At 67.8% G+C, this 230,222-nt stretch carries 216 protein-coding genes, 6 tRNA genes, 1 other RNA gene and 4 pseudogenes (2 of these 227 running past the window's edge); 112 read left to right on the plus strand and 115 right to left on the minus strand.

Features of this window, described 5'->3' with window-relative positions; genetic code table 11:
- Both pks13 and QUE68_RS01635 read left to right on the plus strand, forming a co-directional pair.
- Positions 1–4,160: the 3' portion of a polyketide synthase Pks13 gene (gene pks13 / locus QUE68_RS01630; protein ID WP_284224212.1), read on the plus strand. It extends 1,201 nt beyond the left edge of the window; the window shows 4,160 of its 5,361 coding nt (coding positions 1,202–5,361); the start codon falls outside the window, past its left edge; its stop codon occupies positions 4,158–4,160.
- Positions 4,157–5,734 (plus strand): acyl-CoA carboxylase subunit beta, encoded by a 1,578-nt coding sequence (locus tag QUE68_RS01635; RefSeq protein ID WP_284224213.1) that lies wholly within the window; start codon positions 4,157–4,159, stop codon positions 5,732–5,734. Before pks13 ends, QUE68_RS01635 begins: the two co-directional genes overlap by 4 nt.
- A gap of 76 nt (positions 5,735–5,810) precedes the next feature.
- On the opposite strand, the gene QUE68_RS01640 is transcribed toward QUE68_RS01635, so the two are convergent.
- Positions 5,811–6,692 (minus strand): MBL fold metallo-hydrolase, encoded by an 882-nt coding sequence (locus QUE68_RS01640; protein WP_286275053.1) that lies wholly within the window; start codon positions 6,690–6,692, stop codon positions 5,811–5,813.
- A gap of 22 nt (positions 6,693–6,714) precedes the next feature.
- Here QUE68_RS01640 and QUE68_RS01645 point away from each other — a divergent pair, with 22 nt between their 5' ends.
- From QUE68_RS01645 to QUE68_RS01655, 3 genes are read left to right on the plus strand one after another with little or no spacing between them, the layout of a single operon-like run.
- Entirely contained in the window at positions 6,715–7,125 is a 411-nt protein-coding gene (locus QUE68_RS01645; RefSeq protein WP_284232281.1) for a hypothetical protein, read from the plus strand.
- 44 nt (positions 7,126–7,169) lie between these two features.
- On the plus strand, positions 7,170–7,571 hold the full coding sequence (locus tag QUE68_RS01650; RefSeq protein ID WP_284232283.1) for an RDD family protein: 402 nt from the start codon (positions 7,170–7,172) through the stop codon (positions 7,569–7,571).
- A gap of 15 nt (positions 7,572–7,586) precedes the next feature.
- On the plus strand, positions 7,587–8,588 hold the full coding sequence (locus QUE68_RS01655; protein ID WP_284224217.1) for a DUF4331 family protein: 1,002 nt from the start codon (positions 7,587–7,589) through the stop codon (positions 8,586–8,588).
- A 13-nt stretch (positions 8,589–8,601) separates the two neighbouring features.
- On the opposite strand, the gene QUE68_RS01660 is transcribed toward QUE68_RS01655, so the two are convergent.
- From QUE68_RS01660 to QUE68_RS01695, 8 genes are all read right to left on the minus strand, one after another.
- The gene (locus QUE68_RS01660; RefSeq protein WP_284234657.1) at positions 8,602–11,763 is read right to left on the minus strand and encodes an arabinosyltransferase domain-containing protein; all 3,162 of its coding nucleotides are present in this window, start codon (positions 11,761–11,763) and stop codon (positions 8,602–8,604) included.
- A 53-nt stretch (positions 11,764–11,816) separates the two neighbouring features.
- Positions 11,817–15,080, minus strand: coding sequence for an arabinosyltransferase domain-containing protein (locus tag QUE68_RS01665; RefSeq protein ID WP_286275054.1), 3,264 nt, complete (start codon positions 15,078–15,080; stop codon positions 11,817–11,819).
- Positions 15,081–15,156: 76 nt separating this feature from the next.
- Positions 15,157–18,414: an arabinosyltransferase domain-containing protein gene (locus QUE68_RS01670; RefSeq protein ID WP_286275055.1), complete on the minus strand. Its 3,258-nt coding sequence runs from the start codon at positions 18,412–18,414 to the stop codon at positions 15,157–15,159.
- A gap of 51 nt (positions 18,415–18,465) precedes the next feature.
- Positions 18,466–20,292: a galactan 5-O-arabinofuranosyltransferase gene (locus QUE68_RS01675; protein WP_286275982.1), complete on the minus strand. Its 1,827-nt coding sequence runs from the start codon at positions 20,290–20,292 to the stop codon at positions 18,466–18,468.
- A gap of 34 nt (positions 20,293–20,326) precedes the next feature.
- Positions 20,327–21,109, minus strand: coding sequence for a decaprenylphospho-beta-D-erythro-pentofuranosid-2-ulose 2-reductase (locus QUE68_RS01680; protein WP_284224220.1), 783 nt, complete (start codon positions 21,107–21,109; stop codon positions 20,327–20,329).
- Positions 21,110–22,471 (minus strand): FAD-binding oxidoreductase, encoded by a 1,362-nt coding sequence (locus QUE68_RS01685; RefSeq protein WP_284224221.1) that lies wholly within the window; start codon positions 22,469–22,471, stop codon positions 21,110–21,112. It abuts the gene before it with no gap.
- A gap of 23 nt (positions 22,472–22,494) precedes the next feature.
- Positions 22,495–22,890, minus strand: coding sequence for a GtrA family protein (locus QUE68_RS01690; protein WP_286275983.1), 396 nt, complete (start codon positions 22,888–22,890; stop codon positions 22,495–22,497).
- Positions 22,891–22,992: 102 nt separating this feature from the next.
- On the minus strand, positions 22,993–24,042 hold the full coding sequence (locus QUE68_RS01695) for a PE-PPE domain-containing protein (RefSeq protein ID WP_286275056.1): 1,050 nt from the start codon (positions 24,040–24,042) through the stop codon (positions 22,993–22,995).
- A 261-nt stretch (positions 24,043–24,303) separates the two neighbouring features.
- On the opposite strand from QUE68_RS01695, the gene QUE68_RS01700 reads away from it, so the two are divergent.
- On the plus strand, positions 24,304–25,296 hold the full coding sequence (locus QUE68_RS01700; protein ID WP_286275057.1) for an AraC family transcriptional regulator: 993 nt from the start codon (positions 24,304–24,306) through the stop codon (positions 25,294–25,296).
- Here QUE68_RS01700 and pdxR read toward each other — a convergent pair.
- The gene (gene pdxR / locus QUE68_RS01705; RefSeq protein ID WP_286275058.1) at positions 25,286–26,698 is read right to left on the minus strand and encodes a MocR-like pyridoxine biosynthesis transcription factor PdxR; all 1,413 of its coding nucleotides are present in this window, start codon (positions 26,696–26,698) and stop codon (positions 25,286–25,288) included. The two genes, QUE68_RS01700 and pdxR, sit on opposite strands and share 11 nt — an antisense overlap.
- 49 nt (positions 26,699–26,747) lie before the next feature.
- Here pdxR and QUE68_RS01710 point away from each other — a divergent pair, with 49 nt between their 5' ends.
- Both QUE68_RS01710 and QUE68_RS01715 read left to right on the plus strand, forming a co-directional pair.
- The gene (locus QUE68_RS01710) at positions 26,748–27,218 is read left to right on the plus strand and encodes a carboxymuconolactone decarboxylase family protein (protein WP_284224223.1); all 471 of its coding nucleotides are present in this window, start codon (positions 26,748–26,750) and stop codon (positions 27,216–27,218) included.
- Between the two features lie 21 nt (positions 27,219–27,239).
- The gene (locus tag QUE68_RS01715) at positions 27,240–27,962 is read left to right on the plus strand and encodes a phosphotransferase family protein (RefSeq protein WP_284224224.1); all 723 of its coding nucleotides are present in this window, start codon (positions 27,240–27,242) and stop codon (positions 27,960–27,962) included.
- Here the strand turns inward: QUE68_RS01715 and QUE68_RS01720 are convergent.
- From QUE68_RS01720 to QUE68_RS01745, 6 genes are all read right to left on the minus strand, one after another.
- Entirely contained in the window at positions 27,959–28,303 is a 345-nt protein-coding gene (locus tag QUE68_RS01720; protein ID WP_284224225.1) for a TFIIB-type zinc ribbon-containing protein, read from the minus strand. The genes QUE68_RS01715 and QUE68_RS01720 overlap by 4 nt on opposite strands.
- A 124-nt stretch (positions 28,304–28,427) precedes the next feature.
- On the minus strand, positions 28,428–29,258 hold the full coding sequence (wzm, locus tag QUE68_RS01725) for a galactan export ABC transporter permease subunit Wzm/RfbD (protein ID WP_284224226.1): 831 nt from the start codon (positions 29,256–29,258) through the stop codon (positions 28,428–28,430).
- Positions 29,255–30,184: a galactofuranosyltransferase GlfT1 gene (glfT1, locus tag QUE68_RS01730; protein ID WP_284224227.1), complete on the minus strand. Its 930-nt coding sequence runs from the start codon at positions 30,182–30,184 to the stop codon at positions 29,255–29,257. The genes wzm and glfT1 overlap by 4 nt, the downstream gene beginning before the upstream one ends.
- The gene (wzt, locus tag QUE68_RS01735) at positions 30,177–30,986 is read right to left on the minus strand and encodes a galactan export ABC transporter ATP-binding subunit Wzt/RfbE (protein WP_454786203.1); all 810 of its coding nucleotides are present in this window, start codon (positions 30,984–30,986) and stop codon (positions 30,177–30,179) included. Before wzt ends, glfT1 begins: the two co-directional genes overlap by 8 nt.
- A gap of 2 nt (positions 30,987–30,988) precedes the next feature.
- Positions 30,989–31,504: a bacterial proteasome activator family protein gene (locus tag QUE68_RS01740; protein WP_284224228.1), complete on the minus strand. Its 516-nt coding sequence runs from the start codon at positions 31,502–31,504 to the stop codon at positions 30,989–30,991.
- 9 nt (positions 31,505–31,513) lie between these two features.
- Positions 31,514–33,460 carry a DUF6541 family protein gene (locus QUE68_RS01745; protein WP_286275059.1) on the minus strand — a complete coding sequence of 649 codons (1,947 nt, stop codon included), beginning with the start codon at positions 33,458–33,460 and terminating at the stop codon, positions 31,514–31,516.
- A 109-nt stretch (positions 33,461–33,569) separates the two neighbouring features.
- Here QUE68_RS01745 and QUE68_RS01750 point away from each other — a divergent pair, with 109 nt between their 5' ends.
- Positions 33,570–34,766, plus strand: a complete 1,197-nt coding sequence (locus QUE68_RS01750; RefSeq protein WP_284224230.1) for a cysteine desulfurase-like protein — start codon at positions 33,570–33,572, stop codon at positions 34,764–34,766.
- Positions 34,767–34,775: 9 nt separating this feature from the next.
- Here QUE68_RS01750 and QUE68_RS01755 read toward each other — a convergent pair whose 3' ends face one another.
- Positions 34,776–35,759 carry an NAD(P)H-quinone oxidoreductase gene (locus QUE68_RS01755; protein WP_286275060.1) on the minus strand — a complete coding sequence of 328 codons (984 nt, stop codon included), beginning with the start codon at positions 35,757–35,759 and terminating at the stop codon, positions 34,776–34,778.
- Positions 35,760–35,866: 107 nt separating this feature from the next.
- Here QUE68_RS01755 and QUE68_RS01760 point away from each other — a divergent pair.
- A tRNA-Ser gene (locus tag QUE68_RS01760) sits at positions 35,867–35,953 on the plus strand.
- A gap of 66 nt (positions 35,954–36,019) precedes the next feature.
- A complete protein-coding gene (locus QUE68_RS01765; RefSeq protein WP_286275061.1) occupies positions 36,020–36,562 on the plus strand; it encodes a hypothetical protein in 543 nt (180 codons plus the stop codon).
- On the opposite strand, the gene QUE68_RS01770 is transcribed toward QUE68_RS01765, so the two are convergent.
- The 5 genes from QUE68_RS01770 to QUE68_RS01790 all read right to left on the minus strand — a co-directional run bounded on the left by QUE68_RS01770 (position 36,563) and on the right by QUE68_RS01790 (position 39,716).
- Positions 36,563–36,808, minus strand: a complete 246-nt coding sequence (locus tag QUE68_RS01770; protein ID WP_284232307.1) for a hypothetical protein — start codon at positions 36,806–36,808, stop codon at positions 36,563–36,565.
- Positions 36,809–36,893: 85 nt separating this feature from the next.
- Positions 36,894–37,718, minus strand: coding sequence for a crotonase/enoyl-CoA hydratase family protein (locus tag QUE68_RS01775; protein ID WP_284224234.1), 825 nt, complete (start codon positions 37,716–37,718; stop codon positions 36,894–36,896).
- A gap of 44 nt (positions 37,719–37,762) precedes the next feature.
- On the minus strand, positions 37,763–38,167 hold the full coding sequence (locus tag QUE68_RS01780; protein WP_284224235.1) for a hypothetical protein: 405 nt from the start codon (positions 38,165–38,167) through the stop codon (positions 37,763–37,765).
- A 17-nt stretch (positions 38,168–38,184) separates the two neighbouring features.
- On the minus strand, positions 38,185–38,655 hold the full coding sequence (locus QUE68_RS01785; RefSeq protein WP_284224236.1) for a DUF4334 domain-containing protein: 471 nt from the start codon (positions 38,653–38,655) through the stop codon (positions 38,185–38,187).
- Complete coding sequence (locus tag QUE68_RS01790; protein WP_284224237.1) at positions 38,652–39,716, minus strand: pyridoxal phosphate-dependent aminotransferase; 1,065 nt, start codon at positions 39,714–39,716, stop codon at positions 38,652–38,654. Before QUE68_RS01790 ends, QUE68_RS01785 begins: the two co-directional genes overlap by 4 nt.
- Positions 39,717–39,833: 117 nt before the next feature.
- Between QUE68_RS01790 and QUE68_RS01795 the strand changes: the two genes are divergently transcribed.
- The 4 genes from QUE68_RS01795 to QUE68_RS01810 all read left to right on the plus strand — a co-directional run bounded on the left by QUE68_RS01795 (position 39,834) and on the right by QUE68_RS01810 (position 41,105).
- Positions 39,834–39,925, plus strand: a tRNA-Ser gene (locus QUE68_RS01795).
- 36 nt (positions 39,926–39,961) lie between these two features.
- Positions 39,962–40,034: transfer RNA gene (locus QUE68_RS01800), tRNA-Arg, on the plus strand.
- Positions 40,035–40,075: 41 nt separating this feature from the next.
- Complete coding sequence (locus QUE68_RS01805) at positions 40,076–40,633, plus strand: M15 family metallopeptidase (protein ID WP_284224238.1); 558 nt, start codon at positions 40,076–40,078, stop codon at positions 40,631–40,633.
- 79 nt (positions 40,634–40,712) lie between these two features.
- Positions 40,713–41,105: a nuclear transport factor 2 family protein gene (locus QUE68_RS01810; protein WP_284224239.1), complete on the plus strand. Its 393-nt coding sequence runs from the start codon at positions 40,713–40,715 to the stop codon at positions 41,103–41,105.
- Here QUE68_RS01810 and QUE68_RS01815 read toward each other — a convergent pair.
- Positions 41,068–43,416: a putative bifunctional diguanylate cyclase/phosphodiesterase gene (locus tag QUE68_RS01815; protein ID WP_284224240.1), complete on the minus strand. Its 2,349-nt coding sequence runs from the start codon at positions 43,414–43,416 to the stop codon at positions 41,068–41,070. The genes QUE68_RS01810 and QUE68_RS01815 overlap by 38 nt on opposite strands.
- 113 nt (positions 43,417–43,529) lie before the next feature.
- On the opposite strand from QUE68_RS01815, the gene QUE68_RS01820 reads away from it, so the two are divergent.
- Positions 43,530–44,021, plus strand: coding sequence for a metallophosphoesterase family protein (locus QUE68_RS01820; RefSeq protein WP_286275062.1), 492 nt, complete (start codon positions 43,530–43,532; stop codon positions 44,019–44,021).
- Between the two features lie 46 nt (positions 44,022–44,067).
- Complete coding sequence (locus QUE68_RS01825; RefSeq protein ID WP_284230590.1) at positions 44,068–44,406, plus strand: MmcQ/YjbR family DNA-binding protein; 339 nt, start codon at positions 44,068–44,070, stop codon at positions 44,404–44,406.
- On the opposite strand, the gene QUE68_RS01830 is transcribed toward QUE68_RS01825, so the two are convergent.
- Positions 44,403–45,722, minus strand: coding sequence for an APC family permease (locus QUE68_RS01830; RefSeq protein ID WP_286275063.1), 1,320 nt, complete (start codon positions 45,720–45,722; stop codon positions 44,403–44,405). The genes QUE68_RS01825 and QUE68_RS01830 overlap by 4 nt on opposite strands.
- Before the next feature lie 70 nt (positions 45,723–45,792).
- On the opposite strand from QUE68_RS01830, the gene QUE68_RS01835 reads away from it, so the two are divergent.
- Positions 45,793–47,670, plus strand: coding sequence for an alkyl/aryl-sulfatase (locus QUE68_RS01835; RefSeq protein ID WP_284224243.1), 1,878 nt, complete (start codon positions 45,793–45,795; stop codon positions 47,668–47,670).
- Between the two features lie 62 nt (positions 47,671–47,732).
- On the opposite strand, the gene QUE68_RS01840 is transcribed toward QUE68_RS01835, so the two are convergent.
- On the minus strand, positions 47,733–48,494 hold the full coding sequence (locus QUE68_RS01840) for an SDR family NAD(P)-dependent oxidoreductase (protein ID WP_284232324.1): 762 nt from the start codon (positions 48,492–48,494) through the stop codon (positions 47,733–47,735).
- A gap of 1 nt (position 48,495) precedes the next feature.
- A pseudogene (locus QUE68_RS01845) lies at positions 48,496–49,574 on the minus strand (zinc-binding metallopeptidase family protein).
- Between the two features lie 18 nt (positions 49,575–49,592).
- Here QUE68_RS01845 and QUE68_RS01850 point away from each other — a divergent pair.
- Both QUE68_RS01850 and QUE68_RS01855 read left to right on the plus strand, forming a co-directional pair.
- Positions 49,593–50,192 (plus strand): histidine phosphatase family protein, encoded by a 600-nt coding sequence (locus QUE68_RS01850; protein WP_286275064.1) that lies wholly within the window; start codon positions 49,593–49,595, stop codon positions 50,190–50,192.
- A gap of 9 nt (positions 50,193–50,201) precedes the next feature.
- Complete coding sequence (locus tag QUE68_RS01855; protein ID WP_286275065.1) at positions 50,202–51,236, plus strand: phosphotransferase family protein; 1,035 nt, start codon at positions 50,202–50,204, stop codon at positions 51,234–51,236.
- On the opposite strand, the gene QUE68_RS01860 is transcribed toward QUE68_RS01855, so the two are convergent.
- Positions 51,229–51,609, minus strand: coding sequence for a LapA family protein (locus QUE68_RS01860; protein ID WP_284224248.1), 381 nt, complete (start codon positions 51,607–51,609; stop codon positions 51,229–51,231). The two genes, QUE68_RS01855 and QUE68_RS01860, sit on opposite strands and share 8 nt — an antisense overlap.
- 219 nt (positions 51,610–51,828) lie before the next feature.
- Here QUE68_RS01860 and QUE68_RS01865 point away from each other — a divergent pair, with 219 nt between their 5' ends.
- From QUE68_RS01865 to QUE68_RS01885, 5 genes are read left to right on the plus strand one after another with little or no spacing between them, the layout of a single operon-like run.
- Positions 51,829–52,713 (plus strand): ABC transporter substrate-binding protein, encoded by an 885-nt coding sequence (locus QUE68_RS01865; protein WP_284234660.1) that lies wholly within the window; start codon positions 51,829–51,831, stop codon positions 52,711–52,713.
- 37 nt (positions 52,714–52,750) lie between these two features.
- On the plus strand, positions 52,751–53,851 hold the full coding sequence (locus QUE68_RS01870; protein WP_286275984.1) for an ABC transporter ATP-binding protein: 1,101 nt from the start codon (positions 52,751–52,753) through the stop codon (positions 53,849–53,851).
- A complete protein-coding gene (locus tag QUE68_RS01875) occupies positions 53,851–54,510 on the plus strand; it encodes an ABC transporter permease (RefSeq protein WP_286275066.1) in 660 nt (219 codons plus the stop codon). Before QUE68_RS01870 ends, QUE68_RS01875 begins: the two co-directional genes overlap by 1 nt.
- Positions 54,507–55,292, plus strand: coding sequence for an ABC transporter permease (locus QUE68_RS01880; RefSeq protein ID WP_286275067.1), 786 nt, complete (start codon positions 54,507–54,509; stop codon positions 55,290–55,292). Before QUE68_RS01875 ends, QUE68_RS01880 begins: the two co-directional genes overlap by 4 nt.
- Positions 55,289–55,897, plus strand: coding sequence for a putative glycolipid-binding domain-containing protein (locus QUE68_RS01885; protein ID WP_286275068.1), 609 nt, complete (start codon positions 55,289–55,291; stop codon positions 55,895–55,897). The genes QUE68_RS01880 and QUE68_RS01885 overlap by 4 nt, the downstream gene beginning before the upstream one ends.
- Here QUE68_RS01885 and QUE68_RS01890 read toward each other — a convergent pair.
- Positions 55,860–56,804 carry a prephenate dehydrogenase gene (locus tag QUE68_RS01890; protein WP_286275985.1) on the minus strand — a complete coding sequence of 315 codons (945 nt, stop codon included), beginning with the start codon at positions 56,802–56,804 and terminating at the stop codon, positions 55,860–55,862. The genes QUE68_RS01885 and QUE68_RS01890 overlap by 38 nt on opposite strands.
- A 102-nt stretch (positions 56,805–56,906) precedes the next feature.
- On the opposite strand from QUE68_RS01890, the gene QUE68_RS01895 reads away from it, so the two are divergent.
- From QUE68_RS01895 to QUE68_RS01905, 3 genes are all read left to right on the plus strand, one after another.
- Positions 56,907–57,425: a tRNA adenosine deaminase-associated protein gene (locus tag QUE68_RS01895; protein WP_284224252.1), complete on the plus strand. Its 519-nt coding sequence runs from the start codon at positions 56,907–56,909 to the stop codon at positions 57,423–57,425.
- Between the two features lie 148 nt (positions 57,426–57,573).
- Positions 57,574–58,077, plus strand: coding sequence for a nucleoside deaminase (locus tag QUE68_RS01900; RefSeq protein WP_455012727.1), 504 nt, complete (start codon positions 57,574–57,576; stop codon positions 58,075–58,077).
- 78 nt (positions 58,078–58,155) lie between these two features.
- Positions 58,156–58,246, plus strand: a tRNA-Ser gene (locus QUE68_RS01905).
- Positions 58,247–58,281: 35 nt separating this feature from the next.
- On the opposite strand, the gene QUE68_RS01910 is transcribed toward QUE68_RS01905, so the two are convergent.
- The 4 genes from QUE68_RS01910 to QUE68_RS01925 form a co-directional block, all read right to left on the minus strand.
- Positions 58,282–58,836 carry a CHAP domain-containing protein gene (locus QUE68_RS01910; protein ID WP_286275070.1) on the minus strand — a complete coding sequence of 185 codons (555 nt, stop codon included), beginning with the start codon at positions 58,834–58,836 and terminating at the stop codon, positions 58,282–58,284.
- Positions 58,837–58,940: 104 nt separating this feature from the next.
- The gene (locus QUE68_RS01915; protein WP_286275071.1) at positions 58,941–59,597 is read right to left on the minus strand and encodes an SGNH/GDSL hydrolase family protein; all 657 of its coding nucleotides are present in this window, start codon (positions 59,595–59,597) and stop codon (positions 58,941–58,943) included.
- A 2-nt stretch (positions 59,598–59,599) separates the two neighbouring features.
- On the minus strand, positions 59,600–60,664 hold the full coding sequence (locus QUE68_RS01920) for a threonine aldolase family protein (RefSeq protein ID WP_286275072.1): 1,065 nt from the start codon (positions 60,662–60,664) through the stop codon (positions 59,600–59,602).
- Between the two features lie 37 nt (positions 60,665–60,701).
- A complete protein-coding gene (locus tag QUE68_RS01925; RefSeq protein WP_286275073.1) occupies positions 60,702–61,151 on the minus strand; it encodes a MarR family winged helix-turn-helix transcriptional regulator in 450 nt (149 codons plus the stop codon).
- Between the two features lie 70 nt (positions 61,152–61,221).
- On the opposite strand from QUE68_RS01925, the gene QUE68_RS01930 reads away from it, so the two are divergent.
- The gene (locus QUE68_RS01930) at positions 61,222–62,469 is read left to right on the plus strand and encodes a multidrug effflux MFS transporter (RefSeq protein ID WP_353507022.1); all 1,248 of its coding nucleotides are present in this window, start codon (positions 61,222–61,224) and stop codon (positions 62,467–62,469) included.
- Between the two features lie 5 nt (positions 62,470–62,474).
- Here QUE68_RS01930 and QUE68_RS01935 read toward each other — a convergent pair whose 3' ends face one another.
- Together QUE68_RS01935 and QUE68_RS01940 are read right to left on the minus strand one after the other, a co-directional pair.
- Positions 62,475–63,170 (minus strand): MgtC/SapB family protein, encoded by a 696-nt coding sequence (locus QUE68_RS01935; protein ID WP_286275987.1) that lies wholly within the window; start codon positions 63,168–63,170, stop codon positions 62,475–62,477.
- 37 nt (positions 63,171–63,207) lie between these two features.
- Positions 63,208–63,519 (minus strand): hypothetical protein, encoded by a 312-nt coding sequence (locus QUE68_RS01940; RefSeq protein ID WP_286275074.1) that lies wholly within the window; start codon positions 63,517–63,519, stop codon positions 63,208–63,210.
- A 96-nt stretch (positions 63,520–63,615) separates the two neighbouring features.
- Between QUE68_RS01940 and QUE68_RS01945 the strand changes: the two genes are divergently transcribed.
- The gene (locus QUE68_RS01945; RefSeq protein WP_284224258.1) at positions 63,616–65,013 is read left to right on the plus strand and encodes an NAD-dependent succinate-semialdehyde dehydrogenase; all 1,398 of its coding nucleotides are present in this window, start codon (positions 63,616–63,618) and stop codon (positions 65,011–65,013) included.
- Positions 65,014–65,165: 152 nt separating this feature from the next.
- Here QUE68_RS01945 and QUE68_RS01950 read toward each other — a convergent pair whose 3' ends face one another.
- Positions 65,166–65,711 carry a hypothetical protein gene (locus QUE68_RS01950; protein WP_286275075.1) on the minus strand — a complete coding sequence of 182 codons (546 nt, stop codon included), beginning with the start codon at positions 65,709–65,711 and terminating at the stop codon, positions 65,166–65,168.
- Here QUE68_RS01950 and QUE68_RS01955 point away from each other — a divergent pair.
- Positions 65,665–67,599, plus strand: a complete 1,935-nt coding sequence (locus tag QUE68_RS01955; RefSeq protein WP_286275076.1) for a hypothetical protein — start codon at positions 65,665–65,667, stop codon at positions 67,597–67,599. The two genes, QUE68_RS01950 and QUE68_RS01955, sit on opposite strands and share 47 nt — an antisense overlap.
- A 49-nt stretch (positions 67,600–67,648) precedes the next feature.
- Here QUE68_RS01955 and QUE68_RS01960 read toward each other — a convergent pair whose 3' ends face one another.
- Positions 67,649–68,680 (minus strand): DNA polymerase domain-containing protein, encoded by a 1,032-nt coding sequence (locus QUE68_RS01960; RefSeq protein ID WP_286275077.1) that lies wholly within the window; start codon positions 68,678–68,680, stop codon positions 67,649–67,651.
- Between the two features lie 48 nt (positions 68,681–68,728).
- On the opposite strand from QUE68_RS01960, the gene QUE68_RS01965 reads away from it, so the two are divergent.
- Positions 68,729–69,118, plus strand: coding sequence for a DUF1622 domain-containing protein (locus tag QUE68_RS01965; RefSeq protein ID WP_284224262.1), 390 nt, complete (start codon positions 68,729–68,731; stop codon positions 69,116–69,118).
- A gap of 37 nt (positions 69,119–69,155) precedes the next feature.
- Here the strand turns inward: QUE68_RS01965 and QUE68_RS01970 are convergent, their stop codons facing one another.
- The gene (locus tag QUE68_RS01970; protein WP_284232335.1) at positions 69,156–69,959 is read right to left on the minus strand and encodes an SDR family oxidoreductase; all 804 of its coding nucleotides are present in this window, start codon (positions 69,957–69,959) and stop codon (positions 69,156–69,158) included.
- 86 nt (positions 69,960–70,045) lie between these two features.
- Positions 70,046–70,147 (minus strand): annotated as a pseudogene (locus QUE68_RS29600) (hypothetical protein); the annotation flags it as partial.
- Between the two features lie 134 nt (positions 70,148–70,281).
- Here QUE68_RS29600 and QUE68_RS01975 point away from each other — a divergent pair.
- Positions 70,282–70,611 (plus strand): hypothetical protein, encoded by a 330-nt coding sequence (locus tag QUE68_RS01975; protein WP_286275078.1) that lies wholly within the window; start codon positions 70,282–70,284, stop codon positions 70,609–70,611.
- Between the two features lie 2 nt (positions 70,612–70,613).
- Here the strand turns inward: QUE68_RS01975 and QUE68_RS01980 are convergent, their stop codons facing one another.
- Positions 70,614–71,291, minus strand: a complete 678-nt coding sequence (locus QUE68_RS01980; protein ID WP_286275079.1) for a sensor domain-containing protein — start codon at positions 71,289–71,291, stop codon at positions 70,614–70,616.
- 3 nt (positions 71,292–71,294) lie between these two features.
- Positions 71,295–71,747 carry a hypothetical protein gene (locus QUE68_RS01985; RefSeq protein WP_284224266.1) on the minus strand — a complete coding sequence of 151 codons (453 nt, stop codon included), beginning with the start codon at positions 71,745–71,747 and terminating at the stop codon, positions 71,295–71,297.
- A 401-nt stretch (positions 71,748–72,148) separates the two neighbouring features.
- Between QUE68_RS01985 and QUE68_RS01990 the strand changes: the two genes are divergently transcribed.
- Genes QUE68_RS01990 through QUE68_RS02000 form a run of 3 tightly spaced genes read left to right on the plus strand, consistent with a single transcriptional unit; the run spans position 72,149 to position 74,283 of the window.
- Positions 72,149–72,826 (plus strand): MspA family porin, encoded by a 678-nt coding sequence (locus QUE68_RS01990; protein ID WP_284224267.1) that lies wholly within the window; start codon positions 72,149–72,151, stop codon positions 72,824–72,826.
- 37 nt (positions 72,827–72,863) lie between these two features.
- Complete coding sequence (locus QUE68_RS01995) at positions 72,864–73,571, plus strand: MspA family porin (RefSeq protein ID WP_286275080.1); 708 nt, start codon at positions 72,864–72,866, stop codon at positions 73,569–73,571.
- Between the two features lie 43 nt (positions 73,572–73,614).
- Positions 73,615–74,283 carry a hypothetical protein gene (locus QUE68_RS02000; protein WP_284224269.1) on the plus strand — a complete coding sequence of 223 codons (669 nt, stop codon included), beginning with the start codon at positions 73,615–73,617 and terminating at the stop codon, positions 74,281–74,283.
- A gap of 72 nt (positions 74,284–74,355) precedes the next feature.
- On the opposite strand, the gene QUE68_RS02005 is transcribed toward QUE68_RS02000, so the two are convergent.
- The 3 genes from QUE68_RS02005 to QUE68_RS02015 all read right to left on the minus strand — a co-directional run bounded on the left by QUE68_RS02005 (position 74,356) and on the right by QUE68_RS02015 (position 75,795).
- Positions 74,356–75,318, minus strand: coding sequence for a ferritin-like domain-containing protein (locus tag QUE68_RS02005; RefSeq protein ID WP_286275081.1), 963 nt, complete (start codon positions 75,316–75,318; stop codon positions 74,356–74,358).
- A gap of 113 nt (positions 75,319–75,431) precedes the next feature.
- Positions 75,432–75,611 carry a CDGSH iron-sulfur domain-containing protein gene (locus QUE68_RS02010; RefSeq protein WP_286275988.1) on the minus strand — a complete coding sequence of 60 codons (180 nt, stop codon included), beginning with the start codon at positions 75,609–75,611 and terminating at the stop codon, positions 75,432–75,434.
- A gap of 55 nt (positions 75,612–75,666) precedes the next feature.
- The gene (locus QUE68_RS02015) at positions 75,667–75,795 is read right to left on the minus strand and encodes a hypothetical protein (RefSeq protein ID WP_284224271.1); all 129 of its coding nucleotides are present in this window, start codon (positions 75,793–75,795) and stop codon (positions 75,667–75,669) included.
- A 149-nt stretch (positions 75,796–75,944) separates the two neighbouring features.
- On the opposite strand from QUE68_RS02015, the gene QUE68_RS02020 reads away from it, so the two are divergent.
- From QUE68_RS02020 to QUE68_RS02035, 4 genes are all read left to right on the plus strand, one after another.
- A complete protein-coding gene (locus QUE68_RS02020; protein ID WP_284224272.1) occupies positions 75,945–76,613 on the plus strand; it encodes a PAS and ANTAR domain-containing protein in 669 nt (222 codons plus the stop codon).
- Between the two features lie 69 nt (positions 76,614–76,682).
- Positions 76,683–76,895 (plus strand): DUF3072 domain-containing protein, encoded by a 213-nt coding sequence (locus QUE68_RS02025; RefSeq protein WP_284224273.1) that lies wholly within the window; start codon positions 76,683–76,685, stop codon positions 76,893–76,895.
- A 21-nt stretch (positions 76,896–76,916) separates the two neighbouring features.
- Positions 76,917–77,651: a YqjF family protein gene (locus tag QUE68_RS02030; protein WP_286275082.1), complete on the plus strand. Its 735-nt coding sequence runs from the start codon at positions 76,917–76,919 to the stop codon at positions 77,649–77,651.
- An 84-nt stretch (positions 77,652–77,735) separates the two neighbouring features.
- Entirely contained in the window at positions 77,736–78,026 is a 291-nt protein-coding gene (locus QUE68_RS02035; RefSeq protein WP_284224275.1) for a hypothetical protein, read from the plus strand.
- Positions 78,027–78,033: 7 nt separating this feature from the next.
- On the opposite strand, the gene QUE68_RS02040 is transcribed toward QUE68_RS02035, so the two are convergent.
- The 3 genes from QUE68_RS02040 to QUE68_RS02050 form a co-directional block, all read right to left on the minus strand.
- Positions 78,034–78,696 carry an enoyl-CoA hydratase-related protein gene (locus tag QUE68_RS02040; protein WP_284224276.1) on the minus strand — a complete coding sequence of 221 codons (663 nt, stop codon included), beginning with the start codon at positions 78,694–78,696 and terminating at the stop codon, positions 78,034–78,036.
- A 4-nt stretch (positions 78,697–78,700) separates the two neighbouring features.
- Complete coding sequence (locus QUE68_RS02045) at positions 78,701–79,105, minus strand: GNAT family N-acetyltransferase (protein ID WP_284224277.1); 405 nt, start codon at positions 79,103–79,105, stop codon at positions 78,701–78,703.
- Positions 79,106–79,336: 231 nt separating this feature from the next.
- Positions 79,337–79,825 (minus strand): lipoprotein LpqH, encoded by a 489-nt coding sequence (locus tag QUE68_RS02050; protein WP_284224278.1) that lies wholly within the window; start codon positions 79,823–79,825, stop codon positions 79,337–79,339.
- Positions 79,826–80,043: 218 nt separating this feature from the next.
- Here QUE68_RS02050 and tgt point away from each other — a divergent pair, with 218 nt between their 5' ends.
- Together tgt and QUE68_RS02060 are read left to right on the plus strand one after the other, a co-directional pair.
- A complete protein-coding gene (gene tgt / locus QUE68_RS02055) occupies positions 80,044–81,285 on the plus strand; it encodes a tRNA guanosine(34) transglycosylase Tgt (protein ID WP_286275083.1) in 1,242 nt (413 codons plus the stop codon).
- A gap of 4 nt (positions 81,286–81,289) precedes the next feature.
- Positions 81,290–82,548: pseudogene (locus QUE68_RS02060) on the plus strand (cytochrome P450).
- A 50-nt stretch (positions 82,549–82,598) separates the two neighbouring features.
- Here the strand turns inward: QUE68_RS02060 and QUE68_RS02065 are convergent.
- Positions 82,599–83,969: a flavin monoamine oxidase family protein gene (locus QUE68_RS02065; protein ID WP_286275084.1), complete on the minus strand. Its 1,371-nt coding sequence runs from the start codon at positions 83,967–83,969 to the stop codon at positions 82,599–82,601.
- A 126-nt stretch (positions 83,970–84,095) separates the two neighbouring features.
- Between QUE68_RS02065 and hpnE the strand changes: the two genes are divergently transcribed.
- Complete coding sequence (hpnE, locus tag QUE68_RS02070; protein WP_284232340.1) at positions 84,096–85,445, plus strand: hydroxysqualene dehydroxylase HpnE; 1,350 nt, start codon at positions 84,096–84,098, stop codon at positions 85,443–85,445.
- Positions 85,446–85,564: 119 nt separating this feature from the next.
- Here the strand turns inward: hpnE and QUE68_RS02075 are convergent, their stop codons facing one another.
- From QUE68_RS02075 to QUE68_RS02110, 8 genes are all read right to left on the minus strand, one after another.
- Positions 85,565–86,341, minus strand: coding sequence for an amino acid ABC transporter ATP-binding protein (locus QUE68_RS02075; protein WP_286275085.1), 777 nt, complete (start codon positions 86,339–86,341; stop codon positions 85,565–85,567).
- Positions 86,338–87,774 (minus strand): ABC transporter permease subunit, encoded by a 1,437-nt coding sequence (locus tag QUE68_RS02080; protein ID WP_286275989.1) that lies wholly within the window; start codon positions 87,772–87,774, stop codon positions 86,338–86,340. Before QUE68_RS02080 ends, QUE68_RS02075 begins: the two co-directional genes overlap by 4 nt.
- 80 nt (positions 87,775–87,854) lie before the next feature.
- Positions 87,855–88,727: a tRNA glutamyl-Q(34) synthetase GluQRS gene (gene gluQRS / locus QUE68_RS02085; protein WP_286275086.1), complete on the minus strand. Its 873-nt coding sequence runs from the start codon at positions 88,725–88,727 to the stop codon at positions 87,855–87,857.
- A gap of 9 nt (positions 88,728–88,736) precedes the next feature.
- Complete coding sequence (locus tag QUE68_RS02090; RefSeq protein ID WP_286275087.1) at positions 88,737–89,381, minus strand: MBL fold metallo-hydrolase; 645 nt, start codon at positions 89,379–89,381, stop codon at positions 88,737–88,739.
- Between the two features lie 78 nt (positions 89,382–89,459).
- On the minus strand, positions 89,460–90,218 hold the full coding sequence (locus QUE68_RS02095) for a GntR family transcriptional regulator (RefSeq protein WP_284224286.1): 759 nt from the start codon (positions 90,216–90,218) through the stop codon (positions 89,460–89,462).
- Positions 90,219–90,241: 23 nt separating this feature from the next.
- Positions 90,242–91,021 (minus strand): 3-oxoacyl-ACP reductase FabG, encoded by a 780-nt coding sequence (fabG, locus tag QUE68_RS02100; protein ID WP_284224287.1) that lies wholly within the window; start codon positions 91,019–91,021, stop codon positions 90,242–90,244.
- A 22-nt stretch (positions 91,022–91,043) separates the two neighbouring features.
- Positions 91,044–92,048, minus strand: coding sequence for a phosphotransferase enzyme family protein (locus QUE68_RS02105; RefSeq protein ID WP_284224288.1), 1,005 nt, complete (start codon positions 92,046–92,048; stop codon positions 91,044–91,046).
- Positions 92,049–92,050: 2 nt separating this feature from the next.
- A complete protein-coding gene (locus QUE68_RS02110; RefSeq protein ID WP_284224289.1) occupies positions 92,051–93,322 on the minus strand; it encodes a class-III pyridoxal-phosphate-dependent aminotransferase in 1,272 nt (423 codons plus the stop codon).
- Between the two features lie 194 nt (positions 93,323–93,516).
- Between QUE68_RS02110 and QUE68_RS02115 the strand changes: the two genes are divergently transcribed.
- From QUE68_RS02115 to QUE68_RS02135, 5 genes are all read left to right on the plus strand, one after another.
- Complete coding sequence (locus QUE68_RS02115) at positions 93,517–95,052, plus strand: APC family permease (RefSeq protein ID WP_284224290.1); 1,536 nt, start codon at positions 93,517–93,519, stop codon at positions 95,050–95,052.
- 102 nt (positions 95,053–95,154) lie between these two features.
- Complete coding sequence (locus tag QUE68_RS02120) at positions 95,155–97,371, plus strand: propanediol/glycerol family dehydratase large subunit (RefSeq protein ID WP_284230605.1); 2,217 nt, start codon at positions 95,155–95,157, stop codon at positions 97,369–97,371.
- On the plus strand, positions 97,368–97,706 hold the full coding sequence (locus QUE68_RS02125; RefSeq protein ID WP_284224291.1) for a diol dehydratase small subunit: 339 nt from the start codon (positions 97,368–97,370) through the stop codon (positions 97,704–97,706). The genes QUE68_RS02120 and QUE68_RS02125 overlap by 4 nt, the downstream gene beginning before the upstream one ends.
- A gap of 5 nt (positions 97,707–97,711) precedes the next feature.
- Positions 97,712–99,406: a diol dehydratase reactivase ATPase-like domain-containing protein gene (locus tag QUE68_RS02130; protein ID WP_284230607.1), complete on the plus strand. Its 1,695-nt coding sequence runs from the start codon at positions 97,712–97,714 to the stop codon at positions 99,404–99,406.
- Positions 99,407–99,482: 76 nt separating this feature from the next.
- Complete coding sequence (locus tag QUE68_RS02135; protein WP_284224292.1) at positions 99,483–100,892, plus strand: HNH endonuclease signature motif containing protein; 1,410 nt, start codon at positions 99,483–99,485, stop codon at positions 100,890–100,892.
- 52 nt (positions 100,893–100,944) lie between these two features.
- Here the strand turns inward: QUE68_RS02135 and QUE68_RS02140 are convergent, their stop codons facing one another.
- Positions 100,945–102,009 carry an ATP-dependent DNA ligase gene (locus tag QUE68_RS02140; protein WP_284224293.1) on the minus strand — a complete coding sequence of 355 codons (1,065 nt, stop codon included), beginning with the start codon at positions 102,007–102,009 and terminating at the stop codon, positions 100,945–100,947.
- 56 nt (positions 102,010–102,065) lie between these two features.
- Between QUE68_RS02140 and QUE68_RS02145 the strand changes: the two genes are divergently transcribed.
- Positions 102,066–103,148: an ATP-dependent DNA ligase gene (locus QUE68_RS02145; RefSeq protein ID WP_284230609.1), complete on the plus strand. Its 1,083-nt coding sequence runs from the start codon at positions 102,066–102,068 to the stop codon at positions 103,146–103,148.
- A 2-nt stretch (positions 103,149–103,150) separates the two neighbouring features.
- Positions 103,151–104,200 (plus strand): non-homologous end-joining DNA ligase, encoded by a 1,050-nt coding sequence (ligD, locus tag QUE68_RS02150; RefSeq protein ID WP_284224294.1) that lies wholly within the window; start codon positions 103,151–103,153, stop codon positions 104,198–104,200.
- A 113-nt stretch (positions 104,201–104,313) separates the two neighbouring features.
- On the opposite strand, the gene QUE68_RS02155 is transcribed toward ligD, so the two are convergent.
- The 5 genes from QUE68_RS02155 to QUE68_RS02175 form a co-directional block, all read right to left on the minus strand.
- Positions 104,314–104,595: a DUF3761 domain-containing protein gene (locus QUE68_RS02155; protein ID WP_284232344.1), complete on the minus strand. Its 282-nt coding sequence runs from the start codon at positions 104,593–104,595 to the stop codon at positions 104,314–104,316.
- Between the two features lie 43 nt (positions 104,596–104,638).
- Positions 104,639–105,703: an NAD(P)H-dependent amine dehydrogenase family protein gene (locus QUE68_RS02160; protein ID WP_284224296.1), complete on the minus strand. Its 1,065-nt coding sequence runs from the start codon at positions 105,701–105,703 to the stop codon at positions 104,639–104,641.
- Between the two features lie 48 nt (positions 105,704–105,751).
- Complete coding sequence (locus QUE68_RS02165) at positions 105,752–106,777, minus strand: S1C family serine protease (RefSeq protein WP_284232347.1); 1,026 nt, start codon at positions 106,775–106,777, stop codon at positions 105,752–105,754.
- 83 nt (positions 106,778–106,860) lie between these two features.
- On the minus strand, positions 106,861–107,679 hold the full coding sequence (locus QUE68_RS02170) for a hypothetical protein (protein WP_284232349.1): 819 nt from the start codon (positions 107,677–107,679) through the stop codon (positions 106,861–106,863).
- A gap of 80 nt (positions 107,680–107,759) precedes the next feature.
- Positions 107,760–107,845 (minus strand) — tRNA-Ser (locus QUE68_RS02175).
- A 78-nt stretch (positions 107,846–107,923) separates the two neighbouring features.
- Between QUE68_RS02175 and ffs the strand changes: the two genes are divergently transcribed.
- The 3 genes from ffs (at position 107,924) to QUE68_RS02190 (ending at position 111,280) form a co-directional block, all read left to right on the plus strand.
- Positions 107,924–108,020, plus strand: an RNA gene (gene ffs, locus QUE68_RS02180) — signal recognition particle sRNA small type.
- Positions 108,021–108,070: 50 nt separating this feature from the next.
- On the plus strand, positions 108,071–109,360 hold the full coding sequence (locus QUE68_RS02185; RefSeq protein ID WP_284232351.1) for an aminotransferase class I/II-fold pyridoxal phosphate-dependent enzyme: 1,290 nt from the start codon (positions 108,071–108,073) through the stop codon (positions 109,358–109,360).
- A gap of 36 nt (positions 109,361–109,396) precedes the next feature.
- Positions 109,397–111,280, plus strand: coding sequence for a DNA polymerase III subunits gamma/tau (locus tag QUE68_RS02190; protein WP_284232352.1), 1,884 nt, complete (start codon positions 109,397–109,399; stop codon positions 111,278–111,280).
- Here QUE68_RS02190 and QUE68_RS02195 read toward each other — a convergent pair.
- Positions 111,277–112,602, minus strand: a complete 1,326-nt coding sequence (locus tag QUE68_RS02195) for a class I SAM-dependent methyltransferase (RefSeq protein ID WP_284232354.1) — start codon at positions 112,600–112,602, stop codon at positions 111,277–111,279. The genes QUE68_RS02190 and QUE68_RS02195 overlap by 4 nt on opposite strands.
- Positions 112,599–113,978, minus strand: a complete 1,380-nt coding sequence (locus QUE68_RS02200; RefSeq protein ID WP_284232356.1) for an FAD-binding oxidoreductase — start codon at positions 113,976–113,978, stop codon at positions 112,599–112,601. The genes QUE68_RS02195 and QUE68_RS02200 overlap by 4 nt, the downstream gene beginning before the upstream one ends.
- 90 nt (positions 113,979–114,068) lie before the next feature.
- On the opposite strand from QUE68_RS02200, the gene QUE68_RS02205 reads away from it, so the two are divergent.
- Positions 114,069–114,509, plus strand: coding sequence for an SRPBCC family protein (locus tag QUE68_RS02205; RefSeq protein ID WP_286275088.1), 441 nt, complete (start codon positions 114,069–114,071; stop codon positions 114,507–114,509).
- A 4-nt stretch (positions 114,510–114,513) separates the two neighbouring features.
- Here QUE68_RS02205 and QUE68_RS02210 read toward each other — a convergent pair whose 3' ends face one another.
- On the minus strand, positions 114,514–115,317 hold the full coding sequence (locus QUE68_RS02210) for an Rv3717 family N-acetylmuramoyl-L-alanine amidase (RefSeq protein WP_455012728.1): 804 nt from the start codon (positions 115,315–115,317) through the stop codon (positions 114,514–114,516).
- Positions 115,318–115,426: 109 nt separating this feature from the next.
- Here QUE68_RS02210 and QUE68_RS02215 point away from each other — a divergent pair, with 109 nt between their 5' ends.
- The 4 genes from QUE68_RS02215 (at position 115,427) to QUE68_RS02230 (ending at position 117,755) form a co-directional block, all read left to right on the plus strand.
- Positions 115,427–115,759, plus strand: coding sequence for a YbaB/EbfC family nucleoid-associated protein (locus tag QUE68_RS02215; protein ID WP_284224304.1), 333 nt, complete (start codon positions 115,427–115,429; stop codon positions 115,757–115,759).
- A gap of 1 nt (position 115,760) precedes the next feature.
- A complete protein-coding gene (gene recR / locus QUE68_RS02220) occupies positions 115,761–116,372 on the plus strand; it encodes a recombination mediator RecR (RefSeq protein ID WP_284224305.1) in 612 nt (203 codons plus the stop codon).
- Between the two features lie 10 nt (positions 116,373–116,382).
- The gene (locus QUE68_RS02225) at positions 116,383–116,781 is read left to right on the plus strand and encodes a hypothetical protein (RefSeq protein ID WP_284224306.1); all 399 of its coding nucleotides are present in this window, start codon (positions 116,383–116,385) and stop codon (positions 116,779–116,781) included.
- Between the two features lie 122 nt (positions 116,782–116,903).
- Entirely contained in the window at positions 116,904–117,755 is an 852-nt protein-coding gene (locus tag QUE68_RS02230; protein WP_284224307.1) for a hypothetical protein, read from the plus strand.
- A 67-nt stretch (positions 117,756–117,822) separates the two neighbouring features.
- Here the strand turns inward: QUE68_RS02230 and QUE68_RS02235 are convergent, their stop codons facing one another.
- Positions 117,823–118,494, minus strand: a complete 672-nt coding sequence (locus tag QUE68_RS02235) for a type 1 glutamine amidotransferase (protein ID WP_286275721.1) — start codon at positions 118,492–118,494, stop codon at positions 117,823–117,825.
- Positions 118,495–118,541: 47 nt separating this feature from the next.
- A complete protein-coding gene (locus QUE68_RS02240; protein ID WP_284224309.1) occupies positions 118,542–119,795 on the minus strand; it encodes a Mur ligase family protein in 1,254 nt (417 codons plus the stop codon).
- 98 nt (positions 119,796–119,893) lie between these two features.
- Here QUE68_RS02240 and QUE68_RS02245 point away from each other — a divergent pair, with 98 nt between their 5' ends.
- A complete protein-coding gene (locus tag QUE68_RS02245; protein ID WP_284224310.1) occupies positions 119,894–120,883 on the plus strand; it encodes a DEDDh family exonuclease in 990 nt (329 codons plus the stop codon).
- 58 nt (positions 120,884–120,941) lie between these two features.
- On the opposite strand, the gene QUE68_RS02250 is transcribed toward QUE68_RS02245, so the two are convergent.
- Together QUE68_RS02250 and leuA are read right to left on the minus strand one after the other, a co-directional pair.
- Positions 120,942–121,328 (minus strand): PLDc N-terminal domain-containing protein, encoded by a 387-nt coding sequence (locus tag QUE68_RS02250; protein ID WP_284224311.1) that lies wholly within the window; start codon positions 121,326–121,328, stop codon positions 120,942–120,944.
- 46 nt (positions 121,329–121,374) lie between these two features.
- Positions 121,375–123,186 (minus strand): 2-isopropylmalate synthase, encoded by a 1,812-nt coding sequence (gene leuA / locus QUE68_RS02255; RefSeq protein WP_284224312.1) that lies wholly within the window; start codon positions 123,184–123,186, stop codon positions 121,375–121,377.
- A 289-nt stretch (positions 123,187–123,475) separates the two neighbouring features.
- Between leuA and QUE68_RS02260 the strand changes: the two genes are divergently transcribed.
- Complete coding sequence (locus tag QUE68_RS02260; protein WP_284224313.1) at positions 123,476–124,336, plus strand: DNA/RNA non-specific endonuclease; 861 nt, start codon at positions 123,476–123,478, stop codon at positions 124,334–124,336.
- 61 nt (positions 124,337–124,397) lie between these two features.
- Positions 124,398–125,276, plus strand: a complete 879-nt coding sequence (locus tag QUE68_RS02265; protein ID WP_284224314.1) for a caspase family protein — start codon at positions 124,398–124,400, stop codon at positions 125,274–125,276.
- A gap of 8 nt (positions 125,277–125,284) precedes the next feature.
- On the opposite strand, the gene QUE68_RS02270 is transcribed toward QUE68_RS02265, so the two are convergent.
- The 8 genes from QUE68_RS02270 to QUE68_RS02305 all read right to left on the minus strand — a co-directional run bounded on the left by QUE68_RS02270 (position 125,285) and on the right by QUE68_RS02305 (position 134,602).
- The gene (locus tag QUE68_RS02270) at positions 125,285–126,961 is read right to left on the minus strand and encodes a CHAT domain-containing protein (protein WP_284232357.1); all 1,677 of its coding nucleotides are present in this window, start codon (positions 126,959–126,961) and stop codon (positions 125,285–125,287) included.
- Between the two features lie 62 nt (positions 126,962–127,023).
- Positions 127,024–127,683, minus strand: a complete 660-nt coding sequence (locus QUE68_RS02275; RefSeq protein WP_284224316.1) for a helix-turn-helix domain-containing protein — start codon at positions 127,681–127,683, stop codon at positions 127,024–127,026.
- Between the two features lie 10 nt (positions 127,684–127,693).
- On the minus strand, positions 127,694–128,881 hold the full coding sequence (locus QUE68_RS02280) for an NAD(P)/FAD-dependent oxidoreductase (RefSeq protein ID WP_286275090.1): 1,188 nt from the start codon (positions 128,879–128,881) through the stop codon (positions 127,694–127,696).
- A gap of 88 nt (positions 128,882–128,969) precedes the next feature.
- Positions 128,970–130,316 (minus strand): FMN-binding glutamate synthase family protein, encoded by a 1,347-nt coding sequence (locus QUE68_RS02285; RefSeq protein ID WP_286275091.1) that lies wholly within the window; start codon positions 130,314–130,316, stop codon positions 128,970–128,972.
- Positions 130,316–131,002: a GltB/FmdC/FwdC-like GXGXG domain-containing protein gene (locus tag QUE68_RS02290; RefSeq protein ID WP_286275092.1), complete on the minus strand. Its 687-nt coding sequence runs from the start codon at positions 131,000–131,002 to the stop codon at positions 130,316–130,318. Before QUE68_RS02290 ends, QUE68_RS02285 begins: the two co-directional genes overlap by 1 nt.
- Positions 130,990–131,886 carry a class II glutamine amidotransferase domain-containing protein gene (locus QUE68_RS02295; RefSeq protein WP_286275093.1) on the minus strand — a complete coding sequence of 299 codons (897 nt, stop codon included), beginning with the start codon at positions 131,884–131,886 and terminating at the stop codon, positions 130,990–130,992. Before QUE68_RS02295 ends, QUE68_RS02290 begins: the two co-directional genes overlap by 13 nt.
- Before the next feature lie 27 nt (positions 131,887–131,913).
- On the minus strand, positions 131,914–133,239 hold the full coding sequence (gene glnT / locus QUE68_RS02300; RefSeq protein ID WP_286275094.1) for a type III glutamate--ammonia ligase: 1,326 nt from the start codon (positions 133,237–133,239) through the stop codon (positions 131,914–131,916).
- A gap of 109 nt (positions 133,240–133,348) precedes the next feature.
- Positions 133,349–134,602, minus strand: coding sequence for an ammonium transporter (locus QUE68_RS02305; protein ID WP_284230612.1), 1,254 nt, complete (start codon positions 134,600–134,602; stop codon positions 133,349–133,351).
- 143 nt (positions 134,603–134,745) lie between these two features.
- Here QUE68_RS02305 and QUE68_RS02310 point away from each other — a divergent pair, with 143 nt between their 5' ends.
- The gene (locus QUE68_RS02310) at positions 134,746–135,213 is read left to right on the plus strand and encodes a hypothetical protein (protein WP_284224322.1); all 468 of its coding nucleotides are present in this window, start codon (positions 134,746–134,748) and stop codon (positions 135,211–135,213) included.
- Here the strand turns inward: QUE68_RS02310 and QUE68_RS02315 are convergent.
- A complete protein-coding gene (locus QUE68_RS02315) occupies positions 135,182–135,805 on the minus strand; it encodes a nitroreductase family protein (protein WP_286275095.1) in 624 nt (207 codons plus the stop codon). The two genes, QUE68_RS02310 and QUE68_RS02315, sit on opposite strands and share 32 nt — an antisense overlap.
- Before the next feature lie 172 nt (positions 135,806–135,977).
- Here QUE68_RS02315 and QUE68_RS02320 point away from each other — a divergent pair, with 172 nt between their 5' ends.
- From QUE68_RS02320 to QUE68_RS02335, 4 genes are all read left to right on the plus strand, one after another.
- The gene (locus QUE68_RS02320; protein ID WP_284224324.1) at positions 135,978–137,243 is read left to right on the plus strand and encodes an aspartate kinase; all 1,266 of its coding nucleotides are present in this window, start codon (positions 135,978–135,980) and stop codon (positions 137,241–137,243) included.
- A gap of 33 nt (positions 137,244–137,276) precedes the next feature.
- Positions 137,277–138,311 carry an aspartate-semialdehyde dehydrogenase gene (locus QUE68_RS02325; RefSeq protein ID WP_286275096.1) on the plus strand — a complete coding sequence of 345 codons (1,035 nt, stop codon included), beginning with the start codon at positions 137,277–137,279 and terminating at the stop codon, positions 138,309–138,311.
- Between the two features lie 45 nt (positions 138,312–138,356).
- Positions 138,357–139,430, plus strand: a complete 1,074-nt coding sequence (locus tag QUE68_RS02330) for a DUF4185 domain-containing protein (RefSeq protein WP_286275722.1) — start codon at positions 138,357–138,359, stop codon at positions 139,428–139,430.
- Positions 139,431–139,493: 63 nt separating this feature from the next.
- Positions 139,494–140,840, plus strand: coding sequence for a sensor domain-containing diguanylate cyclase (locus QUE68_RS02335; RefSeq protein ID WP_284224327.1), 1,347 nt, complete (start codon positions 139,494–139,496; stop codon positions 140,838–140,840).
- A gap of 124 nt (positions 140,841–140,964) precedes the next feature.
- On the opposite strand, the gene QUE68_RS02340 is transcribed toward QUE68_RS02335, so the two are convergent.
- Positions 140,965–141,120 (minus strand): hypothetical protein, encoded by a 156-nt coding sequence (locus QUE68_RS02340; protein WP_284232360.1) that lies wholly within the window; start codon positions 141,118–141,120, stop codon positions 140,965–140,967.
- 119 nt (positions 141,121–141,239) lie between these two features.
- Between QUE68_RS02340 and QUE68_RS02345 the strand changes: the two genes are divergently transcribed.
- The 10 genes from QUE68_RS02345 (at position 141,240) to egtE (ending at position 150,648) form a co-directional block, all read left to right on the plus strand.
- Positions 141,240–141,692, plus strand: a complete 453-nt coding sequence (locus tag QUE68_RS02345; RefSeq protein WP_286275097.1) for a hypothetical protein — start codon at positions 141,240–141,242, stop codon at positions 141,690–141,692.
- 116 nt (positions 141,693–141,808) lie between these two features.
- Positions 141,809–143,263, plus strand: a complete 1,455-nt coding sequence (locus QUE68_RS02350) for a catalase (RefSeq protein ID WP_286275098.1) — start codon at positions 141,809–141,811, stop codon at positions 143,261–143,263.
- A gap of 192 nt (positions 143,264–143,455) precedes the next feature.
- Positions 143,456–143,989 carry a hypothetical protein gene (locus QUE68_RS02355; RefSeq protein ID WP_284224331.1) on the plus strand — a complete coding sequence of 178 codons (534 nt, stop codon included), beginning with the start codon at positions 143,456–143,458 and terminating at the stop codon, positions 143,987–143,989.
- Positions 143,990–144,041: 52 nt separating this feature from the next.
- Entirely contained in the window at positions 144,042–144,473 is a 432-nt protein-coding gene (locus QUE68_RS02360) for an organic hydroperoxide resistance protein (RefSeq protein ID WP_284224332.1), read from the plus strand.
- A gap of 3 nt (positions 144,474–144,476) precedes the next feature.
- On the plus strand, positions 144,477–145,133 hold the full coding sequence (locus QUE68_RS02365; protein WP_286275099.1) for a sensor domain-containing protein: 657 nt from the start codon (positions 144,477–144,479) through the stop codon (positions 145,131–145,133).
- 142 nt (positions 145,134–145,275) lie between these two features.
- Positions 145,276–146,547 (plus strand): ergothioneine biosynthesis glutamate--cysteine ligase EgtA, encoded by a 1,272-nt coding sequence (gene egtA, locus QUE68_RS02370; RefSeq protein WP_286275723.1) that lies wholly within the window; start codon positions 145,276–145,278, stop codon positions 146,545–146,547.
- Positions 146,544–147,845, plus strand: a complete 1,302-nt coding sequence (gene egtB / locus QUE68_RS02375) for an ergothioneine biosynthesis protein EgtB (protein WP_286275100.1) — start codon at positions 146,544–146,546, stop codon at positions 147,843–147,845. Before egtA ends, egtB begins: the two co-directional genes overlap by 4 nt.
- A 33-nt stretch (positions 147,846–147,878) precedes the next feature.
- Positions 147,879–148,610 carry an ergothioneine biosynthesis protein EgtC gene (egtC, locus tag QUE68_RS02380; RefSeq protein WP_286275101.1) on the plus strand — a complete coding sequence of 244 codons (732 nt, stop codon included), beginning with the start codon at positions 147,879–147,881 and terminating at the stop codon, positions 148,608–148,610.
- Positions 148,607–149,572 (plus strand): L-histidine N(alpha)-methyltransferase, encoded by a 966-nt coding sequence (gene egtD / locus QUE68_RS02385; protein WP_286275102.1) that lies wholly within the window; start codon positions 148,607–148,609, stop codon positions 149,570–149,572. The genes egtC and egtD overlap by 4 nt, the downstream gene beginning before the upstream one ends.
- Positions 149,569–150,648, plus strand: coding sequence for an ergothioneine biosynthesis PLP-dependent enzyme EgtE (egtE, locus tag QUE68_RS02390; RefSeq protein ID WP_286275103.1), 1,080 nt, complete (start codon positions 149,569–149,571; stop codon positions 150,646–150,648). Before egtD ends, egtE begins: the two co-directional genes overlap by 4 nt.
- A 3-nt stretch (positions 150,649–150,651) precedes the next feature.
- Here egtE and QUE68_RS02395 read toward each other — a convergent pair whose 3' ends face one another.
- A complete protein-coding gene (locus QUE68_RS02395) occupies positions 150,652–151,239 on the minus strand; it encodes an LURP-one-related/scramblase family protein (protein ID WP_286275104.1) in 588 nt (195 codons plus the stop codon).
- 172 nt (positions 151,240–151,411) lie between these two features.
- On the opposite strand from QUE68_RS02395, the gene mdo reads away from it, so the two are divergent.
- The 6 genes from mdo to QUE68_RS02425 all read left to right on the plus strand — a co-directional run bounded on the left by mdo (position 151,412) and on the right by QUE68_RS02425 (position 158,723).
- Entirely contained in the window at positions 151,412–152,704 is a 1,293-nt protein-coding gene (gene mdo / locus QUE68_RS02400) for an NDMA-dependent methanol dehydrogenase (protein ID WP_284224339.1), read from the plus strand.
- The gene (locus tag QUE68_RS02405; protein ID WP_284224340.1) at positions 152,704–153,828 is read left to right on the plus strand and encodes an AAA family ATPase; all 1,125 of its coding nucleotides are present in this window, start codon (positions 152,704–152,706) and stop codon (positions 153,826–153,828) included. Before mdo ends, QUE68_RS02405 begins: the two co-directional genes overlap by 1 nt.
- Positions 153,829–153,837: 9 nt before the next feature.
- Complete coding sequence (locus tag QUE68_RS02410; protein ID WP_284232366.1) at positions 153,838–155,364, plus strand: VWA domain-containing protein; 1,527 nt, start codon at positions 153,838–153,840, stop codon at positions 155,362–155,364.
- 179 nt (positions 155,365–155,543) lie between these two features.
- Positions 155,544–156,701 (plus strand): iron-containing alcohol dehydrogenase, encoded by a 1,158-nt coding sequence (locus QUE68_RS02415; RefSeq protein ID WP_284234663.1) that lies wholly within the window; start codon positions 155,544–155,546, stop codon positions 156,699–156,701.
- Positions 156,698–158,077: a MadS family sensor histidine kinase gene (locus QUE68_RS02420; RefSeq protein WP_284232367.1), complete on the plus strand. Its 1,380-nt coding sequence runs from the start codon at positions 156,698–156,700 to the stop codon at positions 158,075–158,077. Before QUE68_RS02415 ends, QUE68_RS02420 begins: the two co-directional genes overlap by 4 nt.
- Positions 158,067–158,723 (plus strand): MadR family response regulator transcription factor, encoded by a 657-nt coding sequence (locus tag QUE68_RS02425; protein WP_284232371.1) that lies wholly within the window; start codon positions 158,067–158,069, stop codon positions 158,721–158,723. Before QUE68_RS02420 ends, QUE68_RS02425 begins: the two co-directional genes overlap by 11 nt.
- Positions 158,724–158,808: 85 nt before the next feature.
- Here the strand turns inward: QUE68_RS02425 and mftM are convergent, their stop codons facing one another.
- A complete protein-coding gene (gene mftM / locus QUE68_RS02430) occupies positions 158,809–159,606 on the minus strand; it encodes a mycofactocin oligosaccharide methyltransferase MftM (RefSeq protein WP_286275105.1) in 798 nt (265 codons plus the stop codon).
- 208 nt (positions 159,607–159,814) lie between these two features.
- Here mftM and mftD point away from each other — a divergent pair, with 208 nt between their 5' ends.
- Complete coding sequence (mftD, locus tag QUE68_RS02435) at positions 159,815–160,984, plus strand: pre-mycofactocin synthase MftD (protein WP_284224345.1); 1,170 nt, start codon at positions 159,815–159,817, stop codon at positions 160,982–160,984.
- Positions 160,985–160,990: 6 nt separating this feature from the next.
- On the opposite strand, the gene QUE68_RS02440 is transcribed toward mftD, so the two are convergent.
- From QUE68_RS02440 to QUE68_RS02450, 3 genes are all read right to left on the minus strand, one after another.
- On the minus strand, positions 160,991–161,425 hold the full coding sequence (locus QUE68_RS02440; protein WP_284224346.1) for a hypothetical protein: 435 nt from the start codon (positions 161,423–161,425) through the stop codon (positions 160,991–160,993).
- An 87-nt stretch (positions 161,426–161,512) separates the two neighbouring features.
- A complete protein-coding gene (locus tag QUE68_RS02445) occupies positions 161,513–161,935 on the minus strand; it encodes a nuclear transport factor 2 family protein (RefSeq protein WP_284224347.1) in 423 nt (140 codons plus the stop codon).
- On the minus strand, positions 161,932–163,170 hold the full coding sequence (locus QUE68_RS02450; protein ID WP_284224348.1) for a cytochrome P450: 1,239 nt from the start codon (positions 163,168–163,170) through the stop codon (positions 161,932–161,934). Before QUE68_RS02450 ends, QUE68_RS02445 begins: the two co-directional genes overlap by 4 nt.
- Before the next feature lie 118 nt (positions 163,171–163,288).
- Here QUE68_RS02450 and QUE68_RS02455 point away from each other — a divergent pair, with 118 nt between their 5' ends.
- Positions 163,289–164,470, plus strand: coding sequence for a LuxR C-terminal-related transcriptional regulator (locus QUE68_RS02455; RefSeq protein ID WP_284224349.1), 1,182 nt, complete (start codon positions 163,289–163,291; stop codon positions 164,468–164,470).
- Here QUE68_RS02455 and QUE68_RS02460 read toward each other — a convergent pair.
- The 7 genes from QUE68_RS02460 to QUE68_RS02490 all read right to left on the minus strand — a co-directional run bounded on the left by QUE68_RS02460 (position 164,464) and on the right by QUE68_RS02490 (position 172,343).
- On the minus strand, positions 164,464–165,951 hold the full coding sequence (locus tag QUE68_RS02460) for a glutamate--cysteine ligase (protein WP_284224350.1): 1,488 nt from the start codon (positions 165,949–165,951) through the stop codon (positions 164,464–164,466). The two genes, QUE68_RS02455 and QUE68_RS02460, sit on opposite strands and share 7 nt — an antisense overlap.
- 22 nt (positions 165,952–165,973) lie before the next feature.
- Positions 165,974–166,726, minus strand: a complete 753-nt coding sequence (locus QUE68_RS02465; RefSeq protein WP_284224351.1) for a class I SAM-dependent methyltransferase — start codon at positions 166,724–166,726, stop codon at positions 165,974–165,976.
- A 32-nt stretch (positions 166,727–166,758) separates the two neighbouring features.
- Positions 166,759–167,631, minus strand: a complete 873-nt coding sequence (locus tag QUE68_RS02470; RefSeq protein ID WP_284224352.1) for an oxidoreductase — start codon at positions 167,629–167,631, stop codon at positions 166,759–166,761.
- A 99-nt stretch (positions 167,632–167,730) separates the two neighbouring features.
- Positions 167,731–168,927 carry an IS481 family transposase gene (locus tag QUE68_RS02475; protein WP_284224353.1) on the minus strand — a complete coding sequence of 399 codons (1,197 nt, stop codon included), beginning with the start codon at positions 168,925–168,927 and terminating at the stop codon, positions 167,731–167,733.
- A 119-nt stretch (positions 168,928–169,046) separates the two neighbouring features.
- A complete protein-coding gene (locus tag QUE68_RS02480; protein WP_284224354.1) occupies positions 169,047–169,796 on the minus strand; it encodes a PadR family transcriptional regulator in 750 nt (249 codons plus the stop codon).
- A gap of 148 nt (positions 169,797–169,944) precedes the next feature.
- On the minus strand, positions 169,945–171,522 hold the full coding sequence (locus QUE68_RS02485; protein ID WP_286275106.1) for an NCS1 family nucleobase:cation symporter-1: 1,578 nt from the start codon (positions 171,520–171,522) through the stop codon (positions 169,945–169,947).
- 110 nt (positions 171,523–171,632) lie between these two features.
- On the minus strand, positions 171,633–172,343 hold the full coding sequence (locus QUE68_RS02490) for a GntR family transcriptional regulator (protein WP_284224357.1): 711 nt from the start codon (positions 172,341–172,343) through the stop codon (positions 171,633–171,635).
- Between the two features lie 162 nt (positions 172,344–172,505).
- On the opposite strand from QUE68_RS02490, the gene QUE68_RS02495 reads away from it, so the two are divergent.
- The 5 genes from QUE68_RS02495 to QUE68_RS02515 all read left to right on the plus strand — a co-directional run bounded on the left by QUE68_RS02495 (position 172,506) and on the right by QUE68_RS02515 (position 183,203).
- Positions 172,506–173,786, plus strand: coding sequence for a cation:proton antiporter (locus QUE68_RS02495; RefSeq protein WP_284224358.1), 1,281 nt, complete (start codon positions 172,506–172,508; stop codon positions 173,784–173,786).
- Positions 173,787–174,018: 232 nt separating this feature from the next.
- Entirely contained in the window at positions 174,019–175,782 is a 1,764-nt protein-coding gene (locus QUE68_RS02500) for an NAD(P)/FAD-dependent oxidoreductase (protein ID WP_284224359.1), read from the plus strand.
- Positions 175,783–175,957: 175 nt separating this feature from the next.
- Positions 175,958–181,498, plus strand: coding sequence for a type I polyketide synthase (locus QUE68_RS02505; RefSeq protein ID WP_286275107.1), 5,541 nt, complete (start codon positions 175,958–175,960; stop codon positions 181,496–181,498).
- Positions 181,495–182,346 (plus strand): ABC transporter ATP-binding protein, encoded by an 852-nt coding sequence (locus QUE68_RS02510; protein ID WP_286275108.1) that lies wholly within the window; start codon positions 181,495–181,497, stop codon positions 182,344–182,346. The genes QUE68_RS02505 and QUE68_RS02510 overlap by 4 nt, the downstream gene beginning before the upstream one ends.
- Positions 182,343–183,203, plus strand: a complete 861-nt coding sequence (locus tag QUE68_RS02515; protein WP_455012729.1) for an ABC transporter permease — start codon at positions 182,343–182,345, stop codon at positions 183,201–183,203. Before QUE68_RS02510 ends, QUE68_RS02515 begins: the two co-directional genes overlap by 4 nt.
- Positions 183,204–183,212: 9 nt before the next feature.
- On the opposite strand, the gene QUE68_RS02520 is transcribed toward QUE68_RS02515, so the two are convergent.
- Positions 183,213–183,656: an SEC-C metal-binding domain-containing protein gene (locus QUE68_RS02520; protein ID WP_286275109.1), complete on the minus strand. Its 444-nt coding sequence runs from the start codon at positions 183,654–183,656 to the stop codon at positions 183,213–183,215.
- Between the two features lie 143 nt (positions 183,657–183,799).
- Between QUE68_RS02520 and QUE68_RS02525 the strand changes: the two genes are divergently transcribed.
- Together QUE68_RS02525 and QUE68_RS02530 are read left to right on the plus strand one after the other, a co-directional pair.
- Positions 183,800–184,183 (plus strand): hypothetical protein, encoded by a 384-nt coding sequence (locus QUE68_RS02525; protein WP_284232389.1) that lies wholly within the window; start codon positions 183,800–183,802, stop codon positions 184,181–184,183.
- A 1-nt stretch (position 184,184) separates the two neighbouring features.
- Positions 184,185–185,333, plus strand: coding sequence for a cation:proton antiporter (locus tag QUE68_RS02530; protein WP_286275110.1), 1,149 nt, complete (start codon positions 184,185–184,187; stop codon positions 185,331–185,333).
- Here the strand turns inward: QUE68_RS02530 and QUE68_RS02535 are convergent.
- The gene (locus QUE68_RS02535) at positions 185,330–186,268 is read right to left on the minus strand and encodes an AraC family transcriptional regulator (protein ID WP_286275111.1); all 939 of its coding nucleotides are present in this window, start codon (positions 186,266–186,268) and stop codon (positions 185,330–185,332) included. The two genes, QUE68_RS02530 and QUE68_RS02535, sit on opposite strands and share 4 nt — an antisense overlap.
- A 219-nt stretch (positions 186,269–186,487) precedes the next feature.
- Between QUE68_RS02535 and QUE68_RS02540 the strand changes: the two are divergent.
- Positions 186,488–186,757, plus strand: a pseudogene (locus tag QUE68_RS02540) (anthrone oxygenase family protein); the annotation flags it as partial.
- On the opposite strand, the gene lfrA reads toward QUE68_RS02540, so the two are convergent.
- From lfrA to QUE68_RS02555, 3 genes are read right to left on the minus strand one after another with little or no spacing between them, the layout of a single operon-like run.
- On the minus strand, positions 186,669–188,363 hold the full coding sequence (gene lfrA / locus QUE68_RS02545; protein WP_286275112.1) for an efflux MFS transporter LfrA: 1,695 nt from the start codon (positions 188,361–188,363) through the stop codon (positions 186,669–186,671). The pseudogene QUE68_RS02540 and the gene lfrA overlap by 89 nt on opposite strands.
- Before the next feature lie 42 nt (positions 188,364–188,405).
- Entirely contained in the window at positions 188,406–188,978 is a 573-nt protein-coding gene (locus QUE68_RS02550) for a TetR/AcrR family transcriptional regulator (RefSeq protein ID WP_284224369.1), read from the minus strand.
- A 48-nt stretch (positions 188,979–189,026) separates the two neighbouring features.
- Positions 189,027–189,884: an RDD family protein gene (locus tag QUE68_RS02555; RefSeq protein WP_284224370.1), complete on the minus strand. Its 858-nt coding sequence runs from the start codon at positions 189,882–189,884 to the stop codon at positions 189,027–189,029.
- Positions 189,885–189,912: 28 nt separating this feature from the next.
- Between QUE68_RS02555 and QUE68_RS02560 the strand changes: the two genes are divergently transcribed.
- Positions 189,913–190,905 carry a stage II sporulation protein M gene (locus QUE68_RS02560; RefSeq protein WP_284224371.1) on the plus strand — a complete coding sequence of 331 codons (993 nt, stop codon included), beginning with the start codon at positions 189,913–189,915 and terminating at the stop codon, positions 190,903–190,905.
- A gap of 89 nt (positions 190,906–190,994) precedes the next feature.
- Here QUE68_RS02560 and QUE68_RS02565 read toward each other — a convergent pair whose 3' ends face one another.
- From QUE68_RS02565 to QUE68_RS02585, 5 genes are read right to left on the minus strand one after another with little or no spacing between them, the layout of a single operon-like run.
- A complete protein-coding gene (locus QUE68_RS02565; RefSeq protein WP_286275113.1) occupies positions 190,995–192,317 on the minus strand; it encodes a DUF58 domain-containing protein in 1,323 nt (440 codons plus the stop codon).
- Positions 192,317–193,291, minus strand: coding sequence for an AAA family ATPase (locus tag QUE68_RS02570; RefSeq protein WP_286275114.1), 975 nt, complete (start codon positions 193,289–193,291; stop codon positions 192,317–192,319). The genes QUE68_RS02565 and QUE68_RS02570 overlap by 1 nt, the downstream gene beginning before the upstream one ends.
- Positions 193,288–194,433, minus strand: a complete 1,146-nt coding sequence (locus QUE68_RS02575; protein ID WP_286275115.1) for a DUF4350 domain-containing protein — start codon at positions 194,431–194,433, stop codon at positions 193,288–193,290. Before QUE68_RS02575 ends, QUE68_RS02570 begins: the two co-directional genes overlap by 4 nt.
- Complete coding sequence (locus QUE68_RS02580) at positions 194,430–195,083, minus strand: DUF4129 domain-containing protein (RefSeq protein WP_284224375.1); 654 nt, start codon at positions 195,081–195,083, stop codon at positions 194,430–194,432. The genes QUE68_RS02575 and QUE68_RS02580 overlap by 4 nt, the downstream gene beginning before the upstream one ends.
- Position 195,084: 1 nt before the next feature.
- On the minus strand, positions 195,085–196,281 hold the full coding sequence (locus tag QUE68_RS02585; protein WP_286275116.1) for a hypothetical protein: 1,197 nt from the start codon (positions 196,279–196,281) through the stop codon (positions 195,085–195,087).
- A gap of 55 nt (positions 196,282–196,336) precedes the next feature.
- On the opposite strand from QUE68_RS02585, the gene QUE68_RS02590 reads away from it, so the two are divergent.
- The 4 genes from QUE68_RS02590 to QUE68_RS02605 all read left to right on the plus strand — a co-directional run bounded on the left by QUE68_RS02590 (position 196,337) and on the right by QUE68_RS02605 (position 199,555).
- A complete protein-coding gene (locus tag QUE68_RS02590; protein WP_284224377.1) occupies positions 196,337–196,801 on the plus strand; it encodes a GatB/YqeY domain-containing protein in 465 nt (154 codons plus the stop codon).
- Between the two features lie 41 nt (positions 196,802–196,842).
- Positions 196,843–197,829, plus strand: a complete 987-nt coding sequence (locus QUE68_RS02595; protein ID WP_284224378.1) for an LLM class F420-dependent oxidoreductase — start codon at positions 196,843–196,845, stop codon at positions 197,827–197,829.
- Between the two features lie 67 nt (positions 197,830–197,896).
- Positions 197,897–198,142, plus strand: coding sequence for a hypothetical protein (locus QUE68_RS02600; RefSeq protein ID WP_286275117.1), 246 nt, complete (start codon positions 197,897–197,899; stop codon positions 198,140–198,142).
- A gap of 351 nt (positions 198,143–198,493) precedes the next feature.
- The gene (locus QUE68_RS02605; RefSeq protein ID WP_286275118.1) at positions 198,494–199,555 is read left to right on the plus strand and encodes an NAD(P)H-dependent amine dehydrogenase family protein; all 1,062 of its coding nucleotides are present in this window, start codon (positions 198,494–198,496) and stop codon (positions 199,553–199,555) included.
- Between the two features lie 87 nt (positions 199,556–199,642).
- Here QUE68_RS02605 and QUE68_RS02610 read toward each other — a convergent pair.
- From QUE68_RS02610 to ponA2, 4 genes are all read right to left on the minus strand, one after another.
- A tRNA-Pro gene (locus QUE68_RS02610) sits at positions 199,643–199,716 on the minus strand.
- 305 nt (positions 199,717–200,021) lie between these two features.
- The gene (gene cds1, locus QUE68_RS02615; RefSeq protein ID WP_286275119.1) at positions 200,022–201,125 is read right to left on the minus strand and encodes an L-cysteine desulfhydrase Cds1; all 1,104 of its coding nucleotides are present in this window, start codon (positions 201,123–201,125) and stop codon (positions 200,022–200,024) included.
- On the minus strand, positions 201,122–202,093 hold the full coding sequence (locus QUE68_RS02620; RefSeq protein WP_284224382.1) for a metallophosphoesterase: 972 nt from the start codon (positions 202,091–202,093) through the stop codon (positions 201,122–201,124). The genes cds1 and QUE68_RS02620 overlap by 4 nt, the downstream gene beginning before the upstream one ends.
- 88 nt (positions 202,094–202,181) lie before the next feature.
- Complete coding sequence (gene ponA2 / locus QUE68_RS02625; protein ID WP_284224383.1) at positions 202,182–204,659, minus strand: transglycosylase/D,D-transpeptidase PonA2; 2,478 nt, start codon at positions 204,657–204,659, stop codon at positions 202,182–202,184.
- Between the two features lie 280 nt (positions 204,660–204,939).
- Between ponA2 and QUE68_RS02630 the strand changes: the two genes are divergently transcribed.
- The gene (locus tag QUE68_RS02630; RefSeq protein WP_284224384.1) at positions 204,940–205,299 is read left to right on the plus strand and encodes a WhiB family transcriptional regulator; all 360 of its coding nucleotides are present in this window, start codon (positions 204,940–204,942) and stop codon (positions 205,297–205,299) included.
- A 20-nt stretch (positions 205,300–205,319) separates the two neighbouring features.
- Here QUE68_RS02630 and QUE68_RS02635 read toward each other — a convergent pair whose 3' ends face one another.
- Complete coding sequence (locus QUE68_RS02635; RefSeq protein ID WP_286275120.1) at positions 205,320–206,450, minus strand: ArsA family ATPase; 1,131 nt, start codon at positions 206,448–206,450, stop codon at positions 205,320–205,322.
- A gap of 31 nt (positions 206,451–206,481) precedes the next feature.
- A complete protein-coding gene (locus QUE68_RS02640) occupies positions 206,482–207,537 on the minus strand; it encodes an ArsA family ATPase (protein WP_284224386.1) in 1,056 nt (351 codons plus the stop codon).
- A gap of 45 nt (positions 207,538–207,582) precedes the next feature.
- On the opposite strand from QUE68_RS02640, the gene QUE68_RS02645 reads away from it, so the two are divergent.
- From QUE68_RS02645 to QUE68_RS02655, 3 genes are read left to right on the plus strand one after another with little or no spacing between them, the layout of a single operon-like run.
- Entirely contained in the window at positions 207,583–207,744 is a 162-nt protein-coding gene (locus QUE68_RS02645) for a DUF4177 domain-containing protein (protein ID WP_140700206.1), read from the plus strand.
- Positions 207,745–207,773: 29 nt separating this feature from the next.
- A complete protein-coding gene (locus tag QUE68_RS02650; RefSeq protein WP_284224387.1) occupies positions 207,774–208,229 on the plus strand; it encodes a RidA family protein in 456 nt (151 codons plus the stop codon).
- Between the two features lie 58 nt (positions 208,230–208,287).
- Positions 208,288–209,064 carry an MBL fold metallo-hydrolase gene (locus tag QUE68_RS02655; protein WP_286275725.1) on the plus strand — a complete coding sequence of 259 codons (777 nt, stop codon included), beginning with the start codon at positions 208,288–208,290 and terminating at the stop codon, positions 209,062–209,064.
- A gap of 33 nt (positions 209,065–209,097) precedes the next feature.
- Here QUE68_RS02655 and crp read toward each other — a convergent pair whose 3' ends face one another.
- Together crp and QUE68_RS02665 are read right to left on the minus strand one after the other, a co-directional pair.
- Positions 209,098–209,772, minus strand: a complete 675-nt coding sequence (crp, locus tag QUE68_RS02660; RefSeq protein WP_263997190.1) for a cAMP-activated global transcriptional regulator CRP — start codon at positions 209,770–209,772, stop codon at positions 209,098–209,100.
- 101 nt (positions 209,773–209,873) lie between these two features.
- Positions 209,874–210,185, minus strand: a complete 312-nt coding sequence (locus QUE68_RS02665; protein ID WP_284224389.1) for a hypothetical protein — start codon at positions 210,183–210,185, stop codon at positions 209,874–209,876.
- Positions 210,186–210,278: 93 nt separating this feature from the next.
- Here QUE68_RS02665 and nth point away from each other — a divergent pair, with 93 nt between their 5' ends.
- Genes nth through marP form a run of 4 tightly spaced genes read left to right on the plus strand, consistent with a single transcriptional unit; the run spans position 210,279 to position 213,698 of the window.
- Positions 210,279–211,043 (plus strand): endonuclease III, encoded by a 765-nt coding sequence (gene nth, locus QUE68_RS02670; RefSeq protein WP_284224390.1) that lies wholly within the window; start codon positions 210,279–210,281, stop codon positions 211,041–211,043.
- A 14-nt stretch (positions 211,044–211,057) separates the two neighbouring features.
- On the plus strand, positions 211,058–211,714 hold the full coding sequence (locus tag QUE68_RS02675) for a TlpA family protein disulfide reductase (protein WP_284224391.1): 657 nt from the start codon (positions 211,058–211,060) through the stop codon (positions 211,712–211,714).
- Positions 211,711–212,514: an NUDIX hydrolase gene (locus tag QUE68_RS02680; protein WP_284224392.1), complete on the plus strand. Its 804-nt coding sequence runs from the start codon at positions 211,711–211,713 to the stop codon at positions 212,512–212,514. Before QUE68_RS02675 ends, QUE68_RS02680 begins: the two co-directional genes overlap by 4 nt.
- Positions 212,511–213,698, plus strand: coding sequence for an acid resistance serine protease MarP (marP, locus tag QUE68_RS02685; RefSeq protein ID WP_284224393.1), 1,188 nt, complete (start codon positions 212,511–212,513; stop codon positions 213,696–213,698). Before QUE68_RS02680 ends, marP begins: the two co-directional genes overlap by 4 nt.
- A gap of 1 nt (position 213,699) precedes the next feature.
- Here marP and QUE68_RS02690 read toward each other — a convergent pair whose 3' ends face one another.
- Both QUE68_RS02690 and QUE68_RS02695 read right to left on the minus strand, forming a co-directional pair.
- Positions 213,700–214,671, minus strand: a complete 972-nt coding sequence (locus QUE68_RS02690) for an alpha/beta fold hydrolase (protein WP_286275726.1) — start codon at positions 214,669–214,671, stop codon at positions 213,700–213,702.
- Positions 214,672–214,712: 41 nt separating this feature from the next.
- Positions 214,713–215,228: a phage holin family protein gene (locus QUE68_RS02695; RefSeq protein ID WP_284224394.1), complete on the minus strand. Its 516-nt coding sequence runs from the start codon at positions 215,226–215,228 to the stop codon at positions 214,713–214,715.
- A gap of 181 nt (positions 215,229–215,409) precedes the next feature.
- Between QUE68_RS02695 and QUE68_RS02700 the strand changes: the two genes are divergently transcribed.
- Positions 215,410–216,081: a chymotrypsin family serine protease gene (locus QUE68_RS02700; protein WP_284230617.1), complete on the plus strand. Its 672-nt coding sequence runs from the start codon at positions 215,410–215,412 to the stop codon at positions 216,079–216,081.
- On the opposite strand, the gene QUE68_RS02705 is transcribed toward QUE68_RS02700, so the two are convergent.
- Positions 216,078–217,898: a flavin-containing monooxygenase gene (locus QUE68_RS02705; RefSeq protein WP_286275121.1), complete on the minus strand. Its 1,821-nt coding sequence runs from the start codon at positions 217,896–217,898 to the stop codon at positions 216,078–216,080. The genes QUE68_RS02700 and QUE68_RS02705 overlap by 4 nt on opposite strands.
- Positions 217,899–218,085: 187 nt before the next feature.
- On the opposite strand from QUE68_RS02705, the gene QUE68_RS02710 reads away from it, so the two are divergent.
- The 3 genes from QUE68_RS02710 to QUE68_RS02720 are packed head-to-tail and all read left to right on the plus strand — an operon-like array spanning position 218,086 to position 221,253.
- A complete protein-coding gene (locus tag QUE68_RS02710) occupies positions 218,086–219,147 on the plus strand; it encodes a 2,3-butanediol dehydrogenase (RefSeq protein ID WP_286275122.1) in 1,062 nt (353 codons plus the stop codon).
- Positions 219,144–219,929 carry an acetoin reductase gene (locus QUE68_RS02715; protein ID WP_286275123.1) on the plus strand — a complete coding sequence of 262 codons (786 nt, stop codon included), beginning with the start codon at positions 219,144–219,146 and terminating at the stop codon, positions 219,927–219,929. The genes QUE68_RS02710 and QUE68_RS02715 overlap by 4 nt, the downstream gene beginning before the upstream one ends.
- A gap of 46 nt (positions 219,930–219,975) precedes the next feature.
- Positions 219,976–221,253, plus strand: coding sequence for a GAF domain-containing protein (locus QUE68_RS02720; RefSeq protein ID WP_284232433.1), 1,278 nt, complete (start codon positions 219,976–219,978; stop codon positions 221,251–221,253).
- A 61-nt stretch (positions 221,254–221,314) separates the two neighbouring features.
- Here the strand turns inward: QUE68_RS02720 and adh are convergent, their stop codons facing one another.
- From adh to acs, 3 genes are all read right to left on the minus strand, one after another.
- Entirely contained in the window at positions 221,315–222,838 is a 1,524-nt protein-coding gene (gene adh / locus QUE68_RS02725) for an aldehyde dehydrogenase (protein WP_284224399.1), read from the minus strand.
- A 109-nt stretch (positions 222,839–222,947) separates the two neighbouring features.
- Entirely contained in the window at positions 222,948–224,237 is a 1,290-nt protein-coding gene (locus QUE68_RS02730; RefSeq protein ID WP_284224400.1) for a helix-turn-helix domain-containing protein, read from the minus strand.
- A 77-nt stretch (positions 224,238–224,314) separates the two neighbouring features.
- Positions 224,315–226,270 (minus strand): acetate--CoA ligase, encoded by a 1,956-nt coding sequence (gene acs, locus QUE68_RS02735; RefSeq protein ID WP_284224401.1) that lies wholly within the window; start codon positions 226,268–226,270, stop codon positions 224,315–224,317.
- Positions 226,271–226,427: 157 nt separating this feature from the next.
- Here acs and QUE68_RS02740 point away from each other — a divergent pair, with 157 nt between their 5' ends.
- The gene (locus tag QUE68_RS02740; RefSeq protein ID WP_284224402.1) at positions 226,428–227,171 is read left to right on the plus strand and encodes an oxidoreductase; all 744 of its coding nucleotides are present in this window, start codon (positions 226,428–226,430) and stop codon (positions 227,169–227,171) included.
- 424 nt (positions 227,172–227,595) lie between these two features.
- Here the strand turns inward: QUE68_RS02740 and QUE68_RS02745 are convergent, their stop codons facing one another.
- Positions 227,596–228,450 (minus strand): HAD-IB family hydrolase, encoded by an 855-nt coding sequence (locus tag QUE68_RS02745; RefSeq protein WP_284224403.1) that lies wholly within the window; start codon positions 228,448–228,450, stop codon positions 227,596–227,598.
- A 425-nt stretch (positions 228,451–228,875) separates the two neighbouring features.
- Between QUE68_RS02745 and ssd the strand changes: the two genes are divergently transcribed.
- Together ssd and QUE68_RS02755 are read left to right on the plus strand one after the other, a co-directional pair.
- The gene (gene ssd / locus QUE68_RS02750) at positions 228,876–229,952 is read left to right on the plus strand and encodes a septum site-determining protein Ssd (protein ID WP_284224404.1); all 1,077 of its coding nucleotides are present in this window, start codon (positions 228,876–228,878) and stop codon (positions 229,950–229,952) included.
- On the plus strand, positions 229,949–230,222 hold the beginning of the coding sequence (locus tag QUE68_RS02755; RefSeq protein ID WP_284224405.1) for a TadA family conjugal transfer-associated ATPase. 893 nt of this gene lie beyond the right edge of the window; 274 of the gene's 1,167 nt are visible here — the first part of the coding sequence; it begins with the start codon at positions 229,949–229,951; the stop codon falls past the right edge of the window. Before ssd ends, QUE68_RS02755 begins: the two co-directional genes overlap by 4 nt.

Below are 230,222 nucleotides of genomic sequence, written 5' to 3' on the forward strand. Positions count from 1 at the left end.
CCGACGCGCAGGCCGACGTGTTGCGCAAGGCCTACAAGGACGCGGGCATCGACCCGCGCACCGTCGACTACGTCGAAGCGCACGGCACCGGCACCATCCTCGGTGACCCGATCGAGGCCGACGCACTGGGACGGGTGGTCGGCAAGGGCCGCGCGGCCGACCAGCCCGCACTGCTGGGTGCGGTGAAATCCAATGTGGGACACCTGGAGTCGGCCGCGGGTGCGGCGAGTCTGGCCAAGGTGGCGCTGTCGCTGCACAACGACAAGCTGCCGCCGTCGATCAACTACTCGGGGCCGAATCCGTACATCGACTTCGAGAAGATCCACGTCAAGGTCAACGACACCGTCTCCGATTGGCCGCGCTACAGCGGCCATGCCATCGCCGGTGTGTCGGGCTTCGGCTTCGGTGGCGCGAACGCTCACCTCGTGGTGCGCGAGGTGCTGCCGTCCGATCTCGTCGAGCCGGAACCGGTGCCTGAAACCGTTGAGGTGCAGACGAAGTCCGAGGCGCAGGCCACCTACGTCGGCGGCGTGCGGGTCGATGAGTACGGCGACATTCTCGACGATGAGGACGACGACGGTCTCGACGTTCCCGCCGTGTCAGTGGACGCCGAGCCGGGGCTACCGGGTCTCACCGACGAGGCGCTGCGGCTGCTGGAGATCGCCCGCGAGGAGCTCGAGGCCAGCGATCAGCCGACACCCGTCGTCCCGCTCGCTGTTTCAGGGTTCCTGACCTCGCGCAAGCGGGCCACCGCCGCCGAGCTGGCCGACTGGATCGACAGCGAGGAAGGCCGGGCGGCCTCGCTCGAGTCGATCGGGCGGTCGCTGTCGCGACGCAACCACGGGCGCTCGCGCGCAGTGGTTCTGGCGCACGACCACGACGAGGCGGTCAAGGGCCTGCACGCGTTGGCCGAGGGCAAGCAGTCGCCGCTGGTGTTCGCCGCCGACGGCCCTGCCACCAACGGACCCGTCTGGGTACTGGCCGGATTCGGTGCCCAGCATCGCAAGATGGGCAAGAGTCTGTATCTGCGCGACGAGATCTTCGCCAAGTGGATCAACCAGGTCGACGCCCTGGTGCAGGACGAGCTCGGCTACTCCATCGTCGAGTTGATCCTCGACGACTCGCAGGACTACGGCATCGAGACCACGCAGACCGTGATCTTCGCGATCCAGATCGCCCTCGGTGAATTGCTCAAGGCTCATGGCGCGAAAGCCGGTGCGCTGGTTGGACAATCGCTCGGTGAGGCGGCGGCTGCCTACTTCTCCGGTGGTCTTTCGTTGGAGGACGCCACCCGGACCATCTGCTCGCGCGCACACCTGATGGGTGAGGGCGAGGCGATGCTGTTCGGCGAGTACATCCGCCTGATGGCGCTCGTCGAGTATTCGGCCGACGAGATCAAGACGGTGTTCTCCGATTACCCCGACCTCGAGGTGTGCGTGTATGCGGCGCCGACGCAGACGGTGATCGGCGGCCCGCCCGAGCAGGTCGACGCGATCATCGCCAGGGCAGAGGCCGAGGGCAAGTTCGCCCGCAAGTTCCAGACCAAGGGCGCCAGCCACACTCAGCAGATGGGCCCCCTGCTCGGCGAGCTCGCGGCCGAATTGCAGGGCATCGACCCGCGACCGCTGCAGACGGCGTACTACTCGACGGTCCACGAGGGCAGCCTGGTGCGCGCCGGGGCCGAGCCGATCCACGACGTCGACTACTGGAAGAAGGGGCTGCGCCACAGCGTCTACTTCACCCACGGCATCCGCAACGCCGTCGACAACGGACACACGACCTTCCTCGAACTGGCCCCGAATCCCGTGGCACTCATGCAGGTTGGGCTCACCACGGCCTCGGCGGGTCTGCACGACGCGCAGCTCGTCGCGACGCTGGCGCGCAAGCAGGACGAGGTCGACTCGATGACCACGGCCATGGCGCAGCTGTTCACCCACGGTCACGATCTGGACTTCCGCACCCTCTTCGCGCGTGGCGAGTACGCGAACATTCCGCCGACGCGCTTCAAGCGCAAGCCGCACTGGCTCGACGTCCGATTCTCCGGGGACGGATCGAACCTGTTGCCCGGCACCCACGTCGCCATGCCCGATGGCCGCCACGTCTGGGAGTTCGCCCCACGCGCCGCGACCGATCTCGCCGCCTTGGTGAAAGCCGCTGCGGTGCAGGTACTTCCCGATGCCACGCTCACTGCCTACGAGCAGCGTGCGGTTCCAGCGGACGACGCTCGGCTGGTGACGACGCTGACCCGCCACCCCGGCGGTGCGACGGTGCAGGTGCACGCGCGCATCGAGGAGTCGTTCACCCTGGTGTACGACGCGATCGTGACGCGCGGCGGCCAGGCGACGACGTTGCCGACGGCCGTCGGTGCGGGTGCCGCGGTGGCGGCGGTGACCGTGGTGACCGAGGTGGCTGCTGAGCCCGAGCCAGAAGACGACGCCGCGATTCTGCACGACAGCCTCACCGCTGGCGCGGGCATCGCCGCTGGCTTCGCCAAGTGGTCATCCGACAGCGGCGAGACGATCGCGCAGCGCCTGGGCACCATCGTCGGCAGCGCCATGGGCTACGAGCCCGAGGATCTGCCGTGGGAGGTGCCGCTGATCGAGCTGGGGCTCGACTCGCTGATGGCGGTGCGCATCAAGAACCGCGTCGAGTACGACTTCGACCTTCCGCCGATCCAGCTGACTGCGGTGCGCGACGCCAACCTCTACGCCGTGGAGAAGTTGATCCAGTACGCGATCGAGAACCGCGACGAGGTGGTTCAGCTCGCCGAGGTCCAGAAGACCCAGACCGACGAGGAGATCGCCGCGGCCCAGGCCGAGCTGATGGGCGGAGCGACCACGGTCGCCGAGCTCGAGGCGAGGCTCGCCCAGAAGCAGGCCGAGGCGCAGGGGATCACCGCCGAGATCCCGGCGCCACCAAGTGATCCCGCGGGTCCGGGCACCCCACCCCCGCCGCCTCCGCCGACGAACCCCGCCGGACCCACCGCGGAGGTGAAGACGCCGAACCTGGCCGGTGCGGCGCAGGTGCTGAACCAGCAGGCGATCTCCGAGGCGTTGAACTCCGACGTGCCTCCGCGCGACGCTTCCGAGCGGGTCACCTTCGCCACCTGGGCGATCGTCACCGGCAAGTCGCCGGGCGGCGTCTTCAACCCGCTTCGGTCGCTGTCCGACGACGAGGCGCAGAAGATGGCCGCGCGTCTGACCGAGCGGGCCGAGGGCACCATCACGGTCGAGGACGTGAAGAACGCAGGCACCATCGAGGAGCTCGCCACCACGGTGCGGGAGTTCCTCGAGGCGGGCGAGCTCGACGGTTTCGTGAGGACCATCCGCAAGCCCGTGCACGACGATGACGTGCCCGTCTACGTGTTCCACGCGGCGGGCGGCTCGACGGTGGTCTACGAGCCGCTGCTCAAGCGCCTTCCCGCGGGCACGCCGATGTACGGCTTGGAGCGCGTCGAGGGCACCATTCAGGAGCGTGCCGAACAGTACGTGCCAAAGTTGTTGGAGCTCAATGGCTGGGCGAGCAGAGCGACGGGAGAAGGGGCACGCAAGCCGTTCATCCTGACCGGTTGGTCGTTGGGTGGCGCGCTGGCCTACGCCTGCGCGATCGGGCTGAAGCAGCAAGGCGCCGATGTCCGGTTCGTCGGGCTCATCGACACCGTGCGGGCCGGCGAGGAGGTTCCTCAGACCACGGAGGAAACCCGCAAGCGCTGGGACAGGTATGCGGCGTTCGCGGCCAAGAACTTCAACGTGGAGATCCCGCCGATTCCGTACGAGGAACTCGAGGGACTCGACGACGCGGGCCAGGTGCAGTTCGTCCTCGATGCCGTGCAGAACGCGGGAGTGCAGATCCCCGGCGGCATCATCGAGCATCAGCGGACGTCGTACCTGGACAACCGTGCGCTCGAGACGGTCGTCATCGAGCCGTACGACGGTCACGTCACGCTGTACATGGCCGACCGCTACCACGACGATGCGATCAAGTTCGAGCCCCGCTACGGGATCCGCCAACCCGACGGCGGCTGGGGTGAATTCGTGTCCGATCTCGAGGTGGTGGCGATCGGGGGCGAGCACATCCAAGCGATCGACGAGCCGTACATTGCGAAGGTCGGCGCGCACATGAGTGAGGCGATCAACCGCATCGAGAGCGAGCACAAGTGACCCAAGAGGCGGCTCCCGTCACCAGCAAGGCCCACACGACGGCCGAGAAGCTGGCCGAACTCCGCGAGCGGTTGGAGCTGGCCAAGGATCCCGGCGACGAGAAGGCGAAGGCGCGGCGGGACAAGAAGGGGATACCGAGCGCACGCTCGCGTATTCATTCGCTTCTCGACCCAGGGAGCTTCCTCGAGATCGGTGCGCTGGCCAAGACGCCAGGCGATCCCAACGCGTTCTACGGGGACGGCGTCGTCACGGGTCACGGCACCATCGACGGCAGGCCCGTCGGCGTGTTCAGCCACGACCAGACGGTGTTCCAGGGCTCGGTCGGCGAGATGTTCGGCCGCAAGGTCGCGCGGTTGATGGAGTGGGTGGCCATGGTGGGCTGCCCGATCATCGGCATCAACGACTCCGGCGGAGCCCGCATCCAGGACGCCGCTACCTCGCTGGCCTGGTACGCAGAGCTGGGCCGGCGCCACGAACTGCTGCGCGGGCTGGTTCCGGAGATCTCGCTGATCTTCGGCAAGTGCGCCGGCGGTGCGGTGTACTCGCCGATCCAGACCGACCTGGTGGTCGCGGTGCGCGATCAGGGCTACATGTTCGTCACCGGGCCCGACGTCATCAAGGACGTGACGGGCGAGGACGTTTCGCTCGACGAGCTCGGCGGTGCCGACGCGCAGGCCAAGTACGGCAACATCCACCAGGTGGTCGAGTCGGAAGAGGCCGCGTTCCAATACGTCCGCGACTACCTGAGTTTCTTGCCCCCCAACACCTTCGACTCGGCACCCGTCGTCAACCCCGGGCTCGAACCCGAGATCACGCCGCATGACCTGGAACTCGACGCGATCGTGCCGGACAACGACAACACCGGCTACGACATGCACGAGATCCTGCTGAGGATCTTCGACGACGGTGACGTGTTCGAGGTCGCCGCGAATGCCGGGCCGGCGATCATCACCGCCTTCGCCAGGATCGACGGTCGCCCGGTCGGGGTCATCGCGAACCAGCCGATGTACAACGCGGGCGCCATCGACAACGAGGAGTCCGACAAGGCCGCACGGTTCATCCGGTTCTGCGACTCGTTCAACACGCCACTGGTCTTCGTCGTCGACACCCCGGGCTTCATGCCGGGCGTCGGACCGGAGAAGGGCGGCATCATCAAGCGCGGCGGCCGGTTCCTCAACGCCGTCGTCGAGGCCGACATCCCGAAGGTGACCATCACCGTGCGCAAGTCCTATGGCGGCGCGTACGCCGTGATGGGCTCCAAGCAGCTGACGGCCGATCTGAACTTCGCCTGGCCGACGGCCCGCATCGCGGTGATCGGCGCGGACGGCGCTGCGCAGTTGCTGGTGAAGCGGTTCCCCGATCCGACGTCGCCCGAGGTGCAGAAGATCAAGGCCGACTTCATCGAGGGGTACAACCTCAACCTGGCGACGCCGTGGATCGCCGCCGAGCGGGGTTATATCGACGGGGTCATCGAGCCGCACCAGACGCGTCTGCACCTGCGTAGCGCCATGCGCCTGCTGCGGGACAAGCAGATCTCGCGGGTGCAGCGCAAGCACGGCCTCACCCCCATCTAGCCGCCACCTTCCCGCGAGAGTGCGTGTCTGCGGGCGACACGCCGCGCAGAAATCGCACTTCTCGCACGCTCGCGGCTCAGATCGGCGCGAATCCGAGCCAGTCGTCGACCTCGAACCGGTCGCCGCGCGCCACCAGCGTCGCCCCGCCATGGCCGGGATAGTGCGCAGGAATCACCGCCGCCCGCGACCGCGACGCCTCGGTGAAGACCCGCTTGCGCGCCGTCGCCGCGGCGGCCGGATCCACGTCGAAGCCACACGGATCGTCGGGTCGGGGAATCTGAATGGGACAGTGCGTGAGATCGCCGACGAACACCGCGGGGCGGCCGGCGTCGAGCCACAGCGCCGACGACCCCGGCGTATGGCCGGCAGCGGGCCGCAGTCGCAACGACTCGCTGAGCACCAGGTCGTCGGACCATAGCTGCATCTGATCCTCGACGGGAAAGATGCTGTCCGCCATCACGATTCGTGAACCCTCCGTCGCGCCCGGCCCGTCGGGGGCGAAAAAGCGGTAGTCGGCTTCGGGAATCAGGTAGCGCGCGTTGGGAAACGTCGGCACCCACCGGCCGTCCGAACCAAGCGTGGTGTTCCAGCCCACGTGGTCGGTGTGCAGATGCGTGTTGACGACGACGTCGACCTCCTCCGGCGCCACCCCGGCCCGGCGCAGGGCGCCGAGGAAGTCGGTGCTCAGCCCTGCCAGCGGCGGCATGTGGGGACGGTCGCGGTCGTTGCCGACCCCGGTGTCGACCACGACGGTCAGCCCGTCGACGTCGATCACCCAGCTCTGCATGACGACCCGCCATCGGTCGGTGGCCGGGTCGTAGAACGTCGGCACCAGGAGGTCGGCCTCGTCCTGCCACGCCTCCGCCGGGGTCTCGCCGAACAGGCCTGCGCCGACTTCGAACTCCCACTCCAAGACACGCGTCACGGTCGCGTTGCCCAGCTTGATGCGGTCGGTCATCCGTCGACACTACGATGCGAAGGTGCCTGACCTGCTCGCATTGTTCGACGGAGTGCCGCTGGTCGGCGACCGCGTGCGGCGCGGTCGGGAGGAATTGATCAGGCAACTGCGGGCGACGGTGTCGGCCGTGGGCTCCCAGATGGTGGGGCTCGTCCTCGACGAGATCGACCTGACCGCTCTGGTGCGGGAGCGGGTGGACGTGGACGCCATCGCCGCCGACATCGACATCGACGCGATCATCGCCCGCATCGACCTCATCGGGCTGGCCAATCTGATCATCGACGGCGTCGACCTGCCGAGGATCATCCGGGAGTCGACCAACTCGGTGACCGCGGAGGTCATGACCGACGTCCGCACCCAGGGCCAGCGCGCTGACGACGCCGTGGCCGGCTTCGTCGACCGCATGTTCGGCCGCAACCGGGCACCGAGTTGAGCCGCGCGCGATCCGGTCCCGCGGAGCCCGAGGTCGCCGGAATCGTGAGCCGCGGCGTGGCCGCCCTCATCGACCTGGCGGTCGCGGGCGTGATCGTCGGCGTCCTCTACCTCGGGGTGGCGTTGACGCAATTGGTGTTGCAGCCCTCGGCCTTTCGCTTCCCCGCGCCGAGCGTCTTCTTCTCGACGACGGTGATGTTCGCCGTCGCGGTGCTGTACCTCGCCGGTTGCTGGGTCACCTCCGGGTGTACGGCAGGTGCCGTGGTGATGGGGTTGCGCGTGGTGGGTCGTAGGTCGAATCAGGTGTCGCTGCTCGTGGCCGTGCTGCGTGCCGTCGCGTGCGTGATCTTCCCGATCGGGCTGGCGCTCGTCGCCGTCGACGGCCGGCGCCGATCGGTGCAGGACGTGGTGTTGGGTACCCGGGTGGTGTACGCGAGACCCGTTTAAGGGTTTGATCATGACATGTCGAACCACTTCACCGGGCTGAGTCTCGGACCGCCACTGGGCGATCAACGGCTGGATCTCTGCGACCTGTATGCCTTTCAGTCCCCGGCGGATCCCACCCGTACGGTGCTGATCCTCAACGCCAACCCGAATGCCGACGCCCTGCACCCCGACGCGATCTACCGGCTGGCCATCGACAACGACGGCGATCTGCGCAACGACATCGCGTTCAGCTACGTGTTCTCCACCCCGGTGGACGGCCGCCAGACGGCCGACGTGTATCTGGCGGTCGGTGCGGACGCCGAGGAGCCGGAAGCCGTGGGCGAGAAGATCTTCGACGCCGTCGAGGTGTCCTTCGGGCCGATGCCGGTCATCGCGACGTCGGACGGGTTCACGTTCTTCGCCGGTGCGCGCAGTGACGCCTTCTTCTTCGACTTCGACGGCATCAAGAACCTCTTCGACACCTCGGGCGGGCGGAACTTCACTGCGCTGCACGCTGCCGGTGCTGCGCCGTGGACGGGGGTCGACTCGAACACGACGGCCAACGTGTTCTCCATCGCGCTCGAGCTGCCGACCGCGTTTCTGGGCACCAACCCCGACATCAGAATCTGGGGCCGCTGCAGCCTGCGCCGCGACGGTGAACTGGTGCACGTCGACCGGGCCGGGCACCCGTCGGTCAGCAGCTTCTTCAACACCGACGACACCAAGGAGGAGTACAACGCGAGTGTGCCGCTGCACGATCGCGAGCGCTGGATCGGGCAGTTCGTCCATCTGATGGGCCACACCGGTGGCTACTCGGAGGAAGAGGCGATCGCGGCGATCGATGAGGAGGGCACCTTGCCCGACATGCTGACGTTCGATCCGTCGAAGCCCGCGAAATACCCCAACGGCCGGGTGTTCACCGACGACGTGATCGACTACCGGCTGGCCTTCCTCTCCAAGGGTGACATCCCGCCGACCGGGTTGAGCCCGCACACCGACACTCTCGACGAGTTTCCGTATCTCGGTACGCCGCACTGAGATTCGGTCGGACCTAGGGCTCGATTCGAATCTCGCCGGGTGAGAACAGTCCGCTGTGTGTCGCCGTGCCGAGGTCGATCTGCGCCTCTTGCGCGTCCACGACCGTATCGAACCTGCGCAGCGAGCCCCAGTCGCGACCCCAGTCCTGCGACAGGTAGGTGGCCATCACGTTCTGCCGCAGCAGAAGGTCGCTGATGCCGAGCAGGCCGCCGTTGAGGCCGTCCTGCCAGGTGTCGGTGTCCTTGCGCTTGGCGTTGTAGTCCGGCGTGATCCTGAATTTGGGGACTTCGGTCACCCCGTTGGCGTGCAGCATTGGCTGCTGACACGGGAAGGCAAGGCCGACGGCCCAGTCCATCAGCACGGGCTGCTCGGAGCCCACGTACTGCTGAACGGTCTTCAACTCGGGGACCCGCGGCGGCGTGACGGCGATCCAGTCTCCCGGCGTCAACGACAGGTCTTCGGCCACGATGCGCACGGTCGTCGCGTCCGCCGGGATCTGGGCGCGCTCGAAGCGCAGATTGCGCCACGACGGGATCGGTCCGATGTCGAATGGCGCGACACGACCCGCCGTCACCGGTACGCCGTCGGGCCCCGGTCGGGCGTACTCCAACTCGACGGTCTGGCCCTCGGTGCGACCGTTGAAGATGCTGTTGCCGGTGATGCTGCCCGCTGCGGTGACGACGATGAGGGGATGCGCCTCGTCAGCGCTTGGCAGGCCGTACCACGCGGAGGTCAGGCGGCTCTGCTGCTGCGCCGGGCCGGGTACGTAGCTGCCTGCCAGCGGCACGCGCTTGGGGTCAAGACCGTAGGGCAGCGGGACGGTGGAGGCGTTGACCCCGGGGCTGGACAGCTTGACCGGCGCGTTCCAGTCGTAGTCGGTGCCCGGTGTCGGCAGGTCGTTGCGGATGGCCTCGGCAACGATGTGTTCCGGCACGCCGTTGGGGGTGAATCCGGTCGCGCCGACGCCGCCGAGGGGACCGAGCGGACCGTAGTTGCCCGGAAGTGGCGTCAGGAAGCCGACATTCGTGTCCGGTTCGACCAGGACGTCGTCGGCCAGGCCGCAGCCGCCGACGAACGCCGCGAGGTTGGACGACGCGTTCGAGTACGTCCCGGACTGCCGCACCACACCCGCGAGCATCGATGCGACGAACACGATGACCATGAAGCCGGCGGTGATCGGAATCGGCGCCGCGGTCACCACGCGCACCAGTTTGCTCTCGTCGCGGTCTGGCGCGAAGTGCAGCCAGAACGCCCACAGCGCGGCCACCCCGAACAGAGCGAAGAAGATCGAGCTGACGGTGACGCCGCCGATTGCCGGCATGGCGTTGTTGAAGGGGACGCCGTAACTCGAGACGTACCACCAGCCGTTGGTGCTCGAGAAGGTCAGCGCGATGATGAAGAGCACCCCGGCGGTGAACGCCATCCGGTTCCGCGGCGAGCGCAGCACCTGGCGCGACACCAACACGGTGGCCACCGCCGCCATGGCCGCGCCGACGGCGGCGAACAGACCGAAGTGGTGCACCCACTTGGTGGGGGTGAACATCAGGAAGAACATGGTGCCGAAGATGATGCCGACCAGGCGCCACACCGGGCCGCGGGCGACGCCGGGCACTCTCCCGCGCCGAAGCATGATGAACAGCGACGCGAATAGGGACAACGCCGTGATCATGAAGCCGAAGCGGCGGGACAGCGAACCGTCGACGGTCGGCAGGATCAGGTAGAAGTAGCGCAGGTTCTCTGTGTACCAGGCTTGGCTGGGGCCGATCGCGGTGCGAATCCTGGTGGCCTCCAACACCGTTGCCAACGTCTGGTCGGCGAAGACGACGGTCAGGATGATGGTGCCCGCGGCCAGTAGTGGGAGCACCAACGGCCAGGTGCCGACGACGCGATGCCTGCGCACCAGGATGCGCAGCAGGGGTCGACCTCCGGCGAGCAGCGCGGCGACGGCAATGAGGCCCGTCGGCTGGATGCCGAGCGTGAAGGCGGCGGAGACGATCGCGAGGGCGGCCGGCGTGAGGCGACCAGAGATGATCGCCCGTTCGATGAGCACGTAGGTGATCAGCGCGCCGGTGGCGATCTGGCCCTCGGGTCGCAGGCCGTTGTTGAAGGGCATCCACGCCGCCATCAGGACCAGGCCCGCGGCCCACGTCGCCGAGCGGCTCGTCGAGACCGCCGGGCCGAGGCGGGGCAGCACTTCGCGGGACAACAGCAGCCAACACACGAGCGCACAGATCAAGTCCGGCAACCGCATCCAGATGCTGGCGTCGCTGACGTGCGTCATGAGGGCGAACACGTTGTACAACCAGCCGAATGGGTCCTCGGGGCTACCGAACCAGCGGAAGTAGTTGGACATGTAGCCCGCCCGGTCGGCGACGCGGGCCATCTGCAGGATGTAGCCGTCGTCCGAGGAGTTCGCGCCGATGACGTGCCATAGCAAGAACCCGCCTACGACGACGACGTCGGTCGCCGAGAAGGTGCGCCACCTCGACGGGATCAGCCGTTGCATGCGCCTGCCGTCGAGTTGGTCGAGACGCCACAGTGCAATGAGCGCGATCACGGTGGCGACCATCGCGAGCAGCATCGCGCCGAGCTTCAGCGCGGTCGGTTTGGTGGTGAAGCGGGTGTCGATGGTCGCCGACAGCGAAAGGCCTTGGGGCGCCGGCCCGGTCAGGTCGGTGAAGACGCCGACGACGTTCGGCCGCAGGTTGGGATCGGCGAATCCGGCGCGGAATTCCTTCTGCGGGTCGGTCGGATCGCTCATCCCGGGGAACGTGGCGAACGTGCCGGCCTCCGACGAGGTGATCTCCAGGCGGGTGCACTCCGGGCCCAGTACCCGGTACATCGGCATGATGGCGACGACGACGTTGCGGTCGGTGACGGTGACCCGGCGGTCGTTGATCTTGCCGGTGACGTTGACGAACAGCGCGTTGAGCGCCGCATCCTTGGCCTCGGGGGGTGCGGTGCTCAGCACGGTCCCGCCGCCGCGATTTGCCATGTCGCGCAACACGTCGCAGGGCACCGTGGCGGTCAGGTCGACCGGCGTCAGCGTGATCAGCGGCGTGGTGACGTTGCCGACCTGTCCACCCTGGGGCCAGTTCAGCGTCGCGGTGGTCTGAACGACGGGCAGCAGCGGCGTCAGCACCGAGAGCACGAAGCCGATCAGGCCGGCGATCATCGCCACCCAGCGGGTGGTCTTCGTCAAGGGAGTCGAGGGAGTCGTCGTCGTGGTCACGAATCGGTCTCCAGGGGCAGGGCGCGGATCGGGCCGCGGCGGGTCCAGCCTGGAACCGTCTCGGTGCCCTGTTCGACGAGGACGTTGGGGGCCGACGACGCGGACACGATCCGGTCGTAGCGCTCTATCGAACCCCAGTCGCGGTACCAGTCCCCGCTGAGATAGGTCGGCACCGTGGACGTCCGCAGCAGCGCCTGGATGTAGAGGAACGGGCCGCCGTCGTCAGCTGACTGCCACTGGTTCGACGAGACCACGACCTGCTTGGCGTTGGGCAGGATTCGGTAGTCCGGGAGTTCGGCGATGCCGAGGTGCTGGGTGGCCGGCCGCTGACAGGGGAAGTTCGCGGCGGAGGCGATGTCCATCAGGACCGGTGTCGTCGACCCGAGGAATTGCTGCGCGGACTGCAGTGCCGGCACGCGCGGCGGGGTGAACGCGAACCACTGATCGGTGGACAGGTTCGGGTCGCTGGCGACGATGCGGGCCACGTTGGCCTCCGGCGGCGCCGACGCCAGCGGGAAGCGCAGATTGCGCCAGGCGCGCTGCGGCACCAGCGGATCGATCGGCGTCACTTCGGCCAGAGGGCGGAAGCTTCCGTCCGGATTGCCAACGCCCCATTGCAGTTTGAGGGATTGGCCGTAATTGAAGTCGCCCTCGTCGTCGGTGGACGAGATGGCGCCCGCGGCGGCGACGGTGAGCAGCGGCCGGTCCGGCGCGCGCGGCGGCAGTTGATACCAGGCCGACGTCGCCGTGGCGGTCGCGGCGTTCTCGCCGTAGCTGCCCATCACCGGGGTGCGCGCGGGTTCGAGTCCGAACGGCAGGAAGACGCGGGAGCCGTTGACGCCCTCGGGTCCGTAGCCGCCGCCGGTACCTGCCGAGAACCCGATGCCGACGTTCGGCTTGTCGGACGATCCCGGGGAGTTGACGGTGCCGGGGTTGCCGGTCACGGGTTCGGGCGGAAGAAGGCTGTCGCTGACGCCGTTGGGTGTGAATCCCTGCGGGTCCGTTCCGCCAAGTGGACCGTCGGGTCCGAACTGCTGTCCCGGAACCGGTTGCAGCAAGCCGGCATTCGGGTCGGCCTCGACCAGGACCTCATCGGCCATCGCGCAGCTCGAGCGCCCAAGCCCGGAGGTGATGGCATCGACGTTCGCCGCGGCCGTCGTGAAGTTGGGGTAGCGGCCCACCGCACCCTTGAGCATCGAACCCACCTCGAGGAGCACCATCAGCGTCGCGACCACCAGCAGCGGGGTGGAGGCCAGGACCCGGTTGCGGCGGGTGTTCTCGACCTCGGTGTGCCCGGTGTAGTCCATGCGGAAGTGCAACCAGCCGGCCAGCAGGCCGGTGGCGATCGCGAGCGCCAACAACATCGACGTCACCGGGTAGCCGGCGATCACCGGCTGCCTGTCGAACCACGGCACGCCGTAGTTGCCGACGTAGAACCAGCCATTGATGCCGGCGGTCGCCCAGGCGAGTACGAACAGCAGCGCGGTGACGTAGAGCGCGAGGTTGCGTCGGCTGTGCAACCCGACGCGGGAGAACGTGAAGGCCGTGACGGCGCCGAGCGCGCCGGCGATTCCGGCGAACGCGCCGAACTGCACGACCCACTTCGTCGGCGTGAACGTCAGCAGCAGCAGGCCGACGGCCGTCGTCCCGATCAGGCGCCAGACCGGGGCCGTGACCATGCCGGGCAGGCTGCCGCGCCGCAGCAGGACGGCAAGGAGGCCGAAGAGGCACAGCAGCAGAGCGAACACGGCGAAGCGGCGAGGCAGTGATCCGTCGACGCTCTCCTTCGTGGTGAGGAAGTAGTAGCGGAGGAACTCCTGATACCAGGAGATGGTGGGGCCGACGGTGTACTTGATCCGCGCGGACTCGGCGACGGTGGCCAGCGTCTGGTCGCGGAAGACGATGACCAGGACCAGTGACAGCGACGCGGCGTAGGCGGTCAGGGGCGCCAGTAGCCCGGTAGCCCGGCCGCGGGTGGTGCGGGCGATGGCGCGTGCGCCGACCAGCAGCGGGGCGATCGCGATGAGCCCCTGCGGCGCCAGCGTCAGGCTGAACATGGCGACGATGATCGCCGCCGCCGCAGGCCACGACCGCCGCGCGCCGATCGCGTACTCGACGAGCACCCACGTGAGCAGCGCGCCGAAGGCGATCAGCGGCTCGGGTCGCAGGCCGTTGTTGAACGGCAGCCAGCTGGCCAGGAAGACGGCGGCGCCGGTCCAGACCGCCACCCGGTTGACCGCGAGTCGCCTGCCCAGCCGGGGCAGCACCCAGCGGCTCAGCAGGACCCACGTGGCGAGGCCGGCGAGCAGGGCGGGCAGCCGCATCCATACGCCCGCGGTGCTGATGGCGGCGAGGTGCGCGAGCACGGACTGGTACCAGTCGAAGGGCGCTTCGGTGGCGCCGAAGTAGCGGTAGTAGTTGGCGGCGTAGCCCGCGTCCCCGGACACCCGCGCGATGGTGAGGTTGTAGCCGTCGTCCGACGAGGTGGCACCCACCACGTGCCAGAGCAGGAGGGTGCCGACGACGGCGATGTCGGCCAGCCAGGTCGCCACCCCGACGCGCCAGAACCTGCGCCAGGCACCGTGCACCCGCCGGCCCTCGCGGCGGTCCAGCACGGCCAGCGCCACGATCGACGCGATGGTGGCCAGCACGCCAAGCGCCATCAGCACCGTCTTGAGTGCGGTCGGGGAGGTGACGAAGCGGGTGTCGACGTCGATGCGGGCCGTCAGTCCCGCCTGGGCGGCGACCTTCATGTCGGTGAAGACACCCGCCACCTGAGGCTTCTTCTCGGGCGCCAGCGTGCCGGTGGCTCCGGGGATGCCGACGAAGTCCGCGCCGACGCCGCCGACGTTCGCCCAGACGTGCAGCGCACTGCAGGCGCCCGAGGCGACGGCCTGCCGAGGCGCGACGGCGGCGACCGAGTCACGGAACGCGACGATGACGATGTTGGCGGTCGCCCGCACGAACAGGCCGTTGCGGCCCGCGTCGATGCCGCCGTCCGGGATCGTGGACAGGACGACGCCGCCCGCCGCGGGGAGCGTCGAGACCGCCGGGCAGGGGATGGTCGCGTCGAGTGCCAGCGGTGCGCCGGACACCAGGGGAGCAGTCACGTCGGTGATCAGACCGTCAGGCCCCACGCCTTGGGGCCACAGGATCGCGGCCGTCGTCTGCTTCACGGGCAACAGCGGAGTGAGCCCGCAGAGGAGGAGCCCGATGACTCCCGCGACGATCGCGACGAGTCGAACGGTCCTGACGGGCACGAGGCTCGATGCTATGCGACGTCCTCGTGTGCGCTGCGTCGCCATGCGGTCTCGGCGAGAGGAAGGCCGTGCGGCGTCAGCTGAGTCGCAGGGGTCCTGGAGTCCACAGCCCGCTGCGGGTGGCGGTACCCAGATCCAGCCGCGCGGGCTCGGCGTTGGGGTACCAGGGGGTGAGCTTCTGCAGGGCGCCCCAGTCGCGGAACCAGTCGTCCTTCAGATAGGTCGGCACCGGCTCGGCGCGCACCAGCAGTTCGGTGATGCCGAGCGGTCCGCCGCCGAGGTAGTCCATGACCGGTGAGTTGGCCTCGGCGCCGAAGCGGTCCGGCAGGATGCGCCACTTGGGCACCTCGGTGACCCCGTTCTGATGGCCGAAGGGCCGCTGGCATGGGAAGGCCAGGCCGACCAGCCAGTCGAGCAGAACGGGGTCCGTGGAGCCGACGACGTCCTGCAGGGTCTGCAGCTGGGGGATGCGTGGCGGCGTGACCGCGATCCAGTGTTGGGGCGCGAGGTCCTCGTCGGAGGCCAGCAGCCGGATCTGGGTGGCCTCGGTGGGGATCGCGCCGAGCGGAACGCGGAGGGTCCGCCACGCGGGGGCGGCGCCGACGTCGCCGAAGTTGACGCTTCCGCCGGACTGCCCGTTGGCCGCCTGGTCGTCGGTCGCCCACTGGACGACGACCTCGCCCGGATCGAACCGGCCGGCCGCGGTGACCACCAGCAGCGGTCCGGCCTGTTCGCGTGGGGGCAGCCGGTACCAGGCGGACCGCAGCTGCGCGGGCTGCTGCGTGCCGGGACGCCAGCTGCCCATCACGGGCGTGGTAGCGGGATCGAGGTTGTACGGCAGTCGCGCCCGTGAGCCGTTGACGCCTGCGGCGGCGGTGGTGCCACCCTCGGTGCCGGGCTCGCTGCCGGTCACGACCGAGCCGTCGGTGTCGGCGAAGTTGCCGCCGCCCTCTGGCTCGCTGACGGGGTCGGCCGAGAGGTCGGCGGGAATTCCGTTGGGGTTGAAGCCTTGTGCGACGGCGCCGAGGGCGCTGCCGATGGGGGCGCTCACCGGCCGCAGCACGCCGGCGTTGGGGTCCTGCTCGACCAGCACGTCGGTGGCCAGCCCGCAGGTCTTGCCCGTCACCGCCTCGAGGTTGGACCGCCCGACGGACCAGGCGGGGTACTGCTCGACCATGCCGATGGTCAGCGACACCACTTCGAAGACCACCAGCGCCCACACGATGAACGCGAACGGCGCCTGCGCTATTCGCGACCAGCGTCGCGGTTTGCTCGCGACCGTGTCGCTCCGACCGGTGAAATGAAGCCACGCCGCCACCAGCAGCGCTATCACGGCCAAGCCGAGCAGGATCGTGGTGAAGCCAAACTCGTACTGCGGGAAGGCGTTCGACCACGGCACACCGAAGTTGGAGACGTACCACCAGCCGTTCACGCTGGCGAAGGAGAACGCGGTCATGAACAGCACGGTGGCGGTGAAGATGGTGCGGTTGCGACGAGACCTCATCGCGGTGACCGTGACGGCGACGGCGGCCAGGGCGCCGAGCGATCCGGCGAGGCCGGCGAACACGCCGAAGTGGTGGGTCCACTTCGTCGGGGTGAACATCATCATCAGGAACGAGATGATCGTGATGCCGATGATGCGGCGGCTGGGCCCGGCGGCGGTTCCGGGAATCCGCCCCTTGCGCAACGACATTGCCACCGACACGGCCAGCGCCAAGAGTAGCGACAGGACCGCGAAGCGGCGGGCGACCGACCCGTCGGGACTGGCCATGAACAGGCGTTCGTAGCGGATGTGTTCGTCGAACCAGGCCAGGCTGGGCCCGACGGCGGACTTGAAGGCGCTGGCCTGGACCTCGCTGGTGAACGTCTGATCGCGGAAGATCAAGAAGATGGTGACCGTGCCCGCGGCCAGGATCGGCGCCAGCAACGCCAGGTAGCCGAAGCGCGAAACGTGGGCTGCCACAATGGTCTTCAACGGACCGATGGCGACCAGCAGGGCACCGACCGCGGCGATGCCCGTGGGTCCGGAGAACACGGTCAGGGCGCCGATGATGATGGCGATCGCGACCGGCAGCAGCCGGCTGGTGGCGACCCCGCGTTCGACCGAACACCACGTCAGCAGGATGCCCAGGGCGATGATCGGTTCGGGTCGCAGCCCATTGTTGAGCGGCAGCCAGAAGGCCAGGAACATGCCGGCCGCCGTCCACACCGCGGCCCGACTGGTCTTGACCGCGTGGCCAAGTCGGGGGATGACCTCCCGGCTGATCACCCACCAGCACGCCAGCGCCATCAGCAGGGTGGGCAGCCGCACCCAGACGCTCGCGGTGCTGACGTGCGCCCACATCGCGAGGAGGTCGTAGTACCAGCCGAACGGTGCCTCCGGCGTGCCGAACCAGCGGTAGTAGTTGGCCATGTAGCCCGCGTGTTCGGACACCCGGGCCATGGTCAGGATGTAGCCGTCGTCGGAGGTGTTGGCGCCGACGAAGTGCCACCACAGCAGCACCACGGTCACGACGCCGTCCAACGGTTTCATGGACCACCAGCGCGGCGGGAGGAACCGGCGGTGGCGCATGCCGTCGGCCGTGTCGAGGACGTGCAGGGCGCCGAGCGCGACGACGGTCAGCGCGATGCCGACGATCATCGCCAGCAGCTTCAACACCGTCGGGGAGGTGCTGTAGCGGGAATCGATGGTGGCCGAGAACTGCAGGCCCGGCGGCGCAGGCCCCGAGAGGTCGGTAAAGACGCCGACGATCTGCGGCCGGAAGTCATAGCCGCTGCGCTCGCCCCGCAACGGATCGCCGGGCTTGGCCGGCCCGTCGGCATCCGGGCCCTCGACGAGGCCGACGAACTCGCCGGTCACCCTGTCGGCGCGGGCGGTGAACGTCAGCCGTTGGCAGTTGGGGCCGAGCACCTCGGCCAGCGGAGCGCTGACGACCGGGGTGTTGCGGACGATGACCAGCAGGTCCCCGCCGACGCGCTCGATGAGCAGACCGCGGTCGATGGCCTTGGGCGCCTGCTTGGGGACGGTGGACAGCAGCACCGTGCGGCTGGCGTTCTCGGGGCCGACGAGGCCCGCGGCCGTGCGGCAGGGGATGGATACGTCGAGGTCGGTCGCCACGTAGCCGATGAGCGGCGCGTCCACGCTCTGCAGCACGCCGTTCTGCGGCCAATTGAGCTGCGCGGTGGTCTGCGTGACCGGAAGGAAGGGCGTGGCGATGGCCAGCAGGGCGCCGAGCAGCCCGGCGACGATCGCGACGAGGCGTGCGGTCCGGTGGTTGCCCGTACGGCGAATGGGGTCGGCTCCCGGCTCGGCTCCCACTGCCTCGCTGCTCACGGGGCTAGATGTTAACGGCCCGGGCGTCGGCGTCTCATCGGTCACGGCGACTTACTTCCGAATCGCCAACACGAAGGGCCCGACGTCGGAGACGTCCCAGCGCGGATCGTCGAACAGCGCGGCGTCCAGCGCCACCTGGTAGCGGCGGACGTTGGGCTGATTCGGGTAGACGTCGCTGGCCAACCGCAGGGTGTAGGTGTCGTTCGCGCCGTGCCGCATGAGGAAGACCGTGGGCGCCTGCCACGGCAGGGCGTCGAGGTCGGCGATGAACCGGTCGGGGTCGGTGATGGTGGCCCAGCCCTCGATGACGGCCGAGCGTTCCTTGAACTGCGCGAGCGGGTTGGCGTAGTGCGAGGTCAGTCCCTGGAACCCGTAGTAGGGGTAGTACGCCAGGAAGCTGTAGTCGGCGGTCATCACGACCGTCTCGTCCCGCGGGCGGCCGGTGACCTCGCCGATCTTGGTGTCGACCTCGCGGTAATACCGTTCGGCTCCCGGTGGCCGACGGTCGGCGCGCTGGCCGTTGCCGTCGGTATCGGTGTAGGCCACGACGATGTCGGGCCGCAGCACGTCCGGAATGTCCTGGACGAACGTGATGGCGCCGATCGCGCCGAGGGCCGCGCCGGCGGCGACGACGCGCTGCCCGGTCCGCGGGGTGTATCTGGCCGCGATGGCCAGGGTGACCTCGACGAAGCCGAAGGCGCCGGCGGCCACCAGGAGCACCGTGAGCGTGGGTTGCAGTCGGAACGACAGCAGGGTGGTGCCCACCAGCGTGGTCAGCATCGACAGCAGTGACCACGCGTAGACGGCAAGCACCGCGATCGCCAGCGCGCCGGCGCGGACCGAAGTTCGGGCGTAGACGACCAGCCACAGCGTGCCAACCATGCAGAGTGCACCGAGCAGCGTGAAGTCGAGCATCGGGAACGTCAGCTGGGCGCCGTCGGCGGGCAGGTAGTGCTGGGCGGTGCCGGTGTCGGCGGGCGTCCCCTTGGCCGCGGCGATCAGGTAGGGCCCCCAGCCGAGCAGTGCGATCACGCCGGAGATGGCAGCGATCACACCGACCCGCAGCAGCGGATTCCAGGACCGATGGGCGGCGGCGGCCAGGATCGCCATGACGACGACGGTGAACGCCGCGTAGCCCAGCAGCAGGGTGTAGAACAGCGCGGCCACGCCGAGGAACAGGCCAACGGCAACGATCGCGGCCCAGCCCTGCCGCGCGCCTCGGCCATCGCCCCGCAGCCCCGACCACGCCAGCACGAACACCGGCGGCAGCAGCACCGTGATGATCGCCGCGTACGGCTCGGCCGGTGCGTACGCGAGGGTGGCCGCGGCGGTGGCCGTCGACACCACCAGGGCGAACTCGAATCGGATCAGCGCCGCCCACAGCACCAGGGCGACGGCGATCGCGGCGGTGATCGACACGATCGACCACGGCTTGAACATCTCCCAGGCGGGCGTACCGGTCAGGTCGGCGAGGCGGCCACCCAGCCAGAACCAGCCCGGCGGGTAGAACGGCGGCAGGCCGATGTAGGTCATGTCGTGCGGTGCCGCGGTGTCGGTCAGCCGCGTCAGGTACTCGGTGCGGAACTGCTGGTCCACCGAAACCCCGAAGAGATACAGCTTGGTGGCGCCCAGAGGCATCGCCAGCGTGACCGCCGAGAGCGCCGACAAAGACACCACGGAGACGGCCCAGGCGATCAGCTGCCTGCTCCGGCGCCACAGCCACCCCGCGGCGAAGAGGCCTACCAGGCAGACGGATTGGCCCACGGTGGTGAGCGCATGCAGTTGGTTCGACGAGTTGAAGGCCGGCCACTCGACACGCGCGATCGCGGCCAGCGAGATGGCCGTGACGATCGTCGCGACGACTGCAGCGCCGGCCATCGCGGCCGCGGTCCGGCCCGCCTGGAGGAACACGTCAGATCGGCAGCTTGCGGAAGATCGGCCGCGGTACGTGTCGCAGCACCATCATCACGTAGCGGAACGCTCCCGGCGCCCACACCAGTTCCTTGCCCTTGGCCGACGCCGTGACCGCGAGCTCGGCGACGTACTCCTTGTCGACGGTCATCGGGGCTTCCTTGGCGCCGGTGGCCTTCAAGTAGTCGATCGTGGTCTTCGTCCGAACCTGTCCGGGGCGAATGACGAGTACGCGAACCCCGAACTCGCGCAACGCTTCCCCCAGTCCGAGATAGAAGCCGTCGAGCCCGGCCTTGGTGGAGCCGTAGACGAAGTTGGAGCGGCGCACCCGCTCGCCTGCCGCGCTGCTCATCGCGATGATGCGGCCCGAACCCTGGGCGCGCATCTTCTCGCCGAGCAGCACCCCCACGGATACCGCTGCGGTGTAGTTGATCCCGGCGATCTGGACGGCCTTGCGCTGGTCCTGCCACAGCTCCTCGGCGTCACCGAGCAGTCCGAACGCCACGACTGCGACGTCGATGTCACCACCGGCGAACGCCTTGTCGATCACCGCCGGGTGGCCGTCGGTCTCGACGCCGTCGAAGTCGACCCACTCGACGGACTTCGCGCCGGCCGACGTCATCGCGGCGATGGCGTCGTCCTTGCGGGGGTGGTCGGGTAGGTCGGCGAGTATCACGCGCGCCGAGGCGTCGCGCAGGTAGCGCTCGGCGATGGCCAGGCCTATCTCGGACGTGCCGCCAAGGACCAGGATGGCCTGCGGATTGCCGACGGCATCAAAGACCATTTACAGCAACTCCAAACGTCGGGCCATGTCGGAGACGAAGATCCCGGCGGGATCGACCTCGCGGCGCACCTTGATCCATTCGTCGATGCGCGGGTACATGGCGTGGAAGGTCTCCGCGGTGGTCCGGGAGTCCTTGGCGGTGTAGAGGCGGCCGCCGAACTCGAGCACGCGGCGGTCGAGTTCGGTGACGAATTCGTTGAGGCCGGCCTTGATGGGAAAGTCGACGCAGATGTTCCAGCCCGGAATTGGGAAGCTCAGCGGCGCTTGGTTTCCCGCTCCGAACAACTTGAAGACGTTGAGGAACGAGTAGTGCCCGGAGCGCTGGATGTCGACGATGATGGCCTTGAACTCCTCGACCGCCTCGGTCGGCACCACGAACTGGTACTGCAGGAAGCCGGCCCGCCCGTAGCCGCGGTTCCACTCCCCGAACATGTCGAGCGGGTGATAGAACTGCGTCAGGTTCTGCACCTTGCCACGGTAGGTACCCGACTTGCGGTACCAGAGTTCACCGATCGGGCCGAAGGTGTACTTGTTGGCCAGCCCGTTGGGGAAGACGTCCGGGAACGTGAGTAGTTGTGGCGCATCGAATTTCAGCGGGTTCTTCTGCAGCTTGGCGGGCAGCTGGTCCAGCGTGGCCAACGATCCGCGCGAGATCGCGGCCCGGCCCAGTTTCGGCGGCGCGCTGATGGCGTCGAACCAGGCGCTCGAGTAGGTGTAGTCGTTCTCGCTGCCGTCGCTGTGGAAGGCGATGGTGTCGTCGAGGGTGGGCGTGACGTCGCCGTCGGCGATGAAGTACGCCGTCTCGGTCGGTGTCATCGCGATGGTCGCGCGCAGGATGATGCCGGTCAGTCCATTACCGCCGACGGTTGCCCAGAAGAGCGTGGCGTCGTCACCGTCGGGGGTCAGGTGGCGAACGCGGCCGTCGGCAGTCAGCAGGTCCATCGAGCGGACGTGATTGCCAAAGCTGCCCGCGCTGTGATGGTTCTTGCCGTGGATGTCGCACGCGATGGCGCCGCCGACGGTGACCTGCCGGGTGCCGGGCAGCACGGGGACCCAGAGCCCCAGCGGTAGTGCGGCCCGCATGAGCTGGTCGAGGTTGACCCCGCCGTCGACGTCGACGAGGTGGGTGTCGCGGTCCATCGAGTGGATCTGGTTCAGCGCCGTCATGTCGACGACGAGACCGCCGCCGTTCTGCGCGTTGTCGCCGTAGGAGCGGCCCAGTCCACGTGCGACGATGCCTCGCCCGTCGGCGGAGGCAACCGCTTCGGCGATGATTCCTGGATCTGGCGTCGACAGCACGCGGGCGACGGTCGGCGCGGTGCGCCCCCAGCCCATCAGCTGCTTGGTGGTCGTATCGAACATCGAGACGAGGGTACCGCCCCGGCTCAGCGCAACCGGAAGATGACTACCCGCTGCACCACGAAGTTGATCACCGTCGCGGTGCCCTGAGCGATGACGAACGCGACAGGCACCCGCCATGGTTTGTCGTCCCACAGCGTGTAGAACGCGTAGTTGATGCCGACCTGCACGGCGTAGGTGACGGCGTAGAGCGCGACGACCGCGACGAAGCGGGCCCGGCTGGGTGGCGCCTGAAACGTCCAGCGCCGGTTGATCAGGTAGGCGGTCGTGGTGCCTGCGATGAAGCTCAGCGTCTTGGCCACGTTGACGTTCAGTCCGAGCCACAGGAACAGCACGTAGAGGCCGAAGTCGACGATTGCCGACAGCCCGCCGGTGACGACGAACCGCCACGCCTGCGTCGTCAGGCTCAGATTGGGCGACATCGGAGGCTCGGCCACGGGGGGAGCTTAGTCAGTCCGGCTGATGGTCGTGACCGGGCGGACGTCCCCTCGGCGTCCGCCCGATCACGACTGGTCCGCGACGCTTCACGCGGTCTCGTCGCCGCCCGTGCTCTTGGCAGCGTCGGCGGGCTTGTCGACGGCCGGCTCCGCGGGCTTGTCGACGGGCGCAGCGGGCGTCGCGTCCGGGTCATGGTCCTGAGCCGTGGGTGGCTTCGCCGGGGTGGCGTCGTCGGTGGTGTGCGCGGCGTCGGACGCCTGCACGTTACGATGTGGGCGCTCCTTGGCGCCCGGGTCGTCGCGATCCGCGTCTGCATTCTGGACGGGCATCTTGGGCGGGATGGGCTTGGCGATGGGCTGGACGTCGTTGCGCAAGTAGCCCATATCCACCACCGGCCTGAGCACCGCCTCCACCCCATCCACATTCAATCCGAGGTCACGCAACGGTTGCAGCATGGGTAGGTGCGAGTTCGGGATGAGGATGTCGGTGACGATGCCCCCCGCGCTGTTGACCGTCGTCCTGATGTTGCGCGCCGGAAGGTTGGTCGGTAGCTCTCCGTAGTAGGGATGCACGTAGAGGATCCCAGCCGCCGCGTTGATGATGGCGATGACGTTGAACCGGTCGGGCAGGTCTGCGATGCCGTCGTACTCGCGGGTGACGTAGGTCGTGTCGTACGGGGTGTCCACGGTCTGGTAGCCCAGCTGGGCCAGCGACCCGTGGCCTGTCCGCGTCGGGTCGGCCACGGCCACGAACGCCAGCCCTCTCGGAGCCGGCCGCTGATCGGAAGGCAGGGCCATGAGCCGGCGCTTGGCCTCGGCGATGGCAATGGCGCCCTGGCTGATGCCGAGCGCCCGCTTGTCGCCTGGCGTCGACTGAACGTCCGCGACGAGTCGGTCCGCGCCGACGGCGACCGAGTAGTCCATGCCGACGACCGTCGCCGGGTACGGCACCGAGACGGAGGGTCCGTCGTCGTACTTCCCGCTGAGGACGCCGGACAGGTTCAGAGGCGGGACGGTCTGGCCCACGTCTGCCATCTGGCCAGTGCCGCCGAGGGTGAACGTGACCGCGGCGTTCGAGACGCCCGGCGCGGCGATGACCGCCGCGACGGCAACCGCACCCAAGAACTTTTCAAGCATGACAACTGCCTCTCTCATGACCCGTGCGAGCGCACGGTTCGAAGGGCTGCAATGGATTTCGACGTCCAGCGTGGTCAGACGCGTGTGATTTGTTTATTACATACGTTGTCTGACAACGGCTTTCGTTGACAGCAGCCTCGAGGCTGAACGCGTTGTGAATACGCATTCACGTTACGAACGATCAGAGGTCGCGAATATGATCACGTCGAGCGACGTTCATGACCGAATTGCGCACGCGACCGGTGGTAACTTCGCCCTGTGGTGGGCCGCACAGTAGCGATTCAGTTCGTTCGCTCGACGATCGATCTGGCGCCGCAGGGGTTGGACGTCGACCACGTGCTGCGCACGGCGGGGATCTCGGCCGCCTTGCTGCGCGAGGACTCCGCCCGCGTCACCGAGGTACAGGCGTCACGCCTCATTCAGGCGCTGTGGCAAGTCACCGGTGACGAGATGATCGGGCTCGGACCAAGATCCATTCCCCGCGGGACGTTTCGGATGGTCACGTTGGGTCTGATTCACACCGCGGACCTACGGACGGCACTGCGACGGTTCATCGAATTCGCGGGCATTGGGATCGGGTTCCGGGTGAAGGAGGCCGACGATGCCCACCACACACACATGTTCTTCGATCCGGGCGGTCGCACCAAGACCGACCAGTTGGCCCTGGCCATCGGCATGGTCGTCGGACACCGGTTCGCGGCGTGGCTCATCGGTCAGCAGATTGCCTTGACGTCGGTCGAACTACCGGACCCCGCGCCACCACACGTCGCGGAGTTTCCGCTGATCTTCGGAGTCATGCCGACCTTCGAGGCGCCGCGAGCGGTCCTCACCTTCGACAGCCGGCATTTGAGTGCGCCCCTGGTGCGCACCGAGGAGGAATTGGTTGCCTTCATCGGAAATCTCCCGGCGGCCCTGTTGTTTCGGCAGGATTACAACCCAAGCACGTCCAGCCGAGTGCGTAGGATGATCGAGCGCCGCAGCACCGAGTCGCTGGTGGTGGAGGACGTCGCCAAGCCCCTCAATATCAGCGCTCAGCACCTGCGGCGGCTTCTCCGCGACGAGGGCACGACGTTCCGCCAGATCAAGGAGGACATTCTTCGGGACGAGGCCATCGCCGCCCTGGTAAGGGGGCGCGAGACGGTCGAGGAATTGTCCGTCCGGCTCGGCTTCTCGGAGCCCAGCGCGTTCCGGCGGGCCTTTCGCCGATGGACGGGAAGCCCGCCCGGCGCATACCGGCACGGCGTCAGCGACTGACGCCGGCCAGCACACCGCACAGCGCGTCGACGGCGGCGGCGAACGCGCTCTCGGCAGGGGTGCCGAAGCTGACCACGATGCCGTCGGTGGCGGCGACGTCCGCCCCCGCGTCCGGATGCCGGAGCAGGCTGAGTCCGGACAGTGCGATGCCGGCCTGGCCCGCCCGTCGGATGACCTCGGGCTCGGTCCCGGCCGGCAGGGTCAGCAGCAGGTGCAGGCCCGCCGACAGTCCGCTGATGCCCACGTCGAAGGGTTGCAGTGCCTGCACCAGGCGGTCACGCCGCCGCCGGTAACTCAACCGCATCCGTCGAATGTGCTTGTCGTAGCTGCCCTTCGAGATGAAGTCGGCCATCGTCAGCTGGGTGATCGCGTTGACGTAGAACTGCTGGCCGCCCGTCGCGGCGAGCACGCGGTCGATCAGGTGATCGGGCAGCACCATCCATCCCAGTCGCAACGCCGGTGACAGGCTCTTGCTCGTCGAGCCGAGGTACACGACGCGGTCCGGGTCGAGACCCTGAACCGCGCCGACGGGTTGGCGGTCGTAGCGAAACTCGCCGTCGTAGTCGTCCTCGAGCAGGTAGCCGTCGGTGCGGTGGGCCCAGTCGACCACGGCCTTGCGCCGCACCGGGTGCAGTGGCCCGCCGTGCGGGAAGTGGTGAGCGGGGGTCAGCAGTGCCGCCGCCGCGGCCGTCCGGTCGAGGTCGGCGATCACGGCTCCGTGCCCGTCGACGCCGATCGGCGTCGTCGCCACGCCCAACACGGCCAACGCCTCCCGGAACAGGAACAGGCTGTAGGCCTCGACCGCGATCGGCCGTCCGTTGCCGAACACCCTGCCGAGAACTTCGACGGCGTGCCGGACGCCCGCGCAGATGACGATCGCCTCGGGTGAGGTCCGCACGCCACGGACCCGACCGAGGTACTCCGCGAGCGCCTCGCGCAATTCCGCGCGACCGCGGGGGTCGCCCATCCGCAGCGCTTCGTGGGGAGCGGCGGTCAGCGCGCGCCGGGTGGACGCCAGCCACGCGTCGCGGGGAAATGCGGTGACGTCGGGCGAACCGGGCATGAGGTTGTGGGTCGGGACGACGGGGCTGCCCCGCGGTCGCCTGGGCAGCGGTGCGGCCGCGACGTCGACTACCCAGGTGCCCGCGCCCTGCCGCGATGCCAGCCAGCCCTCGGCCACCAGGTCGGCGTAGACCTCGGAAACGGTGTTGCGCGCGAGCCCGAGATCCGATGCCAGTGTTCGCGAGGGCGGCAGCATCGTGCCTGCGGTCAGTCGACCGGAGGTGACGGCGTCCCGCAGCGCAGTGGTCAGCAGTTCTCGAGCCCCTCGCGCGCCGGGAGTGATCGCCTCGCGGAGATCGAGGTGCAGGTCGCGAGAACCCGAATTGGCCCACGAAGTCACTGCTGAATTGAACCATGCGGACGGTTCTTTGGTGGCTAGCGTTGCTGTCATGACGCAAACCCTGGAACACCCCACCGCCATCGACCGCCTTCAGATCTACAAGGTGTCGCCCGAGCTGTACGACGCCATGATGAAGCTCAGCACCGCCGCGGCCAAGGACGTCGACCCGACCATCGGCGAGCTGATCAAGATCCGCGCCTCGCAGATCAACCACTGCGCCTTCTGCCTCGACATGCACGTCACCGATGCCCGCACGCACGGTGAGACCGAGCAGCGGCTAGCGCTCATCGCGGCGTGGGAGGAGGCGGGAACCCTGTTCTCCGAGCAGGAGCGGGCGGCTCTGGAGCTGACCGAGGCCGTCACCGAACTGCACCACGGGCACGTCTCCGACGAGGTCTACGCCAAGGCCGCCGCGGTCTTCACCGACAGGGAACTCGCCCAGGTGATCGCCATGGCCGTCACCATCAACGCGTGGAATCGGTTCAACGTCGCCACCCGCATGAAGGCCCCGCGCCGCTGAGAGTTCGACGAGGATGGCTGAGTGCCAGACGCGCGGATCTCCTTCGAGGGTGACGTCGTGCTGAAGGTGCACCGGGCGGGCACCGATCTGCAGGGACTACGACGACGGCTGCTGGTCGCTGCGCGTTCCGACGCCCTGGCGTCACCGTTGCAGGTCGAGCCGGAGCAGGTCGGCGATCGGTGGCTCACCCGATGGCCCCGCCTCGACGTGGTTCGGCCCGAGCCCGTCGACCTGCCTTGGGCACGAGCGGGAGAGGTGTTGGCGCGCTTGCACAACGAGCCGGTCGGCGACTTCTCGATGGCGCATGGCGCACGTGACCGGCTGCGTCGCGCACTCGCCCGTCTGGGCGACGGCCACGACTCCGACGTCATCCGCCGCGCCGCCGCGGGTCTGGACTTCGCACTAACCCCGGACCGGCCGGTCACACTGGTACACGGCGACTTTCACCTCGGCCAACTCGGCAGGGACGGTGTGGCCTGGCGGTTGATCGACGTCGACGACCTCGGCATCGGTGACCCGGCGTGGGATTTGGCGCGCCCCGCCGGATTCTGGGCGGCCGGGCTGGTGCCCGACGACGACTGGGAGCGCTTCGTCGACGGCTACCGCGGCGCGGGAGGGCCTGCCCTACCCGACGGCGATCCCTGGTCCGTGCTCGAGCGGGTGGCGCGCGTTGCGGTCGTGACCGCGGCCGCCAACCACCCGGACGACGAGTTGCTCGTCGAAGCGTGCGCGCGGATGGCTTAGCTGGAGAAGAACAGCCTGCCGAACCCCTGCTTGCGGTAGTGCTTGTTACCGCGATGACCCCACTCGGGCCCGCCGTAGTTGCCGTACCCGCCGCCGCCGCCGTACCCCTGTTGCACCGGCGGCGGCGCCGCCGACTGGACGAACCGATTCTCCATCTGTGTCATCGACTCGAGCTCTCCGAAGTCGAGGAAGATCCCGCGACAGGTGTCGCACTGTTCCAGGTGGACGCCGTTGCGCTCGTAGGTCTTCATGACCCCGGCGCACTTGGGACACAGCAGGGTGTTTCCCACCCCGGGGGTCGAAGTCGGCGGTCGCGGCGGCTCGTATGGCGGAATGCTCATGTGACCACAACGGCCGAGAAGCCTGGGAAGTGCCTGTCAGCTCTCAGCTGATCTCGTCGAGTGGCCAGTTGTCACACGGATCTCGACATTTCACGTGCGATAAGTGGCCGCTCGCGGAGTAGATCTACACCCAGTACGGCACGCGGGACCGGTACTGCCGCATCGCGAACGCCGTCACCGTCCAGCCGACGATCGTCAACGCGATGACCACCACCCAGTGCCGCAGCTCCTGGTCGGCGCCCAGCAGCGGTGCGCGCACGATGTCGACGTAGTGCAGCAGCGGATTGAACTCGATGACCTTGGCCCAGCCGCCGGCGCCTTGCTGACGCAGGGTGGCGTCGTTCCAGATGATCGGCGTCACGTAGAACAGCAGCTGCACGAGGCTGAACAACAGCGGGCTGATGTCGCGGTAGCGCGTGGCCAGGATCCCGAAGCAGAGCGCCACCCACACACAGTTCAGCGCGATGAGCGCCAGTGCGGGGATGAACGACAGATCGGTCCACTTCCACGGCTGCGGGAAGATGATCGCGATCACCACGAAGATGATGATGTTGTGCCCGAACAAGATGATCTGACGCCACACCAGTCGGTACACGTGCACCGAGAGCGGCGTCGGAAGTTGTTTGATCAGGCCCTCATTGGCGACGAACACGTCGGCGCCCTCGAGGATGGAGGCGTTGATCAGGTTCCAGATGATCAGCCCGAGCGTGACGTACGGCAGGTGCTCGGCCAGCGGTAGATGGAACAGCGTGGAGTACAGACCACCCAGCGCCACCGCCATGGTGCCGGTTGCGATCGTGATCCAGATGGGCCCCAGCACCGACCGTCGATAGCGCTGCTTGATGTCCTGCCACCCGAGGTGCAGCCACAGTTCGCGCTTGCCGAAGCCCTCCGCGAGGTCACCCCACGCCCGCGTGAAGGTCTTGGACTGCGCGGCCGCATCGATGAACGTCATCTGGTGTACTTCCCGTCGCTTCGCTCGCCTCGCCAAAACCTCTCGCGTCGTCCCAGCCGTCGCAGCTTCAGCCATTCCCGCAGACCCGCGGGGTCGCGGCGGGTCACCAGGAAGAACCAGCCGAAGCGCAGCCATTCCTGCGGTAGCAGGTGACGCATGCCGGGTTGTGACTGCACGTAGCCCCGGTTGCGGTAGGTGAAGTAGCGCTTGGTGGCGTCGTCGGGGTACTGGGTGTGCATCCGGCCACCGAGGATCGGCTTGAACTCGTCGGAGCCCTGCGGATGCAGGTAGACCGCGTCCAGGCAGGTGCCGAACGGCAGGCCGGAACGCACCAGACGTCGGTGCACCTCGACCTCGTCGCCACGGATGAACAACCGAATGTCCGGCACGCCAACGGCTTCCAGCGTCGACGCGCGAAACAAGGCTCCGTTGAACAGTGACGCGATGCCGGCCAACAGGTCACCCGAGCCGTCGACGCGGAGCTCCTCGACCCGGCGCCGCCAGGCGATGCCGCGGCGCAGGGGGAACGCCAGTCGTGAGGGGTCGGCGAGATCGCACACCATGGGCGACACCTCGGCCAGTGAATGCCTTGTCGCACAATCCAACAGCGTGCCCAGCACCTCGGTGTCCGCGGGCCTGCCGTCGTCGTCGGCCAGCCACACCCATTCTGCGCCAAGCGATAGCGCCGTGAGCACGCCGAGCGCGAAACCGCCCGCACCGCCCAGATTGCGGCGGGATCCGATATACGTCGTCGGAACCGACTGCGACGCAACGAGTTCCCGCACCCGGCCGTCGTCGTCGTTGTCGACGACGATCACGTGGTCGGGCGCGCGGGTCTGACCGGTGACGGCGGCCAGGGACTGGGTCAACTCGGCCACCCGCCGATGGGTGACCACGACCGCGACGATCGTCTGGTGCTCAGCCACCCGGGCTGTCCCAGTTCGTGTTCTCGTCGATGACCTCGCGTACGTGCCGAGCGGCGTCCTCGCCCTCGTAGGCGCGGACGATCTCCTCGATGCCGCCGGTCATCTTGATGGTGCCGTGGTCGACCCACATGGCGGTGTCGCAGAGTTGGGCGAGGAACTCGTTGGAGTGGCTGGCGAACACCAGGATTCCCGAGCGGGCCACGAGATCCTGCAGTCGCACGCGGGCCTTCTTCATGAACTCGGCGTCGACGGCGCCGATCCCCTCGTCGAGCAACAGGATCTCGGGGTCGATGCTCGTGACGACGCCCATGGCCAGCCGCACCCGCATTCCGGTCGAGTAGGTGCGCAGGGGCATCGAGAGGTAGTCACCGAGCTCGGTGAAGTCGGCGATCTCGTCGACCTTGGCCGCCATCTGCTTGCGCGTCTGGCCGAGGAACATGCCGCGGATGACGATGTTCTCGAAACCCGAGATCTCGGGGTCCATCCCGACGCCGAGGTCGAACACTGGCGCGACGCGGCCGCGCACGGTCGCCGAACCGCGGGTGGGTTCGTAGATGCCCGACAGCAGCCGCAGCAGCGTGGACTTGCCCGCTCCGTTGTGGCCGACCAGGCCGACGCGGTCACCCATCTTCAGCGACAGCGTGATGTCTCGGAGGGCTTCGATGACGACGACGTTGGACTCGTTGCGGCCGATGGTGCCGCCGGCCTTGCCGAGGAACGCCTTCTTCAGCGATCGCGACTTGGCGTCGAAGATCGGGAACTCCACCCACGCGTTGCGGGTCTCGATATGGGGATCGCCCACCGTCAGAGGTACTGCCCGGTGCCCGGACCAGACGGGCCGCGCTGTCCCGGCATGGCACCCGTGCCGGGAGGCAACGCGCCCTGCCGCATCTGCTCGAGCTGGGCGCGGGCCGCCATCTGCTGGGCGAACAGCGCCGTCTGGATGCCGTGGAAGAGCCCTTCGAGCCAGCCGACGAGCTGTGCCTGCGCGATGCGCAGTTCGGCGTCCGACGGCAGGCTCTCGTCCGTGAAGGGGAGGGTCAGCCGTTCGAGTTCCTCGCGCAACTCGGGCGCCAGGCCTTCCTCGAGTTCGCGAACGCTGCGGCCGTGGATCTCGCGCAGTCGCCCACGGCTGGCATCGTCGAGCGGCGCTGCGCGGACCTCCTCGAGCAGCTGCTTGATCATGGTGCCGATCCGCATGACCTTCGCCGGCTGTTCGACCAGCTCGGTCAGGGACTTGCCGTCGGCGTCGTCTCCCATGGCGGATACGTCACCGATGATCTCGACGTCGTCGGCGTTGTTGTCGGCGCTACTGGTCATCTGTTCTGACTACTTTCCCTGCCACTCGTAGATGTGGTCCCCGCCGTTGTCGTAGATCTCCTTCCACGACGCCGACTCGTCTAGCGAGACTAGTCCGTCGGGCATGACGAACCCTCGCACCACCGGCGTGCTGGTGATGACGTACCGGATGTTCAACGCTCGGACGGTCTCGGCAACGCGGGGATCGGTGTCGGCGTCATCGGCGTGGGCCCAGAACATGAAGCGGTGGTACCCGGGGCCCTGCTGCTGCGGGTAGTCGTAGTGCGTCCACAGCGGATGCAGTCCGGACACGGCGTACATCCAGGCGGTGCCGTCGATGTTGGCGTTGCCGATCAGGGTGTCGCGGGCGCCCGGCAGCGTGGCCAGGTAGGCGAACGCCTGGAGGTCCTTGTCGTCGATCATGACCTGGTCGTACTTCTCGCCCAGCAGCCGCTCGTGCCGCGGGAGGTAGTGCCAGGCCATGCCGATCGACACCGCGACGACGACGACGGCGGTCGCGGCGTGCACGGCCCGGGGGCCGAGGCGCGGCAGCACTCGTTGCACACTCGTCAGCGCAGCCGAGGTCATGGTGAACAGTGCGATGCCCGCCATGGGTGCGAGCAGCATGGCGACCACGGCCGACAGCCGTCGCGGATCGCTGTAGAACAGGTCGGTGAACTGGGCGGTTACCGCCCCGACGGCCCCGCCGAACGGCGCCGACGAGTAGACGATCGCGTACACCAGCAGCAGCCAGACGGCGACGGGCCACCACATGCGCCGGATCACCAGGATCACGAAGCCGATGGCGGCGAGTGCGATGAGGGCGTTCTGGATCGGATAGTCGTTGAGGTGCCGGGTGTGCTGGACGACCGCGTCGAAGAGCGCCTTCCTCTTCCCCTCGTGGGTGGCGAACTCGTGGCCTTCGATGATCTCCGCCTGCGCGAGCACGCCGACGAACTGCGGCAGCAACAGCAGCAACGCCGGCCCGGCGACCGCCACTAGACCAAGGAAGTCGGAGAGCCGTCCGCGGATCGGATGCCACAGCCCGTCGCAGAGCCACCACGCCACGACGAAGATCGCCGTCACCACCCCGCCGGTGATGTGCACCGAGAACACCCCGAGCAGGGCGAGCACCGCCAGCGGAATCCGGTCGCGGTGCTTCAGCGACGAGACGATGAGCAGCATCGTGGGCACGGCCAAGCCGTAGGCGGCGAGGTTCGGCATCGACGCGGTGTCGAATTCGACGTAGGGGACGGCGGTGAACGACGCGGCCAACGCGGCCGCCGCGGCCGCCGACCCCGCCGCCTGCCACTGGCCCACGTCGCGTCGGCGGAGCAGATGCCAGGCGAGCGCCGCCGCGCTGACCGGGAACAGCCAGACGGCGACCGCGAGGGAGTTCAGGGTGTAGGCGGTGGTGGCCGCAGCGCCGGTGAGCTGACTCTGCAGCGCGGCAAGGGCGTGAAAGGCGGTCGGATAGTAGAGCGCGTCGTGGGTCTCCACGTTGCGCAATTCGCCCATGTGCGTCGGGGAGGCCTGGCCGGTGTCGAGGATGAACCTGATGGTGTTGGCGTGCCACACCGAGTCCCAGGTGCTCGGAATCGATTGCCAATGCGGGATGCCACGAATAGCTGCGAAGGCGATCAACGCCGCACCGAGGATGACGCCCGCCGCCACGACTAGGGCCGGTCCGGTCGTCATCGACTCGCCCTCGGCGGACTGGTCGCGTGCGCGACTCAGCGCCGCCTGCAAACCCGCAACGACGACCACCACGACGACCAGAGCGAGCACCGCGGTGCCGAGATTCCAGGGGATGCCGACGGCGCCAAAGGGGAGAATCGCCAGCGCTACGGTGCCGTAGGTAAGCGGCGGGCCCAGTGCGATGGCAAGGGGCCAGGTTAGCTGCGCGGCCCGTGCGATGGTTGCTCCGGGGACCACTAGCAACGCCACCGCCACTAGCACTCCAGCCGCCAAGCTCACTGCACTAGTATGACCACGCAGGTGACTTGGTCCGTACCTACGTGTGCGCCGAGGACACCATCGACATCTGTACGTTCCGCGGCACTCGCAGGGTTCGAAGGTGGGCAGCATGGCTTATGACGTCGCCCGGGTGCGGGGTCTGCACCCGTCATTGGGCGACGGGTGGGTGCATTTCGACGCGCACAACGGCATGTTGCTGCCCGACTCGGTGGCGACGACGGTGTCCACCGCCTTCCGCGGATCGATGACCACGGGGCAGGGGCCTCATCCCGCCGCCACCCGGAGCGCCGCGGTGCTGCACGCCGCCCGGCAAGCCGTCGCCGATCTAGTCGGCGGCGACCCGCGTGGCGTCGTCCTCGGCGCCGACCGCGCGATCCTGCTCACCTCGCTCGCAGACGCCTCGTCCTCACGCGTCGGGCTTGGCCGTGAACTGGTCGTCACCCGCCTCGACGACGAGGCCAACATCGCGCCGTGGCTGCGCGCGGCGAATCGCTATGGCGCGAAGGTCAAGTGGGCCGAGGTCGACATCGAAACCGGCGAGCTGCCCGCCTGGCAGTGGGAGTCGCTGATCGACAAGCCGACCAAGCTGGTCGCCCTCACGTCCGCGTCGTCGGCCGTCGGCGCCGTCACCGATCTGCGTCCGGTCACCAAGCTGGTGCACGAGAACGGCGGCACGGTCGTGGTCGACCACTCGGCCGCCGCGCCGTACCGCCTGGTCGACATCCACGAGATCGAGGCCGACGTCCTCGCAGTCAACGCGGTGGCGTGGGGTGGACCCCCCATCGGTGCGCTGGTGTTCCGTGATCCGTCGACGATCGAGTCGTTCGGGTCGGTGGCGCTCGACCCTCTGGCCGTCGGGGTGCAACGGCTGGAGATGGGCACCCACCAGTTCGGCATGCTGGCCGGGGTGGTGGCCAGTGTCGAGTACCTGGCGAACCTCGACGAGTCGGCGTCGGGCACCCGCCGCGAGAGGCTCTCGGTCTCCATGCAATCGGCGGCCGCCTACATGGACCGGCTCTTCGAGTACCTGCTGACGGCACTGCGGTCGCTGCCGCTGGTGATGGTCATCGGGCGGCCCGAGGTGCAGATCCCGGTGCTCAGCTTCGCCGTCGACGGCGTGCCCGCCGAGCGGGTTGTCCAGCGGCTGGCCGACAATGGCGTACTGGCCGCCCTGAACACCACGTCCAGGGTGCTCGACGTCATCGGGGTCAATGACATCGGTGGCGCGGTCACCGTGGGCCTCGCCCACTACACGACCATGGCCGAAGTCGACCAGCTGGTGCGTGCGCTCGCCTCGCTCGGCTGACTCGCGCCCTCAATCGCGAACGTGCAGAAGCACTTTCCCGTGGGCGTCCCCGGACTCGAGTAGCCGGTGGGCCCTGGCGGCGTCTTCGATGGGCAGCTCGGCGCCGATGATGGGCCGCACCCGGCCGTCGGCGACCATCGGCCACACGTTGGCGACCACCGATTCGACGACGGCGGCCTTGCCAGACGGGCCGTCGACGGGTCGCGACCGTAGCGCCGTCGAGATGACCGAGGCCCGTTTGGCCATCAGCTTGCCGAAGTTCAGTTCACCCTTGAGGCCGCCCTGGAATCCGATCACGACGAGTCGGCCGTCGGGCGCCAGTGCGTCGATGTTGCGGTCGAGGTAGGACGCGCCCATCAGATCGAGGATGACGTCGGCGCCCAGACCGTCGGTCGCGTTCCGGATTCGCTCGACGAAGTCCTCTTCGCGGTAGTTGATGGTGACGTCGGCGCCGAGTTCGCGGCAGACCTTCAGCTTCTCCGGTGAGCCGGCGGTGACGGCCACCCGGCATCCGAGTGCGTGCGCCACCTGAATGCCGTGGGTGCCAATGCCGCTGGCGCCGCCGTGGAAGAGCACCGTCTGTCCCTTGCTCAGATGCGCCGTCATGCCGAGGTTCGACCAGACCGTGCACGCAACCTCCGGCAGACCGGCCGCCTGGTGAATGCCGACGCCGTCCGGGATCGGCATCACCTGACCCGCGGGGACCGCGACGCGTTCGGCATAGCCGCCACCGGATAGCAGCGCGCACACCGGTTGCCCGATGGACCACGACGTGACCCCGGGACCCAGCGCCGACACGCGACCGGACACCTCGAGGCCGATGATCTGGCTGGCCCCCGGCGGCGGCGGGTAGTGGCCGGCGGCCTGCAACAGGTCGGCGCGGTTCACGCCCGCGGCGACGACGTCGATGACGACCTGCCCGGTCTCCGCCTCGACGTCGGGAACTTCTTGCCAGGCCAGGTCAGTGCCGGATTCGGCGACGATCGCGCGCATGTTCATAACGCTACTACCGCGTCTGCACGCACTTCCTCGGTCGACTCTCACGTCGGGGCGGACGCCCGCGAGGGTGGGTCGGGTCGGAACCGCTTAGGCTGTCCCACGGTGGCGTGGCAGAGCGGCCTAATGCACTCGCCTTGAAAGCGAGAGACGGCTAACACCGTCCGGGGGTTCAAATCCCTCCGCCACCGCAGCCGCTCCGTTACCGTCGTGGACGCGTCATCTGACGCACATGACAATTGGGACGGGGCGTTCGCGTGAAGACATCCTTGGCTGCCGTTTGCGGTGCGACGTCGACCGTGCTCTTGACGATCGGGCTGTTCACGGCAAGTGTCGCGGCGGCTCAGCCGGGGGACTACGCGGGCCTGCCGGTCGACCCGAACGTGGTCACCGACTCGACGGCCTACGTCGCGGCCCCACCCACCTTGAACCCGGACGGTCAGCCAGGCGTCGAGACGATTTTCACGCACCGCGACAGCAGTCGCACCATCACCGACACCATCCTGGTGCTGTCGGATCCGGCCGCCGCGTCGGCGGCTCTGGCCGGAGCTACGCCCGTCGTCGTCACCACCATTCCGGGTGGCGGCAACGAACCCGCCCCGGTAGGTAGCAACGGCACGATGATCACGGGGGCGTCCGCGGACGGCACGCGCTCGGTCACGGTGGTGCGGTTCACCGAGGGCGGCACGGCGGCCATCATCGAATTCAGCGGTGCGGCAGGGGATCCCGTGCCGCCGGACCTAGCGGTGGAGTACGCGCGGCAGCAGGCGACCGCGATCAGGGATGCCGACGCGGTCTGATCAGCAGGGGTAGCAGGCGAACCCGCGCCAGCCGTCGTGCCAGATGAATCCCGGCCCGCAACCCTCAGCGCCGGTGCCGCCGACGCAGTTCATCATGTGGATCGGCGACGACGGCGCGGCGGGCGACCCCGAGGTGGTGGGGACCGGCGGGGGCGGCGAGACCTGGGCTGCCGACGCGAGGGGAGCCGTCGTGAAGGTGCCCATCGTCAGTGCCGTGACCGCGACCGCCATGCCGAATTTCCGCATCTGAATTCTCCTCGAGTGATTGAAGATCCGAGGGGTCGAACGGTACGCGGACCGAACCCGCGGCGGGACGTAATTTACCGAGACGTCACTCGCCCTTGAAGTCCGGAGCCCGTTTCGCGAACATCGCGGTAATGCCTTCGTTGAGGTCGTGAGATGGCAGGAACGCCGAGTTCCACGCCGCGACGTATCGCAAGCTGGCCGACACCTGCGCGATGCGTTGCTCGTCGAGCACGTCCTTGATGCCCTGAACCACCAGTGGCGGGTTCGCGGCGATCTCGGAGGCGGTCTCGTGGGCGGCGGCGAGTGAGGCATCGGCGTCGGTGAAGACGTCGTTGACCAAACCGATCTTCTCGGCGCGCACTGCATCGATGTCCTTGCCCGTCAACGCAAGTTCGCGAAGGTGGCCGTCGGAGAGGATCAGCGGCAGCCGGGCCAGACTGCCCACGTCGGCGACCATCGCGAGCTTGACCTCGCGCACCGAGAACTTTGCGTCGGCGCTGGCGTAGCGGACGTCGACGGCCGAGATGAGGTCCACACCACCGCCGATGCACCAGCCGTGGACCGAGGCGATCACCGGCGTGCGGCAGTCCGCCACCGCCGTGATGGAACCCTGCATCGCCTTGAGTGCGGTGTGGAACTCGGTGCGCTGCTTGGCCATCGCACCTTCGGTGAGGATCGGCGCCAGCGTGCCGCCCATCGACACGAGGTCGAGTCCGTAGCTGAAGTTCCGGCCCGACCCGGTCAGCACGATGGCGCGGACTTCGGGATCGGCGTCGAGTGAAGCGAACGCCTTGGGGAGTTCGGCCCAGAAGGCCGGACCCATCGCGTTGCCCTTGCCGGGACCGGTCAGCGTGACCCGCGCGACGTGAGCATCGACGTCGACGGTGAGGGATTCGTATGCATCGCCCATGCCAGGAAGGCTACGGCCACCACGGGATGACCAGCGGGAGGGGCCTAGGGAGGGGTCCCACCGAGCAGGATCTCGCTGACCGTGCTGTCGGGTAGGAACGTGCACACCGCGTCTGCCAGCGTCTTCGCGATCTCGGCGTCGCCGGTGCCCAATACCGAGTTCTCGGAGCTGAGGATCTCCTCGATGACCGCCGTCTTCCCCGCATCATCGAGATCGACGTACTCCGAGCAGGTAACTCCCAGCGCGCCTCCCGGCGGTGGGGCTTCCGACGACGTCCGCGGTGTCGAGGTCCGCGGGGACGACGTGGTGGGACGTGACGACGTCGACGTCCTGGTGGACGGACCCGCCTCGGTGGTCATCGCCACCGTGCCCGGCGTGGTGCGGTCGCAGCCCGCGATGGCACCCGCGACGACGAACGTCGCCGCAGCGACCAGAACGCGCAACCTCATCTGCGAACCATAGGGGCTCAGACCCGTTCCAGGTAGAAGTAGAGGTGCCGCGGCGAGCCGGAGCTGTCGTCCACCGCACCCTTGCCGTTCATGATGCCCATGACGGCGTCGTCGTCGACCTTCTTGAAGTGATCGTGCACCGGTGCCCCGTCGTAGACCATCGATGCGGTCACCTCGCCGCGGAACTCCTCGAGCCACAGGCTGGCCTCGCCGTTCATGGCCTCGGTGTTGGAGAACGTGTTCCCGTCGGCGTCCAGGCACACCAGCGGTTTGGCGTCGGACGCGGAGTGGAACGTCTTCCCGAACCAGTTGAGCCGCTGCATGAAACCGTTCGCGCGGTGGCCCGTGGCGAACTCCCCGCCCCTCCACTCGCCGATCATGAAGTCGATGGTGGCGGGTTGCAGGGTGTCCCAGAACGCGTCCAGCTCGGCGTCGGGTATCTCACCGGTGCGTTCGATCAACGCGGCGAACGTCTTTCGCGCGGTCATGTCCGTCCGATCCAGCGGGTCGCGAAGTCGATGAAGGCGTCGTTCTCGTGGGGGGTGGACACGGTGACGCGGACACCGTCGTGGCCGTAGGGGCGCACCAGCAGCCGGTTGTCGGCGGCGGCGTTGACGAACTCGTGGGTGCGTTCGGCCAGCGGCAGCCAGACGAAGTTCGCCTGCGACGGCGGCACGGTGAAACCGGCGTCGCGCAAAGCCGCCGTCACCCTGACGCGTTCGGCGACCACGGCGTCGGTCCGCGCCAGCAGCTCGTCGGAGGCGTCGATGGAGGCGATGGCCGCGGCCTGGGAGATGCTCGTCGCGGTGAACGGCACGTAGACCTTGCTGAGGGCTGTGATGACGTCGGGGTCGCCGACGGCATACCCGATGCGGAGACCGGCGAGCCCGTAGGCCTTCGAGAACGTCCGCAGCACAACGACATTGCGGTGCGCCCGGACCAGCCCGAAGCTGTCGGGCAGCATCCCGTCGCGGATGTACTCCACGTACGCCTCGTCGATCACGATGAGGATGTCGCCGGGCACCGCCGCAACGAAGCGTGCCAGCGCGTCGGGATCGACCACGGTCGACGTCGGGTTGTTCGGGTTGCAGATGAAGATCAGCCGCGTGCGGTCGGTGATCGCGGCCAGCATCGCGTCGAGGTCGAACGTGTAGTCCCGCAGCGCCACCTGCAACGGTGTGGCGCCTGCGGTGCGGACCTGAAGGGGGTAGATCTCGAAGCTGCGCCAGCCGAACATGACCTCGTCGCCGACGGACGCCGTGATCTGGATCAGCTGCTGACAGAGGCTGACCGACCCGCTGCCCACCGAGATGTGCTCGGGCGCAAACGCGCCGTCGTCGAGGTGCTTGGCCAGGCGTTCCTTGAGTTCGACGTATCCGTTGTCGGGGTAGCGGTTGATGGATTCGGTGGCCGCCACGATCGCGGCCCGCACGCTGGGCAGCGGACCGTCGACGGTTTCATTGCTGGCGATCTTGATGGCCCCGGGCACTGTCTTCCCCGGCGTGTAGGCGGGCAGATCGGCCAGCTCGGGGCGCAGGCGGGCGGTCACCCGGACAGTCTAGGGGTGGGCGGGACGCTGCTTTGCCTTCAGCTCGCCTGCGTGTGTACGCTTCTCCCTCGGCGGTTCCGGGGATCACTTTCGTGTCCGGTACCCTCGGATCGGTCAGGAGGCGTGCCAGAGCGGCCGAATGGGACTCACTGCTAATGAGTTGTCCGTCTTAAAGCGGACCGGAGGTTCAAATCCTCTCGCCTCCGCCACGACTGGTGCACTCCAGCCGTACAACTGAATGACAGGCGCCCGTAGCTCAACGGATAGAGCATCTGACTACGGATCAGAAGGTTAGGGGTTCGAATCCCTTCGGGCGCACTCAACGACTGGACACGTCTTCGCAGCTTGGGAGGCGAACCATGCGGGTGCTCGGCACCATCGGCGTGATCTTGGCAATTGCGGCCCTCAGCGCGGCGCCGCCCGACACGCCGGGTCCGCAGATCATCCTCGCCGACCACACCATCGCGCCGGATCCGCCCGCGGATCCGGGCAACGGATCACTTCCCAATGGCGACGCGCTCACGCCCTTCGATGTCCAGGATCCGGCCGTCGGCCGCCTCGATCCGGCCTTGCTGAGCGCCATTCAGAACGCCTCGACGGCGGCCACCGCGGACGGCATCACCATGACGATCACCTCGGGCTGGCGGTCGCCGGAGTTTCAGCAGCGGTTGCTCGACGACGCGGTGCACACCTATGGCAGCTTCACCGCGGCGCGGGAGTACGTCCAGACCCCGGAGGCGTCCAAACACGTCGTCGGTGCGGCGGTCGACGTCGGCGGTGTGAGCGCCGATCAATGGCTCATCGCGAACGGCACCCGTTTCGGGCTCTGTCGGATCTACGCCAACGAACTGTGGCACTTCGAACTGGCGACCGGCGCTGACGGCAATTGTCCGCCGCTGCTCCCCAACGCGGGTTAGAACTGTTGCGGCGCAGGGGGAAAGCGCGCACGGGGTCGATTCGACGAAGCCTTCGAAACCGCAATGCGAGGATGGGCGGATGATGACATCCTCCGTGATCGAGCGCTGGCACCACTTCATCGACGGCGGTCACGACCCCGCCGCCCTCGACGGCCTCCTCGCCGAGGACTGCGTGTTCTACTCGCCTGCGGTCTTCACGCCCCAGGCGGGTCGCGCCAAGTCGGCGGCATACCTGCTAGCCGCGGCGAAGATGTTCGGCGGCACCGACTTCCACTACGTCGAGGAGTGGAACGGCGAACGTTCGGCGGTCCTCGAGTTCGCTGCGACGATAGACGGAATCTACGTCAACGGCATCGACATGATCGCGTGGAACGACGACGACCGGATCGTGTCGTTCAAGGTGATGATGCGACCCTTCAAGGGGTTGCAGGCGATCATGCCAAGGATGGCCGAGTTGCTTCAGACGGCGTGACCGGACTCGTGGCGTGCGGCTGGATTCCGACGCCGAGCCGAATCGCTTGGGCGGGAACCGGTGGGCTGAAGTAGTGGCCCTGGGCGAAGCCGCAACCGAAGGACTTCAGCAGTTCGGCGGTGGCCTCGTTCTCGATTCCCTCCGCCACGCTGGTCAGCCCGAAGTCGCGCGCGAGCTCGAGCACGGAACGGACGATGGCGGCGGCCCGCTCGTCGTGCAGGATCGGTGCGATGAACTGCCGGTCGAGCTTGAGCTCGTCGACGGGTAGTTCGTGCAGGTAGGTCATCGCGGCGTAGCCGCTGCCGAAGTCGTCGATGGCCACGCGGACCCCGGACTCCCGCAGCCGGTCCAGCACGGTCCGCGCCCGGACCACGCTGGACATCAATAGATCCTCGGTGATCTCGACGGTGAGAGACGACGGCGACATTCCACGCGCGGCGAGCGTGGCCGACACGCGGGCGGGCAGCTCTTCGTCGTTCAGCGACGGCGCGGACAGGTTGATCGCGACGGGTAGGTCGATACCCGCTGCCTGCCACCCGGTGGCATCCTCGACGGCGCGGTCGAGGACCAGATCGGTGACCACCTCCATCAACCCGTTCTCGCGAACCAGCGGCAGGAAGTCGGCGGGCTCGAGCAGGCCGAACTCCGGATGGGGCCAGCGGATCAGCGCCTCGACGCCGACCGCCGCCCCCGTCGTCAGGCTGAAGATCGGTTGGTACACCAGATCGAGCTCGCGTTCGTCGATCGCCCGACGCAGGTCCCCGAGGAACTGGATGCGCGCGAGGCCACCACGCCGTCCGATCTTGGTCGGCTGGCTGGGCAGGTTCAGTTCGGTCACGTTCAGCCGCATGTCGGGGGTGAAGGCACGTGCGCCGACATGCGCACGTTTGGCCGAGTACATGGCCAGGTCGGCCCGTTTGAACAATTCCTCGGCGGATACGTCAAGGTGGCCGGCGGCCGTGGCCAGCCCGATGCTCAGCCGCATGTAGACCAAGCGGTCCTCGATCACGAAGGGCTCGTCGAAGGCCCGCACGACGCGTTCGGCGATCTCGTCCACGATCACCGGAGTGTCCTCGACGAGGATTCCGAACTCGTCGCCGCCGACCCGGGCGACGGTGTCGCCACGGCGGACGCTGTCCTGGATGCGGTCGGCGACGCTGCGCAGCACGTCGTCGCCAACGGGATGACCCAGGCCGTCGTTCACCAGCTTGAAATCGTCGAGGTCGGCGAGCAGCACCCCGACCGGTGTCCCGTTGCGCTCGCGGAGCGCCATCGCATGCGCCAGCCGGTCGGTGAACAGGGCTCGGTTGGCCAAACCGGTCAGTGGGTCGCGCAGGGCCATCTCTGCCACGGTGCCGACCAGCCGGCGGTTCTCCGCCAAGAGAAGGAACTGCCGGGTCAGGGCGGCGAATATGACGACGAGCCCCGCCACCAGCACGGGCGGGCTGGGACCGGCGTATAGCTCACGGGCGCCGATGACGACGGCGAAGGGCACGGGTAGGTAGGGCAGCCAGAGCGATACCCAGGTCGGGGCCCGAAGGTCCGGAGGGGGGTGCACCGGCGGGGCGCCGGGCGTGGCCAGACCGCACAGCGCGATGAGGTACAGGCCGCCCACCCAGCCCAAGTGGATCACTGACCAGGTGCCGTCACCGGTGGCACTGAGGTAGAGGAATGCGGCGTCGCTGACGGAGATCGTCAGCATGCCAGCCGTCGCGAGGAGCGAGGAGACGCGGACGCCGCCGCGCGAGCGCGCCAGGAACATCACCGCGATGGTGATCATCGCGACGTCGGCGAAGACGTGGGTGATCGTGAGCACCGACGGGTGCCGGGCGTCGTCCGTGACGTCGTAGAGATCGCGAAGCACCACACCCCAGGACACGACGAATAGCGAGGTCGCCGTGATGACGCCGTCCAGAAGCAGGCGCACGCCGTACCGGACGCCACCGCGAGGTACCAGCACCGCCGCCGCGCACACGCTGAGCGGGAGCAGTAGGAAGGTCGCCCCGAAGATCGTCACGGCGTGCGCCGAGGTGCGCCCCGCCTGATGGAAGTACAGGTTGGCCGCGGCACCGGTGAACCAACCGGCCGACCCCACCGCCAGGCAGGACGAGGCGACCCGGTTCTGGCCAGTCGTGCGGAACACCGCGGACAGGGCGCACCCGGTCGCGAAGGCGCCGCTGAGAACCAGCCCGACGAGACCAACGCGGTACCCCGTCTCGGGGCCACCCCACCCCGCCAGTTGCCATGCGGCGAACACGACGAGCAGGGCGGTGGCCACCGCGATCACCAAGGTGCGCAACGAGGTCGCCATGGGCCCTCCCGGTGATCCGCCCCAACGGACGCGGACAGCTTACGTCGCACGCCCCGCTCGAGTCTCAGCAACGAGATGCCTACATTTCGACACGAGCGGCTAGCGTTTCGGGGGTGGAGTTGTTGTTGATCACCGACACCCACCTGCCGAAGCGGGCCCGCGATTTGCCCGCGTCGGTGTGGGAGCAGGTAGCGCGGGTCGACGTGGTGTTCCACGCCGGCGACTGGGTGGTACCGGCCCTTCTGGACGATTTGCAGGCCAGGGCCAAGCGGCTGGTGGGCTGCTGGGGTAACAACGACGGCGAGGAACTGCGGCGACGGCTACCCGAACGGGCCGACGTCGAGCTCGAGGGCGTGCGGTTCACCGTGGTGCACGAGACGGGCGCCTCCGGGGGCCGGGATCAGCGGATGGCCAAGCTGTATCCCGACGTCGACGTCCTGGTGTTCGGCCACAGCCACATTCCGTGGGACACCACCGCGCCGACGGGCCTTCGGCTGTTGAATCCCGGGTCGCCGACCGACCGGCGCAGGCAACCGTTCTGCACCTACATGACGGCGACGGTGGCCGGCTCGGCGCTCTCCGGCGTCGAACTGCATCGTGTCTGACGACCGACCGGCGACGGAGGCCGACGTCCACCGCATCGCCGCGGCCATGCCGCACGTCACGTGCATCCAGGGACCGAAGAGCAATCCGGTGTACCAGGTCGGGTCCAAGTCGTTCGTGTTCTTCCGCACCCAGCGTCGCGACGCGCCCTACCCCGACGTCATCGTCATCTGGGTGGAGTCCGAGGCGGACAAGGAGGCGTTGGTGCAGGACGCCGACTCGCCGTTCTTCACCACGCCCCACTTCGACGGGCACCCGTCGGTCCTGGTGCGCGCAAGCGAACTGCATCGAGTTGGCGTCGTCGAATTGCAGGAGTTGATACAGGACGCGTGGTTGTCCCAAGCGTCCACGCGGCGGGCCCGACGGTGGCTGGACGCCCAGGGCTAGGTGGCGCGTTCCGGCGAGGTCTCCAATTTCAGCGACCGGCCGGTCCGCCTGCGGTAGACGGCCTCGAACACGAAGCTCAGTGCCAGTACCGCCAAGAGGGTCAGCCACGTGCTCGCTGGCCCGGTGTGGATCGTGTACCCCAGCAGTAGGAGGAACAGGGCCACGTTCAGCACGACGGCGAGCACCAGCAGCCACCGCTTGGCGCCGGTGTCGCGGTAGACCCGCAGGTGGCCCGCGCTGACGGTGCCGTAGACGATCAGGAAGGCCAGGCTCGCCATCGAACCCACGGCGGCCAGGGGGAAGAACGCCACGAACAGCGCCGTCAACACCGCCGCGACGAGCAGACCGACGTTGCCTCCGCGCCAGACTCCACGCGTGAAGTCCTTTGGCAGCTCCCCTGAGGTGGCGACCACGTAGGCCAGATTGGCGTCGCCGAACATCGTCGCGTTCACCCCGGAGGCGGTGGCCAGCAGCGCGGCGACGCCGATGACGACGAACCCGACGTGGCCCAGCGCTGCGGCACCCGCTTCGGACAACACGTGCCCCTGCGCGGCGTCCATCGCGGGCAGGCTGAGCGTCATCACCACGATGGTGCTGATCAGCACGTAGACCACCACCACGATGCCGAGGGCGGCGAACATGGCCCGTGGCAACTCCTTTGCGGGATCGCGCATGTCGCCCGCCGAGTTGGTGACCACGCCGAAACCCTCGTACGTGACGTACAGCAGACCGGCCGCGAAGAGGATGCCCAGCCAGTGGTGATCGCCGTCGTTCGACAGGCGCGCCGGATCCGCCTTCATGAATCCGAACACCGCGAACACGGCGAGGATCGCCAATTCGATTGTCACGACGAATAGTTCGGACCGACCGACCAGTTTGGAGCCGACCATGTTGATCAGCACTATCGAGACGATCAGTACGAGGCCGATGACCTTGCCCGACCAGTCCGGTGTCTCCCACGGCAGGAGCGCACGGACGTAGCCGGCGAAGCCCGCGCAGTACAGTGCCATCGCGATGATCCAGCCGAGGAACTGAAATACGTTGAGCCCGCCCGCGATCAGGCCGTCCCCGAAGCAGCGGATGAGGAACTGGGCGGCGCCACCGCGGCTGGGGTACTTCGCGCCGAGCTTGGCATAGGAATACACGCTGAACATCGACACGACTCCGCCGACGAGGAACGCGACGGGCAGCCACACTCCCGCCGTCGTCGACGCCAGACCGAGCAGCGTGTACAGCCCGGCGCCCATCATTCCGCCGACGCCGATCGCGGTCGCGCCCAACAAGGTGATCGCGCCCTTGCCTGCGGTGTCGGCCATGTCACACAGTGAAGCACCTGAGTCGCGTCGATCCGCCCCGATTGCGGTGCCCGGGTGGCACGCTCACGACATGGATCAGAAGCCTCCCACCGCCGTCATCGAGTCAGCCCACGCCGAGCACCTCGTCGGGTTCCCGTTCGCCGACACCCGCGACTTCGCCGACGCCGACCGCGGATTCATCGCGGCACTCCAACCGTGCGTGGTGAAGGCCGCCGACGGGCGGGTCGTGTGGGACAACGACGCCTATGGGTTCCTCACCGGTGACGCGCCCACGTCGGTGCATCCCAGCCTGTGGCGGCAGTCGACGCTGGCAGCCAAGCAGGGGCTCTACGAGGTGGTCGAGGGCGTCTATCAGGTCCGCGGACTCGACCTGTCCAACGTCAGCTTCATCGAGGGCGACACCGGCGTGATCGTCATCGACCCGCTGGTGTCGACCGAGACGGCCGCCGCGGCGTTGAGCCTCTACCGTGCACACCGCGGGGACCGTGCGGTGACCGCAGTCATCTATACCCACAGTCACGTCGATCACTTCGGCGGCGTGCTCGGCGTCACGACGCAGGCCGACGTCGACGCCGGCAAGGTGGCGGTGATCGCTCCCGAGGGCTTCATCGAACATGCGGTGCAGGAGAACGTCTATGCGGGCACCGCGATGACCAGGCGGGCGGCCTACATGTACGGCACCGTCCTCGCCCGCGGGCCGCAAGGGCAAGTCGGCTGCGGCCTCGGGCAGACCCCCTCGACGGGTGAGGTCGCCATCATCGTGCCGACGGTCGACATCGCCACGACCGGCGAGACGTACACCGTCGACGGCGTGGACATCGAATTCCAGATGGCTCCCGGTACCGAGGCGCCCGCCGAGATGCACTTCTACTTCCCGCGGTACCGGGCGCTGTGCATGGCCGAGAACGCGACCCACAACCTGCACAACCTGCTGACGCTGCGCGGTGCCCTGGTGCGCGATCCGCACGCGTGGTCGGGGTACCTCACCGAGGCGATCGACAAGTTCGCCGACCGGACCGACGTGGTGTTCGCCTCGCACCACTGGCCGACCTGGGGTGAGGAGCGCATCGTCGAATACCTTGGCCTGCAGCGTGATCTGTACGCGTACCTGCACGACCAGACGCTGCGGCAGATCAATCAGGGGTACACGGGCATCGAGATCGCCGAGACGTTCGAGATGCCGCCCGCGCTGCACGCGGCGTGGCATACGCACGGGTACTACGGGTCGGTCAGCCACAACGTGAAGGCGGTCTACCAGCGCTACATGGGGTGGTTCGACGGCAACCCGGCGCGGTTGTGGCAGCACCCGCCGGAGGCGATCGGGCCGCGGTACGTCGAGGCCATGGGCGGGATCGACAACGTGGTCGCCATCGCCAAGACGGCCTTCGACGGCGGTGACTTCCGTTGGGCGGCAACGCTACTCGATCACGCGATCTTCACCGACGAAAACCACCCGGGCGCTAGGCAACTGTACGCTGACACGCTGGAGCAGATGGCGTACGGCGCGGAGAACGCGACATGGCGCAACTTCTTCCTCGCCGGTGCGACCGAGCTGCGGGAGGGCAACTTCGGCACCCCCGTGCAAACGACGTCGTTGTCGCTGGTGTCGCAGCTGACACCGGAGCAGATGTTCGATAGCTTCGCGATCAGCATCAACGGGCCACGCGCCTGGGATCTCGACCTCGCCATCGACGTGACGTTCGCCGACGTGGCCGCCAACTACCGGCTGACGCTACGCAACGGGGTGCTGGTCTACCGCTGCGTGCCTGCCGACCCCGCAACCGCGACGTCGACGGTCACCGTCGCGAACAAGTTGCGGCTGTTGATGTTCGCCACTGGGGACACCACGTCGCCGGGTGTGGACACCGCAGGTGACGCCACGGCGATGGCGTCGCTCCTCGAGGTGCTCGACAAGCCGGACCCGGCCTTCAACATCGTCACCCCCTAGCGCGATTTGTGCACCCGCGCCCGCGCTCACCGCGGGTGCCGGTGCACAAATCGCGCGGGTGGCTAGGGCATGCCGCCGTCGGCCCTGATGATCGATCCGCTGGTGTAGCTGGACGCGTCCGACATCAAGAACATTGCGGCACCGATGATCTCGGGCGGCTTGCCAAGACGCTTGAGCGCGAAGCCCTGCACACCGGCCTCGACGGCGTCGATGTCCCACGACTTGCTGACGTCGGTCAGGAACGGGCCCGGCATGAGGGTGTTCACCCGCACGGTCGGACCGTACGCCTGCGCGAAACCCTCGGTCAGCGCGTTGAGCCCTGCCTTCGACGCCGCGTACGGCAGCATGTGCCCGTCGGGGCGCCGCGAACCGCTGGTGCTGACGTTGATGATCGACCCGCCGCCGTCCGCCACCATGCGCTCGCCGACCAGCGCCGTCAGCCGAAAAGGGCCCTTCAAGTTCAGGTTCAGCACGGAGTCGAACAGCTTCTCGCTCACCGACGTCAGCGACTCGTACAGCGGTGACATGCCCGCGTTGTTGACGAGCACGTCGAGCTTGCCGAACCGGTCGTAGGTGGCGTCGACGAGCCCGTCGAGCTGGTCCCACCGCCCGACGTGAACCTGGTACGGGAACGCGGCCCGGCCCGTCGAGGCGGAGATCTCCTCGGCCGTCATGACGCAGGATCCCAGATCACGGCTGGCGATGACGACGTTGGCACCGGATCTGGCTGCGGTGAAGGCGATTTCGCGTCCCAACCCGCGGCTACCACCGGTGACGAGCACCACGCGATCGGTCAGGTCGAACAGTTCGTCGGCATATCCCATCTCAGGCCTTTCTGGGTTCGGCGAGGGCCGTCTGGCGGATCACCTCGTGGACGAAGCCGAGCTTGGCGACGACCGCGGGCGGAATCTCGAACGGATACAGGGGATCCCTGCCCATCGCGGTGTTGACGCGGTTGAAGAACAGCGACATCCAGTGCCAGTCGGACAACATCCGCTCGACGGGTTGGTCGGTGTAGCCGTCGAGCGGGATGATGTCGCCGGGCGCCGCGAAGCGAACCCGACCGGCGAGCAGGACCATGCCTGCCTCACGGCTGGTATCCATGGTGTCGGCGATGTGCAGATAGTGGGCGAAGCACTCGGCGAAGTCCTCCCACGGATGCATGGTCGCGTACTCGGAGATGAACGATTCATCCCAGTTGGCGGGCGCGCCCGACCGATAGTGCCGGGCGATGGCATCGGAGTAGCTCACCCGCTCGTCACCGAACAGTGCCCGGCAATCCGCGAGGTATTCCTTTGCGCCAGAACCGGTTTCGACGAGGATGTTCTGGTAGTAATGGCCCACTTCGTGTCGGAAGTGGCCGAGCATGGTGCGGTACGGCTCGCCAAGGCGAACGCGCAACGATTCGCGGTAGTCGTCCAGCGACTCCACGACGTCGATGGTGACGACGCCGCCCGCGTGCCCGATGATGACCTTCGCGCCGGTCGTGTAGCTCGACAGCAGGTCGAATGCCAGGCCGCCCTCGCGCCGCCAGAATGGGTCGATGGGTAGGCCGAGGTCGACGAGCTGATAGACCAGCCGGCGCAGCGCCGCCGCGGTGGGCACCAGCTTCTCGCGGGCGAGGGTGTCGTCGGCCGCGGGTTCGCGTCGGATCAAGGAGCCGCCAGGCAGCGGCCGCGCGCCTTGAACTCGTCGTGCTCGGCCGGTGCCAGCCAGTTGCAGCCGAGCGTCTGGTGTTGGGTGCACCGCACCCACTGCTGACCGTCGACCGGCACGGTCCCGTCCGCGACGGCCACCATCGACGTGGTCGGCAGGTGGAAGCCCAACGGCGTCTGGCAGTTCGCGCACCGGTCGGCGTCGAACGCGGTGAACTCCCTGCACGCGGGACAAGCGAAGGCGCGCACGAGCCATATGGTGTCACGGTGCAACTGCTATTGGTCCGACATGCGCTACCGCTCCGCAGCGAGCCCGGTCAGGGGTCCGATCCCGACCTGTCCGCCGAGGGGATCGAACAGGCCGGGCGCCTGCCCGACGCGCTCAAGCGATTCCCCATCAGCAGGCTCGTCAGCAGTCCCCAACGCCGGGCCGTCCAGACGGGTCAGCCGGTGGCCGACGCGTTGGGCCTGCCGATCGACGTCGACGAGCGATTGGCCGAGTACGACCACGGCCTCTCGCACTACACGCCGATCGAGGAGGCCTCCGAGGACGACGTGAAGCGCCTCATCAGCGGCCATCTGCCGGGCGAGGTGGACGAGGACGCCTTCATAGCCAGGGTCCGGGCGGGGATCGACGACGTGGTCGAGGCCGCCGGTCACGACGAGACCGTTGTGGTGTTCAGCCACGGAGGGGTCATCAATGCGATGGTGCACAGCATCATGAAGACCGAACGGCTGCTGTGCGTGCAGGTGGACTACGCGGGCGTGACGCGTCTGTTGAGGTCCCGCGGGGGTGGCCTGGGGGTCGCATCGGTGAACGGGACCGAGCACGTATGGGATCTGCTGCCGCGAAATCAGCGATGGTAGACAAGTCCGGTGACGAATGCTTCGAGCTTGGCCGGACTCGACCTCGATGCGCTGGATCGACACCTGCGCTCGATCGACATCCCCCGCCACGGTGACCTCCACGGCGAACTCATCGCCGGCGGCCGGTCCAACCTGACGTTCCTGGTGTTCGACGACGTCTCCAAGTGGGTACTTCGCCGGCCCCCGCTGCATGGCTTGACGCCGTCCGCCCATGACATGGCCCGTGAGTACAAGGTCGTGGCGGCGCTCGAGGACACACCGGTGCCCGTCGCCCACGCCGTGACGATGCGCAATGACGACTCGGTGCTCGGAGCGCCGTTCCAGATGGTCGACTTCGTGCCCGGCCGGGTGGTGCGCTACTCGGAGGAATTGATTGCCCTCGGTGACCAGAACATCATCGACGCCTGTGTCGACGCCCTCATCAAGGTGCTGGCCGATCTGCACGCCCTGGATCCCGACGCCGTGGGACTCGGCGACTTCGGCAAGCCGACCGGGTACCTCGAGCGCCAGGTGCGGCGCTGGGGTGGGCAGTGGGATCTGGTGCGAACGGAGGACGACCCACGCGACGCGGACGTCCGGCGTCTGCACACGGCGCTCGGGGAGGCGCTTCCGCCGCAGAGCCGGACGTCGATCGTGCACGGGGACTACCGCATCGACAACACGATGCTCGACGCGGAGGACGCGACCAAGGTGCGCGCGGTGCTCGACTGGGAGATGTCGACGCTCGGCGATCCGCTCAGCGACGCCGCGCTGATGTGCGTCTACCGCCATCCGATGTTCGACATGGTGCACGCGAATGCCGCCTGGTCGTCACCGCAGATTCCGTCGGCCGATGAACTCGCCCAACGGTATTCGACGGCGGCCGGGCAGCCGTTGGACCATTGGGAGTTCTACATGGCGCTGGCGTACTTCAAGCTGGCCATCATCGCGGCGGGCATTCAGTTTCGGGACCGGATGGGGGGCGGATCCGAGTACGGCGACAAGGTAGGCCAGGCCGTCGGGCCCCTGGTCGCGGCGGGCCTGACCGAGCTCCGCTCTATCTGAGGGCGGCCTTGTAGTTCTTCTTGGCGGCGCGCCGCAGTTGCACGATGCGGACGACGCCGGCCAACGTGGTGATGAGCCCGCCGAGCACGGCGGCCGCCAGGAGAGCGACGCCGAGCGGCAGGCTCCAGGACCAGCCCAGGAAGTGGAAGGTGCCCGGATCGGTGTTCTGCGCGATGAAGATCAGCAGCACGATCAGCACCAGGAAGCCGACGATCAGCGCCGACCAGAGGGCGGCGGCCCTGGTGAAGTGCACGGCATTCTCCGGCGGCGGCGACGGTACCGAGGTGTCGACCACCGACGGCTCGGGCACGCGTGGATCCAGCGGGCCGGGACGGCTCGAATCGGCGGGCGAAAACTGCGGGTCGGTACTCATCGCCTCATCCTTGCCCCTTTCCGCTCCGAATCAAACGTGTATCGCCAGGAGACACCAGTTCGTCGTCGGCGACTCAGCCGGAGCTAAACCCAAGCGACATCATGGCAACCTGGTTAACCTCGCACGAGGCAGATGACGCCGAAAGGACTCCCCGTGACCCCCGCACGACGATCCAAGCGCAGAAGCAGACTGGCCGTACTCGTGGCAGTCCTCGCCCTGATGACCGCGGCATGCGGGAGTTCCAACCCGCTGGGCGGCGGCGAGGTCTCCGGTGACCTGAAGTCGATCGCCGTGGGCTCGGCGGACTTCACCGAATCGAAGATCATCGCCGAGATCTACGCGCAGGCGTTGGAGGCCAACGGGTTCGACGTGCGGCGGCAGTTCGGCATCGGCAGCCGCGAGACCTATGTGCCTGCGGTGAAGGATCATTCGATCGACCTGATCCCGGAGTACACCGGCAACCTGCTGCAGTACTTCGACAAGGACACCAAGGCCACCGACCCCGAGTCCGTCGAGTTGGCGCTGTATCAGGCTCTGCCAGGCGACCTTTCGATTCTTACGCCGTCCCCGGCGAACGATCAGGACACCGTGGCGGTCACCAGGGCCACCGCCGAGAAGTGGAACCTCAAGACCATCGGCGACCTGGCGGCCCACTCCGCCGAGGTGAAGTTCGGTGGGCCGTCGGAGTTTCAGAGCCGGGCCGAGGGCCTGCCCGGTCTGAAGGCCAAGTACGGGTTGGACATCGCCCCCGCCAACTTCGTGTCGATCAGCGACGGCGGCGGCCCGGCGACCGTGCGGGCCCTCGTCGACGGCACGGTGACGGCAGCGGACATCTTCAGTACGTCGCAGGCCATCCCGCAGAACGACCTGGTCGTGCTGGAGGACCCGAAGAACAACTTCCTCGCGGCCAACGTCGTTCCGCTGGTGGCGTCGCAGAAGATGTCGGACCAACTCAAGACCGTGCTCGACGCCGTATCGGCGAAGCTGACGACGGAGGCGCTCATCGAGATGAACACCGCGACATCGGGCAACAGCGGCGTCGACCCCGATGAGGCGGCCCGCAAGTGGGTACGGGACAACGGTTTCGACAAGGCTCTCGGATGAAGGCTTGCGCGAAGACCATCAGGTGCGGGGGTTGCCAATGATCACGTTCGACGGCGTCACCAAGAAGTACCCGGACGGCACGGTCGCCGTGGACGACCTGAGCCTCGAAGTGCCCGATGGCACGCTGACGGTGTTCGTCGGCCCATCGGGCTGCGGCAAGACCACGTCGATGCGGATGATCAACCGGATGATCGAGCCGACATCGGGCGTCCTCACCGTCGACGGCAAGGACGTCACCGCGGTCGACCCGGTCAAGCTGCGGTTGGGCATCGGCTACGTCATCCAGAGCGCCGGGCTGATGCCGCACCTCAAGGTGATCGACAACATCGCCACCGTGCCCGTGTTGAAGGGTGAATCGCGGCGTTCCGCCCGCAAGGCGGCGCTCGGGGTGATGGAGCGCGTCGGACTGGACCCCAAGCTGGCCGACCGGTATCCCGCTCAGCTGTCGGGCGGTCAGCAGCAGCGCGTCGGCGTGGCCCGTGCGCTGGCCGCCGATCCGCCGATCCTGCTGATGGATGAGCCGTTCAGCGCCGTCGACCCGGTGGTCCGCGAGGAGTTGCAGACCGAGATCCTGCGGTTGCAGGGGGAGCTGCGCAAGACCATCGTCTTCGTCACCCATGACATCGACGAAGCGCTGAAGCTCGGGGAGAAGGTCGCGGTGTTCGGCCGCGGCGGAGCGCTGCAGCAGTACGACGCGCCGCAGCGTCTGTTGTCCAACCCGGCCAACGACTTCGTGGCCGGCTTCATCGGCGCCGACCGTGGCTACCGGGGCCTGCAGTTCTCGACGGGTCAGGGGCTGCCGCTGCACGACATCAGGACGGTGGAGGAGGCCGGCGTCGACGCGCTGGAGCTCGGCCCGGGGGACTGGGCGCTGGTGACCAGACCCGACGGTTCCCCGTACGCGTGGATCGACGTCAACGGCGTGGGTCTGCACCGGCAAGGAAAGTCGTTGTACGACAGCACGATTGCGGGTGGGTCGCTGTTCCTCCCGAACGGGACCATGCGGTTGGCCCTCGATGCCGCGCTGTCCTCGCCGGCTGGCCTCGGCGTCGCCGTGGACGACCGCCGGCAGGTCATCGGCGGGCTCAAGGCCGATGACGTGATCGCGGCGCTGCGGGCCACGCGGAAGACCACCTAGTGCAGTACCTCCTCACCCACCTCGACGACGCCTGGGATCTGACGCTGATCCACCTGTGGCTGTCGCTGGTGCCGTTGGTGCTCGGCCTCGTGATCGCGGTGCCCTTGGGCGCGCTGGTACAGCGCACGACGGTGCTGAGACGGTTCACCACGGTGGTGGCGAGCATCATCTTCACCATTCCGTCGCTGGCGTTGTTCGTGGTGCTGCCGCTGATCATCCCCACCCGCATCCTGGATGAGGCCAACGTCATCGTCGCCCTGACGCTGTACACGGTGGCGCTGCTGGTGCGGGCGGTCCCCGAAGCGCTCGACGCGGTCCCGCCCGCGGTGCTCGACGCCGCCACGGCCGTCGGCTACAAACCTTTGACCAGGATCCTGAAAGTCGAACTGCCACTGGCGATTCCCGTGCTGGTCGCGAGTCTGCGCGTCGTGGCCGTCACCAACATCTCGATGGTGTCGGTGGGCTCGGTGATCGGCATCGGCGGCCTGGGCACCTGGTTCACCGAGGGCTACCAGGCCGACAAGAGCGACCAGATCGTCGCGGGCATCATCGCGATCTTCCTGCTGGCGATCGTCGTGGACACCCTGATCATGCTCGGCGGCAAACTGGCCACGCCGTGGGTGAAGAGTGATCGCCGCGTGAAGGCGGGCGCCCGATGAACTTCCTGCATCAGGCGCTTGCGTACATCTTCACGGCGGAGAACTGGGCCGGGCCGGCGGGGCTGACCGCGCGCATCCTCGAGCACCTGCAGTACACGGCCGTCGCCTTGGTCTTCTCGGCGCTCGTCGCCATCCCGATCGGCATGCTCATCGGGCACACCGGCCGGGGGACGTTCCTCGTCGTCGGTGGAGTGAACGCCCTGCGCGCCCTGCCGACCCTTGGTGTGTTGCTGCTCGGCGTGCTGCTGTGGGGCCTCGGCCTCATCCCGCCGACGGTGGCGCTGATGCTCCTCGGCATCCCGCCGATCCTTGCGGGCACCTATTCGGGCATCGCAAACGTCGACCGGGCGGTGGTCGACGCCGCCAGATCGATGGGGATGACGGAATCGCGGGTCCTACTGCGTGTCGAGGTGCCCAACGCCATGCCGCTGATCCTCGGCGGAGTGCGGACGGCGACGCTGCAGATCGTCGCGACGGCCACGGTGGCCGCGTATGCCAGCCTCGGCGGTCTCGGCCGGTACCTGATCGACGGCATCAAGGTGCGCCAGTTCTATCTCGCACTGGTGGGTGCGCTCGTCGTGACCGCACTGGCCCTGCTGCTCGACGCGGCGCTGGCTTTTGCGGTCTGGCTCTCCGAGCCGGGCACCGACAGACTGCGGAGGATGCCGCAGCCGTTGCTCGGTGACGAGGTCGTCCTGGAATCCGGTTCGACGTCACGATCTGGTGGCCTTTCCCGAGGCGGCTACGAAGCACGGGGACCTTCGCCTACGGTAGGGGAATGAGTGAAGTAGTCCGCTCTGAGTCGCAAGACCAATGGCCCGCCATCCTGACGTGGAGAGCGCACGACGTTCCGCGGATGGAATCGGTGCGAGTGCAATTGTCCGGGAAACGGATCAAGGCCTATGGCCGGATCGTGGCCGCGGCGACGGCGACCCATCCGGCGTTCAGCGCGTCGTATGACCTGGTGACCGATGACGGCGGTGCCACCAAACGGCTGTCGCTGACGGTCACGCTGGCCGAACGGGAGCGTCAGCTGAACATCGCCCGTGACGAAGAGAACATGTGGCTGGTTCAGGACAAACAGAACCAGGGCATGCGTCTACCCCACGACGGCGCGCTCGACGTCGACGTGATCTACAGCCCGTTCTTCAATGCGCTGCCGATCCGCCGGACGGGGCTGCACGAGCGCGGTGAGTCGATCACGTTGCCCGTGGTCTACGTGCGCCTGCCAGACCTGACCGTGGAGACCGCGACGATCGACTACTCCAGCGAAGCGCCCGACCCGAGTGCCGGGATAAAGCTGAAGTCGCCGGTCGCCGAGACCACCGTCACCGTCGACGCCGACGGGTTCATCCTCGACTATCCCGGGCTCGCAGAGCGGATCTGAGCACGCTGCCCGCGCGGCCGGCGGCGGCGAGTTCCTCACGCCAGCCGTCCTCGCCGAGGGAGACGCCGTCGATCTGCGGCCGCTCGAAGTCGTCGTAGCGCATCCGCGCCGCGTGCCCCGCCGTGACGAGGTCGGCGACGGAACCCGTCGCGGCCAGGCCGTCGCGGGCCGACGTCAGCAGTCCGATGGCGTGGTCGAGCACGGTGCCCAGCGGGCCGGCGTTCGCCTCGCACATGGCGCGCACCAGATCGGGTGCGGTGGCCGCGACTCGGGTGCCATCCCGGAACGAGCCGGCAGCCAGGGAGAAGGCCAGCGGCACGTCGGCCGCCGTGGCCGCCAGGGCTTCGGCGAGCACGTGCGGTAGATGCGAGATGGCGGCGGCCGCCGCGTCGTGCTCATCGGCGCGGGCAGGCACGACGAAGCTCCCACAGTCCAGGGCCAGGTGCATGACCTCCGCCCACACCGTCGCGTCGACGTGGTCATCGACGCTGAGCACCCAGGGCGCGCCGACGAACAGCTCGTCGTCACCGGCGGTCCACCCGGAGTGCGCGGTCCCGGTCATCGGGTGACCTCCGACGAAGCGGTCGAGTAGATCGTGTTCCCGAACTGCTTGCAGCACAGCGACTTTGACGCTGGTCACATCCGTGAGCGGACAGTGCGGCGCCGTCGACCGGACGTGGCCGAGCAAACCGGGCAGCGCGGGCATCGGCACGGCGAGCACGATCAGCGCGTTCACCACCGCGGCCCGCTCCAGCACCTCGGTGAGGCTCGCAGAGGCGTCGAACCCGTCGACGCGGGCAGCCTGCACGCCGTCGATCGACCGGTTGTAGCCGAACACCTCGCGGCCCGCGGCCCTTGCGGCGCGCATGAGCGACCCGCCAATGAGCCCAAGGCCCAGTACGCACACCTGAGTTGCCACCAAGCAAGGTTGACACACGCGTACCGCGCAGCGTCGGGCGTGATCGTGATCGCTGGTCAAAGCGCGTGATCTGGGACTACCGTGACTTTCATGGGAGCACAGCGAGCGCAGGCGCAGAACCAGGCCGCAGATCTCCCGGACGGATTCGGCGTCGCAGTCGTTCGCGAGGACGGCAAGTGGCGCTGTTCGTCCTTGGAAGGCAAGGCGTTGACGAGCTTGGCCGCTGCGGAGACCGAGTTGCGGGAACTGCGAAGCGCGGGGGCGGTCTTCGGGCTGCTCGACGTCGACGACGAGTTCTTCGTGATCGTGCGCCCCGCGCCGGCCGGTGCGCGACTCTTCCTGTCGGATGCGACGGCGGCCGTGGACTACGACATCGCCAGGCAGGTGCTCGAGCGGCTCGACGCCGACATCGATCCCGACGACCTCGAGGACGAAGACCCCTTCGAAGAGGGCGACCTCGGCGTGCTGTCTGACATCGGTCTGTCCGAAGGCGTGCTGAGCATCATCCTCTCCGAGGACGACTACGCCGACGAGCAGCTGTCGCGGATCGCGCAGGAGATGGGCTTCGGAGACGAGATGTCGGCGCTGCTCGACAAACTGGACCGCTGACGAGCGCTTGCGCGAGGAACATTGATGGGGACGAGCGCTTGCGCGAGGAACATTGATGGGGACGAGCGCTTGCGCAAGGAACATTGATGGGGACGAGCGCTTGCGCAAGGAACATTGATGGGGACGAGCGCTTGCGCGAGGAACATTGATGGGGACGAGCGCTTGCGCGAGGAACATTGATGGGGACCCGTTGGGCGACGAACACCTGATTCGGACGGCACTCGAGGCGGCCTCCGCCGTGGGGCCACGCGACGTGCCGATCGGTGCGGTGGTGTTCGGCCCGGACGGCGTCGAGTTGGCCCGAGCCGCCAATGCCCGTGAGGAACTCGGCGATCCGACGGCGCACGCGGAGATCCTGGCGCTGCGGGCCGCCGCCCGGGTGCTCGGGGATGGCTGGCGGCTCGAGGGCACCACGCTGGCGGTCACCGTCGAGCCGTGCACGATGTGCGCCGGCGCGTTGGTGATGGCCCGCGTGGCCCGCGTGGTGTTCGGAGCGTGGGAGCCCAAGACGGGCGCGGTCGGTTCGCTGTGGGACGTGGTGCGCGACCGGCGACTGACGCATCGGCCGGAGGTGCGGGGTGGTGTGCTGGCCGAGGAGTGCGCGGCGCCGCTGGCGGCGTTCTTCCGCGCCGAGCGTGACGCCACTGCGTGAAAGCCGCCGAATTCTCGCAGTGGCGTCACGTTCGGCGGCGATTAGGGGCCGTGCCGGGTTCCCGGTAAGCTCCCCGACGGTGGCGTGTCCGAGCGGCCTAAGGAGCACGCCTCGAAAGCGTGTGACGGGTAACCCCCGTCCGAGGGTTCAAATCCCTCCGCCACCGCCATGGCTCCTCACCGGTTCGCACTGGTGGGGAGTTTTTCATGGCAGCAGGATGTAGGACATTCCCGGGCCGACCTTGACGTCGCGTCCGTTGTAGATGCCGACGCCGCCGAGTGACGTGTTGTTCATCTCGGTCACGTGAATCCATTGGCCATCGGCACGTGGGGACACCGAGTCCACCCAGGCGACGTGGCCGTACCCGTCGGCACCGGCGACGCCAGGCTGGAACACCACGATCGAACGCGCCTGCGGTTCGTCGACGACGGTCCAGCCCGCGGCGCTGGCCGAGCCGCGCCAGTCCTTCGCGTCACCACGCATCGCGGGATAGGAGCCGCTGGCTTCGAACCACTTCTGCGCGGCACCCCAGGTGCACTGGCCGACCGTGCCGGGATTGCTCAACCGAGTCTGGCCCGTCGAACGGCCGAGGCCGGCGGGCGACGTCAGTTGTGTCCCGGCCCCCGTGCCGTCGGCGGACGCCCGGGGGGCTTCTGTCAGCGACTGCATGCCCATTCCGGCGATGAGGGCGGCGACCGCCAGTGCGGCCAGCGCCCGCGGGGCGCCCCTGAACCGCGCGAACGTCTCGAAATCGCTCAACGTTCGTCCTCCCGCCGTCGTCCCCTAGCGCCACAGCTTTCACTCAGGACACAGCAAATCACGATTCGGTCACGATCGCGACATTTTGCCGTAACGGCCGATACTCAGTCCAAAAGCCGATGGACCTCTGCCGCCATCGCGACACCCAGATCACGATTGTTTTGCTCGGTGAAGTGGACGCCGTCGCTGCCGTCGGTGGTGATCACCGAACCCGCGTCGAAGAACGGGATCTTCATGTACGTGCACAGCGCGCGGTAGGCGTCGGCCAACCGTGCGGAAGTCTCCTGCCCGCCGTCGAACGTCATCTGGAACCACGGGTCGGGCATTGGCGCCAGTGCGGGCGGCGCGACGACGAGTACCTTCGGCGCCGGGTAGACGGTGCCCACTCCACCGGCCGAACCCAGGACCTGCGCCGCGAGCACCGACATTCCCGTCGCGATGTCGAACGGGCCGCGGTGGAAGTAGGCCTTGGTGTCATTGGTGCCCAGCATCAGGATGACGAGGTCCAACGGAAGATGGCTGGCGAGCGTAATCGGTAGGTGTGCAGCACCATTCAGTCGGGGATCGGTGGGATCGTCGACATTGGTGGTGCGCGCGCTGAGACCCTCCTCGAGCACGGCGTACCCGTCGCCCAGCAACTCGGCGAGCACCCCGGTCCATCGCACGTCCGGCGCGAACCGCGTAGTGGGTGCGGTCTCTTCAGCGGGTACCCACCCCCACGTCAGCGAGTCGCCGAAGCACAACACCGTCTTGTTGGCCATTGTCAGTCCGTTCTCTCGAGCTCGTCCCGGATCGCCGTCGTGAACCCGTCGACGTCCGCCTCGGTGGTGTCCCACGAGCACATCCACCGCACCTGCCCGGCCGCGCGGTCCCAGTCGTAGAAGCGCACGCGCTCGCGGATGCGATCGGCCGCGGCGTTGGGCAGCACCGCGAACACGGCGTTCGCCTGCGTCGGCTGGCTGAACGACAACCCGCGCACCGAACCGTCGTCGAGCGCGCCACGCAGCCGCGCCGCCATGGCGTTCGCGTGCGCCGCCGCGCGCAGGCCGAGATCGTCGTCGAAGAGCGCCAGCAGCTGGGCACTGGCGAAGCGCATCTTGCTGGCGAGCTGCATGCTCAGCTTGCGCAGATAGCGCATTCCGTCGACGCGCGCCGGCTCGATGACGACGATGGCCTCCGCCCCCAGCAGTCCGTTCTTCGTGCCACCGAGGCTGACGACGTCGACGCCGGCGGCGGCGGTGAACTCACCGAACGGCACGCCGAGAGCCGCGGCCGCGTTCCAGATGCGGGCACCGTCCATGTGCACCGCCATGCCGTTGTCGTGCGCGAAGTCGGCAATCGCCCGCACCTCGTCCGGGCGGTACAGCGTCCCAAGTTCGGTCGTCTGGGTGATGCTGACCGCCAGTGGTTGGGCGCGGTGTTCGTCGCCCCAGCCCCAGGCCTCCGTCGCGATCAGCTCGGGCGTCAGCTTGCCGTCGGGAGTCGGAACGGGCAGGAGCTTCAGCCCGCTCACCCGTTCGGGTGCACCGCCCTCGTCGGTGTTGATGTGCGCGGTCGACGCGGCGACGACGGCTCCCCAGCGCGGTAGGACGGAGGTCAGTGCGACCACGTTGGCGCCCGTGCCGTTGAACACCGGGAAGACCTCGGCGGACGCACCGAATTCGGTCCGGATCCGCTGCTGCAACCGCGACGTGTAGACGTCCCCGCCGTAGGCGACCTGGTGCCCGCCGTTCGCCGCCGCGAGCGCCTCCAGGACCTCGGGATGCACGCCCGCGTAGTTGTCGCTCGCGAAGCCGCGATGCTCGATGTCGTGGAGGGTCTCGACCATGGCCCCAGTCTTGCAGGCGACTACCGACGCGGACCGGTCACGAGCTGTCCCTGAGCCGATCCAGCAAGTTCCTGGCGGCGTCTACGGCCCGGTGATCGTCGCCGAGTGCGCCCGCGAGCAGTGCCGCCCGCCGGGACCGCACGATATCGATGTTCTCCTTGGCGAGCGTGGTGACGACGAGGTTGGCGGTGCGCCCGTCGGAGGGGTCGGCTCGTCGCTCGACGAACGCCTGCTTCTCCAGCACGCGTAGTGCGGCGCTGAAATTGCTACTCCGCATGCGTAATTCGCGGGCGACGTCGCTCGGACGGCAACCGGGGTGCCGGTCGACGTATTCGAGCACGGCCGCCTCGATCATCGACAGTGGGACCACGGTGTCGGCGGCCTGGTCCCAGGATCGGATCAACCGGGCGGCGTGCATGATCGCATCCGCCAAGTCGGCGAGTGCCGTCTCGCGGTCGGCGGCCCGGGGTGCGGCGGTGCGGCTCATGTCGTCGACTTTACCTCGGCTGGCTATGGATATATAGTTATGCCAACATAGCTATTGTGGAGGACGAACGTTGACTACACGCACGAAACTCGTCGAGGGCAGCGCCGAGCAGATGGAGCGCTTGGCCGAACCGCCGCGCTCGGCCGTACGCGGTCCGCTGCTGCTCGTCCTCGCACTGTTGTCGGCGGTGGCCCCGTTCGCCACCGACCTGTACCTCTCCGCGTTCCCGCTGATGACAGTCGACCTCGGCACTACCGCCACGTCGGTCCAGCTGACGCTGACCGCCTTCTTGGTCGGTATTGCATTGGGTCAGTTGGTATTCGGGCCGTTGTCCGACCGCTTCGGCCGCATGGCGCCGCTGGTGGTGGGCTCGGTGTTGTGCCTGGCCGCCAGCGCGGTGACGGCACTGGCGCCCACGGTGGAGATCCTGATCGCGGCGCGGTTCGCGCAGGGCATCACCGGTGCCGCGGGCATGGTGATCGGCCGGGCGATCATCTCCGACCTCGCCGTCGGCGCGGCTGCCGCGCGGGCCTACAGCCTGATGATGCTCGTCGGCGGTGTCGCGCCCGTCGTGGCTCCGGTGCTGGGTAGCGTCCTTGTGACCCCGCTCGGATGGCGCGGCGTGCTGTGGGTGGTCTTCGGGATCGTCGCGGCCATGGTCGTCGGCGTCGTCGCCGTGGTGCGCGAGACCCACACCGGCGAGCGCCGCGCGACGGCAAGGGCCGACCGTGGCGAGACGCCGTCGGCGCTGCGCGCCGTGACCTCGCGGGTGTACCTCGGCAACGCGCTGGCGTTCGCGTTCTCGTTCGCGACGATGATGGCCTACATCTCGGCCTCGCCCTTCGTCTACCAGGTGATGATGGGGTTCAGCGAGGTGCAGTACGGAATAGCCTTCGGGGTGAACGCACTTGGACTGGCGGCGATGAGCGCCGTGTCGGCCAAGCTCACCGCGACCCGGTCCATCCGCGCCCTCACCGGAACCGGGCTGGCGGTGTGCCTGTTGGCCACGGTATGCATCGTCGCCGTGGTGGTGTCCGGCGGGCCGACGTGGCTGTTGGTCGCGCCGCTCTGGGTTGCGGTGTCCAGCCTCGGCCTGGTGTTCGGCAACGCGACCGCGCTCGCCCTCAGCGGCGTCGCGCGCGCGGCCGGTGCGGCGTCAGCAGTGTTGGGCGCGTTGCAGTTCGGGCTCGGGGCGTTGGTGTCGCCACTGGTCGGGATGGGTGGCGAACACACCGCCGCACCGCTGGCCGCCGTCATGTTCGCGGCGATCGTGATTGCCTGCGGCTCGTTCGCGTGGGCGGCGCGGGCCAGGCCGTAGCGGCCTCATCGTCGCGTCGTCGTCCCTCCGGCCGACCAGCGCAACGACCGGACCCTGGGGTCCGCGTTGACGGCACCGAGCGCCTTCTCCACGTCGGCGTCATCCCGCGTCATGGCGGATAGCTCCGCCTGGACGTGGACTTCACCGGACGCCGAGTTGGCTTCGGAGCGAACTGAATTGAGATGGAAGCCAGGTCGGCTGACTGCGCCGACGATGGCCAACCGCACGTCGCTCTCGGCACCGGGATCGCACACCACCTCGACGAGATAGTCGGCGGCCGGCTCCTCGCGGCTTCCCCACAGATGCGCCCGGTCCATGCGCATCGCCAGCGGAAAGAGGAATCCGTTGGTGGCGACGATGACGACCGCGCCGGTGACCGCCTCGCGCCACATCCACGCCCCCGCGAGCGCGCCCACGGCGGCGGAGGCCCACAGGGTGGCAGCGGTATTCCAGCCGGTGACCGACGACCCCTGCTTCATGATCACGCCCGCGCCGAGAAAGCCGATGCCGGAGACGATTTGAGCAGCGACCCGGGTTCGATCGCCCTCGCCGCCGAAGGAATAGGCGCCGAGGATCAGGAACAGCGCGGCCCCCATGCTGACCAGCGCCATGGTTTGAAGGCCGGCCATCCGCGATCGCCATTGGCGTTCGACGCCGATCGCCAGACCCAGGAGCGTGGCCAAACCGACCCGGCCCAGCATGTCGACGGCGATCACGGTGTCGGCGTGCCCGTCATCGTCAGTTGCAGCCGCTCACACTAACGCGGCGCCCGTTCACTCCGATGCAGCCACTGACCGGTGGCGGCGGTGGCGGTGGCGGCGCGTAGTAGTCCTCGGGAATGGGGGCGTAGTAGTCGGGCGGCGGAACGTAGGGCGCCATCACGTCGGCCAAATTGGCGCAACCGCTGACGGAGACCCGGCGACCGGCCGACACGCACACGTCCGCGTTTGCCGGATCCGCGTCGTGGATCGTCACGAGCGTCCCGAGGGTTGCGGCGATCGCCACGGCGGCGCCTGCCCTACACGCCCAGGGCTTTGCCCATCCGCTCATCGAATCGTCTCCTCGTGCCGCGTGTCCCGGATCTGAGGGCACCGTATTCCCTCGGTGACTAGATTGGGGGCTATTCACGTCTAAGGGAGGCCCACCATGACCGCGACCGTTGCGACTCAGCCCAAGTACCAGGTAGTCAATCCGGCCACCGGGGAACCGGGGGAATCGTTCGACTTCGTCACCGACGCCGAGCTCGAGGCCACTTTGGCCGCATCTGCTGAGGCGTATCGCTCCTGGCGGGACCTGCCGATCGCCGAGCGCGCCCGCATCGTCGCGCGGGTGGGCGAGCTGTTCAAGGAGCACGCCTCGCGGCTGGGTGCCATCGCCACCGAGGAGATGGGCAAGCCGCTCGAGGAATCGGTGGGTGAGGCCGACTTCTGTGGCGACATCTTCGACTACTTCGCCACCGAGGGTCCCACGCTGACGGCCGATCAGGAGATCAAGACGTTCGCCTCCGGCAAGGCCTACGTGCAGAAGCTGCCGATCGGACCGCTGCTGGGCATCATGCCGTGGAATTACCCGTTCTATCAGATCGCTAGGTTCGCGGCCCCAAACCTGGTGTTGGGCAACACCATCATCCTCAAGCATGCCGAGTCGGTGCCGAAGTCCGCGCTCGCCGTCCAGGAGCTCATGGACGAAGCGGGAGTGCCCGAGGGCGTGTACCGCAACATCTTTGCGTCCTACGCCCAGATCGAGCAGATCATCGGCGACCGCCGCGTCGTCGGCGTCTCGCTGACCGGTTCGGAGCGGGCCGGCGCGGTCGTGGCGTCGATCGCGGGGCGCAACCTGAAGAAGTGCGTCCTCGAGCTCGGCGGCTCGGACCCGTACGTGGTGCTTGACTCCGATGACGTGAAGGCGTCGGCAGATCTGGCCTGGGACACCAGGATTGGCAACACCGGCCAAGCGTGTAACTCGAACAAGCGGATCATCGTGACCGATGACATCTTCGACGGTTTCGTCGAACGGCTCGTCGAGCGCGCCAAGGATCTCAAGCCAGGCGATCCGGCCGAGGCGCAGGACGGCACCTTTGCACCGCTGTCATCGCGCAAGGCGGCCGAGATCCTCGACGAGCAGGTCAAGGACGCCGTCACCAAGGGCGCGACGCTGCACGCCGGCGGTGAGCTCGGGCAGGGACCCGCGGCGTACTACTCACCCGCGGTGCTGACCGGTATCACCAAGGAGATGAGGGCCTACCGCGAGGAGCTGTTCGGCCCGGTTGCGGTGGTGTACTCGGTGAGCAGCGACGAGGAAGCGTTGGAGTTGGCCAACGACACCGACTACGGCCTCGGTGGCGCGGTGTTCAGCACCGACACCCAGCGCGCCGAGCAGATCGCGCGACGTCTCGAGTCCGGCATGGCGAATGTGAACACGCCCGCCAACGAAGGCCAGGAGGTCCCGTTCGGTGGGGTCAAGCGCAGCGGCTTCGGCCGCGAGCTCGGGCCACTGGGCATGGATGAGTTCGTCAACAAGCGGATGTACTTCGTCGCCGGCTGACGCGTGGCGCGGTAGCGGGTATTGATCAACCCCGCAGCAGGTATTGCGGGGAGTAGCGCTCTGGGATCCGAGTAGTTCGCCACTCTATCGGGGCGGTGGTAGCTCATTCGACGATCGTCGTGACCGAATCACGGCGACATCGAACCGAGGCCTCAGATGAGCACCAACCGCAAATCCACCAGCGCGCGCGCCGCGGCAACGCCCAAGGGGCGTGTCGCCAAGTACTCGCCGTTGAGTCCCGCCTCGACGCGCACGCTGCTCGCGGCCGTCGTGGCGGCTAGCGCGATCGTTGCCAGCACGACCGGCGGGAGCGGCGTCGGGATCGTCGGCGAGCGCCCGTCGTCCTCGTCGACCTCGAGTGACGGGCCGATTGCCGTCGCGGGCGCTCCGACCGTCTTCACGGCGTCACACACGTCGTCGAGCCCCGTGCCCGGGTCCCCGGGCGCCTCGTCGGCGTTGCTGCTGCTCGGCCTCGTGCCGCCGCCGACGACGGTGTCGGCCGACGGCTCAGTGCGCCACATCACCATCGTGCGCACGGCGTCCGGCCGGATCGGCGCGGTGTCCACGGTGTCGCGGGCAGGCGCTACGCCGAAGACCGAGGCGACGGCGCGGCGGTCGGCGTCCTCGCGGCAGTCGGCGGCGGTGCCGCCCGTGCTGCCGTCGGACTTCTCCCCGTTCGATCCAATTCTCTCGATCATCGGCATCTTCATCAGCAACGGCGCCGATGCGGCGGCCGACTGCACCGGGACCGACTGCGATGGCGGCAACGGCGGAATCCTCTTCGGCAGCGGCGGCAGGGGCGCCAACGGTGGTATCGGCGGCCACGCCGGCCTATGGGGCAATGGCGGTGACGGCGCCGACGGCGGCAACGGCGGAGTCCTCTTCGGCAGCGGTGGCAATGGCGCCAACGGTGGCATCGGCGGCAGCGCGGGACTGTGGGGTGACGGTGGAAGAGGCGGCGACGCAACCATATTGGGCGTCACCGGTGGCAACGGCGGCGCGGCGGGCGTGTTCTTCGGTACGGGCGGCGCCGGCGGCAATGGCGGTGCCGGTGCGAACGGTGGTGATGGCGGTGTCGCCGGCGTGTTCGCCGTGGTGGGCAACGGTGGCGCGGGCGGTAACGGCGGCGCCGGCATCCGAGGTACCGATGGCGCTGACGGCGTCGACGGCAGCAAGGGTGTCGACGGTGTGAAGGGACCCAACGGCCAAGACGGGCGCGACGGAACCGCCGGTCGCAACGGCGACGACGGTCCGTCCGGCGGGCCGGGGGGCAACGGCGCAGACGGTCCGAACGGGGTGAACGCGGGTGGCGACTCGGGCCGGGACGGCCTGCCCGGCTTCCCCACCCCGCCCGGGGTGGTGATTCCTGGTCACCTGAACGGTCAGGACGGAGTCAGCGGCAATCCCGGTGGCGACGGGGGCGCAGGCTTCACCGACATCAGCATCGGCAACGGCAGCGCGCACGGCGGCAACGGAGGCGCCGGCGGTGTCGGCACGGGCGGCGGCAATGGTGGAAACGGCGGTAGGGGCGGTGACGCCTATGCTCCCGGTGGACCGTTCGGAGCCACCGGTGGCGACGGCGGTATGGGCGGTCGCGGCAGCGAAGGTGCGCCAGGCGCCCCCGGTGGCGCTGGGCTCGCCGGTGGCAAGGGCGGCGACGGCACGAACGGAACGGCTGCCACGTCGGCGGGCGCGGGCACCAACGGCGTCGCGGGTACTCCCGGGCAGGCCGGCACCGCCGGAACACCAGGTGTCGCAGGTACTCCCGGCATCGCGGCAGGAGCGGGCGGCAAGGGTGGCGCGGCCAGCTGGCTCGGCTTCGGCATCGGCGGGGCGGGCGGCAGCGGCGGTGCCGGTGCCAACGGCGGCACCGGTGGTACGGGTGGCACGGGTGGTGCCGGCGGGACCGGTGGCACGGGCGGCAATGCCGGCAATGGCGGTGACGGGGCGAACGGCGGCAATGCCGGCAACGGCGGCAGCGGTGGACCAGGCGGCAACGGCGGCAAGGGTGGCTCCGGAGCCGACGGCGGCAATGGCGGCAATGGGGGCCGCGGCGGTGACGGCACGGACGCCTTCGTCACGGACGGGGATGGCGGTCACGGCGGAGCGGCGGGCGCCGCGGGTGTCGCCGGTCTCGGCGGAGCGGGAGGACCGGCCGGGCCCGGCGGAAAGGGTGGTGCGGCGGGTCAGCCCGGCGCGGGCAGCCAAGGCGGTGCGGCCGGCCAGGCCGGCGCCGGGGGCACTGGCGGCGCAGGCGGCAAGGGTGGGGTGGCCGGCAGCGGTGGCGCAGCGGGTGACGGTGGCGCGGCGGGTGCAGGCGGTGGCGGCGGTCTGTTCAGCACGCCGGGACATACGGGCACGTATGGCGCCAGCGGAGCGGACGGCGCCGACGGATCGGCCGGTGCCGACGGCAAGACCGGCGGCAACGGCACCGCCGGAAGCTCCGGCACGGCGGGGTCGAACGGTGCAGGCGGCAAGACGGGTACGCCAGGGGGTGACGGCCCGTCTGGTAATCAGGGTCAACCGGGTGATCCCGGAGCCGCCGGCCAGCCCGGTGCCAAGGGGGCCGATGGCGAAGGAAAGTAGCTGGCGCGCAGTGTGTTCGACGATCGGCCCCTCCTCGCGGAGGGGCCGATCACCGTTCGCCCTCGGCGCGCTTGGTACGGGCGCGCCGCTTGCCCTCGTGCATGGCGGCGACCCGCGCCACGGGAATGGTGCGGCCCTGTTCGATCAGATCGGACGGCAGCCGCTGCGGGGCGGGCATCGTCTCCGACCACGGGTCGCGACCAACGAGGGCGTCGATCGCGGTGTGCACCGTGAAGTCCGCAGGCGTCACCCGGTCGAGGTCGGACCAGTCGACCGGGAAGGACACGGGTGTGCCCGGACGCAGTCGCGGACTGTAGGCCGCGGCGACGGTCGCGCCACCGGCCCGCGTCGAGTCGACGAACACCTTGCCGCGGCGGTCGCTGGTGATGAAGGCGGTGGTCGCGAGGTCGGGATCCAGCGCCTCGGCGCGTGCGGCCAACGCCCGAGTCGCTGCGGCTACGTCCTCGACGGTTGCGGCCCCCTCGTTCGACTCGATGGGTACGAATACGTGAATCCCCTTGGCGCCACTGGTCTTCACCGCACCCGCGAGACCGCTGTCGGATAGCGCCCGGCGCACCAGCTGGGCGACGGCCACCACGGCGGCGAAGTCGTCGTCACCGGGTGGATCCAGGTCGAGGATGAGATGCGTTGGCCGACCGATGGACGACACATGCTCGCTCGGCGAGCCTCGCTCGGTGTCATGCTCGCTCGGCGAGCCTCGCTCGGTGACCAAGCCCAGGGTCGGGTGGTACTCGACGGCACGTTGGTTCGCCAGCCAGAGCAGGGTTCGCCGGTCGTCGCAGAGCGCGTAGTGCACTTCGCGGTGGGAGGCCTCCGCCCAGATGGGCACGGTGCGCACCCAGTCCGGCGTGTACTTCGGGACGTTCTTCTGCATGAACGGCGCCCGGCCGCGTAGCACCCGCAGCACCGTGAGCGGCCGCCCGACGAGACCGGGCAGCAGACGATCGGCGACCGCGTCGAGGTAGTCGATCAGATCGCGTTTGGTGGCACCCGATTCCGGCGTCAGCGCCTGATCGAGGTTGGTCAGGTCGACTCCGTCGCGCTGCTCTGTGATGCCCACCTCTGCAATGCTGACACTCGTCGCGGCTCCCCGGCTAGCCTCTGCGTCGTGGGCTTCATCGAAGGCGTCGAACTCGTCGGCAAGGTCATCGACGGCGTGGGTGTCGCGATCATCGCGGTCGGCGCGGTCGTCGCAGGTGGGATCGCCGTGGGTCGACTGGTCCGGAGGTCGCCGGATACCTACCGGTTCTTCCGCGAGACGCTGGGCCGGACGATCCTGCTCGGCCTCGAGTTCCTGGTCGCCGCGGACATCATCCGCACGGTGGCGGTCACCCCAAACGCACAGAGCGTCGCCGTCCTTGCCGGCATCGTGGCGATCCGGACGTTCCTCAGCTTCTCCCTCGAGCTCGAGATCACCGGTCGGTGGCCGTGGCAGAACAAGCCCCGGGTGCCCGATGATCCGCCGAGTGCACGCTTGATGGACACGAATCGCGAGTGATGCCGAGAACGAGCGTGCAGTCGGCGGGGACGGCCGGCTAGGTGCCCGACGCAGTCGTCGCGATGCCCCCGTCGACCGGGATGATCGCCCCCGTTAGGTAGGAACCCGCCCGGCTGGCGAGGAATACGGCGATACCGGCCATGTCGTCGTCGCGGCCGATCCGGCGCAGTGGCGCGGACGCCGCGATCGCCTCACCGAACGCGTCGAGCGTCGCCGCCATCATCTTGGACGGGAACGGCCCTGGCGCCACCGCGTTGACGGTGATGTGCTGGGGTCCCAGTTCGCGGGCGAGCATCCGCGTCAGTTGATGCAGTGCCGCCTTGCTGCTGGCGTAGGAGTAGACGGGTAGCTGGCTGACGTGGATGCCGTCGATGCTGCCGATGTTGATGATCCGGGCGGGGTCGTCCGCGGTACCGGCCTCGCGAAGTGCGGGCACCAACGCCTGCACCAGCCAGAACGGGGACTTCAGGTTGAGGTCGATCACCTTGTCCCAGGCCGAATCCGGGAACGTGTCCAGGGGTTCGCCCCACGTCGCGCCCGCGTTGTTGACGAGGATGTCGAGCCCACCGAGCTCGGCGGTGACGAGGTCGGCGAGGCGCCGGCATTCGTCGTGCTGGGACAGGTCCGCCGGAATTGCCCGGACGTCACCGAACTCGGCGAGCTGCTCGGCCGCCTGAGTGCAGGCGTCGGCCTTGCGCGAGCTGATGACCACCCGGGCGCCGGCTTGCAGCAGGCCGCGGGCCACCATCAAGCCGATGCCCCTGGTGCCGCCGGTGACCAACGCGCGCTTGCCACTGAGGTCGAACAGCTCTGCGTGCGTGCTGGTTTGGCCGTCGGCCATCGATTGCCCTCCGTCGGTGCGGCTACAGGAGATCGATCTTCGCAGAGTTCCCACCCTCTCGGCCCATGGGGTGGTCGTCTCGTGGCTCAGTACTTTCCGAAGGCGAGCGCGACGCTGTGCCCGCCGAACCCGAACGAATTGCTAATCGCATACCGGTAGTCCCCGCTGCGTGGTTCGCCTGCGACGATCAGTGGCCCGTGCTGGACCTGCATGCCCCCTCGACGAGTCGAGCCGGAATCTCATCCAATTTCGACTATGAGACGCATGCGCTCAGTGGACCAGCGCGTATCGCCCGGGGGTGATCGGGCGTAACGTCACGGGGGTGTTCCGTTGCCTCGCCGTGATCGGCGCGCTGTGGGCGGGTTCGCTCGCCACCGGCGCGCCTCTCGCCGCCGCCGACCCGTCGTTCTTGGCCAGCGGCCAGTCGGCCGAGGCCGCCATCGACGTGCTCGAGGCTCAGGGCTACAACGTCCAGATCAACTGGGTCAGTGGGTTCGACACGAAATCGCTCTCGCAATGTTGGATCACGAACGTGAACAATCCCGGCCACGAAGCGCCCACCGACGGCACGTTCGTGACCGTCTACGTCGACGTGGTGTGCCCCAACGGGGACGACGGCGGCAGCTTCGGCGTGGGTATCGGCTTCGGCTGACGCTACTTCGGCAGTTTCGCCTTGATCGCGTCGACGACCTCGGCGGCCTTGGTCACCGTCGACACGTCACCGGTGCAGGCCTGCACGTCGATGATCACGTTGTCGTCGACCGCCAACATGCGCTGACAGGAGTCGACGCCGTTGGCGCTACCCCGGGTGAACGGGATGGCCAGTTCGTTCGCGGTCTTGGTCAGCTCACCGCTACGCCACTTGGGCAACGGCTTGTCGTTGAGGGTGATGTTGACGTTGTGGTTGGTGCACTTCGACCAACGGTCGGTGGATTGCGTGAAGAATTCCTCCGCCGCCTCGGTCGAGGGGTAGTTGACCACCGATTGTACGACCAGACTTTGCCAGTCGTCGGTGTCCGGTGCGCGTAATAGCTCCTGCCGCAACGCAATCCATCCGTCGGGACCGTATACGCCGGCTTCGTTGACTTGCCAGATGCCCAGGCAGTTGAGGTTGGGCAGGAGGTTGCGGTGATCGCCCATGACCTCGACGCGCGGATGGGCGGTCATGCCTGAGGTGCCCATGATGGAGTCGACCACGTCGGTGCTCAGCAGGATGCCATCAAGTGCATTGGCGGGCACCAATTCTGGTGGCTCCGGTGCGCGATCCGGGCTCGAACAACCCGTCAACACCACGCCGACCGCCACTACCGCCAAGGCGAAGCGCTTCACCACGGATCAGGCATGCGTGCCGGCCGCCGCGCAGGCTTCTTGCGCGTTGGTGGCGTCGTTGTTCATTTCGGTGGCGGTCGCGTTGAGGCTGTCGCCGGGGATCCGCAGCGCCATCTTCAGGAGGAGCTTGGTCGCATCCGCCGACCACGCTCGCATCGGAGCGGCGACGGCCACATCCAGGCCGGGGGTGTTCGCGGAGTCGATGGCCACACCGGCGGCTTGACGCAAGGCAGTCCGGCCGACTTCGTTGCTGCTCTGCACGGCGGGATCGTTGTAGTCCGAGCCTTCGAACGAGTCCGAGAACTCCCCGTAGTACTGCGCGGCGCCATCGAGTGCCTGGGCAAAGTTTCCGCATGCCACGATGGCGGCCGGTTGGGCGTTGTCCGACATCGGCACGGCGTCCACCTGGACGGCGGGATTCGGCGGCGCAACATCGTCATCGGCGAAAGCCGTTGGCACGAATGCGAATCCCATGCCGAGGGAGATCGCCGATGCCGCTACCGCTCTTCCCCACACGCGGAATGGCCTCAAGAGTTCCTCCAAGCTGGTCGGTCCGTGCGACGTGCATGACTCGACGTTCACGGTCGATCAGACGGGTGTCCAGTTGATGAACGGACGGCCAATGCGCGACGACCAGTGGCGGTCCATCGGACGCCCCGCAGCTGTGACGTCGCTGAACAGCCCAAGTAGCCTGTGCGACAAGCGCTTCGCTCTATCAACGGCAAGCGCTCACTGGATGGCAATGAGGCGCGAACCGTTGGCCGTCCGTTCACGTCTCGGCAACCCTGCCATTGGATGCTCCGTCGCGACAGATCCGTTATCTGCTTGAGATTTCGAATACGAGAGGCGCCGACTCACTCATGTTGAACCGTTTTGCGACGCTGGCAGCAGTTTGCATTGCAGTCCCGGTAGGGATTGCGCCCGTGGCGCTGGCCGATCCGCCGCCTCCCGACCCGGCCATCCAGCCGGTGGGCGCACCCGTGCCGCCGCCCGACTCCGGTGCCGTTCCCTCGGCCGCTCCCGGAATCCTCAACACCCCCGACGGCTGGACGCTGACCGTCGTCGGTACCAACGAGACGCAGCTCCCGGTGGCGCCATTGACGACGGCCATCTCGTCTCGCGAATACCTCATCTCGGGCACCTTCACCGGGACGATCACCGGCGGCGGCAAGACCAAGCTGGCGGGCGGCACCATGGAAGCCGGCGAGCAGATCGGCTGCGGCATCATCTCCGACGAGGTCGAGATCAACCCGGGTGCGAGCATCACCCCGGGCCTCGGAGCGCTCGGCATCCCCACCCTCAGCGGCGGTATCAGCTTGCAGGGCAAGGTGTATCTGAAGCCGGGCACCGTCACCACCGTCGCGCTCGACAAGAAGTCCTTCAAGGGAACGTCGACCCGCATCACCCTCACCGGTGTGCGCGTCAAGACCGACCAGTGCGCAGGACAGTCGTTCATTCGCTCCTACGCCACGCTGACGAGCTCGACGGAGAACACCGACGACATCATCACCTACCTCGGCGTCACCAAGTCCGTCTAGTAGCCAGCCGCTCCCCACCCACTTGAAAGGCTTTGCAATGTTGAATCGTCTCGCCCTGCTGGCTACGACTGGCGTGCTGGTCTCGATGGGCACCGCACCCATCGTGCTCGCCGACCCGCCGCCGCCCGACCCGGCCGTGGCCCCGATCGGTGACGCCGGTCCGCCACCGGACAACGGCGTGGTCGCGTCTTCCGAGCCCGGCACCGTGACCACTCCCGACGGCTGGACGCTGACCGTGGTGGCGTCCAACGAGACCCAGCTGCCGGTGGCCCCGTTGACCACCGCGCTGTCGTCGCGTGAGTACCTGGTCGGCGGCACGTTCTCGGGCACCGTCTCCGGCAAGGGCAAGACCACCCTGACCGGTGGCACGCTCGAGGCGGGCTACCAGATCGGCTGCGGTATCGAGCTCGGCCAGGTGCGCCTCATCGGCCAGGCCGGTATCAACGTCGGCGTGGGCATCGCGGGCAACGCGGCCGCGGGCATCACCGGTGTCGGTATCGGCAGCGTGTCGTTCCCGCTTTCCGGCACCATCGAGATCCACCCGAAGCCGGGCACGGTCTCCACGGTCACGGTCGACAAGAAGTCGTTCAAGGCCGCGCCGGTCCGCGTGACGCTCAAGGACACCCACGTCAAGGTCGACGGTTGTGTCGGTCAGTCGTTCCTGCGGTCGTACGCGACGCTCACCAGCTCGACGACCGACACCGACGACGTGGTGGCCTACTACGGCGTCACCAAGTCCGTCTGAGTAAAACCCATGGGCCACACAGCGAACAGCGAGGCAATTGGTAGTGAAGAAACGACATAGCGTCGCCGCTGCAGCGTGTGGCCTACTGGCTCTCGGCGCGGCGGTCGCCTTCCCGGCGACCGCCGCGGCCGATGACCCGCCCCCGGATCCGGCCTTGATTCCCGGCGCCCCGCCACCTCCGCCTCCGCCTGGTCCGACGGTGCCCATGATGGGTCAGCTCGGCCCGGCCGGTCTCGACGTGCTTGCCCAGAGCAACGCGCCAGGCGTTCCCGGAACGCTGGGTGCGCCTCCGGTCGTGGGCTTGGACCAGACCACGATCCTCGGACTGAACGCCGCGCCGGCGCCGCCCGGTGGAGGCACCGGCACGCCGCCCAACCTGAACGTCTTCAACAACGCGTACGGCATTCAGCTGAACGAGGTGCCCTCGGCGCCAGGCCAGGGTCAGCAATTCGACGTTGCGCCCGGTGCCGAGAACGCCGATGTCACGCGTCGGGAGTGGTTCGGCCGCTGGATCGACATGCAGCGAGCGGGCCGCACCTACGGTGGCCTCGGTCAAGCGCCACAGCAGCAGCTCGGCCAACCGTTGCCGGGTACCGCGCCCCCTCCGGGAACGGTCATCCCGCCCGGGCTGGTCCAGTTTCTGCCCGATCCGGCCGACGGGCCGACCCCGCCGCCTGGGCTGATCCTGCCGCCACCGCCGCCCGAGGGCTGAGCTAGTAGTCACGCAGCAGACCCCGCGAACCATGCGGTTCGCGGGGCCTGTTGGCGTGCTGATTTATCGGGTCTAGCTGATCCCGACGACTTCCTGAGCGATGTGCGCAACGCGCGTCTGCGCGGCGTTGATCACGCTCTGGCGACTCTTGTGCGCCTCCTCGTAGGCGAGGATCGCGCGCACGTCGGCCGGTGCGGTGAGTGCCTTGATCGCGTTGACGGCCTCGGTGACGTTGAGCTCGTCGTAGTCGTCGATCGGCAGCTCGCCCGTATCCAGGGCACCGGTGGCGGAGCGAGCGTTGTGCAGCAGGTCTGCCGCGTGCTCGGCGCCACCGTCACGGATGACCTGTTCTGCGGTCTGCAGTGCGGCATCGCGCGACGCGGTGACGGTCTTGGCGGCGACGTCACTGACGCGTCGGCCGCGATTGACCAACTCGCTGAACGCGATTGGGGTGGCGCGCACGGTCTCGACGGCCTTGTCCAGGCTGCGGACCGACCAGTTCACGGGCACGTTGATCAGTTGAATCGCGGTACCGGTGGCGGCCTGAAGCGGCGTGCGGCGCAACGCCGCGGGACCACCGAGGGCATCTTCGGCGAGGACGGTGGTCAGCCAGTCGACCGTGGCCGAGTGGGCGGTCATGAGGCGGTTGGCGAGCGCCTCGACGTCGCGCTCCTTGGCCGAGACGGAAAGGGCCTTGACGTAACGCGCACGGTCGAGCAGCTGGTGCTCCAGCGCGAGGTCGCCGAGGAGCGCCTCGTCGAACGGCTGCGCCTGCTCGGTCAGTGCCTTGACAGCGGCGGCCGCACGCCCCAGGAACGGGCCGATCACGTCGGGGAAGCCCCCGAGGTCACGGATCGCCGTCTCGATCGCCTCTGCACGGTCACCACCGTTGGACGCATTCTGCGAGAGCTCCGTGCGGACGGCTTCCGTGCGGGCCTGCGTCACGCGCGTCTCGGCGACCTGGATCTCGGTGTTGGTCAGATCGAGCACGGCACGCAGCTGTGCGATCAGGGTGTTCTTGGTGGACGTGGTCATCAGTGTTAGCCCCTTCGGCGTTGATGATGGCTTCGGCGCGGGCTGCACCTCGAATAGTTGGTTACCCGACGTGCCGATGGGTAATCACGAGGCCATTCGATGTGGGCTATGTCTCAGGTGTCCGAGGGCGAGTCTTCGAAGGATTTCGCGGGGCGACGGCGCCTGCGGTGACTGGTATCGCAGAGCGGGTAGGTCTTGCTCCGCCGGCACGTGCAGATCGCCACCATGAAGCGGTCGGATTCGACAACCGTGCCGTCCGCGGTCTCGATCCGTACCGGACCCTGCACCATCATCGGGCCGGACGCCGTCAGTCGCACGGTGCGTGCGTCGTCGGGGGTGGGACCCGGTTCACCATGTGTCGGCACGGATCACCACCAGTTGCCGCAACGCGTCGATCAGGAGTCGTGAGTCGCCAGCGGACTGGTAAACGTCTGGCGGAATGCCGACGACGTCGCCGATGGGTGCGGTAATCGTCACCGTTGGTGATTGCCCGGGCGGGCGGAACCCGAAACGGACCAGCCGCCCACCAGGCGCCGACCCTCCGTTTCTCGCGTTGGGGCTAAAGGGCGACGTATAAAATCGCCGCCGACGGACCCCGAATGCTTCCTCGGACCATGGAGGTGAACGTGGCACTGCCCTCCGACGACGAGGCCGCCTCACGGACGGGCGCCTTCTGCTTTCGCTTCGCCGATCAGCACTGGGAGTGGTCACCGGAAGTGCAGCGCATTCACGGCTACGAACCAGGCGGGATCGTGCCCACCACCGAGGTGGTGCTCTCCCACAAGCATCCCGACGACCACAGCCACGTGGCGGCCACCCTCGAAGAGATCGTCCGCACCGAACGGCCGTTCAGTGCGCGTCATCGCATCATCGACGTCCAGGGCAAGGTTCACGACGTGATCGTGGTCGGGGACCTCCTGCGCGACGATGACGGCCGGGTGGTCGGCACCGGGGGCTACTACGTCGACGTGACACCTTCGGAGAGCCGGGCACATCAGCAATCGGTGACCGAGGCGGTCGCGGAGATCACCGAGAGTCGCGAGGCGATCGAACAGGCCAAGGGCATGCTGATGCTGGTGTACCGGATCGATGCCGAGGCGGCGTTCGATCTGCTCAAGTGGCGCTCCCAGGCGAGCAACGTCAAGCTCCGTGCGATCGCGGAACAGCTCGTCGCGGACTTCCTGACCCTCGGCTACTCCGACGTGCTGCCACCGCGATCGAGCTACGACCAACTGCTCCTGACGGCACACCACCGCGTCGAGGCTTCCAAGCGACGCCGCGCCTCGGCAGACTGACATTCCGGGTGAAACCGGCACGTTTCGAACGCACGTGCGAGGGATACTCGGAAGTCGGAGGTGATCGCAGTGAGCGATGATGCGCAGAACGCACCGAACGAGACGGCAGAGAAGGACACATCGGAATGGGTCACCGGCGACGAGCCGATGACCGGTCCGCAACGAAGTTACCTGAACACATTGGCCCAGGAGGCCAACCGCGAGGTTCCCGACGACCTGACCAAGGCCGCGGCCTCGGACATGATCGACGAGCTGCAGCAGCAAACGGGTCGGGGCCGCTGACCGGCGTGACACCATGACGTCATGTCCTGTGCTCTGCCCGACGGTTTCCCCGTCACCGCGCCGATCCTGCCGCGGCCCATATTCACCCGGCAGCGCTGGACGGACCTGACCTTCGTGCACTGGCCGGTGGACCCGGACGCGGTGGCGCACATGTTCCCGAGCGGGACCAGGCCCGACGTGTTCGCCGACGGGCAGACCTACGTCGGCCTGGTTCCCTTTGGGATGAGCGGGCTCTCCCTGGGCATTCCGCAGGCGATCCCCTTCTTCGGGAGCTTTCTCGAGACCAACGTGCGGTTGTATTCGACCGACGACGCGGGTCGGCACGGCGTGCTCTTCCGGTCGCTGGAGACGGCGCGGCTGGCCGTGGTGCCGGCGACCCGAATCGCGCTGGGTACCCCGTACACCTGGGCGAAGATGCGGCTGATGCGGGACGGCTCGCGCATCACCTATGACAGTGTGCGACGTCTACCTCGACGCGGACTGCGCTGTCGGCTCACCATCGAGGTCGGCGATGTCGTCGATCCCACGCCCGTGGAGGTCTGGCTGACCGCCCGCTGGGGGGCGCACACCCGCAAGGGCGGTCGGACGTGGTGGGTGCCCAACGAGCATGTGCCGTTTCCCTTCCGCGCGGCCGAGGTCCTCGAGTTGTCGGACGACCTGGTGGCCGCCAGTGGCGTCGTCCCCACCGGCGAGCGGCTCCGCGCGCTGTACTCGCCGGGTGTGCAGACCAGCTTCGGGAGGCCCGCGAAGCTGTGAGCTCGTGACCACCAGGTGAACACGAGGCAACCAATGGGTTGAGTGGTCGACGGGTCACCTTGTGGGCCGGGATGATTGGGCCGCATGGAGTCATTCGTGTCGGTCTACGTCGATATGGGCGCCCGGGCAGACGACGTCAGGGCGGCGGTCGACGCGCTTCCCCTTCCCCATGGCGTGGTCGAGGCCAACATCGACGGCGAAGCGGTGACCGACACCTTCGGCTGTCGCATCGCGGTGGATCTCACGGGCTCGTTCGACGAGAAGGCCGATGGGCTGGCCATCGCCCGGGAGTACGCCGCCGGACTGTCGGCCGCAATCGGCGTGCCCGCGTACGCGTTCTTCGACCTGCTGAGGCGCGACTACCCGGCGAGTTGACGCCGCGTCACTCCTGGTTCGTGGTGAGCGCGGCGATCGCCGGGGCGTACATGGTCTCCTTGATTGCGCGGAGGGTCCCGGGGTCCTTGCCGTCGAGCCCGGCGAGCATGCCGACCGCCGTGGCGGTGACGGCGTCCTCCGCGGCAGTGGCGTCGACGATGGCGAGCCGGTGCGCGTCGGCCCCACCGAAACGACGGCCCGTCGTCATCGACGCGACCGCGGCCGCGGGGGTGAGCTTCGCCTGGATGAGGGCCGCCATACCGGGGGTGAACGGGATGCGGATGTCGACTTCGGGAAAGCAGAAGTAGCCACGGTCGGCGCGCATGACGCGATAGTCGTGGGCCATCGCGAGCATGGCGCCTGCGCCGAACGCGTGACCGTTGAGCCCGGCCGCCGTCGGCATCGGAAGCGTGAGCACGCGGGCGAACAGGGCGTGGACGCGGCCCACATACGACTGCATCTGGTCGCCGTGCGCCAGCAACCAGTCCAGGTCGAGGCCGTTGGAGTAGAACTTTCCGGTGCCCGTGGTGACGAGTCCGCCCACGCCCGACGACGCGATGTCGGCGAGGTGGCCGTCGACCTCGTCGAGGAAGTCGAGGGAGAAGCGGTTCTCGTCGTCCCCGAGGTCGAGGACGGTGACGTGGTCGGTGTTGGTCACCGTGATGGGCATGGACTCACTCCTTGAGGGTGGGCGAGGGATGGGGCGCGGGGCCATCGTTCTCCAGAAGCTTCGCGAAGAACACCCGGTGGTAGCCGTCCTGGATTCTGCGGCCCGTTTCGTGAAAGCCACGCCGAGGATAGAACTCGAGGTTCTCCGTCATCGCTTCGTTGGTGCACAACCGCATCTCGGCCAGGCGCTCTTCGCGCGCGTCGCGTTCGGCGCGTTCGAGAAGCGCTAGGCCGTGGCCGCTGCCCTGGGCGGTCGGGGCGACGGCGATGACGTCGACGAGTAGGTGATCGGCGTGAGCCCGTGTGACGAGCACACCGACCATCTCCTGCCGATCCTCGATGATCCAGATCCGAGAGGTACGCAGCAGTTCGGCGTAGTCGGCGAGCATGGGCGAAGGCGGTCGTCCCATTCTGTCGACGTACTTCCCGAAGGCCGCCTGCACCAGTCGCTCGATACCGTCGACATCGCCGCCCGCCGCCCGTCGCCCGTCGGAGGCGGGGCTGGGTCATGGTGGCGACACTAGGCGGCCGCGGGACCGCCTGCCTCGGCGGAACTGTTACGGGCTTCGAAAACGGCGAACGGCGGCGTTCCCGGGGAACGCCGCCGTCCGATCTAGCCGTCGATGTATGTGCCGGATGGCCTACGGGCAGGTGAAGGCGAGTTCGAAGGGCTTCTTGGCAGGCTGCATGGGGTTGGCCATGTCGATGCCGACTGCGTTCCCGCTGATCTTGTAGGAATTGCCGTCCTTCGTGGCCGTGGCATCGCCCTGGCCGGCGCCAACGGCCAGCGTGATGCCGTTGACGTTGCCCAGCGCGACCGAGCTGACGGTGGGCGAGTCACCTTCGCTGACGACGGCGGCGACACCCGTGCCTGCCTCGCCGATCGCCACGTTCACGTTGCCACCGACGGTGCCGCACACGACGGAGCCGCCGAGATCCTTGGGCTGGCCGTCGATGGTGACGGTATTCGCGCCCGTAGCGGCCGAGGCGCTCGACGACGCACTCGAACTGCTCGAAGACGACTCGCTCGACGACGATCCCGACGACGACTTGTCTCCCGACGAACAACCGGCCAGACCGGCGACGACGATCGCGGCGCCACCTACGGCAACCAGCAAACTCTGCTTCACCAGTGTTCTCCTTCTGTGTGTGCGATCCGTCAAGATCAGAGGATCGTCCAAGGCAGTATGGAGTGCCGCCTACCAGCGGACATCGAATTGCCCGAAATACCTCCTGCGGATCTGACGGGCTCCTGCGAGGGTCGCAACCGGCGGTTTTCGGGGAACGGTCGGTCGGCCTCGGTTGCTCGGATCGGCCCGCGGCTGCCGCGGTGTGAGAACGTACAGCGGTGAGTACCTCGTCCCCGGAATTCTTCGAAGTCGAGGCGGAACTGCCGGGGACGTCCGGACGGGCCGGGGTCATCCACACCCCCCACGGCGACATTCGCACCCCGGCGTTCGTCGCGGTCGGCACCGCGGCGACCGTGAAGGCAGTGCTACCCGAGTCCATGAAGGACGTTGGGGCCCAAGCCATCCTGGCCAACGCCTACCACCTGTACCTGCAGCCCGGTCCCGACGTCGTCGACGCGGCGGGCGGTTTGGGCGCCTTCATGAACTGGCCGGGTCCGACGTTCACCGACAGCGGCGGCTTCCAGGTGCTCTCGCTGGGCGTCGGATTCAAGAAGGTGCTGTCGATGGACGCGGGGCGCGTTCAAGCCGACGACGTAATCGCCGAGGGCAAGGAGCGGCTGGCCCACGTCGACGACGACGGCGTGACGTTCCGCTCGCACACCGACGGCTCCACCCATCGCTTCACCCCCGAGGTGTCGATCGGCATCCAACATCAGCTCGGCGCGGACATCATCTTCGCGTTCGACGAGCTGACCACCCTGATGAACACCAGGCAATATCAGGAGGGTTCGGTGCGGCGCACCCACGACTGGGCGGTGCGCTGCCTGGCCGAACATCGACGCCTGTCCGTGGAGCGGGCCGACAAGGCGCCGCAGGCACTGTTCGGCGTCGTGCAAGGCGCCCAGTACGAGGACCTGCGACGACAGGCGTCCCGCGGGCTGACCGACATCGTCGACGCCGACGGCCGCGGCTTCGACGGCTACGGCATCGGTGGGGCGCTCGAGAAGCAGAATCTGGCGACGATCGTCGGCTGGTGCACTGACGAGCTGCCCGACGACAAGCCCCGCCACCTGCTCGGCATCAGCGAGCCCGACGACCTCTTCGCCGCCGTCGCCGCCGGTGCGGACACGTTCGACTGCGTGTCACCGTCGCGGGTGGCCCGCAACGCCGCGGTGTACTCGGCGACGGGCCGCTACAACATCACCGGCGCGCGCTACAAGCGCGACTTCACGCCGATCGACGCGGAATGCGACTGCTACACCTGCGCCAACTACACCCGGGCCTACATCCACCACTTGTTCAAGGCCAAGGAGATGCTGTCCTCGACGCTGTGCACGATCCACAACGAACGGTTCGTGCTCCGCCTGGTCGACCAGATCCGGGCCGCGATCGTCGCGGGCGATTTCGACGAATTGCGGGACCACGTTCTGGGCCGCTACTACTCAACGCGTGCACAATAGGAGCATGACGACGTCCGCGGAATCGCAAGGGTTGCTGTTGCGACTGCTCGACCCGACGAACCGTGCCGACCCGTATCCGGTGTACCGGGCAATCCTCGACCGCGGGCCGATGCTGATGCCGGAGGCCAACCTGGTCGTGTTCTCGTCGTTCCAGGACTGCGGTGACGTGCTGCGGCACCCGGCGTCCGCGAGCGACCGCCTGAAGTCGACCGTCGCCCAGCGCGAAATCGCGAAGGGGGCCGAGCCCCGGCCGTTCGGCCAGCCCGGCTTCCTGTTCCTCGATCCGCCCGACCACACCCGGCTCCGGAAACTCGCGCAGCAGGCGTTCGCCCCCCGACGGGTCAAGGCGCTGGAGGCCGACATCACCGCCATGGTGGATTCGCTGCTCGATGAGGTGGCCGGTGCTGGTCATTTCGATGCCGTCGCCGACCTGGCCCATCCCCTTCCGGTGGCGGTGATCTGCCGAATGCTCGGCGTACCGCTGGACGACGAGCCCGAGTTCAGCCGCGCCCGGCTCTGCTGGCGCAGGGACTCGACCCGTTCATCACGTTCACCGGCGAGGTGCCCGACAGCTTCCAAGCCCGCATGGAGGCGGGACGCTGGTTGCGCGGGTATCTCGCCGCACTCGTCGAGGAGCGCCGCGCGGCGCCCCGCGAGGACCTGATCTCGGCTCTCATCGCTGCCGAGGAGGACGGCGACCAGTTGACCTCCGAGGAGATCGTCGCCACCTGCAACCTGTTGCTGATCGCCGGACACGAGACGACCGTCAACCTGATCGCCAATGCGATCCTGGCGATGCTGCGTCAGCCCCGCTACTGGGCTGCCCTCGGCGGTGACGCCAAGCGCGCGCCGAACCTCATCGAGGAGACGCTGCGGTACGACCCGCCGGTGCAGTTGGCCGGCCGAACGGCCGCCGAGGAGATGACGATCGGTGACGTCACCGGTGGGCAGGAGCGCAGCGACAGGGGAGTTGTGACCGTACCCAAGGGTGACACGATGATGCTGCTTCTGGCTGCGGCACAACGGGATCCGGCCGCATTCGACAGACCCGACACGTTCGACCCGGACCGCGAGAACATCCGTCACCTGGCGTTCGGTCATGGCGCCCACTTCTGCCTGGGCGCACCGCTGGCCCGGTTGGAGGCACGCGTCGCCCTGTCGGCGGTGACGGCACGGTTCCCGAACGCGACGCTGGCCGGTGAGCCGGTGTACAAACCGAACGTGACGCTGCGGGGATTGGCCTCGCTTCCCGTCGCCCTCTAGCGATTCGGCGCGTTTCCGTTCGCTCAGCGAACGTTTCCGCGCCGAAATCACTAGGAGAGCGAGTCGATGACCGCCAGCGCCGCACGCTCACCCGCTTCGACGGCACCCTCCATGTAGGCGCTCCAGTAGGTGGCCGTATCGGTCGAGGCCCAGTGGATCGCACCGATCGGGGCCGAGAGTGCATGACCGTAGGTGGTCCACACGTGCGGGCCGTGGTTGGCGTTGTAGCAGCCGCGGGTCCACTGCCGGTCCGACCATTCCCCGTCGATGTAGAACTCGGGTTTGGCGGCCTTGTCGCCGAAGTGGTGCACCAGCTCCGCCGTGAGCGCCGTCCGGCGCTCGTCCTCGGGCAGTCGCCCGAAGGTGCGCGCTTGGTCGCCCTCCAGGAACATCAGGATGACCCCGTGGTCGTCGCCGGGGATGCAGGAATCGTTTGACATCCGGGCCGGGCCGATGTCGGAGATGAGCTGACCGTTCAAACCGTCTGCGCGCCAAAAGGGTTCGTCGTAGACGAAGAACGCCTTCATGGCCGAACCGTTGGGCAGCCGCTGGGTGAGCTGGTCGCGGATACCGGACAGCGGCGGGTCGTACATGATCCGCCCGGCGAGGGTGGGCGAGATTGCGACGATCACCCGACGGCCGCGCGCCACCCGCCCGCCGCGGCAGTGCACGACTACATCGTCCGCGGTGTGTTCGATCAGCTGGACGGGCGCCTCGAGCACGATGTGGTCGGTGATCAGCGCGGCGAGCCGACGGGGGATCTCGCCGGTGCCGCCGACGAAGCGCGTGGTCTGGGCGCCGCCCTCGGACTCCGCGAACAGCTCCGACGTCACGCCACAGGTCTGGATCGTGAAGAGCAGATGCAGGAAGGACACCTCGACGGTCGGCACCGCCAGGATCCCGACGGTGCAGATCTCCAGCAGAGTGCGGGCGACGGGCGAAAGGCCCTGCGCGTCATACCACGTGCCCGCGCTGATGACATCCCACTCGTCGGCGCGCGGTGCCAGCCACGGTGCTTCGACGGGCACATCGGCGGCGAGCTCGTCCAGATGCCGCAGGACACGCTCGAGTTCGGCGAGCTCGTCGGCGAAGCGCGCGTGGAATGTGCTCGCCTGCATGACACCGGAGCCGTCGAGGTCATACGACGTCTCGCCTTCGTCGTACTGCGGGTAGGTCTCCACCCCGAGTTCGGCGGCGAGCCGGAACATGCGCTCGTGGGTGTCGCCGATCCACTGTGCGCCGACGTCCACCGTCAACCCCGGCGCCACCTCTTCGGTGAGGATGCGTCCCCCGACGCGCTCGTCGGCCTCCAGGATCAGCGGTATCAGTCCGGCGGCCAGCAGCGTCCGGGCGGCGATCATTCCCGACAGTCCCGCCCCCACCACGATGACGTCGGCTTCGAGGTTCGTTGGTTGTGCCATGGCAGCCACCCTCCCGCACTCCCCCCGCGAGCGTGCGTGTCTGCGGGAGAAACGCCGACCTTTCTTCGGAGTTTGCGCACGCTCGCGGGGCAATGGCGTCACTCGAAGCCGGCGTAGGTTGGGCGGATGACCGAGGACGGACGGCGCTACGTGGTCATCGGCGGAGGGTTGGCCGGACTGGCCTCCGCGGTCTGGCTGGCAGAGGCGGGCAAGCAGGTCACCCTCCTCGAACGGCGTGGTCGGCTGGGTGGGCGCACGTACGCGATGCGCGCCGAAGGGGTCGACGATCTACCGGACAACGGTCAACACGTCATCGCCAGTGGGTACGAGCACCTCTTCCGCTATCTCACCAGTGTGGGTACCCGGCAGTTCGTCACCTTCCCCAGGAGTTCGACCCTCCGTTGGCCCGACGGCCGCCAGGTGACCGTGCAGACCGCCGGGCTGGGTGCGGTGCGGACGCTGTTCGGCGTGCATCCCGACGCCGGTATCGCCGACCGGCTCCGAGCGGCCCGCGCCACGTTGCGGCTTGGCTGGCAAGCTCTCCGCCCGCCCGCCGACCTCGCCGACCTCAGCACCGAGCAATGGTTGCAGCGCGTCGGAATGCCCCCGCTCGCGCGAGAAGCCGTGTGGGACTGGCTCGCTCTGGGCATCGCGGCCGAGCCGGTGGCGCAAGGGTCGGCGAAGGTGTTCGCCAAGGTGCTCGCCACCGGCATTCGGATGGGGATCAGACATCGGACGCCCGTCGCCATCGGATACCCCACGGTCGACCTCGACACCCTGTTCGTCTCGGGCGCGCTTCGGTTCTTCGTCGACCACGACGTCGACGTGCGGTACCGAGCGGTCGCGCGTCGGATCCAGATCACCGACGGCGTGGTGACCGGTGTGCTGCTCGCCGACGGAACCGAGATACCGGCCGACGCCGTCGTGTGCGCCGTACCGAACTCGGCCATCGGCGGGCTGCTCGACGACCTACCCGAGGGTGATGAGATCCGTTCGGCCGCAGATAAATTGGGGTATACGCCGATCGTCAGCACCAACCTGTATCTGGACCGCCCGCTCGGTACCGCGTCCGCGTTCGAGGGCCTGATCGGCGGCACCGGTGTCATCGACGAGGTCTTCGACCGGCAGATCATGCACGGCAGAACGACCGACCTTGGGTGGCTGTACTGCCTGACCACCAGCGGCGCCTACGAGCAGATCCATCGGACGAACGACGAGATCGTGGCCGAGCAGATGGCGCTTCTGCGCCGCTACTATCCCGCCGCGGCCGACGCTGAAGTCGTCGAGGCGCAGGTGGTGAAGATGCCGAAGGCGACCTTCTCGCAGGTGGTCGGCATGGATTCCCTTCGCCCGCCGCAGCGGACGTCGGTGCCGACGCTGGTGCTGGCGGGTGACTGGACCGCCACCGACTGGTCGGCCACCATGGAGAGCGCCGCCCAAAGTGCCGCCACGGCAGTCGATCTACTGTTGTCATGACGCGCGAGGGTGCGTGAACTCCGGTTTTCGATCGGTGTGTCGGCCGCAGACACGCACGCTCGCGGGGAGGGGGGCGGGCTGTCGCGGGCTAGGGGCTAGGGGCTAGGGGCTAGGGCGGGCTAGAGCGGGTTGAGGATGCGGTCGAGGAACTGGCGCGTGCGCTCCTCCTTGGGGTTGCCGATGACCTCGTCCGGGGTGCCCTGCTCGAGGATGACGCCGCCGTCGGTGAACAGCACCTGATTGGAGACCTGCCGGGCGAACTGGATCTCGTGGGTGACGATCACCATCGTCCAGTCCTCGACCGCGAGATCCTTGATCACCGAGAGCACCTCGCCGACCAGTTCGGGATCGAGCGCCGAGGTGGGCTCGTCGAAGAGCACGAGCTTCGGCTTGAGCGCCAGTGCCCTGGCGATGCCGACGCGCTGCTGCTGGCCACCGGACAGCTGATATGGGTACTGGTCCTTCTTCTCGGCCAAACCCACTTGGTCGAGCAGCGCGAGGGCCTCGTCGTTCACCTCGTCCTTCGGCCGCTTCTGCACGATCAACGGCCCCTCGGTCACGTTCTGCAGCACCGTCTTGTGCGGAAACAGGTTGTGCCCCTGAAACACGAAGCCGCTCTGCGCCTGAAATCGGCGCACCTCGGTCTTGGGTACCGGCTTGGAGAAGTCGATCTCGACGTCGTCCACCCGGATCACGCCGGCGTCGGGCCGGTCGAGTGCGTTCAGGGCGCGCAGCAGGGTCGTCTTACCGGAGCCCGATGGCCCGATGATGGCGGTCGCCGTGCCTCGCTCCACGGTGAACGAGACGCCCTTGAGTACCTCGTTGTCACCGAACGCCTTCTCGACGCCTGCTGCGGTGACCCGGTATTCGACTTCTTCCGTTTCGCCTTCGGTCATCGAGCCACGTACCTTTCCAGTCGGTGTTCGAGGCGGCTCTGGCCGAACGAGAGCACCAGGCAGATCACCCAGTAGTACACGGCGGCGGTGCCGTACAGCGCGAAGAACTCGAACGTCGGCGCTGCAACGTTCTGAGCGGTGCGGAACAACTCGGTCACCAGGATCGTCGACGCCAGTGAGGTGTCCTTGACCAGGGAGATCAAGGTATTGGACAGCGGCGGGACGGCCACCCGGGTGGCTTGCGGCAGGATGATGCGCCGCAGCGCACCGGTGTAGTGGTAGCCGATCGTCTCGGCCGCCTCCCACTGGCCCTTCGGGATGCTCTGGATCGACGACCGAATGATCTCGGCCGCGTAACCGCCCACGTTGAGGCTGAAGGCGATGACCGCCGCGGGAAAGGGATCGATTCGGATCCCGAACTCGGGGAGCGCGAAGAACACGATGAACAGCTGCACCAGCAGCGGGGTGCCGCGAATGACGGAGATGTAGAACCGCGCGACCCCCGCGACCATCACGTTCTTCGACAGCCGGGCCAGCGCGACGCCGAGGGCGATGACGAGGCCGATGATGAAGCTGATGATCGTCAGCGGAATGGTGACCGTGATCGCGGCCTTGGCCAGCGGCCACAGGTTGGCGGCGATCAGGTTCCACGCCGACCGCGGCTGCGCCTGCTGTTCCTGCGGCGCGCCGGAGACGTTGGCCTTCAAATACTTCTGCGATATCGAGGCGAGCGTGCCGTCGTCGCTCAGTTGCTTGAGCGCCCCGTTCAACTCCGGGAGGTAGCCGCTGTCCTTGCGGGCGGCGAAGCCCTGTTCGCTCTTCGCGCCGGTCGGTGCGGCGATCTTCACCGACGTGTCACCGGTCTCGGCGAGGTACTGGTACACCGCGATGCTGTCGTTGACCACGACGTCGACCCGGCCCTGGTTGAGCAGTTTGATCGCCTGGGCGAAGCCCTCGACGGATTCGACCCGAGCGCCGTTGTCCTTGGCGAGCTGGGCCCAGTTGCTGGTCGCGTTCTCAGCGGCCACCTTGCCCTTGAGGTCGGCCAACGACGTGATGGAGTCGTCGTCGGCGCGGGTGACGATCACGCCCTCACCGATGGCATACGGGTCCGACAGGTCGTACTTCTGCTGCCGTTCGGGATTGATGGTGACCTGGTTGGCGACGATGTCGAAACGGTCGGACTCCAAGGCCGCGAACATCGAATCCCATGGTGTCTCGACGAATTCGACCGTCACACCTAGCTTCTCACCGACCGCGCGAGCGACGTCCACGTCGTATCCCACCAGCTGACCATTGGTCTCGTCGTGGTAGCTGAACGGTGCGTACACGCCCTCGGTGCCCACCCGCAGCACACCTGCCGACCGGACGGGATCTTCGGTGTCCTTGGCGGCCGAACCGCACGCGGCGCTCAGCAGTACCGCGAGCACCATCAGTGCGAGCAGGCCTCGCCGTAGGTAGTAAGCCACTGGCGGAACCTAGCAAGGACCCCACCAAGATCGAAGGGTTCTGCTCACCCCGGGTGGTATGTCCAGGGCTTACGCGGCAGTCGGTCCGGGTCGAAGGCATCCAGCATTTCGCCGAGGGACGCACCCGTGAAACCCAGCGAGTCGGCGATCTGCGCCATGGCGTGCGGCACCCCGATCTCGTCGACGGTGACCGCACCGTCACGCTTGGCCAGGCGCTTGCCCTGCGCGTTGAGTACCAGCGGAACGTGCGCGTACACCGGTTGGGCGTACCCCAGCAGCGATCCCACGTACGCCTGCCGCGGGGATGACGCCAGAAGGTCGTCGCCCCGCACGACCTGGTCGACGCCTTGGACGGCATCGTCGACGACGACCGCGAGGTTGTAGGCGGGCACGCCGTCACCGCGGCGCAACACCAAGTCGTCGACGATGCCGGTATAACTGCCGTGCAGGACGTCGTCGACGGTGAACCGGTCGGTCTCGGAGCGCAACCGCAGCGCCGGTGGTCGACCCGATGCGCGTCGGGTGGCGCGCTCGTCGTCGGTTAGGTCCCGGCACGTGCCGGGATACGAGCCCTCCGGGGCGTGCGGAGCCCGCGGCGCTTGCTGAATGTCCTTTCTGCTGCAATGACATTCGTAGGTCAGCCCGCGGCGAACCAGCTCGTCGATGACTTCTTCGTAGCGCGTCTCGTGCGCTGTCTGGTACTCCGGTGGTTCGTCCCATTCGAGTCCGACGGCGGCGAGGTCACGGACTTGGCGGTCGGCGATGTCGCCGGACGTGCGGTCGTCGAGATCCTCGATGCGCAGCAGGATACGACGGCCGGTCGACCTGGCGAAGAGCCAGGCCAACACGGCCGTGCGGATGTTGCCGATGTGCAGGTCGGCCGACGGACTCGGCGCGAACCGTCCTGCGGGAGTCATGACCGTAATCTAGGCGACGGCGGCAAGTCGCGATCGCGCCTGCCGAACGCATTCGGCCCAGTGGGTGGCGCCGGGGGCGTGGACGGCGGTGACACCGGGGGATGCGCTGGAGATCACCAAATCGGGTCGCAGCGTGCCCAGCAGGCGCAGGCTCTCCTCCAGGGGTTCGGCCTCGCTGAAGGACGGAATGTAGCCCGCGATCCAATCACTTTCAGCGCCAAGCATTATCGTGTCGCCGGTGAACAGGTAGCGCTGCCCGTTCGCCCCGGGCACCAGGTAGCAGGTGCTGCCGGGAGTGTGCCCCGGTGTCGGGATCACCTCGATGCCGCATCCGTCGATGTGTCTGCCCGCGAGTGGCACGTCGATGTGGGCGTGCTGGCTGATCTCGGCCAATTCGGCTGCAGGCGCATGCAATTGCGCACCGAAGCGACGCTGGACGGCTTCCAGCGTCGGGCCCGCCTCGTCGCGGTGGGACAGGTATTGATGCGCCACCCCGCCGAGGCCGTCGAGGGCTTCGAAGTCCTCTTCCGTCTGCGTTCCGTAGAACAGTACGTTGCCGTGGAGCCCACCCGTCCAGAGGTAGGCGTGGGTGGTCAGGCCGGGAAAGGGGCTGTCGGCGCGAGCTTCCCAGAGATCGGCGCGAATGGGTCGCATGGAGTCCTCCTCGATTGGTCGTGACCCCATGGTTGAACATCAACCTCGCTTCAGGTCAAGACCTGCGACCCGCAGGCGTCAACTCTGGAGGGCGACCATGGCGCTGGCGGCAGGTGATTGAACCCCGGTGCCCCGCCCCTGGGCGGTGACCGTCAACCGGGTCCGGTCGCCGCGGAACAGGTCGCGGGAGAACTCGCAGGGCGCATCGTTCTGGTCATAGGCGACGCGGGTGATCAGCAGCAGCGCCGAACCTGTTTTGATGGCCAGCAGGGACGCCTCGTCGGGTGTGGCGTTGACGGCCTCGATGCGCTCGTCCGCCCGGGAGGTGATGAGCCCGTACTCCTCCTCGAGGATTTCGTAGATCGATCCGCCGAGCTGCTTCTCGAGGAGGCCCGGAAATGCGTCGGCGGGAAACTGGGCCAACTCCAACGAGATCGGCGATCCGTCGGCGAGGCGCACGCGCTGAATCTCGACGACGAAGTCGCGGGCGTCGAGTTGTAGGGCCTCCTGCGTGACGCGGTCGGGCGCGGTGATCTTCGTCGAGAGCACACGGGTCCCGGCGACGTAACCCTGATTGGCGAGGAAGGCCGGGACCCCGATCACGTCGGACAGGCTGCGCTGCACCTGGGCGTGGCTGATGAAGATTCCCCCCGCCCGGCCGATCGCGCGATGGACCAGACCGGCCTCCTCCAAGGCGGCCAGCATCTGACGCAGGCTGGACCGGCTGGTGGCATAGCGCTCCGCGAGATCGCGTTCGCTGCCGAGCTTCGCGCCCGGCACCCCGGCATTGATGTCGGCGACGATCCGCCGCCGCAGTTCCTCGGTGGTCTTCGGCAACGCCTGCTCCTCTCGCGGACGAACTACTGCTCGGCGATCGCAGCCTGGGACTCCGGCAGGATCTGGCCGCCGTCCACCACCAGGGACTGTCCCGTGATGTAACCGGCCTCGTCGGTCGCGAAGAACAGTGCGGCGTTGCCGATGTCGGCCACGGAGCCAAGCCGCCCGGCGGGTACGGCCGCGGCCATCTGGTCCATGTACTCCTGGCCCATGTCGATCAGGCCCTCGGTGATGATGTTCCCCGGCAGCACCGCGTTGATCGTGATGTTCTTGGGCGCCAATTCCATTGCCGCGGTGCGGATGAAGCCGAGCTGCGCGGCCTTGCTGGCACCATAGTGCGACCAGCCGGGATAGCCGGTGAAGGGTCCGGTGATGGACGACGTGACGATGATTCGGCCGTGGCCGCTGTCCGCCAGCGCGGCGAGCGCGGCTTGAACGATGTACACCGTGCCCTTGAAGTTGACGCCGATGACCTCCTCGATGTCCTCTGGGGTGAGATCCTCGAGCCGGCCCGACGGGAAAATCCCCGCGTTCGCGCACACGATGTCAAGTGACCCATGCGTATTCACCGCTTCGGCGACCACGCGCCGACAGTCGTCCGGGCTCGTCACGTCGGCGGCCACCCCGGTCACGGTGCCCGGCTTGCCCGCCAACGCGGCCACCGCAGCGTCGACGTCGGTCTGGTTGCGGCCCGTGACGAGGACGTTGACCCCCGCGTCCGCGAACGTCTCGGCGATACCGCGGCCGATGCCCTTGCTGCCCCCGGTGACGACGGCGGAGCGACCCTGCAGGGAGTTGAACATGTGGTGCCTTTCGGTGGTGGATTCAGGCGAGTCGTCGACCGTCGAAGCTCAGATAGCGTTCCGCGAGTTCGCAACTGCCCGTTGCGTAGGTGACGGAGATGGCCTGCGACTCTTCTGCGTGGCTGTGGGTGCCCATCCACGCCAACAGCAGCAGCCTACGCAGAAGCACGAAGGTCGGCAGCATGGCTTCGTCGGCAGCGGGGAGTGGACGACGGGTGCGGTAACCGGTCACCCAGGCGTCCTGCCACTCGGGCACGGCCGGGTCGTCCTCGAAGAACGACACCGCCGTGCCGAAATCGTAGTAGTACCAACCGAATCCGCAGTCGTCGAAGTCGATGACCGTGATGTCGTCGCCGTCGACGAGGAGGTTGGCCAGCCGCAGGTCGGCGTGGACCAGACCGAAGACCTCGGGTCCGGAGCCGTACTCCTTCAGCCGTCGCTCCAGCAGTGCCACGGCCCGGCTCAACGTGGCGGACTCCGCCGCGCCGACCCCGGTGGCGTCCTGCCAGCGGCCCCAGCGCGGTCGGTCGCCGAGGCTGTGCTGAAAGTCCCAGGAGAAGCGGCCGAATCCGGCCGGGCGGACCCACGTCGTCGAGTGGTCGTGCAGGGCTGCGGTGATCTGTCCAAGCGTGTGGAAGTCCGCGACGGTCAACGTCTCCTCGTCGGGTTCGACGCCCGCCACCATCTCGAAGTGCACGACGTGACGGGGAATTCCGTTCTGGTCGACGGTCACCATGCGTCGCCCGTCCCTGGCCGGCAGCACGGTCGGCACCGTGACGTCGCCGTTGCGTCGGAGAGCGTCGAGCCAGTCGAGTTCCGATTCGATCTCGTCCGGCTGGTGGTATCCCTTGCGGTGCACCCGCAGGATCGACTGTGCGCCGGTGCCCGCGTCCTGCACGGCGTAGGTGGCGTTCTCGGACAGATTGAGGAGGCGCAGCGTCGAATCCGGCGGCAGGTCGTACTCGGCGAGCGCACTAGCGGCGACCTCGACGTCGTCTGCGACGAACGTGCCCTCGGACTCACCCATCGTCAACTCCGTTGCGCCGACGTGGCCGCCTTGCCCACCGCCACCTCGAGGCGATCGAGCACGTCGTCGCACAGCTCACGGCTGAGAAGCAGCCCCGGTTTGAACTGCAGCACACTGGGATCCAGCGTGGAGAAGATGGCCCACACGCCGTTCTCGTACAGCTCGCGCATCACGAACTTGGCCCCTTCGGGGTGGTTGAACTCCAGCCCGATGATCACGCCGCTCTGCCGGATGCCGATGAACCAGTCCGGATGGTCGGCCCTGATCCTGGCGAGCCCCTCGGCGAAGACGTCGGTGATGGCGTGCACGTTGGTGCGCACCTCGGGCCGGCTGGTGATCTCGAGCGTCTTGATGGCCGCCACGCAGCCGAGTTCCGCGCCCCCGAACGTCGAGATGTGGGCGAAGCCGTCCACGTCGAGCCACTGCGCGGCCCGTTCGCCGAGCATCGCCGCGGTGATGGGGTACATCCCACCGGAGAGGCCCTTGCCCGCGACCATGATGTCGGGCTCGATCCCGTGCTTGGTGATGCCCCACATCTCACCGGTGCGCATGAGGCCGGTCTGTACCTCGTCGGCGATGTAGAGCGTTTCGTGACGTTCGGTTAGCTCCTTGACCGCTTCGAGGTAACCCGGTGGGGGGAGCGGGAATCCGTAGGTGGCGGGGATGGTCTCCATGATGACGGCGGCGACGTCGCCGCCCGAGAGCGCCTGCTCCATGGCGTCCACGTCCCCGAAGGGCACCTGCACGAACTCGTCGGGTCGGTCGGAGAGGAACAGTTTGGAGAACCGATCGTCGCCGGTGGCGACCGCTAGCCCGGTGTGGCCGTGGTAGGCCTTGATGATCGAGACGATCTTGCGGCGTTGGGTGGCGTGCCGCGCGCTCTTGAGGGCGATGTCGATCGCCTCACCGCCACCAGATCCGAAGGCCACCTTGGTTATCGACGCCGGCGCCGAGTCGACCAGCCGCTGGGCCAGCGCGGTGCGGGCGACCGACGGGAAGTGGTGGTTGCCGATGTCGAAGTGCTGCATGCCCTCGATCAAGGCGGCCATGATCTCGGGGTTGCGGTGACCGAGGTTGTAGGTGCCGCCGTTGAGGTGCATGTCGATGAGCCGGCGACCGTCCATGTCCCACAGGAAGTAGCCGTCGCGGCGGTCGATCACCAGGTCGACGCCAGCGTCGGTCCAGAACTGGGTCTTGTCGGGGTTCCAGTACTTCTTCGCCTGCTCCAAGACCTGCGCCTTGGACTCGAACGAGAAGGTTCCGTAGTCGTGCACGTGGCTCCCTTTGGCTGGGTCGGGCGGGCTTTTCGGCAGGCCGTGAGCGTCACCCTAAAAAGGTTCAACCATTTCTGTCAATTGATCGCGTATCGGTTGCGCGACCTAATTGGTAGTGCCAATATACGAGAGTTCGCGATGTGGCCCGTGCCACACACGGGCTCCTACTTCTCGTCCGGAAGGTGTCCTCACCGATGACCGATCAAGTGGTTTCGAGCGATAAGAACACAGGTGGGGACGTCCATCACCTGAAGAGGAACGCGATTGGCACCCTAGCGGTGATCTTCATGGCGGTGGCGACCGCCGCGCCCATCACGGCGATGGTCGGCAACGTCCCGATCGCCGTTGGCTTCGGAAATGGTTCGCACGCTCCGGCTGGCTACCTCGTAGCGACGATCGTGCTCGGGCTCTTCGCGATCGGCTACGCGACGATGGCCAAGCACATCACCGCCACCGGTGCCTTCTACGGCTACATCGCGCACGGGCTCGGCAAGGTCGTGGGATTCGCCAGCGGCGGGATCATCACGATGGCCTACGTCGTGTTCGAGGGTTCGCTGATCGGCATCTTCTCATTCTTCTTCCAGGACTTCGTCAAGACCGAGTTCGACGTCACGGTGCCGTGGTTGGCGCCCGCAATGCTGATGTTGGTGCTCAACTGCATCCTGACGTACTTCGACGTGAGTCTGGCGGCCAAGGTGCTCGGGGTGTTCCTCGTCACCGAGATCGTCATGCTGTCGCTCGGGGCGCTGTCGGTGTTGTTCAAGGGCGGCGGTCCGGATGGCTTCGCCGCCGCCGACACGCTCAACCCCGTCGGGGCCTTCCAGCCAGCGGCCGGCGTCGCCGGCGCGACTGCCGGACTCGGGTTGTTCTTCGCCTTCTGGTCGTGGGTTGGCTTCGAGTCGACGGCGATGTACGGGGAGGAGTCCAAGGACCCGAAGCGAATCATCCCGCGTGCCACCATGATCAGCGTGCTGGGCGTCGGCATCTTCTACGTGTTCATCTCGTGGATGGCGATCGCAGGTGCGGGACCGCAGAAGGCCGTCGAACTCGCGCAGGACCCGGCGACGGCGGGCAACATCTTCTTCGACCCCGTGCAGGCCACCTACGGCACCTGGGCCATCACTCTGTTCAAGCTGCTGTTGGTGACCGGATCGTTTGCGTGCGGCATGGCCTTTCACCAGTGCGCGTCGCGCTACCTGTACGCGATGGGCCGTGAGGGGTTGTCGTCCGGTCTGCAGAAGACACTGGGCAGGACCCACGCGACGCACGGGTCGCCCCACATCGCCGGGTTCGTCCAGACCGGCATCACGCTGGTACTGATCCTCGCCTTCTTCGCCGCAGGCATGGATCCGTACGTGCACCTCTACGGGCTGCTGGCGATCCTCGGCACCATGGCGATCCTGATCGTGCAGTCGCTCTGCGCCTTCTCGGTGATCGCGTACTTCCACTTCCACAAGAACCACCCGTCCAGCGCGCATTGGTTCAAGACATTCCTGGCGCCGCTGCTCGGCGGTATCGGCATGCTCTACGTGGTGTACCTGCTATGGGTGAACAAGGACACCGCGGCAGGTGCGGCTTCGGGCACGCTGTTGTTCAAGCTGACGCCGTGGATCGTCGTCGGGCTGTTCGCGTTCGGTGCAGCGCTGGCGTTGTTCTTCAAGTTCCGCGATCCGCGGCGCTACGAGCTGATCGGTCGAATCGTCTACGAGGACAACGCCACCAAAGATTAGAGCGGTCGGGGCTGGGCGATGAGACGATGACGGCTCCAGCAGAGGAGGACCAGTCCCGTGGATGACACCGGTGCCCGCGACGGGGATCTCGACCAGGGTCGGATGCGGATCCTCGACGCCAAACCGGTGAATCTGGACGGGTTCAGCGTCGCCAACCCCGACCTGGGGCTGGTCGCCATGCACAGCCCGTTCGATCCCGAGCCGTCCCTGGTGGTGACCGATGGCGCGGTGGTCGAACTCGACGGCAAGACCGTCGAGGACTTCGACGTCATCGACGAGTTCATCGCTCGCTACGGGCTGGATCTCGACGTCGCCGAGGAAGCCATGGCTCTCGACGACCGGGCGCTCGCGCGGATGACCGTCGACTTCCACGTGCCGCGCGCAGAGGTCGTACGCCTCGTCGGTGGCCTTACCCCCGCCAAGCTGGCCCGCGTGGTGGCCGTCCTCTCACCCGTCGAGATGCAGATGGCGATGACGCGAATGCGGGCCAGGCGGACGCCGAGCAACCAGGCGCACGTCACCAACCAGCTCGACGATCCGCTGTTGATCGCGGCCGATGCGGCGAGTGCGGTCGCGTACGGCTTCCGCGAGGTCGAGACCACGGTGCCGGTGCTGGGCGATGCGCCGTCCAACGCCGTCGCCCTGTTGATCGGCAGTCAGGTCGGCAGCCCCGGCGCCATGGCCCAGTGCTCCATCGAGGAGGCCCTCGAACTGCGACTGGGGCTACGGGGGCTGACCAGCTACGCCGAGACGATCTCCATCTACGGCACCGAGCAGGTCTTCGTCGACGGTGACGACACCCCCTTCTCCAAGGCAATCCTCACCTCCGCGTACGCATCTCGCGGGCTCAAGATGCGCGTCACCAGTGGCGGTGGGGCCGAGGTTCTGATGGGTGCCGCCGAGAAGTGCTCCATCCTCTACCTCGAATCGCGGTGCGTATCACTGGCACGGGCGTTGGGATCCCAGGGCGTACAGAACGGCGGCATCGATGGTGTGGGGGTGGTCGCCTCGGTGCCCGACGGCATGAAGGAGTTGCTCGCCGAGAACCTGATGGTGATGCTGCGCGATCTCGAATCCTGTGCCGGCAACGACAATTTGATCTCCGAGTCCGACGTCCGTCGCAGCGCGCACACCCTGCCGGTGTTGCTAGCCGGCGCGGACTTCATCTTCTCCGGGTTCGGCTCGATTCCCCGCTACGACAACGCGTTTGCGCTGTCCAACTTCAACTCCGACGACATGGACGACTTCCTGGTGCTGCAACGGGACTGGGGTGTCGACGGCGGTCTGCGGACCGTGCCCGTGGAGCACCTGGCGCGCGTCCGCCGCCGCGCCGCGAGCGCGGTGCAGGCGGTGTACCGCGATCTCGGACTCGCCGACTTCGACGACGACCGGGTCGACGCCGTCGTGGTGGCCAACGGATCCCGCGATCTGACGCCAGGTGACCCGAAGGCGGTGGCCGAGGCGGCGTCGGCGATCGAAGCCAAGCAGATGACGGTCTTCGACGTGATCGCCTCGCTGAAGCGGACCGGTTACGACGATGAGGCCGAGGCCATCATGCACCTCACCCGAGAACGCCTGCGCGGAGACCAACTTCAGACGTCGGCGATCTTCGACGGCGACATGCGGGTGCTGTCCAAGATCACCGATCCGAACGACTACGCGGGTCCGGGAAGCGGTTACGCCCTGACGGCCGAACGGCGGGCGGAGATCGACGCGATTCGACAGGAACGCACGGTCGCCGAGTTGACGGCCGATCAAGCCGAGCATCGTGACCACATCAGGTTCGCCGACGTCGAGATCGCCCGACAGGGGAGTGATCCCCGAGAGATATGCATCGGGCTGTCACCTGCACTAGGTCGCACGGTCTGGCTGTCGCTCTGCGGACTCACGATCGGTGAAGTACTGCGGCAGATTTCGGCCGGACTCGAGGAGGAGGGTTGCGTGCCGCGCCTGGTGCGGATCCGCTCCACCATCGACGTCGGCCTGATCGGTCTGACCGCTGCCCGACTATCGGGCTCGGGGATCGGAATCGGCTTGCAGGGCAAGGGAACCGCGCTCATCCACCGCCGGGACCTGGCGCCGTTGGCCAACCTGGAGTTGTTCAGCGTCGCGCCCCTGCTGACCGCATTGATGTACCGAGAGCTGGGCAAGAACGCGGCCAGACACGCCAAGGGGATGGCGCCGGTGCCCATCTTCACCGGTGGCACCGACGAGTCGATCTCCGCGCGCTACCACGCCCGTGCCGTTGCGCTGGTGGCGCTCGAGCGCGACGCGTGCGAACCGGGGCAGACGCCGGTCACCGTCGAGGTGACGCGATGAGCGCCGAGGAGAAGTTCACGGTCGAGGCGGCCGTCGATGGCAATCTGAGCCTGGCCGATCTTCGGATGGATCCCGCGACGTTGGCTCACCAGGCCGTCGTCGCCGAGGAGGGCGGTAATCCGCAGCTGGCCGAGAACTTCCTGCGCGCAGCGGAACTCGCGACGATCGGTGACGAGGAAGTGATGCAGCTCTACGAGGCGCTGCGCCCACACCGCTCCACCGGCGAGGAGCTGGACGCCTTGCGCACGTCGCTCGAGACCCGCGGGGCCGCGCGCTGTGCCGAGCTGGTGAGGCAGGCCGCCGTCGTCTACGCCCGAAGGGGTCTGTTGCGGTGACGGTCGTGGTAGCCGGGGTGGACGTCGGCAACCACACCACGGAGATCGTGCTGGCGCGCGTCGGTGCTGACGCAGTGGAACAGGTCGCTCACGGCGAGGGGCCGACGCGAGGGCGCAAGGGGTCCAGGGAGTCGCTGCAGGGCGCCGCGGCGTTGTTGCACAAATTGGAAGTCGAGTCCGGCGTCAAAGCCGACGAGCTGCTCCTGGCGGCGCTGCGTCCGGTCGACACCGCGACCGCCCCGCTGCCACCACCGTCGTCACCGTCCTCACCCGTGCAAAGCCTGCGGGCGGTCGACGCCAGCACACCGGCGGGCACCGGCTTCGGGGTGGGCAGACATCGCCCGCTCGGCAGTCTGCGTAGCGAGGTAATCCTTGGGCCGGCAGTCGTTTCCGTCGACGCGGACACTGACTTCGAAGTGGCCGCCCGGGAGATCTCGGCGGCAGTGGAGCGCGGCTGGCAGATCGTCGGCGTGATCGCCACGCAGGACGACGCGGTGCTCATCCGTAACCGCATCTCGATCGACGTCCCGGTGGTCGACGAGGTCACCCTCGACGGCGTCGAGCCGGGAGCGTTGATCGCGGTCGAGGTCGTCGCGGAGGGTCGCGCCTACCGTGCCATGGCCGACCCGATCGCCCTGTGCGTCGCGCTCGAGTTGGGGCACGACCAGATCCATGACGTCGCCGAATTCACCCGCGAGCTCGCCGACTCCCCGGCCATCGCCGTCACCCGTCGGACGGGGCCGCCCGAACCACCCGCGGTCGACGACGACTACGTGGACTGCCGAGTCGACGGTGGCGTGGTGCGCTACTCGCCCGCCCAGGCGCACAGCGTGCTTCGACTCTCGCCCCCGGGCACCGTGGCGGAGGTACGCCTGCAGTCGGTCCGGACGGCTCAGAACGGAATTGCCGTCGACGACGCGTTCTTCACGGATCTGTCGTCGATCGACGACGGGGCCTGGCTACGGCGGGGTATTGCCGACGCCCGCGGCACGGTGGTCGCGCTGTTGGCGGCCGACCTGGTCGCCGACGCGGCGGCCACGCTGGAAGATCTGACCGGCCGTCCGACGCGGACCATCGCCACCGAACCCGATGCGGCTGCCGTCGGCGCCCGTACCACGCCGGGACTACCGCCGGGAACCGTCGTCTGCGATATCGGTGGCGGCACAATCGATTTGATCGGAACGGAACGATCGGTCACCGCTGCTGGTGCGGGTGAGGCGATTACCACGGCAGTCGCCAGAGTGCTGGGCATCCCGCGGGCGCTGGCCGAACGCGTCAAGCGGACACCCGCCCTTCGGGTGGAAGGACCGCACGTCGCGCACGAGGAGGATGGCAGGCGGTTGTTCCTGGACAGTCCGGCTCCGGCCGAGGCCATTGGTCGGTTGTGCACGCGGGGAAGTGTTGGGCTGGTGCCCTTTTCGCACAAGCTGGCGGCCGAGGAATGGCGCAGTCTGCGGCTGGCGATCAAACAGGAGACGGTGGCCGCGAACATCGTCCGGTGCCTGCGGGCCTTCGAGGACTCGCCCCAGGCGCTGGTGTTGGCTGGGGGCGGGGCACTCGACGACGAACTGCTGCGTACGGTCGCGGAGGCCCTACGGTCGGCGTCGGTGGTGGTGGGCCGGGCGAACATCGACGGGTTGCATGGTCCACGGTTCGCGGTGGCGTCGGGGCTGATCCAGCTCTACGCTCGAAGTCACTGAAAACTCTTCTGTCACATTGGTTTCACTGGTCACATCGTCGAGGTATTCTGTCGGTGGTCGAATGTATGTTCGATTCATGTCCACGGACCGCATGCTCGCCGCAGTGGCGGCGCTGCGCGCGGTCCACGATGAACTCGACGCACTCGACTTCGATGCGTTGAGTGCGCGCGAGACGGTGACGCTGCTCGACGCCCTGGAGGAATCCGAGTGCCGCACCGCGGCGCATCGCCACCGGGCGCTGGCTCAGCTGCAGCAGCAGAGCACGCCCACGGAGATGGGCGCGAAGTCCTGGCGCGACGTGCTGGCGATCCGGTGGCGCCTCTCTGGCAGCGAAGCCGGGCGGCGTCTCACCCACGCCGCCCAACTCGGCCCGCGCCGCTCGATCACCGGTGAACCTCTGGCGCCGACCCTCGACGCGGTCGCGGTGGCCCAACGGATGGGGTTCCTCACCCACGAGCACGTGGACATCCTCTGCAAGGGCATGGCCAAGATCCCGGGCTGGGTGCAGCCGTCGGAACGCGAGCAGATCGAGGTGGACTGGGTACGCCACGGCGTCGGGGACGGACCCAAAGCTTTGAAGGATCAGATCGACCAAACCTTGTTCCTGCTGGATCAGGATGGTCAACCCCCCAACGACGAGGAACGCCAACGCCGCCGCGGCGCCCGCCTCAGCCGGCAACGCCACGACACCATGACCGACTTCACCGCCACCATGACCCCCGCGCACCGCGCGGTGTGGGAAGTGCTGTTCGCCAAATTCGCCGCCCCCGGCATGTGCAACCCCGCCGACGAACAGCCCTGCTACTCGGGAATCCCCAGCCAAGCCCAGATCGACGCCGATGACCGCACCCTGGCCCAACGCCAGCACGACGCGATGGAGTTCATCGCCCGCCACGCCCTGAGCAAGGGGGAACTGGGCCACCTCAACGGGGTGCCGACCGCCATCCTGATCCGCACCACCCTGGCCGATCTGATGTCGATGACGGGCACCGCCAGCACCGGCGGCGGGTCCTACCTGCCGGTCACCGACGTCGTCAAGATGGCCGCCGAACACAATGCGACCAACTACCTGGGGGTGTTCGACGACGCCACCGGTCAGGTGCTGGACTTCTTCAGGGCCCGCCGCACCGCCTCCGTGGCGCAAAGGCTGGCGATCATCCTGCGAGACGGTGGCTGCACCAAGCCCAGCTGCCCCGTCCCCGCCTACGGCACCCAGGTACACCACACCGTCGCCGACTGGAACGACGGCGGCAACACCAACGTCAACGACATGAGCCTGGCCTGCGGGCCCGACAACCGGATGGTCGGACCTGATGGCTGGACGACACTCATGAACGAACACCACGACACCGAATGGCATCCGCCGCCGCAGTTGGACACCGGGCAAAACCGGGTCAACCACTACCACCACCCCGAACGATTCCGCACACCCGACGAGGACGAGGACGAGGGTGAAGACGACGGCGCGGTCGAAGAAGCCTGCTAGCGGATCAGAGCTCCGCTAGTGGGCGCGGTCGCGCGCGATGATTGGACGACGGTCAGGTACGTCCGAGGCCGGGCACGATGTCGCCCAGGTGGAAGGTGACCGGAACATCGAGCTGTTCGTAGGTGCACGAGCGTGGCTCGCGGTCGGGTCGCCAACGGTTGAATTGGGCCATGTGGCGGAACCTTTCGCCTTCCATGTGCTCGTAGCGGACCTCAACCACGCGTTCGGGGCGCAACGGTACGAAGGACAAATCCTTTCCCGCGTTCCATCGCGACCCGCCGCCGTACCGCCGTTGGTCCCCGGCGTGTGCGGCCCAGTTCCACGGATGTTCGTCGAAACCCGTTACCAGTGGCTCTAATTCGGTGAAGAGTTCGAGCCGCCGCGCCATCGGAAACGCGCCGATGACGCCGACCGACGCCAGGGCGCCGTCGTCTCGGTACAGCCCGAGCAGAAGCGAACCGACCGCATGCTCCCCGGACTTGTGCACGCGGTACCCGGCGACGACACAGTCGGCGGTCCGTTGATGCTTGATCTTGAACATCACGCGCTTGTTCGGTTGATACGTGCCCGTCAGCGGTTTGGCGACGACACCGTCGAGACCCGCTCCCTCGAACTCGTCGAACCAGCGTCGAGCGGTCGCCAGCTCGGTGGTCGCCGGCGTGACGTGCACACCTGGGCCCGAGTCCGCCAGCGTTGCGACGAGCGCCGCCCGTCGCTCGGCGAACGGTCGCCCGGTGTAGTCGTCGTCCCCGAGGGCGAGCAGGTCGAAGGCGATGAAGGAGGCCGGCGTCTTCTCGGCGAGCATCCGCACCCGCGACGCGGCGGGATGCATGCGCAGCTGCAATGCGTCGAAGTCCAGACCGTGGTCAGTCGCGATGACGATCTCCCCGTCGACGACGCAGCGGTCGGGAAGTTCGGCCGCCACGGCGTCGACCAGTTCGGGAAAGTAGCGGGTGAGCGGCCGTTCGTTGCGGCTGCCGAACTGGACGTCGTCACCGTCCTTGAAGAAGATCGACCGGAACCCGTCCCACTTCGGCTCGTACGACGCGTCGGGGGGAATCTCCGGAACCGACTTGGCCAGCATCGGCGAGACCGGTGGCATCACGGGCAGCTGCATCGACACATTGTCGCGCGGGGCGATGACATTGATTGGTGCTACCGGTCTACGTGAGTATGGAACCCATGGGACTACCCGTGCACCCGCCCGTCGAGCCCATGTTGGCCAAGGCGGTGACCACGGTCCCCGACGACCCGGGGGTCTGGTCCTACGAGCCGAAGTGGGACGGCTTCCGGGCGCTGGTGTTCCGCGACGGCGACGACGTCGTGCTGCAGTCGCGCAGCGGTAAGGAGCTGGGGCGCTACTTTCCCGAGCTCGTCGACGCGCTGCGACACGAGCTGGCACCACGCTGCGTGCTCGACGGCGAGGTGGTCGTGCCCCGCGAAATCGATGGGCGCACCCGGCTGGACTGGGAGTCGTTGAGCCAACGCATCCATCCCGCGGAGAGTCGAATCACGATGCTCGCCGAGCAGACCCCCGCCCACTTCATCGGCTTCGACGCGCTGGCCAATGCCGACCGGTCACTGCTGAAGGAACCCTTCCGCGTGCGACGGGAGGCGCTGCTCGAGCTCGTCGACGAGAAGTCGTGGTGCCACGTCACCCGCACCACCGAGGATCCTGAGTTGGGGGCCCAATGGTTGACCACGTTCGAGGGTGCCGGACTCGACGGGGTGATCGCCAAGCGGCTCGACGGGCACTATCTCCCCGGCAAGCGCGAGATGATGAAGATCAAGCACAAGCGTGACGCCGACTGCGTGGCGATCGGCTACCGCGTGCACAAGAGCGGCGAGGGAGTCGGCTCGATTCTGCTCGGTCTGTACCGGGAAGATGGTGAGCTCCAGATGATTGGTGGCGCAGCCTCGTTCAGCGTGAAGGACCGGCTCAAACTGCTCGCCGATCTCGAACCTCTGCGCGAGGGCGACCAGGTCAACGACGGTGAGCCGAGCCGTTGGAACTCCGCGGCCGACAAGCGGTGGATCCCGGTGCGCCCGGAGAGAGTCGCCGAGGTGGCGTACGACCAGATGGAGGGGAACGCCGTGCACGGAGCCGGGCTGCCGGCGACATCAGGCCACGGTCGACGCTTCCGGCATGCTGTCAAGTTCGTCCGGTGGCGACCCGACCGGGACCCGTCGAGCTGCACCTTCGCTCAGCTCGACGTGCCATTGAACTACGACCTGTCCGACGTATTGGAGCGCTAGAGATGGCAAGTCCGGCAACCGAAGTCGACGTCGACGGCGTGGCCGTCCGCTTGACGAGCCCCGACAAGGTGTTCTTCCCCGAGCTGGGCGCAGGCGGGACCAAGCGCGCCCTCCTCGACTTCTATCTCGCGGTCGCTCCGCCCATGCTCGCGGTGCTGCGGGACCGACCCACCCATCTGCAACGGTTCCCCGACGGTATCGAAGGCGAGGAGGTCTACCAAAAGCGCGTTCCCGCAAAGCATCCCGACTATCTCGAGACCTGCCAGGTGACCTTCCCGTCGGGTCGGACCGCAGATGCCCTCAAGGTGACGCATGCGTCGGCCATCGCCTGGGCCGTGCAGATGGGCACCGTCACGTTCCATCCATGGCAGGTGCGCTGCCCCGACGCCGAACATCCCGACGAACTGCGCATCGACCTGGATCCCCAGCCGGGCACCGGATTCACCGACGCGCGGGAGATCGCCGTCGAGGTGCTCAAGCCCGTGCTCGACGAACTGGGCATCGTGGGCTACCCGAAGACGTCGGGCGGCCGCGGCGTACACGTCTTCATCCGGATCGCACCGGAGTGGGACTTCATCGCCGTCCGCAGGGCGGGTATCGCGCTCGCCCGGGAAGTCGAGCGGCGGGCGCCGGACCGGGTGACGACGTCGTGGTGGAAAGAAGAAAGGGGGCAGCGGTTGTTCATCGACTACAACCAGAACGCGCGGGACCGCACCTTCGCCTCAGCGTACTCGGCCAGGCGCACGCCGATCGCCACCGTGTCCACCCCACTGTCGTGGAAGGAGCTGGCGACGGCCGACCCCGACGACTACACGATCGTCACGGTACCGAAACTCGTTGCCGGCCGCGATGATCCGTGGGCCGACATAGAGAAGGTGGCGCACTCCATCGAGCCGCTTCTGGAGATGGCCGCCGCCGACGAGAAGCGCGGGCTCTTCGATCTGCCCTATCCGCCGAGCTACCCCAAGATGCCGGGCGAGCCGCCGCGCGTACAGCCGAGCAAGAAGGTCGCCGCGCATTGGGACGCCAAGGGCAACCCGATCGCGGACTAGTCAGGCCGTCGAGCTACTCCGCCACCCACCCGTTGTGAAGTGTGTGCGAACTTCGGGCCGCCTTTTCGCACAGAGTTCACGAGTGACGAGCTGTGCAGAACAGCGGGCCGTCGCTATCCCGCCACCCACTTGGCGACCCCGCCGTTCTCCGCGCACGTGCCCCGGTAACTCGGTTGTTGAGTGAACGAGATCGAACCGTCTTGGCACATGGCCACGCTCACGCCAGGCGGCGGCGGTGCGGGGGATGGAGGCGGTGGGGGTGTCGGGTCCCAGCCGCATCGGTTGATGACGGGCGGGTCGGTCACCGGGCAGGCCGGAGGGTCCGCCATCGCCACCGACTGGCTCAACAGCATGGCTGCGGGGATCAACGCGCTCGCCACGAGAAGTCGAAGCACGATCCCTCCTCTGCACGCTCCAGTGAGCCTCCGATCCTATCGGTCAACCGACCGGCACCACGCCTCGCGGCAGGATGAGCGGCAGGTCGTTGTACGTCACGATGCCCGGCGCGGCGGCGACCACCGCGGGGATCGCATTGAGCGGGGGAGTGGCGGTCATGATGTGGCCCAGCACCATGAACTCCTCCAGCGTGGTGGCCTCGAAGTCCGGTGGCGGCAGGAAGCCGACCTTCATCGTCACCGTTGGGCGTCCAGCCACCTCGATGACCCAGCCGTCCTGTTCGATCTTCCAATCGGGCACCAGCGTCTGTCCCTTGCGCCACCGGACGTTGATCTCCACGACCGACTTGCCGCCGACGATGCCCTGCCAGCTGGCGTACACACCGGCCACGCAGCCCGCCGGGATCGTCCACGAGCCGAGGTCGAGGTCTTCGGTGGTCTCCGCGTACTCGGCGTCGCAGCGGACCTCGTCGAGTTCGATGCCGAGCGCGTCGGCGACCATGCGCACCGCCTCACCGAACACGCCGGTGCCGGAGGCGGTCATCGCCTGCAGATCGGGATTGTCGATGGGCTGACCGAAGCCGACCGGCTTCTCCGTCGCCGGAGAGTCGTAGAAGGTGGTGTCAGCGGCTTCGTCGACGGTGATCTTGTCCACGCGGTCGCAGATTCCCGCTGCCACGATCGACAGCTGGTTGACGTACCCGGGGCTAATGCCGGAGCCGAACATCGTCGAGCCGCCCCGCTCGCAGGCGGCGGCGATCTTCTCCCGGCCGTCGCCCTGGTTGTGCCCGGTGATGAAGGACGCGGTGGCGACGACGTTGACCCCGGCGGAGAGGATCGTCACCAACTCGTCGACGTCGATCCACATCGGGTTGTAGACCACGCAGTCGGGCTTGAGCGCGAGGAGCGCGGCGACATCGTCGGTCGCGGTGACGCCCATCGGCGCGATGCCCGCGAGTTCGCCGACGTCACGGCCCACCTTGTCGGGTGACCAGGCGTAGCACCCGACGAGTTCGAGGGACGGATTGCGTGCAATCGCGGCGACGGAACTCTTGCCGACGTTGCCCGTCGTCCACTGGACGACACGGTAGGGAGTGGTGTTTGGCACTCGCTCAGCATAGAAGCGCGACGGACGTTGCCGACGCGTTTGGCCAAGTCAGGAGGAGAGCGCCGCCTTGCCGGTCAACTGCTGTCCCGCGCGGTCGATCCAGACCAGATCCACGACGTCGCCCGGGTAGTGGCGGTCGAGTACGTCGGTGAGTTCGTTGGCCGAGTTCACCGGTGCGCCGTCGATGCTGAGGAGGACGTCGCCATCGCGGAGCCCGGCCTGTTCCGCTGGGCCGCCGCGCAGTACCTCGAAGAGGATGACTCCGGGCAGTGACTCGGACTGGGACCGGCCGTTCACCCCGACGCCGAGCAGCGTCGGTGGGCCGATGTGCACGGTCGACGTCGGTGCTCCCGAGCGGATCTGGCCCGCTGTCGCCAGCGCATCGTTGATCGGGATGGCGAAGCCCGAGCCACCGGGATCCATGCGGAAGTTCACCGTCGCGGCCGTGGTCACGCCGACGACCTGGCCGGCAGCGTTGACCACCGGTCCGCCGGAATCCCCGGCCCGGACCGGCGCGGCGATCTCGATCAGGCCGACCGCCTGTTCGGAGCTTCCGGTGAGTTCGTCCGTGGCGGTGATGGTGCGGCCGAAACCGACCACCTCGCCTGCCTCCCTGGTGAGCGGGCTTCCCGAGCCCCTGGCGTTGCCAAGCGCGACGACGGGATCACCGACGGCGAGCAGCGACGAATCACCCAATGGGGCGGCGGGCAGGCCACCCGCGCCACGCAGCTGCAGCACCGCGATGTCGCGGTTGCGGTCGTACCCGACGAGGTCGGCCTGATAGGGACGGCCGGCGACGGTCACGGTGACGTTGTCGGCGCCCTGAACCACGTGGAAGTTGGTCATGACGGCCCCGCCGGCATCCAGGACGATGCCGGTACCGGCACCGGTGGCGCGCTGGTAGCTGATGGTCGTGTCGATTCTGGCCACGCTTGGCGCGATCTGGTCGGCGACGATGGTGAGATCAACGGGCGCCGCCGACGCCGGGGCTGGTGCCGTCAGGACTCCCGAGACGGCAAGTACCGCCACGACGACTGCCACGACGAGTCGCCACCAGGACTGGAACCTGTGCATGGACCACCTTTCGCCTGAGTAGTCGCAAGTACCCACAATCTTGACGTCCATACCGTGGGCTGTCGACGAACCGGACGGTGACGTCAGTCGTCGAGGGCTACTCCGCGGCGCGAGCGCCCGAACAGCCGCGTGGTCGACTTGCCGTTCGGGCGTCGGTTGCGCAACTTGCTATCGGGCTCATCGGCGTCGGGTGGGTCCGCGTTACCGGGGCCGTCGGGCTCGACCTCATCGGTCGCAGCCGCTTCAGCCGTCTCAACCGGCTCAGCGCTCGCTTCGGCCTCGGCGGGCTCGTCGGTCTTCTCCAAGGTGACGGGCTCGGGAACGTCGTCGGCCTCGGTTTCCGCGGCCTCGGTGGCGGGCTCCTCTGGCTCGATGGCGTCGACGTCCTCAGTGACGAGCGTCTCCTCGTCGTCGCGCTCGGACTGGCGGCCGCGACGGCGGGTCTGACTCTTGGGCCGAAGCGGCTTCGGCGGAGGCGGCGGCAGCTCGGCGGCGAACGCGAGGTAGAAGCTGAGCGCCCCCAGGATGGCGATCGCGGCCGCGGCCCCGTAGACGGCGAACAGGGTGGGCCCGGCCGCGTCCAGGCTGACCCAGATCTCGCTGATCGCGGCACCGACGATGAGTGCCCCGGCCAGAACGTGCAACACGATCGACCAGAACCGCAGCGACAGGGCGAGCCGAGGCGTGCCGAACTCCGGCCTCCGCGTCCGCAGCAACGTCAGGACGACCGGCAGCGCCGCCAGCCCGATGAGGGCTCCGCACACGAGGCGCATCGGCAAACCGAGGCCGACGGGCCACTCGCCGGTCAGCTCGAACCAGCGGGGCAGCACGAAGAAGAAGTAGAGAGCACCCGCGATGACGAAGAAAAATGCGTGCCACAGGACCGCGATCCAGCGCCGCATACTCCTCCTCGAGTCAGTTGGGGCGTTCAAAGGGCCGGGACGCGGCCAGGCATACCTGCCTGACCGCACCCGCACCAGCGCGGAGGATAGGGGATTTGAACCCCTGAGGGCTATTAACCCAACCCGCGTTCCAGGCGAGCGCCATAGGCCACTAGGCGAATCCTCCGCGGGCCATGTTAGCCGACCGGACTCCGTGCTCGTCACGAGCAGCGCGCAACCCCCTCGGGCGGGGGTACTACACTCGTCTCGGACCCCGCGCGGCGTCCATCCTGTGAACTCCCCCAGGGCCGGAAGGCAGCAAGGGTCAATGGGCTCTGGCGGGTGCGCGGGGTCCCCTTTCTCATTCACGGCCATGGCTTACGGCCCCCACGGCCCCAATGAAAGGCCCGCCGTGTCGTTTCCGTCCCTCGGCCGTGACGAAGTGCAGGCGCAGCACGACCTGCAGCGCCGCAACTATGCCGAGCTGCAGGCCAAGAAGCTCAGCCTGGACCTGACCCGCGGCAAGCCGTCGCCGGAGCAACTCGACCTGTCCAACGACCTGTTGACGCTGCCGGGTGCCGACTTCCGCGACGGTGACGGCACCGATACCCGCAACTACGGCGGTCTGCACGGGCTGCCCGAGCTGCGCGCGATCTTCGGCGAGCTGCTCGGCATCCCGGTGCAGAACCTGATCGCCGGAAACAACGCCAGCCTCGAGATGATGCACGACATCGTGGTCTTCTCCCTGCTGCACGGCGGCGTCGACTCCGTCCGGCCGTGGGTCGAGGACCAGCGCGACGGCAGCGGCGTCAAGTTCCTCTGCCCGTCACCCGGCTACGACCGTCACTTCGCGATCACCGAGAGCTTCGGCATCGAGATGATCCCCGTCCCGATGGGCGAGGACGGGCCGGACGTAGACCTCGTCGAGGAACTGGTCGCCAACGACCCGTCGATCAAGGGAATGTGGTGCGTGCCGGTCTTCTCCAACCCGACGGGTACCACCTACTCCTGGGAGAACGTCCGGCGGCTCGTCCAAATGCGCACCGCCGCAACCGATTTCCGGCTGTTCTGGGACAACGCCTACGTCGTGCACACGCTGACCCACGACTTCGTCCGTCAGGTCGACGTGCTGGGGCTCGCCGCCAAGGCGGGCAACCCGAATCGGCCGTACGTCTTCGCGTCGACGTCGAAGATCACCTTCGCGGGGGCGGGCGTCAGCTTCTTCGGCGGCTCACTCGGCAACGTCGCCTGGTACCTGCAGCACGCCGCCAAGAAGACGATCGGGCCCGACAAGGTGAACCAGTTGCGCCATCTACGCTTCCTCGGCGACGCCGACGGCGTGCGCTTGCACATGCAACGCCACCAGGAGCTGTTGGCGCCCAAGTTCGCCCTCGTCGCAGAGATCCTCGAAGACCGCCTCGGGGAGTCCAAGATCGCATCGTGGACCGAACCCAAGGGCGGTTACTTCGTCAGCCTCGACGTCTGGCCGGGCACCGCCAGGCGCACGGTCGCGCTCGCCAAGGATGCGGGTATTGCCGTGACCGAGGCGGGCTCATCGTTCCCTTATCGGAAAGACCCGGAGGACAAGAACATTCGGATCGCTCCGTCGTTCCCGTCCGTGGCTGATCTGACCGGGGCGATCGATGGCCTCGCCACATGTGCTCTGCTCGCCGCCACCGAGTCGCTGCTGGAGCGCGGCTAGTCGCCACGCGTCGGCGACCACCAGTAGCCTGCTTCCGTGGCTCTCTACCGCAAGTACCGACCAGCGACCTTCGCCGAGGTGGTCGGGCAGGAACACGTCACCGAGCCGCTGTCCACCGCGCTCGAGTCGGGCCGCATCAATCACGCGTATCTGTTCTCCGGTCCGCGCGGCTGCGGCAAGACCTCGTCGGCCCGCATCCTGGCGCGTTCACTGAACTGCGAACGCGGTCCTACCCCGACGCCCTGCGGTGTGTGCGATTCCTGCGTGGCGCTGGCCCCCAACGGCCCGGGCAACGTCGACGTCGTCGAACTCGACGCGGCGAGCCACGGCGGCGTCGATGACACGCGTGAGCTGCGCGACCGCGCGTTCTACGCCCCCGCCCAGTCGCGCTACCGCATCTTCATCATCGACGAGGCACACATGGTCACCACCGCGGGCTTCAACGCGCTGCTGAAGATCGTGGAGGAGCCACCGGAACACCTGATCTTCGTGTTCGCGACGACGGAACCCGAGAAGGTGTTGCCCACCATCCGCTCGCGCACCCATCACTATCCGTTCCGGCTGTTGGCACCCAAGACCATGCGCAGTCTGCTGGAACGCATCTGTGCGCAGGAGGACGTCACCGTCGACGACGCGGTGTACCCGTTGGTGATCCGCGCCGGCGGCGGCTCTCCCCGCGACACGCTGTCGGTGCTCGACCAGTTGCTCGCGGGCTCCGATGGCAGCGTCGTCGCCTACCCGCGCGCGCTGGCTCTGCTCGGCGCCACCGACCTCGCGCTGATCGACGCGTCGGTCGACGCGCTCGCCGCCGGCGACGCCACGGCGCTCTTCGGCGCGGTCGAGTCGCTCATCGACGCCGGCCATGACCCGCGCCGTTTCGCCACCGATCTACTCGAGCGGTTCCGCGACCTCATCGTGCTGCAGGCCGTGCCCGACGCCGCGTCGCGGGGTGTCGTCGACGCCCCCGACGACGTCCTGGAGCGCATGCGCGACCAGGCCGCGCGGCTCGGCACGGCGACCTTGACCCGCTATGCCGAGGTGGTGCACGCCGGTCTCGGCGAGATGCGCGGCGCCACCGCACCACGGCTGCTGCTCGAGGTCGTCTGCGCGCGACTGCTGCTGCCCTCCGCGAGTGACACGGAAGCCGCTCTGCTGCAACGCATCGAGCGTCTAGAGACGCGGTTGAACGTGTCCATTCCGGCCGATGAGGCATCCCACGCCGGCGTGGCCGTCGAGGCGGCGCCCGCAAAGCAGTTCACCCGCCGCAGTACCTCGCCCGAGCCCGACGAGCCCGACGAGCCAGACGAGCCCGCCGAGCCCGTGGCCGCACCGCCGGAGGCACGGGTGGAGGCCAAGCCAATCCCGCCGGTGGCGCCCCCGAAACCGCCGCCGGTCGAGCCGACGCCGCCACCCGTGGCGCCGCCGACGCGAACGGAGCCCGTGGCGGCAGCGAGTGCCGACCCCGCGCCGACGGGTGAGCCCGACGCGGCTGTCGTGCGCAGCATGTGGTCGACCGTCCGTGACAAGGTGCGCGAACGCCGACGCCCCACGGACGTCATGCTCGACGGTGCCATCGTGCTTGCGGTCGAGGGCGACACCCTGGTACTGAGCCACGTGTCACCGCCGTTGGCGAGTCGCCTCAACGAGGCGCGCAACGTCGAGATCATTCGGGACGCACTGAAGGACGCGCTCGGCGTGAACTGGAACATCCGTTGCGAGGCGGGATCGCCCACTGCGGCCACACCGGCCGCTCGCCCGCAGCGCGTTGTCGAGACGCCGCCGCCTCCGCCCGAGGAGGACGAGGAGAGCATGCTCGCCCAAGCCGTCCACGAGCAGACCGGTCCGCGTCGCGATCCGGAGGAGGTCGCGTTGGAACTCCTTCAGAGCGAGCTGGGGGCGCGTCGGATCGAGGGTGCCTAGGCCGTCCACCAGGGCCGTAGCGGCAAGTCGCCGTCGCCGCCCTTGTTGTCCAGCTTGACCGCCAGAACCTGGTGCAGCTGAACGACATTCGTCTCGAAACCCAATCGGGAGCCGGCCATGTACAGCCCCCACACCTTGGCGGTGGGCAAGCCGACCTCTGCGACGGCCTCGTCCCAGTGCTCGACGAGGTTGGCACACCAGTCGCGCAGCGTCATCGCGTAGTGGTGGCGCAGGTTCTCTTCGTGCACCACCTCGAGCCCGATGTCCTGCGCCTCGGTGATGATGCGGCCCGACCCCGTCAACTCCCCGTCGGGGAAGACGTAGCGGTCGATGAACCCCCCCGCTGCGGACCCGCTGCGATTGTCCGGCCGGGTGATGCTGTGATTCAAGAGCATTGCGCCAGTGCGCATCTTGGACTTGAGGAACCGAAAGTACGACGGGTAGTTCTGCACGCCGATGTGCTCGGTCAAACCGATCGAGGAGACCGCGTCGAAGCCGGATTCGCGGACGTCGCGGTAGTCACCGTGGCGGACCTCGGCGAGATGCGACAGCCCCTCCTCGGCGATCGCGTGCTGTGCCCATGCCGCCTGCTCCTTGGACAACGTGACGCCGACGGCCTTCACGCCGTGGCGGGCCGCGTAGCGCACCATGCTGCCCCAGCCGCAGCCGACGTCGAGCAGGCGGTCGCCGGGTTGCAGACGCAGCTTCTCGAACACCAGCCGGTACTTGTTGTCCTGCGCTGCTTCGAGACTCGCTTCGCGGTCCGGATAGCAGGCGCAGGTGTAGGTCATCGAGGGGCCGAGCACCCACTCGTAGAACGTGTTCGACACGTCGTAGTGGTGATGGATGGCGTCGGCATCGCGGGACTTGCTGTGCCGCAACCCCTCTGCGATGCGACGCCACCGCGGCAACGCTTCCTGCGGCGGCGGGGAGATCGGCCGCAGGTGCTCGACGCCGATCGACCGCACGATGGTGGCCAGCATCCGGGCCGACGGACGCTTGAACGCCAGCTTGTCGGCCAGCGCGCGAAGCAGATCGTAGGGGTCGCCGGGGTGTACGCCGTGCATCTCGACGTCGCCCGACACGTAGGCGCGCGCGAGACCCAATTCGCCGGGTGACGTCGCGAGGTAGGTGGTGCCGCGCGGGGTCCGCAGGTCCAGGCCGATCTCGGCGTCCGCAGGTCCCGCGGAACTGCCGTCGTAGGCCGTGAACTTTAGCGGCATGTCGTCACCAGCAGCGAACATCTCGAGGATCTCGGCGAGCGTGAGCCGGCCAGCTACCGCGTTAGTGGATTCCGCGGGAACTTCTTTGTAGGTCGTCATCTTCTTAGCACCGCCTTCGCATACAGGTCGAGCAGCCGGGAGTCGGGGTCGTACGTCTTCTTGACCGTGTCGTATGTCTCGCCGCCGTAGAGCTCGTTGAACTCGTCGGGAGAGTAGTACGCATCCGAGTACAGGGACTTGTGGCCATCCAGCTTGCTGACTTTCTCCTCGATCAGGCGGTTCATCGCACCCTCTTCCGCGCCGGCCGGCACCGAAGACCAGAAGCCTATGTTGACGTAGGTCTGATGTGCGGCAATCGGGTACAGCGGCCAGCCCTCCTCGTCGCGCAGGCGCAGTGGACACAGCCAGATGGGCTCGATCGGGACGTTGTCCAGGAACCAGCTCACGAATTCGGCAGTGCGTCCGACCGGGACCTCGATGTCCTGCACGACCCGTTCCAACGGTGGTCTGCCGTGGCGTTTCTCCAGCCGGTCGGCGATGGCGAACCGACGGTCGTAGGCGATCAGCTTCCAATAGAAGCTGCTGCGCCGATAGCGCCGCGGCCAGAGCCGCCGGATCGTGGGGTTCTGCGCGCCAAAGGCCCGTGAGCACCAGAACCAATCGGTGTCCCAGCGCCACAGGTAGTCATGAATCGTCAAGCGGTCATCCTTGACACCCGTCGGATGCTGAATGGACCGGTAATAGACGTCGCGGCCGGTGTAGTCGCTGACCGGTCCCGATGTCGAGGTCTGCACGCCGACGCAGAGATAGGACTCCTCGGCGGTGAAGACCACGCCGTCGAGGTAGTGCACGGGCGCGCCGTCGAGGCCGCCCGTCTCGACGATGCGCTCCATGGTCGCGACGAGGTCGGTCAGCGAATGGAACCGCAGGTGTCGAAGTGCGACGAACGGCTTGACCGGTTCCAGTTCGATCTTCAAGCGCACCGTATAACCAAGAGTCCCATAGGAATTGGGGAACGCACTAAACAGATCCGAGTGGAGGTCTCGACTTGCGGTCACGACTTCGCCGGCCCCGGTGAGGATGTCCATCTCGATGACCGACTCGTGCGGTAGGCCGTTGCGGAACGAGGCCGACTCGATGCCGAGTCCCGTCACCGCACCGCCCAGGGTGATGGTCTTCAACTGCGGTACCACCAGCGGAGACAACCCGTACGGAAGCGTGGCGGCGACGAGGTCCTCATACGTGCACATCCCCGCAACGTCGGCGGTGCGCGCGTCGGGATCGACGCCGATCACGCCCGTCAGTCCGGAGACGTCGAGCCCCTTCGCGGTGGCCTTCTCGCGAGCGCGAAACAGGTTCGAGGTGGGCTTGGCCAGACGCACGGTGGCGTTGGGCGGGATGGCGCGGTAGCTCTCCAGCAGTCTTCGTACGCCTGCTGCGTGAGCCGACTGCGCTTCGATCGATGCAACAGTCACGGATATACGCTAGACCCCCGGTGGCAACCGATGCGACCGCACCGACCCGGGATCACACCCGTTCACCCCTCGATCTAGGAGTCTTCACCGATGGGACAGGTCAGCGCCTCTAGCACTGTCATGATCAACGCCGAACCCGATGCCGTGCTCGCGGCGGTCGCCGATTATCAGACGGTTCGGCCGAAGATCCTCTCCTCTCATTACAGCGGCTACCAGGTGCTCGAGGGTGGCCATGGCGCGGGCACCGTCGCCACCTGGAAGCTGCAGGCCACCAAGTCGCGGGTCCGCGACGTGAAGGCCACCGTCGACGTGGCCGGCCACACGGTCATTGAGAAGGACGCCAACTCGACGATGGTCACCAACTACACCGTCGCCCCCGCGGGACCCGGTTCGTCGGTCACAGTTAAGACGTCATGGGACGGCGCCGGAGGGGTCAAGGGTTTCTTCGAGAAGACCTTCGCGCCGCTGGGCCTGCGCAAGATCCAGGCCGAGGTGCTGGGGAATCTGAAGAATCAGGTCGAGTCGAACTAGTTACTCAGGCGGTGACCCGCGGCGGCCTGGTCGCCAGGAAGCCCGCGATGCCGCGCACGACGGCGTCGGCGTACTTCTGCCTGCCCTCGGCGCTCTCGATCAACGCCGTGTCGGCGGGGTTCTTCATGTTGCCCAACTCGACGAGGACCGACGGGTACTGCGCCAGGTTCAGCCCGGCCAGATCGGCCCGCGGGTACAGCCCACCCTGGCCGATGTAGTTGGCGGGCATCAAGCCGGCGGCCTGCAGTTGGTCGCGCATGGTCTGGGCGAACTGGACCGACGGCCCCGCTTGCGCCTGGTTGAGCGGCGGCGACGAGTAGTTGACGTGGAAGCCCCGTCCGGTGGCGGGCCCACCGTCGGCGTGGATCGACACGATGGCGTCCGGCTTCAGCGCGTTGGCCATCGCCGCCCGCTCGTCGACGCAGGCGGCGACGCCGGTGTCGTCGCCGCGGGACATCGCGGTGCGCACGCCGAGCGCGGTCAACTCCTGCCGGATGCGCAGCACCGTCTCCCAGTTGAAGGAGTGCTCGGGGTAGCCGCTGTCGGTCGAGGTGCCGCTCGTCTGGCAGTCCTTCGTCCCGCCGCGTCCCGTGGGGACCTGCTTGGTCAGCGATGCATCGTTGGAGCCGTTGTGGCCGGGGTCGAGGAAGACGATCATCCCGGTGATGTTGGCGGGGGCAGCGGCAGCGGTCGGGACGCCCGCGGTTCCGAGCGAGATGGCGACGAGGAGGCCGACGGCCAGGACGGCGCCGACACGTAGGGGAGAAGGTGCGTGCGGTGATGAGCGCAAGCGAAGAACATGGGACACGGCGCCAAGGTAGCGCGCGGGACGACTAGGCTGAGGCGGAAAATCGCCGCGCGCGGGCGACAGCAATCAACTCGAGACCCAACTGCTATCAACATGCAAGGGGACACGGATGCAACCCGGCCAACCGCCCGACATGTCAGCGCTCCTCGCGCAGGCCCAGCAGGTCCAGCAGCAGTTGATGGAGGCGCAGGAGGCGCTGGCCGGCGCGGAGGTCCACGGGCAGGCCGGTGGCGGTCTGGTGCAGGTCACGATGAAGGGCAGTGGCGAGGTGATCGCCGTCGCGATCGACCCGAAGGTCGTCGACCCCGACGACGTCGAGACGCTCCAGGACCTCGTCATCGGCGCGATCAAGGATGCCTCCCGGCAGGTCACCTTGATGGCGCAGAGCAAGCTCGGCCCGCTCGCCGGCGGCCTTGGCGGGCTCGAACTGCCGGGGCTCTGACTTGTTCGAGGGTCCGGTCCAGGATCTGATCGACGAACTGGGCAAGTTGCCTGGGATCGGGCCGAAGAGCGCTCAGCGCATCGCGTTTCACCTGTTGTCGGTCGAGCCGCCGGACATCGACCGGCTGACGGCCGTCCTCGGCAAGGTCCGCGACGGTGTGCAGTTCTGTTCGGTGTGCGGCAACGTCTCCGACGACGAACGCTGCCGCATCTGCTCGGATTCGCGACGGGACGCCTCGCTCGTATGCGTCGTCGAAGAACCCAAGGACGTCGCGGCCGTCGAGCGAACCCGCGAATTCCGCGGCCGCTACCACGTGCTGGGTGGTGCGTTGGATCCGCTGTCGGGAGTGGGGCCCGATCAGCTCCGAATTCGCGAGCTGCTCAACAGAATTGGTGAGCGCGTCGATGGCGTGGACGTGGCGGAGGTCATCATCGCCACCGACCCCAACACCGAGGGTGAGGCGACGGCCACGTATCTGGTGCGCATGCTGCGCGACATTCCCGGGCTGACCGTCACCCGCATCGCCTCCGGGCTGCCGATGGGCGGTGATCTGGAGTTCGCCGACGAGCTCACCTTGGGACGCGCTCTGACCGGCCGCCGGGCGATGGCCTAGGTTGGCGCTCATGTCGGACGAGGAGTTCAAGGTCGAGGTGGAACTCGGCGACGAGGCGCACCACCTGTCGTTCTGGGAGCGGCTGCGGTCGCTGAACGTCGACGACGAGGCCCGCAAGCGGCTGGGCAGTCGGGTGACGGTGACCCGCGACGGCAACCGGATTCAGCTGTACACCCACAGCCTGGCGGACGCCCGCGCGGCCGAGCAGAACGTCCGTGACCTGGTCGTCGCCGACGGCATCACCGCCGAGTACACGACTACGCGGTGGAGCGGGGACACGCAGGCGTGGGTCGACCCTGCCGATGGTGACGAGGTCGCCGACGATGCGCCGGACGTGCCCGTACCCGATCCGAGCTACGTAATCCTCGAGGCCTACAAGCCGGACTTCCTGCGCGATCTGGGCCTGTAGCGCGGGGGCCGCGCAGGCCGCAAGCCCCGCGGCGACACATAAACGTTGGCGACGACGCGCCGACCTGAGTCGCCCAGACTTATGCCTCGCGGTCTGTCGGTGGGCGCTGTCAAGGTTTGGGGGTGGCAGCGGTCTTCTCCGGGAGTCAGGCGATGGCGTCTGGGCAGCTGACCCGCCACCGACTACGAACCCGTTTCGAGGCAGTCCATCCCAACGTCTACGTCGCGGAGTTTGGGGTGCTGACGCCCGCTGACCGGGCGCGGGCGGCCTTGCTCTGGTCCAAGGGCCGTGGTGTCGTGGCGGGACTGACGGCTTCGGCGTTGCATGGAGCGCGCTGGATGGACGGCGACGAACCCGTCGAGATGATCTGGCGGAACCAGCATGCTCCCGACGGGGTGCTCACCCGCAACGAACGCGTCGAGGACGACGAGATCGTGGTCATCGACGGGATCACGATGACGACTACGCCGCGTACTGCTCTCGACCTTGCTCGACATCTCGAACGCGACGCCGCCGTGGCGCGTCTGGACGCGCTGGCGCACGCGACGGGAATCACAGCAGATGACGTCGACCCACTGCTGGTTCGCCATCGTGGCAGCCGCGGCACTCGGCGGGCGCGCGAGTCGATCGCGTTGATGGATGCCGGTGGCACGTCGCCGAAGGAGACCTGGCTGCGGCTCCTCCTCCTGGATGCGGGACTACCGAAACCGCAAGCGCAGTTGATGGTTCACAACGGTGACCACTATCCGCTTGCCTATTTGGATCTCGGCTGGCAGCAGTACATGGTTGCGGTGGAGTATGACGGCGACCACCACCGCAAAGATCGCAAGCAGTACCTCAAGGACATCAGCCGACTGCGGATGCTCGAACGACTGGGGTGGATCGTCATCAGAGTGGTCGCGGAGGATCACCCGCTCGACGTAGTACGTCGCGTGCAGACAACCCTCGCAAGCCGCGGCTTCCGCGACACATAATCGTTGGCGACGACACGCCGACCGACGCCGCCGAGGCTTATGTCTCGGCGGGTGCCGCCCTCGTCGTCTAGACCCGGCGCGGTGCCGCGAGTCGTTCACGGCGCAGCTGAGCCACCTCGGAAAGTTCCAGTGGCGCCAGCGGGCCGACGACCGCCGACAGCAGGTGATCGCTGAGTTCGGGGTTGCGTGCCAGGCACGGGCCATGCAGATAGGTCGCGACGATGCTGCCCTGCACGGCGCCGTCGAAGCCATCCCCGTCGCGGTTGCCCGCGCCCTTGGTGACTGCCGCCAGCGGACGGGCCTGAGGACCGAGAACCGTTCCGCCGCGGTGGTTTTCGAATCCCGTCAAGGTTTGCGTCAAACCGTCCACCAGCGGCTGGGAGACCACTTCGCCAATGGTCCGCTTCGGCTGCGGTGACGTCGTCACGTCGAGGATGCCGACACCGTCGACGCGTTCACCCGACGAGGTCTCGTACCAGTGGCCGAGCACTTGAATGGCCGCACAGATCGCCAGCACGGGGGCACCGCGCTCGGCGGCCCGCTGCAGGCCGGGGTACTGGATCAGATGCTTCGTCGCAAGCCGCTGGGCGTAGTCCTCGGCGCCGCCGAGCGTGTACAGGTCCAACGAGTCGGGCACCGGGTCGGCCAGCGTGATCTCGACGATCTCGGCATCGAAACCCCTCAGCCGCAACCGTTCTCGCAGTACCACGGCGTTACCGCCGTCGCCGTAGGTGCCCATCACGTCGGGCAGCACCAGCCCGATCCGAACGGCCGATTCGGTCGACTTCACGGCAGCCGCCGGTTGAGTTGCAGGAAGGCGGTGTAGTTGGCGATCACCTCGACGTGGCCCGGTGGGCACGACGCGATGGCCTTCACGGTGTCGTGCACCAGGGTGTGTCCGACGCCCGCGTAGCCGAGGCGTACCGCGAGGTCGGTGCCGCGTTCGCCCGCGGCCACGACGGCGGTGGCTCGGCCATCTGCTCTTGGCGCAAGCGGCTCATCGGCGAACCCCTCGAAGCGCACGTCCCACAGCCACGACAGGTCCTCCCCGTCGGGCACCTGGCCGTTCACCGCGATCACGACACCGGCGCCGTGCTTGTCCACCATCGACAGCGCCTCCTGCCAGCCCGCCGGGTTCTTGGCGAGCAGCAGGCGCACGGTGTGGTCGCCGAAGCGCACGGTGCGGTACCGGCCTGCGACCTCGTCGACGGTCGACACCGCGGCGACGGCGGCAGTGGGATCGGCGCCGAGGGCGACGGCCGCCGCGATCGCCTGGGTGGCGTTGCCGCGGTTGACCGCGCCGGGCAGGGCCAGCGTCATCGGCAGGACCAGACCGTCGGGGCCGTAGACGTTCTCGGAATCGTATGACCAGTGGGGCGTGGGGCGCTTGAAATCCGTACCCGTCGAATACCAATGCGCCTCTTCACGCACGATGATCTCACCGCTGCGAGGGCAGCTCACCGAGTCGTTCGCCCAACCGCCGCCGGCGGCCACCCACACCACGTCGGGGCTGTCGTACGCCGCGGAGGTCATCAGAACGTCGTCGCAATTGGCCACGACGACCGCACCCGGATGACGGGCCAGGCCGGAGCGCAGCGTCCGCTCGATGTGGTTGATCTCACCCACGCGGTCCAGTTGATCGCGGGACAGGTTGAGCAGGACGACCACCGACGGGTCTACGGCGTCGGCGACGTGTGGCACGTGCATCTCGTCGACCTCCAGCGCGGCCAGCTTCGCCTGCCGGGTGCCCGCGAGGGCCGCGATGAGCCCGGCGTCCATGTTGGCGCCTTCGGCGTTGGTGGCGACGGGGCCGATGGTGGCGAGCGCCGCGGCGGTCATCCTGGTGGTGGTCGACTTGCCGTTCGTGCCGGTCACGACGACGGTCCGGCGGCCCTTGCCCAGCTGACCGAGGATCGAGCGGTCCAGCTTCATCGAGACCAGGCCACCGATCATCGCGCCCGCACCTCGCCCGGTGACGCGGGACGCCCAGCGCGCCGCCGACCCCGCGCCGAGCGCGACTCGTCCTCGGGTCGTGATCATCTCCGGCAGTCTATGAGGGCAAAAGTAGGCGGGCGACACGCGGCATCGGCCGTCGAGGCTTGGCCGGGAATGTCCGAGGGCCGTGCCATCCTCGAAATGTGCGTCAAACGTTCGGCCGACCGGCTACCGAGCCCGGCGCGGGCTGGGCCGTCGTCGACGTCGAGACGACGGGGTTCCATCCGCGGCAGGCCCGCGTCGTCAGCGTGGCGGCGCTGGCCCTCGGCGATGACGGGAACGTCGAGAACAGCTTCGCCAGCCTGCTCGATCCGGGTGTCGATCCGGGCCCCACCCACGTCCACGGGCTGACTACCGAGATGCTGGCGGGCCAGCCGACGTTCGCGGACGTGGTCGGCCAGTTGAACGCGGTGCTCGAGGGCCGCACGCTGGTGGCGCACAATGTCGGCTTCGACTATGCCTTCCTGGCCAGTGAGGCGGAGCTCGTCGGTGCCGAGCTGCCCGTGGACAGCGTGATGTGCACCGTGGAGTTGGCGCGCAGGCTGGATCTCGGCGTCGAGAATTTGCGGCTCGAGACGTTGGCCGCGCACTGGGGTGTGACGCAGATGCGCCCGCACGACGCGCTCGACGACGCGCTGGTGCTCGCCCAGATCCTCAAGCCGTCTCTGGCCGGTGCGCACGACCGCAAGGCGTGGCTGCCGGTCCGTCCCGTGCGACGCCGGGGCTGGCCCAACGGGCAGGTGACGCACGAGGAGCTGCTGCCGCTGAAGACCATCGCGGCCAGGCTGCCGTGCGACTTTCAGAATCCCGGCCGGTTCGTCGCGGGCCGACCGCTGGTGCAGGGCATGCGGGTGGCGCTTTCGTCGGAGGTCAGCCACACCTACGAGGAACTCATCGAACGCATTCTGCATGCGGGCTTGGCGTATGCGGACGTCGTCGACCAGCAGACGTCGCTGGTGATCTGCGATGAGCTGGAGCCCGATCAGGGGCGCGGCTACCAGGCCCGCGAGATGGGGGTCCCGCTCGTGCGCGACGCCGACTTCATGTCGCTTCTCGAGCGGGTCGTCGGCGGCACCGACGTCGAGGCATTCAGCGACGCGACGCTCACCGGCGACCAGTTCACGCTCTTCTGAGCGATCAGCCCGGCGCGGGAGACCCGGCCGGGCTGATCTAACGAGTGTCCGCGTGAGACTAGGCCAGGGCCTTCGTCTTAAGTGAGTCGTATTCACCCGACGTGATGGTTCCGGCGTCGAGCAGTTCCTTGGCGTGTGCGATTTCCTCGGCAGGCGACCGTCCGGCGGCCTTCTTGATGTAGTCGTCGGTCTGCTGCTTGGCGGCCGCGGCGGCCTCGTGCGCCCGCACCGCCATGCCCTGACCGCGCACGATCAGATAGACCACCGCCGTCAGCCACGGAATCAGGAAGAGGAAGACGACCCAGATCGCCTTCACGACGCCGGACGTCTTGTGGTCGCGCCAGAACAGGTCCGTCAGGATCTGGAACAGCACCAAGAGGTACGCGATCCACGCGAAGATGATCAGGAAGTGCCACAAGAAATCCCAAGTAGAGCCCCAGTCCACGGCTACTCCTTAAACGTTTACAACACGCAACTTACGCAAGCGTCAGTTAACCACGCGCGGCACGATTGACGGCGGAGACCACCGCCCGCAGGGACGCCGTGGTGATCGACGTCGCAATGCCGACACCCCACACGGTCCTGCCGCCCACCGACGCCTCGACGTACGCCGCGGCCTGAGCTTCCTCGCCCGAGGACATGGCGTGCTCGGAGTAGTCGAGCACCGAGACGTCGAACCCGACGGCGCCGATGGCGTCGACGAACGCGGCCAGTGGGCCGTTGCCGGCTCCGACGATCTCCCGCTCGGCGCCTTCGACCTTGACCACGGCCGTGATCGTGTCGGTCCCGCCGTCTTCCTCGGCGGCGTCGACCTTCTGCCGGATCCGCTCCAGCGGCTTGATCGGCGAGAGGTACTCGTCGGCGAAGACGTCCCACATCTCCTTCGGGGACACCTCGCCGCCCTCGCCGTCGGTGATCTTCTGGATCGCCTGGCTGAACTCGATCTGCAGCCGCCGCGGCAGCGCCAGGCCGTGGTCGGCCTTCATGATGTAGGCGACGCCACCCTTGCCCGATTGTGAGTTCACCCGGATCACGGCCTCGTAGGTGCGGCCCACGTCCTTCGGGTCGATCGGCAGATACGGCACCTGCCAGAGGATGTCGTCGACGTCCGAGTCGGCATCGTCGGCGTCGACCTTCATGGCGTCCAGGCCCTTGTTGATGGCGTCCTGGTGGCTCCCGGAGAACGCCGTGTAGACCAGATCGCCTCCGTAAGGGTGCCTTTCGTGCACCGGCAGCTGATTGCAGTATTCGACGGTGCGGCGGATCTCGTCGATGTTCGAGAAGTCGATCTGCGGGTCGACGCCGCGGCTGAACAGGTTCAGACCCAGCGTCACCAGACAGACGTTCCCGGTGCGTTCGCCGTTGCCGAACAGGCAGCCCTCGATGCGGTCGGCCCCGGCCTGGTACCCCAATTCGGCTGCGGCAACGGCGGTTCCGCGGTCGTTGTGCGGGTGCAGGCTCAGGATGATCGAGTCGCGGCGAGCCAGGTTGCGGCTCATCCACTCGATCGAGTCGGCGTACACGTTCGGCGTGGCCATCTCGACGGTGGCGGGCAGGTTGACGATCAACGGCCGCTCGGGGGTGGGTTGGATGACGTCGGCGACGGCGTCGCACACCTCCTTCGCGTACTCCAGTTCGGTGCCGGTGTACGACTCGGGGGAGTACTCGAAACGCCATTGCGTATCAGGGTGTTTGGCGGCTTCTGCGACGCACATCTTGGCGCCGTCGGTGGCGATGGCCTTGACGGCAGCGCGATCGGCGCGGAACACCACGCGGCGCTGCAGGATCGACGTGGAGTTGTAGAAGTGCACGATCGCCCGCGGCGCGCCCGCGCAGGCTTCGAACGTCCGCTCGATCAGTTCGGGCCGGCACTGGGTGAGTACCTGGATCGTCACGTCGTCGGGGATCGCGCCCTGGGTGATGATCTCGCGGACGAAGTCGAAGTCGGTCTGGCTGGCCGACGGGAAGCCGACCTCGATCTCCTTGTAGCCCATGCGGACCAGCAGGTCGAACATGCGCCGCTTGCGTTCGGGGCTCATCGGGTCGATCAGGGCCTGGTTGCCGTCGCGCAGGTCGACCGCGCACCACATGGGTGCGGTGTCGACCACCTTGTCCGGCCAGGTGCGGTCAGCCAGGGTGACCGGTTCTACCTCGGCGGCGAAGGGGCGGTACCGGCTGACCGGCATCGAGGTGCCGCGCTGGGTGTTCCAGGCGGGCTGGCCGGGGTTGGCGGCCCCACTAGGCGTGTTGATGGTGCGCGCCGAGGTATACGCGTCGATCGAATGGGGATTGGGGTTGTTCACGGTTCTCGCTCCGGTTTGTGTCTGGAAGAAGTTCAGACCGGCGCATCAAGACAACCCGCGACGGGAAGCCAGTCTGGATCAGACCCCGTCGCGGCGTCCGAGGAGGAGCGACCGCTGCACGTCGAACACTGTACCAAGCCTGGACCCGCATGAACACCGACCTGGGTTACGTCGCACAGCCCCCCGAAATCGAGTAGTGCGTTACTCATGACCGATGGTCGCGAGGCCAGCACCATGGGTAGGAAGGGCAGAACGGTGGCCCCGACGGCTCACCCGAGGAGTTTCGACGATGATGACCACACGCGACGACTCATCGAGCCGACGCACCGGATATGACCCGGGCTTCGTCGGCGCGCGCGTCGGGCCACCTTCGGGCATCGACCCCGGCGACGCCGTCCTCGTGGACGGATCGCCCATCGTCGACTACACGCACTTCTCGCTCGAGCTCAGCAAGAGTCGACGACTCTGCCGGTGGGTGGCGTGGAACATCGACGGAGCCACCCTGCGCGGCGCGGGTAGCCCCGACCCGATCGGGCGTGACGACCTCGAATTCGTCACCGACAGCCGCATCGCCGCGGAGCTGCAGACCGGAAACGAGGTCTACGAGAACAACCGCTTGGACCGCGGCCACGTCGCCCGGCGCGCCGACCTGTTGTGGGGGGAACACGACGAAGCGGTACGCGCCAACGAGGATTCGTTCTACTTCACCAACATCACCCCGCAGATGGATGATTTCAATCAGTCCTCCCGTCATGGGGTTTGGGGCCGACTGGAGAACACGTTGCTCGAACACGTCGACGATGACAACTCGAGGGTCGCGGTCTTGGGCGGCCCGGTACTGGCGGACACCGATCCGTCCTATAGGGACGAAGTGCAGGTCCCGATCGAGTTCTGGAAGGTCTTCGTCTATCAGCGGGACGACGAAATCCGATCGCGAGCGTTCATCCTCACGCAGTCGTTGGACGGTCTGAAGTCGCGCGACCCGTTCGCCGAGTTCGTGACCGTCGAGAAGACCGTGGAAGAGCTAGCGGACACGGCGAAGGTCGCGTTCGACCCCGTGCTGCTCGAACTCCAGCATCGCGGCCGCCCCGCGACGCGTGCCCGCGCCGAGCGTCGAGTCGTAGAGCGGGAAGCCGACATCGAATGGTGAGGCATCGTCCCGAACCGCAATCTTCCGCAGGGACATCAACCAACAACGCAGGGAGTAGATCATGGGTAAGCATCAATCACTTCACATCGGGCTGAATCGCGTCGATCCAGACCAGTACGGCGGCTGGGACGGCCAACTGTCGGGTTGCATCAACGATGCGAAGGCCATGCAGAAGATCGCCGAAGATCGAGGCTTCGCCTCCGAGATGCTGATCGACGCCGATGCGACGATCGGCGCCGTGAAGGACAAACTCGACCTGTACGCAAGCGAATTGAGCGACGGCGACTTCCTCTTTCTGACCTACTCCGGCCACGGCGGACAGGTTCCCGATCAGAACGGCGACGAGATCGACGGCTACGACGAAACGTGGTGCCTCTACGACACCGAACTCGTCGACGATTCGCTCTACGGTGCGCTGTGCACGTTCAAGGCCGGCGTCCGGATCTTCATCATGTCGGACAGCTGTCACAGCGAGACCGTGGCTCGCCGCATACCTGGCCGCGACCGCATTGGCGCGCGAGAAGCGCTGCGCGCGTTCGTCGCCGATGAGCCGGGACCCAAGTCCAAGCGCGCGCCGCTGGAATACACGACCGCTGAATACGAGAAGAACGCGGACGCGTACGCAGCCCAGCAGACGTGGTGGGCGCCGAGGCAGATGCCGACGGATTCCCCTGCCAAGGTGGTGCTGATCTCGGGGTGCAAGGACGAGCAGACGTCGATGGACGGGAATGGCAACGGTGCCTTCACGGAGGCGTTCCTGAAGGTCTGGAGGCAACATGGCTTCGACTACCAGAAGACCTACAAGGATCTTCAGCTGGAGGTGCTCGCCGCCATCGTGAACTCCGACCAGGAACCTCAGATGTTCTCCTACGGCGTCGGTATCGAATCGATGCGGGCGCAGCGGCCGCTCACCGACGAGGACGCCACAGTGCCGATCTGAGAGCGGAACTAGCGACCGATCAACAGCGAGCCGAAGTCGTCGAAGCGCTCCCCGTACCGGTTGTCGAACTCCTCGACGACGGCCTTCTCCAGCACCGTGACATCAACGAGCTCGACTCGGTTCGGTGGTGGAGTACCCGCCAGCACGCCGTACTCCCAGACGATCGAATCGATGGCCACTGGTTGCCGTAGCTGCTGGGTGCCGATCGCGTCGAGAAGAGCCTGAGCGATCGCGGCATAGGGCGTGAACGTCGAGTTCGCCAGATAGTCAGCGAGTTTGGCGTCGCCACCGGGCAACGTCGTATCGATACCCGCCGCCGCAAGCGTCCGGACGAGTTCGGCCGGGTCGCCGGCATTGGAGCCCGGAACCGTCGACGTGCTGGGCGGCACGGCGGAAGACGTGCGCGGTTCCGCGACGGGTGAGGGCGAATCCGACGAATTGAGGAGAACGACGAGACCGACGCCACACGCCACGACCGCGACAGCGATCGCACCGACGATGGCCAGCATCCTTCTGTTGGGACCCGTTCGGATCGGGCCGCCGACGACCGGTGTACCAACAGCGGTCGGAGTAGGAGCGGGCGCAGCGGGCGCGATGGTGAACAACCTGGAGACGTCGCTCCGCACGTAGAGCACGGGCGTCACCCACTCCAGCGAGCCCGGGGTGCTAAGCAAGCCGACGCGCCCACTTCCGATGGCGTCGCCGAGGCTGCGTCCGCTGGCCAAGGCACTGTAGAGCCCGCGGGCGAACTTGGTGGCACCCGCGTCGCTGATGGAGAACTGCATGGCCGCCACGGCACTGATACCGCCCCGCACCAAGGTCGCCGCGGTGCTCGAGAACAGATCCTGCGCGCCGCTTCGTCCGGACTGGCACGAATTCAACACCACCAGAGCAGGTGTCGGCTGTGCCTCGTTCAGAAGGCCCGCGAGTCGGTCGGCTTCCACGAGATGGGTGCCGCCGACTTCGCCGACGAGCGCAATCACGCCTTGGTCGGTTCGTTCGTCGTAATCGCCGTGGCCGATGAAGTGCAGTACATGCCAGGTGCCGGACAACATCTCGTCTTGGACGTTCTCCCACGTCGCCTGCATCAGCCAGCTGAGCTGAACACGGCCGTCGGCGATCGGTTCGGCGAGGGCCTGGGATAGTTTCCGTCGCTCGGCCTCGACGTCCAGGGTGGCCAGCCCCTCGGGGGATGACACCAGAACGAGAACCTTCAGCGGCAGCGCGAGGGCGAGTGGCTCGGCGTCCTTCGACGGGATGTGACGGATTACGGGGTCGCTGAGGCCGATGTACTCACCGTTTTGACTGTCGTACATCGACTCCCACGGAATGGCGGCCAACCCGGGGACGTCCAGCCGGAGCACGACCTGCAACCGTTCGTTGCGCGCGTTGGCGGAATCGACACTGGCGCGATAGGCCTCGCCCACCGCTCCGCTGAAGAGTGCGTCGAACAGCTGCTGACCGACGGTGCGCAGCCGCTGCTCGCCCGGTGAGAGAAGTCGTCGGCCCGATACCGCCGATGCCAACACGGCCGTCTCCAGGTCGTCCCGCGAGTCGACGTAGGCCTTCGGATCCAGCTGCATCGTCGAGGTGGATCCCGCGCCCGAATCCGACCGCACCACGCGGACTGCGAACTGGCCGGCTGTCGGTGTGGAGATGATCTCCAACTCGATGACACTGGCCATGGGATGGAGTGTGGAACATGCAGCACCGGCTGTGGCGAAATCACGGAGATCGTTACCGCAAGTCAGATCTGCGAATCCGGGAAGGCGACCACCGACAGGAAGCGGATCGGCAACTCGACCAGGTCGACGGGGCCGTGGGCTCCCTCGCCGTCGAGTTGCAGCGAATCCCCGGGGTGCAGCCGATAGACCGACCGGCTGTGGCTGTAGTCCATGACACCGTCGAGCATGTAGATGAACTCCGTGCCCGGGTGCTGGAACAGCGGGTAGGTCCGGCTCTTCTCGGTCAAGGTCACCTCGAGGCACTCGAGCCGCTTGTGTTCACCGCGCAGCGACCCGAGCAACTGGTATTCGTGTCCTTCCCGCGTGCCGTTGCGAACGATCCGCGCGCCGGTGCCCGCCTTCACGAACGCCGCGGGCCGCTCCACGTCGGCGCCGCGAAACAGTGTGGTCACCGGCACGTCGAAACCCTTGGCCAGCAGCGCTAGCGTCGACAGGCTGCACGACGTCTGCGCGTTCTCGATCTTGCTCATCATCGCCTTGGAGATGCCGACCCGGGCGGCCATGTCGCCGACCGTCAGGCCCTGCTGCTGGCGGAGCTGACGCACGTTGCGGCCGATCGCGGCCTCGAACTCCACCTCGTCGACCGGCTCACTCGGATCGCGGTCGCGAGCGGTGCCGGACTCGTTGCGGAGCAACGGAACGGGCTCGTCGGGGAAGGCCACGGCTACCGTCCTAGCGCATCTCGCCCGCGCCCACGTACGGAAACGGGGTCCGCAGTAGGTCGTCCTCGGCGAAGCGCGACAGTCGGAAGTCGGCTTCGGGAATCCGCGGGTCGGCGCTGTGCCCATCGACCACCAGATCGGCGATCAGCGCGCCGACCGCGGGCGCGATCTTGAAGCCGTGTCCGCTGAAGCCTGCCGCAACCACCAGACCGTCGATGCCGGTTCGCGAGATCACCGGGTTCCAGTCCGGGGTGACGTCGTAACAGCCCGCGTAGCTGCCGGTGATGGCGGCGTCCGGGAAGCCGGGGAAGCGGGTGCCCACGCGATCGATCGTGACGTCGATGAAGTCCTCGCTGGCGCGGTTGGCGTAGTCGTCCGGGTCGGCGTCCTGGACGTGTGACAGGTCGCTGTTGCCGAACAGCACGTCGCCGCCTGGCTCGGGCCGGATGTACTGCAGCGACACCAGATCGGAGAAGACGGGTACCGGGCCCAGCTCCACGCCGGGTGCGATCATCACGATCTGTTCGCGCACGACGCGGATGGGAACGTCGATTCCATGGCGCGACAACAGGTCGCGGGTCCAGACGCCGGTCGCCATCACGACGGTGTCCGCGGTGACCTCGGTGCCGTCGGCGAGCCGTACCCCGGTCGTGCGGTCGCCGTCGAGCAGCAACTCCGTCATCGCCGTGCCCTGGCGGATGCGGACGCCTGCCGCGCGCGCGGCCACGGCGAACGCCTGTGCGGTCTGGTACCCGTCGCCGAACCCGCCGCGGGCCTCGTGGGCGAAGGCGGCGAACGGCGTCAGGTCTGCGTGCGGCCACATGTCGGCGACGTCGGCGAGGTCGATCTCCTCGGTCTGCACGCCGACGGCACGCTGGGCTGCCAGGCTCTTGCGCAGCGAGTCGACGTTCGACTCGCCGACCCCGACGACGTAGCCGGTCTGTCGAAAGCCGATGTCGTGCCCGAAGATCTCCTGCGCGTTCTCGAACACCTCCAGCCCGACGGTCGCCATGGCGGCCAGCGAGCTGACGCCGTAGTGGCAGCGGACGATGCCCGAGGACTTGCCCGTCATCCCCGAACCCACGGTGTGCCGCTCGACGACCAGCACGTCCGTGACACCGCGCTTCGCCAACGCCCACGCGGCGGCCGCGCCCTCGATGCCGCCGCCGACGATGACGACGTCCGCCGTCTCGCTCATCGGCGACGCTCCGGTGCTCCCAATGTGAATCCTGTGCGGATTCTCGCCCGAATTCTCGCAGAGGTTTCACATTCGGCGGGAGTGGTCGTCATCGGCCCGGGATCCAGTCGGTGCCCGCCAGCGGTACCCGCGCCATCGCGGCCGCCTCGATCGTGACGGCGACGAGGTCCTCCGGTTCGAGGTGCCGGACGTGGGCCTTACCGCATGCCCTGGCGATGGTCTGCGCCTCCATGGTGAGCACCCGCAGGTAGTTGGCCAGTCGGCGGCCGCCCTCGATGGCGTCGAACCGGGCGGCGAGTTCGGGGTTCTGGGTGCTGATGCCCGTCGGGTCGGTGCCGTCCTGGAAGTCGTCGAAGAATCCCGCGGCGCTGCCGAGTGCCTCGTACTCCGCGGCGTACCGGGGATGGTTGTCGCCCAATGCGATCAGCGCGGCGGTACCGATGGAGACGGCATCCGCGCCGAGCGCCATGGCCTTGGCGACGTCCGCCCCGTTGCGGATACCGCCGGACACGATCAGCTGAACTTCGCCGTGGTCGGCGCCGCTGCGGTGCACGCCCAGCTCGGCCAGCGCCTGGACGGCCTGCGGAACGGCTGCCAGCGTCGGGATTCCGACGTTCTCGATGAACACCTCCTGCGTCGCGGCGGTACCGCCTTGCATCCCGTCGACCACGACGACGTCGGCGCCCGCGTGGACGGCGAGCTTGACGTCGTAGTAGGTCCGCGAGGCGCCGACCTTGACGTAGATCGGCTTCTCCCAGTCGGTGATCTCCCGCAACTCGTTGATCTTGATGGTGAGATCGTCGGGCCCGGTCCAGTCGGGATGCCGGCACGCCGACCGCTGATCGATGCCCTCGGGCAGCGTGCGCATACCAGCGACGCGTTCGGAGATCTTCTGTCCCAACAGCATTCCGCCACCGCCGGGCTTGGCGCCCTGGCCGAGGACGATCTCGATGGCATCGGCCTTGCGTAGGTCGTCGGGGTTCATTCCGTACCGCGACGGCAGATACTGGTACACCAGGTACTTGCTCTGACCGCGTTCCTCGACGGTCATCCCGCCGTCACCGGTGGTGGTCGACGTGCCGACGGCGCTCGCGCCGCGACCGAGTGCCTCTTTGGCGGGCCCGGACAGTGCACCGAAGGACATTCCCGCGATGGTCACCGGGATGTCCAGGTGCAGTGGGTACTTGGCGTTGCGGCCGCCGAGCAGCACGTCGGTGTCACAACGTTCGCGGTAGCCCTCCAACGGGTAGCGCGACATCGACGCGCCGAGGAACAGCAGGTCGTCGAAGTGTGGGAGGGGCCGCTTGGCACCCCAGCCGCGAATGTCGTAGATGCCGGTCTCAGCGGCGCGCTGGATGGCGGCGATGGTGTGCCGGTCGAAGGTCGCGGACTCGCGAAGGCCCAACCGCGCTCTGGCATCAGATGTTTCGCTCATCAGTAACTCGAAGCGTTGTCGACGTGGAAGTGGTAGAGGTCTCTGGCCGAGCCGTAGCGAGTGTAGGCGTGGGTGTCGTCGTCCCCGTAGCCGGCGGACTCCAGTAGCTCTGCCAACTCCCCGTGGTGCTCGGGCCGCATCTCCTTGGCAACGCAGTCGGCGCCCAGCGACTTGGCGTTGCCGCGGAGGTAGATGCGGGCCTCGTAGATCGAGTCGCCGAGGGCGTCACCCGCGTTGCCGCGGACCACCAGTCGTCCGGCTTGAGCCATGAAGGCGCTCATGTGCCCAACGTCACCACCGATGACGATGTCGGCCCCCTTCATCGAAATACCGCACCGCGCTGCGGCATTGCCATCGATGACCAGCAGTCCGCCGTGCGCAGTCGCCCCCGCAGACTGCGAGGCGTTGCCGCTGACCCGGACCGCGCCGCTCATCATGTTCTCCGCGACACCGGTACCCGCGTTGCCCTCGATGGTCACCTCGGCGCGCTGGTTCATCCCCGCGGCGTAGTACCCGACGTGGCCGTGGATCGTCACGTTCACGTCGGCATCGAGGCCGACCGCGACGTTGTGCGCACCGGCGGGGTTCTCGATGACGAAGTCACCGGTCAAGCCGGGCGCGTGTAGGGCCGAATTGAGTTCCCGCAGTGATTGTTTGGCGAGATCGAAGGTGACTATCGTGTCCACGCGTACACGACCTCCGGCTCCGGCTCCCAGATGACGGCCTGCTCGACGCCGGGAAGGCCCGACAGAGCGCGGTATTCGCTGCCCATCGCCACCCAGTCTGCGGTCTCGGCGATGACGGCGGGCTTGCAGGCGATCGCATCACGGACCACCGCGAACGAATCACGGTTGGACACCAGCAGCGTGTAGAAGCCGTCGAACGTGGCGCACAGCTCCTTCAGCGCCGTCTCCACGTCGCGGCCCTCGGCCAGCCGGCTCGCCACGAACCGGGCGCCGACCTCCGTATCGTTCTCGCTGTCGAATCGGACGCCGGCGGCCTGCAATTCGCGTCGGATGGTGGCGTGGTTGGCGAACGAGCCGTTGTGTACCAGACACTGTTCCGGCCCTACGGCATACGGATGGGCACCCGAGGGCGTGACGGCCGACTCGGTCGCCATGCGGGTATGCCCGACGCCCTGCCAACCCTGAGCGTTGGCCAACCCCCAGGACGCCGTCAGCGCTGCCGGGCCACCCACGCCCTTGAGCACCGCCAGGTCGGCGCCGAAACCGGCTACCAGGACGTCCGGGTAGACCCGCCTGACGGCGGCGAGCAGTACCTCGGAGTCGGCGCTCGACGTCAGCAGATAGGTGGCCCCGATCATCGTCACGTCGACCTGGGTGCCGAGCGCGACACCGACCGCCGCGCCAACGGTGTCGGCATCGGCGCCGACGTCGAGCAGCGACACACAGCCGCGGCCCGGCGGCGTCCACGTCGGATCGCCGTACACCGCGACGCCCGCCGAGTCGCTGCCCCGGTTGCTCATCTCGCACAGCATCCCGGTGAGCAGCTCACCCAGTCGCGGATATAGCTCGGGGTTGCGGAGGTGCAACCCCACGATTCCGCACATCGCCTGTCTCCCTTGCTGTTCAGTCGCCTAGAAGGCGGTCAGGTACTGGTCGATCTCCCACGGGCTGACCGTGCCGTGGTAGGTGAAGAACTCGTTGCGCTTGAGATCGGCGAAGTACGTGGCCACTCCGTCGCCCACGGCGTCGAGCACCCCGGTGATCACGTCGTCGGCCACCATGTCGTCCACGGCGTGCAGCAGCGTCGGCGGAAGCGCGCGGCTGCCGTCCGCGACGGTGCCAATCGGCCCGGGGTCGAGGTTGCGTGCAATGCCGTCGAGACCCGCGCCGAGGGCGGCCGCGATCGCCAGATATGGGTTGGCCGAGCCGTCGCCACCGCGCAGTTCGACGCGTTGGTCGTCGGGCACGCGGATGTAGTGCGTCCGGTCGTTGCCGCCGTAGGTCGGCTGCCTGGGCGCCCAGGAAGCGCCAGAGTTCGTGGTGAGGGCGCCGGTTCGCTTGTAGGAGTTGACCGTTGGGCCGACCACGGCCTGCAGCGCGCAGGCGTGCTCGAGGATGCCCGCAATGAACGAGTACGCGGTGGTGGACAGGCCGAGGCCGTGGCCGTCCGATGCCGCGTCGCCCGGGAACATTGCCGCACCGCCGCTGGTGAGCGAGAGATGAAGGTGCAGGCCACTTCCCGTGCGGTCCGCGAACGGTTTGGGCATGAACGTCGCGATCATGCCCCGCTCGGCGGCGATCATCGACAGCAGGTAGCGCAGGGTGACCACGCGGTCGGCGGTGGTCAGCGCCTCGGCGAACTGGAAGTTCTGCTCGAACTGTCCGTTGGCGTCCTCGTGGTCGTTGGCGTAGTTCGACCACCCGAGCTGATTCATTGCCGTGGAGATCGTCGTGAGGTGGTCGTACATCCTGGTCACGCCGCGCGCGTCGTAACAGGGCTGGGCAGCGTTGTCGGCGGTATCGGCGGTGGCCAGGCTGCCGTCCGCATTGCGGGTCAGTAGGAAGTATTCGACCTCGGCGCCGACCCACGGTTCGAAACCGGCCTCGGCCGCGCGTGCGACGAGCGATTTGAGGATGTTGCGGGGCGCGTACGGCCACGGCTCGCCGAGTACGTGCGGGTCGCAGTGCACCAGGGCGAGCCCCTCCTTGATGAAGGGGATCGGGGTGAAGGAGGACGGGTCGGGGATTGCCATCAGGTCGGGATCTCGCGGCTCCTGGCCCATGGCGCCGACGGCGTAACCGGCGAAGCCGACGCCCTCGGTGGCGAGCACGTCGATGGCCTCGACCGGCACCAGCTTTGCGCACGGCTTGCCGCGCAGGTCGACGAACAGCGCAAGGACGAACGTGGTGCCCGCCTCGCGCGCGAGGTCCGCAAGCCCGGTGGTCGTGGCGGTCATCGTCATCCTTGTCTCATCTAGGGAATCAAAGTATCAGGAAAGGAAACTGCATGCAGCGCGAGAGGCCCCGACCGGCGCGGGGCGAATCGCGCCGATCGGGGCCAGTCTCCTAGGCGGTTTGCATGTCGTACGACGATTCGCGATGCGACACCGCGTCGATGCCCTTCTCCTCGTCCTCGGGCGAGATCCGGATGCCCATCGTCTTCTTGATGGCGTAGGCGATCGCGAAGGCGACCACGAACGAGTAAGCCAGCACCGCGCCCGCGGCGATGGCCTGCTTCCAGAGCTGAGAGAACCCGCCGCCGTAGAACAGACCGTTGGTGGCATTCGGCATGCTCTCGCTGGCGAACAGGCCGATGAGCAGGGTGCCGATGACGCCGCCCACGAGGTGCACGCCGACCACGTCGAGTGAGTCGTCGTAGCCGAACCGCGACTTGAGGCCCACCGCGTAGATGCAAATCGCGCCGGCGATCGCACCGACGGCGATGGCGCCGATCGGCGTGACCGCACCGCAGGCCGGGGTGATGGCGACCAGGCCGGTGATGGCACCGGAGGCCGCACCGACGCCGGTCACGTGGCCGTCCTTGATCTTCTCGACCGCCAGCCACGCGAGGGTGGCGGCGCAGGTGGCGACGAAGGTGGTGACCATGACGATGGCGGCCGAGTTGCCCGCGGCCAGCGCCGAACCGCCGTTGAACGCGTACCAGCCGGCCCACAGCAGGCCGGCGCCGAGCAGGGTCAGCGGCACGTTGTGGGGCTTGCGCAGCTGGCCGAACATGGCGGACTTGCCGAGCACGATCGCGACGGCGAGTGCGGCGGCGCCCGCGTTGATGTGCACCGCCGTGCCACCGGCGAAGTCGATCGCCTTGAGGTTGTTGGCAATCCAGCCGCCCGTGGAGTCCTCGGTCACCACGCCGTCGAAGGCGAACACCCAGTGCGCGACCGGGAAGTAGACCAGGACCGCCCACACGGTCGCGAACACCATCCACGCGCCGAACTTCATCCGGTCGGCGACGGCGCCCGAGATCAGCGCCACGGTGATGGCGGCGAACAGAGCCTGGAACAGTGCGAACAGGCTCACCTGCAGCCCCGAGATGGTGGTCTGCGATTCGAGCAGATCCTTCATCCCGGCGAACTCGGTGAAGCTGCCGACGAACCCGCCGTAGCTGGTGCCGAAGACCATCGAGAAGCCGAACAGAACCCAGAGGACGCCCACGATCGCCACGGCCCCGAAGGTCATCATCATCATGTTCGTCGAGCTCTTGACCGAGACCATGCCGCCGTAAAACAGCGCAAGCCCGGGGATCATCAGGGTGAGCCCGATGATGCAACACAGCATGAAAGCCGTGGTGCCCGTATCCACTACATCCATCTGTCATCTCCTGCGTGTGCGGCCTCGAGCGGGCCGATCACTGGCAGTAACCGATGTTTCTGTTACGGAGACGGGCTCGTAGTGTTGCGGGCAGGTAAACGTGCGTCCGACCGCGGCTGTGTCAGCATCGGGGGATGAAGCGGATAAGGCCTCTGACGACGGTGACGGTGACGGTCGCCCTCCTGGTCGGCACGGGCATCTGGTGGTTCTTCTTCCGCGGCCCGTCCTCGGCGGATTGCGCTCCGGTGCGAGAATTATTGGCGTTCAACAAGTCTCAGATCGACGGCCTGAACGCCAAGACCCATGTCCCCGAGCCCGGGTCCTATGAGGCGGCGACCGACCCCGGCGAATTGGACTACCGGGCCTGGGTGGACGGCCTGACGGACCGGGCGGCGAAGGTGACCGCGCCCGAGCTCGCCGACCAGGCGAAGGAGACGGCGAAGACCGCGGAGCGGCTGGTCCGGGCCCGTCTCGACTTCGACGCCCAGAGCCAGAGCACCGCGCCTGGCGCCGCAGCGCCCGCGGTGGCGATGGTGGTCACCGCGTTCAACGACGAATTCGAGTCCCGGGTCAGACAGCTGGCGACGACGTGTCCGGCATGAACGCCGAGCCCCAGCTCCCCGCGAACGCCACCTCCTCGAGCGGGAGCCGCTCACGGGCCCGGGTGTCCCGTTCGACGATCGCCTCGTCCGCTGTTCGGTAATCACCCAGCGTCCCGACGGCCAGCACCGCGATCGGCCGGACGTCGGTGGGAACGGCGAAGGCGGTGCGCGCCGCGTCGGCGTCGAAGCCCGCCATCGCGTGCGCGACCAGCCCTCGCGCGACCGCCTCGAGGCTCGCGTTGGCGATCGCGGCACCCGCATCGACGGCCGAGTACAGCGCCGTCTTCTCGTCGGGGCCCTCGTCGGCACAGACCAGGATCAGCGCACCCGCGGCGTGCGCGTAGGCGTTCCCGCGCTTGAGCGTGGCCGCGAGCGCGGCGAACGTCTCGTCACCGCGCAGGCCGACCACGAAGCGGACCGGCTGCCGGCCTCCCCAGGTCGCTGCCCAACGAGCCGCCTCGAGCAACGCGGTCAGCTGCTCGGTGGTGACCGTCGCACCCGGGTCGAACGCCCGAGGACTCCACCGCGCGGCGATGGGCCCGTGAATCGGTACCCGGGTGGTCGCGGTCCGGTCGGCGGGCTGTTCGGTCACGCCGTCCGACGCTACCCATCCGCGCGCGAACGTGCGGTTTCGTCCTGGACACCCCGGGCGGGGCGGATCGATCCGCACGTTCGCCGCCGATCCGCCGGTGAAAACCGGGTGCGCAGACCCCTTATCCTTTTAGGCAACTCCACCTCGTTCAGAACGACGCGAAAGGCGAACAGTGGCGCTCGTCGTACAGAAGTACGGCGGATCCTCGGTGTCCGACGCCGACCGGATTCGCCGGGTCGCCGAGCGCATCGTCGAGACGAAGAAGGCCGGCAACGACGTCGTCGTCGTGGTCTCCGCCATGGGTGACACCACCGACGACCTGCTCGACCTGGCCCGTCAGGTGAACCCCGCCCCGCCCCCGCGCGAGATGGACATGCTGCTGACCGCGGGCGAACGCATCTCCAACGCCCTGGTCGCGATGGCCATCTCATCGCTCGGCGCCCAGGCCCGGTCGTTCACCGGTTCCCAGGCGGGCGTCATCACCACCGGCACGCACGGCAACGCCAAGATCATCGACGTCACGCCAGGCCGGCTGCGGGACGCCCTCGACGAGGGCCTCATCGTGCTGGTTGCCGGCTTCCAGGGCGTCAGTCAGGACAGCAAGGACGTCACCACGCTCGGCCGCGGGGGATCGGACACCACCGCGGTGGCGCTGGCCGCGGCGTTGAACGCCGACGTCTGCGAGATCTACACCGACGTGGACGGCATCTTCACTGCCGACCCGCGCATCGTGCCCAACGCACGGCACCTCGACACGGTCTCCTTCGAGGAGATGCTGGAGATGGCGGCGTGCGGGGCCAAGGTGCTCATGCTGCGGTGCGTGGAATATGCACGACGCTACGACGTTCCGATACACGTTCGGTCGTCGTACTCGGACAAGGCGGGCACGCTCGTCAAGGGATCGATGGAGGACATTCCGATGGAAGACGCCATCCTGACCGGAGTCGCTCACGACCGAGGCGAGGCGAAGGTGACGGTCGTCGGCCTACCCGACGTTCCGGGTTACGCCGCCAGAGTCTTTCGCGCGGTCGCCGACGCCGATGTGAACATCGACATGGTGTTGCAGAACATCAGCAAGATCGAGGACGGCAAGACCGACATCACGTTTACCTGCGCACGTGACAACGGTCCGGCCGCGGTGGAGAAGCTGTCGTCGCTGCAGCACGAGATCGGGTTCACCCAGGTGCTCTACGACGACCACATCGGCAAGGTGTCACTCATCGGCGCCGGCATGCGCAGCCACCCCGGCGTCACCGCCACGTTCTGCGAGGCACTCGCGGCGGTGGGCGTGAACATCGATCTGATCTCGACCTCGGAGATCCGAATCTCGGTGCTGGTCAAGGACACCGAGCTGGACAAGGCGGTCACGGCGTTGCACGAGGCGTTCCATCTCGGCGGTGACGAGGAAGCCGTCGTGTACGCGGGAAGCGGGCTGTAGAGACATGGGCGAGCGATGCGACGGGGTAGATAGATGGTGAACATCGGTGTGGTCGGTGCAACCGGCCAGGTCGGCCAGGTGATGCGTCGACTCCTCGAAGAGCGGGACTTCCCGGCCACGAGTGTCCGGTTCTTCGCGTCCTCGCGGTCCCAAGGCAAGAAGCTGGAGTTCAAGGGTCAGCAGATCGAGGTCGAGGACGCCGAGACGGCCGACCCGTCCGGCCTCGACATCGCGCTGTTCTCGGCTGGGGCCAACATGTCTCGCGTCCAGGCGCCGCGGTTCGCCGCGGCGGGGGCCATCGTCGTCGACAACTCGTCGGCGTGGCGCAAGGATCCCGACGTGCCACTCGTGGTGTCGGAGGTCAATTTCGACAGAGACGCGGGCATTCGTCCGAAGGGCATCATCGCCAACCCGAACTGCACCACGATGGCCGCGATGCCGGTACTCAAGGTGCTGCACGACGAGGCGGGCCTGGTCCGCATGATCGCGTCGACCTATCAGGCGGTGTCGGGCAGCGGGCTGGCCGGGGTCGAGGAACTGTTCGGTCAGGCGCGCGCAGTGGTCGCCGACAGTGAGCAATTGGTCCACGACGGATCGGCGCTGCAGTTCCCTGCGCCGAACAAGTACGTCGCGCCGATCGCCTTCAACGTGGTGCCGCTGGCGGGCTCGCTGGTCGACGACGGCTCCGGTGAGACCGACGAGGACCAGAAGCTGAGGTTCGAGACTCGCAAGATCCTCGGCATCCCCGATCTGCTCGTCAGTGGCACCTGCGTGCGGGTGCCGGTGTACACCGGGCACTCGCTGTCCCTCAACGTCGAGTTCGCGCAACCACTTTCACCCGAGCGTGCCAGGGAACTGCTCGCGACCGCACCCGGTGTGACACTCGTCGACGTACCGACCCCGCTGGCGGCCGCAGGTGCCGACGACTCCCTGGTCGGACGCATTCGGCAAGATCCCGGCGCACCGGATGGGCGCGGTCTGGCGCTGTTCGTCTCCGGCGACAACCTCCGAAAGGGCGCGGCGCTCAACACCATTCAGATCGCCGAGCTTCTCGCCGCTCAGCTGTAGGTGCGGTGCTCACGGGTGGCGGCTGCGGCACTGCTGTGCGTCTCGATGCCCCCGATGGCGGTCGCGCATGCCGAGCCGCCCGCGCCGATTCCGAAGCCGGTGCTGGGTCCGTTGACGCCCGGCCAGGTGGTGCGGATCGGTCCGGTAGCGGGAACGGGCACGCCGACGAGGGATTACGGCATCGGCGCCACGGACCTGTGCGAGTTCATGGAGTTCCCCAGCGGCACTTTGCAAGTCTGCGGCGACAGCTTCGCGGGACAGGGAGTCGCCTTCGGGCCGCACTACTCACCCGTCGCCCTGCACGTGGACATGGATTCGGTCGACGACCCGAGCGGTGTGCGCTACTACGGCGTCACGGGAACGGATGAGCCGCTGCTCGCCGACCCCACCCCGCCGGGATCGTCGCAACTGCCGGCGGGCGTCGTCGCGATCAACCGCGAGAACTACATGTTGATCACCACCACCAAGGATCTGGTGCCGTCGACCTCGAGATTGGTCAAGGCGTCACCCTCTCGAGGAGATTGGCCGACGGTCCCCAAGTCGCAACGCCCCGCAGACTACGCGGGCGGTCGGCAGTCCCAGATCAGCGGCTACTACGACCCGATCCCCACGCCCGATTCGCCGAGCGGATGGGTCTACGTCGTGGCGAACGACTTCGACCGCAGCAGTCCCGTCGAGCTCTACCGGGTGACCCCGGCGTCCTTCACCGACCGCTCGAGATGGCAGGCCTGGTCGGGCGTCGGCGGATGGGGTGAGGCGCCCACTCCGCTGTGGGGTGATGCCGTCGGGGAGATGAGCATCCGACAGGTCGACGGCAAGACCGTCTTGTCGTACTTCAATGCGAGCACCGGGAACATGGAGGTCCGCGTCGCGAACGACCCGACCGGCCTCGGCCCCGCGCCGGTGACGACGGTGGTGTACGCCGCCGCGTGGCCCGCCGACCCCGAAGAACTGCCGCCACCCGAGGACAACCGGCTGGCGCAGCCCTACGGGGGCTACCTCTCGCCGGGTTCGACCCTCGACGAGCTGCGGGTATTCGTTAGCCAGTGGAACACGACGCCCCGAGCCGACAACGCGCCGTATCGGGTGATCCAGTTTGCGGTGAACCCGCTGCGCTGACGTTGGCGGCATGCTCTGTCTAGTGGTTGCTGAGTAACTGACGCTGAAGTAGATTTGCTGCCGATGGTTCAAGACCGAGCCCAGCAGAACAGCCCTCCGCCAGCGGGCCGGACCGCCATGTCGGGGTGGCACGGGGTGAGGGACGTCCGCTCCGTTCGGACGGGCCTCACACCCGCCGAGGAAGAGCGTCGTCGGCTGCTGGCGCTGATCAACCACCTCCCCGCGATGATCGGCTACTGGGACCGTGAGCTGCGGAACGTGATCGCCAACGACGCGTACGTCCAATTCTTCGGCATCACGCCGGAGGAGGCGCGCGGACGCCATATCCGCGAGGTCCTCGGCGAGGCCGTGTACGCGCTGAACCTGCCGTACATCGAGGGCGCACTGGCCGGGGAGGAGCAGCTCTTCGAACGCACGTTGATCGACAGCCAAGGGCTGACCAGGTACACCCAGGCCTCGTACGTGCCCGACATCGTCGACGGCGTGGTGCTCGGGTTCTACGTCCAGGTCACCGACGTGACCGCCCGTGTCGAGGCGGAGCACGCCCGCGACGAGGCCCGGCGACTGTTCGACATCAGCATGGCCAATGCGCCCATCGGCAAAGTCGTGCTGACCCGTTCGGCGCACATCCTTCAGATCAACCCGGCGATGTGTGCCGCACTGGGGTACCACACGGCGGAGCTGTTGGGCGGTGACTTCCGTCGGCTCGTCCACCCCGACGAGCTCGCCTCGGCCGAAGCGGACCTTGCGCGCATGCAGGACGGGTCGGTGAAGAAGGTGGCCGCAGAGCGCCGCTACGTCCGACGTGACGGGACGATCATCTGGATGCAGCGCAGCGCGGTCTACGTCACGGGCGCCTACGGCGGGGACGACGTCATCGTCGCGCAATTCCAGGACGTCACCGCCCGACGCCACGCCGAAGCGGAACTCTCCCGGCTCGCGTTGACCGACTCACTCACCGGGCTGCACAACCGGCACGCCCTCAACGACCGCATGCACCAGATCCGGGCCGAGGACCCCAGTACGGAGGTCGGCATCATCTTCATCGACCTCGACGGGTTCAAGGACGTCAACGACAACTTCGGGCACGCGGTCGGCGACGCCGTCCTCGCCAACGCCGCGGGGCTGCTCGCCAACATCGTGCTCCCACCGAACACGGCCTACCGGTTCGGCGGTGACGAGTTCGTCGTCGTGGTCCTCGACGCGCGGGCCGAGAGGCGGGTCGCCGCGGTGGCCGGCGACATCCGCGCCGCCCTCACCGGCACCTACCCGACGACGACGACCCCGCTCGACCTCACCGCCGCGGTCGGGTGGACGTGGGGCAACGCCGCCGACGGCGAGGAACTGCTCTGCCAGGCCGACGCCAACATGTACCGGCACAAACGCAAGCGCGGAAACCCTTCGGACTGAACGGACTTCAGCTGCGCAGAGGGCACAGCCTCGGCACACGGCATTCACAGGTTGCGACGGTAGCGTCATCCCGAGGACGAACCGCGGCCGCCGAACCCCCGATCGCGCGGCCGTGGTTCGGTCCCTAGGTCTCGTCGGCGATCTGGTGCCGATCCTGGTGACCTCCAGGTGCCTCCGGGTCGGGCGTCGGGTCATCGAGTTGGCTCTGCAGTTCGCGTTGTTCCTCGGTGGCCTTCGTGGCGTCCTTCGGCGTGGCCGGCGGCATGTTCTGTTGTTCCATGCGCGTATGGATCTCCCTTTCGGCCGCCGTCAAAACCTTTGGCGCAGGCGTGGCATGCATAGCTGATTCTTAGGCGATACCGAGCCGGTGCCATGGTTGGCGCGAGGATGATCGGCGTCATGACCGACAAGCCAGAGGATTCGACGAACTCCATCCCGGCGTCCGAACACCCGGTGTCCGAACAGCCGGTGCCCGCCCCCGCCCATGCCCCGCCCTATTTCGCGCCGGTGGACCAGAAGCCCAGCCGACTCAACCAGGTCGCCGCGTGGGTCGGCATCGCCGCGGGCGCGGTGGTCATCGTGGCCGTCATCTTCGCGACCGGATTCATGCTCGGCGCGCACGCGGGCAGAGATGGTGGTAGCCGGGGTCATGGGCACGACCGCGGCGCCATGGACCAGCGCGACGGCCCCCCGATGTGGGGTCCAGGACCGATGATGCGGCCCGGACCGGCCTTCGTGTTCCCCGGTGGCCCCGGCTTCCCGGGCGGACCGGGAGGCCAGGCCGGGCCTGGCGGTTCCGGCGGCTCGGGGCAGGGTCCCGCGGCCACGCCGCCGACGCCGCCGGGACGCTGACAACCGTCGTCTCGCATGCATGGATGACGACGCCGCCGGGTAAACCGCACCGTGGCGTCGTCACGACAATTGCGGCCCAGCCCGAGTGGTCGCGGCCACGAGAGGGATGGATATAGATGACCGAGAAGATCGCAACCACCGATGGCGGCGCGCCGGTGCCGAGCCTCGAGCACTCGCTGAGCGTCGGACCCGACGGTCCGATTCTGCTGCAGGACCACTACCTGATCGAGCAGATGGCCAACTTCAACCGCGAGCGCATCCCGGAGCGGCAGCCACATGCCAAGGGTGGTGGCGCCTTCGGCACGTTCGAGGTGACGAGCGACGTCAGTCAGTTCACCAAGGCGGCGTTCCTGCAGCCGGGCGCCAAGACCGAGATGGTGGCGCGCTTCTCGACCGTGGCAGGCGAGCGGGGCAGCCCAGACACCTGGCGCGATCCGCGTGGCTTCTCATTGAAGTTCTACACGTCCGAGGGCAACTTCGACATGGTCGGCAACAACACCCCGGTGTTCTTCGTCCGCGATCCGATGAAGTTCCAGAACTTCATTCGCAGCCAGAAGCGGATGGCCGCCAACAACCTTCGCGATCACAACATGCAGTGGGACTTCTGGACGCTGGTGCCCGAGTCGGCGCATCAGGTGACGTGGTTGATGGGCGACCGCGGTATCCCCAAGTCGTGGCGGCACATGAACGGCTACTCCAGCCACACCTACAGCTGGATCAATGCCGCCGGCGAGATGTCCTGGGTGAAGTACCACTTCAAGTGTGACCAGGGCGTCGACTTCCTCACCCAGGAGGACGCCGACCGGATCGCCGGCGAGGACGCGGACTACCACCAGCGCGACCTGTACGACACGATCGAGGCGGGCGACTTCCCGACCTGGTCGTTGAAGGTGCAGATCATGCCGTTCGAGGATGCGAAGACCTACCGGATCAACCCGTTCGATCTGACCAAGGTGTGGCCGCACTCCGACTATCCGCTGATCGACGTCGGGAAGATGACGCTGAACCGCAACGTCGTCGACTACCACGCGCAGATCGAGCAGGCCGCCTTCGAGCCCAACAACGTCGTGCCCGGTACTGGTCTGTCACCGGACAAGATGCTGTTGGCTCGCGGGTTCTCCTACTCCGACGCCCACCGCGCCCGCCTCGGCGTGAACTACAAGCAGATCCCGGTCAACGAGCCGAAGTCCGAGGTCAACGCCTACTCCAAGGACGGGGCGATGCGGATCAAGCTGGCGACCGATCCGGTCTATGCGCCGAACTCGATGGGCGGTCCGGTGGCCGACGACCCGAGGCGGGTAGCCGAGGCGCAGTGGGCGTCCGACGGCGACATGGTGCGCACCGCGTACTCGTTGCGTCCGGAGGACGACGACTGGTCCCAGGCCGGCACCCTGGTGCGGGAGGTGTTGGACGATGCTCAGCGCGATCGCCTCGTCGGCAACATCGTCGGCCACGTGCTCGACGGCGTGAAGGAGCCGGTGCTCTCGCGGGTGTTCGAGTACTGGCGCAACGTCGATCCGGAGCTCGGCAAGAAGGTCGAGGAAGGCGTGCGCGCCGGATCCGACGGCTAAGCGGCCGCCGATCGTGCGGTTTCATACGCAACCCGCCGTGGCAGGCGTATGAGATCGCACGATCGGCGCATCCGACCCCGCGACACGCCGGTATGAATGCCAACGTTGTGATTCGCGTGGGGTCTGTGGGACTATTGAGAACTTTGGGGAACGTGTGGCGATCTTCCCCCATTCGTGACAATGTCGCTATCCATGACGCGCGTGTCAGCGATTCGATTAGTGCTGGTCGCCGTTCTCGGTGCGGCCGTCTTGAGTGGCTGTTCGCTCGGCACGCCCGAGCCGCCGCGGGGCCTCGCCGAAGTGTTCTCCGTCGGTGACTGCGTCGGGATCCCGCCGCAAGCCGCCGCGGCGGCGCCGGACCCGCTGACCGCCGACAAGGTGGCCTGCGCCGCCGATCCGAGCTACACCGTCGGCGCCATCGCGAACTCCTCGGGTGAGTGCCCGAGTGCCGAATATCAGCACGTGCCAAGTCAATTCGCCGATCCGTCGACGACGCGCCTGTGCCTGGTGCCCAACCTCGTCGCCAACCACTGCTACGTCATGGACATGCCGATCGGCATGCTGACCCTCGCCGACTGTGCGGAACGCGGACAACAGGGGCTGCTCGTTCAGGTCACCGAACGCCTCGACATCCGCGATCAGCAGGCGTGCCCCGCCACCGTCGGCCACTACGCATGGCCCTACCCGTCGCCGCCACGGACCTACTGCACGCTCACGATCTTCTGACCGTCGGGCCGGGGTCACTTGGCGGTCACCGGTAGCTGGCATGATCGGTCGGATGAGCATCGAAGTCGTGTACACCGCAGAATCCACGTCCACCGGCGGCGGCCGCGACGGCCACGTGACGTCCGCCGACGGCCAGATCGACCTCGACACCCGGCCGCCCAAGGAGATGGGTGGCAGCGGCGAGGGCGTCAACCCCGAGCTGCTGTTCTCCGCCGGCTACTCCGCGTGCTTCCTGGGCGCGCTCCGACTGGTCGCGAAGAACGAGAAGATCGCCATCGACGACGCCAGCGGCATCACGGCCCAGATCGGTTTCGGCAAGGACTCCGAGGGCGGCTTCGGCCTGACCGCACACCTCATCGGCTATCTGCCCGGCCTCGAGCAGGGCGCCGCCGACGACCTGATGGAGAAGGCCCACGGCGTGTGCCCGTACTCCAAGGCCACCCGCGGCAACATCGACGTCAAGCTGTCGGCCAAGGTCGTCTAGCCCATGCAGAGCGCGGCAGGCGCGGTGGCGGCCGGAGTGCTGGCGACCGTCGTGGCCGGGGTCGCGGTCGCGCCCGTCGCCGATGCGCGTCCGTCCGACCCGGGTGTCGTGTCCTACGCCGTCCTCGGCAAGGGTTCGGTGGGCAACGTCGTCGGCGCGCCGATGACGTGGGAGTCGACGTTCACCGCGCCGTTGCAGGGTTTCTTCGTCGACCTGCCGGTATGCAACAACTGGGCGGACATCGGGTTGCCCGAGGTCTACCTCGATCCTGACCTGGCCTCGTTCAGCGGCGCGGTGGCCCAGCGCGCGGCCAACGATGACACCAACCTGGTCAAACAGGCGGTCGGCGTGTTCGCGACCAACGACGCGGCGACCCGGGCCTTCCATCGGGTCACGGATCGGACCGCGGGGTGCGCCGGGCAGACCACCGCCATGCATCTGGAGGACCTCACCACCCAGGTGTGGTCGTTCTCCGGTGGCGGGCCCACTGGCAACGACGCAGCGTGGGTGAAGCAGGAAGCGGGTACAGACCGTCGATGCTTCACTCAGACCAGGCTGCGCGAGAACGTTCTGCTGCAAGCGAAAGTCTGCCAGCCGGGGAACGGCGGCCCAGCGGTGAACGTGCTGGCCGGAGCGATGCAGAACACGCTGGGCCAGTAGCGGTCACGGCTGCTGCGCGGCCTCTCGGCGGAAAGTCGGGCGAGTTTGTCGGTATCTCTGGAGAAGATGGAGACGTTCATCGAAGACGGACCATGCCAAGTACCCGCATGGTGATTCGGAGGGGACGGTCGACGTGACCACCATCGCAGACCGATGCAGTGCCCGGCCCGGCGATTCGACGGCGGCCGAGCTCGTGAACGCCGACGATGCCGCCACCCGCATCGGTGGGGATTGTCTGAAGGACGGCCCCGTCGGCCAGGTGGGACTGGAGATCGAAGCCCACTGCTTCGATCTCGTCGATCCGCTGCGCCGTCCCTCCTGGGTGGAGCTGACCGACGTGATCGCCCAGGTTCCGGCGTTGCCGAGCGGTAGTCCCATCACCGTCGAGCCGGGCGGTGCCGTGGAACTGTCGGGCCTGCCCGCACCGTCGGCTCCGCACGCCATTACCGCCATGCAGGCCGACCGGGCGATGCTCAGGGAGGCCTTCGCGCAGCACGGTCTCGGCCTGGTGCTGCTGGGAGCCGACCCGCTCCGGCCGCCCGCGCGGGTGAACCCCGGCGACCGCTACCGCGCCATGGAACGGTTCTTCGCAGCCAGCGGGACCACCGACGCCGGGGCCGCGATGATGACGTCGACCGCGTCGGTCCAGGTGAACGTCGAGGCGGGCCCCCGCGCCGACTGGGCGGACCGCGTCCGGCTCGCCCACGCGCTCGGGCCGACGATGATCGCCATCTCCGCGAACTCGCCGCTGCTGGGAGCCGAATTCTCCGGCTGGCGCAGTACCAGGCAGCGGGTGTGGAGCCAATTGGACTCTGCCCGTTGTGGTCCCGTGCTGGGCGCCAGCGGTGGTGATCCCGCCGACGACTGGGTGAGCTACGCGCTGAAGGCGCCGGTGATGCTGGTGCAGGGGCCCGAGACCGTCCCGATGACCGAGGTGGTTCCATTCGCCGACTGGGCCGACGGTCGCGCCCTGCTCGGTGGTCGCCGCCCCACGGTCGCCGACCTCGAATACCACCTGACGACGCTGTTCCCGCCGGTGCGACCCCGCGGATTCCTCGAGATCCGCTACCTCGACAGCACGCCGGACGACGTCTGGCCCGCCGTGGTCTACACGCTGGCCACCCTGCTCGACGATCCCTCGGCCGCCGAGGTGGCCGCTGAGGCCACCGAGCCGGTCGCCACGGAATGGGATCTCGCGGCGCGGGTCGGTCTCGGCGACCAACGCCTCCGGGCGGCGGCCACGCGGTGCGTGCACGCCGCTGCCGAACGGGCCCCGACGGAATTGGACGGGGCGATGCAGCGGTTGATGCGTCAGGTGCAGCGAGGCAGGAGTTCGGCCGACGACTTCGCCGACCTCGTGGTCGGCGGCGGCGTCCGAGCCGCCGTGACTCGATTGGCGGGCCCGACGGCGTGACAAGTCGAGAGACGCTGGCCAGGGACCTCACCCTGGCGCGCGAACGCACCCTGCGGTTGGTCGAGATCGATGATGCCGAGCTGCTGCGCCAGTACGACCCCCTGATGAGCCCGCTGGTGTGGGATCTCGCCCACATCGGCTGGCAGGAGGAGATGTGGCTGCTGCGGGGTAATGATCCCCGCCGTCCTGGCCTGCTCGAAGCGGACGTCGAGAGCCTCTACGACGCGTTCAAGCATTCGCGGTCCAGTCGCGTCGAGCTGCCGTTGTTACCGCCCACCGACGCGCGGTCGTTCTGCGAGACGGTGCGCGCGAAATCGCTCGACGCGCTCGACGCCCTGCCCGCCGACGACGGCACCGGTGTCGATCCGGCCTTCGTCTTCGGCCTGGTGGTCAGCCACGAGAACCAGCACGACGAGACGATGCTGCAGGCACTGAGCCTGCGCACCGGCCCGCCCCTCCTGGGTCGCGGCGCACCGCTGCCACCCGGACGCCGAGACGTGGCGGGCACGTCGGTGCCGGTGCCGGGCGGCCCCTTCGTCCTCGGGGTGACGGCCGCCGAGGAGCCGATGTCACTCGACAACGAACGCGACGCACACGTGGTCGACGTGCCGGCCTTCCGAATTGGGCGCGTCCCCGTCACCAACGGCGAGTGGCGCGTCTTCATCGACGACGGCGGCTATCGCGAACCACGTTGGTGGTCGACGGCTGGCTGGGCACACCGCGAGGAAGCCGGGTTGACGGCGCCGAAGTTCTGGGATGCCAACGCCACGCGAAACCGGTTCGGGTACGTCGAGGACATCCCCGCCGACGAGCCCGTCCAGCACGTGAGCTTCTTCGAGGCCGAGGCGTATGCCACGTGGGCGGGCGCCCGGTTGCCGACGGAGATCGAGTGGGAGAAGGCCTGTGCGTGGGATCCGCACGTGGGTGCGCGTCGTCGATTCCCCTGGGGGACGAGTGAACCCACCACGGCGCTGGTGAACATGGGCGGCGACGCGTTGCGGCCGGCACCCGTCGGGGCCTATCCGGCGGGTGCTTCGGCCTACGGTGCGGAGCACATGCTCGGCGACGTGTGGGAATGGACCACCTCGCCGCTACGACCTTGGCCGGGATTCACGCCAATGCTCTACGAGCAGTACTCGGAGCCCTTCTTCGAGGGCTCTGGGGCCGGCGACTACAAGGTGCTCCGCGGCGGTGCGTGGTCGGTCGCCCCCAGCATCATCCGGCCGAGCTTCCGCAACTGGGACCATCCGATCCGCCGACAGATCTTCTCCGGCGTGCGACTGGCGTGGGACGCGTGATGAGCGCTCGCGCGAAGAACAGAGGGCACTGAGGTGTGCCGTCATCTCGCTTGGCTTGGCGAACCCACGTCGGTCTCGTCCCTGGTCTTGGACCAGCCGTATGGGCTTGTCGTGCAATCATATTCGCCCCGTCGGCAGAAGAACGGGCTGGTGAACGCCGACGGGTGGGGAGTCGGTTTCTTCGATCCCGGGGGGCAGGAGCGCAGCGACTCGGGGGGAGGCACCGGGTCGACGCCGCGGCGCTGGCGTAGCGCGGCGCCGATGTGGGGTGACGCGTCCTTCGCCTCGGTGGCGCCCGCACTCAGGAGCGGGTGCGTGGTGGCGGCGGTGCGGTCGGCGTCGGTGGGCATGCCGGTCGAGCCGTCGGCCGTCGCCCCGTTCACCGACGGCCGCTGGTTGCTCTCGCACAACGGCATCGTGGATCGGTCGGTGCTGCCGCCGTCGTCGCGCGCGGAATCCGTCGTCGACAGTGCGGTGTTGGCGGCGCTCATCTTCGACCGCGGGCTGGACGCGCTGGGTGACACCGTGGTCGAGGTCGGCGAGGCAGACCCCAACGCGCGGCTGAACATCTTGGCGGGCAACGGGTCTCGATTGATTGCCACCACATGGGGGGATACCCTGTCGATCCTGCGCAGGGATGACGGTGTCGTGCTTGCCAGCGAGCCCTACGATGACGACCCCCGCTGGCAGGACGTGCCCGACCGTCATCTGGTCGATGTCACCGGCGCGCAGGTTGAGTTGATTCCACTGAAAGGTTCGTCATGACGGTCTCCATCGCCAATCACCTCGATGCCGACGCCGCGCCCCGGGCGCTGCGACGGGACGTTCGGGAGGGGCTCGGCGCTACGCCGAAGTCATTGCCGCCCAAATGGTTCTACGATTCCGTGGGTAGCGACCTGTTCGACCAGATCACGCGGTTGCCGGAGTACTACCCCACGCGGGCGGAGGCCGAGATCCTTCGCGTCAACGCCGTGGACATCGCCGCAGCATCGGGGGCGGACACCCTGGTGGAACTCGGCAGTGGCACCTCGGAGAAGACCCGCATCCTGCTCGACGCGCTGCACGGGGCCGGAACGTTGCGACGGTTCATCCCCTTCGACGTCGACGCCTCGATCCTCGAGTCGGCCGGTGAGGCGATCGCCAACGAGTACCCCGGTATCGAGATCGACGCCGTCTGTGGGGATTTCGAGGAACACCTCGGCAAGATCCCGCTGGTCGGCCGACGCCTGGTCGTGTTCCTCGGCTCGACGATCGGCAACCTCACCACCGGTCCCCGCGCGGCGTTCCTCGGCGCACTGGCGGATAGCTTGCAACCCGGTGATGCGCTGCTGCTCGGCACCGACCTCGTGAAGGACGTCGATCGGTTGGTTCGTGCCTACGACGACGCCGCCGGGGTCACTGCGAAGTTCAACAAGAACGTGCTCGCGGTGGTGAACCGCGAACTCGCCGCGGACTTCGACCTCGAGGCGTTCGACCACGTGGCCCGGTGGAATCCCGGTGAGCAGCGCATCGAGATGTGGCTGCGCGCAAGCAGTGCGCAGCAGGTACGGATTGGCGACCTCGACCTGACCGTGGACTTCGCCGCAGGCGAGGAGATGCTCACCGAGGTGTCCTGCAAGTTCCGGCCCGAGGAAGTCGCCGACGAGTTGGCGGCGGTGGGCCTGCGCCGGACCGCCTTCTGGACCGACGGCGCCGGCGACTTCGGACTGTCGCTCGCGGTCAAGTGACCCTCGCCGACGAGTGGCGGTCGGCACGCACGCCCGTAGCGGGCGTGCACCTGGATAGCGCAGCCTGCTCGCGGCAGTCGTTCGCGGTCATCGACGCCACCTCCGCGCACGCCAGGCACGAGGCCGAGGTCGGCGGGTACCCGGCCGCCGAAGCCGCCGCCCCCGTGCTGGCTGCGGGCCGGGCCGCAGTCGCAGCCCTTACCGGTTTCACCGCCGACGACGTCATCTTCACCACCGGCGCCAGCCACGCGCTCGACCTGCTGCTCGGCGACTGGCAAGGCGCCAGGCGGCTGGCCTGTCTGCCAGGTGAGTACGGCCCCAACCTCGCCGCCATGGCCCGCCACGGATTCGAGGTCGTACCGCTCCCCGTCGATGGCGCCGGCCGGCTCGACCCCGACGCCGCCGTCCGCGCGCTGGCGGCCGACCCTCCGCCGTTGGTGCACCTCACCGCGCTCGGCAGCCACCGGGGCACCGTCCAGCCGGTCTCGGCGATCGCCGAGACGTGCCACGACCACGGGATCGCCGTGATCGTCGACGCCGCGCAGGCGCTCACGCACGTCGACTGTGCCACCTTCGGCGCGGACGCGGTGTACTCGTCGTCGCGCAAGTGGACGGCGGGGCCCCGCGGCCTCGGCGTGCTCGCTGCGCGACCCGGAATGCTGAGCGCCGAGACGCTCGCCCGGATGGCGCATGCCGAGGTGAATGTCGGTGCACAGGTGGGTCTTTCGGTCGCGCTCGGCGAGCACCTCGCGGCGGGTCCGGAGCGCGTCAGGGCCAGGCTCCGCGAGGTCGGCACACAGGTACGCGCCGCGCTCGCCGAGGTACCGGGCTGGCGGGTGGTCGAGAACGCCGACGAGCCGAGCGCCATCACCACCCTGACCCCTCCGGACGGCGTCGACCCCCGGGAGGTCCGAGCCCGCCTGATCGCCGAGCACCGCATCGTCACCACCGCCGTGGGCGTCGAACGCGCGCCCGGCGAGATGGTCACGCCTGCGCTGCGCGTGTCACCGCACGTCGACCTCACGGCCGAGGAGCTCGAGACGATGGCCGCGGCCATGAGTGCCGTGACCGGCTGATTCTCAGCGGCGCTGCAGGGCGTCGAGCGCGACGGCCATGGCCACGCCCACTCGCCAGTCCAGCTGGCGGCCGTCGGAGAGGACCGGAATGGTGATCTCGTAGACGTCGCGCAGCGTTGGTTGGCGCTCGGAGGTCAGCACCACCTGCCCGTCACCGGTGACGAAGTCGAAGTGGTAGCGCAGTGGGTCGACCGCGCCGCTGCTGTCGAGGAACCGCCTGGCAAGGGCGACACCGGGGCTGCGTTCCTCACCGACGGCCGTCAGCCCTTCGCGGGTCGAGAGGTTCCAGGTGGAGCGTAGGAGCGACCTCGCGTAGTCCTTCCGGAATTCTCCGAGCGGTTGATCATCGGCGTCGGTGATGTCGTAGGCGCCGCCGTGTTGAAGTCCTCGGCGGGCAACGAAGCCGAAGAGCGGGTCGGTGCGCGTCTCGTCGGAGTAGAACGTGACGTGCTTCCTGACCGCCATGCGTTTCTGCTGGGCGTGTGCGAGCACCGATCCTTCGACACCGTCGATGGAGCGGCCGATCAAGGTATAGCGATTCACGAATAGCGCAACCTGCTGACGAAGGGTGAACCGCAGAACATCCGCCATGCGTGGCAATTCTGCCAGGCCTGCCCGAACGGGTAGGTAGACCCTGTCCGGTCGTCCCGACTCGTGCTGCCCGAGCATTCGGACTCGTGGTCAACCTGTTCCGGCCGCCGTCGTCGCATGCCTACCTTGGTGCCCGACACACTGCGAGTCGGACCCAGGAGAGGATCCCGTCATGAAGGTCGAAGACCTACTCAAGCCGTTTCCCATCAAGGAATTTCACCCCTTCCCCCGCGCCATGATGGGTCCCGGTGCCCACGAGATGGTCGGGCCCGAAGCCCTCAAGATGGGATTCAAGAGGACCCTGCTGATGTCCTCGGGTCTGCGCGGCACCGACATCGTCCACAACATGGCCGAATCCCTGAAGTGGCATGGCCTCGAGGTCGTGGTGTACGACCAGGTCGAGTCCAATCCCAAGGACTACAACGTGATGGACTCGGTGAAGCTGTACCAGGAGAACGAGTGCGACAGCTTCGTCTCCATCGGGGGCGGCTCCACCCACGACGCCTGCAAGGGTGCGCGCATCTCGGTGGCTCACGACGGTCGCAACGTCAACGACTTCGAGGGCTTCAACATGTCCGAGAACCCGAAGAACCCACCGCACATTGCCATCTCGACTACTGCGGGCACCGGTTCCGAGACGTCCTGGGCCTACGTCATCACCGACACCACCACCGATCCCGACAACCCGCACAAGTACGTCGCCTTCGACGACGCGTCGGTGGCGACGCTGGCCATCGACGACCCGGTGCTGTACTTCTCCTGCCCGGTCGACTACACCGCGCAGTGCGGTTTCGACGTGCTGGCCCACGCCTCGGAGCCCTACGTCTCGCGGCTGAACTTCGAGCCGTCGCTGGGCAACGCCATCCGGGCGATCAAGCTGACTGCCGAGAACCTTCGCGAGGCCACGTGGAACGGCCAGGATCTCAAGGGCCGCGAAGGAATGATGTACGCGCAGTACATCGCGGCACAGGCGTTCAACTCCGGTGGCCTCGGCATCATCCACTCCATCTCGCACGCGATCAGCGCGTTCTATGACACCCACCACGGGCTGAACAACGCGATCGCGCTTCCTCGGGTGTGGGCGTTCAACATGTCGGCGGCGTACAAGCGGTTCGCCGACATCGCCGAGGCGATGGGCGTGGACACCTACGGCATGACCGACGTGCAGGCCGCCGACGCCGCGCTGGCCGCCGCGATCCGGCTGCTGCGCGACGTCAACATCATCGAGAAGTTCACCGACGTCAAACAGGACAGCTATTCGAAGAACCGCCTCGGCCAGGGACCCACCAAGTTCTACGAGAACGCGCCGGTGATCAAGGGCGACAAGGCTGACGTCGACCGCATCACCAACCACGTCCTCGGTGACGCGTGCACCCCCGGCAATGCCAAGGAGTGCACCTTCGATCTCGTCCGACCGGTCGTCGAGCACTGCATGAATGGCGACCTCGACGACCTCCTTCCGTGATGCTGGACTCCGTCGAGAGTGTGCGAGAGGCGCTCGCCGGCGAAGGGTACATCGCCGACGAGCACCTCGCGATGACGGTCTTCCTGCAGACTCGACTCGACAAGCCGTTGCTGATCGAGGGGCCCGCGGGGGTGGGCAAGACCGAGTTGGCCAAGGCGCTGGCGGCCGCCACCGGCCGTCGGCTCCTCCGATTGCAGTGCTACGAGGGTCAGGACGAAACCAAGGCGCTCTACGAGTGGGATTACGGCAAGCAGTTGTTGTACACCCAGATACTGCGGGAGAAGATCGGCCAGATCGTGGCCGACGCCGTCGATCTCGATGAAGCCGTCGACCGGATCGGCAAGCAGGAGAGCGTCTTCTTCTCCGATCGGTTCCTCGCGCCGCGACCCCTGTTGGAGGCCGTGCGTTCCGAGGAACCCGTGGTGCTGCTGATCGACGAGATCGACCGCGCGGACGAATCCTTGGAAGCGGTGTTACTGGAACTGCTTGGTGAATACCAGGTTTCGGTTCCCGAGATCGGGACGTTCACGGCCAAACACGCGCCGTACGTGATTCTGACGTCGAACAACACCCGTGATCTGGCCGCCGCGCTGAAGCGCCGCTGCCTGCATCTGTTCCTCGACTACCCCTCCTCGGAACGCGAACTGGAGATCGTGCGGTCCAAGGACACCGGGCTCACCGAGGCCGTAGCCGCTCACCTCGTCGACGTGGTGCGCGGCTTGCGTGAACTCGATCTGCGAAAGGCGCCGAGCATCTCGGAGACCATTGACTGGGCGCGCACCCTCGCCGTGCTGGGCATCACCGAGTTGTCCTCGAAGGTGTTGTCCGACACCGTGTCCGTCGTCGTCAAGTACGACAAGGACGTGCGCAAGGCGCTCGATGCACTACCGCGTCTGGTCGATCCCAACGCGAAGATTCCCGCCGCACTGCATGATGCCCACGCCCACGGCCACGACCACGACCACGGTGCGCATGGACACTCCCACGATGTGCCGAAGGACACCGAACCCGAACCCGACGGCAAGGCCGTGCGTCAGGCGAAGGACAAGCCAGGCCGATTCACCAACGGCTACTACGGAACCCCCAGCAGCACCGCCACGCTGGGCCGGCGCAAGCCCTTCTAGGCGTCGAACATGGACGCGACCCTGCATCGTTTCGTGCGCCTCCTGCGTCTCGCGGGGCTGCGCGTCTCGATCCCCGAGGCGTTGGACGCAATGCGGTGCGCCGGGCAACCCGGCGTCCTGTCATCGCGGGGGACCCTGTACTCGGCGCTACGGGTGTCGCTGGTCAAGGATCAGCGGGACCAGCCGGTGTTCGACGAGATCTTCGACGCGTTCTTCTCGCTGATCCGGGTCGGTGGAGATGGAGCGGACGCCGGCCACGGCCACGCCCACGACGACCTCGTGGACACCGGCCAACTCGACTCCTTCACGCTGTCCGAGGAGCCCAGTGACACCCCGGAGGAGGGTCACGAGCACGGCAAGCCCACCAGCATCAAGGACTACTTCAAGCAGGAGGACCTGGCCCAGCAGTACAACCTGCACCAGGAGGCCAACAAGATCGACCTGGCGGCGTTGACCGACCAGATCGTCTTGTCCAAGGACGGCGCGGGAATCGAGGAGAACGCGTACCGCGTCGAGTTGTCCGCCGACCGGCTCCACGGCGCGGGCCCGGCGGGCAACCTCGCGTCGTCGGCGGGAACCCGCGTCGACGCCGCCCTCACCATCGCCGAACGGGAGATGCTGCTGGGCTGGCTCGACGAGATGCTCGAACAGGACGGCGACGAATCGGATGCCGCCGTACTGCGCCGACGGCTGACCGGTGTGCTCGAGAACCTGCCCGAGGCCCTCAAGAGACATCTGGAGGCATTGCTGGCGTTGGAGCACGCGGTCGTCGAGACCCGTGAGCAGCGGCAAGCGGAACTATCCGGGTCGGGCCGGCTCCGCGAGGCCGACCGTGCCGAGCTGGAGGATTCCCTGCGCAGGCTCGCCCGCAGCCTGCGCGGCGCCCTGACCCACCGCCGCCGCATCGCCTCGGCGGGCCGGGTGCACTCCGGCGCGACGATGCGCCGCAACATGAGGTTCGACGGGATACCGTTTGCCCCTGTCACGGTACGGCGGACCGAGGATCGGCCCCGGCTGGTGGTGCTCGCCGACGTGAGCCTGTCGGTGCGGGCCACGTCGCGGTTCACCCTCAACCTGGTGCACGGCCTGCAGGACCTCGTCACCCAGGTGCGCTCCTTCGCGTTCGTCGCAGACATCGCCGAGACCAGTGAGTTGTTCCGCGACTACCCGAGCGAACGTGCGCTCGGGCTGATCTTCGGCGGTGACGTGATCGACGTGGATGCGAACTCCGACTACGGCACCGTGTTCGGAGAGTTCCTCGCCGAGCACTCCGCAGCGGTGACGCGACGGACGACCGTCGTCATCCTTGGCGATGGTCGCAACAACGCGAACGACCCCAATCTCGCAGCGTTCGAGGAGATCACGCGCAGGGCACGCGAGACGGTGTGGCTGACGCCGGAACCGAGGTACTCGTGGGGCCTGGGCAGCTGTGACCTTCCCGCCTACGCCGAGTACTGCAGTCGAGTGCGGGTGGTGCGGGACCTCGGGGGGCTCGAACGGGCGGCGCAGGAGTTCGCCACCTCGGTGACCCGATGACCGCCTGTGACCGCGGCGGAAGTCGTACTGTGGGTTCGAGGACGTCGTCTGGGTCACAATCAGTGCGCCCGACGAGCGGTAGTCGAGGCAGGGTCGTGGCAAAGCTTGATGCGGAGCGGGCGTGGTATCCGGCGGCGGCGCCGGCCGCCCGCGCGGACCATCGACACGAGACCGGTGACATCGTCCCCCATCGGGTGCTGAAGTTTCATGCTCCCGAGATCGTCTTTGGGGTCGACTCGATGGTGGAGGCCGCCCACGCTGCCCTGCGCCTTGGCGCGCTGCGCCCGATGCTCGTCACCGACTCGGGCCTGATCGAGGCCGGCTGGGTCGCCGAGATGGTCACCCACCTCTCCGAGCAGGGTGTGGTGGCCCGCATCTGGGCCGAGCTGACACCGAACCCGAAGGACCACGAGATCGCGGCGGGCTACGAGGTGTACCGGGCCCATGGTTGCGACGTCCTGATCGCCGTCGGTGGCGGGTCGGTGATCGACGCGGCGAAGGGCGTCGCGATCCTTGCCGCCAACGGCGGCAACATCCTTGACTACGAGGGCGTCGACAAGGCGTCGATGCCGATCCCGCCGTTGGTTGTCGTGCCCTCGACATCGGGTACCGGCGCCGACGTCTCCCAGTTCTGCATCGTCACCGACACCACGCGCAACACGAAGATCACCATCCTGGGCCGCTCCCTGGTGCCCGACATCACCGTGATCGATCCGCGCCTGTTGACCACGATGCCCGAATGGCTCAATGCCGCAACGGGACTCGATGCTCTGACCCACGGTATCGAGGCGTTCGTCTCCCTTGGCCACAATCAGCTGACCGATCACCACGCGTTGCGCGCCGTGCAGATGGTCACCGACAACCTGGTGCACACCATCGAGCGGCCCGCGGACATGCCCGCGCGGGTGCTGATGGCGCAGGCCGCATTGGAGGCCGGGCTGGCGTTCACCAACGCCATCCTTGGCGCGGCCCACGCAATGAGTCATCAGGTGGGCGGATTGCTGGACCTGCCGCACGGCGTGATCAACGGGGTGTTGCTGCCGCACGTCATCCGCTTCAACGCCGAGCACGATCCGCATCCGTACCAGGAGGTCGCCGCGTACCTCGGCATCGCCGACCGCCGCGCACCGGCAGCGGAAGCCGCACTGGCGCTTGCTGATCGAATCGAGCAGCTGGCCGTCCGCGTCGGGGTGCCGCGTGGTCTGGCCCAGTTGGGAGTCAGCGAGGACGACCTGCCGCGGCTGGCGGCGGCGGCTCTGCACGATGCCTGCATGGTGACCAATCCGCGACCGGCCGACACGGCTCAGATGCAGGCGCTGTTCCGGGCGGCGATGTGACCTCCGGACTCTCCCGACCGCCCGACCGTCGGGGCGGCGCCGGGCCGCCAGACCTCGAGAAACTCACCGGGTTGCGGTCCGGAAAGGGCACCTTCTATCGCGAACTACGCGTCGCCGCACAACGATTGGATCGTGTGGTGGCGGCTTTCGACACCATCTCACGTGCCCTGGTGCAGACGGTCGAGGGACCCGAGAACCTCGTCCGCGCGGTGGCGGAGGCTGCCCGCACCCACCTCGACGCCGAGTGGGTTCTGCTCGCACTCGCCGACGGTGCGCTGCCCGAAGCCAGCCCGCGCCACCTGATCCTCGATTCGGCAGGCAACGTCTACGCGTTCGAAGGCCTCACCGGCGCAAGGGATCCCGGCACGGATCTGCCCGACGTCGTGCTCAACCGGCTCAACGACATCCTTCGCGGCCAGCTGGCCCAGTTCCGACTTCCCGTGATCGAGCGCCAGCACGCACACGTGCCCATCGAGCTGGACGGCGACGTGATCGGCGCATTCGCCGCGTGGACGTCACGCGGTCGCGCCCTCGACAGTTCGGACGAAGTCGTCATGCGCATCCTGTCGAGTCAAACGGCGGTCGCCCTGCAGAACAGCTCGCTGTTCAGCACGTCCCAGACGCTGCTCGCCGAGTCGGAGGCGCGCAACGCCGAGTTACTGGCCACTCAACGTGAACTCGGTGCGGCGCAACGCCATCAGGTGTTGGACTTGGAGCGCCGCCGCATCGCCCGCGAGCTGCACGACAGCGTGGCGCAGACGGTGTTGTCCGCCGGAATGCAGATCGAGGTGTGCCGCAGTGAGCTCGACGCGCGCTCGACGCCGGGGGACGTGATCGACCGGCTCGATCTGGCCAAGGACCTGAGTCGCTCGGCGGTCGAGCAGCTGCGGTCGGCCATCTATGCCCTGAACCATCCCGGCGATGCCCAGCGGTCGAGCTTGCCGGGGATGCTCGAGCAGCTGGCCACCGTGCACATGCCAGAAGACCTCCGGGTCACGCTGAACGTCGTCGGGACCGCGGTCGAACTGCCCGGCGACGTCGAGCACGCGCTGTTGCGGATCGCCGGAGAGGCGCTGTTCAACACGGCGGTGCACGCCGACGCCACCAGGGCGATCGTGCACCTGAACTATGGCCGCAATCGAGTGGTCCTGTCGATCTCCGACGACGGCGGCGGTGAGCCCGAGAAATTGCGCAGGATGCTCCGGCTCTCCGGCGCATCGGACGTCGACGGGCGCCATCGCGGGCTGGCCAACATGCTGGCCCGGGCGCGTGAGCACGGCGGCACCCTCGAGGTCCGACGGTCGCGCATCGGCGGCATCCGCGTAGTAGCGGAAGTGCCTGTGCCCGAGGAGAAGAGGTCTGCCCATGGCGACTGACGTCACCGCTGGGACGATCAGGCTGGTGCTCGTCGACGACCACGCCATCCTCCGCGAGGGTCTGCGCTCGGTTCTCGAACGTCAGCGCGGACTCATCGTCGTCGGTGAGGCGTCGTCGGAGCAGGAGGCGGTGGCAGTCGTCCGGGCCATGTCGCCGGACGTGGTACTGCTGGACCTCAAGTTGTCGGCGGGCTCGGAGTACGAGGGTCTGTCCCTGTGCGCCAAGCTGTCCGCCGCGCATCCGGGGATCGGCCTTCTGGTGCTCACCACGTTCCTCGACGAGGACCTGGTGGTCCGCGCGGTGCACGCGGGGGCCAGGGGTTATGTCGTGAAGGACGTCGACACCACCGAGTTGGTGCGCGCGATCCGGGCCATCTCCGCGGGTGACAGCGCGTTCGACTCGCGAAGCGCGGCTGCCGTCGTGCGGTCGATGTCAGGGCGGACCCAAACCCGCCAACAGTTGACCGACCGTGAGCTCCAAGTGTTGCGTCTGCTCGCAACGGGTCTGTCCAACAATAAGATCGGTGAGCAGCTCTACATCTCGGCGACCACCGCGAAGTTCCACGTCAGCAACATCATGCGCAAACTGGAGGTCAGCCGCCGGGCGGAGGCGGTGTACGCGGCCTCCAAACGCGGCCTGATCTAAAGCCCCTCTCCTCTGCCGCGAGCGTGCGTGTCTGCACGCGACACGCCGTTCGAAATCGGGACTCTGCGCACGCTCGCTGGACGCGTCAGCGGTCGAGAATCAGCCAGCCGCCATGATATTCGTGCACACCGGTTCGCACTCCCGATGCCCGCCACGCCTCAGCGATGTCCCGCAGCGTCCCGAGGTCGAACCGTTGCACGTGGCCGTAGCAGGCCCGCGGTACGTCCTCGAACGGCACCGCCACGATCACCCGTCGGCATGCGAGTCGCATCGCCTCGCGCAGAACGGATTTCGCGGAGTTCGCATCGAGGTGCTCCAGCAGATGCAGCACGGTTACGGTGTCCGCGGTGCCGTCCGGTAACGGCACCCGGGCGGCGTCACACGTCAACGTCCGTACCGGCCGGCCCAGGGGCCCGCACACCCCGTTCAACAGGTCCATCGTCGGTCCGCTCAGGTCGGTGGCCGTCACGGCCAACCCCGCCGCGGTCAGACGCAGCGGAAAGAAGCCGAAACACGAACCGAGATCGACGATGTCGTGGCCGACGATCAGCGAGGCGGCGTGTTCGTGGATCGGCGCGAAGGCCGCGTCACCGTGTTCGAGACGGTTCAGCGAGTTTCGGTAGAACGCCAGCCACGCCGCGTCGCCTTCGGCGGCGGACTGCACGATCCCGGTGAACACCGCTTCGAATTCGGATTGGCCGTGCAGAACGCCGGCGTCATCGAGCTCGGCGGCGAGGAGCACCGCGAGCTCGTCGGAGATCTCGTCGGGCTCCAGGTCATGCTGGACTGCGAGCACTCCATCCACGCGGCTGGCACAGAACCTGTTCGCGCACAACACGTCTTCACCGGTGTGGCCGAGGTGCGGGCCGTGGCGGCGCGTCACGCTAACTCCGACTGCGTGGGCCACCGCCATATCCTCCCGTCGAAGAGCGTTGTCGAATAACGCTATTCGGTCGTGGAGATGTCCACCCGCCCCGAAGGGGCGAGGTTCTTGGTCCGGCCGGGTGGGTGCCCGACTGCCCGATCGGCGGGTGTGGCGGCGGGATCGGATGCCATAGCGTTATGCCGTCCGTCATCCCGAGGAGGAAACGATGAGCGGTTGGTTCGAGACGGTTTCAGAAGCCCAGCGTTTGGCAGCCAAGCGGCTGCCCAAGAGCGTCTACAGTGCCTTGGTAGCCGGCTCGGAACGCGGCATCACCACTGCGGACAACACCGCGGCGTTCGGTGAGCTGGGGTTCGCCCCGCACGTCGCCGGACTGTCCGCCAAGCGCGACATGGCCACGACCGTGATGGGACAATCGATCTCGCTTCCGGTGTTCATCTCCCCGACGGGCGTGCAGGCCGTCCACCCCGAGGGCGAGGTGGCCGTTGCTCGGGCGGCAGCTGCCCGCGGCACCGCGATGAGCCTGTCGTCCTTCGCCAGCAAGGCGGTCGAGGAGGTCACCGCCGTCAATCCGCAGACGTTCTTCCAGATGTACTGGACGGGTGGGCGGGACAAACTGGTGGCTCGCATGGAGCGGGCCCGGGCGGCCGGTGCGGTCGGGTTGATCATGACGTCGGACTGGTCCTTCTCCAGCGGCCGTGACTGGGGGAGCCCGGCGATCCCGGAGAAGATGGACCTGCGCGCGATGCTGCGGTTCGCCCCGGAGGGCATCATGCGGCCGCGCTGGCTACTCGACTTCGCCAAGACCGGAAGGGTGCCGGACCTGACCGCGCCGAATCTCTCTCAGGACGGCGGGCCCGCCCCCACGTTCTTCGGCGCCTACGGCGAGTGGATGCAAACGCCGTTGCCGACGTGGGAGGACGTCGCGTGGCTGCGGACGCAGTGGGGCGGGCCGTTCATGCTCAAGGGCGTGATGCGGGTCGACGACGCCCGCCGAGCCGTGGACGCCGGGGTCACCGCCATCTCGGTGTCCAACCACGGCGGCAACAACCTCGACGGCACCCCGGCGCCCATCCGCGCGCTACCTGCCATCGCCGAAGCGGTGGGCGGCGACGTAGAGATCGTGCTCGACGGAGGCATCCGCCGGGGTAGCGACGTCGTGAAGGCACTCGCCCTGGGGGCGCGCGCGGTGATGCTGGGCCGGGCCTACCTCTGGGGTCTGGCCGCAGGTGGCCAGGGCGGCGTGGAGAACGTCCTCGACATCATGCGTGGCGGCATCGACTCGGCGCTGCTCGGCCTCGGACTGTCATCGACACAGGAACTCAGTCCGGCAGACCTGATCATCCCCACCGGCTTCCGCCGCGATCTCGGCGGTTAGCGAGGCTCAGCCCTTCGTCACGGTTAGGGTCACCCGGTACTCCGGTAGCGGAATCGGGTCGTCGGGGGTCTGCGGGTACGGCTCCAGCGACTGCATCGTCACGGTGTAGTCACCGGCTCGACCGGTCGACACAGTCTGTCCTGGAGCCGGATTGGTGTTGAACTCCAGGGTGGTCGGCTCGCGCCCATGCGGTTGGACGGCGATTGCCACGCGCGCCTGGCCCGTCCAGAAGCATTCGACGCGCTCGGGGCACCGCGAATCCTCCAGGACGTCGCTGAAGCGCACCCGCACGTCGTCACCGGCGTCCGATGCCTCCCGCCCGCCGCCGAGGGCGAAGGGCTGGTTCAGGTGGAAGCTCACGGGATCGGCCGAGGCGTGGTCCGCCTGACAGCCCACCAGGGCAAGCCCCAACACCGCTGCCGCACACCAGTACCCGTTCACCGTTGTCAACCCTTCAGGGACCATCTCCCGTCAAGTGTGCACTCGAGGCCGGCGGCGCGGGTCCGATTCGCACCTGGGAGCAGGGCGTCACGGGGCCGTCGGACCCCCGAACGCCCGATCGGTCAGTGCAGAGTTCATGAAGTCGCGGAAGTGCAGCCAACGACCGTTGCGAAGCGTGATGATGTGCGCGAACTCGGACTCCCATTCGTGGCCCGTCGTCAGACGCCGGTACCGCTGCCTGCCCCAGGTCGCCAGGTCGTCGCCGTTGGCGATGAACTTCCACGTCTCCATCTCGATGATCTCGACCGATTCGCCGACGATCGTGAAGAACGCGATCGCCGCGTCCATTCCCCGGTGGTCACCGGCGTAGGGGATGGTGTCGGTGCCGTAGTAGGTGATGCGGATCTCGGGGTCCAGGAGGGCGAGCGCCGTGTCGACGTCACCCGCCGGGATCGCCGCGTAGATGGCCTTCGTCGCCGCGATGTTGCGGTCCTCGTTGCCGGTCGTCACCTCGTAAGCCTCAGTGGCAGCCGGACGAAGCCGTGGGTCAGCAGGCTCGCGGACTGTTTGGTCCCTGGGTCGTCGGTGAGCTCGATACCGGAGTAGCGGTCGAGTACCGCATCGAGGACTGCCAGGACTTCGAGGCGCGCCAGCGCGGCGCCGAGGCAGAAGTGCAGGCCATGACCCAGCGAGAGCTGCTGGCGGATGTTCGGGCGGTCGATGTCGAAGCGCTCCGGGTCGGGGAACACCGCCGGATCGCGATTGGCCGCGCCGAAGAACAGCGCAACCCAGTCGCCGCGCCGAATCGACGCGCCGCCGATCTCGACGTCACGGGTGGCGATGCGGAACAGCCGCTGCGGGGGGCCGTCGAGCCGCATCGTCTCCTCGATGAAGGGGCCGAGCAGAGTGCGGTCGGCGCGCAGCCGCGACGCCGTCTCGGGGTGCCGAGCCAAGACGTGCAGAAGGTTGCCGATCAGGTATGTCGTCGTCTCACTGCCAGCGACGACCAGGGTCACGCAGAACCGCACGATCTCCTCGGGGGTGAGTCGTTGCCCATCGATCTCGGCCCGGAGCAGGGCCGAGATCAGGTCGTCGGCGTCGTCGACGTCACCGGTAGGCGGGTGTTCGGCGAGCCTCCCCGCATGCTCGGCGAGTCGCTGCGTGAACGCGGCGACCATCTCTTCGTTGCTGGCCATCCGCTCCGCGGCGGTCATCGCCGACGAGAGCATGAACGCGTTCGCCCAGCGCTTGAACCTGACGTGGTCGCCCTCGGGCAGACCGAGCAGGCGGACCATTGCGCGGGTCGGAACCTCGGCGGCGAACGCCATCACGTCGAGATCGCCGTCTCCGAGCCCGTCGAGCAGGACAGGTAACAATTCGGCCAGCCAGCCCTCTAGGCGTGTGACCCGGCGGGGCGAGAAAGCCTGGCTGACGAGCTTGCGTTCGATCGTGTGCGTCGGGGGATCGGTGTTGACCAGCATGAGGCTGGGCGCCGACGACGCCTCCTGAAGTGGGTCGCGTGAGGAGAAAGTCGCGTTGTCGCGGGCGGCCTGGAACACGTCGTCGTACCTGAACAGCGCCCACGCGGTCACCGGCTCGTCGGCGCCGGGCACCGTGCCCGGTGGCCAGTCCCGATACCCGGGAATCGGCGAGGCCGAACGCAACGCGTCGTAGAGCGGGAAGGGGTCGGCGACACCCTCCGGCGTGGTCAGCAGATCGAGGGCTGTTGCGGTCGGGGAGGCCATGGGAGCCAGCTTCTACCGCCGGTCGGACCGGGTCGATCCCCCTTCGGGAGGCAATCGTGGTCTCCTCCGAGGGGATTCGCCCCACCCACCCGCTACCCGGTGGGAGGATCGGCTGACCGTGAACCTCACCCAGGACGTCCCCGCACCGACCGCCCTCGTCGACGGCAACCATCCCGGCTGGGCGTCGCGACCCGAGACCCCGGCCGCCGTGCCGGAGAGTGACCATGCGCGCGAGGTCGCCGAGGCCGTCGACGCTCAGGCGACCGTGGTGCGCACAGCGCTCGAGGATCTCGGCGACGAACAGGCGTGCGCGGCGTTCGAGGCCATCCTCGACCTGTCACTCCTCGAGCGCGAGCTGCTCGAGGACGGCGCCCGCCGTCGGACACTGGCCCTCCTGCGGGTACAGGAGGGCCTGAGCAAGCTGCGCGCGGTGGACACGGTCACCGAGATCGTCGACCGTGCCCCCCGCGAGTTGGTGGAGTCGTGCGGGTTCGACCGGGCGGTACTGTTCCGCGTGCACGAGGGCCGGATGATGATGGAGTCCGCCTACTTCGGGAATGACGCCGAGGGCGCGTCGAAGATGGTGGCGTTCGCGCAGTCCGTCGCCCCGCTGCTGGACCACATGCTGGTCGAGACGGAGATGATCCGGCGGCACCGGCCGGCAATCGTCCGCGACGCCCGCAACGACCCGCTGGTGAACCGCGCGATCGTTGACTTCTCGATGACCCGCTCCTACGTTGCCGCGCCGGTGATGCCCACGGGCAAGGTGATCGGGTTCCTGCACGCCGACCGGTTGTACTCCGGCCGCGTGGTCGATGAGATCGACCGCGACACCGTGTGGGCGTTCGCGGAGGGCTTCGGCTACGCGTACGAACGCACGGTGCTCGTGGAGCGGATGCGGCGTCAGCACGCCGAAGTGTGCCGTGCGTTGGCTTCGGCCGACGAGGCGGCCCGGGCCCTGCAGGATGCCGGGCTCGACCTACGCAAGGTCGAGCCCGCCGAGCACAGCGCCGCGGCCCGATCGCTGGCCGAGGCGCAGTCGTGGGCGCACCCGACGCTGACCCGGCGGGAAATCGAGGTTCTGCGTCTAATGGCGGGCGGGCGCACCAACCAACAGATCGCCGCGCAACTGGTCATCTCGATCGGAACCGTGAAGTCACACGTCAAGCGGGTGCTGCGAAAGCTTCGGGCCAACAACCGCGCCGAGGCCGCGTCGACCTACGTGCGGCTGGCCGGCGCACCGCACCACGTCGAAGGCCCTCAGGACGGCAGCGTCTTCACCCGATCTGACGGCTACTGAGACCCCGGCCCATCCCAGGTGTGGACGGGCTCGTTGCTGTGCATCCGCTCGCAGTAGAGCCGCAGCATCTCGGCCAGCGCCTGCGGGCGGGCCAGCCCCCGTTCCTGCAGAGCGCGGACCGTCTCGACCTGCCACACGGCACCATTGCGGCCGGTCTTGGCCCGGCCCTCGATCACGCCGAGGAACCGGTCGCGGACCTCTGCCGACACACCCCACCGTTGCAGCCCCTCGTGTGCGAGCGGCAGCAGCTCGCGCAGGACCAGCTCGTCGGGGGTCACGTCGCCGAACCCCGGCCAGTACATCCGCGCGTCCATCCCGTGGCGGGCGGCTGCCACGAAATTCCGTTCTGCCGCAGCGAAACTCATCTTCGTCCAGACCGGCCGGTCCTCCTCGGAGAGGGCCCGCAGGGCGCCGTAGTAGAAAGCCGAGTTGGCGAGCATGTCCACCACCGTGGGTCCGGCAGGCAGCACCCGGTTCTCCACCCGCAGGTGGGGTCGTCCGTTCACGACGTCGTAGACGGGGCGGTTCCATCGGTAGATGGTGCCGTTGTGCAGCCGAAGTTCGGACAGCGTCGGCGTGCGACCCGCAGCCAATTCGGCGACCGGGTCCTCGTCGGACACCTCGGGGAGCAGCGACGGGAAGTACCTGACGTTCTCCTCGAACAGGTCGAAGATCGACGTGATCCACCGCTCGCCGAACCACACTCGCGGCCGGACGCCCTGTGCCTTGAGCTCCTCGGGCCTGGTGTCGGTCGCCTGGGCGAACAACTCGATGCGGGTCTCGGCCCAGAGCTCGTGGCCGAAGAAGTAGGGCGAGTTGGCGCCGAGTGCGAGCTGCGGTCCTGCCAGAACCTGTGCGGCATTCCAGTTCCGAGCGAAGTCCCCCGGCGAGACCTGAAGGTGCAATTGCATGCTGGTGCAAGCGGATTCGGGCGCGATCGACGCCGAGTGCAGGGTCAGCCGCTCCGGTCCCTCGATGTCGATCAGGATGTCCTCGCCGCGGGCGGTGAAGATGGAGTCGTTGAGCGCCTGATACCGCGTCGACTCGCTCATCCAGCCTGCGGTCGTCAGGTGCTCGGGCATCAGGGTGGGCAGGATCCCGACCATCACGATGTGTGCACCGTCGGAGTTCGCCTTGGTCTCCGCGGCGTTCAGGCTCGCGCGCACCTCGTCTTCGAGGTCGAGGGCCGAACGACCCGGAAGGGGCCTCGGCGGAACATTGAATTCGATGTTGTACGCACCCAATTCGGTCTGAAAGGCCGGGTCGGCGATGGATGCGAGCACTTCGCGATTGGTCATCGCCGGCTGGTAGTCGGCGTCGACCAGGTTGCACTCGATCTCCATACCCGTCAGCGGGCGGTCGAACTCGAAGCTCGACTGCACGAGCATCGTCTCGAAGACGTCGAGGCTGAGTTGTACCTTTCGTCGATACTGCAGACGCTGTTCGCGGCTGTACTCGGTCTGCGTGACGTCATCACCCATTAGCGACACCCATCAGATGAGCCTAACGACGTGAGGCCACCATCACCTGCGGACTGAGCAGACCGCCGCGGAGGTCGACGACGATGCCGGGGTCGGCGTGCGCGGCGAGCGCGCGCAGCGCGGACGGACTGTAGGCGCGCAGCGAACTGATGACGCCGTCATGCAGGAACGGCACGAAGGGGGCGAGCGGGAGCATCGTCGCCAGCTGCATCAGATGCAGTGGCGCGGGAAGGCGTGGCAGGTCGATGATCACCATCTTGTCGGCGACGCGGGTGCCCTCGGCGATCGCCCGTGCCGCCAGTGCGGGCGGCAGGTGGTGAAACGACAACGCGAACACGGCGAGGTCGTAGGTCCCGTCGGCGGCGTCGACGTCGGTGGCATCCATGATGCGGACCGTCGCGCGTTCGTCGGCGCCGAGCGGTCCGGCCGCGATGGCCGCCACCGAGGCCGGCTCGACGTCGGTCACGGTGACGTGCGCCGTCGGATGCATCTCCAAGAGTTGGGCGGACAGACCGCCGTGGCCGGACCCCAACTCCAGGATGCCGGGATCCGGCACCTCGGCGATCTCCTCGAGAGCGATGTGGGCGAACTTCGCGTGGTTGCCGAACCACTCACCCGTACGCTCCAAGGCCCTAACGACGCTGCGCTTGACCGCGGGGTCGACGTCATCGCGGTCGAGGTACTCCTGCCGCTCGGTCTCCAGCAGCCGGTCCAGGCACGAGGCGTCGGGGCCGCCGCGCGGCATGTGATCGAGGCGATCAGTGGCGAGACCCATGCCACCCATGATGGACCATCCACCGACGCGGGCTACCCCGCCGAGATCGACGAGATGACGTCCGCGGGCAGCTCGATGTCCGCGACGGCCATGTTCTCCTCGAGGTGCGCGACCGACGAAGTGCCGGGGATCAGCAGCACGTTCGGCGCGACCGACAGGGTCCACGCGAGTGCAATCTGTGCGGGGGTGTGGCCCAGGTCGGCGGCGGCCTGCTTCACGGCGGGGTTGCCGAGAACTGGGTTGTCGGCGTTGAAGGCGGACCCCAGCGGGAAGAACGGCACGAACGAGATACCGCGTTCGGTGCACAGGTCGAGCACCGGTTGCGACGTACGGTCGACCACGTTGTAGGCGTTCTGCACCGTCACGATCTCGGTGCGATCCAGGGCGATCTGCAGGTGCTCGACGGTGACGCTGGACAGCCCGATGCCGTCGATGAGGCCCTCGTCCTTGGCGGCGATCATCGCGGTCAGCTGGCGGTCGAACAGCTCGGGCTCGACCGCGGCGGCCACGCTGGGGTCCTCAGAGTTGTGGATGCGCAGGTTGACCGCGGCCAGCCGGTCCACGCCGAGCTCGCGGAGGTTCAGCTCGATGTCGGCACGCAGGTCGTCGGGTTGATCGGCCGAGATCCAGTTGGCCTGGGCGTCGCGCCGGGCACCGACCTTGCTGACCAGCGCCAGGTCGGCGGGGTAGGGATGCAGGGCCTCGCGGATGAGTCGGTTGGCGACGTCCGGGCCGTAGAACTGGGCGGTGTCGATGTGGTTCACACCGAGCTCGAGCGCGCGCTTGAGGACGGCGATCGCCTGGTCGTGGTCGCGGGGCGGACCGAAGACCCCCGGGCCGGGGAGTTGCATGGCGCCGAAGCCGACGCGACTGACGGTGAACGGGCCGAGCGGGAAGGTCTGCATACGTACTACCTACGCGATTTCGGCGCGTTTTCATCCGCTGAGCGAACTGTGGTGTCTCGGGACATCGCTGACACTTATGTCGCGGGACATCGCTGACAGTCATGATGCCGGTTTGGGTTCGCGGGTGCGGTAGGTGCGGGTGTTCTTGTCGATCGGTTGGTAGTAGCGGGTGGGGTCGGCGGTGAATGCGCGGACGAGTCGGTGGCCGCTGAAGATGGCGATGTGGTCACCGTCGCGGATGACGTCGCATTCGTGGCCGGCCCAGCGCAGGCCTACGTTGATTCTGTAAGGCGCCACGCATACGTAGCCCGACATCTCTCCGACGGTGTGGCGGCTGACGAACAGGGGTGCGGGCAGTGGGCGCTCGGCTGGGCGGGCCGAGGCGGTGGCGTGGAAGGTCTCGGCCGGGGTGGCTCCACGCAGCGCACGGTGGGGGCGTTGGTGATTGTAGAAGCGGCGAAATTCCTCGAGCAGGGCGTTCAGCTCGACAACGGTGGCCGCCGGATCCCGGGCGGACAGCCAGGTCTTCAGCGTCTGCCAGAACCGCTCGATCTTGCCGCAGGTCTGTGGGTGAAACGGAGCCGAGTTGATGGTGCGCACACCAAGGGCGCGCAGGTTGATCTCGAATGCCGATTCATGCGCGTGGAAGCGTCCGGTGTAGACGATTCCGTTGTCCGACAACGACATCGACAGCATTCCGCATTCGTCGATGCCGGCCATGATGACCGACCAGACGAGGTCACCGTCGGCGTCGCCGGCAGCGGCGCGCAGTCCCACCGCATAACGGGAGTGGTCATCGAGGCTGCCCGCGATGGCCACCGGCCTGTGATCGGTCAGCCACCACCCGGTCCAATCCGACTGCCAACACTCGTTGGGCCGCGCGAAGCAGAACCGCTTGTCCGCCGACTTTGGGCGTTTCTGCGGCTGTGGCGTGATCAGCCCGCGGCGGGTCAGGATCTGCCACACCGTCGATGGCGACGGCACGGCCTCCACGGCGTCGCGTTGCAGCGACCATACGATCGACTGCGCGCCGTGATCCAGCCCCTGTTCGATCAGGTGCTTGCGCCGGTGCACCACGAGGTCCTCGACCTCGGCCGAGGTCTGCCCCGGCGAGGTCAACGGGCGCCGGGACCGATCCTGCAACCCGGCGAGTCCCTCCTGCAAGAAGCGGGCCCGGAACTTGTAGAAGGTCTGCCGACTGATCTTCTCGTCACGACAAAACGCCGCCACGTTATCCACGTGCCCGGCCAACGCCGCAGCCATCCGAATGTCCATTGCCGTCACCTTCTGGGCCATGAACCATCGTGGCCAGGCCCTACTCAGGTGTCAGCGATGTCCCGAGACAAACATGTGTCAGCGATGTCCCCGAACAGGACAATCCGCTGAGCGAACGGAAACGCGCCGAAATCGCGTGGTTACTCGGACTCGCCGAGGATTCCGTAGATCTCCCGACGGGCGTTGTTGACGATGTCGGCGATCCGCTTCTGCTGCTCGGGGCTGGCGGCGCCCGCGGACATCGCGACCGCTCGCATCAGCTGACCCGTGGCGTTGCGCAGATCGGCGTGGCCGGGATCGGCACCTTCGGTGATCTCCTCCCACGGCGGGGTCTCGATCTTCTCGGCGGCGGCCCGACCGGTGTCGGTGAGCTCGAACAGTTTCTTGCTGCCGTCACTCTCGGTGCCGACGATGAGGTCCTCGTCGACGAGTAGTTGCAGCGTCGGGTAGACCGAGCCGGGGCTGGGCTTCCAGAGGTCCTGAGTGCGCTCGGCGATCTGCTGGATCATCTCGTAGCCGTGCATCGGCCGCTCGGCCAGCAGTACGAGGATCGCGGCGCGGACATCTCCGCGCCTGCCGCGACCGCGGCCACGTCCGCCGCCACGGGGACCGCGTCCACCGAAGCCTGGACCGCCGAAACCTGGACCGCCGAAGCCGGGACCGCCGAAGCCGCGGCCGAAACCGGGCCCGAAGCCGCCGCGGAAGTTGCCGTCGAACGGGCTGTCGGCGTCGGTGTCGTGTCCGCGGATGGCGTCCCGGAAGCCGCGTCGGGCGGCGCGCCGCTGCTCGTGCAGGACGCGACGGTCGACGGGCGAGAAGCCGAAGCCGAGGCCGCCGCCGTGGGGATGGCCCTCGAGGGGGCCCTGTGGGGGTGTGAAGGGGGTGTGCATGGTGATTGTCTCCTTTGGCAGGAAACGCGGGCTGCGTTTCCGATACGTTGACGATATATCGGAAACTATCGCGATGCAACCATTGATGCGCGGATACGACGATGCCCCCGCGACTGAACGCCAGCACGCGGGGGCATCGACGAACGGTTTAGGCCGGCCCGACCGCCCGCTCCGCGTCGACGAGGGTGGCTCCCTCGGCCAGCCGCAGGGCCGTCGACCGCCACGGCCCGCGGGTCGCCAGCAGGTAGTACAGGACGAAGGCCACCCCGCATCCGATGAACCAGCTGTACTGCGCCGCCCCGGCCATCCCGAAGACGACGCCGCCGAGCAGCACCGGCGCCATCGCCAGCACGGCGCTGACCAGCGTGGCCGTGACCGCGGCGAGGTTGTAGCCCTTCGAGTACCAGTAGTTCGCGGTCGGCGACATGGTGAACAGGTCGTCGACGACGATCTTCTGCTTGCGCACCAGGTAGAAGTCGGCGATCAGCACACCGAACAGCGGGCCGATGAACGCGCCGAGAGTCTCCAACGTGTAGTGGATGACCTCTGGGTTGTTGTACAGGTTCCACGGCGTCAGCAGCACCGAACCGACGGCGGCGATCATGCCGCCCATCCGCCAGCTGATCTTTTGCGGGCTCACGTTGGAGAAGTCGAACGCGGGTGAGATGAAGTTGGCGACGATGTTGATGCCGATGGTGGCGATCGTAAAGGTCAACGCGCCCAACACGATTGCGGTGACGCTGTCGATCCGCGCGACGGTCGCGACCGGGTCGGTGAGGAGCTCGCCGAACACCGGGACCGTCGCGGCGGCGGTGACGACGACGAGCAGCGAGAAGACCAGGAAGTTCACTGGCAGACCGAGGAAGTTGCCCTTCTTGACCGCCTGGTAGCTCTTGCCGTACCGGGCGAAGTCACCGAAGTTCAGCATCGGACCGGAGAAGTAGGACACCACCAGCGCGATCGCGCCGAGCATGATGACCAGCGAGTTGCCCTTCTTCTCGCCGCCGAGGTTGAGGCTGACGTGCCAGCCCGACTTCCACAGCAGGTAGCCGCACAGGATGAACATGACCACGTAGACGGCGGGCCCGCAGAAGTCGATGAACTTGCGGATCGATTCCATGCCACGCCAGAACACTGCGGCCTGAAGGATCCACAGCAGGGTGAAGCTGCCCCAGCCGAGAAGCGAGAGACCCGTGAACCCGTACTGATCGACGTCGGCGTAGGGGGCCAGTCCGGGAAACAGCTTGAGCAGCACCACGTCCAGGGCTGCCGACGCCAGGTAGGTCTGGATGCCGTACCACGCGACGGCGATCAGGCCACGGATGATCGCCGGGATGTTGGCGCCGAGCACGCCGAACGAACTGCGGCACACCACGGGATACGGCACGCCTGCCTGCTGACTGGGCTTGGCCACCAGGTTGCACAGGAAGTAGACGATGACGATGCCCACCAGCAGCGCGATGAGCACCTGCCAACTCGCCAGCCCGAGGGCGAACAAGCTGCCCGCGGTGACGTAGCCACCGACGCTGTGCACGTCGGACATCCAGAACGCGAAGATGTTGTACGACGACCAGGTCTGCTTGCCCAGCGGGGCGAGGTCCTCGTTGGTGAGCCGCGGGTCGTAGTCATCCTTGATGACCCCGCTGCCGACCGGGTGACCTGCGGCTTCAACGATGTCGCCCGCCGCGATCACGGCGCTGGGCGGTGGTTCCTTGACGTCTGTCATTGCGGGCTCCTGGGCATGGGCGAACGGTGCTAGGCGATGGGCAAAAGCTAGCGCCGAGTTGTTGCAGGGCCGTTGCGCGGAAGATATATCTTGGTCGCGTCGGGACGCGGTCAGCCGTCCTCGGCGACGAGGCCCGTGTCCGCGGGCAGGGTGGCGACGACTTCGTTCAGCCTGCGGTGGTGCGCCGCACTCAAGGTCAAAAGCCGATCGACGTCACGGTCCAGGAACGCGGTGAGCATCTCGCCGTGATCGTCGTGCAGGCGCGCACGCTGGGCGTGTTCGACGTGCACCATGACTTGGACGGGTTCGGTGATGTTCCAGGCGGATTCGAGCATGTGGATCAGTCGCAGCATGCCCGACGGACGGGCCAGCCCCATGTGAAAGATGCGGCTCTGCCGATGATATGTGTGTGGATCATCATGCGTTACAGCGGCTTTCAGTAAATCGTTGGCCTGCACGACGTGGGCGCGGTCTTCGTCGGTGGCACGAACGGCGGCGGCCGCGAGCGCGGCCGACTCCAGCGTCTCACGCACGATGTACATCTCGGCGAGTTCGCTGGCCGTCAACTGCGCGACCGCGTAGCCGATGTTGGTCTGGTGTGCGACGAGCCCCTCGCCGGTCAGCGTCTTGAGGCTTTCCCGGATCGGGATGGGGCTGACTCCGAAGAGGTCGGCTACCTCGCTGACCGGAATGGGTGTACCCGGCGGCACGGCCCCGTCGAGGATGACGCGGCGGAGCTCGTCGACGATGCTCTGCTGGGAGACTCCGCCTCGGCTGACCGCCGACCTGAACGCCGACGCGGCGTGTCGGCGGGTCGGCATCGGTCCATCTTCCTACGTTTTGGCCGCAGTCGGCGGTCAGGAGCTACATTACGACCGTGCCGCCGCCCGCGGTCGTTCGAATCGACCCGTCTGCCAATCCGAACGACGGTCGTCGGCGAATCACCGTGCGAGCCCCGGCACCCGCGACCCGTAGGACCTGACATGCCCGCAGCAACAGCGATCCACTTCTTCCTCGAGCTGGCCGTCATCCTCGGCACGTGTCGCCTAGTGGGATTGATCGCGCAGCGCGTGGGACAGCCGCAGGTCGTCGGTGAGATGATCGCCGGGGTCATCCTGGGACCGTCGCTGCTCGGCGAGATTGCGCCCGGCGTGCAGCAGGCGCTGTTTCCCCCGGGTCCGGCGAACGTGGTGCTGTACACGGTCGCGCAGATCGGCCTGGTGCTCTACATGTTCCTGATCGGGCTCAACTTCGACGTCGACCTCATCAAGCACCGCGCTGGTACCGCGGTCGCGGTCTCGACCGCTGGCATCGTCACACCGCTCGTCCTTGGCGCGCTCGCCGCCATCCCCCTGCTGGCCGGGGGCATCTACTTCGAAGAGGGGGTGACCCCACTCTTGGCGGTGCTGTTCCTGGGGGCGGCGATCGCGATCACGGCGTTCCCCATGCTCGCCAGGATCATCTTCGAAAAAGGGCTCTCCGGAACGTCTTTGGGCACCCTCGCTCTGGCCTGCGGTGCCACCGACGATGCCATCTCCTGGTGCATCCTGGCGGTGGTGCTCGCCATGCACCAGGGAAACCCGGTGATGGCCGTCGTCGCGATCGGCGGCGGGGTCCTCTATACGTTGATTCTCCTGACGATCGGCCGGCGTGCGCTTGGCGTGCTCGGCCCGATGTCCGAACGCCGGAACACCGTCACGCCGCAGATGCTGAGCGTCGTCCTGATCCTGCTCATGGCCTGCGCCTGGGTCACTGACGTCATCGGCATCTACGCCATCTTCGGGGCCTTCATCCTGGGTGTCGCCATGCCGTCCGGCTTCTTCGCGAAGCACCTGACGGACAAACTCGAACCGCTCGTCACCACGTTCCTGTTGCCGCTGTTCTTCGTGTATTCGGGACTCAACACCCAAATCAGCCTGGTGAACACGCCGACGCTCTGGGCCGTGACGCTGGGCCTGATCGTCGTCGCGATCGCAGGCAAGGGCATTGCCTGCACGGTGGCTGCGCGGCTGAGGAAGGTGCCGCTCCGCGAAGCCGTGGCGCTGGGTTCGCTGATGAACGCCCGCGGCCTGATCGGGTTGATCCTCCTCAACATCGGCCTCCAGGCCGGCATCATCACCCCCACGCTCTTCACCATCCTGGTGTTGGTCGCCATCGTCACCACGCTCATGGCCTCGCCGATCTTCGAATGGGTCTACGGACGGCACCGTCAGCCGGTGTCGCCCGCACCGCTGGTCGCCGACCGCGGGCCCGGACCTTCGTGACGAATCCCTGACGAAGCGCTTCTGTTCGGCGCCGCCGAGAACTGAGGTGGGGTTGTCGGCCAAGGCGGTCGTGAGCAGCGAAAGTTGGGTCACCCGACCATCGCGGGCGCTGCCTCTGGCCCGGTCGGTGACCACCCCCGGAAACGCCGTCTCCGCTGGCTGAGAACCTATTTTCGTGTAGCGTCAATTAAGTTCAGCACCCTTTTCGACCTCGCTCGAGGGAAGGACACGAGTGGACGCGAAAGAGCAACTGTCGCAGCTGAACCCGCAAGCGCGGGCAGCCCTTGCGCGACGAATCAGAACGCAACTCGCCGGCGCCGGCACCGCCGCCACCGATCACGACCTGACCATCATCGGCGGTGGCGTTGCCTCCCTAACCCTTGCGCTGGAAGTTCGCCGCGCGCGCCCGACGACGCGCGTCCTGATCGTCGAGCCGACCGCTCATCCCGTCGCGGAGGTCACCCACACGGTCGGGGAGTCGACAGTCGAGGTGTCAGCGCACTACCTGGGGCAACACCTCGGCCTCGCCGACCATCTGCGGACCGCGCAAATTCGCAAGATGGGGCTGCGAATGTTCTTCTCCCACGACGGGAACACTGACATCGCTCGGCGAATGGAAGTCGGAAGTTCCTGCTTCGTGCCGCAGCCCACGTATCAAATCGACCGCGGCCGGCTGGAGAACGAGCTGGCCGAACGCTGTCGCGCCGAGGGTGTCGACTTCGCCAAGGGACGGGTCCGGTCGGTGGACTTCGGCACAGACGATCGCCCCCACACGGTGTCCTTCCAGGACGGTGACGTCACGACGCAGAAGACGGCCCGCTGGGTCATCGACGCCTCGGGGCGCACCAGGAAGCTGCCGCGGCAGCTAGACCTGAAACGCCCCAACGAGCACCACTGCAATGCCGCGTGGTTCCGCGTCGCGACCGAGATCGACGTCGGACAGTGGAGTGACGATCCCAGTTGGCAGGCGCGCCTAATCGAGGGTGACCGTGCGATGTCCACCAACCATCTGATGGGCAAGGGGTACTGGGTCTGGTTGATCCGACTCGCGTCTGGCGCCACCAGCGTCGGTATCGTCGCCGACCCTGCCTTTCACGCCTTCGACGGGTTCAACACCTTGGAGAAGGCCAAGTCGTGGCTTCGCGAGCACGAGCCGCAGTGCGCTGCAGAGCTGGCCAAGCACGACGACCTGATCATGGACTTCAGAGTCATCAAGAAATACAGCCACGGCGTGACGAAGGTGTTCGACGGCCACGAACGCTGGGGGCTCACCGGCGACTCCGGGATCTTCCTGGACCCGCTGTATTCATCGGGCTTGGATCTGGTCGCCATCGGGAACGGCTTGATCACCGACATGGTCACCCGTGAGCTGGACGGCGAGGACGTCGTCGCACGCGCCGCCATCAGTGACTCGCTCTTTCGGTCGCTCACCGAGATGTGGCTGGCCATCTATCGCGACCAGTACACCCTGATGGGCACGCCGGCCGTCATGGCGGCCAAGGTGGTGTGGGACATTGCGTTCTACTGGGGCTTCGTCGGTTTCCTGTACAGCAATGGCCGGTTCGTCAGCGTCGCGGATGACCCCGAGATCGTGCCGTACCTGGATGGGCTGATCGAGCTCAGTAACCGCGTGCAACGCTTCTTTCGAGAGTGGGCCTCGGTGGAGAGCGACGCATCCCCGACCCAATTCGTCGATCTCTACGAACCGCTGAACTTCATGGCGACCCTGCACACCGCGATGATGGGACGAGCCCCGAAGTTCGCCGAGCAGTTCGACGCCAACGCCCGCTTGCTGCGTCAGCTGGCAGGTCAGATGGTCGAGGTCGTGCTGGCCGAGAAGTCCACGGTGTTCGCCGACGACCGCGTCATGCGACAGGTGCAGGCCTGGCAGCGCGATCCGCTGCTGCGGGATCTTCGGTCGCTCTACCGCCGCGAGCAGGCGGTCAACCCGCTCAGTGACGATTGGTTGCTCGTGAACGAGCTCGAGCTGACCTGAGCGGAGATCCACGCGCAGCCCGCCACATTGCGGGCCGCCCCATCCGACGGCGGCGTCAATCCGAAGTACTCGCAAAACCAGTGATGCCACGAGGGGGTGCCGACGATGACGCCGGAAGGCAAGTGCGTAAGGTCCGAAGTCGAGTGGCCTGCATGGGTCGATGGCAGGGATGAAGATGCGTACTGATCGAGGCAGTCACCAGCCGTTGGCGATCGTCGGGATCGGGTGCCGCCTGCCAGGTGACGTCACGTCCCCGGAGAGCTTCTGGCGCCTGCTATGCAGTGAAACCGATGCCACGTGCGTCGTCCCCGAGTCGCGCTGGAACGCCGCCAGATTCCATGACCCGAATCCGGCGAAGGTCGGCAAGATGGTCACCCGGCGAGGCGGATTCCTCCGCGAGATCGATCAGTTCGACCCCCAGTTCTTCGGTATCTCCCCGCGCGAGGCGCACCTGCTCGATCCGCAGCAGCGCCTCCTGCTCGAGGCCACCTGGGAGGCCCTGGAAGACGGCGGGATTCCCGCCGACGCGGTCGCCGGCACCGACGTCGGCGTCTTCATCGGCGGCTTCACCCTCGACTACCAACTCCTGCAGAACCAGGGCCGCACCAGTCGCTACCGATTCAAGACCCATTCCTCCACCGGGATGATGATGACGATGCTGGCGAACCGGATTTCGTTCGCCTTCGACCTGCGTGGACCGAGCATGACGATCGACACGGCATGCTCGAGCTCGCTCGTCGCCGTCCATCTCGCGGCACAGAGCATCTGGAACGGTGAATGCGACCTGGCCCTGGCCGGCGGGGTGAACGTCATGGTCGGACCCAACACGGCCATCGCGGAGTCGAAGAGCGGATTCCTCAGTCCAGGGGGACGGAGCAAGGCCTTCGACGAGTCGGCCGACGGTTACGCACGGGGCGAGGGTGGCGCCGTCGTCGTCATCAAACCCCTCGAGCAGGCCTTGCACGACGGCGACGAGATCTACGCACAGATCCTCGGCACCGCAGTGTCTCAGGACGGCCACACCGACGGCATCACCGTTCCCCGCGAGGAAGCACAGGGGGCAGCGATCAAGACCGCCCTGAAACGAGCGGGCGTTCACCCCGCCGACGTCGGCTACGTCGAAGCGCACGGCACCGGAACGCCGGTCGGCGATCCGATCGAGATGCGGGCGCTGGCAAGCGCGTTGGCGTCGAACCGGTCGTCGACGAATCCCCTGGTGATCGGTTCGGTGAAGACGAACATCGGGCACCTCGAGGCCGGGGCCGGCGTCGCCGGGCTCATCAAGACGGCCCTGGTGCTCAAGCACGGCTACATCCCGGCCAACTTGCACTTCGAAAAGCCCAGCGGCGGAGTATCTCTCGCCGAGCTCAACATCGACGTGCCGCGCACCGGGCGTCCCTTCCCCGACCACGAACGGCGCCTGGCGGGGGTCAACTCGTTCGGCTTCGGCGGCACCAATGCCCATGTCGTGCTCGCCGAGCCACCCGCCACGCTGGACCTGCCGACCCGGGATCCCGCCCCGCAGCCACCCTTGACCCTGCTGCCGCTCTCGGCGCGCAGCGAGGAGGCGCTGGTGGCGACCGCGCGTCGATTGGCCGACCACGTCGTTAGCCATCCCGACGTCACACTGGAGGATCTGGGGTACACCCTCGGCCAGCGACGTGCCCACCTGAACTACCGCCGCACGCTGGTGGTGGACGACATCGACGACGCGCGGGATCAACTTCGGGCCCTCGCCGACGGCGGCGAGATCTCCGCGGGACGCACCTCCCAGGCAGCACCCAAGCTCGCCTTCGTGTGTACGGGCATGGGCCCGCAGTGGTGGAAGATGTGCCGGGGACTGCTCGACGTCCTCCCCGCGTTCACCGACAGCATCGTCGCCAGCGATCGCGAGCTGTCCCGTTACACGGACTGGTCCCTGCTCGAGGAACTGCGCCGCGACGAAGCCGACTCGCGGATGGGCGAGACCGACGTCGCGCAACCTGCGAACTTCGCGATCCAGGTCGCACTTGCTGAGCAGCTCAAGGCATTTGGCATCACACCCGATGCGATCATCGGTCACAGCGCCGGTGAGGTGGCCGCGCATTACCTTGCGGGTCTGCTGACCTTCGAGCAGGCCGTCGAGGTGATCCATCACCGGAGCCGGCTGCAGCAACGAACCAGCGGACTGGGTCGCATGCTCGCCGTCGGGCTCGACGCCGAGTCGCTGATGCAGACGCTCGACGAGACGACACTCGGCGAGTTCGGCCAGCGGGTATCCGTGGCGGCGATCAACAGCCCGTCGGCAGTGACCATCGCCGGCGACGGTGACGTCCTCGCCGACGTCGCCCGCCAACTGGACGAGGCGGGGGTCTTCAATCGCTTTCTCGCCGTGAAGGTTCCGTACCACACCCACTACATGGAGATGGTCAGGGACGAGCTCTATGGCGCCTTCGACGGGCTGTCGTCGGCTCCGGCGACCATTCCGCTCTACTCCACGGTCACCGGTGAGCGGCTGGACGGTTACACGGCCGGTGCTGCCTACTGGTGGCAGAACACCCGCGCCACAGTGCTCTTCGAGCCTGCGATGCGGCGGATGCTGGAGGACGGCTACACGCACTTCGTCGAGTTGGGTCCGCATCCGGTTCTGGCGGCCTCGATCTTCGAGACCGCCGGAAGCGAGAAGGCCCTGGTCCTGCCGACCCAGCGGCGCAACGAGGACGACGCCCGGACGTTCATGAATTGTGTTGGCACGCTTCACTCCAACGGTCACGACGTGGCCTGGGATGCCGTGCACCCCCGAGGGTCGGCACGACTCCTGAAGCTCCCGACGTACGCGTGGCAGTCCAAGCGTTTCTGGAACGAGAGCCCCGAATCCACCGAGGACCTGCACTACCACCCGGTGCATCCGCTGCTGGGGCAACCGGTCGGCGCCGTCCATCCGACCTGGGAAGCCGAGTTGAGCACCGCCCACTTCCCGTTCCTCGCGGACCATCGTGTGCAGGGCAGCGTCGTGGTACCGGGGTCGGTGTACATCGAGATGGGACTGGCCGCGGCGAAGGCGACCTACGGCACCGACCTCGGTGTGGACGACCTGGTGCTGCACCGCGCGCTCATCCTCGACGACACCTGCGATCCCATCCTGCGGACCACCCTGAACGAGGCGGACGGCACCTTGGAGTTCGCCGCGTTCACGGCGACGGCCGACGGCGAGCTCACGTGGACGGTCACGGCCACCGCGGAACTCAACACCGTGCCGATGTCGCCGCGCGGTGCGCAAGCGTTCGACGGCGCGGAGATACTCGCCCAGACGAGCGGCGACGACTTCTACGCGCTCACACGGACTCTCGGCTTCGACTACGGTGACGCCTTCCGATCCGTCGGCGACATCACCGGCGGGGACGGCTGGACCGTCGCCAGGATCGCCGTCCCGGAACCGATCGCCGACGAACTCGGTGCCTACCGGTTCCATCCGGCCCTCATCGACGGCGCGTTCCAAACCCTCTTCGGCCTTCCCCTGCTCGGCCGTGAGGCGAACGAGGGGCCGTACCTTCCCACTCGGATCCGGCATTGCGCGGTATACGGTCCGCCCGAACCCGACATGCTCGTCACCGTGCGCGTGGTCTCGGCCACGCGGGAAGAGATCCAGAGCGACATCACGGTCACCGACCATCTCGGGCAGCCGCTGGCCGTCTTCAGCGGCTTCACGGTGCAATCCCTGGGCGCCTCATCCCGCATGTCTCCCGAGCGAATCGACAAGGGAATCTACGAGATGCAGTGGGTCGCACTGGATCCGTCCACAGCGGCCACTAGCACCGACGCCGCGTCCTGGCTGGTGTTCGCCGACGCTGCCGGAGTGGGCTCGGCCGTCGCGGATCAGCTGCGCGACCGCGGTCACCGGGTGCACACCGTCGTCGCCCAAACCGTCGACGAACTCACCGAGGTGGACGGGGGATACGCCGTGAACCCTCGGCGTCCCGACCAGCTGGCCCGGTTGATCGACTCCCACCTCGACGGCCACGCCGACCTCGCGGGCATCGTCGACTGCTGGCCGCTCGACGTCGCCGCGGATACCGAGGCCGACCGCGACATGGGTGTGCTCACGGTCGTGCGCCTGGTCAAGGCGCTCGCTGCGAAGGACACCGTCAAGCCCCGCCTCCACGTGATCACCGCCAACGCGCAACCGGCCGCGGGAGCCGAGGTGCGATCGCCCGAACAGGCCGCCGTCTGGGGTTTGGGCCGGGTCGTCGGCCACCACGAATTCGCCGAGCAGTGGGGTGGTCTCGTCGATGTCGACCTCGACGTCGACCAGGACGTCGAGCAAGACTCGGTCCTCGACCGCGCCGAGACGGCCGCGCGGATCTGCGAGCGCATCCTCGGTGACGACGGCGAGGATCAGGTCGCGATCCGCGGTGAGGAGACGTTCGTCGCGCGGCTGCGCCCGAGCACCAGCCTCACGAAGGCGTTCCCCACCAAGCTCACGCCCGATGCGACGTACGTCGTGACCGGTGGCGCCGGTGTCCTCGGCCGGACCGTGGCCATGTATCTCGCCGAACACGGAGCCCGCCACATCGCCCTGCTGAGTCGAAGCGAGATCCCCTCGCGCGACCGTTGGACCCAACTGCCGGAGGATGATTCGCACTTCGCCACCGTCGAGGTGATCCGGGCGATCGAACGTCTAGGCGCCGAGGTGATCACTGCCAGCGTCGACGTCACCGACGCCGGACAGATGATGGCGTGGCTCCGCGACCACACCCGAACCGGCGGCCGACCCGTGCGCGGCGTCATCCACGCGGCAGGATCGGTTCACGACCAACTCCTGGTGAACATGGGCGAGGACGACTTCACGAAGGTGTTGGCTCCCAAGATCACCGGCACCCGCGTGCTGCACGACACCTTCATCGAGCACGAACTCGAGTTCTTCGTGATGTTCGGGTCGGCGGGGTCGACCATCGCCTCGCCTGGGCAGGGAAATTACGCTGCCGCCAACGCGTTCCTCGACGCCTTCGCGCACTACCGCCAGGCGCAGGGGCTACCGGCCCTGACCATCGGATGGGGGCCGTGGTCGGTCGGAATGGTGGAGGAGCTCAAGCTCGAGAAGCTCTATGCACAAAGGGGAATCGAGCTGATCACGCCCACGGCGGGCGCACGTATCCTCGATCGGCTGATCAACCAGCGGGCCGCGAACGTCGTCGCGATCACAGCCGACTGGGGTCGGGCCCGCCAGGCCGGTCACAGCCGACGGCTGCCGCCGATGTTCGCCGATCTCGACACGCCCGAAGTATCTGCGGCACGCGATGACTCCGAGTCCTCGATCCTGGACGCGATCTCCGGGCTGCCCACGGCCGAGCGGCTCGACGTGGTCACCGAGCACGTGCGCCGGACCGTCGCCGCCGTCTTCGATTGTGCAGTCGCCGACATCGAATGCGATGACATCCTCGACGACATCGGCCTGGACTCCATGATGGCCATGGACTTCCGGGTGAGGATCAACACGATGTTCGCCATCGACCTTCCGGTGCTGGAGATCCTCAGAGGGGTCAGCGTGAACTCGCTCGCCGTTCGGGTCCTCGACGAGCTCGCCGCCCCCGACGAGGTCCCCGAGGTGACCGATCGCGCGGCGGAGGACACCGACGATGGCGTCGCCCAACTAATCGACGAGTTGTCCGAATCGGAGCTGCGGGCACTCCTGGCCGAACTCGAGGGACCTGCCGCCGAGCGGGAAACGGGAGGATGACGCTCGCGGATGGAACGTCCGCGGTGCACGTTCAAGGTCTGTCGAAGTCCTACGGTCGACTGCAGGCGGTGCGGGACCTCGACCTCGACGTCGGCTACGGCGAAGTCTTCGCAATCCTCGGTCCCAACGGGGCGGGCAAGTCGACCACCATAGAAATCCTCGAGGGCAATCGCCAACGCGACTCCGGCCACGTGCGAGTACTGGGCGAGGACCCGGCGACTGCGGGCCGGGACTGGCGCGCCAGGGTCGGCATCGTGCTGCAGGAAGCCAGCGACGCGGGGATGCTGACGGTGCTGGAAACCGTCCGCATGTTCACGAACTGCTACGGCAACGCTCGACACCCTAGGGACGTCCTCGAACTCGTCGGGCTCGACGCGGTGTCCGGATCGCGGGTGCGGACGCTGTCCGGTGGCCAGCGCCGCCGGCTGGACGTGGCGCTCGGCATCATCGGCAAGCCCGAGCTTCTGTTCCTGGACGAACCGACGACCGGGTTCGATCCCGAAGCCAGACGGCAGTTCTGGGATCTCATCAGACTCCTGGCCGCCGACGGCACGACCATCCTGCTCACCACGCACTACCTCGAGGAGGCCGCCGCGCTCGCCGACCGGGTCGCGGTCATCGCGGGGGGCAAGGTGGTGGCGGTGGATTCCCCGACGCGGTTGACCGGCCACGTCAGCTCGGGGGCGACGGTCCGATGGGTCGAGGGGGGCCACGTACACGTCGAACAGACGGACCACCCCACCGAACTCGTCAGGCGGCGCAGCACGGACGGCGCCGAACTTCCGGAGCTGACCATCACCCGACCGACCCTCGAAGATGCGTACCTGCACCTGATCGGCCAGGCGTGATGGCCAGCGAAAGCGCCCAGCGGGCCTCGCCGCCGCGACACCGCGCGACCGAATCGGAGTCACCACTTCCGTCGACGCTGCGCATCGGATTGTCGCGGGTCGTGCCCGAATTGAAGATGTTCTACCGTCGGCCGGAGCAGGTGGCCCTGACCTTCTCGATGCCCGCGGTGATCTGTCTGCTGCTGGGCTCGATCTTCTCGACGAAGATGCCGGGCAGCGAGACCACCACCGGCGCCGTGATCGCGGCGAGCATGCTCGCCTACGGAATTCTGTCGACGTCGTTCATCAACCTGGGCATCAGCATCGCCGCGGATCGCGACACCGGCGGCTTGAGACGCCTTCGTGGAACGCCGACCACCGCCTCGTCGTACTTCGTCGGCAAGATCATGCTGGTCGCCATCGTCAGTTTCGCCGAGGCCGTCATTCTGCTGGCAGTCGGTGTGTTCGTCTTCAAACTCCACCTGCCGTCAGACGTCTTCGGCTGGTTCACGTTGACGTGGATCTTCATCCTCGGTGTCGTGAGCTGCTCGTTGCTCGGCATCTTCATCAGCAACTTCGCCAGCAACGCGGTGTCAGCCGCCGTGATCACCAACGGTCCATCGGTGGCATTGCAATTCATCTCGGGCACCTACGTGCCGCTCGTCGTCCTGCCGATCTGGATGCTGACCATCGGTTCCATCTTTCCCGTCAAATGGCTGGCGCAAGGTTTCCGGTCGGTGCTGCTGCCACCGGCAATGGTCGCGTTCGAACCAGCAGGCAGCTGGGAGCATTGGCGAATATTCCTCGTGCTGACGGCGTGGAGTATCGGCGGTCTGGTCGGCTGCCTCGCCGTCTTCAGGTGGTCCGAGAAGAACTGAGCCCCGGCGTCAGACGGCGGGCACGGCCATGGGCGGCCTACCGTGGCAGGCCCGGAACTGGCTGCCGCTGCCGCAGAAACACGGGTCGCTGCGAGGGATCGGCAGCATGTAGACGTGGTCCTCACGGACGCGGGCAATGGCGTCGCGGAGCCTCGGGCTGGGAGCGGGCGTGTGACGATGCGTCATCCAGGCGATCGCGACCGCGAGGGCTCCGAGCAGCATCACGACCCGGACCGCCTCGCCCCGATCGTCGTGCAGGCGAAGCCACGCCCCCACCTCCGGATCAAGGCAGTCGAGTGCGGCCGCGATCCGCTCGACCGGCGGCAGGCCCGTGCGGAGCTGGTCGAACAGCACGTCCTGCATCCGGCTCAGCTCATCGAGCGTCATGCAGCACAATGCCGACTCGACGCCGGCGTCGGCGGCCTGCGATGCCTCGTGGTCAATGGTGATCATGCATCCCCCGATGCTCGACGTTGCGACGTCGCCCCCGACGCTGCCTACATTGCACACGCTAGCGCTGCCCGTGTCATGTCGAATCGGGAAACCCCTCGTGTCCAGATGGCCGCGCTCACAGCCGCCGGGATTATGGTGTCCGAATGGCGGTGAAGTGGCTCGACGCTCCCCAAGGCCACGACTACACTGCCGCAGCCGAGTATCTCAGCCTGATCAGTGAGGCCGACGCGATCGATCCGACGGTCGCGGCGCTCGAATCGGCCGACACCGCCCTGCGCAAGGCCAAGGACATCCTGCGGGCGGCGGGCCTGGTACTCCTGCCGGAGACCAACCCGCGCGTCAAGGCTGACCTGGCGAAGATCGCTGCGGGGCACAAGCTTTCGCCCATCCTATTGGTGCGGGGTAGGGTGCTCGACGGCGTCGCGCTGCAGATCGCCGATGGCTACCACCGCGTCTGCGCGAGCTACCTCACCGACGAGAACACCCCCATTCCATGCCGTTTGGTGTCATGGCGGATACCGGACTGAGATGACGGCATTCGGGTTCGGCACGCTCGCGCTGCTCGTCGTGGGCGGTCTGGTCGGCCCCCTGTTGGCCGCCGTGCCACGGCTGCGGGTGCCGGCGGTCATCGGCGAGCTGCTGATGGGAATCATGTTGGGAAAGACCGGCTTCGGCGTCATCGACCACGCCGAGCCGACTTTCGAGCTGCTGGCGAACATCGGTTTCGCCCTGGTGATGTTCGTCGTCGGCACGCACGTCCCCGTCCGCGATCGCCAGATGTGGACGGCGGCACCGGCGGCGGCAGTGCGGGCCGTTCTGGTCGGCGCGGTCGCGGCCGGACTCGGGGTGGGGCTGGCGACGTTCTTCGGCACGGGACATGCCGCGCTGTACGGGGTGCTGATGGCGTCGTCCTCGGCGGCACTCGCCCTGCCCATCATCGACGGCCTGCAGTTGACGGGACCACCGGTGCTGTCGGTCACCGCGCAGATCGCCATCGCCGACACGGCGTGCATCGTGTTGCTGCCCTTGGTCATCGACCCGTCGCAGGCGCCCCGGGCCGCACTCGGTGCGCTCGCGATCGCCGTGTGCGCGTTCGTGTTGTACCTGGTGCTGCGCTGGGCCAACGGCAAGGGGCTCCGCAAACGGCTACACCGGTACTCCGAGAAGCGGAAGCTCGCCCTCGAATTGCGGTTCAGCCTAGCCATGCTGTTCGGCCTCGCCGCGCTGGCCATCGGCACGCACGTCTCGATCATGCTGGCGGGCTTCGCCTTGGGTCTAGTGGTCGCCGCGATCGGTGAGCCCCGACGCCTGGCCCGCCAGTTGTTCGGTGTCACCGAAGGATTCTTCGGACCGCTCTTCTTCATCTGGCTGGGTGCCTCGCTGCAAGTCCGCGATCTGGGGGCGCACCCGGAGTTCATCGCGCTGGGTGCCGCACTCGGGGCGGGTGCCATCCTCGCCCATGCGATCGGCAGGCTCTTCAAGCAGCCGTGGACGTTCGCCATCTTCTCGGCGGCCCAACTCGGCGTTCCCGTGGCGGCGGCGACGGTGGGAACCGAACAGCACCTGTTGGTCCCCGGCGAACCGGCGGCGCTGATGCTTGGAGCCATCGTCACCATCGCCGCGACGTCGGCCACGGGTGCGTTGGCCGGGCGGGCGGCGAAGCCCGTGCACGCCTAACCAGGTGACGCGTCGGCCCGGAAGGCATTGGGACTCAACCCGTATCGGCGCTTGAAGGCGCTGCTCAGCGCGAACGGCGTGCCATAGCCGACCTGGCGCGCCACCGAGCCGATGGTGTCCTCGCTCGCGCGCAGCAGATCCGCGGCCAGGGCAAGCCGCCAGCCGGTCAGGAAACTGATCGGTGGCTCGCCGACCTGCTCGGTGAACCTGCGCGCGAATAGTGCTCGTGAACTACCCACGGCCGCTGCGAGATTGGCCACCGTCCACGGGTGTTCGGGATTGTTGTAGACGAGGCGAAGCGCTGGGCCGACGAGAGGATCTCGCTCGGCGTGCCACCAGGTCGGGGCCTGTTCGTCGGAGTCGAACCAGGTTCGCAACACGTCCATCAGCAACAGGTCCAGGAGCCGGTCGAGATAGGCCGCCTGACCAGGTCCGTCGCGGACCGCCTCGTCGGCCAGCAGGTCCACCAACGGTGTCCGCCACGTCTCACCGCGCACCACCAGCACCGTCGGAAGTGCTTCGAGCAGGCGCGAACTCACCTCGCTTCGACCTTCATAGGCACAGATGACGGCGCGATCGGCGCCGGATGCGGTGTTACCCCACGTCCGCACCCCCACCGACATCTCGAAGCGCAGGTCGTCACCGCCCAGTGTCGTGCAGCGGTTGCCGGGGTGGATGACGACCTGCGGTGCGGTCCTGGGGTCGTCGGCGAACAGGTAGTGCTCGACACCTCGCGCGACGGCGACGTCACCGGGTCCGACGTCGACGGTCGCGCCGGACTCGGTGACGATGACCGCGCTCCCGCGCGTCACGCAGATCAGCGTCAGGGGAGCCTCGTCCTGGATGCGCATCGACCACGGTGGGTCCAAAGACAGGCGCAGGACGAACGCGCCGCGGGCGCGCACCCCGTCGAGCAGGCCGCCCAGTGCATCCATACTGCTGAATGTAGACGATCGCGTATGGATTAGGGACGCTTGGCTATGGATCGTCTCGACGGCTGCCCATTGACTGGGGTCATGAGTTCGAGCCCGTTCTGGATCGCCACCACCGCAGCCGCCGTGACGAACGCCGCCGTCGGCGGTGTGTTCTTTGCGTTCTCGACCTTCGTCATGCGGGGTCTGGACCGCGCCGAGCCGGCCGCCGCGATCGCCGCCATGCGCGGTATCAACGCCGAGGCGCAGGGCAACGCACCCTTCCTCACCCTGTTCGCCGGCTCGGCGCTCCTCGCGCTCGGCGTGGGCGTCGCGGCCGTCGCGCGGATGTCCGCGCGGGGATCGGGCTACGTGCTCGCCGGCGCGGCGCTCGGCACGGTGGCCTTCATCGTGACGGTGGCGATCAACGTTCCGCTGAACGATCGACTGGCATCGATGGACCCGACGGGTCTGTCCGCAGCGGACGCGTTGCGGGAATGGCGCGCGTACCTCGGACCGTGGACCGCGTGGAACCACGTTCGGACTCTGGCACCGCTACTCGGCTCGGTGCTGATGCTTGTCGGGCTGCGCAGCCGTTGACACCCCGGCACGAGACGGCGACGACCGCGGCCGCGATCAACACCAGTACCGCCGCGATGGTCGCCGTCGGTGCGATGCCCGCGTCGAACGCCACCCGGGCGGAGTCGAGCAGCCGGTTGCCCAAGGCGGGCGGCAGGGTCTGGGCCACCGAGGCGGCGCCGGCGATGCTCTCCCTGGCATCGGCGGTCTGCATCGGCGTGAGGCCACCGGGCAGTTCCACCGCGGCGCGGTAGTACGCCGTGAAGATCGTGCCGAGAGTCGCCGTGCCAACGACCGCGCCGAGCTCGTACGCCGTCTCCGAAACCGCCGACGCCGCACCGGACTTCGCGGGTGGGACCGATGCGACGATCGTGTCGTTCGAGATCGTCTGCGACATTCCCACCCCGATCTCCAAGATGATGAAGGAGATGATGACGGCCACGACGGTCAGGTCGTGCCGGAACAGCAGAATCGCCACGAAGCCCGCCGCCACCAGGACCAGCCCGATGATCATCAGCGAGTCCGGCGCGATCCGCTTCGCCAGCGGCACCACGCCGATGCCCGCGATCATGGACAGCGCCGCACCGGGCAGCGTGACCAGGCCGGCTTCCAGCGGACTCAGCCCGAGCACGAGCTGCAGGTGCTGGGAGATGAAGAAGATGAAGCCGATGAGACCGACGATGGACAAGAAGTTGGCCAGGATCGACGACGTGAAGGGAGCATTGGAGAACAGGCTCACGTCGAGCATCGGTGTGGCACTGCGCCGCTGGCGCCTGACGAACAGCACACCGGAGCCGATGCCGAGGACGACGGCCCCCGCAACCCACCACGACAAGCCGTCGTGCGCCGCCGCCTTCACGGCCCAGACGACGGGCAGCATCGTGGTCAACGTCAGCATGACGCTGACCAGATCGACTGGGCCCGGGTTCGGATCCTGAGACTCGGGCACCAGCCGCGGCGCCAGCACCAGCAGCGGCAGCAGGATCGGTACGGCCACCAGGAAGACTGCGCCCCAGTGGAAGTGTTGCAGCAGAGCGCCGCCCACGATCGGGCCCAGTGCGGAACCCGCGGTGAAGCACGACGCCCAGAGGGCGATCGCGAGCCGACGCGCAGAGGCATCGGTGAAGATGTTGCGGATCAGCGACAGCGTGGATGGCATCAGCATGGCGCCGAATACGCCGAGCAACGCGCGTGCCCCGACGAGGTACCCGGCGCTCGGTGCGAACGCCGCGGCCGCCGAGACCACCGCGAAGCCGCCCGCGCCGATCATCAGCAGACGACGCCTACCGATCCTGTCGCCGAGGCTGCCCATCGTCACCAGCAGGGCGGCGAGCACCAGCGAGTACACGTCCACGATCCACAGCTGGGTGGTCGCGGGCGGACGGAAGTCCTGGGCGATGCTAGGCAGGGCGAAGGCGAGCACCGTGTTGTCGACGGCGACCAGCAGCACCGGCAGCATGAGGACCGCGAGCGCGATCCAGGCGCGTCGCGGTGTGGCGGTGGTGGTGGACGCCGTGGTGACGTCCATGTGGGTGGACATTGGACTGCTCCTGAGAACTACGTCGGGGCGAACCTCTCGACGTCAAGACCGATTCGGGTTGATGGTGCCCTGGGTGAGGCTGGCCATGATGGCGTCGACGACCTGGACGCGCGGGGTGCCGAGCCGCGCGGCCTCGTAGCCGGCGTTCAGCAGCGCCCAGAACACGAGTCGCGGCCAGCCCGGCGGGCCGGCCGCGCCCTGCGTGGCTGCCCGGTTGAGCACTTCGACGATCACCTCGTCGCCGGTGTCGAGTTCGGCGGCCATGGCCGGGTCGGCGTTGATCGACGACTCGTTGTAGACGAACGGCACGATGGGCCCGAGGTCCAGCTGACACTCGACGACTCGTCGAAGCGCCTCCTCTGGCGGCCCACAGTCCGGCTCCGCGTGCTCGATCGCCGCATTGCTCAGTGCGTGAACGTGAAGGGCGAGCGCCCGCAGCAGGTCGGATCGCTCGGCGAAGTATCGATGCAGGGTGCTGCGTCCGACCTCGGCCGCCGTGGCGATGTCACCGAGCGAGGCGCCGGGGTTGTCCCCGAGCACGACCATGGCGGCACCGAGAATCGCCTTGCGCGTTCTCGAGCGTGGGCCACCCTCGGCCATCAACGGGGCACTCATGTCGTCGAATATAGCACGGGTGACCCACTGTGAGACAGTGGTGTCCCACTAGTTGGGCCGGGTGAAACCTGCCGGTGAGGCCGGTGAGGCCGGTGAGGTCGGTCCCGACGGCACCCACGCGAGGGGAGGCGCGGGTGGCGGTGGCGGCGACGGGCCGGGGCGCAGGCGCACGAGTTCGCGGCGGTGACGTTCGGCCAGCACCGCGGCCAGGACCAACGGAGGAGGTGCGCCCGCGGGCGGCGGCGGCGAGATCTGCGCGACGACCTCCGCGCAGATGCGGTACGCCATCTGATCGCGCAGCTGCGGCTCCAACTGACTCGCGCGGGAGAGGAACTGACGCGCCAGCTCCGCCTGTTCGGGACGCAGCGCTGAGAGCTGCAGCGACGATGCCCACCAGGCTAGGGCCGGGGGCATCGGCACAGGTGCCGGCAGCTTTGGCGCCCGCTCGCTGATCACCATGGTGCCCGCGAACACGTCACCGATCCGCTTGCCCCTCGCCGACAGCATGCTGCAGATGACGGCGGGCCCACCGGCGAACATCCAGATCTCGACGAACCCCGACAGTGCGCGAAACAGCGCCTGGCGGAAGCGTTCCGGGCCACCGTCGTCGGAGACCACCCGCAGCCCGAGGGCCATCTTGCCCAGGGATCGCCCCCTGGTCGCGGTCTCGAAGGCGATTGGATAACCGACGATGGTCAGCACCGTGAAGATGACCAGCACCGCGGCCGACAAGGCGTCGTCGAAGTCGTAGATGGTGGCGGCCCACAGGATGACGCCGACGACGTAGCCGATGCCGATCACCGTCAGGTCGACCAGTGCCGCCAAGGCGCGCACCGGCAACTGGGCGATCTGGATGTCGAGGACGACGGCGTCACCCGTGACCATCGGCTCGGGCTGGGCCACCATGAAAGCCAACGCTACTAGGATTCGTCGGATGGATGTCGACGCATTCGTGCTGGCCCACCGGCCCGCGTGGGACCGACTGGAGTACCTGGTCAAGCGTCGACGCAAGCTGACCGGGGCCGAGGTCGACGAACTGGTCGACCTCTACCAGCGGGTGTCGACCCATCTGTCGATCGTGCGCAGCGCCTCGGGTGACTCGGTTCTGGTCGGCAGGCTCTCGGGGTTGGTCGCCACCGCCCGTGCCGCGGTCACCGGCGCCCACGCCCCGTTGTGGAGTGAGTTCACCCGCTTCTGGACGGTGTCGTTTCCCGTCGTGGCCTACCGGTCCTGGCGGTGGTGGTTGGGTTCGGCCGTGGCCTTCTTCGTGGTCGCCACCGCGCTGGGCGTCTGGGTGGCAGGCAGTCCCGAGGTGCAGGCGACGGTCGGAACCCCCTCGGACATCGCGGAGCTGGTCAACCGGGAGTTCGCCTCGTACTACAGCGAGAACCCCGCCGGTTCGTTCGCCCTGCGGGTGTGGACCAACAACGCCTGGGTCGCGGCTCAGTGCATCGGCTACGCGATCGTCCTGGGCCTGCCCATTCCGTACGTGCTGTTCTCCAACGCCGCGAACCTGGGTGTCGTCGGCGGATTGATGTTCGACGCCGGCAAGGGGGACGTCTTCCTCGGTCTGCTCCTACCGCACGGACTACTCGAGCTGACCGCGGTCTTCCTCGCCGCGGCCGCCGGGATGCGGCTCGGCTGGTCGGTGATCTCACCGGGCGACCGACCGCGGGGTCAGGTGCTGGCCGAGCAGGGGCGGGCCGTCGTCTCGGTCGCCGTCGGGCTGGTGGTCGTCCTGCTGGCATCGGGTCTCATCGAGGCACTGGTCACGCCCTCTCCGCTGCCCACGTTCCTGCGCATCGCGGTCGGCGTCGCGGCGGAGGTCGCGTTCCTGGCCTACGTGATCCACTTCGGGCGCAGGGCGGTTCGTGCAGGCGAGACGGGTGACGTCGCCGATGCCCCCGATCTGGTGCCCACCTCCTAGCAACCCCGCGGGCAGTCCGCAAGCGGCTCCAGCAAAGGGCCCTGAAATCCCGCGAATGAGGGCCCTTTGCGTCTGCTCGCGGGCGAAGGTTACAGCCGGCCGCTGGCCTTCATCGCCAGGTACCGGTCGGCCAACGCCGGCGCCAGCTCATCGGGCATCGCGTCGACGACGTCGACGCCGTGTCGCCGCAGTCGCGCGGCGATGGCGGCGCGGTCGTTGCGGGCCCGCTCTGCCGCGGCGGCGTCGTAGACCTCGGCGGCGTCGGAACGCCCGGCGGCGAGTCGGTCCACCCTCGGATCGCCGACCGCGGCGAGCACCACCTGATGCTTGGCCGCCAGCTGCGGAAGGACACCCATGAGGCCCTCGTCGAGCGCCGAGGGGTTCAGGTCGGTCAGCAGAACCACCAGCGCCCGCCGCCGGACGCGTCGCTGCACCGTGGCGACCATGGCTGCCGCATCGGATTCGACCAGCGCGGGCTCGAGCGGCGCCATCGCCTCGACGAGATGAGGGAGCAGTTCGGTGCGGGTGGTGTTGAAGACGGCCGCCCGCGGCACTCGGTCGTGGGCGATGAAGTCGACGTGATCACCAGCACGGGAAGCCAAGGCCGCCAACAGAAGTGCGGCGTCCATCGACCAGTCCAGGCGCGGCCAGCCGTGGGGGTCACCCGCGGTGGGGTCGACGCCGACCCGGCCCGCGGACGTCCGGCCCGTGTCCAGGACGAGCACCACCCGTCGGTCGCGTTCGGGCCGCCAGGTGCGGACCACGACGTCGGCCCGGCGCGCGGTGGCCCGCCAGTCGATGGATCTTACGTCGTCACCGAGGACGTACTCGCGCAGCGAGTCGAACTCGGTGCCCTGACCACGGATCAGAACCGGGATGGCGCCGTCGAGTTCGCGAAGCCTGGCCAGTCGGGACGGAAGGTGCTTGCGCGACAGGAACGGTGGCAGGATCCGCACCTGCGACGGCACGCGGTGCGACGTCTGCCTGCCCGCTAGTCCGAGGGGTCCGACGGACCGTGCCGTGACCATCGCCGAACGTTGGTCGCCGCGCCGAACGGGGCGCAGCGTGGTGCTGACCTGATGTCGTTGTTCACCAGCGACGTTCATGCGGTGAGTGCGCGGCTCCGCGCGGGCCGACGGCGCCCACGCGTCGCGCACCCACCCGCGAAATCTGCGTCGACCCGGGTTCTCGACGACCAGGGCGGTTTCGACGGGTTCGCCGAGGCGCGCGGCGCCGTCGCCGTTCCTGCTGAAGCGCAGCCGTCTGGTGCTGGCCGCCAGCGTCACGTCGACCGCGAGCGCCACCAGCAGCAGCGCCAGCAGAATTGCGAATGTCTTTGCAGGCCAGGGGGATACCCCGATCGGCAGCACGCAGATCAGGGCGACCAGGCCGGCGCGGCCGGTGACGACCACTAGCGCGGGACCGGCACCGCGGACAGGATGCCGTCGAGCACGCCGTCGGGGGTGGACCCCTCGAGTTCGGCCTCCGGCCGCAGGGCGATGCGGTGGCGCAGTGTCGGCCGGGCCATCGCCTTCACGTCATCGGGTGTCACGTAGTTGCGGCCCGACAACCACGCCCACGACCGCGACGTGGCGAGCAGCGCCGTCGCACCACGGGGTGACACGCCCAGCTGTAGGGCAGGGGATCGTCTGGTCGCGCCGGCGATGTCGACGATGTAACCGGTGACCTCGTCGGCGACGAGGACCTGGCGCACCGCGTCACGACCCGCCGCCAGCTCGGCCGGGCCCGCCACCGGCTGCACGGCGGAGAGGTCACGCGGGTCGAAACCCCTTGCATGCCTTGACAGGATGGTGATCTCCTGATCGCGCGGCGGCAACGGCACGTTGAGTTTCAGTAGGAACCGGTCGAGTTGAGCCTCGGGTAGCTGGTAGGTGCCCTCGTACTCGATGGGGTTCTGGGTCGCCGCGACGATGAAGGGGTCGGGCAGCGGCCTCGGGTCACCGTCCACGGTGACCTGCCGTTCCTCCATGGCCTCCAGCAGGGCAGCCTGCGTCTTCGGCGGCGTGCGGTTGATCTCGTCGGCGAGCAGCAGATTCGTGAACACCGGCCCGGCACGGAACTCGAACTCCGCGCTGCGAGCGTCGTAGATCAAAGATCCCGTGATGTCACCGGGCATCAGATCCGGGGTGAACTGCACCCGTTTGAAGTCCAGTTGCAGCGCCGCGGACAGGGTGCGGACCAGCAGCGTCTTGGCGACGCCCGGCACCCCCTCCAGCAGGACGTGACCTCGGCACAGCAGCGCGATGACCAGACCGCTCACCACGGCGTCCTGCCCGACCACCGCCTTGGCGATCTCGGAACGCAATGCCAACAACGCATTTCGCGCGCCGTCGGAGTCAACTGTCGATGTCGTGGGGTGACTCACGAGTCGATGACCTGCCTTTCGATGTCGTCCAGGAGTCGGGAGAGTTCGACCAGTTCGGCGTCGTCGGTGGGGGCGGGCCCGAAGAGTGCATACCCGAGCGCGCCGGGTGCGTACCGGATGCGTCCCGCCACCGCCGCCACGACCGAGGCGGGATCGGTCTGAACGCCAAGGCCCAGGCGTGGCGCGAGCCGGTGCAGTGTGGCGGTCCGCAGGGCCGACGCGGCTCGATCGCGGGCGCGGCGGGACCGGTACAACCTGCCGCGTCCCTCTACGGTCTCCGATGCCCGCACCACCACCGGGAGCTGCTCGGCGACCAGTGGACCGATCCGGCGACCCCGCCACAGCGCGACGAAGCCGACCGCCAAGCAGAGCTGCAGCACGACCCAGCCGACGCGGGCGGGGATGAGGTCCATGATCGACGTGGCGCCGTCCGATTCGCCCACGATGCGTTTGGGCGTATACCAAATGACGCGAGGGTAGACGCCAGCCAGGTTCATCGCCAGCGCGGCGTTCCCTTCCCGCACCAGGCCGGAATTGGTCATGAAGTTCGCGGTGCCGACGACGGTGACGGTGCGTCCGCGGTCGGCGTACCGGACCAGCGCGCCCCCGTAGCAGCTCGTCAGCCCGGTGCCGTCCGCGGTCGCCTGGTAGGTGTCGCTGAGGTCTAGTTGGACGCTGCCGGCGCGGGTTGCCTCACGCATGTCGCAGTCCGGTTGGCCACCGAAACTGGTCTTCTCGGCCAGGCGAACCCTTGGCGCCAGCGACTCCCTGGTGCGCGAGATCGGTTCGACCAGCAGAACGTCGCCCGGCAGGTCGCGCAACCGCTGCAAGCCGTCGTCGTCGAGCAGATACGGCGTGGGAGCCACCAGCAGAAGGGAATCCGGTTGCGCTGCTCGTGCGACCCCGGCGAGGTCATCGGTGGGCACCACCTCGACGCCACGCTCGGCGAGCAACGTGACGAGCGCGTGGGCGCCATCGGGTGAGGTGGCCTCCGGATCCATCCGGCCACCCGGCCGCGGCGCCGTGAGATAGGTGGACAGTACCGAGACGCCGACCACGACGACGAGTGCCAACAGCACCCAGCGCAGAGCGCGCCAGCGCTGCACGACGGTCGATCCGACCGCCGAGGAGGTATCGGTCATCGCACCTCGACCCAGGTGTCGTCGGCGGCCGCCGGGTCGGGTGTCGCCGAGGCGCCGGCGGCGTGGCCGAGCAGATGACCGTCGAGGTCGGCGACGAGCCGGTAGGCCACTTCGCTCCCGGGCAATTCGCCGTACGTGACGTCATTGAATGCCACTGCGGCGCGGCGCAATTCGTCGGCCAGCTCGGGAACGGCCCGACCCGCGTCGCGAGCCAGTTCGGTGGCCGTGCGCCCCGGCACGGGGATGAGCACCGCGGTCTGCTCGAGCTGACGGGCGATGGCGCGCACGCGGTGCTTGATCGCCGAAGCCCAATCACCCTGCGCGGCAGCCCGTTCCGCTACCAACCGGTGCTCTGCGGCACTCATCTCGACCGCTCCGAACAGTCCGCTGTCGCGGCCGCGATTGGTCCGCATCGCCCGACGTGCCACGCGGACGGCGACCACGACGGCGACGGTCACCAGGACGAGCAGCACGGTGATGGTCAGCCAGCCGCCAGGGACCGACGCGCCTCCCGACATGATCCGGTACACCAGGTCGTCGAGCCACCCCAGCAGCTGATCGGTGAGCGAACCCCGCGGGTAGATCGGCTTGCTCAACTCGCGCTGGGCGGCGTCGTGCGCCGCGTCGCGGTCGATGTCGATGGTGGTCACGTCAGCGTCGAGGGGTGAGCCAGAGGTCGTCGGTGCTGCCGACCATTCCCATCGCGCCCGTCTGCAGCACCAGGTCGAACGCCTCCGCCCTGATCCGCCGGTCGGTGTAGAGCAGCACGACCACGCCGGCGTTGAACGGGGCCGTGATGATCTGGCCGATCGCGCCGCCGACGCTGATCAACACCACCGCGATGACCATCGTGTTGGCGGATTCGCCGACCATCAACATGATCTGACCGACGAAGCTGAACGGTGCGGTGACGGCTCCGGACACCACGCCCGCCACGACCACGGCCAGCAGACGGATGCCGAACACCCGCCAGAAGTCGTTCTTCACCAGGGCGAACGACCTGGTGACGGCGGCCATCACGCCGATCCGCTCCAACACGATCAGCGTGGGGGCGAAGCTCAGCATCGTGTAGAGGTAGACCAGCAGGACGATCACGGCCAGGCCGAACAGCGCCCCGACCACGAACGCCGCCGGGCCGCCGGCGACCTGGACGACGACGGCCACCACCCCGACGACCACCGCGATGAGTACCGCGGCGCCGGCCGCCTCCAACGCGGTCACGCCGAGCAGGGGCAGCAGACGTCCGCGCACCCGTTGCCACGCCTCGCCGATGCCGATGGTCGCACCGAACACCGCCCTCCCGACCACGACCGTGAGCAGGCCGCTGAGCACGATCCCGGCCAGGGCGGTGGTGACGATGCCTGCGCCACTGGACAGCAGCAATCCGACGATCGTGGAGCCGGAGATGTCCGAGGCGTCCGACGGGCCGAACGTGTCCGCCGGCGGACGCGACAACAGCCCGGAGGCGGCCAGCGGCCCGATCTGTAGAAGCAGTGAGAGGACCTGAGCCACCACCACGACGATCGTGGTCAGTCCGAGCGTGGCCTTCGGGTTCGCCCGCACGTAGGTGATCGAGGCATTGAAGATGTCGGACAGGCTCAGTGGACGCAACGGGATGACACCGGGTTTGAGCGCGGCCGCCGGACCCATCGGGGGCCAGCCGCCACCCGGCGATGGATAGCCGCCATGACCGGGCGGCGGGTAGTAGGCCGGCTGGGGGGGCGGGGGCTGATGCCACGCGGGGGCCTGCGCGTAGGCGGGCAACGGATCGGCCAGCGGCGGTGGGGCGGTCCCGTCGGGCCCGCCGGCGTCGCTGCTCATGTCACCATCGTCGTCGATAGCGGTCATTATTCACAACGGTATTCAGGACGGGCGCCGGGTCGCCGGGCGTAGCGTCTACGCCATGGCGGAACTCAAGGATCGGCTGCGCGCCGACCTGACGGTGGCAATGAAGGCCCGGGACAAGCTGACCACCGCGACGCTGCGGATGCTGCTAGCCGCGATCCAGGCCGAGGAGGTATCGGGCAAGCAGGCCCGCGACCTGACCGACGACGACGTCCTCAAGGTGCTGGCACGGGAAGCCCGCAAGCGTGGTGAGGCCGCCGAGATCTACGTCACCAACGGGCGTGGCGACCTCGCGGCCAACGAGCGGGCCGAGGCCCAGGTCATCGACGACTACCTCCCAACGCAGCTCAACGACGACGAGCTCGCCAACGTCGTGAACACCGCCATGGCCCAGGTCGCCGAGGAGATCGGTCACCGCCCGGGTATCAAGCAGATGGGCCAGGTGATGAAGGCGGCCGTCGCCATCGCCGAGGGCAAGGCGGATGGACCGCGGCTGTCCGCTGCCGTGAAGGATCGGCTGTAACCGGGGTTTTCGGCGTGCCCGTAGCCGGGTAGGCGTCATTCATGACGCGATTCGGCTACACCCTGATGACAGAACAAAGCAGCCCCAAACAGCTTGTCGAGTATGCGATCTCGGCAGAGCGCCTCGGTTTCGACTTCGAGGTGAGCAGTGACCACTACTCACCGTGGCTCGCCGCGCAGGGGCACGCCCCCAACGCCTGGACCATGCTCGGCGCCGTGGCGCACGCCACCGAGAGGGTCGAGCTGTTCACCTACGTGACGTGTCCGACGATGCGCTACCACCCGGCGATCGTCGCCCAGCAAGCCGCCACGCTGCAGATCCTCGCCGACGGCAGGTTCACCCTCGGCGTCGGCAGCGGCGAGAACCTCAACGAGCACGTCGTCGGGAAGGGTTGGCCGACCGTCAAGCGGCGCCAGGACATGCTGACCGAAGCGGTCCAGATCATCCGGGAGCTGTTCACCGGTGACATCGTGGACTGGAAGGGCGAGTACTTCGAGGTGGACTCCGCCCGCTTGTGGGATGTCCCCGACGTGCCGGTGGCCATCGCCGCGGCGGTGTCGGGTGAGCGCTCGGTGCAGACGTTCGCGCCGCTCGTCGACCACCTCATCGCCGTGGAGCCGGACAAGGATCTCGTCGACGGCTGGCATTCGGCGCGCAAGGGCACGGGGCTGCCTGGTGACTCGCGCGTCGTCGGACAGATCCCGATCTGTTGGGACACCGACGAGAAGGCCGCCATCGAGCGGGCGCACGAGCAGTTCCGGTGGTTCGCGGGCGGCTGGTCGGTGAACGCCGACCTGCCGACGACCGCGGGTTTCGCGGGGGCCACCCAGTTCGTCCGGCCGGAGGACGTGGCGTCGTCGATCCCGTGCGGTCCTGATCTGGACGCCATCGTGTCGGCGGTCAGCAAGTACTGGGAGGCGGGTTTCACCGACATCGCGTTGGTCCAGGTCGGCGACGAGGGTCAGGACCGCTTTCTGGAGGAGGCCGCTCAGCCGCTCCTGGAGAAGCTGCGGGCCGCTGCATCTTGAGGATTCGTCGTTTGCTTTCGGACTAGGCTGGGAATTCTTAGCCCGTAGCAAACTACGAGGAGTGATCATGGGCTGGACGCTGGTTTACGCCTACGCCGCCGTGGCTGCCGCGGCCGCTGTCGCCGTCTTCATCCTGAGCGCGAGACTCGGCGACGAGCGCCGTCCGGCCGGGGAGCGCTTCGGTCTGAGTCTGGCCGCCGGGATGGTTTGGCCCATGATCCTGTTGGGGGTGGCCGAGATCGGCTCGTTCGCCATGTACGCGAAGGCGCACCAGCACGACGACGAGGATCCGCGCGTCGAGGTGTTGGTCTGACCGCACGGCTCGCGGCAATGATGCAGAAGGGCTCCGACCGGTGCGGTCGGAGCCCTTCTGCATCTGCGCTGTGGCGATGAGGATGGCGCTGGAACGTCTGAAATGCCATGTCATTCAGTCGAATCCGTTCGGACGGCACTGCTGCTTCTCGAGAGCATGTGCAGCATCGTGAAACGGCTTCTTGAAACCTCGTGTTGGATGTCTTGTTTTACGAAGAAGAGAATGTAATTCTCGTCTAGCGTCAATCCATTCTCACGTAGTCCTCGGAGCCTGCTCTGCTGCGTCATACCCGTGTGAACACCACCCGCCAAAGACTCGCCCGGGCAACGGGCCTCCTACCCGAAGGAACCGATGAGCAAGCTGCGTGTCATTCAATGGACCACCGGCAAGGTGGGAAAGCTCAGCCTGCGAGGCATCCTCGACGATCCCCGACTCGAACTGGTAGGTGTCTACGCCTACTCGGAGGACAAGGCAGGCACAGACGCCGGACCGTTGTGCGGTCGACCCGACACCGGAGTGCTCGCCACCACCGACGTCGACGCGCTGATCGCCCTGGACGCCGACACCGTCTTCTACAACCCGTTCATGGCCGACCTCGACCATGCTGTCCGACTGCTCGAAAGCGGCCTCGACGTCATCAGCACCAATCTGTTCCTCAACATCGGCGGCATCCAGGGCGAGACGAAGGCCAAGCTCGCCGCAGCCTGCGACAAGGGCAACAGTTCGCTCTACGTCACTGGCATCAACCCCGGCTGGATCAACACCATGGTCACGGCGATGACCGCCGTCTGTCGCGACGTCCAGAAGATTTCCATCGTCGAATCTGCAGATGTGTCCGTATACGAGTCGGCTGAAACGTGGCAGGCGTTGGGCATGGGACTGCCCGAGGTGACACCCGAAGTCGCTGCACTGGCGAAGTTCGGGTTCGGCACATTCGCCGACTCCGTCGAGCGCATGGCGGTGGCCTTGGGATTCGAAGTCGATGACATGGAGTTCGTGGTCGACCACCAAACAACCTCGGAAAAGGTCGAACTCGGTTGGTTCACCATGGAGAAGAACACCATCGCCGCTATCAGGGGCGGCTGGAATGCCAAGGTGAACGGCAAGACCATCATCGAGTCGCGCGTGGCTTGGTATCTAACGAAGAAACTCAACGGGGACTGGATATTCGACGACGATCACTACAAAGTGATGATTGAGGGTGAACCCGGTATCGACACTCGCATCCGCTTCCTTCCGCCCGACCACTGGGGCAATCACGAATGGGACACCATGACCGCCATGCCCGCCGTCAACGCCGCCCTCGGCGTGGCCGCAGCACCAGCAGGCATCCTGACCCTGAGCGACGTCGGACTCCCTTGCGCGCCAGCAGGAATCTGGCTTGGAACGGGGAGCGGGCCGCCCACTGAATGATTGCGCTGCCGACCCAGTGCGGACCGACACGGAAAAAGGCCCCGACCAGAATTACTGGAAAGGGCCTCTCACCTGCAATGACGCCAGTCGGGGTAGCGGGATTCGAACCCACGACCTCTTCGTCCCGAACGAAGCGCGCTACCAAGCTGCGCCATACCCCGCGTAGAGCCAGGCCAGCCTATCGCACCGGCCCAGCCCGAAGCCAAACGCCCAGCGCCGTCCCATCGCCCGCGTGACGGCTGACACCAACCGGGTCAGACCCCGCCGCGGTGGGTACAGGACTCTGGGAATGGAAATCGACGTGCACGACGTTGTAGCCAGCACGTTCGACCGATGACTCATCGAGGGAAGGCCAACACATGACCGGGTTGGGAGCCGCAGTCTACTTTGGATTGTTCGCCATCGCCGCATTGTGGTTGTTCGCGACGTCCGAACGCTTCAGCCGCGGTGCCTTCGAGGGCGGCGATCAGACCCAGCGGCCCGAGCGCTCGAATTCGTGGAGCACCGACGAGGATTCCGACGGGTCCAACCCCTTACTGGTGAGCCAGTCCTCGTCGAAGTAGGTGTCGGCGTAGCGGTCGCCCGCATCGCACAGGAGGGTCACCACCGACCCACTGCGACCCGCCGAGACCATCTCCGCCAATAAGCGGAACGCCCCCCAGACATTGGTGCCCGTCGACGGGCCCACCTTGCGACCCATGACCTTGCTGACGTGGTGGGCCGCTGCGACCGACGCAGCGTCCGGGACGATCATCATTCGGTCGATCACGCCCGGCAGGAACGACGGCTCCACCCGCGGTCGGCCAATGCCCTCGATGCGCGACGACGAACCCGTGACGTCGCGGCGCCCCTGCGAATAGGCGGGGAAGAACGCCGAGTTCTCCGGGTCGACGACGCACAACGCGGTGGCATGCCGCCGGTACCGCAGATACCGCCCGATCGTCGCGCTAGTGCCGCCGGTCCCCGCACCGACCACGATCCACTCCGGGATCGGAAACTCCTCGTCGTGCATCTGATCGAAGATGGACTCGGCGATGTTGTTGTTGCCGCGCCAGTCGGTCGCCCGCTCGGCGTTGGTGAACTGATCGAGGTAATGCCCGCCCGTCGCCTCGGCCAGCCGCTCGGCCTCGGCGTACACCTGCGACGACTCCGCCACGAGATGGCAACGGCCACCCTGCGATTCGATCAAGGCGATCTTCGCCGCACTGGTCGACGAGGGCATGACGGCGATGAACGGCAGGCCGAGCATCGCGGCGAAGTAGGCCTCGGAGACGGCCGTGGAACCCGAGGACGCCTCGATGACCGTGGTGTTCTCGCCGATCCAGCCGTTGCACAGACCGTAGAGGAACAACGAGCGGGCCAATCGATGCTTGAGGCTGCCGGTGATGTGGGTGGTCTCGTCCTTCAAGTACAGCTGGACCCGCACGCCGTCGCACCATGCCGACGGCAGGGGGTACCGCAGCAGATGGGTGTCGGCACTGCGCCTGGCGTCGGCCTCGATCAATCGGACCGCGTTGTCGACCCAGTCCCGGGGATGTCGGCGAACCGCGATGGAGGAGCTGTCGGTCACCGCGCCGAGACTGCCGGCTGGGATACGCCGGCCCGGCTCCCGAGGTTTCCGCCGCCGGTGGGAGCCGCCACCAGAGTCAACAGCGTCGCCTCCGGCCTGCAGCAGAATCGGTACGGGGCGTACGGCGACGTGCCGAGGCCCGCCGACACGTGCAGTTGCATGTGGGCGCCCCAGCGGGACGGACCCTTGGCCCGCGACGGGTCGAGGTCGCAGTTGGTGACGAGCGCGCCCTTGAAGGGCAGACACATCTGGCCGCCGTGGGTGTGGCCGGCCAGGACCAGCTGGTAACCGTCGGCGGCGAAGCGGTCCAGCACCCGCGTGTACGGCGCGTGGGTCAGCCCCAGCGTCAGGTTGGCCGCAGGGCTGGCGGGTCCGGCGATGGTCTCGTAGCGGTCGCGGGACAGGTGCGGGTCGTCGACGCCCGCGACCGAGATGAGCTGCCCCTTCACCTCGATCTCGCGGCGGGTGTGCGTCATGTCGAGCCAGCCGCGCTCGGTGAACGCCGCGCGCAGATCCTGCCACGGCAGCGGTTCGCCGGTGATCCGGTGCGACGGCCTGAAGATGTAGTTGGTCGGGTTCTTGGGCTGCGGGCCGAAGTAGTCGTTGCTGCCGAAGACGAAGAGACCGGGTACCGCCAACAGGTCACTCAACGCCTGGACCACCGACGGCACGGCCTTGGGGTGCGACAGGTTGTCACCGGTGTTGATCACCAGGTCGGGCTCCATACTGGCGAGCTCGCGAATCCAAGCCTGTTTGCGACGCTGCCCGGGGGTCATGTGGAAGTCACTGAGGTGCAGCACCCGCAGCGGGGAGGAACCCGGGGTCAGCACCGGCATGGTGGTCTCTCGCACGACGAACGCATTGCGTTCGATGAGCGTCGCGTAGGCGATCCCCGCGGCCAGTGAACCGGCGGCCAACGAGCCGGCCAGGGTGGCGGAGTTCCTCGAGTTCGTCGAACGGGCAAGCATGCACGCAGCCTACTGCCAGATCGCCGCAGGCACCTCGGAGTCACCCGCAGGCGCCTCGGGAGTCACGGCCCCGTCACCATCGGTGCCGCTACGGTGGTGGCGGCGGCGGTGGTCCCAGCACGGGCACCGTGATCGGCGGAAGCCCTGGGATGTTGACGACCGTCGAACCCACCGGTGGGGGAACCGCATTGGGGTCGTTGGGATCCACTCCCGGCGGGAAGATCCCCGGTGGTGGTGGCGGCGGTGCTGGCGCAATGCCGTTGCTGATCTGGATGGTGATGATCGAGCCGGGAACCGTCTGCCCCGAGGGTGACGTGCCCACGACCGAACCCACCGACGAGCCGCTGTTGACGGGCGTGGCCTGATCGGCGACCTGGAAGCCGGCGTCGCGCAGTCGCTGCCGGGCCAGGTCCTGCGTCATGCCGGCGACGCTGGGCACCTTCGAACCCGGCGCCCCGTCGACGTAGCGAGGATCTGTCGGCGGCAGTTGCACGGTGTCCGGAGTGATGGGCTTCATCGCCGTGAACCAGGTCCGGGCGGGCTCGTTGCCACCGAAGAGGTCGCCGGAACCGCACTGTCGCAGCGGGAACGAGCACAGTTCACCGGGAGTGGTCGAGTCGTCGTAGATGTAGTTCGCCGCAGCGAAGTCACTCGTGAAGCCGAAGAAGCCCGACGACCGGTGCGCCTCCGTGGTGCCGGTCTTCCCCGACATCGGCAGGCTCCACCCCACCGAGCCCGCCGAGCTGGCAGCGGTGCCGTTCCCGGTGTCGTCCTTGCTCATCGCGTTGGCCAGGGTGTTGGCCAGGCCCTCCGGCACCACCTGCTCGCAGGTCTCCGTCGTTACGGACACCTCCTTGCCACTGCGGTCGAAGACCTTGTCGATCGGACTCGGCGGGCACCACGTACCGCTGGAGCCGAGCGTCGCCGCCACGTTGGACAGCTCGAGCGCGTTGACCTCGATGGGACCCAGCGTGAACGACCCGAGATTCTGACGCTTGACGAAGTCGGCCAGGCTCTCGTTGCTCTCCGGATCGTAGTCGCGCGCGGTGCCGGGCAGGGCATAGGACCGCAAGCCCAGCTTGACGGCCATGTCGACGGTGCGTTGCACGCCCACCTGCGAGATCAGCTTGGCGAAGGCCGTGTTCGGGGACGTGGCCAGGGCGTCGGTGACGCTCATCTGACCCCGGTAGTTGCCGGCGTTGAGTACACACCACGTGGCCTGCGGGCAGCCCTTGGCGCCACCGCTGCCCAGGCCCTTGGCCTCGAAGCGGGAGGGCGCGTCCAGCTGCGCGTTGATGCCCATGCCCATCTCCAGCGCGGCGGCCGTGGTGAAGACCTTGAAGATGGAGCCGGCGCCGTCACCGACGAGGGAGAACGGCTGGGGCTGCATGGTCTCGCCGGCATCGAGGTTGAGGCCGTAGGTGCGGTTGGACGCCATGGCCAGCACCGGATGCGACTCCCGGCCCGGCCGGATGACGCTCATCACGCTGGCGACGCCGTTGAGGTCGGGCGCCGCGATCCCGGTGATCGCCGACTTCACCGAGTTCTGGATGTCCGGATCCAGCGTGGTCCTGATGAGATAGCCGCCCTTGGCGACCTGTTCCTTGCTGATTCCCGCGCGCGCCAGATAGTCGAGCACGTAATCGCAGAAGAAGGCGCGGTCGCCCGCGGCGATGCAGCCGCGCGGCAGTTCGTTGGGTTGGGGGAGAACGCCGAGGGGCTCGAGCTTCGCCGCGCGCAGCGCCTCCGCCTCCTGCGGCACGTTGTCGATCATGGTGTCGAGCACCACGTTCCGACGTTCGAGCGCACCCTCGGGATTGGTGTACGGGTTGAGCGTGCTCGTCGACTGCACCATGCCGGCGAGCAGCGCAGCCTGCTGCCAGTTCAACTCCGAGGCGTTGATGCCGAAGTAGGTCTGAGCGGCGTCCTGCACACCGAACGCGCCATTGCCGAACGACACCAGGTTGAGGTAGCGCGTCAGGATCTCGGGCTTGGTGAACGTCTTGTCCAGCGTCAGCGCCATGCGGATCTCACGCAGCTTGCGGGCTGGCGTGGTCTCGATCGCGGCGCGCTTCTCGGCGTCGGTCTGTGCGATGACCAGCAACTGATAGTTCTTCACGTACTGCTGCTCGATGGTGGAACCGCCGCGGGTGTCGGTGGCCCCGGACACGTAGCCGGACAATCCGGTCAGCGTGCCCTTCCAGTCGACGCCGTTGTGCTCGGCGAACCGCTTGTCCTCGATCGACACGATCGCGAGCTTCATCGAGTTGGCGATCTGATCGCTGGGCACCTCGAACCGCCGCTGGCTGTACAGCCACGCCAGAGGGTTACCCTTCGCGTCCACCATCGTCGACACGGCGGGAACTTCACCCTCGACCAACTGCGCCGAGCCATTGGCCACCACGTCGGAGGCGCGGTTGGACATCAATCCGAAGCCGCCGACGACCGGGAACATGAGGCCCGCGGCGACGACGCTGGCCAGCAGGACGCACCAGGCCAGCTTGATGACGGTGACCGCGGCGGGGGCGCGCCTCGGCGACGGCGTCGCCGACGATCGGTCAGACATGGCTACACAGTAGCGACGTCGCCAGTCACCAGCGTCTCAGCGGTCCGTTTAGCCCTCGACCGCCGCCTGTGCAAGCCCTTTAGGTGCACGAAAGCGCATCACGGCACGGTCGTCCCAATAATTTGCGAAATGACTGTTGCGCAAAACCCCCCTGACCACCTAGCTTTGACGGACAGTGCGATCTAGGTAACACCCGGATTGCAATGTGGCGTAGATCGCACAGGCTTTCTACACCGAGGACTGGGCCGTTCTGACGGGCGGCTGGACGAAGGGATCGCAGGTGTCAGAAACACGACCCGCGGCGCGCAGGACGGTCATGAGTTCCCCAGTCAACGGTGTCGTCGTCCACGGCCCCGAGGCAGAAGCCCGCATCGCCTGGGTATCCCAGGCGCGCTGCAGGCAGGCCGACCCCGACGAGTTGTTCGTCCGCGGTGCCGCCCAGCGGAAGGCGGCCGTGATCTGCCGCCACTGCCCGGTGATCTCCGAGTGCGGCGCCGATGCCCTCGACAACCGCGTCGAATTCGGGGTCTGGGGCGGCATGACCGAGCGTCAGCGTCGTGCCCTGCTCAAACAGCATCCCGACGTCGTGTCGTGGGCCGAGTTCTTCGCTGCGCAGCGCAAGCACCGCAGCGCCGTCTAGTCGACCAGGGGCCCAAGGGCCTAGGCCGCGTCTGTTTCGCCGGTGAGCTGATCGGCGATCGCCCGCAGCGCTTCCAGGTCGGATACGTCGAACGGCAGTGACGGCACGCCGACGATCGCGACGTGCGGGTTGGCCCCGGTGAACCGCGACAGCAACCGAACCTCCCGCTTGGCGGTCTGCGCTCGGTCGGCATGGACGCGCAGCACCGCGGCCGCGAGTTCGTCACCACCGCCGGCGGTCAGTTGATCGGCCGCCTCCCGCGCCTTGTCGGTTTGCAGATCGGACAACGTCGGATGGGTCCGGTTGAGGATCAGCCCAGCGAGCGGCATCCTCTCCGTCGACAGCCGGTCGACGAAGAAGGAAGCCTCGCGCAGCGCGTCCGGTTCGGCAGCCGAGACGACGACGAACTGGGTGCCCCGCCGCTTCAGCAATTCGTAGGTCCGGTCCGCCTTCTCACGAAAGCCGCTGAACGTCGAATCCAGGGCCTGCACGAAGCCGGCTGCGTCGGAGAGCATTTGGGAGCCCAGGACCGTCGACAGCGCCTTCATCGCCAAGCCGACAGCGCCCGTGACCAGCTTGCCGATGCCCCGACCCGGAGCGAGCAGCAGCCGCCACAGGCGACTGTCCATGAAGCTGCCCAGGCGTTTCGGCGCATCGAGGAAGTCGAGCGCGTTGCGTGACGGCGGGGTGTCGACCACCACGAGGTCCCACTTGTCCTCACCGAGCAACTGACCCAGCTTCTCCATCGCCATGTACTCCTGCGTGCCCGCGAGGGAGGTGGCGACGGTTTGGTAGAACTGGTTCTCCAGAATCGCCTCGGCGCGGTCGCCGCCGGAGTACTGGGTCACCATCTCGTCGAACGTGCGTCGCATGTCGAGCATCATCGCGTGCAGTTCACCGGTGACCTCCGGCGCGAGCGGGACACGCTGCGGGGTGTTGCCGAGATCCTTGATGCCGAGCGCCTGGGCGAGTCTCTTGGCCGGGTCGATGGTGAGGACGACGACGGTGCGGCCGTACTCCGCCGCCCGCAGCGCCATGGCCGCTGCGGTAGTGGTCTTGCCGACACCGCCTGCGCCGCAACAGACTACGACGCGGTTGGCCCTGTCGTTGAGAATAGCGCCCAGATCGAGGACGGTCGTTGTGGTACTCATCGCTGGATCTCCTGGTGGTCTTCGCTGGCGCTCATCGCACGCCCTGCTGGCCGAGTGCCTCGGCGAGTTCGTACAGGCTGCCCAGGTCGACGCCATCGGCGATCGCGGGCAGTTCGAGTCGTGCAATGTCGACCGCGTCGAGTTGCGCGGCGCTCTCCGCCCGCGCGCTGATCCGTGTCGCGTGCTCGATGGTCTCGGTGAGCAGCCCCGCGAAGTCGCTGTCGGACAACGTGATTCCCGCCTTGGTCAAGCCGGCGCGGACGGAGTCTGCGTCGATGTCACCCTCGGCGGCCTTGGCGAGATCGCTGGCGTCCAGATAGGCCGGGATGTTGCGGTTGACGATGACGCTGCCGATCGGCAACCCCAGCTCTCTGAGCTCGTCGATGGCCTCGACGGTCTCCTGGATCGGCAAGGCCTCGAGAAGCGTGACGAGGTGAATGGCGGTCAACTCGGAATGGAGCAGCTTGACCACGCCCTCGGCCTGGGAGTGCACCGGCCCGCCCTTCGCCAGATCGGAGACGGCCTTGGTGACGTCGAGGAACCGCGCGATGCGTCCCGTCGGCGGGGAGTCCACCACGACGGCGTCGTAGGCACCGTTGATACCTCCCGTGCGGTCCTTGCCCTTGTCCTTCGCCGACCGGACCACGATCTCCTTGACCTTTCCGGTGAGGAGGACGTCCCGCAGCCCGGGCGCGATCGTCGTCGCGAATTCGACGGCGCCGATGCGGCGCATCGCCCGGCCCGCGATGCCGAGGTTGTAGAACATGTCGAGGTACTCGAGGAAGGCGGCTTCGGTGTCGATGGCGAGCGCGTTGACCTGACCACCGCCATCCGCGGTCGCGATCTTCACTTCCTCGTACGGCAGCGGGGGCACGTCGAAGAGTTGCGCGATGCCCTGGCGGCCCTCGACCTCGACCAGCAGCACCTTTCGGCCGCCGGCCGCGAGGGCGAGGGCGAGCGAGGCGGCGATCGTCGACTTGCCGGTGCCGCCCTTGCCGGTCACGAAGTGCAGACGCGCCTTTGTCATGCGGGGGGGCCAGCCTACGGATGTGCGACCGCTGGATTCGGGAACGTCGTTGCTCACCATTGCATGCTATCCATCGCTCCCGCGGCGACCGATAAGCTCAGGCCCATGAGCGAATTGACGAAGTGGGAATACGTGACGGTGGCCCTACTGACCCATGCGACGAAGCAGATCCTCGACCAGTGGGGCGAGGACGGCTGGGAGCTGGTGTCGGTGGTTCCCGGTCCCACCGGTGAGCAGCTCGTCGCCTACATGAAACGGCCCAAGTAACCGTGTCCGCCGGGCAGGACACCGGACGTGTGACGGCTTCGAAGCGACTGGCGGAGTTGGGCATCGAGCTGCCCGAGGTCGTCACCCCGCTGGCTGCATACGTGCCCGCGGTCCGGACGGGCAATCTCGTCTACACGTCGGGACAGCTGCCGATGGTCGCCGGAGAACTTCCGCAGAAGGGCAAGGTCGGCGCCGATGTCAGTGCGGAGGACGCCAAGGACTTGGCGCGGATCTGCGCGTTGAACGCGCTCGCGGCCGTCCATTCGCTCGTGGGCATCGACGCGGTGACCCGCGTGGTCAAGGTCGTCGGCTTCGTAGCGTCCGCTCCGGGATTCAACGGTCAACCCGGTGTGGTGAACGGCGCGTCACAACTGTTCGGCGACGTGTTCGGGGACGCCGGGGCGCACGCCCGCTCGGCCGTCGGGGTGTCCGAGCTGCCGATCGATGCTCCGGTGGAGGTCGAGATCATCGTCGAGGTGGCGTGACTCGGCTCGGCGGAGCGACGCGGGGATGACACCCCTGGAACATCCCGCCTAGGGGAAGCTGCGGCGCGTGACCGACACGGCGTCGGTGCTGCTGTGCGACAACCCGGGGCTGATGACGCTCGACGGCACCAACACCTGGGTGCTGCGAGGGCCGGGTAGCGACGAGCTGGTCGTGGTCGACCCCGGGCCCGACGACGACGCGCACATCGAACGGATCGCCGCCCTCGGCACGATCCCGCTGGTGCTGATCAGCCACAAGCACGGCGACCACACCGATGCGATCGACAAGCTGGTCGACCGGACGGGCGCGACCGTGCGGGCGGTGGGCAGTGGTTTCCTGCGGGGTCTCGGCGGCCCGCTGTCCGACGGCGAGGTGATCGACGCCGCCGGCCTGCGCATCACGGTGATGGCCACGCCCGGACACACGGCCGACTCGCTGTCCTTCCTCGTCGACGATTCCAGGGGCGAGCGAAGCGACGGGATGGGTGCGGTGCTCACCGCGGACACCGTGCTCGGTCGTGGGACCACCGTCATCGACAACGAAGACGGCAGTTTGGCCGACTACATGGAGTCACTGCGACGGCTCAACGGTTTGGGCCGGCGCACGGTGCTGCCGGGCCACGGTCCCGAGCTCGGCGATCTCGAGGCGGTGACACAGATGTACCTCGACCACCGCGAGGAGCGTCTCGGCCAGGTGCGGGACGCGCTACGGGTTCTCGGTGAGGACGCCGCAGCCCGTCAGATCGTCGAACACGTCTACACCGACGTCGACGAGAAGCTGTGGGAGCACGCGGAGTGGAGCGTGCAGGCGCAGCTGGACTATCTACGCGCGTGAGGAGAAGCGGGCGTCCTGCTCGATGCTCGCTCGTTACCTTGCGCGGCGGGCCAGGCGTTCGGAGTCGCTGATCAGCACGCTCTTGCCCTCCAGGCGGATCCACCCGCGATGGGCGAAGTCGGCGAGCGCCTTGTTGACCGTCTCGCGCGAGGCGCCGACCAACTGCGCGATCTCCTCCTGGGTGAGGTCGTGCGTCACGCGGAGCGCACCACCCTCCTGGGTGCCGAACCGCTGCGCGAGCTGCAGCAGCTGTTTGGCGACGCGGCCGGGCACGTCGGTGAAGATGAGGTCCGCCAGGTTGTTGTTGGTGCGGCGCAGGCGACGGGCCAACACGCGCAGCAGCTGCTCGGCGATCTCGGGACGATCGGCGATCCACGCGCGCAGCGCTTCTCGGTCCATCGACACGGCGCGGACCTCGGTGATGGTGGTGGCGCTGGACGTCCGCGGCCCGGGGTCGAAGATCGACAGCTCGCCGAACATGTCGGACGGACCCATGATGGTGAGCAGGTTCTCGCGGCCATCGGGTGACCGGCGGCCAATCTTCACCTTGCCCGAGATGATGATGTAGAGCCGGTCTCCGGGCTCCCCTTCGGCGAACACCGTGTGTCCACGCGGAAAGTCGACTGGCTGCAATTGCTTGGTCAGCGCGGAAACCGCAGTCGGTTCGACTCCCTGGAAGATTCCGGCCCTCGCCAGGATCTCGTCCACGTTGCCCCTTAAGCCGTCGGAAATGATTGACACGCCAAGGCCATCCTGTGCTGGATGGCGCAAATCAGTCTAAGCGCAGGCACCTTCGCCACAGGCCAACGCTACACACGATGGGCGTGGCGAGTCGCCTGAAATTCCGGATTGGATCCGTGGTGGCCGAATACGGCCGTGGGCAACGGTCGTGGCCATTCGGTGGCGAGGCGTTCGGAGTGAACGTCGTCGAGCAATCGGTAGGTCGCCACTCGGGGGGTGCGTGCCGCGGGTTTGGCGCAGTCCGCCTTCGCCTGTTCCAGAAAGTCGTTGACGTCCGCGGGGGAGACCGCGTCGGTGTCGAGCCCGGCCTCCAAGCGGTCCAGCCCGAAGGTCGCCAACATCAGCAACCCCGGGATGAATGCGACGAGCAACCAAGACACATGGCGAAGTAAACACGCCGAACATCTCGGTGGGATCACGAATTGCCACCGGTCCGCGCTTACACTCGTCGGTTGCGTCAGTAGGCTGACGAGGTGGCAGCGCGCGCAGGGACGGCCTCCAAGGCCGCCAAGTACGACAACGAAACTCACGCCGGGCTGGTCCGACGGGCGCGGCGGATGAATCGCACGCTCGCACAAGCCTTTCCGCATGTCTACTGCGAGCTGGACTTCACCAATCCGCTGGAACTCACCGTGGCCACCATCCTCTCGGCGCAGAGCACCGACAAGGGCGTGAACCTCACGACCCCCCCGCTGTTCGCGAAGTACCGCACGGCTGCGGACTACGCGGGCGCCGACCGCGACGAACTCGAGGCCATGGTCCGGCCCACCGGCTTCTATCGCAACAAGGCCAATTCGCTGATGCGGCTGGGCCAAGAACTCGTCGAACGGTTCGACGGAGAGGTGCCGCGCACCCTCGACGAACTGGTGACGCTTCCCGGTGTCGGGCGCAAGACGGCAAACGTCATCCTCGGCAACGCCTTCGACATTCCCGGCATCACCGTCGACACCCACTTCGGCCGGTTGGTGCGCCGCTGGCGGTGGACGGCGCTGGAGGACCCGGTGAAGGTGGAGTTCGCGGTCGCGGAGCTGATCCCCCGCAAGGAGTGGACGCTGCTCAGCCACCGCGTGATCTTCCACGGACGCCGGGTCTGCCACGCCAAGAAACCCGCGTGCGGCGTGTGCGTGCTGGCCAAGGACTGTCCGTCCTACGGCACGGGACCGACGGACCCGTTGGCGGCCGCTGCACTGGTCAAGGGCCCCGAGACGGAGCATCTGCTGGCGTTGGCCGGGCTCTGAGCGCCGTCCGTCCCATGCGCGCGTCGACCCGCTGGACCGCGGCGGTACTCGTCATCGTCGTCGCGCTCGCGGTGGCGTTGTGGCGTGAGGTCGGCTCCCAAGATGCGGGTGGCGCGGGTGGCGGCCCGCCGTCCGCCGGAGTCGCCCGTGAACACCGCGACGCCGACACCCCCGAGGCCCTGCAGGAACCGCGCGCCCGCGCCGACCTCCCGCCGTGCCCCGCGCCGTCGGGAGGGCCGAGCCCCAACGCGCTCGCAGGGATCACGGTCGAATGTGCCGCCGACGGCAGCCGCGTCGACGTCGCCCGCGTGGTCGCCGGCCGCAACGTGGTGCTCAACCTGTGGGCCTACTGGTGCGGCCCGTGCGCCGACGAACTGCCGGCAATGGCCGAATATCAGCGCCGGATGGGTTCGGCGGTGACGGTGCTGACCGTGCACCAGGACGAGAACGAGACGGCCGCGCTGCTGCGACTCGCCGAACTGGGTGTCCGACTGCCCACGCTGCAGGACGGTCGACGGCTCATCGCCGCTGCCCTCGAGGTGCCCAACGTCATGCCCGCCACGGTGGTCCTCCGCGCGGACGGTACGGTGGCCGAAATCCTGCCGCGCGCCTTCACCAGCGCCGATGAGATCGCCGCGGCGGTGAATCCAGGGATAGGAGTGCGTGGTTGAGCGCCAACGGTGACGGGGGACCGCTGGCTTCACTCGACGCCACCGCCGCCCCGTCGTGGCTGAAACCGCTGCTGGAGAACGTCGGCGACGTGCCGCAGGCCTACCGTCGGCGGGTGCCTGCCGACGTGTTGGCGGCGATCAGCAAGGCCAGCGAAACGAACGAAGCGACGGCGACGCTGCACGGTACGAAGCGTGACGCCGCCGTCCTGGTGCTGTTCTCGGGACCGTCGGAGTCTCCGTCGGACGGGCCACCCGAGGACGCCGACCTGCTGTTGACCGTCCGGGCGTCGACGTTGCGCCATCATGCCGGGCAGGCGGCATTCCCCGGCGGTGCCGCCGATCCGGATGACGGGGGACCCGTCGGCACCGCGTTGCGGGAGGCGCGCGAGGAGACCGGTATCGATCCCACTCGGTTGCGGCCGCTCGCCACGCTCGACCGGATGTTCATCCCGCCGTCGGGTTTCCACGTCGTGCCCGTGCTCGCCTACTCACCCGACCCGGGACCGGTGGGTGTCGTGAACGACGGTGAGACGGCGATCGTCGCCCGCGTGCCGGTCCGCGCGTTCGTCAACCCCGAGAACCGACTGATGGTGTACCGCAAGGAGAACGCCAGCCGGTTCGCCGGGCCCGCGTTCCTGCTCAACCAGATGCTCGTATGGGGTTTCACCGGCCAGATCATCTCCGCCCTCCTCGACGTCGCAGGCTGGGCGCAACCGTGGAACGGCGACGACGTCCGCGAATTGGACGAGGCAATGGCGCTCGTCGGCGGTGGTAGCGATTACGGTGAGGGCCAACAATGACATCGTCGCAGTGGCTTGATCTGGCCGTCCTCGCCATCGCCTTCGTCGCCGCCGTCTCCGGCTGGCGTTCCGGGGCACTTGGCTCGCTGCTGTCCTTCGTCGGGGTCATCCTGGGCGCCGTCGCGGGCGTGCTGTTGGCGCCGCACGTGGTGGGCCACGTCGACGGGCCGAGGACCAAGCTGTTCGTCGCGCTGTTCCTGATCCTCGGGCTCGTCGTGATCGGCGAGATCGCGGGCGTCGTGCTGGGCCGGGCCGTGCGCGGTGCCATCCGGCACGGCGGACTGCGCACCGTGGACTCGGTAATCGGGGTGGCGCTCCAACTCGTCGCCGTCCTGGTGGCGGCGTGGCTGCTGGCCACCCCGCTCACGTCCTCGGATCAACCGAATCTGGCTGCGGCGGTGCGTGGTTCGCGCGTGCTGTCGACCGTCGACGAGGCCGCGCCGGCGTGGCTCAAGCGGGTGCCCACGCGGCTGTCGTCACTCCTGGACACCTCGGGGCTGCCCGACGTCCTGCAGCCGTTCGGCCGCACTCCGATCGTCAACGTCGATGCGCCCGACGCGGCCCTGGTGAACGACCCCATCGTGGCGGCCACCCGACCGAGCGTGCTGAAGATCCGCGGGGTGGCCACCAGTTGCCAGAAGGTCCTCGAAGGCAGCGGGTTCGTCGTCGCGCCCAACCGGGTGATGTCCAATGCCCACGTCGTCGCGGGGTCGGAGAGCGTGACCGTCGAGGCCGATGGAAAGACCTACGACGCGACCGTGGTGTCGTATGACCCGAATGCCGACATCTCCATCCTGGACGTGCCCGATCTGCCGTCGGCCCCGCTGCAGTTCGACATGCAGGAGGCGCCCACGGGTACCGACGCGGTGGTGATGGGGTATCCCGGTGGCGGGGAGTTCACCGCCACCCCTGGCCGCATCCGCGAGATCATTCAGCTCAACGGACCGGACATCTATCACACGACGACGGTCACCCGCGAGGTTTACACCATCAGAGGAACTGTGCGACAAGGCAATTCAGGCGGTCCGCTGATCGACAAGGACGGGAAGGTGCTCGGCGTGGTGTTCGGCGCGGCGGTCGACGACGCGGACACCGGCTTCGTGCTGACCTCCAACGAGGTGGCCAAGCAGATGGCGCGGGTGGGCAACACCCAGCGGGTGTCCACCGACACCTGCATCTCCTGATTCAGTCGCTGTAGACGCCCGCCAGGAATCTGGTCAACTGCTCGTTGACGTGCCCGGGAGCCTCCTCGTGGGCGAAGTGCCCAGCCCCGGCGATCGCGACGTACCGACCGTGCGGAGCGAAACGCTGGGTGCGTTGCACCGGGTCGGCCAGCACGTAGGGGTCGGCGTCACCGCGAATGTGCAGCATCGGCACCGCTAGCGGTCGTTTCATCGATCGCATGAAGCGTCGCCCCTCACTGCGGAGCTGGCTGCGCACCGCCCAGCGCTGATACTCCAGCGCCGAATGCGCCGCCGACGGAATCTGGATGGCCCGGCGCATGTGGCCGATTGTTTCCGAGAAATCCTCGGAGGCAAGCCATTTGGCGCCAGCTCGGCTGCGGACGATGACTTCCAGCTCGGCGGCGTCGGCACGCGTCAGCGACCGCTCCGGCCAGACGGGAACCTGATTGCGCAACATCCGTGGCAGCAGGGCCCGGCTCTGGTCGCGGCGCGTCAGCGCGGACGCGCGAAGCGCCACCGGATGCGGTGAGCTGACCACGGCGATGGCCCGCACGACCCGCGGATGCAGGACCGAGGTCGCCCAGCAGACGAGTCCGCCGTCGGCGTGCCCGACCAGCGTCGCCGTCTCGTGGCCGAGCGCGCGCACCAGACCCGCGGTGTCGCCCGCCAACGTCCAGCCGTCATACCCGCGCGGGGGCTTGTCGCTGCCGCCGTAACCGCGCAGGTCGACGGCGACCACCCGCGCACCCTGCAACCCACGGAGCTGATGCCGCCACGACCACCAGAACGATCCGAAGCCGTGCAGGAGGATCACCAGGGGTTGACCGGCGACCTGCCCGGACTGCTCCGCACGGTGGTGTGCCTCGACGACGTGGAAGCGTATGCCGTTGGCGTGGACGTCGAGGTGCCGCCACGGACCGGCGATGCGGGTGACCGACGGATCGGGCGGCTGCTCCTGCCCGCGGTGTTCAATCCCCCGGTCGCTTCGCTCTCCTCCGGAGCGGCCCGTGGCCACTACCAGCCGGATGGGTCAGCGGTCGACGCAGAGCCGTTGGTCGAGGCAGTGGACGGGGCCGGCTTGTCGCCACCCGGTACCAGCGCCACCCGGGCTTCCTTGACGGACTCGATGGTCTTCTGCGGGCCCCTGATCTTGCGCACCTTGAGGTACCCCAGGAACGCCAGCAGTCCGGTGGTCACCACCATGAGGCCGAAGACGATGAGATCCGCGGCCCACTTCTGCAGCCACAAGTCGAGCAGATCGGCGACGAAGAAGAAGAAGAAGAACGTCGAATAGAAGAGCACGACCAGCGCCAGGATGAAGTAGACGCTGCCCGTCAACCCCTTCTTGACGTCGCGCGTGATCTCCGCGCGGGCGAGTTCGACCTCGGCGCGCACCAGGGTCGACATCTGCGACGTCGCGTCCTTGACCAGGTCCCCCACCGAGGGATCGGGCTTCGGCGCATGCGGATCGACCAGCGGAATCGAGGTCACCGTCGTCGGAACGCCGCTCTTGCGGTCGTCATTGCTCACGGACTCGTCCTCCCCGCTTGGATGTCTTCGGCGCCCATGTTGCCATGTCGCGGCGGCCGCAACGATGTCGGCCGACGCTAGACTGACCGCGCTCGGTCATGGGCCGGGGCTGTCTATAGGGGGTTTCTTGCAGGTACCACGGAGTTACCGCTGGATCTTCCCGGTACCCGCACTCCTTGCCCTGGTGTTCGCCACCCTCGTCACACCGCACCTCGGGACCGCCGGTGCCGATGATCGGGTGATCCTCGGCGGCGGATCGGGCATCGTGATCGATGGCGACACCTTCTGCACGTTGACCACCATCGGCAACGACGACGAGGGCAACCTGATCGGGTTCACCTCGGCGCATTGTGGCGGGCCGGGCGCGCAGGTCTCGTCCGAACGCGCCGTCGAGAGCGGCCCCGTAGGAACCATGGTCGCGGGCAACGACGGTCTCGACTACGCCGTCATCCAGTTCGACCGGGCGAAGGTGCAGCCGGTCAACAGCATCGACGGGTTCGAGATCGACGGGCTGGGGCCCGACCCGGCGTTCGGTGAGAATGCCTGCAAGCTGGGTCGCACGACGGGCTTCTCGTGCGGCGTCACCTGGGGGCCGGGCGACAAGCCGGGAACGATCCTCAATCAGGTATGTGGGCAACCCGGCGATTCGGGCGCCCCGGTCACCGTGAACAACCTCCTCGTCGGCATGATCCACGGCGCCTTCAGCGAGGACCTGCCGACGTGCGTCGTGAAGTTCATTCCGCTGCACACCCCCGCGGTCACCATGTCCATGACCTCGGTGCTGGCCGACATCAACGCAAAGAGCCGACCGGGCTCCGGCTTCGTCCCAGTCGGTCCCGCGCCTGCTGCCTAGCTCAGGTGATGGACCTCCTGGAGCCCGTACACCGGCGTCGGTAGGCCTTCGTAGCGCGCCTTGAGTTGGAGCGCGAGGTATAGCGAATAGTGGCGTGACTGATGCAGATTCCCGCCGTGGAACCAGAGGTTCTCCTGCTGGGTGGGCTTCCACATGTTGCGCTGTTCGCCCTCCCACGGGCCGGGGTCCTTGGCGGTGTCGCTACCGAGACCCCACACCTTCCCGACCTTGTCGGCGACGTCCTGGCCGATGAGGTCGGCCGCCCAACCGTTCATCGAGCCGAACCCGGTGGCGTAGACCACGACGTCGGCGGGCAGTACGGTGCCGTCGCCCAGCACCACCGAGTCCTCGGTCAGGTGGTCCACCTGGCCGTGGGCCAACTTGATGGTGCCGTCCGCCACCAGATCGCAGGCACCGACGTCGATGTAGTAGCCGGAGCCGCGGCGCAGGTACTTCATGAAGAGGCCCGAATCGTCGTCGCCCCAATCCAATTCGAAGCCAGCCGCCGCCAGCCGCTCGTAGAACTCCTTGTCGCGCACCCGGATGGCGTCATAGATGGGGATCTGGAACTCGTGCATGATCCGGTACGGCAGCGATGCGAACGTCAGATCGGCCTTCTCGGTCGTCATGCCCCCGGCCACCGCTCGTTCCGAGTAGAGGTCACCGAGCCCGATCTCCATCAACGAGTCCGACTTCACGATGTGCGTCGACGACCGCTGCACCATCGTGACGTCGACGCCGTTCTCGACGAGCGCCTTGCAGATGTCGTGGGCGGAGTTGTTGGATCCGATCACCACGGCACGCTTGCCGACGTAGCGGTCCGGCCCGGGGTGGGCGCTGGAGTGGTGCTGCTCGCCGCGGAAGACGTCCTGGCCGGGCAGCGTCGGGATGCTCGGCTTGCCCGACATGCCGGTGGCCAGCACCAGCTGCGTGGGATGCAGCGTTAGTAGCTCGCCATCGCGGTCGAGCTCGACGGTCCACCGCTTCTCGGCGTCGTCGAATGATGCCGACAGGCAGCTGGTCTTCGACCAGTACGGGACCTCCATGACCCTGGTGTAGAACTCGAGCCAGTCACCGATCTTGTCCTTCGGCGCGAACACCGGCCAGTTCTGCGGGAAGGGCATGTAGGGCAGGTGGTCGTACCAGACCGGGTCGTGCAGGCACAGAGACTTGTAGCGCTTGCGCCACTGGTCACCGGGGCGCTCGTGCGTGTCGACGACGATCGCGGGCACCCCGAGCTGACGCAGCCTGGCGCCGAGGGCGATACCGCCCTGGCCGCCGCCGACGACGAGCGTGTAGGGCTCGGTGCCGTATCCGAGCGCAGCCTCTTCGTCCTCGCGCTTCTCGGCCCACGACCGGGTGTCGGGGTCCGAGCCGTGCACCGCTCCCAAGACGCGGGTCGCGCCCTTGTGCTCCTCGTAGCCCTTGAGTTCCTGCATGGCGGTGAGCAGCGTCCAGCATTCATCGCCCTTGAGGCGAATATGCCCGGTACCCCGGCCGACTGCCGTCTCGAACTCGATGAACGCCGATGTGACGTCCCCGTCGGCCGTCGGCTCCTCGCGTGTGCGGAACCCCGACGGGCTCGTCTCTGCCAGGCGGGCCCCGAGCATGTTGGCGACGCCGTCACGTCCCTCGACGGTCTTGATGTTCCAGGTGAAGGAGATGAGGTCGCGCCAGAAGCTGTCGACGGCGAACTTCGCGACGATCCGCTCGATGTCGCGGACGGCGATGGCGGCTTCGAAGTCGGCGAGCCATGCGTCGATGCGGGCCTGCGGCGTGGGTGTGGTGGCGGCCGGCTTTTCGATCGTTTCGGTCATGTGACTCACAGCACACCACCGCGGGTGTCCGGCACAAGGGTTGCACCAGGTTGCACCGCCGCTGCCACGATTTCGGCGCGCCAACCGTCGCTGAGCGAACGATTCCGCGCCGAAATCGCGGGGGGAGCGGCGATGCAACGGGTTGCAACTCTATCGGCGTGTGGCTCGGGTCACCTAGACATGGACCATGAGAGCAGCTGTGTACTACGGACCGAACAAGCTCGAGATCGACGACGTCGCCGAACCGGAGACCACGCCCGGCACGGTGAAGGTGCGGGTGGGCTTCAACGGCATCTGCGGCACCGACCTGCACGAGTACTACGCGGGTCCGATCTTCGTGCCCACCGAGCCTCATCCGCTCACCGGCCAGCAGCTGCCGTTGACCCTGGGCCACGAATTCTCCGGCGTCATCACCGAGGTGGGGGCAGGCGTCGGCGACTGGGCGGTCGGTGACCGGGTCGCCATCATGCCGCTGTACCGGTGTGGCCACTGCGGGCCGTGCCGGGCGGGGAACTACAACATCTGCCAGCAGATCGGCTTCCACGGGCTGATGTCCGACGGCGGCATGGCCGAGTACACGGTCGTGCCGACCGACATGCTGCACCGCCTGCCCGACAACGTGTCCATGGAACTCGGCGCACTGGTCGAGCCAATGTCGGTGGCGTATCACGCGGCCACCCTCGGTGAGCCAAGCCCAGATGGGACGTCGATGGTGTTCGGCGCGGGACCGATCGGCATCGGGCTGTGGTTCGCGTTGCGCGGCAAGGGAATCGAGGACGTATTCGTCGTCGAGCCGTCGGCCACCCGGCGGGCGTCCATCGAAGCACTCGGCGCGCGCACGCTGGACCCGACGGCGACGGACGTCCCCGCCTTCATCGCCGACCACACCCGGGGCGCGGGCGCAGACGCGGTGTTCGACGCGGCAGGCGTGGCGCCTGCGGTGGAGACGGGGCTGGCCTGCGTCGGGGCGCGACGACCAATGGTGAGCGTCGCCATTTACGAAAAACCCTTGATCACACCGCTTCTCAACCTGGTGATGAACGAGTCCCGCATCCAGGGGTCGCTGTGCTACACCGGTGCCGACTTCGAAGCGGTGATCGACCTGATGGCGAAGGGCACCTACGACACGACGGGCTGGGTGACGGCAATCGCCCTGGACGACGTCATCGACGAGGGTTTCGAGGCGCTGCACGCCGGCAAGAAGATGAAGGTCCTGGTCGACCCGACGATGTCACGGACAGCATCGTGAGCGCGCCGCTGACGGGCAAGGTCGCGTTGGTCACCGGCGGCGGCCGGGGCATCGGCCGCGGTATCGCGCTGAGGCTGGCCCGCGACGGCGCCGACGTCGCGCTGGTCGACCTCGGACCCGACGGCATCACCGCCGTCGCCGACGAGATCAACGAGATCGGTTCGAGAGCAACCACATTCATCGCCGACGTCAGCGACCGTGAGCAAGTGTTCGCCGCCGTCGAGCACGCGACGTCCGCGCTGGGCGGTTTCGACGTGATGGTCAACAACGCGGGCATTGCCCTCGTCGCCCCGCTGGTGGACACCACGCCCGAGGACGTCGCCAAGATCTGGGCGGTGAACGTCGACGGTGTGCTGTGGGGCATCCAGGCCGCGGTGGGGAAGTTCAAGGAGCTCGCCCATCCCGGCAAAATCATCAATGCCTCGTCGATCGCCGGCCATGAAGGGTTCGCCATGCTCGGCGTGTACAGCGCCACCAAGTTCGCCGTCCGCGCGCTGACCCAGGCGGCGGCGAAGGAACACGCCGCCGACGGCATCACCGTCAACGCGTACTGCCCCGGGGTTGTCGGCACCGACATGTGGGTGGAGATCGACAAGCGGTTCGCCGAGCTGACCGGTGCCGCCGAAGGCGAGACATACGACGAGTTCGTGGGCGGGATCGCCCTCGGCCGCGCCGAGACTCCCGACGACGTCGCGGGCTTCGTCTCCTACCTGGCGGGTCCGGACGCCGACTACATGACCGGTCAGTCGGGGTTGATCGACGGCGGACTGGTGTACCGCTGACCTGGCCGATGGCATTCGGATGTGATCGGGAGCACAATCGGTGACGATGCACGAGCCGTCCGTTCCCGAACCGGCCGTCGCGGTCGGCGAGGATCCCCGTCGGTACGCGCGGCTCATGTCGGCGGTGTACGACGCGACGATGGCGGGAACCCGCGCGCCGGCCCGTCCGCGATCGGTGATCGAGGACTCCTGGCAGCGGATGCGGGCCAACCGGATCGATCCCGACCGGCTCGCCGCGCCCGTCGTCGAGCTTGCCGGACTCGAGATGCTGCGACGGTCCTCGGGTCTGCTCGCAGTGTTGGACGAGGTGTCGCGGAACCTGGAGTCACTGATCGCCGACGGGGACAACATCCTCGTCGTGGCCGACGCGCGCGGCCGCGTGCTGTGGCGCAGCGGCTCGGCGTCGGTGCTCAACCACGCCGATCGGCTGGGCTTCATCGAAGGCGCGCACTGGGGTGAGACGGCCGTCGGCACCAACGCCATCGGGACGGCGCTGGCCACCAGTCGGGCCGTAACGGTGTTCTCCGCCGAGCACTACCAGCGCAGCCACCACCCGTGGACGTGTGCCGGAGCGCCGATCAAGGACCCCAGGACGGGCCAGGTGATCGGCGTGGTCGACGTCTCCGGACCAGCGACCACGGTGCACCCGACGACGGTCGCGTTGGTGGACGTAGTCGCGAGGCTTGCCGAGTCGCGATTGCGCGAACAGCACGACCGCACGCTGAACCGGCTGCGGTCGGTGGCGGCGCCCATCCTCGCGCGGATCGGTGCGCCTGCCCTCGCCGTCGACAACGACGGCTGGGTGGCGGCGGTCGATTCGCTGCCGCTGCACACCAGGATCCTGCTGCCCGACGAGACGGCGCCCGGGCGCACCTGGGTGCCGCCGCTCGGCATGTGCGAGATCGAACTGCTACCCGGCGGCTGGCTGGTGCGACCCACCGACGAGGACGCCTCGCCGGGCATCTCCCGCGTCACGCTCGACGTCCGCGATTCGGGTGCGCCCTCACTGGAGATGGTGGGCCAGTTCGGCTGCTGGCGCCACGACATCTCGCCGCGTCACGCCGAGATCCTGCTCGTCCTCGCCACTCACCGCGACGGACGTTCGGCGCCCGACCTCGCCGGTGATCTGTACGGTGACCGGTCCCGGGTGGTCACCGTTCGGGCCGAGATGTCGCGGCTGCGAAAGCAACTCACCGGCCTGCTGCACGGTCGGCCGTATCGCTTCCCGCCGTCCGCGGTGGTCGACGTCTGCTACCCGGTGGATCGCACGACGCTGCTCGCCGCCTCCACGGCGCCCGCCATCCGGGCCATGCGCCGAACGTGACGCCACTGCGAGAAACCGGCTGGAATCTCGCAGTGGCGTCACGTTCGGCGGGCTGGGGCGTCTAGAAGAAGCCCTGGGCCTTGTTGCTGTAGGACACCAGCAGGTTCTTGGTCTGCTGGTAGTGGTCGAGCATCATCTTGTGGTTCTCGCGACCGATGCCGGACTGCTTGTAACCGCCGAACGCCGCGTGCGCGGGGTAGGCGTGGTAGCAGTTGGTCCACACCCGACCGGCCTTGATGTCGCGGCCGGCGCGGTAGGCGGTGTTGCCGTCGCGGCTCCACACGCCGGCGCCGAGGCCGTAGAGCGTGTCATTGGCGATCGCCATCGCGTCGTCGTAGTCGGTGAACGAGGTGACCGCGACGACCGGCCCGAAGATCTCCTCCTGGAAGATCCGCATCTTGTTGTGACCGGTGAATATCGTGGGGGCGACGTAGTATCCGCCGGACAGGTCGCCGCCGAGCTCGGCGCGCTCCCCGCCGGTGATGACCTTGGCACCCTCGTCCTTGCCGATCTCGATGTAGGACAGGATCTTCTCGAGCTGGTCGTTGGACGCCTGAGCGCCGATCATCGTCTCGGTGTCCAGCGGATCGCCCTGACGGACGGCCTTGGTGCGGATCGCGGCCAGAGCGAGGAACTCGTCGTAGATGTCGGCCTGAATGAGGCTGCGCGACGGGCAGGTACAGACCTCACCCTGGTTGAGGGCGAACATCGTGAACCCCTCGAGCGCCTTGTCCTGGTAGTCGTCGACGTTGGCCATGACGTCGGAGAAGAAGATGTTGGGACTCTTGCCGCCGAGTTCCAGGGTCACCGGAATCAGATTCTGCGATGCGTACTGCATGATCAGTCGCCCGGTCGTGGTCTCGCCGGTGAAGGCGATCTTGGCGATTCGATTGCTCGATGCCAGCGGCTTGCCCGTCTCGACGCCAAAGCCGTTGACTACGTTGAGGACTCCGGCGGGGAGCAGATCCCCGATCACCGACATCAGGTAGAGGATCGACGCCGGGGTCTGCTCGGCGGGCTTGAGCACGATGGCATTGCCAGCGGCGAGTGCGGGGGCGAGCTTCCACACCGCCATCAGGATGGGGAAGTTCCAGGGGATGATCTGTCCGACGACACCCAGCGGCTCGTGGAAGTGGTAGGCGACGGTGTCGTCGTCGATCTGGCTCAGCGAACCCTCTTGCGCGCGAATGGCTCCGGCGAAGTAACGGAAGTGGTCGACGGCCAACGGGATGTCCGCGTTGAGGGTCTCGCGAATCGGCTTGCCGTTGTCCCAGGACTCGGCCAGCGCGATCGACTCGAGATTCTCCTCGATGCGGTCGGCGATCTTGTTGAGGATGACCGAACGCTCCGCAGGTGAGGTCTTGCCCCACGCGGGCGCGGCGGCGTGGGCGGCGTCCAGGGCCTTCTCGACGTCGGACTCGTCGGAGCGGGCGACCTCGCAGAATGTCTTGCCAGTCACCGGTGTGGGGTTCTCGAAGTACCGGCCCGCGGTCGGCGCCACCCACTCGCCGCCGATGTAGTTGTCATAGCGGGACTCGAAGGTCATCAACGAGCCTTCGGTACCTGGCCGCGCATAAACAGTCATGTGGTTCCTCTTCTGCATCGGAGCGACGAAAGTGTGTCGGTCGTCACTCACGGTATGCCTTGAGGGGTTGCATCACGGTTGCAACGGCCGCACGAACCGAGGCGGGCGGCTAGCCGAGTTCGAAGTCGAGGCCGGCGAGGTGACCCTTGGCCTGAGCCCGCACGACGGGCCTCACCCGCGCGCTGTCCTGCAACAGCCGCCAGCCATCGCGATCGTCGCGGCCCTCGGGGAGTTGGAGCCACCGCCGCAGCAGCGCGAGACTCCCCGTCGCCATCACCGCTCCGCGCAGGCTGGTGCTCATTTCGGTACGCAAGCGACCGACCGCCGGAGACACCGACTGGCTGAGCAGCGGCCCGGCGTACCCGTCGAGGGCGGCGGCCACGTCACCGGCGGACAGGGCGTCGAACACGTCGGCGACATCGCTCGACACCGGTCCGTTGAGCCGGTAGGGCCGCGAGGTGAGCAGCTCCGGTCCGACGACCTTGCGCAGCCGCGACATCTCCGCGCGGACGGTGACGACGTCGAGGTGCTTCTCGTCCAAGAGCATGGCGAGGTGGTCCGCACTCAGGCCCTCGGGATGGCGGCTCAGCAGAACGAGGATGTCGGCGTGCCTGCCGGTGAGCGTGGTGCGGTGCATGTGCCCGTACCCGTCGGTGCTCTCCCATTGCGCACGTCCGGCGCCGAGCACCGTCAAGCGGGGCGGCCCGACGGGGCGCGGCTCGGTGTGGGCGGATCCGGTGAAACGCAGCAGGGCCAGATGGTTCTCGACGGCGACGACGGTCGCGCGCACCAGCGCCAGCGTCTGCTGTGACGACACCTCGGCTCCACCGGTCAGGTCGATCGCCCCGATCAGCGCGCCCGTCGCGGGGTCGTGCACCGGCACGGCCGTGCAACTCCAGGGCTGCACGATGCGGGAGAAGTGCTCGCTGCCGTGGATCTGCACCTCGGCGTTCAGCGCGAGCGCGGTGCCCGGCGCGTTAGTGCCCGCACTGCGCTCACTCCAGTCGGCACCCGGCACGAAGTTCATCGCTTCGCCCTTGCGGCGGGCCGTCGAGTCGCCCTCCACCCAGAGCAGCGTCCCGTCGGCCCCACTGATCGCGACCATCACACCGGAGGACGTCGCATCGTCGACGAGCAGTCGGCGGATCAGCGGGAGTGCCGACGCCAGCGGATGCGCCGCGCGCATGCGGGCCACGCTCTGCGCAAGCTCGGTGGACCGGGCACCGCTGCGATCGGGATCCACGCCGCGCGCCAGGCTGCGCTGCCAGCTCTCGGCGACGACCCGTCGCAGCGGGGTCGTATTCAGGTACGTGGCGTCGACGTCACCGGCGACGAATAGTTCGTGAACCGCGCGCACCTTGGCCGACGGGACGAGGGCCGACACCCTGGCTGCCTTCACGGTCGATCACGCTCCTCGCGACGCGCATGGACGCCGCGCCTAGCAGCCACGATAGCCTCGCGCCGCCGTGTGCACCGCTACTTGCTGGCGCGGATGGCTTCGAACACGCCGGGGTCGAGCAGCGTCGAGGTATCGCCGAGTTCGCGGCCTTCGGCGACGTCCCGCAGCAGACGCCGCATGATCTTGCCGCTGCGGGTCTTCGGCAGTTCCGGAACGACGTGAATCTCGCGGGGCCGCGCGATCGGGGAGATCTCGGTGGCGACCTGCTTGCGGAGCTCGTCGATCATCTGCTCCTGCGGAGTGTCCGCGTGGTGGGCCTTGAGGATCACGAACGCGCAGATCGCCTGACCCGTGTGCGCATCGGTCGCGCCGACGACCGCGGCCTCGGCGACGCCGGAATGCCCGACGAGTGCCGACTCGACCTCGGCGGTCGAGATCCGGTGGCCGGAGATGTTCATGACGTCGTCGATGCGGCCGAGCACCCAGATCTCGCCGTCCTTGCCGTAGCGGGCACCGTCACCGGCGAAGTACCAGCCGCGGTCGGCGAACCGCGACCAGTAGGTCTCCTTGAAGCGTTCGGGGTCCTTCCAGATGCCGCGCAGCATCGAGGGCCACGGCTTGTCCAGGACCAGGTAGCCGTTGGCTTGTTCGCCGTGGTCGGTGCCCGGTTCGAGCTGGTTGCCGTCGTCGTCGACGATCATCGCGGAGATCCCCGGCAGCGGACGCATCGCCGAACCCGGCTTGCAGGCCGTGACACCGGGGAGCGGCGAGATCATCGCCGAGCCGGTCTCCGTCTGCCACCAGGTGTCGACGATCGGCGTCCGGTCCGTGCCGAACGCCATGCGGTACCAGCGCCACGCCTCCGGGTTGATCGGTTCGCCCACCGAGCCGAGCAGTCGCAGGCTGGACAGGTCGTGCTCAGCGGGAAGCTGCCTGCCCCACTTCATGAACGTGCGGACCAGGGTGGGCGCGGTGTAGTAGATCGTCACGCCGTACTTCTCGATCACCTGGAAGTGCCGGTGCTCGTCGGGTGACGCCGGCGTGCCCTCGTAGACGACCTGCGTCACGCCGTTCGACATCGGTCCGTAGACGATGTAGGTGTGCCCGGTGATCCAGCCGATGTCGGCGGTGCACCAGTAGACGTCGGTCTCCGGCTTCACGTCGAACACGTTGAAATGCGTGTAGCTGGACTGGGTGAGGTAGCCGCCCGTGGTGTGCATGATGCCCTTGGGCTTACCCGTCGTCCCGGACGTATAGAGCAGGAACAAGGGATGCTCGGCGTCGAAGGCCTCTGGCGTGTGATCGGGTGAGGCCGAATCGACCACGTCGTGCCACCACAGATCGCGACCGTCGGTCCACTCGACGTCGATGCCGGTGCGCCGCACCACGACGACGTGCTCGACGCTGTCGGAGCCCTGGACCGCTTCGTCGACTGCCTCCTTCAGCGAGGCGGCCTTGCCGCGGCGGTACTGCCCGTCGGTGGTGATGACCAGCTTGGCTTCGGCGTCCTCGATGCGGGCCCTCAAGGCCGACGCGGAGTAGCCGGCGAACACCACCGAGTGCATTGCGCCCAGGCGGGCACAGGCCAGCATCGCCACGATCGCCTCGGGCACCATCGGCATGTAGATGGCGACCCGGTCACCGGCGACCAGGCCCAGTTCGGTGAAGGCATTGGCGGCCTTGGAGACCTCGTCCTTCAATTCGGCATAGGTGATGGTGCGTTCGTCGTCGATGGGTTCACCGACCCAGTGGATGGCGACCCGGTCGCCGTTGCCCGCCTCGACGTGCCGGTCGACGCAGTTGTAGGCCACGTTGAGACGCCCGCCGACGAACCACTTGGCGAAGGGCGCCTCCGACCAGTCGAGCACGTCGGTGAACGGAGTCTCCCAGGACAGTCGCTCGGCCTGGGCCGCCCAGAACGCGAGGCGGTCCTCTTCGGCTTCGTCGTACAGCGCGGCCGTGGCGTTCGCCTGCTCGGCGAAACCGGCGGGGGGCGGATAGGAAGACGTGATCTCCGTGTCGGTCTCGGGCATGGGTGTGAGCGTAGTCACCACGCACGACTGCGACGGGCCGTACTCACACCGACGGCTGCGGAAGGCGGCCGCCGCGCGACGAACGAGCGGGTGAGCGGGTCCAACGGTCGACGCACCCCGCGCCGAACCGACGTCGAGAGGCGTTAGCGTGTCCTGCGTGGCCAATCCCGACCCCCTTGCCCCACTGGCGGAACTGCCCGGGGTTGTCGACGCCGGCGAAGAGGCCCGCGAGGCGCTGGCCCTGGCTCATCGACACAAGGCGAACCGGCGCGGCTGGCCGGGGACGGCGGCCGAGGCGGCCATGCGCGCCGCCCGCGCCTCGTCGGTCCTCGACGGCGGGTCGCTCGTGCTCGAACCGGACGACGGGCCAGACCCCGTCCTCGCTGGAGCACTGCGGGTCGCCGAGGCGCTCGAGGGTGGGGCGACGTCCATGGTGGGGGTGTGGCAGCGTGCGCCCTTACAGGCGATCGCGCGGCTTCATGCGCTCGCCGCAGCGGACCTGACCGATGACGACCGGCTCGGCCGGCCGCGTGCGGATGCCGGGGTGGGACGTCGTCTGGAGATGCTCGCCGACGTCGTGACGGACACCCGAGTTCCCGCGCCGGTGCTGGCCGCGGTCGTGCACGGCGAGCTGCTGGTGCTCGCACCCTTCGGGGTCGCCGACGGCGTGGTGGCCCGCGGCGTGTCGCGGTTGGCGACCATCGCCAGCGGTCTGGATACGCATGGTCTCGGTGTACCGGAGTCCTTCTGGATGCAGAAGCCCGGCGACTACCGCGCGGCCGCTCGAGGTTTCGAGTCCGGGACGCGGGAGGGGCTGACGGCATGGCTCGTCAACAGCAGTCATGCGTTGACGGCCGGAGCGCGGGAGGCGCTGGCGATCGCCGAGGCTTCGCTCAAGTGACGACCAGCAACGTGAAGCGGGCGACGGCCCGAAGATGATTCGGCCCGTCGCCCGCTAGCACGGAACACTGGGTACCAAGCGTGCTCGGTGGGCTGCGTGGGTGGCCTCGGCGTCCTTGCGGTGCGCTACGGCTGCTCACCCCACCCAAGGGATGGTCGCTTGGCGTTCGCTATCGCAATGGCGCAGGCCCGCAACACTTCTGCCATTATCGCGGCTTGTGCTCCGCGTGGGTTCGCAGGGTCCGTGCTGGGATGCCTGGCTTAGGAGGACGAACCTTCTCTTCCGATTCGGCCTTGGCCTCACCCGGCTTCCGTGACTCCTTTGTACTCCGTGACGGCGGTCACATCAAGGGTCAATTGGGCCGAGTCGTCAGATCGTTACTCGGAGGCTTCAGCAACCGTCGTCAAAGGAGGTGTTCGCGCCGTCAGAACAGGAACCGGCGCAGCAACGTGTAGCTGAGGGCGCCGGCGGCCAGCGCACTGACGCCGACCGCCACCGACGTGGCGACCGCGGCACTCGACGGCGCGCTGATGCGGTCGCGTAGGGAGATCGGTCGGGAGAACGTGACGACGGGCCAACCGCGACTCACCGCTTCCTTTCGCAGGGCCCGGTCTGGGTTGACCACCGTCGGGTTCCCGACCGACTCGAGCATCGGCAGGTCGGTGATCGAGTCGGAGTAGGCGTAGCAGTGCTCGAGGGCGTAATTCTCGCGCGCGGCGAGCTCCTGGATCGCTTCGACCTTGCCGGCCCCGTAGCAGTAGAAGGCGACCTCGCCGGTGTACTTGCCGTCTTCGACCACCATGCGCGTGGCCATCGCGTGGGTGGCCCCCAATGCGCGGGCGATCGGCGCGACGATCTCCTCACCGGACGCCGAGACCACGACGACGTCTCGGCCGCACAGCTTGTGGTCGGCGATGAGATTGGCCGCCTCGGCGAACACCAGCGGGTCGACGATGTCGTGCAGGGTCTCGGCGACGACCGACTTGACCTGCTCGACGTCCCAGCCGGCGCACATGGTGGTGAGATACGAGCGCATCCGGTCCATCTGCTCGTGGTCGGCGCCGGACATCATGAACAGGAACTGCGCGTAGGTGGACTTCAGCACCGCCTGGCGGTTGATGAGCCCCTGATCGAAGAACGGTTTGCTGAATGCGAGCGTGCTCGACTTGGCGATGACCGTCTTGTCGAGATCGAAGAACGCGGCGGTCCGGGCAGGGCGGTCAGCGGCACCGGATGCCGGAACTGTCGGGTCCGCCGGGGCGGCGCCGGAAGCGGTCACGGTTTCAGCATATGTGGCGGTCGCGCCGGGCGGACCAGGCGCCGGGGGGAAGTGGCAGTCTGAGCCAGCTGTCCCTCGCTGTAACTTTCCAGGTCACAATGCCATTCCGCGGCAACCCTCACGGCGGTGGTGTCTTGTGCTGCTCCACATTTTCGTGTGTATAGTGAGCATCACTCGGCTTATGCCGGGTGTGCATCAGCCCGACCCCCCGGGGCTGATACACGACGACCTCCGCCTCCTCCCCCCTGGCGGGGGTCGTCCTTTTTTAGCGACAAATTTGTCATTCGGCCCCTACGTTGGGCGATGCTTCCTCCCGGTGTTTGCGCGTTGGCGCGGACCGTCGTTGTTATCCACAGTCGCGCATTCATGCACATTCTGGTTCCGAGCCATGGCGGAGCGTCGGACCGCGGCGCCACAGTGAGCGGATGAGCACGAACACCGGCATCCTCTCCGTGGTCGTCGACCCGGCACTGCGCGCCGACGTCGATCGCGTGGCCGCCGCATCTGGGATACGCGTGCTTCACGTCGGCGAGCCCTCCAGCCGCAAGGTGTGGACGGCGGCATCGGCGATCGTCCTCGACGCCGACGGCGCCCGCCGCTGCGTCGAGCTGGCCCTGCCGCGGCGCGACCGTGTGCTCGTCGTCTGTCGAGCCGAGCCGCTGCCCGATCATTGGCAGCTGGCAATCTCCGTTGGTGCGCGACGTGTCGTGTCGTTGCCCGCTGACGACGGCGCCCTGGTGTCGGAGTTCTCCGATGCGGCCGAGGCGGCGGGCGATGACGGCAGGCGCGGAGCCGTGCTCGCTGTCATCGGCGGCTGCGGCGGAGCCGGCGCCACGGTCTTCGCGACGGCCCTCGCCCTTGGTGCACCCCAGGCGCTACTCATCGACGTCGACCCATGGAGCGGCGGAATCGATCTGACGCTCGGCAGCGAACACGACGTTGGGTTGCGGTGGCCGGACCTGGCCCTCGGCGGCGGACGAGTCGGCTACCCCGCCCTGTGCGCGGCGCTGCCGTCGCGCCACGGCGTCGCCGTGCTGTCGGCGGGTCCGACGGGCGGCGAGATAGACGCCATCGCGCTGGGCGCCGTCATCGATGGGGGCCAGCGCGGCGGTGCCACGATCATCTGCGATCTGCCGCGGCGCCCCACAGCGGCCGTCGGCGCCGTCCTCGACGTGGCCGACCTGGTCGTCGTCCTCGCTCCCGCCGACGTGCGGTCGTGCGCAGCGGCAGCGTCTGTCGCTCGGTGGATCGGCGAGGCCAATCCGAATGTCGGCCTCGTCGTCAGGGGCCCCGCGCCCGGCGGGCTCGAGTCGGCCGACGTAGCCCGCATCACGGGGCTGCCCGTGCTCACGGCGATGCGGCCGCAGCCGGGCCTCGCGGCTGAGCTCGAGCACGACGGCATGCGCCCGCGACGCCGGTCACCGCTGATGTCGGGTGCCCGACACGTGCTCGACGTGCTGCACAGGCAAGCGCGCACCACCGACCAGCGGCGCGTCGCGTGAACGCCTCGCTGATCGAGCGGGTCCGGGAGCGGCTGGCGACGGAGTCCGGCTCGCTGCGGCCGAGCGTCGTCGCCGATGCCATCCGCGCGGAGTCCTCCGGTGTGCTCGGTGACACCGACGTGCTGAGCAACCTCCGGCTGCTGCAGACCGAGTTGACCGGCGCTGGCATCCTCGAACCGCTGCTGTGTGCCGAGGGAACCACCGACGTGCTGGTGTCGGCCCCCGACTCCGTCTGGGTGGACGACGGCCGCGGGTTGCGCCGCACCGCCA

Source organism: Mycolicibacterium sp. TUM20985 (genome assembly GCF_030295745.1).
Classification (GTDB): Bacteria; Actinomycetota; Actinomycetes; order Mycobacteriales; family Mycobacteriaceae; genus Mycobacterium.

Coding starts and splice junctions, on each gene's coding strand:
- QUE68_RS02340 (WP_284232360.1), bottom strand. CDS start 141,120: ATGGAACAACAGAACATGCCGCCGGCCACGCCGAAGGACGCCACGAAG.
- QUE68_RS02040 (WP_284224276.1), bottom strand. CDS start 78,696: ATGCCCATCACGGTGACCAACACCGACCACGTCACCGTCCTCGACCTC.
- QUE68_RS01750 (WP_284224230.1), top strand. CDS start 33,570: ATGGCTTATGACGTCGCCCGGGTGCGGGGTCTGCACCCGTCATTGGGC.
- QUE68_RS01785 (WP_284224236.1), bottom strand. CDS start 38,655: ATGACCGCGCGAAAGACGTTCGCCGCGTTGATCGAACGCACCGGTGAG.
- QUE68_RS02120 (WP_284230605.1), top strand. CDS start 95,155: ATGCGGATCCTCGACGCCAAACCGGTGAATCTGGACGGGTTCAGCGTC.
- QUE68_RS01995 (WP_286275080.1), top strand. CDS start 72,864: ATGTTGAATCGTCTCGCCCTGCTGGCTACGACTGGCGTGCTGGTCTCG.
- QUE68_RS01920 (WP_286275072.1), bottom strand. CDS start 60,664: ATGGTCGAGACCCTCCACGACATCGAGCATCGCGGCTTCGCGAGCGAC.
- wzm (WP_284224226.1), bottom strand. CDS start 29,258: ATGACGTTCATCGATGCGGCCGCGCAGTCCAAGACCTTCACGCGGGCG.
- QUE68_RS01840 (WP_284232324.1), bottom strand. CDS start 48,494: ATGGGATATGCCGACGAACTGTTCGACCTGACCGATCGCGTGGTGCTC.
- QUE68_RS02310 (WP_284224322.1), top strand. CDS start 134,746: ATGAAGCGGATAAGGCCTCTGACGACGGTGACGGTGACGGTCGCCCTC.
- QUE68_RS01970 (WP_284232335.1), bottom strand. CDS start 69,959: ATGGCCGACGGCCAAACCAGCACGCACGCAGAGCTGTTCGACCTCAGT.
- QUE68_RS02170 (WP_284232349.1), bottom strand. CDS start 107,679: ATGCGGCGCTGGATCGCGGTCCTGTGGCACGCATTTTTCTTCGTCATC.
- QUE68_RS02105 (WP_284224288.1), bottom strand. CDS start 92,048: ATGGGTGAGTCCGAGGGCACGTTCGTCGCAGACGACGTCGAGGTCGCC.
- QUE68_RS02645 (WP_140700206.1), top strand. CDS start 207,583: ATGAGCGAATTGACGAAGTGGGAATACGTGACGGTGGCCCTACTGACC.
- QUE68_RS02555 (WP_284224370.1), bottom strand. CDS start 189,884: ATGGTGGCCCAGCCCGAGCCGATGGTCACGGGTGACGCCGTCGTCCTC.
- QUE68_RS01805 (WP_284224238.1), top strand. CDS start 40,076: ATGCGGGTGCTCGGCACCATCGGCGTGATCTTGGCAATTGCGGCCCTC.
- ssd (WP_284224404.1), top strand. CDS start 228,876: ATGAGCACGAACACCGGCATCCTCTCCGTGGTCGTCGACCCGGCACTG.
- QUE68_RS02520 (WP_286275109.1), bottom strand. CDS start 183,656: ATGATCACCATTGACCACGAGGCATCGCAGGCCGCCGACGCCGGCGTC.
- QUE68_RS02410 (WP_284232366.1), top strand. CDS start 153,838: ATGGACGCGACCCTGCATCGTTTCGTGCGCCTCCTGCGTCTCGCGGGG.
- QUE68_RS02705 (WP_286275121.1), bottom strand. CDS start 217,898: ATGACCGAAACGATCGAAAAGCCGGCCGCCACCACACCCACGCCGCAG.
- QUE68_RS02635 (WP_286275120.1), bottom strand. CDS start 206,450: ATGAGTACCACAACGACCGTCCTCGATCTGGGCGCTATTCTCAACGAC.
- lfrA (WP_286275112.1), bottom strand. CDS start 188,363: ATGTCCACCCACATGGACGTCACCACGGCGTCCACCACCACCGCCACA.
- adh (WP_284224399.1), bottom strand. CDS start 222,838: ATGACTGTTTATGCGCGGCCAGGTACCGAAGGCTCGTTGATGACCTTC.
- QUE68_RS02235 (WP_286275721.1), bottom strand. CDS start 118,494: ATGGGCACCTACGGCGACGGCGGTAACGCCGTGGTACTGCGAGAACGG.
- QUE68_RS02720 (WP_284232433.1), top strand. CDS start 219,976: ATGCACGAGCCGTCCGTTCCCGAACCGGCCGTCGCGGTCGGCGAGGAT.
- QUE68_RS02075 (WP_286275085.1), bottom strand. CDS start 86,341: ATGACCGAAGGCGAAACGGAAGAAGTCGAATACCGGGTCACCGCAGCA.
- QUE68_RS02335 (WP_284224327.1), top strand. CDS start 139,494: ATGGTTCAAGACCGAGCCCAGCAGAACAGCCCTCCGCCAGCGGGCCGG.
- QUE68_RS01830 (WP_286275063.1), bottom strand. CDS start 45,722: ATGGCCGACACCGCAGGCAAGGGCGCGATCACCTTGTTGGGCGCGACC.
- mdo (WP_284224339.1), top strand. CDS start 151,412: ATGAAGGTCGAAGACCTACTCAAGCCGTTTCCCATCAAGGAATTTCAC.
- QUE68_RS02590 (WP_284224377.1), top strand. CDS start 196,337: ATGGCGGAACTCAAGGATCGGCTGCGCGCCGACCTGACGGTGGCAATG.
- QUE68_RS01865 (WP_284234660.1), top strand. CDS start 51,829: ATGACCGCGGCATGCGGGAGTTCCAACCCGCTGGGCGGCGGCGAGGTC.
- QUE68_RS01945 (WP_284224258.1), top strand. CDS start 63,616: ATGACCGCGACCGTTGCGACTCAGCCCAAGTACCAGGTAGTCAATCCG.
- QUE68_RS02225 (WP_284224306.1), top strand. CDS start 116,383: ATGTCGGACGAGGAGTTCAAGGTCGAGGTGGAACTCGGCGACGAGGCG.
- QUE68_RS01770 (WP_284232307.1), bottom strand. CDS start 36,808: ATGCGGAAATTCGGCATGGCGGTCGCGGTCACGGCACTGACGATGGGC.
- glnT (WP_286275094.1), bottom strand. CDS start 133,239: ATGACCGCCACGACCACCGGGCTTGCGGACCTCGCGCGCGAGGCGGGC.
- QUE68_RS01885 (WP_286275068.1), top strand. CDS start 55,289: ATGAGTGAAGTAGTCCGCTCTGAGTCGCAAGACCAATGGCCCGCCATC.
- hpnE (WP_284232340.1), top strand. CDS start 84,096: ATGACCGAGGACGGACGGCGCTACGTGGTCATCGGCGGAGGGTTGGCC.
- QUE68_RS01695 (WP_286275056.1), bottom strand. CDS start 24,042: ATGCTTGAAAAGTTCTTGGGTGCGGTTGCCGTCGCGGCGGTCATCGCC.
- QUE68_RS02260 (WP_284224313.1), top strand. CDS start 123,476: ATGATGACCACACGCGACGACTCATCGAGCCGACGCACCGGATATGAC.
- QUE68_RS02450 (WP_284224348.1), bottom strand. CDS start 163,170: ATGGCCTCCCCGACCGCAACAGCCCTCGATCTGCTGACCACGCCGGAG.
- QUE68_RS01990 (WP_284224267.1), top strand. CDS start 72,149: ATGTTGAACCGTTTTGCGACGCTGGCAGCAGTTTGCATTGCAGTCCCG.
- QUE68_RS02005 (WP_286275081.1), bottom strand. CDS start 75,318: ATGACCACGTCCACCAAGAACACCCTGATCGCACAGCTGCGTGCCGTG.
- QUE68_RS02605 (WP_286275118.1), top strand. CDS start 198,494: ATGAGCAAGCTGCGTGTCATTCAATGGACCACCGGCAAGGTGGGAAAG.
- QUE68_RS02485 (WP_286275106.1), bottom strand. CDS start 171,522: ATGACAGACGTCAAGGAACCACCGCCCAGCGCCGTGATCGCGGCGGGC.
- QUE68_RS01775 (WP_284224234.1), bottom strand. CDS start 37,718: ATGGGCGATGCATACGAATCCCTCACCGTCGACGTCGATGCTCACGTC.
- QUE68_RS02620 (WP_284224382.1), bottom strand. CDS start 202,093: ATGCTTGCCCGTTCGACGAACTCGAGGAACTCCGCCACCCTGGCCGGC.
- QUE68_RS02115 (WP_284224290.1), top strand. CDS start 93,517: ATGACCGATCAAGTGGTTTCGAGCGATAAGAACACAGGTGGGGACGTC.
- QUE68_RS01835 (WP_284224243.1), top strand. CDS start 45,793: ATGGATCAGAAGCCTCCCACCGCCGTCATCGAGTCAGCCCACGCCGAG.
- QUE68_RS02550 (WP_284224369.1), bottom strand. CDS start 188,978: ATGAGTGCCCCGTTGATGGCCGAGGGTGGCCCACGCTCGAGAACGCGC.
- QUE68_RS02525 (WP_284232389.1), top strand. CDS start 183,800: ATGGCGGTGAAGTGGCTCGACGCTCCCCAAGGCCACGACTACACTGCC.
- QUE68_RS02465 (WP_284224351.1), bottom strand. CDS start 166,726: ATGGGTCTCGCCACTGATCGCCTCGATCACATGCCGCGCGGCGGCCCC.
- QUE68_RS02480 (WP_284224354.1), bottom strand. CDS start 169,796: ATGCACACCCCCTTCACACCCCCACAGGGCCCCCTCGAGGGCCATCCC.
- QUE68_RS01895 (WP_284224252.1), top strand. CDS start 56,907: ATGGGAGCACAGCGAGCGCAGGCGCAGAACCAGGCCGCAGATCTCCCG.
- QUE68_RS01740 (WP_284224228.1), bottom strand. CDS start 31,504: ATGACCAGTAGCGCCGACAACAACGCCGACGACGTCGAGATCATCGGT.
- QUE68_RS01755 (WP_286275060.1), bottom strand. CDS start 35,759: ATGCGCGCGATCGTCGCCGAATCCGGCACTGACCTGGCCTGGCAAGAA.
- QUE68_RS02045 (WP_284224277.1), bottom strand. CDS start 79,105: ATGGGACGACCGCCTTCGCCCATGCTCGCCGACTACGCCGAACTGCTG.
- QUE68_RS01940 (WP_286275074.1), bottom strand. CDS start 63,519: ATGAGCGGATGGGCAAAGCCCTGGGCGTGTAGGGCAGGCGCCGCCGTG.
- QUE68_RS02035 (WP_284224275.1), top strand. CDS start 77,736: ATGGAGTCATTCGTGTCGGTCTACGTCGATATGGGCGCCCGGGCAGAC.
- QUE68_RS02345 (WP_286275097.1), top strand. CDS start 141,240: ATGACCGACAAGCCAGAGGATTCGACGAACTCCATCCCGGCGTCCGAA.
- fabG (WP_284224287.1), bottom strand. CDS start 91,021: ATGTTCAACTCCCTGCAGGGTCGCTCCGCCGTCGTCACCGGGGGCAGC.
- QUE68_RS02135 (WP_284224292.1), top strand. CDS start 99,483: ATGTCCACGGACCGCATGCTCGCCGCAGTGGCGGCGCTGCGCGCGGTC.
- QUE68_RS01825 (WP_284230590.1), top strand. CDS start 44,068: ATGCCGCACGTCACGTGCATCCAGGGACCGAAGAGCAATCCGGTGTAC.
- QUE68_RS01950 (WP_286275075.1), bottom strand. CDS start 65,711: ATGATCGAGAGAATTGGATCGAACGGGGAGAAGTCCGACGGCAGCACG.
- QUE68_RS01720 (WP_284224225.1), bottom strand. CDS start 28,303: ATGAGCATTCCGCCATACGAGCCGCCGCGACCGCCGACTTCGACCCCC.
- QUE68_RS02010 (WP_286275988.1), bottom strand. CDS start 75,611: ATGATGGTGCAGGGTCCGGTACGGATCGAGACCGCGGACGGCACGGTT.
- QUE68_RS02425 (WP_284232371.1), top strand. CDS start 158,067: ATGGCGACTGACGTCACCGCTGGGACGATCAGGCTGGTGCTCGTCGAC.
- QUE68_RS02510 (WP_286275108.1), top strand. CDS start 181,495: ATGACGCTCGCGGATGGAACGTCCGCGGTGCACGTTCAAGGTCTGTCG.
- QUE68_RS02030 (WP_286275082.1), top strand. CDS start 76,917: ATGTCCTGTGCTCTGCCCGACGGTTTCCCCGTCACCGCGCCGATCCTG.
- marP (WP_284224393.1), top strand. CDS start 212,511: ATGACATCGTCGCAGTGGCTTGATCTGGCCGTCCTCGCCATCGCCTTC.
- QUE68_RS02640 (WP_284224386.1), bottom strand. CDS start 207,537: ATGGTGAGCAACGACGTTCCCGAATCCAGCGGTCGCACATCCGTAGGC.
- QUE68_RS02215 (WP_284224304.1), top strand. CDS start 115,427: ATGCAACCCGGCCAACCGCCCGACATGTCAGCGCTCCTCGCGCAGGCC.
- QUE68_RS02065 (WP_286275084.1), bottom strand. CDS start 83,969: ATGGCACAACCAACGAACCTCGAAGCCGACGTCATCGTGGTGGGGGCG.
- QUE68_RS02395 (WP_286275104.1), bottom strand. CDS start 151,239: ATGGCGGATGTTCTGCGGTTCACCCTTCGTCAGCAGGTTGCGCTATTC.
- QUE68_RS01655 (WP_284224217.1), top strand. CDS start 7,587: ATGTCGAACCACTTCACCGGGCTGAGTCTCGGACCGCCACTGGGCGAT.
- QUE68_RS02325 (WP_286275096.1), top strand. CDS start 137,277: ATGGTGAACATCGGTGTGGTCGGTGCAACCGGCCAGGTCGGCCAGGTG.
- QUE68_RS02330 (WP_286275722.1), top strand. CDS start 138,357: ATGCCCCCGATGGCGGTCGCGCATGCCGAGCCGCCCGCGCCGATTCCG.
- QUE68_RS02195 (WP_284232354.1), bottom strand. CDS start 112,602: ATGACGACCTACAAAGAAGTTCCCGCGGAATCCACTAACGCGGTAGCT.
- QUE68_RS02460 (WP_284224350.1), bottom strand. CDS start 165,951: ATGGGTGATGACGTCACGCAGACCGAGTACAGCCGCGAACAGCGTCTG.
- QUE68_RS01675 (WP_286275982.1), bottom strand. CDS start 20,292: ATGGCCGGCGCTGCAGTCGTCGCGACGATCGTCACGGCCATCTCGCTG.
- QUE68_RS01915 (WP_286275071.1), bottom strand. CDS start 59,597: ATGGCCAACAAGACGGTGTTGTGCTTCGGCGACTCGCTGACGTGGGGG.
- QUE68_RS02585 (WP_286275116.1), bottom strand. CDS start 196,281: ATGACCGCTATCGACGACGATGGTGACATGAGCAGCGACGCCGGCGGG.
- mftD (WP_284224345.1), top strand. CDS start 159,815: ATGAGCGGTTGGTTCGAGACGGTTTCAGAAGCCCAGCGTTTGGCAGCC.
- QUE68_RS02495 (WP_284224358.1), top strand. CDS start 172,506: ATGCCCGCAGCAACAGCGATCCACTTCTTCCTCGAGCTGGCCGTCATC.
- QUE68_RS02575 (WP_286275115.1), bottom strand. CDS start 194,433: ATGACCGATACCTCCTCGGCGGTCGGATCGACCGTCGTGCAGCGCTGG.
- QUE68_RS02600 (WP_286275117.1), top strand. CDS start 197,897: ATGGGCTGGACGCTGGTTTACGCCTACGCCGCCGTGGCTGCCGCGGCC.
- QUE68_RS01640 (WP_286275053.1), bottom strand. CDS start 6,692: ATGACCGACCGCATCAAGCTGGGCAACGCGACCGTGACGCGTGTCTTG.
- QUE68_RS01810 (WP_284224239.1), top strand. CDS start 40,713: ATGATGACATCCTCCGTGATCGAGCGCTGGCACCACTTCATCGACGGC.
- QUE68_RS02265 (WP_284224314.1), top strand. CDS start 124,398: ATGGGTAAGCATCAATCACTTCACATCGGGCTGAATCGCGTCGATCCA.
- QUE68_RS01860 (WP_284224248.1), bottom strand. CDS start 51,609: ATGAGTACCGACCCGCAGTTTTCGCCCGCCGATTCGAGCCGTCCCGGC.
- QUE68_RS02360 (WP_284224332.1), top strand. CDS start 144,042: ATGAGCATCGAAGTCGTGTACACCGCAGAATCCACGTCCACCGGCGGC.
- QUE68_RS02475 (WP_284224353.1), bottom strand. CDS start 168,927: ATGGCCCAGAAGGTGACGGCAATGGACATTCGGATGGCTGCGGCGTTG.
- QUE68_RS02405 (WP_284224340.1), top strand. CDS start 152,704: ATGCTGGACTCCGTCGAGAGTGTGCGAGAGGCGCTCGCCGGCGAAGGG.
- QUE68_RS02090 (WP_286275087.1), bottom strand. CDS start 89,381: ATGCGACCCATTCGCGCCGATCTCTGGGAAGCTCGCGCCGACAGCCCC.
- egtD (WP_286275102.1), top strand. CDS start 148,607: ATGACGGTCTCCATCGCCAATCACCTCGATGCCGACGCCGCGCCCCGG.
- QUE68_RS02350 (WP_286275098.1), top strand. CDS start 141,809: ATGACCGAGAAGATCGCAACCACCGATGGCGGCGCGCCGGTGCCGAGC.
- QUE68_RS01685 (WP_284224221.1), bottom strand. CDS start 22,471: ATGTTCGATACGACCACCAAGCAGCTGATGGGCTGGGGGCGCACCGCG.
- QUE68_RS02595 (WP_284224378.1), top strand. CDS start 196,843: ATGACGCGATTCGGCTACACCCTGATGACAGAACAAAGCAGCCCCAAA.
- QUE68_RS02530 (WP_286275110.1), top strand. CDS start 184,185: ATGACGGCATTCGGGTTCGGCACGCTCGCGCTGCTCGTCGTGGGCGGT.
- QUE68_RS02165 (WP_284232347.1), bottom strand. CDS start 106,777: ATGCACAGGTTCCAGTCCTGGTGGCGACTCGTCGTGGCAGTCGTCGTG.
- QUE68_RS02535 (WP_286275111.1), bottom strand. CDS start 186,268: ATGGATGCACTGGGCGGCCTGCTCGACGGGGTGCGCGCCCGCGGCGCG.
- QUE68_RS02490 (WP_284224357.1), bottom strand. CDS start 172,343: ATGCCGACCCGCCGACACGCCGCGTCGGCGTTCAGGTCGGCGGTCAGC.
- QUE68_RS02365 (WP_286275099.1), top strand. CDS start 144,477: ATGCAGAGCGCGGCAGGCGCGGTGGCGGCCGGAGTGCTGGCGACCGTC.
- QUE68_RS02285 (WP_286275091.1), bottom strand. CDS start 130,316: ATGAGCGAAACATCTGATGCCAGAGCGCGGTTGGGCCTTCGCGAGTCC.
- QUE68_RS02560 (WP_284224371.1), top strand. CDS start 189,913: ATGGATGTCGACGCATTCGTGCTGGCCCACCGGCCCGCGTGGGACCGA.
- acs (WP_284224401.1), bottom strand. CDS start 226,270: ATGCCCGAGACCGACACGGAGATCACGTCTTCCTATCCGCCCCCCGCC.
- ligD (WP_284224294.1), top strand. CDS start 103,151: ATGGCAAGTCCGGCAACCGAAGTCGACGTCGACGGCGTGGCCGTCCGC.
- QUE68_RS01680 (WP_284224220.1), bottom strand. CDS start 21,109: ATGGTCTTTGATGCCGTCGGCAATCCGCAGGCCATCCTGGTCCTTGGC.
- ponA2 (WP_284224383.1), bottom strand. CDS start 204,659: ATGTCTGACCGATCGTCGGCGACGCCGTCGCCGAGGCGCGCCCCCGCC.
- QUE68_RS02270 (WP_284232357.1), bottom strand. CDS start 126,961: ATGGCCAGTGTCATCGAGTTGGAGATCATCTCCACACCGACAGCCGGC.
- QUE68_RS01900 (WP_455012727.1), top strand. CDS start 57,574: ATGGGGACGAGCGCTTGCGCGAGGAACATTGATGGGGACCCGTTGGGC.
- QUE68_RS02295 (WP_286275093.1), bottom strand. CDS start 131,886: ATGTGCGGAATCGTGGGGTTGCACCTCCGCAACCCCGAGCTATATCCG.
- QUE68_RS01880 (WP_286275067.1), top strand. CDS start 54,507: ATGAACTTCCTGCATCAGGCGCTTGCGTACATCTTCACGGCGGAGAAC.
- gluQRS (WP_286275086.1), bottom strand. CDS start 88,727: ATGACTCCCGCAGGACGGTTCGCGCCGAGTCCGTCGGCCGACCTGCAC.
- QUE68_RS02505 (WP_286275107.1), top strand. CDS start 175,958: ATGCGTACTGATCGAGGCAGTCACCAGCCGTTGGCGATCGTCGGGATC.
- QUE68_RS01870 (WP_286275984.1), top strand. CDS start 52,751: ATGATCACGTTCGACGGCGTCACCAAGAAGTACCCGGACGGCACGGTC.
- QUE68_RS02280 (WP_286275090.1), bottom strand. CDS start 128,881: ATGAGCGAGACGGCGGACGTCGTCATCGTCGGCGGCGGCATCGAGGGC.
- QUE68_RS01815 (WP_284224240.1), bottom strand. CDS start 43,416: ATGGCGACCTCGTTGCGCACCTTGGTGATCGCGGTGGCCACCGCCCTG.
- QUE68_RS01690 (WP_286275983.1), bottom strand. CDS start 22,890: ATGTCGCCCAATCTGAGCCTGACGACGCAGGCGTGGCGGTTCGTCGTC.
- QUE68_RS02470 (WP_284224352.1), bottom strand. CDS start 167,631: ATGCAGACCTTCCCGCTCGGCCCGTTCACCGTCAGTCGCGTCGGCTTC.
- QUE68_RS02710 (WP_286275122.1), top strand. CDS start 218,086: ATGAGAGCAGCTGTGTACTACGGACCGAACAAGCTCGAGATCGACGAC.
- QUE68_RS01925 (WP_286275073.1), bottom strand. CDS start 61,151: ATGAGCCGCACCGCCGCACCCCGGGCCGCCGACCGCGAGACGGCACTC.
- QUE68_RS01660 (WP_284234657.1), bottom strand. CDS start 11,763: ATGATCGCCGGCCTGATCGGCTTCGTGCTCTCGGTGCTGACGCCGCTG.
- QUE68_RS02125 (WP_284224291.1), top strand. CDS start 97,368: ATGAGCGCCGAGGAGAAGTTCACGGTCGAGGCGGCCGTCGATGGCAAT.
- QUE68_RS02080 (WP_286275989.1), bottom strand. CDS start 87,774: ATGGTGCTCGCGGTACTGCTGAGCGCCGCGTGCGGTTCGGCCGCCAAG.
- QUE68_RS02355 (WP_284224331.1), top strand. CDS start 143,456: ATGACGCGCGTGTCAGCGATTCGATTAGTGCTGGTCGCCGTTCTCGGT.
- QUE68_RS02145 (WP_284230609.1), top strand. CDS start 102,066: ATGGAACCCATGGGACTACCCGTGCACCCGCCCGTCGAGCCCATGTTG.
- QUE68_RS02240 (WP_284224309.1), bottom strand. CDS start 119,795: ATGATCACGACCCGAGGACGAGTCGCGCTCGGCGCGGGGTCGGCGGCG.
- QUE68_RS01710 (WP_284224223.1), top strand. CDS start 26,748: ATGACGCAAACCCTGGAACACCCCACCGCCATCGACCGCCTTCAGATC.
- QUE68_RS02675 (WP_284224391.1), top strand. CDS start 211,058: ATGCGCGCGTCGACCCGCTGGACCGCGGCGGTACTCGTCATCGTCGTC.
- QUE68_RS01935 (WP_286275987.1), bottom strand. CDS start 63,170: ATGCTGGGCCGGGTCGGTTTGGCCACGCTCCTGGGTCTGGCGATCGGC.
- QUE68_RS01780 (WP_284224235.1), bottom strand. CDS start 38,167: ATGAGGTTGCGCGTTCTGGTCGCTGCGGCGACGTTCGTCGTCGCGGGT.
- QUE68_RS02140 (WP_284224293.1), bottom strand. CDS start 102,009: ATGCAGCTGCCCGTGATGCCACCGGTCTCGCCGATGCTGGCCAAGTCG.
- QUE68_RS02205 (WP_286275088.1), top strand. CDS start 114,069: ATGGGACAGGTCAGCGCCTCTAGCACTGTCATGATCAACGCCGAACCC.